The organism is Providencia sp. PROV182, assembly GCF_028480325.1.
In the GTDB taxonomy this organism is placed as follows: Bacteria; Pseudomonadota; Gammaproteobacteria; order Enterobacterales; family Enterobacteriaceae; genus Providencia; species Providencia hangzhouensis.
Genome location: NZ_JAMPOL010000010.1, coordinates 115,344 through 277,110, shown reverse-complemented (window position 1 = coordinate 277,110; position 161,767 = coordinate 115,344). Strand labels below are relative to the sequence as shown.

The following is a 161,767-nucleotide window of genomic DNA, read 5'->3' as shown; positions in this document are numbered from 1 at the left end:
ATTAACGACTGAGTGTTTACTTAGGTGGTTGTTAAATTGAATTATTTGCTTGAGATGGTGGGTCGTGCAGGATTCGAACCTGCGACCAATTGATTAAAAGTCAACTGCTCTACCGACTGAGCTAACGACCCATCTTGGAAGATCTGATTTTTTACTGCTTAGATGGTGGGTCGTGCAGGATTCGAACCTGCGACCAATTGATTAAAAGTCAACTGCTCTACCGACTGAGCTAACGACCCATCTAAATTGTGTTTCAATGCAAGTAACTGATGAAGTGGTGGGCGATAGCGGGCTCGAACCACTGACCCCCTCCTTGTAAGGGAGGTGCTCTACCAACTGAGCTAATCGCCCACTTCATGACTTATACTACATTATAATAAATAATTGGTGGGCGATAGCGGGCTCGAACCACTGACCCCCTCCTTGTAAGGGAGGTGCTCTACCAACTGAGCTAATCGCCCAATTATTTATTTTTCATCGTCAACGGTGGTGGGCGATAGCGGGCTCGAACCACTGACCCCCTCCTTGTAAGGGAGGTGCTCTACCAACTGAGCTAATCGCCCCGTCGTCGATGGAGGTGCATTATAGGGATACTGAGTTCTGAGTCAACGCTTTTTCAATAGATTTTTTTCGTTCGTTGCAAAAATAATCAAGATGTTTCAATATTCACCAGAAAAGCTGCCTTTTTAATCAATTACCTATCATTTTCTCTTTATTCTTTTAAGAAAAAAACAGAAACTATTTTTAAAGCGCATTTATTTATGTCAAATTTGGCGAAACAAACTAATTTCTTGTCTTCTATCCTGATAACTTGATTGAGGAATCATTGTAGGATGATAGAATAGATATACATTTTAGCAATGCTTAGACATTTCACTGCTTAGAACATCAAACTCGCCATCAAGTTAATTGTGCCTGTTTTTAGTCTTCTAAACAGTAAACAGATAAGCGCTTCAAAAACATGTTTTGCAATTAAGGCAATCTCGATGAGTAAAATCAAAACCCGTTTTGCACCAAGCCCAACTGGCTATTTACACGTTGGTGGTGCACGTACCGCTCTGTATTCCTGGTTATTTAGTCGCCACAATCAGGGCGAATTTGTCCTGCGTATTGAAGATACTGACTTAGAACGCTCAACTCAGGAAGCTATCGACGCCATTATGGACGGTATGAACTGGTTGAATTTAAATTGGGATGAAGGTCCTTACTATCAAACTAAACGCTTTGACCGTTATAATGATGTCATTGACCAAATGTTAGATGCGGGTACCGCTTATCGTTGTTATTGTTCGAAAGAGCGCTTAGAAGCGTTACGTGAAGAGCAAATGGCAAATAATGAAAAGCCTCGTTATGATGGCTGCTGCCGTGACCATGCACACAACCATACACCTGATGAGCCGCACGTTGTTCGTTTCCGTAACCCACAAGAAGGTTCCGTTATTTTTGACGACAAAATTCGTGGGCCAATTGAATTTAGTAACCAAGAGCTGGACGATTTAATTATTCGTCGTACTGATGGTTCACCAACTTACAACTTCTGTGTGGTTATTGATGACTGGGATATGGAAATTACCCACGTTATCCGTGGTGAAGACCATATCAACAACACGCCTCGCCAAATCAACATTCTAAAAGCATTAGGGGCACCAGTACCTGTGTATGCTCACGTTTCGATGATCCTAGGTGATGACGGTAAAAAACTATCAAAACGTCATGGTGCGGTTAGTGTTATGCAATATCGTGATGACGGTTATTTGCCGCAAGCACTTCTTAACTACCTTGTGCGTTTAGGTTGGTCTCATGGCGACCAAGAGATTTTCACTGTTGAAGAAATGAAAGAGTATTTCAGCCTTGACGCTATCAGCAAGTCAGCAAGCGCGTTTAATACTGAAAAACTGCAATGGTTAAACCACCACTATATTAATTCATTACCAGCAGAAGAAGTTGCAACCTATCTTGCATGGCATATTGAACAACAGAATATTGATACCAGCACAGGACCTCAATTAGTTGATCTAATCAAATTACTTGGTGAACGTTGTAAAACATTAAAAGAAATGGCGGAATCTTGCCACTATTTCTACCAAGATTTCGAAGAATTTGACGCTGATGCGGCGAAAAAACACTTGCGACCTGTTGCTCGTCAGCCTTTAGAAGTCGTAAAAGATAAATTAGCTGCGATAACTGATTGGACGGCTGAAAATGTTCACCAAGCCATCGAAGCAACTGCCGCTGAATTAGAAGTGGGTATGGGTAAAGTGGGTATGCCTTTACGTGTTGCTGTGACAGGTGCTGTCCAGTCTCCAGGCCTTGATGTGACCGTTCACGCTATCGGTCAAGCTCGCTCTATCACTCGTATTGAGAAAGCCTTAGCGTTTATCGCTGAACGTGAAGCTTCTGCTCAATAATTTAATATTATTGGCCCTCAATTTATTGGGGGCCAATTCTCTGATTCATCCTCCCTTCTCCACTCAACTGATTGCAAAATGTTCTATATTTCAGCAATTAAACCTAAAACCCTATTATTTTATTGACACTCTAACTTAGCTTGAATATGATGCATCCCGTCCAAAAGATTTTGTTTGGGGCTATAGCTCAGCTGGGAGAGCGCTTGCATGGCATGCAAGAGGTCAGCGGTTCGATCCCGCTTAGCTCCACCATCTAATTCCCTGTTAGGTGGCACAATACAAAACATTTCGATTGGGGCTATAGCTCAGCTGGGAGAGCGCTTGCATGGCATGCAAGAGGTCAGCGGTTCGATCCCGCTTAGCTCCACCAATCATTTAAATACTAAAAGTCACTATTCACCTCTTCCATTTTAAATCAATAATATCTTTTAGATTATGAATTACTGCGCGGTATAACCACCATCAATAGGAATAAATGCACCGGTTATAAAGCTACTTTCTTCTGATAACAAAAAGGCCACCACATTAGCAATTTCTAGCCGAGTAGCCATTCTGCCCATTGGGTGAGTAGAAGCCATCCATTGCTGCGTTTCCTGTGGTAATGCAGTAATATTCGGTGTTTCTATATAGCCAGGGCCAACAGCATTGATACGGATACCTTTTTGAGCGTTCTCTAAGGCAGCGGAACGTGTTAATCCCAGTACCGCATGCTTTGCTGCAGTGTAAGGTGCTATACCCGCTATTCCTGTTACCCCATTGCAAGCTGATAAATTTACGATAGCTCCCCCACCACTACGCAAAATCGCAGGAATACTATACTTCATACCGTGAAATGTCCCTGTTATATCGGTTTCAATCACCTCATGCCAAGCCTCTAAAGGATAATCCTCAATATTGACGCCATGAGGTCCAGTGATCCCCGCATTATTCACCAAATAGTGCAAAACACCGTATTGTTGCTCAATTTTTTCGACTGTTGTTTTAAAGTCTTGTGCATTTGCGACATTCATTTTTATGGCATAGACACGTTGTCCTGTTGGATCTATCTCTCTAGCGGCTTGTTGTAAAGCGACCTCATTGCGCCCCGTAATTACCGTTATCGCGCCAAGTGAATACAGCTTTTGTGCGATAGTAAAACCGACACCTGTCGATGCCCCTGTAACCAATGCCACTCGCTGATTAAACGTCCCCATAGCTCACCTCAATTATGATTAACTTTAGTTAACTATAATTAATTAACTAAAGTTAATCAACTGGTCGTCTTATTATTAAAATCAATATATACTCAATAGATTGAATGTTACGGAGTTTTCATGATGCCAAATTCTCTTGAAGATGCGCTTTCCCTGCTGCAATGTACGCTAGTTGCGCGCAGAGTTAGCTTTACCCCAGAGCAAATAACTTGGGGTCAATATGATGTGCTAGAGATATTGAGATTAAAAGGGGATTTAACACCAAGCCAGTTAAGCCAATCACTTGGCCTCTCTCGCCAAAATTTATCGAAATTTCTTCGAGTTCTGAAATCTTATGAATTTGTCGAGCAATATCAATCTGAAGAAGATAGACGGGAACTGATCACCCGTTTAACCGACAAAGGGCATCATTTTTTGCAGCGTGCAGCCACAGGACGTGCTGAAAATGCAGCTAAGGTCAAAGCAGCATTAACGCCCCAAGAACAAAAACTATTTATTACTTTAAGTCAGAAAATTACTCACGCACTAGGCCACGATTAACCCCGTTTTAAAGGCTTTACCAGCCCTTCTAAGCCTTCTATTTTTATTCCTAGGGTCATCTCCATTAACTGCCCTAAACGTCCAGCAGGGAACTCTCCTTTCTTATAGAACCATAATAAATATTCTTCAGGTAAATCAATTAATATACAGCCTTTATATTTACCAAATGGCATATACGTATTGGCCATATCAATGAGATCTTGTTTTTCCATTGTTATTTCTCTTTCGTATCAAAGCATAAAAAAACGGCGCTCATTTGAACGCCGTTTCTTAATCTAACATGTTTTAGTGGATTACAAAACTAACCCAACAACCGCTGCGGATAAGAAGCTAACTAAGGTTGAACCATACAGTAATTTTAAACCGAAACGAGCCACGGTATTACCTTGTTTCTCATCTAAGCCTTTAATCGCACCTGCAATAATACCGATGGATGAGAAGTTAGCGAAAGAAACTAAGAATACGGATAAGATACCAACAGAACGCTCAGATAACCCACCAGCAATCGCTTGTAAGCCATCCATCGCAACGAATTCATTCGTTACCATTTTCACTGCCATAATTCCGCCAACCTGTAAGGCTTCATCGGCAGGAATGCCGAGCATCCATGCAAATGGATAGAATACGTAACCTAACATGGTTTGGAAGTCGATACCGAATACAGCTGAGAAAATACCGTTAATCATCGCAATGAGGGCAATAAAACCAATCAACATCGCTGAAACGATAATCGCTACTTTAAACCCTGCAAGAATATATTCACCTAACATTTCAAAGAAGCTTTGCCCTTCGTGCAGGTTGCTCATTTGAATATCTTCTTCACCTTCAGGTGGATACGGGTTAATCAGTGATAGTACGACGAAAGTACCAAACATATTTAGAACCAATGCAGCGACCACAAAACGCGGCTCTAACATGGTCATGTATGCCCCAACGATAGACATAGATACCGTTGACATGGCAGTTGCCGCCATGGTGTACATTCTGCGGTCTGACATCCGGTTCAATTGGTCTTTATACGCAATAAAGTTTTCTGACTGACCCAGTAACAATGAACTGACTGCGTTAAAAGACTCTAACTTACCCATACCATTCACTTTCGATAACACGGTACCGATGATACGGATCACGATAGGGAGAATTTTGACGTGCTGTAAGATCCCGATCAACGCAGAAATAAAGATGATTGGGCATAACACTTGCAAGAAGAAGAACGCTAAGTTCCCTTCAATCATGCCACCAAAAATAAATTTAGTCCCTTCTGCTGCATAGCCTAGCAAGTGAGTAAATACCCCTGCCACACCAAGAACAAAAGATTCGCCAATATTCGATTTTAAGAACAAATAAGCTAATGCAATTTGAATAACCAGTAGTTGAACAACATAGCGAGGACGGATCCCTCTACGGTTACTACTGGCTAAAATGGCAAGAGCGGCAATTACTACTAAAGATAAAACGAAATGCAGGATCGAGGTCATATGCGACTCCAACAAATTTAAGAATCAGTCTATGTGCATATTCTATGTAATAGACAACATTTAAATGAGACGGAGGTCACATTAATATGAAAGCTTACTAGGTGTATTTTGCAAAAAGAAGAAGGGGATCACGTTTCAACTATAACAATTCCTAGCATTCGCTTTTTTTGCACAGAAATTTTACTGAGAATTTAAGTTAAGACTTACAACAACCTGCGTATAAAATTGTTGCCTACAGAGATCGTAGGCAACTAAGTCAAATTGAATATAGTTCACTATTAAATATTCAGCAAACGAACCAATTCATTTTCATCAATAACGCGTATGCCAAGTTCATTTGCTTTGGCTAATTTAGAACCAGCGGCCTCACCTGCAATGACCAAATCTGTTTTCTTCGAGACGCTTCCTGAGACTTTTGCACCTAAAGCCACTAACTTGTCTTTGGCTTCATCACGCGTCAATACGCTCATTGACCCTGTTAGCACCACTGTTTTACCTGCAAATGGGCTCTCGATTTCTGCACTATTAACGACTTTTACTTCAGGCCAATGAATATTTGCCTTCGTCAGTAAATCTTCAATCACCGCTTGGTTATGAGGTTCACGGAAAAAATTGACCACATGTTTCGCAACTACATGACCAATATCTTGAACGGTTTTTAGTGACTCTTCATCCGCCGCCATCACAGCCTCAAGTGTGGTGTAATGCGCTGCTAAGTTTGCCGCCGTTGCTTCGCCAACCTCACGAATTCCAAGGGCATAAATAAAGCGAGCCAATGTTGTTTGCTTAGACTTATTGAGTGCATCAACCAGATTCTGTGCCGACTTCGGCCCCATTCTATCGAGGCCAGTTAAAATACCTGCACTTAATTGGTACAAATCCGCTGGGGTTTTGACATACTCTTTTTCAACTAACTGGTCGATAATTTTATCGCCCATGCCATCCACATCCATTGCTCGGCGTGAGACAAAATGCTTCAGTGCTTCTTTGCGTTGTGCCCCACAAATAAGCCCACCTGTACAGCGTGCCACCGCTTCACCTTCAACTCGTTCGATATCAGAACCACATACAGGGCAATGGGTCGGGAAGACAATTTCACGGCTATCTGTTGGTCGCTTGTCAACCACAACACTGACGATTTGTGGAATAACATCCCCTGCTCGACGAATAATGACCGTATCACCGATATGCACGCCAAGGCGTTCAATTTCATCTGCATTGTGTAACGTCGCATTGCTGACCACCACACCTGCGACTTGCACAGGTTCTAAACGCGCCACAGGCGTAATAGCACCTGTACGCCCAACTTGAAATTCAACATCTTTTAATAATGTGACTTGTTCTTGAGCTGGGAATTTAAACGCTGTCGCCCAGCGAGGTGCCCGAGAAACAAAACCTAACTCTTCTTGAATAGCAATTGAGTTAACTTTAATGACTACCCCATCGATATCAAAGCCAAGGTCAGGTCGAACTTGCTCAATTTCATGGTAAAAATCTAATACGGCCTGATGACCAACACGTAATTGAACATAATCACTAACCGGTAAACCCCATGCTTTAAATTGCATCAAACGGTCATAATGAGTGTCCGGTAACGAGCCACCTTCCACAAGCCCAACACCATAACAATAAAAAGTGAGTGGCCTTTTGGCGGTAATACGTGGGTCTAATTGACGTAACGAACCCGCAGCCGCATTACGCGGGTTTGCAAAGACTTTGCCATCCGTTTTACGTGCCTGCTCATTGAGTGCTTCAAAACCTTTTTGGGGCATGAAGACTTCGCCACGGATCTCAACGCGATCAGGAATATTGCTTCCCCTTAAACGCAATGGGATAGCGCGGATGGTTCGTACATTCGCGGTAATATTCTCACCTACGGTCCCATCACCACGAGTCGCCGCTTGTACTAATTCACCATTTTCATACAACAAACTTACCGCTAACCCATCGAGCTTGAGCTCACAACAGAAAGTCAGTTCTTGATGATTTTTCAAACGATCTCTTACCCGCTTATCAAACGCAAGGTAACTTTCTTCATCAAAAACATTATCTAGGGATAACATAGGTATTTCATGGCGTACGGTATCAAACGCAGCCAATGGTGCGGCACCAACACGTTGAGTCGGTGAATCACTTGTGACAAGTTCAGGATGCTGTGCCTCTATCTCTTTTAGACGTTGCATTAACTTGTCATATTCTACGTCTGGAATTTCGGGGGCATCTAATACATGGTATTGATATTCATGATGACGTAACTGTTTTTTTAATTCGTCTATTTCTTGTTTGGTAGTCATGATTCACTCATACAGATAAAAAACCCCCAATTAATGGGGGTTTTGTTCAACGTTTATTTAACTTAATGTGTTTCTAATTCGAGCATGATACACCTCTATTTTTTGAGGTGTCAGCATTTTGCGTTCGTCATCAAGAACAACCCCTCCCGCATCTGATGCGATACGTTGAGCAGCTTGCAACATCAATTTGAAGTTTTGCCCTGCATCACCGTAAGACGGGACCATCATAAACATGGAAACCCCTGGGGTGGTAAAATCAGCCATTGTCTCTGGGTCGAATGAGCCAGGCTTCACCATGTTGGCTAAGCTAAACAAAACAGGCCCCGTACCAGACGGGTTCACATGGCGATGGAATATTTTCATTTCCCCGAATTGGAAACCGGCTTGTAAAATACTTTGCAGTAATAATTCACCTTGAAGTTCCTGCCCTTGCAAAGCGGCTACGTGAAGTACCAGGACTGTCTCCTTGCTACTTGTTGTAGCAGAATCTTCCTGCGGCTCAGCTTTCTTCTCAATATGCTGCGTCTCTTGTTCATAGGTGCTCGGCTGAGGCTCTTCTCTCAATTTGGTTGAATCAATATGTGGTTCAGCGACAGTTTCAGTGGCTGGCTCAACAATCACTTCCTCACTCATATTAATGGTGAGTTGTTCGGGTACATGAACGGGTTCAGTACGTTGATGCATCGTAGGCTCATTATGAACCGGCGATTTAGCCTCAGGCTCCTTGTTCATAATAATGTCAGGTTCAACCGATGCTTTTGGCTGTATATTAGGCTCAACTGGAGACTCATTTTTTACCGGATATACAGGCTCAGTCGCAGCGGGATGAACAGGCGCCTGCTGAGTCGGTTGATTTTCAGTAAATAATGCAGAATCATCATATTCTGATGAATTCTCCTGCATATCGTTTTTTCTACGTTTTACGGGTCTGTCGCGAAATAACTTTGAGCGCTCTTTACGGCTGGTCCATAAACCATGCAGTAATAAAGCGACAATCGCTATCGCACCTACGACCACTAATATCAGACGCAAATCCTGCATCGCTGCTATCTCTAGTTGATGAATGATAATGCCAACACGGCGGAAACTTCCTTAAGATTATTTCTCAATTGCTCTAAGTGCAACCCCCAGAACGATTTTCTTACAAGAAAGAGAATATTCCGCTTTCATTTGCTGCTTTTTTAAGCGAATAATGGCTAGTCAGCCTAATTTCATATCTATATGATACATGGTCAACCGAAAAGGAGAGAACAAGAAGTATGACCCAATCGACATTTTCGACACAAAAAGACCATTCTGGTTTTTATTATTTTACACAAGGCTGGAGATTAATCACTCGGCCCGGTATTAAACGTTTTGTTATTTTGCCCCTATTAGCCAATATTTTATTCTTAGGCGGCGCATTTTGGTGGTTATATACAAAGCTTGGCGGCTGGATAGCCCAAGTGATGAGTTACGTTCCTGACTGGCTACAATGGCTCGATTATGTTATTTGGCCAATCGCTGTTATCTCTATTTTGCTCGTATTTACCTATTTTTTTAGTACGGTTGCTAATATTATCGCTGCACCTTTTAACGGTTGGTTATCAGAAAAACTCGAAGCCGAGTTAACGGGTAAACCATCACCAGATACCGGTGTTGCTGAGTTATTAAAAGATGTTCCTCGTATGATAAAGCGCGAGTTTGTCCGAATCGGTTACTACTTACCTCGCGCTATTGGGTTATTAATCTTATTTTTCATACCCGGTATTGGCCAAACAGTCGCCCCCGTACTGTGGTTTTTATTTGGTGCTTGGATGATGTCAATCCAATATTGCGATTACCCGTTTGATAACCACCGTGTTGGCTTTAACGAAATGAAGCAGGCGCTTGCCAAAGAGCGGATGAGAAACGTTCAATTTGGTGGCGTCATTAGCTTGTTAATGATGGTGCCTTTTGTCAACTTAGTGATCATGCCTGTTGCAGTTTGTGGTGCAACATTGATGTGGGTTGACAGGTATCGTGAGCGTTACGCACGCTACTAATCTATTAAATCATTGCGCAGGTTTATCGCCTGCGCTCTTTTATTTACTTATTATTGTTACACTATAATTATTCCTTAGAACTATTAGATCTAAAATAACATTTCGTTATAAGCTTATACTCAAATCATATTTGCATTAATTTGTTCTTAACGTATGTTGAATCCATCTCATTATTTTTAATTAATACCGATTACATTACTGGCTAACCGATTTTTAAGGATATCCCATGAGCAAAATTTATGATGATAACTCGTTGACCATTGGCCACACCCCTCTTGTTCGCCTAAAACATTTTGGTAATGGCAATATTTTAGCAAAAGTGGAATCTCGCAACCCAAGCTTCAGTGTTAAGTGCCGTATTGGTGCTAACATGATTTGGGATGCAGAGAAAAAAGGTATCCTAAACAAAGACAAAGAATTAGTTGAACCAACTAGTGGAAATACGGGTATCGCTTTAGCCTATGTCGCTGCGGCGAGAGGTTATAAATTGACGTTAACCATGCCTGAAACCATGAGTATTGAGCGCCGTAAACTACTCAAAGCATTAGGTGCCAACCTCGTTTTAACTGAGGGGGCAAAAGGCATGAAAGGTGCAATAGCTAAAGCTGAAGAAATAGTGAATAGCAACCCTAAAAAATACTTATTACTTCAACAGTTTAATAACCCAGCAAACCCTGAAATCCATGAAAAAACCACTGGGCCTGAAATTTGGGAAGATACTGACGGCAATGTCGATGTTGTAGTCGCAGGTGTTGGTACGGGCGGGACGATTACAGGGATTGCAAAATACCTGAAAAACACCAAAGGCAAAGATGTGACTATCGTGGCTGTTGAACCAGAAACATCCCCTGTTATTACCCAAGCTTTAGCGGGCGAAGAAATTAAACCGGGCCCTCACAAAATACAAGGGATCGGCGCTGGTTTTATTCCGGGTAACTTAGATTTAAAATTACTCGATAAGGTCATTCAAATCAGCGATGACGAAGCCATCAAAACGGCTCGTGAGCTGATGGAAAAAGAAGGTATTCTTGCGGGTATCTCATCAGGCGCTGCTATTGCTGCTGCCACTAAAATTGCCGCAGACCCTGCCTATAAAGGTAAAAATATCGTCGTTATTTTACCTTCTTCAGGTGAGCGTTATTTGTCTACAGCCCTGTTTGCTGACATCTCGGCTGAGTAGCATAACTTCGTTACAATATCGTTAAAAAAGCACCTAAATGGTGCTTTTTTTGTGGCATAGATCAAACTTTAGCACGGATGGAGATGATTTATAATTCGGGGTTTAGTATTAAACATAGTAATTATTTTGCACCTCGAAATTAATCACTTTTTAGCCAACCTCTAGGGCGAGTAAAATAATTTGCCAACGAGAAAAAAGTATCGAGTTCGCAAGAAAAACAGAAAAAGGGTTGATACCGCACAAAATAGGAAACCTTTTTTCAAGTTAATAATCTAACTTATACGCAAACCTAGTCTATTTCATCTACAATTGGCTGGGTAATTAAAAAAACGAAAGTTATTGAGGAAATACTATGTTTCAGCAAGAAGTTACTATTACGGCACCAAATGGTCTACATACTCGTCCTGCAGCTCAATTCGTAAAAGAAGCAAAAGCATTCTCTTCCGACATTTCTTTAATTTCTGGCGGCAAATCCGCTAGCGCAAAAAGTTTGTTTAAATTACAAACCTTAGGCCTAACGCAAGGCACAGTTGTGACAATTTCTGCTGAAGGCGAAGACGAAAAAGAAGCCGTTGAGCATTTAGTTAAACTGATGGGCGAATTAGAATAATTTCGCACGAAAATAGCATTTACTGATTTCATTCAATGTCCCTGAGTGATGTCATTCGGGGACATTTGTATAATCGGCTATATTCATTGTCGTCTCTGCAACATCAGAACTCCCAGCACTAGCAGCAGTAAGGTAATATTATGATTTCAGGAATTTTAGTATCCCCGGGTTTTGCTTTTGGTCAGGCTTTAATCCTCAAAGAAGATCCTATCGTTGTTAGCACAAAAAAAATCGCTGACGATCAGGTTGATAAAGAAATTGCTCGCTTTATTGAGGGTCGTAACAAATCAGCCGAACAACTCAATTTGATTAAAGAGAAAGCCGAAAAAAATCTTGGAGCCGAAAAAGCTGAGATTTTTGAAGGTCATATCATGCTGCTGGAAGATGAAGAGCTGGAACAAGAAATAGTCTCTTTAATCAAAGGCGATAAAAAAACGGCAGATGCCGCTGCGTATTCCGTTATTGAAGATCAAGCTCAAGCGCTTGAATCCCTTGATGATGAATATCTTAAAGAACGTGCCGCTGACGTGCGTGATATTGGCAAACGTCTATTAAAAAACATCTTAAATATTCCTATCGTTGATTTAAGTGCAATCAGCGAAGAAGTTATTTTAGTGGCTGCGGATTTAACCCCTTCAGAAACCGCACAGCTAAATTTAGATAAAGTATTAGGGTTTATTACTGATTTAGGTGGCCGTACATCACATACCTCAATTATGGCGCGTTCTCTTGAGTTACCTGCCATTGTTGGAACTAGTGATGCCACCAGCAAAATTAAAAATGGCGATTTCATTGTATTAGATGGTGTCAACAACACCATCCACTTGAACCCATCTGAAGCCGAAATCGACAAACTGAAAGCTTTCCGTGATGAATATCTACAAGAAAAAGAAGAGCTCGCAAAATTAAAAGATTTGCCTGCCATCACCCTTGATGGTCATCAAGTTGAAGTTTGTGCGAATATCGGTACTGTACGTGATGTCGCTGGTGCAGAGCGCAATGGCGCAGAAGGCGTTGGGCTCTATCGTACTGAGTTTTTATTCATGGATAGAGACTCTCTTCCTACCGAAGAAGAACAGTTTCAAGCTTATAAAGCCGTTGCAGAAGCAATGGGCAGCCAAGCCGTTATTGTCCGTACAATGGATATCGGCGGTGATAAAGACCTGCCATATATGAATTTACCAAAAGAAGAGAACCCATTTCTCGGCTGGCGTGCAATTCGTATTTGTCTTGATCGCAAAGAAATCTTACACTCACAATTAAGAGCTATTTTAAGAGCCTCTAAATTTGGTAAACTGCGTATTATGTTCCCAATGGTTATTTCCGTTGAAGAAGTTCGTGAACTAAAAGCAGAGCTAGAAATGCTTAAAGCTCAGTTACGTGAAGAAGGTAAAGCTTTTGACGAGTCAATTGAAGTCGGTGTGATGGTTGAAACACCAGCCGCAGCTGTTATTGCTCGCCACTTGGCAAAAGAAGTTGATTTCTTTAGTATTGGGACGAACGATCTCACTCAATACACTTTAGCGGTCGACCGTGGTAATGAACTGATTTCTCATCTTTACAACCCGATGTCACCTGCTGTCCTAAACTTAATTAAGCAAGTGATCGATGCATCACACGCTGAAGGTAAATGGACTGGGATGTGTGGGGAGTTAGCTGGAGATGAGCGTGCAACCTTATTGCTACTTGGCATGGGGCTGGATGAATTTAGTATGAGCGCAATTTCAATTCCGCGTATCAAAAAGTTAATTCGCAATGCGAGCTTTACTGATACCCAAGCTTTGGCTGAACAAGCACTTGCTCAACCCACAGCGGATGAATTGATGAAACTTGTAGATACCTTTATCCAAGAAAAAACGTTATGCTAAGAACAGCACATTAGTTCGGTCCCATATAAAACGATTAGGAGAAGGTCCATGGGTCTGTTTGACAAACTGAAATCACTCGTTTCGGAAGACAAAAGTAGCAGTGGCAGTATTGAAATTATCGCACCTTTATCGGGTGAGATTGTCAATATTGAAGATGTTCCAGACGTTGTGTTCGCAGAAAAAATTGTTGGTGATGGTATTGCGATTAAACCCGCAGGTAACAAAATCGTTGCCCCTGTAGACGGTACAATTGGTAAAATATTTGAAACTAACCATGCGTTTTCTATTGAATCAGATGATGGTATAGAACTATTTGTTCACTTCGGTATTGATACCGTTGAACTTAAAGGTGAAGGCTTTAAACGCATCGCTGAAGAAGGCCAAACTGTGAAGAAAGGCGACTTAATCATCGAGTTTGATTTAGCGCTGTTAGAAGAGAAAGCAAAATCTGTTCTAACGCCAGTTGTCATTTCTAATATGGACGAAATCAAAGAACTAAACAAACTGACAGGCTCAGTGACAGTCGGTGAAACTGTCATCATGCGTATTAAGAAATAACTTAACTGCCAATATTTAGTTAAAACCATCAGGCCTTGCCTGATGGTTTTTCATTTGTGGGGATTTTTTATTGAGCACAAACTTGCCATTAAATTATCTCACTCATTAAATACACCTGTTGATAAATAACGGTCTCCTCGGTCACAAATTACTGCCACAATAACCGCTCCTGGGTTAGCTTTCGCCACTTTTAACGCGCCGGCAACCGCCCCACCCGAGCTCACTCCACAAAAGATGCCTTCAACTTTAGCTAAAGCTCTCATAGTCTCTTCAGCTTCTTGCTGGTTTATATCCAGTACGCTATCAACTAATGAGCCATCAAAAATACCGGGTAAGTAACCTGGTGACCAACGCCTAATACCCGGAATTTGGCTTTTTTCCGCAGGTTGTAACCCAACAATATGGACATCATCTGACTGGGATTTTAAATAGCGACTTACCCCGGTAATGGTCCCCGTGGTTCCCATACTCGATACAAAATGGGTAATGCGACCATTAGTTTGCTGCCATATTTCAGGGCCTGTTGTTTTAAAATGAGCTAATGGGTTATCAGGGTTGTTAAATTGGTCTAAAACTTTCCCCTCACCTCTTTGTTCCATTTCCTTAGCCAAATCGCGGGCACCTTCCATACCAACAGCCGTACTCACTAAAATGAGTTCTGCACCATAGGCTTGCATTGAAGCTTGCCGCTCTTTGCTCATGTTATCTGGCATGAGTAATTTCAGTTTGTAGCCTTTTACTGCGGCTATCATCGCGAGCGCGATACCTGTATTTCCACTAGTTGCTTCAATTAGCGTATCACCAGGCTTAATTTCACCCCGTAATTGCGCTTCATTAATCATTGAAAATGCTGCGCGATCTTTCACTGAACCTGCGGGGTTATTACCTTCAAGCTTCACCCAAATTTCAGCTTCAATCCCTTGTGTTAAACGCTGAAGCTTTACTAATGGGGTATTACCGATAAATTGTTCCAGAGCCGACACTTTACCATCCTTATAATTTTTATATATAAATAAGAAATAATAGAGATAAGATATTACCCCAATATTGATATGTGAAAATTGAAATCTCTTCACATTAATATTAGAAAAATAGATTATCTTAATTACTATTTCTGATATAGCTAATTGATATATTATATTACAATAAGTTTATAGAATTACCAGTTATATTTCATATAAAAATATGATAAATAAATCTTTTATATCAATCGGTTATGGTGGATTTAATCATAAGGGGAAATAGACTAAATATTTTTAATATAAAGTCTAATCATCGGTCATATACCTAGAAAGTAATAGAAAAGATAACACCAATAATATATTTATTAGTGTTATAAGTTATTGAGTTTTATATTCATGCACTTTCAGCAAGTTGTGGGAAAATTAACGCCTGATCTCCTTGATAGATCTTTGCCTGCTGGCTACCTAAAAAGTAACGTTCACCTCGCGTTGGTATCGTTTTTTCGGACTGCCAAATCACTGACAAAGGCTCTTTCCCCCAACCTAATGGTTGAACGGTTAATTGCCAAAAATGCCCTCTTGGCCCCGATTCTGTAATTCTAACAGGTAAACGGTGCTGTTCATCCACTTCAGCTTGTAATGAGATATCCCAAGGACGTAAAAATACGTCGACTTCACCTTGTTGAACACTGGTATGGTTAAGGGGGAATTCATAGCCATCTATATTTAATGTTGAACCTTTGATGTGGGCAGAAATTTGGTTCACTTCCCCCATAAATTCAAGCACAAAACGGGTTTCTGGTCGCTGCCAAATATCGCTCGGTGTGCCAACTTGCTCAATATGACCTTGGCTCATCACCACCACTCGGTCTGCAACTTCCATGGCTTCTTCTTGGTCATGAGTCACAAAAACACTGGTAAATTTTAATTCATCATGTAATTGACGTAACCAACGGCGTAATTCAATACGCACTTGTGCGTCAAGCGCACCAAAAGGTTCATCTAATAATAAAATTTGTGGATCAACGGCTAAAGCTCTTGCCAGTGCCACACGCTGTTTTTGCCCCCCTGAAAGTTGCGCGGGGTAACGTGAAGCCAGATGGGCGAGTTGAACCATTTCCAGCAATTTTGTTACTTTATCTTTAATAGACTGAGCTGATGGGCGCTGCTTTCTGGGTAAAACCGTTAAACCAAATGCCACATTATCAAACACTGTCATGTGGCGAAATAGTGCATAGTGTTGAAATACAAAGCCAACATGCCTATCTTTCGCATGGATTTTACTAACATCGTGACCATGAAAGCGCAATAACCCCTGACTTTGTTGCTCAAGCCCAGCAATAATCCGCAATAAGGTTGTTTTTCCTGAACCGGAAGGCCCTAATAAGGCAACCATTTCACCCGATGCAATATCCAGTGAAATATCGCTGAGTACTTGGGTTTTACCAAATAACTTACCGATTTTTTCAATTTCAATACTCATGATTAATGGACTCCTGATTCAGATTGCTGGCGACTTAAATGCCACTGCAATGCACTTTTAAGTATTAAGGTGATAATTGCCAGCAGTGCTAAGATCCCTGCGGCCGTAAACGCCCCTACTGTATTATAATCCTGATGTAATAGTTCAACTTGCAATGGCAAGGTGTATGTTTCACCACGAATAGCTCCTGAAACCACCGAAACCGCACCAAATTCACCGATTGCACGGGCGTTAGTTAAAACCACGCCATACAATAATGCCCAGCGGATATTGGGCAATGTCACACGCCAAAACATCTTCCATCCTGACGCTCCCAGTAACACCGCGGCTTCATCTTCTTGGCTACCTTGGCTTAACATCAAGGGCACTAACTCACGTACGACAAATGGACACGTTACAAAAATGGTCACTAACGCCATACCTGGCCATGAAAACATTAGCTGGATATCAAAACCTTCAAGCCACCCACCAAACCAGCTGTTCGAGCCATAAAAAAGTAAGTACAGCAAACCCGCAACAACAGGTGAAACCGCAAACGGGATATCTACCAAGGTGAGTAATAATTGGCGACCAGGAAATTGAAATCGTGTCACTAACCACGCCATCATGGTGCCAAAAACTAAATTTACAGGAACGGTAATTAAAGCAATTAATACTGTTAAACCAATAGCGTGTAGCATATCTGGGTCTGCCAAATTCAGTAAAACGGCATCTAACCCTTTTTGAAATGCAGTAATAAATATCCAAACAATTGGAATCACTAATAGTAAAAACGAAAACAATAAACCTATCGCAATTAGTAGCCATTTCCCCCAGTTAATTTGGGTACGGCTAGTAGAGTGAATTGGTGTAATTTGCGCCATTACTTGCCCCCCAACCGTTTACCAAAGCGGCTTTGTACTAAATTAACACTAAATAGAAGTAACAATGAAACCGCTAAAATAACTGAAGCCACAGCACTGGCTGCCGGGTAATCAAATTGCTGTAGCTGACTAAAAATCATTAATGAGACAACTTCGGTTTGCCACGCAATATTACCCGCAATAAATATAATGGCACCAAACTCGCCTAAACTCCGTGTAAAGGACAAAACCGTTCCGGCTAATAAGGCCGGTGAAAGCTCTGGCAGTATCACTCGACGAAAGGTTTGCCAACGACTCGCACCTAGGGTTTGAGCAGCTTCTTCGTATTCAGGGCCTAGCTCTTCCAACACAGGTTGAACCGTACGCACAACAAACGGAATACTGGTAAAAGCCATCGCAACCGCAATTCCCAGCCAAGTATTGACGACTTTAATATCAAACTGGTGCAGATATTGCCCATACCAGCCCGAGGTTGCAAACAGGGTTGCCAATGTCAGCCCCGCTACCGCAGTAGGTAATGCAAAGGGTAAATCTACTAAACCATCTAAAAACAAACGCCCAGGAAAGCGATAACGCGTTAAAATCCACGCTAATAACATGCCAAACACCGCATTAAACAAACTTGCGACTAATGCAGACAGTAACGTCACTTTGTACGCGGCAACCACTTGCGGGTAACTAATGACAGCCCAATATTGCTGCCATGTCATTTCCGATAATTGGATCACCAAAGCGCTCATGGGTAATAGCAAAATCAAGCAGGTATAAAAAAGGCTGCTACCTAGCGTTAGCCCAAAGCCTGGCAAAAAACGCTTTCCTGAACGATTCATTAACGGCGCCCTTCAGCCATTAATTGGTCAAATTCCCCACCGGTGGCAAAATGAATGTCCATTACTTTTGGCCAGCTCTCAAATTGTGATTCAACTGTAAACAACTGAGTTTCTGGGAATTTATCCTTATTCGCACTCATCACCGCTTTGTCATTCACTCGGTAATTGTACTGAGTGATGATTTCTTGGGCCTGTGGGCTATAGAGATAATTTAAGTAAGCTTTAGCGACATCTTCAGTACCATTTTTTTGTACATTTTTATCGACCCAAGCGACGGGAAACTCCGCTAAGATATCCACCGGCGGTACAATAACTTCGTAGTCTGATTCACCATACTGAGAGCGAATATTATTCACTTCTGATTCAAAACTAATAAGGACGTCACCGAGCCCCCGTTCAATAAATGACGTCGTCGCGCCACGCCCACCGGTATCAAATACTTCTACATTTTTCAGAAACTGTTTCATTTGCTCACGGGTTTTTGCTTTATCATCTTTATTTTCTTGATTAAAAGCGCCCCATGCCGCAAGGTAGGTATAACGGCCATTTCCTGAAGTTTTTGGGTTCGGGAAGATTAATTTAACATCTTCACGGACTAAATCATCCCACGTTTTAATCCCTTTAGGGTTTCCTTTACGAACTAAAAACGCCATTGTTGAATAATAAGGCGAGCTATTATTTGGTAAGCGAGCTTGCCAGTCTGCAGGGATCAAATTCCCTTTGTCATGCAAAATTTGCACGTCCGTGACTTGGTTATAGGTCACCACATCCGCTTTCAGCCCTTGTAAAATAGCCAGAGCTTGCTTTGATGAGCCGGCGTGTGATTGTTTAATCGTGAGTTTGTCGTCAGGGTGGGCTTCATTCCATTGTTTTTCAAATGAAGGGTTCAACGCCACAAATAATTCACGGGCAATATCATAAGAGCTATTAAGCAGTTCAGCTGCAACTAATGGTGAGCTTCCGAGTAATGATACCGTTGCCAAACTCGCTAGTGCTGTTTTTTTCAAAAATGATTTTTTCATTCCACACCTATTCGTAACTAAACCCAAATGGCTGACATTGGAACCACTGTATATGTTTTGGTTATAACTGTGTAGCTATCAATCAACTTTTTATATATCAAATTAGAATAACAAAGAAATGAACGTCATAAGCAGGAAAATTAACTGATTTTTTAATTAGTTAGTGATATGAATGCGTTTCATTTTTAAGTTTAGCGAAGCAAAGACACCTTAAACATTTTCCCCCTCTCTCTTTTTTATACACATAACACACACTTTAAATATTGTAAGCGCTCTTCAGAGTGTGTATTATGTGTATATCAGTTAACGAAATGGAGGGATCGTGCAAAGTTCGGAACTGATAAACATACTGCAAAAAAACGGTTGGAAACTTGAAAGAATAAGAGGAAGTCACCATCAGTTTTCCCACCCACATTTTTCAATTGTAATTACTGTTCCGCATCCACAAAAAGATTTAAAGATAGGCACACTAAATCACATTTTGAAGGCTGCGAAACTAAAACATTAAATAAGAAAAGCGTTCACGCATGAGCGCTATCTTTAATGGAGATAACCTAATGCTTTATACCGCCTTTATTGAAATTGATAATGATGGCAGCGCAAGTGGCTGGTTTCCTGATATTGAAGGATGTACATTCGCGGGCAGCAATATAGAAGAGGCTTACGCAGAAGCAAAATCAGCAATTGATGCTCATTTTGAATTATTGAGTGAAAAAGGCTTTGAGATCCCATTATCGAAATCTCAGCAAACGCTATTGAACCCAATACAACCTGAATATGCGCATGGGATATGGTTATTTGTGGATGTCGATATGGATAAATACGATGGCCGTACTGAGCGTATTAATATCACCTTGCCGCATCGTTTATTACATCGTATTGATGCTTTAGTGAAGGTTAATCCTGAATATGGTAGCCGTAGTGGTTTTATTGCTGTTGCAGCTCGTAAAGAATTAAAAAAAACCGATTAATACATTGAAAATAATAGATTACATAAATAATTATCAATCGCCGCATCCTTGCGGCAACTTATTGATCAAAGAGACGTCAATGTCTCAATCGACGGAGCATAGTAATAACTCCCCGAAACGGCTTTCGTCATACGCAGCAAATCATCGTATTTGCCATCTTTTTCACCAAACATGCTGAGTAACTGCTGTTCAATATTGTGTAACCTTGCACAATAAGCGATAAAGAATAAGCCATGTTTGCCGCTTGCTGTACCATATGGCAAGCTGTGACGCATGACTGAAAGCTCTTCACCCTCTTCTTCTATCACCACGCGTGAGACATGAGAGGTGACATTGCGCGCATCTTCATCTAATTCAACGCTATCTTTTTTCGTACGGCCAATCATTTTTTCTTGTTCATGTTCCGAAAAACGATCCCATTTTCGTAAATCGTGTTCATAGCGTTGGACTAAAACATAGCTTCCGCCTTTATCTTCACCGTCTTCGATTAATGTGACCTCTGCAATTTCTTCCCCTTGCGGGTTCTCTGTTCCATCAATAAAACCACTTAAATCTCTGTCATCTACCCAACGAAATCCATGAATTTCTTCAACCACAGAGATAGATTTACCAAATGCTTTTAAAGCAGCTTGTGCTAAAGAAAAATTAATATCGTGGCGCAGTGATTGAATATGAATAAACATATCCCGTTGAGTGGCGGGAGCAAGCCCTTTACCCAGAGTGCGAAATGGTTTCAATTCAGGAGCAGTATTTGCCTTACCGAGCTGTTTCCAGATATCAGAGCCAAACGCGATAACTGCACCAAGGCGATCATCTGGGTATTGCGCTTGTAATTTGGTTAAAGCCTCGACAAAGCTTTTACATCCAGACTTAACTTCATCCAGAGTTCCCTCTTGCACTTGCGCTTCAATAAAAATACCAAAACGGCTATGTTCTTTCAAAATACCACTTTGAGAATGAGACATACGGTAAACCTCGTAAAATGAATATGTTATATAACCTATTTTTTATATAAGCGATTTTAATATCTTATCTTATCGCTATGATGTTCACCTTGTTTTAACGCAAGGGAATATAGGTTTCCGGTCTATTATAAGAAAGAAAATTTAAGAAAGGGTAAATTTCTTTGAAAACAAGGAAAAAGAAACACTAATGGAAAGATATCGCCAGTATAGATAGCCCTGACGATATTATTAACGAAATGAGATTATTTATGCCAAATAATTTGCGAGATTTTCCATGTTTTCAGGTCATCATCTGAAGGCATTAAATCTTCTGGCCCTTGCCACTTACCTGTAAAACGGTAAACCACTTTACTTGATTGCGGTGAATTACATTCAATGGTTGGAACGTCATTGACTCGCTCGCCTAGACCGCAAATACCGAATGCTTTTTGATAAATTTCACTAAATTCAGTACCCACTGTCGGCCCCCATTCAGTTGCAATATCGGGGTCACTCACTATAATTCGTGATACATAGCCGTGCTCTGGGCCAACTATTTCTAATTTTACTTCATTATCATCCATTCCTTGGAAAATTGTGACCACATCCCCATTTTCCATTTGCATACCACTGCGTAATGTATAGCGGTCATCAAGTTGTTTCTTAATGATATCCGCTTGCATTGGTGTAAAACTAGTCACTTGACCAAGTCCTGAGCTAGAAACCACCAGTGGGCCGCTAAACCAAGTCGATGGCGAAAAGAATTTCACACCCGCACACCCTGATAACAGAACTGTTCCACAGAGTAGAGAAGCCTTCAACAACGGCGATAATCCATTATTTCTATTCAACTTTGCATGTTGGGACATATCATCCTCTTTTATGAGTCGCATAATGCATATTGTGACAATCTATTTATCAAAACATTCCCATGAATAGTTAAATAAATAGTCAATTAACTTAAAAATCCGTTTCGTGCGTTAATTTTTTCGAATAAATTAAACGTTCAGGTTGTTCTTCTTCATACAACATTTTTTCAAACATACAGATAGCAGCATCAGATTCTTCACTCACTAACAGCTCGATTCTTCCGCAGCCTCTGGCGATCAGCTTTTTTTCTAGTCTACTCACTAATGCATTCGCAATACCACGGCCACGGTATTCAGGGTGAACGGCAAGGTAAACAGCAGTACCACGAATGCCATCATATCCCCCCATAATAGTGCCAACGACTTCCCCGGCAACTTCAGCCACTAGAAATAAGTCTGCTCCACACTGTAATTTGCGTTCAATATCGAGTTCAGGATCCCCTGAAAATTCATTAAGAGAACAACGCTCCCATAATGTCAGGACGTCTTCATAATCACTTTGTCGAAAGACTCGTATTTCCATCTCATTTGCCTGCTTAAACTAATCTTTCTGCCATTATCTCTGCTTTTGCCACACAATCAATATTCAATATGCCTTTCTTCGAGCAAAAGGGTATACTTTAACCATTATTTTTTACCTATGGTTCTATTATAAAACAATGAATTACCCAGATATTGAACGTGTAAAAACCTATTTGCAAAGCTTGCAAGAGGCTATTTGTCAAAAAATCACTGAGCTAGATGGTAAGGAAACTTTTCTAGAACAAACATGGGAACGCTCTGAAGGTGGTGGGGGTCGTAGCCGAGTATTAACCAAAGGGGCATTATTTGAACAAGCTGGGGTTAATTTCTCTCATATTAAAGGAGAAAAATTACCTGCATCTGCTTCAGCCCATCGCCCTGAACTTGCTGGTCGTAGCTATCAAGCAATGGGCGTCTCTCTCGTCATTCACCCTCTAAATCCTTACATTCCGACAACCCATGCTAATGTCCGTTTCTTTATTGCTGAAAAAGAAGGTTGCGAGCCTGTTTGGTGGTTTGGTGGCGGTTTTGATTTAACCCCTTTTTATGGCTTTCATGAGGATGTCATCCACTGGCACACTGTTGCTCGTGATTTATGCCGCCCTTATGGTACTGATGTTTATCCTAAATATAAAAATTGGTGTGATGAATACTTTTTCCTGAAGCATAGAAATGAACCTCGTGGTGTGGGTGGGCTATTTTATGATGACCTTAACCAAGGGGGTTTTGAATCCTGTTTTAACTTCACTCAAGCTGTTGGTAATGGCTTTTTAGATGCCTATGTGCCGATTGTTGAAAAACGCAAAGATCATTCATGGGGTGAACGAGAGCGTCAATTCCAATTATATCGTCGTGGTCGTTATGTCGAATTCAATTTGGTATGGGACAGAGGTACATTATTTGGCTTACAAAGTGGAGGCCGAACAGAATCAATTTTAATGTCAATGCCACCACTTGTCCGCTGGGAATACGACTATCATCCTGAACCTAATAGCCAAGAAGCTGCTCTCTATACTGAATTTTTAATCCTAAATAAAGAGTGGGTTTCGCCATAATTAATAACATTAGTTTATAAATTAAGGTAGAAAGATAACCGTTCTACCTTTCTAATATAAAATAACAGAAATTGATTTTAAAGCTTATATATCAACTAGTTACAAAATTATCACAACAGATTATGATTCCATTTCACCCAACTGAATGGAGTTATAATATGAATCAAATTTTAGGCCGTTCTTTACTCTCACCTTGCTTATTAGCCAATTTAGTGACTAAAGCAGGTCATACTGACTTAAAATCAACGCTCACTCATATCAATGATATTATGAGCCGAACCTATTCACATGAAGATGCATTATTTCATCGCAATAATCTTTCATCTTGCCCTATAGATACGACAGGAAAGCGCTATAACCGTTTTATTCGTGATGCTCAGCGCCCTATTCCACATAAACATCACTGGCATTCTGACCTGCCAATTTGTGAACGTTCAGGGCTTTCTCCAGATAGTCATATGCCACATGATGACTATGCGGTAATTATGTGCGAAGAAGACACTCAAGCACCATCAAAACCCGCTGGGCAAGTATTTAATTCAATTGGTGTTATTCGTACCTTTTTCAAGGAAAAATTAAATATTGACCAAATTTTTGGCTGTTCTGCTGATATTAATGCGGTTATTCATTATGGAACAAACTACGCTAACGCATTTTGGAATTCTCAAGCTATTTTCTTTGGTGACGGGGATGGAATCGTTTTTGGCCCATTCTATAACGACATTGATATAATTGCTCACGAACTTGCTCATGGTTTTATTAGTTCAAAAGCTAATTTTAGATATTCTTTCCAGTCTGGTGCTCTTAATGAGTCTGTCGCAGATGTACTTGGGATTATGGTCAAGCAATATTTAAATAATGAAACAGCCAATACCTCTAATTGGCTACTTGGGGAAAATTTATTTATTGACCAAATAAATGCACCTGCCCTACGTTCGATGATAAATCCAGGCGACGCTTATTATCTTTCTGATGAGGTCAGAGATCCACAAGTTGGCCATATGTCTCAATATCAAGATTTACCTATTTTTGTTGATAATGGCGGCGTACATATTAATTCAGGCATTCCAAATAGAGCCTTTTACTTATTAGCTAAGAGCCTTGGTGGCTATACGTGGGATATCGCCGGTAAAATTTGGCTGGAAGCAGTGTCTGACAATAGAGTGACAAAAAAAGCGACATTTATCGAATTTGCTGATGCCACGATCCGTGCAGCTAAGAAACTGTTTGATGATAATATTGCGCAAAAAACACAACAGAGTTGGTTAGATGTTGGGCTGATAGTAAACCTGTAAAAAAATATATTGCTAGATAGCATTAAACCATTTGAAATTAATTTTTCTGTAAAATACAAAGGCCGATACTAAAGAGCATTAATCAACTCTTTTATTCAGCCTTATTCATTAAACCTGCACGTTAACGTTTTTTCTTTTTTCTACCTGGTTGTGTAAACTTTTTACGTGTGGGGTTTTCTGTTTTTACTTTGGGTTTACTTGGCGATGCTTGCTTTGTATTACCTTTATTAGCAGAAACTGATTTCTGTGTCTTTTTCGGTTTAATATCTGACTCAGATTTTTCCATCATATCAAATAATTCAATTAATTCATCATCTGTTAAGTCTCGCCACTCCCCGACAGGAATACCCGTCAACCTAACATTCATGATGCGAACGCGTTCAAGTTTAGTGACTTCAAAACCAAAGTGTTCACACATGCGACGAATTTGACGGTTTAACCCTTGCACAAGAGTAATTCTAAAAACAAATGGAGCTTCTTTCTTAACCTTACATTTTTTAGTCATTGTGCCAAGAATCGGTACTCCAGCACCCATTCCACGGATAAATTCATCTGTAACGGGTTTATTGACAGTAACTAAGTATTCCTTTTCATGGGAATTTCCTGCCCGTAAAATTTTATTCACCAAATCCCCATGGTTTGTGAGGAAAATCAACCCTTGAGAGTCTTTATCTAAACGGCCAATTGGGAAAATTCGGGTACTGTGATTAACATAATCAACAATATTATCTTTTTCACCACTCTCTGTCGTACTGACAATACCGACTGGCTTATTCAGAGCGATTAACACTAAATCTTCTTCATTACGCGGCTCAATTAATTGCCCATTAACTTTTACCACGTCACCAGAAAAAACTTGGTCGCCTATTCCTGCACGCTTACCATTAATAAATACATTACCTTGCTCAATATAACGGTCAGCTTCACGTCTTGAGCAAATACCACTTTCACTAATATATTTGTTTAAACGTGTAGAAGAACGAGTGTCCATAATTTCCCTCAATCTTTAATTCTTCCCCCTGTCCGTCATGATATATTTTGATAACGTAAGGGCGATATTTATTCTTAAAGTATCAATCTAAATAATATTAAAAAGCCGTAACATAATGGTTTTGTTACGGCTTTATGCATTTATACAGTCAACTAAACCTACATTAGTGCCTTATTAACTAACGTTTTTTCAAATGCTGCATTAAACGCTTACGCTTACGTAACTGAGTTGGCGTTAGCTTATTTTTCTTATCTGCATATGGGTTTTCACCCTCTTTAAACAGAATTCGAATTGGCGTTCCCATCACTTGTAATGAACGACGGAAGTAATTCATCAAATAACGTTTGTAGCTGTCTGGTAAATCAGAGACTTGGTTACCATGGATCACAACAATCGGTGGGTTATGCCCCCCAGCATGGGCATATTTCATTTTAACACGGCGACCACGAATAAGCGGCGGTTGGTGCTCATCTTCTGCCATCTTCATGATGCGCGTTAATAATGCCGTTCCCACTCGACGAGTTGCAGATTCATAAGCTTCTTGCACTGATTCAAATAGGTTACCCACGCCACTGCCATGCAATGCAGAAATAAAGTGAATTCGTGCGAAATCAACAAAACCAAGACGCAGTTCAAGCATATCCTTCACGTGCTCGCGGTCCTCGGGCTTCATACCATCCCATTTATTAACCGCAATAACTAATGAACGACCTGCATTGAGGATAAAACCAAGTAAAGATAAATCTTGGTCTGAGATACCTTCACGTGCGTCGATAACTAATAATACGACGTTCGCATCTTCAATCGCTTGTAATGTTTTAATTACAGAGAATTTTTCGACTGTTTCAGTAACTTTGCCGCGTTTACGCACACCAGCCGTGTCAATTAGAATATATTCACGCTCATCGCGTTCCATTGGAATATAAATGCTGTCACGGGTTGTGCCTGGCATATCAAACACAACAACCCTTTCTTCACCCAATATACGGTTGGTTAATGTCGATTTACCGACATTCGGACGACCAACGATGGCTAATTTAATCGGTAATGTTGTTGGATCGAAGTCATCTTCTTCGTCTTCATCAAGCTCACCTTGAGCTTCTAACTCTGCCCAATATGCCGCATTTTCTTCTTCTTCGGTCAGCTCGACTTCTTCTTCATCTTCAGCAACAAAAGGTTTTAACGATTGTTCTATTAACTGAGTGACACCGCGGCCATGTGATGCAGCGATAGGATGAATTTCCCCTAAACCAAGAGAGTAAAAATCCCCGATTGCTGTTGTGACATCAATACCATCTGTTTTGTTTGCCACTAAATAAGTTTTTTTCTTGCGGCTACGAAGATGTTTGGCAATGCCTTCATCCGCAGGCATTAGCCCTGCTCTTGCATCGACCATAAACAGAACAATATCTGCCTCTTCAATTGCTTGCAAGGACTGTGCGGCCATGTGCGTTTCTACGCCTTCCTCAGTCCCATCGATACCACCCGTGTCGATAATAATGAATTCGTGACCTTCAACTTCTGCACGACCATATTTGCGATCACGAGTCAGACCGGGAAAGTCCGCTACTAATGCGTCACGGGTACGGGTTAAACGGTTAAATAACGTGGATTTTCCTACGTTTGGACGCCCTACCAGCGCTACGACGGGTATCATTCTTAGATGCCTCACAACTTTTATTAACTAAAGGAATTCTGAGGCTTTAACTCAGAAAACAAAAAACGAAACGGCTCCTGTGTTCAGGAACCGTTGATTTTATCGATAAATTGGCGGTTTGTCAGAAAATTAACGTGTTAACAGGTAAACTGTTCCGTTTTTTGTCTGAACCATTAGTTTATCACTTGCAACCACTGGGCGACTGTGAATACCAGAGCTGTTTAATTTGTTTTGTGCAACAAACCCACCCGTACTCATGTCTAACCAATGCAGATAACCTTCTTTGTCACCGACAACAAGATAGCCATTATACATTTCTGGTGCAGATAACCCGCGGTTTAGTAAGTCTTCCTGTGTCCACAGCGTCACACCATCGCTTTTACGAACAGACAATACGCGGTCACTTTGGTCAACGAGGTACAGGTTTTCACCTGACATTACCATATCATTGATTGAGCCCAGTTCACGTTTCCATAGGATTTGACCTGAACGCATATCCAGTGCTGCCAATGTGCCATTATAAGCAATCGCATACACTTTGCCGTCATCAATAATTGGTGTCATATCGACATCATTTAAGCGGCCGATTTCTGTCGAACTGGTCACTTGCGAAATGCGTTGCTGCCAAATTAATTGGCCTTGAGACAATAGCACTGCACTGACACGACCGTTATCCCCACCCACAATCGCAGCACCAAAGGCAACTGCTGGAGCAGATTCACCACGTAATGACAACGATGGGGTATCCATGTTAACAGTCCACTTGATTTCCCCGCTATTGACGTCTAAAGCTTGCAGTTGACCATTACTGGTATGAATAACAACAAGGTCATTACTCACTACAGGTTTAGAAAGGGCTTCACCTGCAACTTCGACATCCCAAGCGACTTGACCATCTTCTTTGTTAAGAGCGATAACTGTTCCACGCTCAGTACCCACAAAGATTTTGTCGCCATCAACAGTTAAACCACCGGATAATAATGCAGATAAATTAGCAGAAAGAAAACCCGTTCGTTTAGATAAATCTACCGACCATAGTTCTTTACCACTGTCGAGTTCAAAGGCTTTAACTAAACCTTTTCGGTCTGCTGCATAAACGGCTGAGCCATCCCAAACCGGTGATAATTCAGAATAAAATTGTTCAACACCATTTCCAACAGATTTATCCCAAACAATTGATGGGGTGAATTGATTTTCAACCTGTGGAAGTGGCGCCATAATAATAGAATCAGTTTCGCTGGAACAACCGGCAAGTAAAGCTGAAGCGACTAGGCCAACTAAAAGTGTTTTGCGCAACTGCATGTTTGTCGTTTCCTTTCTTCTTATGAATTAGATACGTTGTTCAACTTCAGAGTCAAAATACCTCTAATAGATTGAGAGCCTTCACTTTCTAACCCCTGAGTGTAAGCGGCTTTTGCGCCTGCTTTATCACCCTTGTGGAGTAAGGCATCGCCACGGACATCCTGTGCCGTTGCTTGCCATGACTTACTTTTAATATTTGCCACTGACGCTATCGCGCCATCAGCATTACCTTGAGCCAATTGTACTCGTGCTAAACGCAAGTTAATTAAATCTTGCATATCCACAGTTTTTGCTTTGGCTAATGCATTGGTCAATGCAGTTTGTGCGTTAGCTAAATCACCTTTATCCACTGCAATTTGCGCAAGCTCTAAACCCATCATCGCACTGTATACGTCGTCAGTTTCAGCCGCGAATTTTTGCGCCGCAGCAATAGCCTGATCTGAACCCGAACGTAATTGGGCGTTTACTGTTTCAAATTTTTGTGCACTTTCTTGCAGTACATTGGTTTTATGGGACTGCCAGTAGTTCCAACCAAATACACCACCAACGCCAATGACGAGACCAATAACTAATGCCACGCCATTATTCGCAAAAAAGCGTTTAATCGCATCGACTTGATCATTTTCGTTTGTATAGACTTCCACTTGTCTCTCCTTAACCTAATAATTCGGCGATGCGTGACGCCATAAGTTGCTGCGAAATAGTTTCTTGTACGCCAGTACGTAAGTCTTTCACTGTGACTTGGTTATTTTTAATTTCATCTTCCCCCAAGATCAGTGCAATTTTAGCGCCTTGTTTGTCCGCTCTTGCTAACTGTTTCTTGAAGTTACCACCACCGTGGTTAGTCATTAACCGTAGTGTTGGTAGTGCATCACGGACTTTTTCAGCCACTAATATCGCTGCTTGTTGGCTATTTTCGCCAAAGGAAGCGAGATAAACGTCAGCGACTGAAGCATCCGCTGTAAATTCAGGATTCACTTCTTGGACTAATAACACCATGCGTTCCATACCCATGGCAAAACCAACCGCAGGTGTTGCGCGACCGCCTAATTGTTCAACTAGGCCATCATAACGACCACCCGCACAAACTGTGCCTTGTGAACCCAGCGCCGTGGTTACCCACTCAAAAACAGTACGGTTATAGTAGTCAAGACCACGAACTAAACGTTGATTTACGCGGTATTGAACCCCAGCAGCTTCTAACAACTTGCATAAGCCATCAAAGTGCTCACGTGATTCGACATCAAGGTAATCAAACAGTTCAGGTGCATCATTCAATAAAGCCTGAATTTCTTGATTTTTTGAGTCCAAAACACGTAAAGGATTTGTGTACATCCGGCGTTTGCAGTCTTCATCCAGCTTATCTTTATGCTGTTCTAAGAAAGCAACTAAAGCCTCACGGTAATTAGCACGCGCTTCTAATGAACCAATCGAGTTCAGCTCTAATGTTACATGCTCACTAATTCCTAACGCTTTCCACCAGCGCGCTGTCATTAAAATAACTTCAGCATCGATATCAGGGCCTGCAAGACCAAAAACTTCAGCCCCTAACTGGTGAAATTGACGATAACGACCTTTTTGTGGGCGCTCATAACGGAACATTGGGCCTAAATACCACAAACGCTGTTCCTGATTGTACAGCAAACCATGCTCAATACCTGCACGCACACAACCTGCGGTATTTTCAGGGCGTAATGTCAGACTTTCATCGTTACGGTCATTGAAAGTGTACATTTCTTTTTCAACGACATCCGTCACTTCACCTATCGCTCTGCGAAATAGCGGGGTCTGCTCTACAATCGGGGTACGAATTTCACTAAAACCATAACCCTGTAAAATATTTTTTAATGTTGCCTCGATTTTCTGCCATACACGCGTGTCAGCTGGCAAGTAATCATTCATGCCGCGAATGGCTTGGATATTTTTTCCCACTTTATTTCTCTATTTTCAGAATTACATTAGTTTGATTATAAGAGCGAAATATCATCTGGTTCAATCAACAAACACCAATTACTGATACTAATCGGGATTTATCTGTTAATTTGTACGGTGAGCGACCGATTTTAGAAAAAAATGCGGATAATTGATATAGCGTTTGTTCTAAATACGCCAAACGACTCTATGAGTCGCTTGGCATTAGAATACACAAAATTAATCTTTTAAGTTGACTTCAATCCGCTTGCTTTCATCCATCATCGCTGCTTTTGCTCGAATTTTAGCCTCTAATTGGTCGATGATGTTGTCATTATCAAAGCGCTCTTTTTGACGTTTACCGTCTTCATAGAAACCACTCTTGGTTTTTGCGCCTGCAACACCTAGCGTAGAAACTTCCGCTTCACCGGGGCCATTGACCACACAACCAATAATCGACACATCCATTGGCGTAATGATATCTTCTAAGCGCTGTTCTAACTCATTCACCGTGCCTATCACATCAAATTCTTGCCGTGAGCAGGTTGGACAAGCAATAAAATTAATGCCACGCGAACGAATACGCAGTGATTTTAAAATATCAAAACCGACTTTAACTTCTTCAACAGGGTCTGCAGCCAAAGAAATACGCAGAGTATCACCGATACCTTCAGACAGTAACATTCCTAAGCCAATTGCCGATTTTACGGAGCCTGCACGTGCGCCACCCGCCTCTGTAATACCTAAATGCAGAGGTTGATCAATTTTATTTGCTAATAAACGGTAAGAGCCGACAGCTAAAAATACATCAGAAGCTTTTACACTGACTTTGAATTGGTCGAAATTCAGCCTATCTAAGATGTCCACATGGCGCATTGCCGACTCAACTAAGGCTTCAGGTGTTGGTTCTCCGTACTTCTCTTGAATGTCTTTTTCAAGGGAACCGCCATTGACCCCAATACGAATAGGAATATTGTAATGGCGTGCGCAATCAACAACTTGGCGAATTCTTTCTTCACTACCAATATTACCTGGGTTAATACGCAAGCAATCAACACCGTACTCTGCGACTTTTAATGCAATACGATAGTCAAAATGGATATCAGCCACCAGTGGAACGCTAACTTGCTGTTTAATCAATTTAAATGCTTCAGCAGCATCCATGGTAGGAACAGAAACACGCACGATATCAACACCCACGCGCTCAAGGGATTTTATTTGGCGAACTGTGGCTTCGACATCAGTTGTACGGGTATTGGTCATTGACTGGACAGCGATAGGAGCACCATCGCCTACGGGTACGCTACCTACATTAATACGGGTGGATTTACGTCTTTTTATCGGTGATTCATTATGCATTTTGGTTTAATTCTCCGAACGTCCATGTGCTCTTTGTTACCGTGGTACTTTTTGTGCCTATAGTACTCTTTGTTACCGTGGTATAGTTTTAACGATTATTTTTATACGCTCAACTATACACAAGAAAGCAAACCATAGCCTATCAAAAAAGATGTTTTCGGATATAGTTTGCTTCTTTTTGCCTATTTGTTTTTAGGCTTCAGGTAACTTCAATTTTGCTGGACGTTTCGCTTTAATAAAACGGCTTAAATCAACAGCGTTACCTTGGAACTGTACCGTCACATTCGCCGGCGCACCAATGTTCAGACGATAAGGTTGCGGACCATCAAGTTCCAGCTTATCCCCATTATTTTTGGTACCACTGAATAAAATTTTATTATTCGCATCACGAATTTCTAACCAACACTGCCCAGTAAAATTCAAGACCAGAGCTTGGCTACTCACTGCAACAGGTTCAGTCGTTTCTGTATTTTGTGTTCTGTCTAATGCAACTGAAGATTGTGGTGCATTCGGTAATGGAATTGTTCTAACTGGCTCTGTAACAGAGTCAGCCGTTAATACGGGCTCTTGGCCTTGTAATTCAAGTGTATTTTCCTGTGTAACAGGCGCTGTATCCGTTGAGACTATCTCTGTTGAAGCCGGCAATTCAACGGGGGTTGTGCTGTTATCTTGCTGAGACAAAATCAAATCATTTTGATTTGCCATTGAAACTAATTCATCTTTTTGTGCGTTATGATCTTGCCACCACCATACACCAACCATTGCAATGAGGACGATCACAATCAACCAAGTCAGTTTCATTAACCAACCTTCGCGCTTTTTACGCTTTTTCCCTAAAGAATAGCTTTGCATAGGAGAAACTTTGGCTAATGTGACGGGCTCTTCCGTTTTCATATACGTTTTTAATTCGCTTTCTGGTATACCTACCATGCGTGCATAAAGGCGAATATAACCACGTAAAAACGTCGGTTCTACACCAGCGGGAGCAATATCTTGTTCTATCTCTTTTACCGTACTGATTTTAAGGCATAATCGCTCTGCAACAACATCTTGGGTTAGCCCCATGCGCTCACGTGCTTGCGTCAATAATTGTCCTACTGTCGTCGTAGTCTGTTCGGTATTATTTTCGATAGTCATTTGCTGGCAACACTATTTCCAAGTTAAAAATATATAAAGCAAGCATTGAGCAGCTTTACTCGTCAATAATTTATCATCATGTTGAAACAACAATTAAATTTTTCTTATTGCTTCTACTATTGTAGGTGAACAAAGGCGTTTTGCCTAACTCTAAAACGCCCTAAACCATAACTTAATTCACTGATTCAAACATATTTATAAATCAGACTGTTTTTACCTTGATAGGTTCCCCTGCTAAGCGTTTTTTCAACGTTCGTTTTGTTCTGTCGATCACATCGCCAGCAAGTTGCCCACAAGCTGCATCTATATCATCACCGCGTGTTTTGCGTACTATCGTAGTAAAACCATATCCCATCAATACTTTACAAAAGCGGTCAATACGACTATTCGAACTTCTACCGTATGGCGCTCCAGGGAACGGGTTCCATGGAATTAAGTTGATTTTGCTCGGTGTATTTTTTAAACATTCCGCTAATTGATGAGCTTGTTCAACACTATCGTTCACGTGATCTAACATCACATACTCAACGGTTACTCGTCCTGCATTGGCATTCGATTTCGTTAAATAACGATTCACACTGTTGAGAAAGGTTTCAATATTGTATTTTTTATTAATTGGAACGATATCATCGCGGATATCATCTGTTGGCGCATGCAATGAAATCGCTAACGCGACATCAATCATATCCCCTAATTTGTCCAGTGCAGGTACAACACCGGAAGTGGAAATCGTGACACGGCGCTTAGATAAACCAAAACCGAAGTCATCTAACATAATTTCCATCGCAGGGACGACATTATTCAAATTCAGTAATGGTTCACCCATTCCCATCATTACAACGTTGGTAATTGGACGGCGTCCACTGGATTTCAGTGAACCAATAATTTTTGCAGCTCGCCAAACCTGACCAATGATTTCCGAAACACGTAAGTTACGGTTGAAGCCTTGTTGCGCCGTGGAACAGAATTTACACTCCAGCGCACAACCAACCTGTGAAGAGACACACAATGTTGCACGATCTGCTTCTGGGATATATACAGTTTCAACCAGTTGGTCACCCACTTTGATAGCCCACTTAATGGTACCATCTGATGAGCGCTGTTCGTCAGCGACTTCCGGTGCACGGATTTCCGCGACTTCTTTTAGTTTTGCTCTAAGAACTTTATTAATATCGGTCATTTGGTCAAAATCATCATAGCAATAATGATAGATCCATTTCATGACCTGATCCGCGCGGAACGGTTTTTCACCCATTTGGGCAAAGAACTCACGCATTTGCTTGCGGTTTAAATCAAGTAAATTGGTTTTTTGATTCGTTTTTTCTGGCGTGACAGAAATAGCAGAAGAAGTTGCACATTGTGCATCTGTCGTCATATCAGACATGGTGTATTGCCTCGTTGTTACACTTTCGGCAGTGCTAGTAATGAGTATAGCACGACGTAATTTTTGCAGTCTTAAAAATATAATCGCCCCGCTAATCATAGCAGGGCGTCGCATTGTACAAACTTTATAACAATAATGCTAATGCATTAGTTAAAGAAGTCTTAGCGTGGGCAGATTTCATCAGCAGTGAAGAAATACGCGATTTCACGAGCAGCAGATTCTTCAGAGTCTGAACCGTGAGTTGCGTTTTCAGTGAAGCTGTCTGCGTAGTCTGCACGTAAAGTACCTGCTAACGCGTTATCTGGGTTAGTTGCGCCCATCAGGTCACGATGACGTTGGATTGCATTTTCACCTTCTAACACTTGCAGCATGATAGGGCCTGAAGTCATGAATTCAACCAGACCTTCAAAGAAAGGACGGCCTTTGTGTTCAGCGTAGAAGCCTTCAGCTTGCTCACGAGTTAAATGCATCATTTTAGCAGCGATGATTGTGAAACCCGCGCTTTCAAAACGGTTGTAAATTGCACCAATAACGTTTTTCTTCACAGCGTTTGGTTTAATAATAGAAAATGTACGTTGAACAGTCATAAATAACCTCTTAGCGATTCATTAGGCCTTTATTCTTTATTCTTCCCTGTAACTTAGGATGCAAGAACTTAAAATAGGCATGTTGTAGTTTTTTATATTATTTCTAATTCTATTGTTAGGCTTTTAAACTTCAAAAGCAACCATGTCTAGGAAAAAGAAAAATAAGGCGATGATTATAGGGGCTCTGATTACAATTTCCTACAGTCACAACAACATTTTGTTAAACTTTTTATAGCAAAAAACACTATTTTTTCGGGTAAGTCACGTTTTTCATCTATTACTTCACTCTAAAACTCATTGCCGTCACTTGGCCGCTTAAATCCAATACTGAAATTTGGTAGTTTCCACTTTTATCGAGTGTCAGCAAAATAGAACCATTTTGCTCTGTTGTGTTCACCTGTTCTCCATTTAAGAACCACCATTTCTGCCCCTGCCCACCCTGTGTGACTAAACGCAAATCTAAACTGGTTTTTCCTGGCAAGCGCTGTAATACTTCACCATCACGTATACCGGAAATCAATAATGGCGGCGTTTCTAACTTCAATGGAGGGCAAGCTAAATCTGCTTTAGGTAATCGATTTTCCCGTTTTTCACTACTCGGTAACCATGACTCCACCGTGATCGGCCATAAATGTACCTCTTTTTCCTGTGCATTCGGGCAATCTGCCGCCACTTGTAGCCCTTTGTTATTTACCCAGATTTTTTGTCTTAACCCTAAGAGTGACTCTTGGTCTCGTGCCATTAAAGTGGGTGGGATCGTATTATCCAAGATCCAACTTAGGCGCCTTTGGCGGCAATTATTATCATCTTTCAGTAATGCCGTTCCTCCCGGCCAGCAAATCACTGCTTGGCTAACACTGGCAGGCTTCACATCTTTCGGTAACGGTTCATGAGATAGGTAAATTTTGCTCAGTAACATTCCATTGATTTGATTCATAATCGGGATAGCAGTGGCAAAGCCTAGCTGCCCTGCAACAGGCGTTGCATCCGGTCGTCCGACCCAAACACCGATGGTATAACGCGGATTAACACCAATCGCCCACGCATCTCGATAACCATAACTGGTTCCCGTTTTCCATGCTAAATTAAGTTGCCCTGATAAATTAGCCTCAGGAACAGGGCGTGCTTCCCCGCCCATAATACGGCGCACTATCCACGCGGCTCCCGGTGACATCAGCGCTCTATCGCGAATTTCATCGGTTGGTTTAAAACGTAGCGGCGACACATAACCTTTTCTCGCAAATGCGCTGTAAGCGGAAACCAAATCTTCCATCCGTGTGGCTGTGCCGCCTAAAATCAGCGACAAGTTTGGTTCACTCCCTAACGGAAAGCGCAGCTCAGTCCCAACATTACGCAGTTGAGCCGTAAATCGTTTACTGCCATACACATCTAATAACTGAACCACGGGTAAATTTAATGAACGAACGAGTGCATCACTAACACTCACTGGCCCATTAAAACCACTGTCAAAGTTCCCCGGACGGTAATCATTAAAGCGCCTCGGTACATCTTGTAATAACGACTCCGCATGGATGAGCCCATCATCCATCGCTAATGCATATAAAAAAGGTTTTAACGTTGAGCCTGGAGAGCGCCAAGCGCTAATCATGTCCACATGACCAAAACGGCTATCATCTTGGAAATCAATTGAGCCAATATAAGCTTTTACTGCCATATCCGTATGATCAACCACCAAAATCCCCAGTGAAGTTTGTTTTGGTAGTTGGTTTTTCCAATTCATTGCCATGTCTTCCAGTTGCCTTTGCAAACTGGCGTCGATAGTGGTTTCAATGATGGGGTTTTGCGTATTTTTAGTCACACGCCTTGCAAGCAAAGGAGCAGAATGCGGATTCTTCCGCGGTGCTAGCCAAATTTGTTCTTGTTTAATATCGGCAACTTTTTCAGGGCTCCAAACTTGGTATTCCTCTAACCTGTCTAACACCTTATCACGAGCGGCTTGTGCCCTTTGTGGATAACGGTCTGGCCTTAAACGGCTAGGAGCTTGAGGTAGAACAGCAAAGAGAGCCGCTTCACTCGCCGTCAATTTTACGGGTGACTTATTCAAATATACCCAGCTAGCGGCTCCAATACCTTCAATGGTTCCACCATACGGAGCACGGTTTAAATACATTTCTAAAATTTCATCTTTTGAGTAGTGATACTCAAGCTGAGCCGTACGCCAAAGCTGTTTCAGCTTACCGCCCAATGTTCTTTCATGGGAATCAATTAACCGTGCAACTTGCATCGAAATGGTACTACCGCCCGACACAATACGCCCTGAACTCACAAACTGCCCCGCGGCCCTAACTAGCGAAAACGGGTTTACCCCCGGATGGCGATAAAAATGGCGGTCTTCATACGTTAATAACGCTTCAATAAAATCAGGAGAAACCTCATCGAGTGTAACCGGAAAGCGCCAAATACCTTCTTTGTCTGCAAAGCGCCACAATGGTGTGCCATCCGCAGCAACCACAGTTCGAGCCATTTCAATTTGCTTAATCGGCAACGGCCATATTTTATCAGCCGCTAGAAAAGCCAGTGGCAAAATAATGACCAACAGAACCAGTGCAATGCCTGTGCGGCGTAACCATTTTTTCATTGATGGGAGTACCGAAAATAAATTAAAAGAGCCCTTATACTTTATATATCAATATATAAGGGCTCAGTTTAGCGGTGATTAACGAACGATTTCTAATTGGCCATCAGAATAACCCGTCGCGCGCCAATCAGGGACATACATTGATTCAACTTGTGGTACTGGAATGCTATATACACCCGGTGTCACTGCACGTGCTAAGTAGACTAATGTCGTTGGGCGATACTGCTGAACTTCAACGGCAGCCACAAAACGGTCATCACGGTATTCCATATGGCGAATTTGTGATTGCTGCATATCATCAATCAGTTCTTGCAGGTTCGGCGCAGACTCACTCAAATTAGCGCTACTGTTCGCTAAATTTTGGTTTTCCAGTTCTAAGCCCGCTGGTAGTAAGTCAACCACTAGCGCATCTGGTACGCTTTGGGATGCTTGAACTTCCAATTTAACCACCACCATTTCACCGCTTCTTAGCCTATCTAACGAAATGCGGTTACCTTTCATATCATAGTAACTACGAGTGATACCCAGCACATTCGAACTTGGCTTCGGCGAATGTTGTGGATAACCCATCACGTTTAGGCGTGTGTATAGCGTATTGGTTCCCGTGTTTTCGATGCTATAACCTGTTTCTAATTGTGCTTTACTCAAGAACTCACTCACGGGTTTATCTGAAACCATCGGAGGTTCTTGGCCATTAATCGTTGCTTTCCATGGAGCTTCACTTTCATTTAAGTAGAAACGGCCCGCTAAGTACAACGCATTGCTCTCTTGTGTCGAGAAATAACGTTGAGAAGTCAAGTTATTAGACAAAGTTTGTAGTTTTTGGTCACGGGATTTTGGCATTAAATTATATTCATTTAATAGCGCAACAATCATCGCGTCATCACGGATCACCGAACCGTAATCCCCTACATAGCTGTAGCGGTTACGTTGTTTTTTCAGTCCGTCAATCACCGCGCTCTCACCACGTGATTTATCCCCCATCAAGTTCAATGCAACACCAAGCTGAACGAGCGGTAAACCACTAGCGGCATGATCTCTTTGGTTATAAAGCTGACGTAATGCACCTAGAGGTGCTTTTTGCTGTGACGCCAACACTAAGCCAGCGTAGGCTTGAGTTGCGAAACGCGCACCTGCCTGATTTTCCGTATAAGGATAATTGATTTGGTTGCCATCTTGTAAATAGCTCAATAAGCGCGTGTTTGCGTTACTGATAGCGTCTTGCGGAACCGTAAACCCACGCTGATTCGCTTTATTCAAGAAATCCGCCGCATATGCGGTTAACCAATACTCTTCGCGACCGTTTCTATCCCATAACGAAAAACCGCCATCATTACGTTGCATACTTAACAAATGCGGAATACCAATTTCAATCGCTTTATGGCGATCTGCATCTGTTTGCGTTTTAATTCCTATCTTATTTAGCTCAGCTTGAGTTGAGAATAATGATGGATATAACCCACTGATAGTTTGCTCTAAACAGCCATATGGGTAAGCAAATAGCTCTCTAATATAACGAGAAATATCTAGCGGAGGACGGCTAGTTAATAACACTTGCCCTTCTAGAGTATCGGGCTGTAACCCGGCAATTTGGTTAGTCGGTAACGCCCATGAGGTGCCTGGCTCAATAGCAGTTGCAAAAGAAACAGTTTCTGCTGGTTGTGCCGGACGAACCCCGACTTTCCAACTATTACTGTAATCTTTGTTGGCTTCGCCTTGAATTTTCACACCATTAATGGTCATTGACACTTCGCCTTCACCGAAGCCGTAGTCTGCTCTGACAGGTAGATTAATCGTGGTACGTTTGCCTTTTGGTAACTCCAACTCACGGCTGCTGACACCATCAAGTTTCACCATTCCTGATGCCTTGAAATTGACGGTCACATTTTGTGTATTATCCGTCATATTGGTCAAATCAAGCGCAAAGTAAGACTTATCACCACCAGCCATAAAACGTGGCATCGACATTTGTGTCACTAATGGTGCCGCCACAATCACTTTGCTATCCGCATGGCCGAACTCTTTTTCATTCCATGCTTGGGCCATCACACGTAATTCCCCGTTAAAATCAGGGATAGCGAGGCTAATTTCACCCTCGCCGTCTTTATTTAATGTGACAGGTTTGGCTTGCTCCGCAATAATTTGCACTTCAGTGAGTGGCTTCATACCACCACGCTCTAATGCAGCATCCTCGCTGTCACCACCAAAGCGCAAGTTAGCAACCTTACCTTGTCCTTCAATTAAATGACCATAAACGTCATATTGGTCAACGCTATAACGCTTACGGCCAAAAAAGGCATCATACGGGTCTGGGGTTTTGAAATCTGTGATATTCAATACGCCAGTGTCAACCGCAGATAACAACACATTCACTTTTTCAGGTAACGGTTTGCCATCTTGTGCTGTCGCTTTAATTTTTACCGTTAAGTCTTGGTTTGGACGCATTTTATCTGGCGCGGAGAGTGCTAAAGCAATCTTACGGTTTTCATCTGCGATTGGTAAATGCAACACACCCACCGCACGTTTTACCGTTGCTTCTTTAGAATCGTCTCCTGGGCGCACCACAACTGCTGAGACGTACAAGTCATGACGAGCCCACTCTTTATTGACTGGGACTTCAACGTCTAAGCCTTTTTCTGGCACATCAATTTCTTCCCACCACAATGGACCGTTGCTCGATTCGAGCAATATATACCCTTTACCGGCTTTAGGAGATTCAATGCGAACTTTAGCTTTTTCACCCGGTAAGTACGCAGGCTTATTCAGGCTGAGTTTCACTTGGTCAGGACGAACTGAGCCACTTCCCCCTGTGTTATCTTGCCATGAATACCCTGCCCAAAACTGGACGCTCGACACTAGCTGATTTTCTGGGTTAACAACTTCTAGGCGGAATGCCCCCCAATCCACAGGGAAAGACACTTTCGCCGTTCCGTCTTTGGCAATAGCAATATTTTCATTCGCCATAACGAGGTCTTTTTGGTCATAATTTGAAGACCAACCACCACTTTCAGACCAACTCCAGTAATAATCACGACGCTCATACACTAAACGCACGGTTAAGTTTTCTGCTGCCAGTTTATTACCTGCGGCATCAGCCATGACTAATTCAAATTCTGCGAGTGAATTTTCATCCACATTGTGACGTTTTACATAACGGTCAGTGCGGTAATCATAAATTTCTTTTTTCGCAAATAATGGGCGAATACCGACCAGTTTTTCCGCAGGCCAAATGGCTTGCTCGGCACGGCGCGTCACAGGACGTCCGCCAGCCTCAAGCAAACTTGCCTGTAACACAGCCGAAATAGGTGAACGTGTTGAACTCCAATTGCTATTTGGAATTGAAATCACGGTTTCACCGTTGCTGTCCAGCGTCAAGTCAAACTCGTCCAACTTACGTGGTAAACCTTCTTCATTGACAGCACCAAATTCAAAACCAGGTAATTTTGCGACCGCTTCCCGAGCTGCTTTTAAGACAATTTGCCCTTGTAGCTGGTTATCAGCCGCTGGCGCACCGTATAAATAACGACCTTGAATATCAAAATCGACAGATTGACTTGTTAAACGAGGAACATCACTGCCCTCAATTTCCAGTGCCATACGTTCTGGCATGAAATCTTCAACATTAAATTTGTAATAACGCAGTGGTGAACCATCACCTAAATCAAAGCGAAGCGACCAACCGCCTGTTTCTGCATTTTTAGGAATTTCAAATTGATATTGATACAAGCCATTTTGGTTTTCTTCTGGTTGCCAAACAAAACTGCGAACCACTTGCCCATCAGTTTTTAATACATCAACTTTAACTGGCTGAGTTTTGACTGGGTTACCATCGCCATCACGCAATAGGCCGTTTACCAGCAATAATTCACCTGGGCGATATAAATCTCGAGGACCGAAGGTGAAAAATTGTTTTGCGTAGCCTTCTGGCCCTGAAATATCGAATTCAGATAAATCAAGTGCTGGCTGAGTGAGGTCAATCATACTGGTTTGCCCTTCATGGGTTGCCAGCAATAATTTTCCACCCGCTAATTTATCTAGCTGAGCATGACCATCGCCATCTGTCGTACCTTTTGTTACTAACTGGCCTTTTTCATCCAAAATACGCAGCTCAACGCCTTTAATTGCAGAGCCTTTCGCTAAGGATTGAGTGAAAACATCGACACGGTCTTGGTAACTGTGTAGTGATACACCAATATCACTCAATGTGAAGACAGTTGCAGGGAATTGATAACTATAGCTGCCTGCTTTTTGCATGATGGCCAAATACACGCCATCTTGCTGTAACTCTTTGACATCTTTCAACGGCAGTAAAATGGTTTGGCGGGTATTTTTATCTGGATTTAAGTCAAAGCGGCCGGTATAAGCCAACTCCACTTTGTCAAGAAACTCTTCGGAATACCAATACTCATAATTACTACGATACTGCCACTGTGCTAAAAATTGTGGTAATTGCTTTTCATCCACACGGAAGAAATTGACGTCGACCTTATCAACGTTCAAGGCAATCACAGGTAAGCCTTGAGCAACCTTGCTAGGCAATAAAGAGCCTTTACTTGCAAAACCAACGGTTGGGATGATTTGTGCAGTGGTCAATTTTTTCTCAAAATTTTCGGTCGTCGTACGCTCATTAACCGCTTTAATACCCGGGTTAATGGTTAAGTTTAACTCTTTAGATGGCGGAAGATGGCGAAAACGGAGTTCCATTTGGTTATCAGACAGTTCCCAAGCGCCATCTAACTTACCCGCTTTAACATCAATGAGGTTAATGTACTGGCCAAAGTCTTGGTTTGCTTGTAGTGGAACCGAGAATGTCACCACCATGGCACTCGCACCATCAAGCTGTAATTCAGATGCATCCAAAATAGTTAAATCTTTCCCTGCGTATTTTTTTATCATTTCTTCAGTGGAAAGTTTCGGTGCTGCTTTTTTCTGCTCTGCAACTGGCGCTGTTTTGGTTTGATTTTCTGGCGCTGTGGTTGAAACATTTGGCTCATTTTTGGTTGTTTCATCTGTATTATCACAACCAGCCAATGCCACTACCGATGCCAACGCAAGTGCTAAATAACGCTTTTTGGTTTTGAGACCCGCCAATGAAGCCCAACTTGATTGTTGTTTCATTACCGCCCGCCCTTTAATTAGTTAAAATTGATTCTGTTTTTTAAGGTTTTAACAGGAGATTAAAACCCTCTACATACTTAGAAATGTTTAAAAACACACACAGATAAATACTGCTGATATTATTTCAATTATCGAAACAATTTAACAGAATGTGATTAGAACACCTATCAGACAAAACGGAAAAAATGATGGGAGAGAAAAACAGAGAAATGAAATAATATTTTTTAAATAGTAAGCAGAATATATATTTAATAAATGAGCAATATGCATTTTATGAGTGAGAAAAAATATTTCCCTCACTCTATACATGGAATTATTAGGTGTTTTTTACTGGGATTGTGTCCCGCAAGAAGCTACCAAGACGACGCTGGTAAAAAGGCTGAACGTGTTGAGTAATAAAATGGCTAACACCTTGTTCATTTTCATTCACCACACAAAAATCAATAGACTCGTCATCAGCTAAAAACTCACAAGCAAGCGTCCCAGCCCCATGGATAATTGAATCAATATTTTCTGCTCCTGTGGTAAACTCCAACGCTATCATTAAGATAGGCGCTTCTTTAGCAGAATCGCTCTCTGTTGCGGAGACCATGAAACCGCGTCTGACCACTTTGTGTTGTTTAAAAAATTCAGTAAGCGCGTCAACAATGGCTTGTGGCTGATCTTCTAACACACTTAATTTAAGTGATGAGCCTTTCGGCACTGTTAATTCAGTAAATTGGATCTCAGTTTCTTGGTTGGAACTGTTATTATTCGATTGCTGCGACATTGCCAATCCCCTGCTATTAAAAATAATCGCTTATTATACTCGCAAATACGTCAAGGTAAAAAAATAGGCACGAAAAGTCACCTTCCCGTGCCTGTTATCAATCAAACATTCGCTACTTTGATTTACTGATTAATAAGTTAGCTAATGTTCTTACACCTGTACCCGTTGCGCCTTCTGCCCATAAGCTAACTGCAGATTTACGGTAAGTCGCTGAGCAGTCAATATGCACCCAATTTTGACGATAATTTTCGACAAAATGCGATAAAAATGCCGCAGCGGTGCTTGCGCCTGCTGTGTGCGATGGTGCCGCAATATTGTTCAAATCCGCAAAACTAGACGGTAATTGCTGGCGATGGAACTCTGCCAGTGGTAAACGCCAGAACAGTTCAAACTCAGCGTCTGAAGCGTTCATTAAATCAGCAACTAACTTGTCATCGAAACTCAATACAGAATGGTAGTCATTACCCACGGCAGTTTTCGCTGCGCCCGTCAAGGTTGCTGCATCAATAATTAACGTTGGTTTTTCTTTGCTCGCATCAATCAGGCCATCGGCTAGGACTAAACGACCCTCAGCATCTGTATTCATTATTTCAACGGATTTACCATTGCGGTAACGAATAATATCACCCAATTTGAATGCATTGCCGCTAACCATATTGTCAGCAATGCACAGGAACATTTTCACACGTTTTTGTAAGCCACGTGAAATCGCCAATGCCAATGAACCTGCCAATGTTGCTGCACCGCCCATATCGGCTTTCATTGAATTCATTGAGGATGATGGTTTGATGCTATAGCCGCCTGAATCGAAAGTAATTCCTTTACCCACTAACGCAGCAAATACAGGGGCATTTGGGTTGGCTCCTGGGTTGTAATCCAACGCCAAAAATACAGGTGGACGACTTGAACCACGACCAACCGTATGAATACCGGTATAACCTTGTTCTAATAAATCATCACCTTTAATAATACGGTAGCTAATGTCTTGTGCGCCGACAGTGCAGAGTAAATCGATGGCGCGTTGTGCGAGTTGTTCTGGGCCTAACTCTTCTGCCGGTGCGTTAATCACATCACGTACCCAATCAATGGTACGAATACGGTTTTCTAACTCTTTACGATCCGCTTCTGGCAACACTGGCCATTCAATCGTTCTAGCCCCTTTTGGCGCACGAAAACCTTGCCAAAATGCCCAGCTTTTTTCTAAATCCCAGCCTTCGCCAGCCAAAGCTACATTGCGGATCCCTTGGCCATCTAATTTACGGCCAGCGCTTTGTACTGCACATAATTTACCTGCATGTTTCAGGTGGATTGTCATCCCTTTATCGCTAGAGCTTAACAATGCGCCTTCGCCCCAACAAGGTGCAGCAGGCTCACAAGAAATCATTACTGGCATAATTTGTTTTGTCATCGTTTTTCTCACTTTGTCTATTTTTGCAGACAGTAAAAGCCCATTTATTCTGTCGGCAGATGGCATTACCTTAACTGATAAATACCAATAGGGATATCATTATAGTGCTGATATAAAATAAAAAACCGAGCACTATTTCTGGCAGTCACTCGGTTTTTAGGGGAAAACCCTACTTATTCGAATTCATCCAGCCAAACTAACAAAATCGCTTCTAGGATTTTCTCGTTCGATTTTTGCGGATCATCATCAAATTCTTCTAAATCGCAAATCCACTGGTGCATATCGGTAAAGCGCACCGTTTTTGGATCAACATCTGGAAATGCGTCATACAGTGCTTCACCGATTTCACGGCTATTTGACCATTTTAAACTCATCATTTTCTCTCATTATATGAACAACTATTTTTCGAATTATAGCCCTTTGAATCATACCAACGGATCTTTTTCAGTTATTCTTCATTATACTGTTTGTGAGAGGTAAATCGATAAGTGTTTCCAAACAAGCTAGTGTAATACCTTGCTCTTTTAATGCTGTAAACAAGCCGCTTGATGAAACATAAGGGAAACCCAACTTTTCTTTGATCTTTTGAATTCGTCTATTTTCACTGGCTTCTGAACAACCTTGAATATAACTGATTTCTTTTACCTTACAGTGCGAAAGCAGTAGGCGTATGGTTATCATCTCTTTTCGTGTAAAACGAATATGGCCAAAACGCATATATTTTTGAGGATTTAATAGTTCCGGTGCAACATTCTTTGTTTGCCCTAATAATTGTGCCTTTATAGGAATATTCGCTCTCATCGGTAAAGTAACGTCAGGATTTTTTTTCCAAAGCTGGTGGGCATACTCAGAAATCATGGGGCGATGCTTATAAATAGATAACATTTCAGATAATGTGAGCTGCTTATTTGAATTTACAGTAGTAATTTCAAATGTACTCCCATATCTATTACAAAAATCAACTTTAAATTTACTTTTTTTCGATTTAGCTAGAATCTTCATGAAAACTTCTGGGTAATTATTCCAATATTGGATGCTCGATTTTAATCTTTCTTCCACCAAAAGATCCAACCCACTGTTTAGACTTATTAATTGCCATTCATAATTATTAGATGCTATATGCATTGTTTTATTTTTTAAATCAACACAGAAATAGGTAACATCAACATCATGCCAATCAAAAATATTTATAAATTCATTTTTAAAATTACTACATACATCTTCAAAAACTTGGCTTTCAGCATTCATATCAATTCCTTAATAAAGTTTAACTTCCCGTTTTTGTCTCTATTTCAAAATCTTTAGATGGTTTTTTATAAATTAAAAATCGAAGTGCACCACACAATGTTAGAAATAAGCCCACATAGGCTATATTAATATTAGCAAGATAAGTTGTAATCAAAGGTGAGACACCACCAAAAAGCATTGCTGTAAAGTTAAAACCTAACGCAAGTGTAACAACCTTTCCTTTTGCCGCTTTAAACAACATAAAGGGGGTCGTTGCTAGAATCATTGCTGCATATATATTGATAATTAATTGAGAAATAATAGTTAATATTATAGATTGACTGCTAATTAATAAAAATATAGGAATTGATAAAAACACCATTCCTATCACACCGAGGTTATATACCTTTTCCAAAATATTATATTTGTCGGTAAGCCAGCCACAAATTAACATAAAAGATAGAAGTAAAATTGACAATAACAGTGCCCATACAGTCCTATCTTCTATCATTTGCATTTTTTCAAGAAACATAGCTGTTGAAACATGCTGCACAAAGAAGAGCACATTTCCAGGTATGGTTAATAAAAAAACAAAAAACATATCCATATAACTAATAGGTACTGATTTTATTTTTTCACTTGAATTATTAGGCAATTTCATTCTAAACCAAAAGCTAATAGCAATATTAAGCACTCCTAAAAACAGGGGAACTCGCCATCCAATACTTTGCATCATCTCTGGTTCTAAAAAAAATTCCAAAGCAAATACAACTGTAAGTGAAATAATAATACCGAATGCTGTACTGCCATTGATTATGGCTGATAACCTTGAGTTTTCATTATTCTTAGAGTTATTAAAAAGGTAAGTAATTAATGATGGATATTCTCCTGCAAAACTAAATGATAGTGCCATTTGCAAAATTAAAATGGCAATAGGAGTGTAATTCCCTAATAAATTAATAGGTAATAATGCCATGCATAGTGTAGCTGTCCCTGTTATAAAACTTGTTAAAACCAATGCGGACTTTTTACCAACACTGTCGGCATACCTCCCTATAATATAAGCGCCAACAGGCCGAATAATAAAACGCAAAGCAAATATACCCCATACCATCTCTGTCGCTTGGTTATAGCCTAGCCGCTCTAATTCTGCGCTGAGATAACTCGATATTGCCGCAAAAACAGCAATATCATAATATTCAAGTGTATTACCAGCCACTGCGCCAAATCGATATTTCCATTTCATGATAAAATTCCTTTTTATCTCCAACTTTATTTAATTAGCATTTATATAAACATTGAATCATTGTATTTTAATCCAAAGGTAACTACTCAATATCGATATTATCTATAACATAAAAAACAAAGCGCACAAAGTGATAATTTAATTACTAACTTTAAATCAGCAAATAAATAAAACAAAAAAATTTCATAATATATAAATAATTAATTTATTAAAATTAAATAAAATATTAAGAATTGCATTTCACTTTCAAAAAAACAAAAGAAAATAACAAGGAAAATATTAAAATACAAAAAATCACTCTTATTACATATATGAATAAATATTAAGGACGATTTACTGTTATTTTTTAAATAATTCACATTGTAGCTAGACGGCAAATGAGAGTATTTTGGAAAGCATACAAAAGTATGTGACTAGGGTTAGCGAAAGAAGCTAACAACGCTACAGTGTGAAGCATGACATGTATTTTGATTTTTTAAATAATTCACGTTGTAGCTAGGCGGCAATTGAGCTAATCCCTAGGAGCATACATAAGTATGTGACTAGGGTTAGCGAAAGAAGCCAACAACGCTACAGCGTGAAGTATGACAAAAATCAGTGTTCGCGGGCGTGATTGATAGTATAACGTGGTATCTCCACCACTAAATCCTCATCCGCCACCAATGCCTGGCAACTTAAACGACTTTCTGGTTCTAACCCCCATGCTTTGTCTAACATGTCATCTTCGAGTTCACTACTTTCTTCTAGTGAGTCAAAACCTTCGCGAACGATGCAATGGCAGGTTGTACAAGCACAGGATTTTTCACAGGCGTGCTCAAGCTCAATACCGCTGCGTAATGCAACATTTAAAATAGACTCGCCTTCTTGTGCTTCAACGACAGCACCGTCTGGGCATAAATCACTATGAGGTAAAAAAACTATTTTAGGCATAATTATATCTCATCCACAGAATGGCCTGACAACGCTTGGCGAATGGACGTATCCATACGACGCGCTGCAAACTCCTGCGATTGCTTATCCAGTTGTTTAATGGCATTTTCAATTACGATTGGGTCTGTACCCTCAACCGCTTTAATTAACTCATTGACCGCATTATCAATTTCTGACTCTTCTTTTGGCGTCAGTAAATTGCCATCTTGGGCTAATGCGTTCGTTAAACTTTCAAGCACTCTTGCAGCTTCAACTTTTTGCTCCGCTAAGCGGCGCGCATTTAAGTCATCTTGCGCGTTAGTCATTGAATCTTTAATCATGTTTGAAATTTCGTTATCCGTTAACCCATACGATGGCTTAACTTGAATCGAGGCTTCTACACCAGTGGATTTTTCCATAGCACTGACACTCAACAGCCCATCGGCATCGACTTGAAAAGTCACACGAATATGAGCTCCACCGGCTGCCATTGCTGGAATATCACGTAAGGTAAAGCGCGCTAACGAGCGGCAATCTGCCACCATTTCACGCTCACCTTGCACCACATGCACACTCATTGCCGTTTGGCCGTCTTTAAATGTGGTAAACTCTTGAGCTCGAGCAACTGGAATCGTCGTATTGCGCGGGATCACTTTTTCAACCAATCCCCCCATGGTCTCTAGACCAAGGGATAACGGGATCACGTCCAATAACAACATTTCGCTGTCGGGCTTGTTCCCTACTAAGATATCGGCTTGAATTGCGGCACCAATTGCCACCACTTTATCTGGGTCGATGGATGTCAGAGGTGATTTACCAAAAAACTCCCCAACTTTTTGACGTACTAATGGTACGCGAGTCGAACCACCAACCATAACAACGTTCAGCACCTCTGATGCTTCAACACCTGCATCTTTCAATGCACGACGACAAGCCATCAGTGTACGTTTCACGTAATTTTCAATTAACGTTTCAAACTGCTCACGACGAATTTCCCCTTGCCAATTGGCAAGCTGAATAGCCACTGCATCTGCGTCACTGAGCGCGACTTTCGTTTCTGTCGCCATATTTAATAGTTGACGATTTAAATGATGATCACCTTGTAATGAAACGCCTGCTTGCTCAGCAATCCACTGTGCCAGTACTTGGTCGAAATCATCGCCCCCAAGTGCGGTATCGCCGCCCGTTGCCAACACCTCGAATACACCGCGGCTTAAACGCAAAATAGAAACATCAAAAGTACCACCACCAAGGTCATAAACAGCAATCACGCCTTCTTGCCCAGAGTCCAACCCGTAAGCAATCGCAGCGGCAGTCGGTTCATTCAGTAAACGTAATACATGTAAGCCTGCAAGGCGCGCCGCATCTTTTGTACCTTGGCGTTGTGCATCATCAAAATAAGCCGGTACCGTAATCACTACGCCATCCATTTCGCCACCTAAGGTTTCTTCCGCACGTTTTGCTAATGTTCTTAGAATGTCAGAAGACACTTGGATTGGGTCGACTTGGCCAGCCGCAGTTTGAATAAATGGCAAACCATTTTCACTGGCACTTAGTTGATAAGGTAAGTCAGGGTAGCGTTTTTGAATATCGGCCAATGAACGCCCCATCATGCGTTTCACTGAAATAATGGTATTGACTGGGTCTTGCTCGGCAAGTTGCTTAGCATCCCATCCCACTAGTTTGCTTTCAGGCTGATAATTAACAATCGATGGTAATAAAAAACGCCCTTGATTGTCAGGCAAAGCCGCAGCTTCACCACTGCGCACTGTCGCAATCAAAGAGTGGGTGGTACCTAAATCAATGCCAGCAGCCAATTTGCGTTGATGCGGAGCTGCTGTCATACCGGGTTCGCTGATTTGTAGTAACGCCATAATCGTTTTCTCTTAAAATTCATCTAGTAACCGTTCTTCGAGTTGCTCAGCTTGCTGCTGAAGCTTATCGAGAAAACGTAGTTTACGTACGGTATCAGCGGCTTTTTCCCACTGCATGGCATCTAACTCTGTCACCATCAGTGCGCTTCGTGCTTGCTGCATTTGTTTGACGTTTTGCATAAATTTAGCTAATAAATCAAGTGCATCATCACTGTTTTCAATATTGTCTAACTCTTCACGTAGCTCAAGCTGCTCCATTAAAAATGCCGTATCATGCATGGTATGTTGTTCGTTATTAATATCAAAACCATGTAATGAAAGCATATATTCCGCGCGTTTTAGCGGGTGACGAAGGGCTTGATAGGCAGCATTAATGGTTGCTGCTTTTTGCAGTGCTTGCATTTTTTCCTGTTCAGAACAGGTTGCAAACCGGTCAGGATGGTATTGACGCTGTAAGTCTTGAAAACGTAACGTCAGTTGTTCGCTATCGATGGCATAAGTTGGGGTCAACCCAAAAAGAGTAAAGTAATCCATAAGTGCTCAGTTTCTCGAACCGGTTACCAATGCCACTAACAAATTAATATTAGTGAGATTGGCCGAAAATTAGGCTTAATTGAACGCATTATACGTGAAAACTTTCACCGCATCCGCATTCACTATTGACGTTAGGGTTATTAAATTTAAACCCTTCGTTTAAGCCTTCTTTAACGAAATCCAGCTCAGTACCATCAAGATAAACAATGCTCTTGCCATCGACGATGACCTTCACGCCTTTATCTTCAAAAACCGTGTCTTCTTCATTAATTATATCAGCGAATTCAAGAACATAAGCCATCCCTGAACAACCTGAAGTTCTTACACCTAAACGCAAGCCCTCGCCTTTTCCACGATTTTGCAGAAAGGATTGAATACGCTGCGCAGCACTTTCTGTAAGAGAAATAGACATTGCAAACCTCACTTTAGAAACAAACAAGGCAGATGCTACTCATTAGTCGCATCCGCCTTCAAATTATTTTATACCCACCCTATTTCTAAGCTAAGAAACTCAGCGATGTTTAGCCTAGAAGGCATGAGTATTGTTCCAGTTATAGGACGATAACTTGTTGTTATTTATTAATATGGCTTGCCCTATAGACTGATTAAAAACTTATTTGCTTTGGCGTTTGCTTTTGTAATCAGCAATAGCAGCTTTGATTGCGTCTTCCGCTAGAATTGAACAGTGAATTTTCACTGGTGGTAATTCTAACTCTTCTGCAATGGCTGTATTTTTGATTGACTCTGCTTCGTCCAAACTTTTGCCTTTCATCCACTCAGTCACGAGTGAACTTGAAGCAATTGCTGAACCGCAACCATAAGTTTTAAAACGTGCATCTTCAATAATGCCGTCATCATTTACTTTAATCTGTAATTTCATGACGTCACCACAGGCAGGTGCGCCTACCATACCGCTACCGACGCTTGGGTCGCTGTTGTCAAACGAACCAACGTTGCGTGGGTTTTCATAATGATCGATAACTTTTTCACTGTAAGCCATTTTTAAACTCCTGAAACCGTCTGATTAATGGTGAGACCATTCGATGCTGTTAAGATCTACGCCGTCTTTAAACATTTCCCATAAAGGAGACAGCTCGCGTAAGTGGCCAATTGCGCCATGAATCATTTTGATTGCATAGTCAATTTCTTCTTCTGTCGTGAAACGACCTAAAGAGAAACGGATTGAGCTATGTGCCAGCTCATCATTCATCCCTAAAGCGCGCAGTACATAAGAAGGTTCTAGGCTTGCAGAAGTACATGCAGAACCTGAAGATACAGCCAAATCTTTTAATGACATCATCAGTGATTCACCTTCAACATAGTTGAAGCTGACGTTCAGAATGTGCGGCGCACCGTGTTCTAAATCACCATTGAGGTAAACTTCTTCGATATCTTTAATACCGTTCCACAAACGTAACCGTAAACCGCGTAAGCGCTCAGATTCCGCAGCCATTTCTTCTTTGGCAATACGGTAAGCTTCGCCCATACCAACGATTTGGTGTACAGGTAATGTCCCAGAACGCATACCGCGCTCATGGCCACCACCGTGCTGCTGCGCTTCAAGGCGAACACGAGGTTTACGGCGGACATACAGTGCACCAATGCCCATTGGGCCATAGAGTTTGTGCGCAGAGAACGACATTAAATCAACTTTTAACGCATTCAGGTCGATGGGCAATTTGCCCACGCTTTGAGTTGCATCGACGTGGAAAATAATCCCTTTGCTACGGCATAATTCACCAATAGCTTCGATATCCTGCACTACACCAATTTCATTATTAACATGCATAATAGAAATTAAAATAGTGTCTTCACGGATAGCGTCTTGTAGGTCTTGCATAGCAATTAAACCGTTGCTTTGCGGTGACAGGTAAGTCACTTCAAAACCTTCACGCTCTAATTGGCGGCAGGTATCTAAAACGGCTTTGTGTTCCGTTTTACAGGTAATAATGTGGTTGCCTTTCTTTTTATAGAAATTAGCAGCGCCTTTAATCGCTAAGTTATCAGACTCAGTTGCGCCTGAAGTAAACACGATTTCACGCGGGTCAGCGCCCACTAATTCGGCGATTTGATTGCGAGCAATATCTACCGCTTCTTCCGCTTGCCAGCCGAAACGATGAGAACGGGACGCTGGGTTACCAAAGTTCCCATCCATTGTTAAACATTGCATCATTTTTTCAGCCACACGCGGGTCAACCGGTGTTGTTGCTGAATAATCAAGATAAATTGGTAATTTCATTGCTCACTTACTCCAAAGGACAAGGTAACTTGCCTTTAATTTTTAAAGATACAAATAGCGGAAATTAGCTCTTCGTCTAACAACTCACCAAGATGTACCGACTGCAATTTTTTTAATATTTTTAAGCACGTACATTGATAATCGATTCAGGTGTAATCCCATTTGGCATGGTTTTACGCTGTTCGTTATCTTGTCTATCAGCAACAACCATGACTTCTTGGTTTTTAACCAGCTCATCAAGGCTAATGCTGCTAAGGAAACTTGTAATTCTATCGCTTAAATCGCGCCATAGTGCGTGAGTTAAGCAGCGATCGCCATTTTGGCAACCTTCTTTATTACCCTGGCAACGGGTGGCGTCAACAGATTCATCTACCGCAGCGATTACTTCAGCAACAAAGATTTGGTCTGCGTCTCTACCAAGCAAATAACCGCCGCCTGGACCGCGCACACTCGAAACCAACTCGTTTTTGCGTAAACGAGAGAAAAGTTGCTCAAGATAAGAGAGGGAAATTCCCTGACGTTCAGAAATGTCAGCTAAAGGCACTGGACCTGACTGAGAGTGTAATGCGACATCTAACATCGCAGTTACTGCGTAACGCCCTTTGGAAGTGAGTCTCATAACATATTACTCCGTGGTAAATTATGGTCAGATTGTGACATTCCTGAGTAATTTAGTCAACTATTTACCTGACTAATTTACTCAAGTATTATTCACCTGATTTTACCACGGATTTCGCCTCACTTTTTCGCCCATTTTTCCATTGACGTTAAAATACCCCGCAGGATATGTAACTCTTGGGTTTCGATATGCGCTCGAGTGAATAAACGGCGTAATTTATTCATAATTAAGCCAGGGTGGGCTTTACGTATAAAACCGGATTCATTCAATACGCTTTCAAGATGGACATAAAACCGCTCAACATCTTCTGACGGCGGGTATTCTACCTCATCATCTGCGGAAATTACCGTATTTTTTTCATTCATTGAAAGATACGCCATACGTATCTCATAACTCACCAACTGAACCGCCATCGCTAAATTCAAAGAACCGTATTCAGGATTCGTTGGGATATATAAATGATACTGACATTTTTGTAATTCTTCGTTGGTCAATCCTACTCGCTCACGACCAAAAACAATCGCAACTGGCGATTCTTTGGATTGCTCAACAGATTTAACGCCACATTCACGTGGCTCAACCATCGGCCAAGATAAAGTACGAGAACGCGCACTAGTGCCGATCACTAGTTTACAGCCTTCTAAAGCTTCATCGAGAGTTTTAACGATTGTCGCATTACCAATAACATCACTTGCTCCTGCAGAAAGCGCAATAGAGTGTGAGTCTGGTTCAACAAGAGGGTTAACAAGATAGAGATTAGAAAGCCCCATGGTTTTCATTGCGCGGGCCGTTGAGCCCATATTACCAGTGTGTGAGGTCTCAACAAGAACAATACGGATATTATCTAACATGGTTTATACGTTTCATAAAAAAATTATCGCAATAGCTTAACACAAAATTGCTTATTGTGACGAACATCTATATACTTCGGCACTCAAGTTTTTCGTTCTTTAACATTCCAGTGGAAAAAGCCCATGCATCCGATGCTTAACATCGCCATACGTGCAGCACGTAAGGCCGGTAATCACATAGCTAAAAACTATGAAATGCCTAGCAATATTAAAGTCACTCAGAAAGGCACTAACGATTTCGTTACTAACGTTGACCAAGAATCTGAGCAACTGATAATTGAAATCATCCGCAAGTCATATCCAGACCACACTATTATCACTGAAGAAAGCGGTGAATTAATTGGTAAAGATGATGATATTCAATGGGTAATCGATCCACTGGATGGCACCACCAACTTCACAAAACGCCTCCCTCATTTTTCTGTTTCTATCGCTGTACGCGTTAAAGGCCGTACAGAAGTTGCTGTTGTCTACGACCCAATGCGTAATGAATTATTTAGCGCAGTACGTGGACAAGGCGCTCAACTTAACGGTTATCGTATTCGCATTGATGAAAAGCGTGACCTTGATGGCGCTATCGTTGCGACAGGTTTCCCTTTCAAACAAAAACAGCACGCTGCGGTATATATGAATATCATGACCGCAATGTTCGACAAATGCGCTGATTTCCGTCGTACGGGTTCTGCGGCGTTAGACCTGTGTTATGTTGCTTCTGGTCGTGTTGATGCATTCTTTGAAATCGGCTTAAAACCATGGGATTTCTTAGGCGGCGAGCTAATCATGCGTGAAGCTGGCGGTATCATGACTGACTTTATTGGCGGCCATAATTATATCGCATCTGGTAACTTAGTCGCTGGTAGCCCACGTGTTGTTAGAGACATACTGTCCGTCATGAAAGATGAATTATCGGAAGCATTAAAACGCTAATTCATTCAGACTAGAAATAAATTAGCGCCAAACAAAAACCCACTCTTATTGTGGGTTTTTATTGTTACTTAAAAATAAATTGTTGTTTAAAACAAAATAACACCTTTAATTAATTCACGATTATTAATGACATCACTTTCATAAACATCACCAATGGTATCAAAGTCAAATTGGTGTGTTAGCATCATCCCACTAGATAACTTACCTTCAGCCATTAATCTTGCAACTTTATTGAAGTCTTCAGGCGTTGCATTACGACTCCCCATCATTGTTGTCTCTTTTTTATGGAAATCGGGGTCTGGAAACGATAAATTACCTTTAAATAGGCCAACAAATACAATTAAACCACCATGACGAATTAAATTCACCGCGGTGTTCATTGCGTGTTGATTCCCCGTAGCATCAATGACTTTCTCAGCAAGCATGCCTGAAAAATGGCCTTCAATGCTTGATAAGTAATTTTCAGCCGCTGGGTCACACGTTTTTAAGCCTAAGACCTTTTCAACATGTTGGCGACGTGCCTCACTGGTATCAGCCACTAATACGTTAGCACCATCCGCTTTGGCAATTGCAGCAACGCCAAGCCCTATCGGTCCAGCCCCTACGACTAAAACAGTATCTTGCGCTTTAACTTGCGCACGCCTGACGGCATGAGCACTGATTGAAAATGGTTCGATCAAGGCGCCATCAATATCTGTGACAGTGTCTTCAATCGCTAATACATTTTTCTCTGGAACATTTAAATATTCACAAAAACCCCCGTCTTCGTGAACGCCAATAACTGATATTTTTTCGCAACAATTTGTTTTTCCTTCCTTGCATGCACCACATTCGTAACATGCGACATAAGGCATCACCGCAACACGTTGCCCGACTTTCCACTGCGTGATATCTGATGCAACCTCACAAATAGTTCCAGAAATTTCATGTCCTAATACTCGTGGATATTGAAAAAATGGCTGGTTTCCTCCCCATGCATGAATATCAGTTCCACATATACCAACCGCATGAATTTTTATTTTTACGTGCCCAGTTTGAACTGTAGGTTCAACAACTTGTTGATAGACTAATTGTTTAGGTTCTTGGCAAATCAATTGTTTCATATTTCCCTCCATCAATTTATCTGTCTTTTTTAATTTAAAAAACATAGACTAGATAATTAACAACCGAATTTTGTGATTAAATGTTTTTAAATCGGTTTTAAATCGGTCTTTAAAGAATAAAAATCAGATTCAAGGAGTATTTAAATGGTGAGGAGTAAAAATATACGCTATGGGTCAATTAATGAATTCTTAGATGCCATACATAAAAATTTATTAACATCCCCCTTCCCCTCACAATCTTCTTTAGCAGAGATGTTTAATATCAGTCGAACCACCGTGAGACATACCCTCGAATATTTATTAGAAAAGAAAATCATTGAAAAACAAGGGAATGAATATCATGTCATTCGCTATCCCAATAAAACTGATTTCTTTCCTGTTGAATCAAGTCTCCCTGATCAACAAATCGTCTTATTCGAAAAAGCGTTTTATCAAATGATTAAACGCAAAGAATTGATGCCCGGAGATACTTTTACTGAATTACAATTAGCAAAAAAAAGTCATGTAAGTTCTAGTGTTGTTCGGGAGTTCTTAGTGGAGTTTTCCCGTTATGGGTTAATTAAAAACACCCACCGAGGAAATTGGCATATGATGAAGTTTTCACGTGAATACGCAGAAAAACTTTTTGAGTTTAGGGAGTTACTAGAAACCAATGCATTGACTCATTTTTTAAATTTACCACCAGATGACCATCGTTGGATTTTAGCGAAAGAGCTATTACTCAAGCATAGAACACTGCGTGAAACCGTTACTATCAATTACCGCGACTTTTCTCAACTAGATTATGAACTACATAGCCTTATTCTATCGGGTGCCAACAACCCATTTTTTAATCAATCTCTTGAAATCATCACTGTGATATTTCATTTTCAATATCAATGGGATGAATCAGATTTAAAAGAAAGAAATGTACTGGCAATTGAAGAACACATGACCATTTTAAGTGCATTAATTAGCCGTAATGATATTGTCGCGATGAATGAACTTAGACATCATTTAGATACCGCTAAACGAACTATGATCAACTCCATACAGCAAACTTATGAATAAATAACATTAGGTTACAAGGCCAATGGATGGCCAATGACGAATTATTTCTTTGGGTCGATAATGGTACACATCAAACAAAACCTGAATTTTTCAGTAAAAAAAACAGCTTAATTATAGAATTATTATTATCAAAAATTATAGAAAATAAAATTATCACTATATTTCAATTAATTAAAAGACATATTTATTGAACAGATTTAATCTATCAATAATTCATCTGTTTTTAACTGATAAAAAACACATTAAAAACATCAAAAAGCCATTCATTCCACAAAATTGATGCAATTAATAGTCCATAGAAAAAAATACTTCTAGTCTGAATCAACACCAGATGATTAATACACATAATAACTAGAGGAATGGTCATGGATTACTTAAATAGACAGTCAATGGCTAATAAGCAATACCCAGAGAGAATTTTGCAATTCGGAGAAGGTAATTTTTTACGTGCTTTTATCGACTGGATGGTTGACCAACTGAATGAAAAGACAGATTTCAATAGTGGCATTACGCTTGTCAGGCCAATTGACTCATCTCATCCCTCAATTAATCAACAAAATGGACTTTATACTGCCATCACCAGGGGAATTAATGAACAAAAACAAAGCGTTTCTAATATAAGGATTATTAATTCGGTTAACCGTGAAATACTTATCTATTCTGAATATGATAAATTTTTAAAGTGTGCAGAAAATCCCGAATTACAATGGATCTTCTCTAATACTACGGAAGCAGGGATCGTATATAAGCACGACGTACGCTTAGAAGATACACCAGCAAGTAGTTTCCCTGCAAAGCTTACTCAATTTTTATTTCACCGCTTTCAACATTTTAATGGCGATAGTAGCAAAGGGTTGTTCATCATCCCCTGTGAGCTAATTGACTATAATGGCGATAAATTACAAGAGTTTGTAAATCAACATGCACAAGACTGGCAACTCCCCGCAGATTTTATCGCTTGGCTAAATAGCAGTAATACGTTTTGTTCTACGTTAGTCGATAGAATTGTTACTGGCTACCCGAAAAATGAAATTGAAAAACTGGAAAAAGAATTAGGCTATAAAGACGATTTTCTCGTCACTGCTGAATATTTCTATTTATTTGTTATTCAAGGGCCAAAAATACTAGAGCAGAAGCTAAAGTTAAATGAATTGCCATTAAATATCAAAGTAGTAGATGACATAAAACCCTACAAAGAACGTAAAGTTGCAATCTTAAATGGTGCACACACTGCGATGGTTCCCGTTGCTTATTTAGCAGGGGTTCGAACTGTTCGTGATGTCACTACCAACCCAATCTTTTTATCTTTCATCAAAGATTTAATTGATAATGAGGTTATTCCTGTTTTATCTCAAAGCCCTTCGGAGCTCATGGCTTTTGCCTCCGCAGTAATTGACCGTTTTAATAACCCATATATAGAGCATGAGTTACTTTCAATTTCTCTAAACTCGCTAACTAAATTTAAAACTCGTTTATTACCTCAATTAATCTCTTATGTTAAGCAATACAATAAAATTCCTTATTGCATTTCATTTTCACTTGCTGCGCTTATTGTTTTCTATCGAGGAAAACAGGGTGAACAACTCATTCCTTTAAATGATGATGATTATTTACTTGAACGCTTTAAAGCTTGGAATGAGCTCTATGACTCAAATGTAAAACAACTGACTGAAAATGTGCTAGCAATGTCTGATTTATGGGGATTAAACCTCAACGAAATACCACAATTACAGGATGATGTGAGCCAAAAAATCACAGATATTCTGAATTGTGGCACAGAAGCAATGCTACGCAAAAAATACATTGGTTAGAAAAAGAAACTAAATACTTAAAACAATAAATCCCCTACAGGAGATACCTTTATGAAACTGAGCACATTAAACGGAAAGACATTTCTTAGCTTAACACTCAGCACAATGCTATTAATGGGCAGCATGACAGGTGCCGCATTCGCCGATGCTAAATATAAGCTAAAAGTCGCTTATGAAAATAACCCCGGAGAGCCTTTTGACTTAGCTATCCACGAATGGGCAAAGAAATTCAATGAAAAAACTAATGGTGAAGGTGAGTTAATTCCTTACCCAAGCTCACAATTAGGTTCTAAAAAAGATGTCATCGAACAAATGAAGTTAGGTAGTCCATTAATTACCTTAGCAGATGGTGCCTTCTTTTCTGATTATGTACCTGATTACGGTATTATGTTTGGGCCGTACTTAGGGCTATCTTATAAAGATATTTTTAAATTAAATGCCTCACCTTGGTATGGTTCCTTAGAACAACAGTTAGATAAAAAAGGCCTTCATGTGGTTTCTAAAGATTGGCTATATGGTTCACGTCATATCTTAGCCAATAAAATGATCCAAACCCCAGATGACCTAAAAGGTTTAAAAATTCGCGTCCCCAACAATAAAATTCAAATTAAAGGTTTAGAGGCAATGGGAGCCACACCAACACCATTACCTTTAGCTGAAGTTTATACTGCACTTAATCTCAAAATTATTGATGGTGCAGAAAACCCAATTCCAGTGCTATATGGGCAAAAACACCATGAAGCAGCCAAATTCTTAATTCTAACGGGCCATGTAGAAAACGTAACCAACTTAGTCATGGGCAGCAAAACCTACGCTAAATTACCTGAAAATATTCAGCAGGCTTTAGTTGAATCAGGAAATGAAGCTGGGCAATTTTTAACAGATTTAGTCTTACAACAAGAAAAAGAGATTATTGAAAAAATGAAAAGTGAAGGTGTTACTGTTGTTGAAGTAGACAGAGCGCTCTTCAAAGAAAAATCTAAGCCTTTCTATAATGAATTCCCTGAATGGTCTGCGAATTTATATCAACAAACTCAAGATATTATTAATAATTAACCCTATTACTTGGCGGTTAACACCGCCAATATTTTTACAATACAAATGGTTGACTATTATTCTCGCAAGGATCTTTTATGTTTAAATTTCTGGGGAAATTAAGTGATATAGTGGCTTCGCTTGCCGTTGCCGCTATCGTCATTATTACCATTCTTGCTGTATTCATGCGTTGGCTTCTTAATGACCCTTTAATGTGGAGTGAGGAAGTTTTAATTATTTGCTACATATGGTTGGTTATGATTGGAGCAGCATCCGCTGCGGGTAAAAGAATGCACGTCAGTATTGATGCTATTACCTCTTTATTTCCTGAAAAAGTACAATTAGCTATCGCGGTCATTACGCATATTATGGCCATTATTGCTTTATCAATTTTTGGGTATCTTGGATATGAACTCTCGATTATCGCAGAAGATAAAATAACACCAATTATTGGTGTTTCTTATTACTATATCGACCTTTCTGTTCCCATTGGCGCATCCATCATGGTGTTATTTTCTATCCAACATTTACTGGAAGACATGAGTAAATTAATAAAAGGAGATAAACCATGTCAGTAATTATCGCCTGTATTGTATTAATATTCTGCTTTTTAATTAATGTTCCCATTTTTTTAAGTGTGCTAATTGCATTACTCACTTATTTCTTTTCTGCTGGTGATATATCTCCTCTTATTGCAGTTCAGCGCATTATTGGTGCAGGAGAAAATGTCACGTTACTTGCTATTCCTTTTTTCATTCTGTTAGGTAACCTTTTGAATTACACGGGTATCACTAGCCGAATGTTAAAATTTACTGGCACACTGTCTGGGCACTACCCAGGGGGACTTGCCCAATCTAACGTATTATTAAGTACAATGATGGGCGGGCTCTCTGCATCTAACCTTGCTGACTGTGCCATGTTATCTAAAATGTTAGTACCCGAAATGACCAAATTAGGTTATGGGAAAAGCTTCTCTGCCGCTGTCACTGCTGCAGGATCATTAATAACACCTATAATTCCACCAGGTATTGCATTAATCATCTATGGATTTGTTGCCGATGTCTCTATTGGTAAGATGTTTATGGCTGCAATCATTCCTGGTTTAATGTGCTGCGTTGCTTTAATGGTTACAATTTATCTTATTGCCAAAAAACGTGGATACAAACCTGCTAGAGACAAAGCGCCTACATTTGCTGAAGTTTACCAAACAGGTAAAGGAGCAATGTCAGCTTTCCTCTTAGTCCTCGTTATTATTGGCGGAATTCGCTTTGGTATTTTTACACCGACAGAAGCTGGTGCTATTGCTGTACTTTACGTTATTGTAATTGGTACCTTCTTTTATCGTGAAATGAAGTTAAAAGACATTGCGGCCTCATTTTTAGAAACAGCTCGTTCAACAGCAAGCATAATGCTCATTATTATGACTTGTTCTGCGTTAGCATGGGTATTGACGAACGAGCAAGTGGCACAAGATGTTGCCAAAATGATGACAAGTTTCTCTGATAATCCATATGTCTTCTTAATGATTGTCAATGCGGTGCTTTTAATTCTAGGTATGTTTATTGAAGGTAATGCAGCAATTATTGTCCTTGTTCCATTATTAATGCCTACAGTAAAACTTTTAGGAATTGACCCTATCCATTTTGGCATTGTCATGATCCTTAATTTAGCTATCGGATGTTTAACACCCCCTATGGGAACGGTAATGTTTGTTGCCACATCGATTACTGGTGTACGTATTTCAGACTTTATTCGTGAGGTCATGCCACTGTTCTTTGCATTAATTATCGTATTACTCTTAGTCACTTTTATGCCTGTATTTACGACTTTCCTACCAAGCTTATAAGATAAGATTATATCTCAATGGCAAGTCATTAACTATGACTTGCCATTTTATTATCAATTAATTTTTTATAAATTAAATTTTATTTAATTTCACAAATTAATATTACTCTTGTTTATTGTTAAGTTAATTGATCTTTATCCTTGTCACAATAACATGCACAACAAGAAATACTCAAAAAGATAAACTACTGATCATCAAAAAAATTACACTTATTACGAGTCACACTGACATAATTAGAAAAACAATATCATATTAAATTCATACATATAAAAAAGACATTAATCTCATTAAATATTTTTTTAATTTTTAATTTGAAAAAAATATACTTTATATCTAGCATAAAATAACACAGCTAATTTACATTCAGCTGTTAATCAAAGTTATATCACTTTATTTTACTTTGACCTTATGGGGTTAATTATGTCTAGATATATACTACCTCTGTCTTTACTTTCGTTATCTGTTATATCAGGTTCAGCACTTGCAATAACTAACAGTGCTGGAGGAATTATTTCAATTTCTGGAGCAATAAGCGATACAACTTGTACTATTAATGGCGGAAATAGTGCCGATATGACTGTTGTTCTTGACCCAATAACCGTAACAGATGCAGGGACCACTGCCGCGACGGTTATTTCTAAAAATCAAAAACAATTTTCTTTAACTTTCTCTGATTGCGCACCTGCGAGCACTCCTGTAAGTAATCTGAAATTACACTTTTATTCATCAAGTAATATTTCCCCTTCCGGTTTGTATTTAGTGAATACTTCCGTCAATGAAAATGATGCTTCCGTTGCTAAAAATGTTGGATTTAGTTTATCTAAAACCAGCACTCCAACAACCGCAATTCCACTCAATGTGGCCTTTGATACTAACCTTACAGGGGCTGACACTGGTGGCGCGACAGGAGCTACACTCAATTTAATAGCCAGTTATTATAAAACTAATGCAACTGCTGCCAAAGTCGGTCTTTTGCAATCAAATGTAATATATACAGTTTCCTATTTATAATTATGACTTAGCCAGGCTTTTATTAGCCTGGCTTTAAATGGATACTATTATGAAAACTCTAGTTTTATTACTCACTATTTTATTTTCGAGCTCAACATTTTCTAATGTTATTATTACAGGCACTCGAATTATATATCCTGCTGACGCTGATAGTATTACTGTACAATTAACCAATAATAGCAAAACATCGTCTCTTGTTCAGTCATGGATTGATAACGGTGATGAAAATTCCACACCTGAGAATTCTGAAGCGCCTTTTTATTTGTCCCCTCCTATTGTTAAAATTGAAGGTTTACAAGGTCAGCAATTAAAAATAAAAAAAATACCCGGAAAACTTTCTGACAATGTTGAAAGTGTATTTTTCTTAAATGTTTTAGATATTCCTAAAACGCCAGAATCTGCTAAAGGCAAAAATGCAATTCAGCTAGCCACACGCTCACGAATTAAAATTTTTTATCGTCCTATTGGTCTAACCGAATCCTCCGATGAAGTCATTAATCATGCGAGCTACCAGATTAAAAATAATAACATATTAGTTAAAAATAACTCGCAATACCATTTAACTATTGCAGCTATCACACCATCGGACGATAAAAATAATTCATTAATTGATTCTGCGATGATTGCCCCTATGTCTGAAAAAGAATTACCTATTAAAGGAACAATGAAAAGCCACGATCTTATTTTAATGTATGTGGATGACTATGGTGTTTTCAAATCTAAAAACATTAAACTTTAATAGAAGAAATCATCGTGAAAAAAGAAAACTATCTCTACCTCCTAATCTTAATAGGACTACAAAGTTATCAAAAGAACTCAATAGCGGACGAGTTTGAGACTTCCCTATTGGTAGGCAAATCTGCACAAGGAGATATTTCACGATTCTATACCGACAGTAAAATTCCATCAGGTAAACAATTAGCCGACCTTTATGTAAATAATAATTGGAAAGGCCAATTTGAAATTGATATCAATAATGATGGTAAACTGATTAGCCTTGCTGCTGATGATGTGCAGAAATTAAACCTGAATTTATCTTCTGAGGTGATTGAACAAACCAAACAACAGTCATTTATTCCTATTGATGATTTAGTGGCCAATATAAAATATAAATTCAATATCAACGACCTACGACTCAATATTACCGTCCCTCAAATCGCTCTGAAACAACTCGAAGCTAACTATGTTGACCCCAGTCTCTGGAATTATGGCGAACCTGCAATTATTTTTTCTTATAATACAAATTATTATAGTTACAAAGAGAAAAAAAACTCTAAAACTAGCAGTGACAATTTTTTTGCTACCTTAAATTCAGGCGTTAATTTAGGCGCTTGGCAATTTAGAGATGAATCCAGCTATCGACATAGCTCTCATAGTAGCCAAAAATGGAAAAACAATACCCGTTATGTTTATCGTCCTCTAAGTACAATCAAATCCGGGTTGAAATTAGGTGATTTTTATACACCCGCAGCCCTATTTAATAGTATTCGAGTTCGAGGGATTGCATTGGCAACAGAAGCTAGTATGTTGCCAAATTCAAGTCAAAATTTTGTACCTATTATACGCGGTGTCGCTCAAACAAATGCCTTAGTCAGCGTGTACCAAAATAATAATCTGGTTTATCAAGAAAGCGTTCCCCCTGGTGAGTTTGCATTTAATGACCTGCAGCCTAGTGCTGGTGGAGGTGACTTATTCGTCGTTGTCCAAGAAGCTGATGGAAGGCAAGAAACCTTTACTGTGCCCTATTCTGCTGTACCTGACATGCTCAAACAGGGCGTTTATAATTACAGCCTTATTGCTGGGCAAACTAAAATCGACAATACCCATTATCAACCCAAATTTACTCAAGGTGAGTTTCACTATGGATTAAATAATTTAGTGACACTTTATGCAGGAATGCTATTTAGCGAAAAATACTATTCTGGCGTTATAGGGAGTGGTTGGAATTTTAGTTTTGGGGCCATTTCAGCTGACATTACGCAAGCAAATACTAAATTGGATTCAGGAAATCACAGTGGGCAAAGCTACCGCCTGACTTATAACAAATATATTAATGCAACATCGACCAATTTAACCTTGGCGTCATATCGTTATTCCACTAGTGGTTACTATAGCTTTATTGATGCCATTTATTCCCAAGATAATTATCGCGCTTGGAAAGCTTATCAAGACCAGTTATCAGAAAAACTCGGCAATAATATTCCACCTGAGCTTTCACTCACTAATTATGACGCTTTACGTGGTTCACGTGCTAAAAATACATTTACGTTGAATTTAAACCAACAATTAGCTGATGGTTATGGTTCGGTATTCATATCGGGTACACACCGTGATTATTGGAATGCAAACGGTAATAGCCGTGAATATCAAGCCGGTTACGCAAACAATTATAACGATATTTCCTATAGTGTGTCTGTTTCACGTGTTCGCAATTACGACAGCGAAGAAGAAACTCGTATTTATGCCAACTTTAGTGTTCCTTTTTCTTTATTTGAAAAACGCGCCAATATTAGTATGGGAAGCTATTTCACCGACTCTCGTTATCAACAAACTACGCTGAGTGTCAGTGGTATTGCAGGTAAAAATGACCAAGTCAATTATACGCTAACTGCAACGAACCAAAGCGGTGGTAATAACTTAGTTGGTGGGAACGTCAGCTATCAGCTTCCCTCTAGCACGCTTTCAGGATCTTACACAGAGGCCAATAATTACCGCCAAACGGGTTTAGGCGCCAAAGGAACTCTGGTTGCTATTCCTGGACATATTGTTTTTTCAGGGGAAACAGGACAGACCTACACCATCATTGATGCTCCAATGGCCAGTGACATGATGGTCAATGCCGATAAAACCACCTTAACTAATCAACAAGGTGTTGTTTTAGTCGCTAACTCCACACCCTATAGAACCAATACCTATACCTTGACAGATACAGAGAAAACCGCAGGCGCTGAGGTGCTCGGTAATATGGCAAATGTAAGTCCATATCAAGGGGCGGTAAATTACATCAAACTCGAGACCGATACTCGACAAACTTATATCATCCGTGGCGCTCTTGCTAATGGCGATAGCTTACCTTTTGGAACAGAAATCACAGATGCTAAACAACAGAGTATTGGTTATGTCGGCCAATCTGGCGTGATGTATATCAAAAGTGAGCAATTACCGATGGCATTACACATAAAGCTTAAAGGGAAACAGACATGTGTTATTGAGCCGCTACTCAACACGATGGATAAGAACAAAAACCTCTGTCGATAAAGGAAAATATGATGAAAAAATCACTTTAGCACTGATGTTTTCCAGTATATTGGCTTACAGCCAGTTTTCCTCAGCACATTGTAGACAAACTTCTACCGTGACGGCTCCCGCTCTTGCTTTTGATTTATCGACAGAGCTCACCAGTACATCGACTCAAGTTAGTAAAAATAGTAGAACCATCTACCCTGGGACTTTTACCTGTACTGCAAGAGGTATACTTTTTCCTAACTCTATTGGTATCGCATCTCCTTTCCAAGGCAGAACCGCCACTATTGGTTTTAATGGTGGAAAGCAGTTTGTCTCAATTACAGTCACTGCATTAGAAAAAGATAGGGTTATCGGCCTTACGGAAGGTGTACATCAAGGTAGTGAACTCGATACAAATTTTACCGTTCAATTTAATTTGCTTGCGACTAAACCCGGAACCAACTATGTCGAAGTATCAGGAAGCACCGCCACAGTTACCCCTATCGTACTCGCCTCTGATGCTTCCAGCTTGGGAATTTTACAGTGGCTATTAGATATTGTATCTAAATTAGTCACTTTTCTGTTAACGCTGCAATGGCCAACCAGTGCTGATGATATCTACTTACAACCAATTACCTTAACTTATAATCCAATCCTCACTACCTGTAATTTTGTTAACCAAGGTTTAGTCGTTTCGCTACCCCCAGTAAGCATCAATGCAGTGAAAACTGCAACCAGAGCGGGCTATACGCCATTCACACTTAATTTTACTTGCCAAGACTTTTTAGCAGGCGGTAATGCTTCTCGTGATGTATCTATTTTTTTATCCAGTAGCAATTTGCTCTCAAATGATAAAGCAACATTGAATAATTCCATTAGCCAAGGCGCTAAAGGCGTTGGCTTCCGATTAGTTAGCGCAAGTAATCTCAATACACCGTTAGTGCTTTCAGATAGCGTGGCAGCTAAAAATGGAGCGACAAATATTTTTACTGTCCTCAAGGGAAATCCAATCTCTCCTTCTTTTTCAGTAAATTTAGGAGCTTATTACCATGCATACAACCCAAATAGTGTCACTCAAGGGCAAGTCTCAAGTACTGCAACAGTTGTGATGTCATATAATTAACAAGGAAAATACCATGGTGGGATTCATTAAAATTACAGGGTTCGCTACATTACTATTTTTTAGCTTCCAGACAAGTGCAAGTCTTGTTTTGCAAGGAACACGAATTATTTTTCCTAGTGATAAAAAATCCGTCGGAATTCAACTTACTAATTACAGTGAACAAGCCACATTAACTCAAAGCTGGGTGGATGAAGGTAATTCGGACTCGACACCAGAAACGACGAACGCACCATTTATTGTAACGCCCCCCGTCACTAAAATCGCAGCAAATGACGGAGTTCAATTACAAATACGTTTTATTGGTGACAAACTCCCTACGAATAAAGAGTCTGTATTTTATTTAAATGTATTAGACATTGCGCCAAAGCCAAAACAAATAAATAGTGCCAATATGCTACAGTTTGCCATTCAAACACGAATTAAAGTTTTTTATCGCCCTACAAACCTCACAGAAAAGCCAAACAATGTCATCAAAAACATCCAATTTCATTTAGCTAAAGACGGTATTGTCGTCAATAACCCCACCCCTTATTTTTTAAATATTGCCAATATCTATCTGGCTAATAATAAAAGTCGTTCTATTGCAAAAAGCTCGATGGTAGAGCCATTTTCATCACAAACTTACTTTTCAACCGCTGATATTAATCACGGAGAAAATATAACAATGATTTACATTGACGATACTGGAAAACAAATTCAATACCAAACCAAGCTATAAAATAGGCTTAACCGCTTCTATAACTTGGCAGGTGAATATTAAGATTGAGCCACCACTTTAGGGCGGATAAACACGGCAGGTACAGCGAGAAGAGCCATTAAGTAAAACACCACCCCATGATGAGCAGGCACTCGCTCATAAATGTATCCGACAATAATAGTCAGTACGGCTAACCCGCCGCCAGTTGCGAGTGCGGAGTAAACACCTTGTAATGGGATAATTTCATTTTCTTTTCTTGCACTAATAAAGCGCATTGCGGCTAGGTGGCAAATTGTAAAAGTACCACTGTGAAGAATTTGTACCACGATTAATACCGGTAATGCAGTAAACGCTCCCATCAAGCCCCAACGAATAATTCCACAGAAGGCAGATAACAACAGTAAATTTCGAGCGCTCCAACGCCTAAATAAACGGTGGCTTAACATAAATACAATGACTTCAGCAACCACACCGAGCGACCATAAATTACCGATAACTAAATCTGAATAGCCGGCTTCTTTCCAAAATAGGGAAGCAAAACCATAATAAGCCGCATGAGCCCCTTGCAGTAACGTAACACAGATAAGAAACCTAACGACGTTTTTATCCGCAATCAATTGTTTAAACGTAACCTTATTACCACCATCCGCTTTCGCTGCCCCCATTGGCATAATTGCTGGTTTCAGCATTGCGCCTAGTAATAATGCTAAACAGCTTACTATCAAGGCCACCATGATGGCTTTATTTCCCCAAACACCGGCTAAATACCCCATCAGTGAGGAACCTATAATAAAAGCTATCGAACCCCAAACGCGAATTTTGCCGTAGTCAAAGGTAAATTGTTTTTGCCATGTCCCCGCCAGTGAGTCACCCAGTGGAACCATTGGTGCAAAAAATAAGTTAAACCCAATCATTACAAACAACAGCCATGCCCAGTGAGAACCCAGAGCAAAACCGACAGAAAAAATAAGTGAAAGCCCTGCGAGTAAGCGTAGAGCAGTAATAAGTTTCGAGGGCTCTTTAACTAAAGGAGTAATAAACATCGCACCAAGGAAACGGGCTGCTAGCCCGACCCCTAACAAAACACCAATCATTTCTGCATCAATTCCCTCACCTTGTAACCAAACTGACCAAAATGGCAAGAAAATACTGTAGGCAAAAAAGTAGGTAAAATAATCAATAGCTAGCCAACGCGTTGATGGAATGACCATCACTCCTCCGTTTTTTCAATGCAAAAAACCCGCTCATACATACATGTAGAAGCGGGTTTCAGTAATTAATAATACGTTATGTTATGCGTAAACTGGGTATTTTTTGCAAATTGCTAATACTTTTTGCTTCACGCTCTCAATGGTCGCTTCGTCATTGAGGTTGTCTAGAATATCACACATCCAGCCAGCTAGCTCACCCGCTTCTGCTTCTTTGAAGCCACGACGCGTAATCGCAGGAGAACCAATACGTACACCAGACGTTACAAATGGGCTCTTAGGGTCGTTCGGTACACTGTTTTTGTTAACAGTGATATTCGCACGGCCAAGTGCAGCATCTGCATCTTTACCTGTGATGTCTTTATCAACCAAATCAACTAAGAATAAGTGGTTTTCAGTTCCGCCAGATACCACTTTGTAGCCACGTTTTTGGAAAACATCGACCATTGCCTTCGCATTCTTAGCAACTTGCTGTTGATAAACTTTGAATTCAGGTTCCATCGCTTCTTTCAGAGCAACCGCTTTACCTGCAATAACATGCATTAAAGGGCCACCTTGAGATCCAGGGAATACCGCTGAGTTGATTTTTTTGTACAACTCTTCGTCACCACCTTTAGCTAAAATTAACCCACCACGTGGACCCGCTAAAGTTTTATGCGTTGTTGTTGTCACAACGTGTGCATGAGGAACTGGGTTTGGATAAACACCCGCAGCAATCAAACCTGCAACGTGAGCCATATCAACAAACAGGTAAGCGCCGATACCATCTGCGATTTCACGCATTTTTGCCCAATCAACGACACCTGAGTACGCAGAGAAACCACCGATAATCATTTTTGGTTTGTGTTTTTCCGCTTGCGCTTTGATATCGTCGTAGTCAATTTTACCGCTTTCATCAATACCGTAAGGCACGATGTTGTACAGTTTACCTGAGAAGTTAACTGGTGAACCGTGAGTTAAGTGACCACCATGTGCTAGGTTCATTCCCAGAACGGTATCACCAGGCTGTAATAACGCCATGTAAACTGCAGCGTTAGCTTGTGAACCTGAGTGCGGCTGCACATTCGCATAGTCAGCACCAAATAGTTCTTTCGCACGGTCAATCGCTAATTGCTCTACCACGTCAACATACTCACAACCGCCATAGTAGCGTTTGCCTGGGTAGCCTTCTGCATATTTATTGGTTAGCTGAGAACCTTGAGCCTGCATGACTCGTGGACTGGTATAGTTTTCAGAAGCAATTAATTCAATGTGTTCTTCTTGACGTTGTACTTCTTGCTCCATTGCTTCCCATAATTTCGGATCGTAGTCAGCAATATTCATTTCACGCTTTAACATTCGCTTCTCCTGCCTCAGCAATTCAATAGGTTGAAAATCGATTCATCGCAATGACACACAGTGTAAACTCTTTTTCTCTCTTGAGATAGCCCTAAAGAAAAAATATACGCAAACGATTGCATTAATTTTTTTCACTTCATTTGCTTCTGAAGGCTTCATTATAAAATAGCTCAAATTTTAATTTTTAACGGACAAACATCCAGATTTGCTATTCCCTTCTCATTATGTGCCTAAATCCACCCTATTTTTCCGATTTGAGTCTTTACATAAACACGTAAATATTATAAGTTGTATTTAAAATACATCTTTATAATCACCTTCATCGTTCGCAAAAAAATAGGGGTTAGCTGAGATGAAATAAATTTATCTAACTAATCTACAAAGGAATATTTTTAGATCGCAAAAATTTGCCTTTTGCCATAACTATAATGAGAACATGAAAATAATTCAGGAGCACCTGTATGCTAGATAGCCAAACCATTGCCATTGTTAAATCAACCATTCCTGCCATTGCTGAAACAGGGCCAAAACTGACCGCGCATTTTTATGATCGGATGTTTAAACAGCATCCTGAATTAAAAGATATTTTCAACATGACTCACCAAGTGAATGGGGACCAACGAGAAGCCCTTTTCAACGCTATCTGCGCATATGCTGTGCATATTGAAACTCCTGAGGCTCTTATTTCAGCTGTCGAAAAAATCGCCCAAAAACATGTAAGCTTAAATATTAAACCTGAGCACTATCCAATCGTCGGGGAAAACTTACTCGCGGCTATTGATGAACTCCTCAACCCAGGCCAAGAGGTTCTTGATGCATGGGGAAGAGCTTACGGTGTTTTAGCCGATATTTTTATTGGTAGAGAAGCTGCAATTTACCAAGAAAATGCGGATAAAAATGGGGGTTGGGAAGGCTTACGTGAGTTTAAATTAGCGCAAAAACAACCACAAAGTGATGTGATTACAAGTTTTGAATTTGTTCCTGTCGATGGGCAACCTGTCGCTGATTACCGCCCAGGCCAATATATCACTATTTATGTCAACAACCAGGGATTTGAAAACCAAGAAATCCGCCAATACTCTCTGACCACTGCACCTAATGGCCGTAGCTACCGTATTGCGGTAAAACGTGAAGAACAAGGCTCCGTTTCTAATTTCTTACATCAACAATTAAATGAAGGTGATAGTGTACTGCTCGCACCTCCATGTGGTGATTTCTTTATTGATGTTGATGGTCAGACACCTGTTACCTTGATCTCTGCTGGCGTTGGTTTAACTCCAATGCTGAGCATGTTAAATCATCTAACAGAACAAGGTCACAACGCACAAGTTAATTGGTTCCATGCCGCTGAAAATGGTGCCGTTCATGCCTTTAGGCACGAAATTCAACAACTATTAGCAAAACAGCAAACCAGCCAATCCGCGATTTGGTTTAATCAACCAAGAGAGGAAGATCGTCTCGGGTTTGATTACCAATATGAAGGTTTAATGAATTTAGAATTGGTACGTGAATGGATTGAGCAACCGAATATGCAATTCTATTTCTGTGGCCCTATTGGGTTTATGCAGCACGTAGGTAAGCAGCTAATTGCAATGGGTGTCGATACCAGTGCTATTCACTATGAATGTTTTGGACCACACAAGGTATTACCCCTCAATTAATTCACAAAAAATGCTCTTCTGTTTAGAAGAGCATTCTATGAAACATATTAACTGAAGAAAATGGGTTAACTAGTTAAATATTCGTAGTTTTCTAATTTAGCGGTAACGGGCTCGCATAATAAATACACAATTCTAATCCCATTCCTGTGTATTTTCCGTTACCGCATTTTCATACAAACTTAATTTATTAAATTGCTTCTTCGTCTTGCTCACCGGTTCGAATACGGATCACTCGAGCGACATCATAAACAAAGATCTTTCCATCACCAATTTTGCCAGTTTGTGCAGTTTGCATAATGGTTTCGACGCAGTTTTCAACGATGTCATCAGGTACTACAATTTCAATTTTTACCTTAGGTAAAAAATCAACCATATACTCTGCGCCACGGTAAAGTTCAGTATGCCCTTTTTGACGTCCAAAACCTTTCACTTCAGTCACTGTCATTCCAGTAATACCCACTTCTGCCAGCGCTTCACGAACATCATCAAGTTTGAATGGCTTTATAATTGCATCAATTTTTTTCATAAATAATTCCTGTTATGACCAGTTTTTACGGCCAAAACCTGAGGTGATCGGATAACGACGGTCTTTGCCAAAATTGCGCATCGTAATACGTGGCCCAACAGGCGCCTGACGACGTTTATATTCATTAATATCAACAAGGCGCACAACTTTGCGCACCACGTCTTTATCAAAACCAAGTTTGATTAGGTCATTAACTGACAAGTCTTTTTCCACATAGCCTTCTAATAATGCATCTAACACATCATAAGGTGGCAAACTGTCTTGATCTAATTGCCCTGGCGCAAGTTCTGCTGATGGCGGCCTATCAATCACGCGTTGTGGGATTGCTGGAGAGATAGTATTACGGTATTTAGCCAACTCAAAGACAAGGGTTTTAGGCACATCTTTTAACACGTCAAAACCACCCGCCATATCACCATACAATGTCGAGTAGCCAACCGCTGACTCACTTTTATTACTGGTAGTCAAAACTAAGCGACGACGTTTATTCGACATCGCCATTAAAATAACGGCTCGGCAACGCGCTTGTAAGTTTTCCTCAGTTGTATCAACCGCGGTTCCTTCAAACATAGGCGTTAACTGTGCCATAAAAGCATCAAACATCGGTTCGATAGATACGATATCGAATTCAACACCAAGCAAATCAGCTTGTTCTTTAGCGTCGTGGATACTCATCTCAGATGTATAGCGGAATGGCATCATGACCGCTTGCACGTGCTCTTTCCCTATTGCATCAACGGCAATAGCCACTGTTAACCCTGAATCAATCCCGCCTGATAGCCCTAAAATAGCCCCATTAAAACCATTTTTATTGATGTAGTCGCGAGTAGACATGACTAAAGCTTGGTATACCTGCGCCACAGGGTCATTCTCAATAAATACGCTACCTTCGCTCACCAATGCAAGTTCATCAAATTGCACTGTGATAACCTGCTCTTTAAATTCTTCCAATTTAAAGGTTTGCTTGCCTTTGTTTGCAATGATTTTTGAGCCACCATCAAACACCAATTCGTCTTGCCCGCCAACTTGATTGAGATACACAATTGGCATATGAGTGCGTTTACAATGATCGACTAATAAATCAGTTCGAATATGTTCTTTATTAATATCATAAGGAGATGCATTGATTGTCAGTAATATTTCAGCGCCAGCCCCTTTTACTGCATCAACCGGTTCGTCATACCAAATATCTTCGCAAATCAATAAGCCGAGCTGGTAACCTTTAAATTCAACAACACAGGTTTTTTCATCTGCGGTGAAATAACGAGGCTCATCAAACACGCCGTAATTTGGTAATTCTTGTTTAAAATAACGTGCATGCAATTTGCCTTGATAGAAAAAAGACAATGCATTATAGATATCATCCCCTTCATACCATGGATGACCAACAATAATTGCCGTTTCTTGGCTGGCTTTTTGCAAACGGTCGAGTTGTACTAAACAGCGGTCCTCAAAATCAGCTCGGAAAATTAAATCCTCTGGTGGGTACCCTGTCAAAGACAGCTCTGAAAACATGACAATATCTGTGTTTGGTGCTTGTTCACTCACAACTTGCAACATGCGATCGCAGTTGCCTTCGATGTCACCGACTAACCAATTAAGTTGTGCTAGTGAAATATTAAGCTTACGGCTCATAAGGTGTTTTTTCTCCCGGAGCGTGAATATGAATTGCCTTATTCCACATAATGTAATCGATAACAACTATGTGGTAAATAATTCTTATTTATTCTTTAAAATCATTGGCTTCTAAATCGTGTCGACCAAGTAATTTGTAAAATTCTGTGCGGTTTCGCCCTGCCATTCGGGCAGCTTGGGTGACATTCCCTTTTGTCATTTGTAATAACTTACGTAAATAATTCAATTCAAATTGATTACGAGCTTCAACAAATGTCGGCAAGGCCGTATTTTCACCTTGAAGCGCTTGGCTAACGAGTGCTTCGCTGATAACAGGAGACGTTGTTAATGCAACGCATTGTTCAATAACATTAACTAATTGACGAACATTGCCCGGCCAACTCGCTGTTATTAAGCACTTCATGGCGTCACTGGAAAAACTACGCACGAAAGGTTTATGCCGTGATGCAGATTCACGCAATAGATGATTTGCTAATAATGGAATATCTTCAGAACGTTCATTTAACGCAGGAATACGCAGATTAACCACATTTAAGCGATAATAGAGGTCCTCACGAAACTCATTTTTTTCCATCGCTTTAGGCAAATTCCGGTGAGTTGCGGAGAGAATTCGCACGTCAATATCTAAATCGCGGTTACTACCTAAAGGGCGAACTTTGCGTTCTTGCAATACTCGCAATAATTTAACCTGCAATGGCATTGGCATATCGCCAATCTCATCTAAAAATAACGTACCACCGCTGGCTGCAAAGAATAACCCTTCGCGGTTACTTACTGCGCCGGTAAAAGCCCCTTTAGCATGACCAAATAATTCAGACTCTAATAATTGTTCAGGTAATGCACCGCAGTTAATGGCAATAAACGGCTTACGTGCCCTAGGGCTAGCTTTATGAATAGCCTGAGCTAAAACTTCTTTACCTGTACCACTTTGCCCATTAATTAGCACGCTAACATCAGATTGTGCCACCATATGCGCTTGTTCTAATAGCCGAATCATTAAGGGGCTACGCGTGACTATACCAGCGCTCCACTCCTCATCGCTAATCGGTGTCGAAGAGAGCGCGAGAGCTTCATCGATTGCTTTATATAATGCGTCTTTATCTACTGGCTTAGTTAAAAAACTAAATACGCCTCGTTGTGTTGCCGCGACGGCATCAGGGATAGAACCATGAGCAGTGAGTATGATAACTGGCATGTTTGGATGGGCTTTTTGTATCTCATCGAAAAGCGCCATACCATCCATTTCATCCATGCGTAAATCGCTGATCACTAAATCTAATTTTTCTTTTTGTAAGATTTTTAGTGCTTCAGGGCCGCTTTCTGCTGTAGTGACTTTAAAACCTTCACTACTCAAGCGCATGCCTAACAGTTTAAGAAGGCTCGGGTCATCGTCAACTAGCAATAAATTTGCTGACTTACGATTCGTCATTTTTGTTCATTCTCCGATGAATTTTGCTCTACTGGAGAAGATGCGCTGCTATCAGGCTTTGGCTCTTCTGAGGAAATAGGCTTATCTCCTTCAACCCCATTCTCTACATCTTTTTCGGTTTCGTTGGTGCTTTTCTTACGAGAAGAAAGCTGGCGTTCAATATCCGTTAAATTTTCAAGCTTACGGGAGGTCGTATTCAGTTCAAAAGCCAATTTAGCATTATCTTCCTTTAGACGGTCGAGTTTTGTATCCATTTCTTGCTGTAGACGTTTATAACGAACCCCTGCATCTGACAGATTGATAATTTGTACTTGTTGCTCACGCCATAATTGTAATAATGGACGTACCCCTGTGGGAAAATTCAAACTGTACGTATTTATGCTATCAAGCATTTTACGGCGCTCTGCAATAGACGGGTCAGCAGAATTCAACAAAATATTTTGTTGAAATGCACTCGACCAATTTGTTACGTCTATTTTACCTGCATCTTCACGTGCTTGACTGGTTTCCGTGCGATCTGCGCAGTCCATCATTCGTAACCAAAATAATGCATTTTCCCGTGCAGTTGGCTGGTCATTGTTCCAAATAGATTCACATGATGTATAACGGTAGTCTGTGACTTTAACTTCAGGCACAACAACTTGCGCCAGAGTTTCGAGTGGTGACTGACCATTTTTTACTACACATCCACTTAAAATTAGGGAAAATAAAACCGCCCCAAAATTGAGCCCTGTACGTCTCATCACATAAGGTACTCTTTGGTTATATTTACTTAACGATGCGTTACGGTAAAGTACCGCCCAAACACCTGTAGACCGATTTACCATTATTCATTCTCTGCGGTTAGAGGCAGTTCAATTCTAAAACAGACATCTGCTGATTTGTTGGGAACGAGAGAAAGTTCTCCCCCCATTTGTTTAATACAATCTTGCGCAATACTCAGCCCTAGCCCACTTCCTTTGACAGCACCTTTTCTTTGTAGTGAACCTTGATAGAACGGCTCAAAAATCATACTTTGCTCAGACTCAGGAATTGGCGTCCCCGTATTCGCAACTTCAATCAGAAGCTTATTACCTGTTTGGCGACTAGAGATCCAAATATTACCTGATTCGCCACCATAGTGCACCGCATTGGAGTAGATATTATCAATAACTCGTCCTAAAAGTGAGGGTTCGGCTAAACAGCTGTCCACTTTTAAACGCACTTCTGTTTTAATATTTTTAGCCCGTGCCGGTAAATTATGTGCTTTAACAATATCTTCAATGAGTTTTTGTAAATCAACAATTTGTGCTTCTGGCGGGTCATCGACAAGCTTACGATTATAATCAAGTAATTGCTCAATAAGTTGCTGAAGATGCTTACTGCTGTGATCAAGAATTTCTACAACTTCTTTTTGAGACACCGTTAATGGCCCTGCCACCTCATCAGCGAGTAATTCTGTTCCTTCACGCATGCTTGCAAGAGGTGTTTTTAATTCATGTGAAATATGGCGTAGAAACTCGTGGCGCTGTGATTCAAGCCATGCGAGTCGTTCACTTAGCCAAATAATCCGCTGTGCGATTGTCCGTAGCTCCCTAGGGCCTTTAAAGCGTTCAATATTATTCGCAATTGTACGCCCAGTACCGAGACGGTTAATCATTCGTTCGATAGCTTTAACTGGGCCAATAATCATCCGAGTAAATAATGCCACTAGCAATGCGCTTAATAAGAATAAAATTAAGCTTTGCCAACCAAATAATTGGCCTTTATTCGCAATCGCTTTTTGCAGCTGTTCCCCACGGCTAAAAATCACATCACGAGTTTCTTGCACTAATGAGGCATTTTCGGCAGAAAATTGTTCTAAAGCCCGTGTGATTTTTTCTGTCGGTTCATTGTTTTCACACACAACCGTTTTAAGTACATCCAAAGTCTTAGTCAATGCAGAAGTGTCTGACGAGGTAGGTAAGATCGTTCGCTGACGTTCAAACATTTGCTGGTAGTCTGCAAACTGTTTCTGATATTGAGTATGCAATGTAGCATCTTGCAAAACACAATATTGACGATAGCTCCGTTCCATTTCTAAGGCGAGGCTACTCATCACTTCACTACGCCGTGCGTCAAGTAACGTGGTTTTATTGATATTGGCAGCTTGGTTACTCAGTTGCTCTAGGCTTTGATATGCCTGATAGGCTAATACTAATAAAGGAAGTAATACAAGCCAGAATGCCATCACAACTAGTTGACGCAAGGAGCGAGGGAAAAAACGCCATTTACTCAATACATTCATCTCATACCCATTAAACGTATTGCAATGGTAGCAGAACTCCCTGTAATGCGAAAAGCACAATCCAAATTCTGTGTCCCATAGCGTTAAAATCAGACTAAGTGTAACAATCAAAAAGCAATGAACGTGCCAAGTTAATTGGTAAAAAATGATAATTTTCAGATAGGTATGTTCAACGCTCCGGATGTTCCTTTTTCGCATAAACGAAAGCATAAAAGAATCGATAGGTCTTACTAAATGAATTCTTTCGTCTTTTCTTTAGTTTTTTCTTTAAAAATAAAACACTAAGCTATGCCCTAAATAATTCGGATTGCAGCTAGGCGCCAAGTGAAGATATCTCTAGGAGCATACAAAAGTATGTGACTAGAGTGGCTGAACGCAGGTAACAACGCTGCGGTTCGAAGTATGACGGGCATAGGGCGGCAAGAGAAGATATCTCTATGAAACATACAAAAGTATGTGACTAGAGTAGCTGAACGCAGGTAACAACGCTGCGGTTCGAAGTATGACGGGCATAGGGCGGCAAGAGAAGATATCTCTATGAAACATACAAAAGTGTGTGATTCGGGTAGCTGAGCGCAGGTAACAACGCTGCGGTTCGAAGTATGACGGGCATAAAACAGGAAGGCGGGATGAAGTATTGACCTTCACCCCGCCAGCGATAACAACTTCTATAATGCTTTTTATATGATTATGTCTTTACATTAAAGATAATCATATAGGTGGTGCCTCACTCCACGTGTCGCCCTGTGTTTGATAAGGCCCGAAGGCGAATATCTATGCTGTTGGACGGTAGGCACCTTACTTTGGCGTCATTCTTGGTTTATGTGGTATGTACCCAACTAATTTTGGACCTACATAAGAAGTTGAATGAGCAACTGAATATTATTATGCACAAGCCGTGCCAACTTTTCAAGAAATTTTATATCTACATGATTAAAAACAAAATTTATTTTTAATCCCACTTTAGCTACTTTTTAATACACCGTACCCGCTTACTGTTTTTTCTTAAGTGTCGCTAATTTATGACACCCGATTAGCTCATTTTCAAATACCTTAAATATCAATAAGATAAATGTCGCCTTTTGGAGACACGGCTATAGTGTGTTTGTCTCTTATTTAAGACACTGTCGTTTAATCACACATTAAATATACACTTAATATAAATTAAATTAGAATAATTAATGATTTACCGTAAGGCACTAATTAAGATAGAGAGCAAGACAACAATATATAATTGATATATTTGACTTTGGTTAAATCCATCTATAATAAAAACAGCAGAGATACTTTACCAATCATTATATTTTATTGTTACTTTCTCGTTTAAGGTGTATTTATGAATAAAATGCCCTCATTACCTATGCAGGATCTTCAACCAGCTTTACATATTTTAGAGCAATCTATTGGCTATTTATACCAAGCTGCACTACGTGCCGCGGTGAAACTGCGTATTGCAGAAGCATTACAATCAGGTTCCAAAACAGCTGAAGAACTCGCCAAAGAAACGGGAGCAAATCCCCGAGAACTCACTCGATTATTACGATTATTAGCCACTAAAGATATTTTTAAGCTAACCCCTGATAACAAATTTGACCTCACACCCGCCGCACAATATTTATCTGAAAAGAATACGTTTTCATTACGGCAAGCGGTATTGATGTTTACTGACCCTTCGTTCTGGTTACCCGCAGGCGAGTTACACCGCAGCGCGTTTGAACCCCATTTGTTTAACAGCATGTTTGGAATGAGTTTTTATGAATATTGGGATGAACGAATTACTGATAGTGATAATTTCCACGAAGGCATTTCGTCTGTAAGTAAATTAGAAAATGCATTTGTCGTAGAAAGTTATAGTTTCCCAGATAACGCTCTCGTTGCAGACATTGGCGGCGGCTGTGGTGGGTTACTTTTAGAGGTTATGAAAGCAAATTTAACATTAAAAGGCATATTATTTGATAAAGCCCAAGTATTAGAAAAACATATTTTTAATCAACTAGATGACCCCACACGTTGGAGCATCCAAGCTGGCTCATTTCTTGAAGTCTGCCCTGAAGCTGATATTTATTTACTCAAGTATATTACTCATAATTGGTCAGATACTGTTGCAATAAAGATACTTAAAACAATTAGAAAGTCGATGAGTCCTAACTCTAAGTTACTAATCATTGAAAATATTGTTACCAACGACAATCACCCCCACTTCAGTAAAAATATGGATTTAGTACAGATGGTTTTATTTGATGAAGGCCATGAACGCACAGAAACTGAGTTCAATTCACTGCTAAATCAAGCAAACTTACAATTAAAACAAATTATTTCAACACAATGTCATATTTCCATTATTGAAGCATACCCCATTTAACGTCCGCTATCCTGCTTTATACAATCAAAGCACTAAAGCAGGATAATGAAAGAAAATACCTGATGAATATCAGAATTTTAAATTATGTTAGTAGCTTATCCCTGTTCGTCTTGCTATAAGATTTGCCAATACCCTACTCATCAAATTGATAAAAATATGATAAAAATCGCGTTAGTTGATGACCATATCGTTGTGCGTTCTGGCTTCGCACAGCTATTAACACTTGAACCTGATATTTCGGTTGTCGGGCAATATGCTAATGCTCAAGAAGCTTGGCCTAATTTGCTTAATTTAGATATTGATGTTGCCATCATGGATATTTCGATGCCAGATGAGAACGGCCTGCAACTTTTATCACGGTTGCGCCAAAAAAAGCCGGATTTTCGCACCATTATCTTGAGTATTTATGATACCCCCGCTTTTGTGCAAAGTGCTTTAGATGCTGGAGCCAGTGCGTATTTAACTAAACGCTGTGGCCCTGAAGAATTAGTGCAAGCGGTTCGCTCAGTGCACCAAGGAGGCTGCTACCTATGCGCCGATGCCATGAGAGCGTTACGCCACTCACCCCAACCGCAGCAAAGTCTACAAGAACTCACGCCTCGGGAACGGGAAGTGTTTGATTTATTAGTTGCTGGCTTGAGTGTAAAAGTGATCGCAGAGCAACTTGAATTAAGCCATAAAACTGTGCATGTGCATCGTGCAAATATATTAGGCAAATTACAATGCGAAAATACCATCGACCTTGTTCATTACGCGTTAGAGCATAACCTAATATCAAGGTAATTTCGGCATGAATAAAAGCTTACGTTTAACACTGCAGTCCATCTTTCTATTTTTTACCTATTCTCTGTTATGGATTGGGTTGTGGATCATCGGCTTTTATTTAAGTCAAAACAGTTTTCAAGCAACTTTATTTCTTCCGCAAGGCTTGCGCCTAGCATTGATGATTATCCTGTGGCGACGTTACTGGCCAACACTACTACTCAGCGAAGGGATATTAAATTTTTGGTTATCATCAGAGCAACTGCTCTTCCAACCTGTTTTACTGTTATCTCCATTATTGAGTCTCGGTGTTGCCTTCGTCATTCAAAACATTTGGTGGCGCTATACGTTATATTGGCAACGATTACTATTATTACTCGCAGGTGTCGCCGCAAATAGTGTATTACACGCTTTATTATTCAGTGGGTTATCATCTTATTCCATTAGCCAATTATTCCTAACAACATTCACCGGAGGAATACTACTCTCTCCTTTTGTTTACCTTATTTATGAATATCTCCACGAGCAGCACTACCAAATGCTCCTTGATTATGGAACGCCAGATAAACAATTACGAACCTCTTTAATAGTTTGGTGTTTTCTATTCTGTGTCGTTGGGTTGAGTGCCCAAGTCTTTTTTGCCCCCGAAATTGAGCGGTTAATTGTCCTACTCGTCTTTATTCCTAATGTTTTTATGGCTTATCGCTATGGTTGGCAGGGCGGCGTACTTTCTGCATTATTAGGCAGTTTAATTATTACTTTTGCACGGCAATTTCACGGTGCCTTTGTTGATTTAGAAGAGCTAGAAATGTTTCTCAGTTCCCAAGCCTTAATTGGCATTGGGCTTGGGATAGCAATTAGCCGACAAAAACAACTGGCGAGTAACCTACAGCGCTATCGACAACGCTTAGAGCAAGAGCTAAAAGCGCGACGCGACTTAATGTTACAACTCGTTCATACCGAGGAAGATATCAAAAAAGCGATTGCTCGCGAGTTGCATGATGAAATTGGGCAAAATATTACTGCCATCCAAATTCAGTCAATGCTAGTGAAAAAAACAGCGTCTGACGACATCAGCCACCAAGCAGCAAGTCAAATAAATGAACTAGCTCAGCAAATTCACCAATCTACGCGGCAATTATTGCGCCAATTGCGCCCTCCCGTATTGGATGAAATGTCCCTTGAAAATGCACTTAAGCACTTAATTACTGAATTTTCTTTTCCACAGAATAATATTCAATGTCACTTTCACTATGGCTTACAAGAAACGCCGATCAATGAAACGGTTTTATTTACACTTTATCGCCTCGTCCAAGAATTACTTAACAATATCAGTAAACATGCAAAAGCCACACAAATTCACATATCTCTTCAGCAAATAGGTGACTCGATCCAGCTAGTTGTTGATGATAATGGTGTTGGTATTCCATTTAGCAAACGCACGAGTGGCTTTGGTTTACGCGGTATTGAGGAGCGAGTTCGAGCCTTAGGTGGTGACTGGACATTGACCACACAAAACGGAACACAAATAAGTGTTAACTTGCCCACATTTTGAGATAAAACATCGCAAAACTAGGAATAATTCCTAGTCCCCTAATACCTTCTCTCATCCTTTTTGTTAAAAACTTGATTACATTTTGCCTAACAAGAGAAACCGCCCTATGACAGGTAAAGACACCTTGAGTCTGGATAACACGTATCGTTTTTGGCGTCGCCGCTTAATGCTATCAATGATTATTGGTTATGCCACTTTTTACCTTACGCGAAAGAGTTTTAACTTCGTGATGCCTGTCATGCAAAACGAGCTGTTTCTCGATAAAAGCGATATTGGCTGGATAGCGACTGCATTTTATTTAACCTACGGTATTTCTAAGTTTTTATCGGGAATTTTCCACGATATCACCGGATACCGTTGGTTTATGGGTGTCGGCTTAGTGATGACAGGGCTACTAAATATTATTTTTGCCTATTGCTTATCGTTTCCGGCGTTATTAATCGTATGGACACTAAATGGCTTTTTTCAAGGCTGGGGCTGGCCACCTTGCGCACGCATTCTAACGCACTGGTATTCGCGCAATGAGCGTGGGTTTTGGTGGGGGCTGTGGAATATTTCCATCAACCTAGGGGGAATGTTACTGCCTCTGCTAACGGCATTATTGGCAACCCAGTACAGCTGGCAAATGGCATTAATTGTCCCTGGCGTTATTGGAGTCATCATTGGGTTATGGCTGTGCCGCCAATTACGTGGCACACCACAAGAAGAACAGCTTCCAAGCGTGGGGCAATGGCGACAAGATGTGTTGGAGCTACGCCAAGAGCGTTTGTCCCCTCCCATGCCAATGTTAACGATTTTAAAAGATGCCATTATTTTTAACCGTATGATTTGGTTACTGGGTTTCTCCTATATTTTGGTTTATCTCATTCGCATGGCGATAAACGATTGGGGGAATTTATGGTTAACAGAGAAACATGGCACTAATTTACTCAGTGCAAATGCAACATTATCGTTATTTGAATTGGGGGGATTATTAGGTGCTCTCTGCTCTGGCTGGGGCTCTGATATCCTATTTCGCGGCCAACGAGCGCCAATGATCCTACTGTTTTCTTTGGGGCTTTGTGTCTCAGTTAGCGCCTTATGGTTAACGCCAATTCATCACTACGCTTTATTGGCTGTATGTTTCTTTGCTATCGGATTTTTTGTGTTTGGACCACAAATGTTAATCGGCTTAGCTGCAACAGAATATTGTCATAAAAAAGCAGCTGGGGCGGTAACGGGCTATCTTGGATTGTACGCCTATTTAGGGGCGGCAATTGCGGGATGGCCACTCTCTCAAGTCATTGCACATTATGGTTGGTCAGGAATGTTTTCTTTACTGACCAGTGCCGCGGCTTTGATGGGATTACTGCTAATGCCTCTATTGATTGCCAATGTCAGCAAGCGAGAGCATTTAGCAGGCACTGTTTCACCCTCTGATAATAAAACCTGAATAAAGGACTGAAAATGAAACTGAAAACTCTCTCTACGCTTATCGCTGTTGGTTTATCACTAGCGGCTATTTCTACCACTGCAAATGCTGCGGGCCGTTTGGTTGTTTACTGTAGCGCCACTAACGCCATGTGCGAAACTGAAACGCAAGCTTTTGCAAAGAAATACGATGTCAAAACCACCTTTGTACGTAACGGTTCTGGCAGTACTTTAGCCAAAATTGAGGCCGAAAAACGTAACCCACAAGCTGACGTGTGGTATGGCGGTACATTAGACCCTCATTCACAAGCAGGAGAAATGGATTTACTTGAGCCATACAAGTCGCCAAATCTGTCTGAAATTATGCCGCAGTTCCAAGACCCAGCAAAACGTAAAGGTAACTATTCTTCCGCAGTTTACATCGGTATTTTAGGCTTCGGTGTCAATAAAGACCGCTTAAAAGAAAAAGGTTTGCCGATCCCAACTTGCTGGAAAGATTTAACAAAACCTGAGTATAAAGGCGAAATTCAAATCGCAGACCCACAAAGTTCAGGGACAGCTTATACTGCATTAGCCACTTTCGACCAATTATGGGGAAATGAGCAAGCCTTTGATTATCTAAAAAAATTAAATGCTAACATATCACAATATACCAAGTCAGGTATTGCTCCAGCACGTAATGCGGCTCGTGGTGAGTCGGCAATTGGTATTGGCTTCTTGCATGATTATTCATTAGAAGTGGAAAACGGTGCGCCGTTAGAACTCATCGCTCCTTGTGAAGGAACAGGCTATGAAATCGGCGGGATCAGTATCCTGAAAAACGCACGTAATATGGACAACGCCAAATTATTCGTTGATTTCGTCTTATCGAAAGAAGCTCAAGAGCTGAGCTGGAAAGAAGGGAAATCTTACCAAATCTTAACCAACACAACGGCAGAGTCCTCGCCTATTTCATTAAAACTCAATGAATTGAACCTAATTAATTACGATATGGATAAATACGGTGATGCTGACGTCCGTAAAAACCTTATCAATAAATGGGTTACTGAAGTCAAAATGAGCAAATAGCATTAAGTGCGGCGTTAACTCGCCGCACTGAGCACTTACTTAACTAGAATAAAAAATTAATTTAATTAAGCTTCAAATTATGAGTGTTGTCACTAGGCGGCAAGTGACGTTATCCCTAGGAGCATACATAAGTATGTGACTAGGGTAACGGAGTGAAGCCAATACCGTGACAGCGCAAAATATGACGAGCTTAGGGGGAACTATGTCTCAAACCCTAACCTTATCGACCCCAACCAAAAAGGATAGCATATTCTTTTGGTTGCTGATTGCATGGCTAGGTTTCGCGTTACTACCTTCTTGGAGCCTAGACTATGGCGTACTTGATTCAACACAAGACGAGATCATAGCGGCTTACGGTTGGAGTAGCCTAAACATTAGTTGGCTTTGGTATTTATTACCTTCTATTTTATTTATTCGCCCGTTAACACCAGCGGATCGTTATCATAAAACACGGCATTACGTCGATATTGGCGTGGCTGTTATCACCGCCGTCGTGGTGATCTTAACCTCCTACTTTGAAGGGAAAGGGTTAGGTTACTCAGCTATTGTGCTATTTATCGCCTTGGGAATGGTGATGACATTGGCGTTAACCCGCCTTGAGTGGCTCGGTGGAGACCAGTTTGTTATTGGCTCACTGATCACCGTTGTTGCTTTAATAACCCTGTTTATTGTGTTCCCAAGTGTCGCTATTTTTATCCCGATGTTTACTGATGGAAACGGAGACTTTGCGCCATTCGCCTTTGTGGCAATTTTGACACAATCGCATATTGTCCAAGTTATTATTAACTCTGTATTTTTATCGTTAGCAGTAGGGGCTGGCTGTACTTTCTTTGGTTTAATTTTAGCCATTTATACGACGCGTATTGCTAAACGCTCCGCCATCATTGGCCGTGTTTTTTCTATTTTGCCTATCGTCACTCCCCCATTTGTCGTCGGTCTAGGGGTCACATTGATGATGGGGCGTTCGGGGTATATTACCGAATTCCTTGCTACCTATATGGGCCTTGAAAATACCAACTGGCTATATGGCTTTACGGGAATTTGGTTAGCGCAAGTGCTAGCATTCACCCCGATGTCATTCATGATTTTAGATGGTGCGATTAAAACCATTCACCCATCTTTAGAAGAAGCGTCTTATACATTGCGTGCCAACCGTTACCAAACTTTCTTTAATGTATTTATGCCATTACTGAAACCTGCTTTGGCAAACGCATTTTTAATCGTCATAGTGCAATCATTGGCTGACTTTAGTAACCCATTAGTTTTAGGTGGTAACTTCGACGTACTCGCGACGCAAATTTACTTCTATATCACTGGGTCGCAGTTAGATTATCAAGCCGCCAGTACCTTGGGTGCGTCACTACTAGTGTTCTCACTTTTAGTCTTCTGCGTTCAGTATATGTGGATAGGCAAACGCTCCTATGTCACTGTGTCCGGGAAATCTTACCGTGGTGATGTTCAGCCGTTACCAACATCGTTAATTGCCACTGTAACAGCCTTCTTAGCTATTTGGGTTGCATTTAACATATTGTTATACGGTAGCATTTTCTACGGTAGCTTTACCGTGAACTGGGGTGTTGATTACACCTTAACCTTAGATAATTTTATTAAATTATTTGGTCAGGGTATGAGTGATGGTGCATGGCCGTCACTGTTAGATACGCTTCTGTATGCAGGTATTGCGGCACCTATTACCGCGATCCTTGGTTTACTAATTGCCTATATCGTAGTTCGCCAAGACTTCCGTGGTAAAAAGACCATCGAATTCACGACGATGTTGTGTTTTGCTGTTCCAGGTACCGTGGCAGGTGTGTCATACATTTTAGCCTTTAACGATTCACCGTTTTATTTAACGGGAACGGCTGCCATCGTAATTATTTCAATGACCATGCGTAACGTCCCTGTGGGTATCCGTGCTGGTATTGCAGGTTTAGGGCAAATTGATAAATCATTGGATGAAGCGTCACTCAGCTTACGAGCGGGTTCAATGCGTACCATCTTCTTTATCCTGTTACCCTTGTTGCGCCCAGCCATTTTATCGGCGCTGATTTATAGCTTTGTCCGTGCGATCACCACTGTCAGTGCGATTGTATTCTTGGTTACTCCAGATACTCGCGTCGCAACGGCTTATATTTTGAACCGTGTTGAAGACGGTGAATATGGCGTTGCCATTGCCTATGGCTCAATCCTGATTGTCGTAATGTTGGCAATTATTTTCTTATTTGACTATTTGATTGGCGAAGCCCGTGTTTCACGTTCCAAAGCCAAAAATGCACAGTAATCATGGAGTAACTGACATGACACAACATCATTTTGTTGAACTAAAAAATGTGACTAAACGCTTTGGCAACAATACCGTCATCGATGATTTAAGTCTTTCAATCCCTCAAGGTAGCATGGTGACCCTACTCGGCCCATCAGGCTGCGGTAAAACCACCGTATTGCGTTTAGTGGCTGGCTTAGAAAAACCGACTGAAGGCCGTATGTTTATTGACGGTGAAGATGTGACAGACCGTTCCATTCAACAACGCGATATCTGTATGGTTTTCCAATCTTATGCCCTGTTCCCGCATATGTCCTTGGGGGACAACGTGGGTTATGGCTTAAAAATGTTAGGATTACCCAAAGCCGAAATAAAAAAACGAGTTGACGAGGCATTAGAATTAGTTGATTTAGCTGGTTTTGCTGACCGCTTTGTCGACCAAATTTCTGGGGGACAACAGCAACGAGTTGCCTTAGCTCGTGCATTGATCCTTAAGCCAAAGGTCCTATTATTCGATGAGCCATTAAGTAACTTGGATGCGAATTTACGTCGTAGCATGCGTGAAAAAATCCGTGAGTTACAGCAGCAGTTTAATATCACCTCTTTGTATGTTACCCATGACCAAAGCGAGGCCTTTGCGGTTTCGGATATGGTGTTGGTCATGAATAAAGGGAAAATCATGCAACTCGGCTCACCGCAAGAGCTCTACCGCCAGCCAGCGTCAAAATTTATGGCCAGCTTTATGGGGGATGCCAATATTTTCCCTGCGACACTCAGTGCGGATTCCGTGGATATTTTCAATTATCGCTTACCACGCCCAGAACAGTTTGTTACTGATAAAACCGCGGTAACTGTGGGGGTTCGTCCCGAAGCTATCACGCTGAGTTTACAAGGTGAAGACAGCCAACGCTGTACAGTGACTCATGTTGCTTATATGGGGCCTCAATATGAAGTCACTGTTGATTGGCATGGTCAATCAATGTTGCTGCAAATTAATGCCACTCAATTACAACCCTCTGTCGGGGAAAACCTGTATTTGCAGATCCACCCATACGGCATGTTTATTCTTGAGTAATATCTCACTCTTTGAATAATACAAAATGTCATTAGGTAACAAGGGAAACTTAGCATTGTGAATAGCACATTCTCCCTTCACCCATAAGGGCGGAGGGGGAATGTGCCCCATAAGAAAATAATCACTAAAAGCATATTATCGGTGACTTCAATATCAATTTTTATTTTTTTCTGAAAGTACAATTAACATACTTAACAAAATAAATAACATACCGATTATCATCGAAATTGTCATTGTCTCATCTAAAAGATAGGATGAAATCATCACACTAATGATTGGTGAAATAAGAATTGAGTATGATGAAAGCTTTGCGCCACCATACCCTATCATATAATACCAAAGAACATAAACAATCACGCCATTAGCTATCCCCATATAGATAATTGGTATATATACACTCATAAAAAATTCAGAATGTATATTACTCAATATGTTTAAATCAACATTTAAAAATGGAATTAATAAAATAAGAAAAATAAATGATACTATATTTTGATAAAATACTTTTGAAGTTAGGTTTATTTTCATGGTAATTTTTTCAGATAAAATAGTTCCTAGCGCCCACATAAATGCACTTAATAAAATTATCATTTCACCAATACTTATACCAACTGGTGATATAAAGATAAAAATACCACTAATGCATAACAAAGATACAAATACTGACCGAGTTTCAATATGTTTATTTATTACACCCAATACAACTGTTGCCATTACTGGCATTGTATAAACAAGTACAGATGCCTTTACCGCTTCTGTATACTTTAACGCCAAACTATTTAATATAGGAACTAAAAAAATATTTAAAAAACCAAGTGGGATACTGTTTACAAACTCTCGAAAATTAAACCGACACCGACTAAAAAAGAAAAAAACAAAGCACAAAAAATAACTGAAATAATTAGGGAGTAGATTCTAAAAGCCCAAACACCTACTTGGTCAATCGCTAGTTTTGATATAGGAAATGCACTCCCCCATATGAATGATATTAAAATAGCACAAAGAAGTACTTTAATTTGCTTCATTATACCTCACAACTAATGCCATTCTTTTACTTGTTCTATTAGATGTCACTGTGGAAACGAAATGTGGGATTTTTCTTTTTTTTGTATCAAAAATTAAAATATTTAAATATGACGGGATAAAAGTATCTAAAATTGTCTTTTTATCCTTATCTAAAATCATCGTTAATCCTCCATAATTTGCTTCCCATTCCTTTGTTAGGTTAATTACAATACCTATCCCATCATCGGAGTCGCAATGTGTAGTTAGAAAATCATCTTTATCAAACTTGCTTAAGTACATGTTTGATATAATATTTACCTTACTTCCTGTTAGGTTTTCTAAAAATTTTTTAAATTTAACATCATTAACAACTGAAATTAAATCAGCAGAAATTATTTTTATTGAATCAGATAAGTTATCTACATTGATAGCACTAACATTAGAAAATATTAAATTAAGACAGTCAACGTCAGTAGATTAATAAAAAATAATGCCACATAGATAATAAATATATTGGCAATACATATTATTTGAATATATATATTTTTTAAATAAAATAAAAAAACAGCGTCTAAGTTTCCTTAAACGCTGCTTTTAATAGCAGGATTAATTATAAAAACGCTTTATATGGCAATTCAGGTTCATTTTTGAAAATATCACTAAAGCCGCGGAAATGTTGATAATGCATGCGGTTTTTATCTGTTGGATAAGTATATTTCCCACCCACTTGCCAGAAGAACGGGGCAAATTTATATTGCAAACGCTCTTTTTTCATATTCCACAAGACTTCAATTTCCCGCGGATCATTTTGGAAGTTAGCCCAAATATCATGGTGGAATGGAATAACCCGCTCGCAATCTAATGACTCTGCCGCACGTAAAATATCGGATGACGTCATTTTATCGGTCACACCACGTGGGTTCTCTCCATAGGAAAGCAATGCCACATCAATCTGATAACGGTTACCGTGAGCCGCATAATAGTTTGAATAATGTGAATCGCCTGAATGATAAATAGAGCCACCTGTTGTTTCAATCAGGTAATTCACTGCACGTGAATCCATACCATCTAAAATTTGCTTATCATAAGAAGAAACACCCTGTGGCAATGTCACTAGTGCCGTGCGGTCAAATGAGTCTAACACACGGATTTTCATATCCCCCACTTCCAGTACATCACCGACTTTGGCAACAACGCAACGTTCGGTTGGTACTCCCCATTTTATCCATAAATCCACACAAGCTTGAGGGCCAATAAATTTAACGTGGTCACCACAGTTTTGCATTACCGCAGCAGCGACATTGACATCGATATGGTCAGCATGGTCATGAGAAGCTAAAATCGCATCAACTTCTTTAATCGCAAACGGATCTAAAGGGAAAATTGCAGTACGTAAGTTGGGTTGTAGCGCTTCAACACCGCCCATACGCATCATTTGGTGTTGCTTATTCATGAGTGGATTTTTTTGCGTTTTTTTCCCTGTTCCACACCAAAAATCGATACAAACATTGGTATTTCCCTCACTCTTTAACCAAATACCTGTGCACCCCAGCCACCACATTGAAAAGGTATTGGGTTCAACAACCGTTTTTTCAATTTCTTCATTTAGCCACGTTCCCCACTCAGGAAACGTACTTAAAATCCAAGATTCACGTGTGATTTCATTTACTTTGCTCATAGTAACAATACCTTTTCTAGAATTTTAGATGTAGGGAGCCTGATGCCTTAATCGAGAAATTAAGGCATGGCAGCTGAATTTGTCTATATTAAAAAATCAGGTATTCGACGGAATTAAACCAGTATCACTCGCGTGCCCTGTTCGGCAATCGCTTTGATAACCTCAGCATTGGCATTTCTTCCAGTGATAAGAACATCTATCTTATTAGCTGGGCAAAATAACATTCCCGTTCGATGACCCACTTTGGAACTGTCTACAACAACGACTAATTTATCAATTTGGTCAAGCATTTGCTGCTCTGCTACCGCAGTTAACATATCCGCTTTATATAAGCCAGCTTCCGTTAATCCTTTACCTGAAGTAAACATCCAGTTACCGGCATAGCCCATTAACGTGTTCAAAGCAGGATTCAAAAAAATGTTTTGTGCTTTGTTATACTGCCCACCGATTAAAATGACGTCATCATGGTCTTGGTCAATCAAATAACTCGCTAATGGAAAATAATTCGTCACAATTTGCACGTTTTTACCGCACAACTGCTGCCCTAACATAAACGCGGTTGAACCACAGTTAATTACAGCACTTTCTCCCGGAAGACAAAGTTCTGCCGCTTTAATTGCGATTTCAGACTTTTCTTCATAGTGCTCAGTACTATTGATGTTTAACGGTGTCCACTTACGCTTTTTATTTTCAATACGTTCTGCGCCATTACGGACTTTTCGCAATTTACCTTGCCCATCTAACTTTGAAATATCACGACGAGCAGTTGCAGGAGACACACTAAATTGTTCGGTTATATGAGAAACATTGATCACTCGATGCGTTTCCAATAACGACAATATTTCATTGTGTCTTTGCACTTCATTCATAATCATCGCCTTATTAGTTAATAATCACGACCATGATGACATATGACTCAAAATGATTACTAGTGATTAGTTTTGATTCTATTTATCTCATCTAATATTGTCAACCTTTGCTTATGCAAAAAAACAATATTTGATTCAAGTAAAAATATCACATTGATATATATGAATATTTTAAATTTTACGTGATCAAGTCGCCATTTATTTATTTTTTTACTGGTAAAAAAACAGACAAATGCAAACAATCATAAAAGAGCAATTCGTGATTACATATGATCACATTTGATTTTTGCGGGATTGTTTAACCCCTTTAAATGATTATATCGCAATAACACCAGATACGATCAATATGAATCATCTCTGACCCAGATAAATTACAAATACAATTTGATTAGAGGTAAAAATATGGATTTTTTATACGACGCTTTCTATATTTTTTACAGCCAAGTAATGACAAAAGCGCCTCTATTATTAGGCTTAGTCACATTTATTGGTTATTGGCTATTAAAGCGCGATGGCACGACAATCCTCAAAGGGACAATCAAAACGATTGTTGGTTTTATGCTAGTTGGCGTTGGAGCCAGTACTTTAGTTTCCAGTTTTAAACCCGTAATAGAAAAAATGTCTGAATACCATGGACTTACGGGCTCAGTTATTGACCCATATACGTCAATGATGGCGACAATGGAAGCCATGGGTGATAACTATTCTTGGGTGGGCTATACCGTTTTATTAGCTCTCGCAATTAATATTGTTTTAGTCCTTTTTCGCCGCGTCACGGGTATTCGTACCATTATGTTGACAGGGCATATTATGTTTCAACAAGCAGGCCTAATCGCTGTTTTCTATTTTGTGCTTGGCTCAAGCATGTGGGAAACCATTTTGTATTCTGCGGTATTAATGGCGCTGTATTGGGGAATTTCTTCCAATATTATGTTTAAGCCAACGCAAGAAGTTACTGGCGGTGCCGGTTTTTCTATCGGCCACCAGCAGCAGTTTGCCTCATGGATAGCAACCAAAGTTTCCCCGAAATTGGGGGATAGAAAAGACAGTGTTGATAATTTAAAACTGCCCAAATGGCTGCATATCTTCCATGACAGTATTTCCGCTACTGCCATTGTGATGACCTTATTCTTTGGTGTGATCTTAATTTCCTTTGGTATACCTAATCTGCAAACCATGGCAGGGACCACCCACTGGACCATTTATATTATTGAAACAGGTTTAAAGTTTGCCGTTGCTATCCAAATCATTGTAACGGGTGTGCGAATGTTTGTTGCCGAGCTTTCTGAGGCCTTTAAAGGAATCTCCGAACGTGTCATTCCCAACGCTGTGCTCGCTATCGATTGTGCAGCAATCTACGCTTTCTCACCTAATGCGATGGTATTTGGCTTTATGTGGGGGGCAATTGGGCAATTTGTTGCCGTTCTGGGTATGTTGGCATTTAACTCGCCAATTATGATTATTCCTGGTTTTATCCCAATGTTTTTCTCTAACGCCACTATTGGTATCTTTGCAAACCATTTTGGCGGCTGGAAAGCGGTTATGAAAGTCTGTTTTGTCATGGGCGTTATCGAGATATTAGGTTCCGCTTGGGCCATTGATCTTATCAATCGACAAGGTACTGAATTTAGCGGTTGGATGGGAATGGCCGACTGGGCATTAGCTTTCCCTGTCATTATGCAAGGTTTGTCTTTCTCTAAAATGTTCTTCTTTGTGGTTGTCGCCCTCTCCTTTGTCTATATGTACTTTGCCGCAAAAAAATTACGCGCTGAAGAAGACGCACAAAGTCCAACCGAAGCTGAAAGTGAGGTCAATGAGAAAGCTGAAGCAGCCCCACTTGAAAATAGCGGCGCTAAACCTGTACGTATCTTAGCAGTTTGCGGTAATGGACAAGGCTCGTCAATGATGATGAAAATGAAAATTGGCCAGTATCTTGAGAAAAAAGGGATCCCACACATCATGGACTCCTGCGCCGTATCTGACTATAAATCAAAATTAACAGCCACTGATATTATCGTTTCCTCTAAGCATTTAAGCTCAGAAATGGACCCCGGTGATGGGAAATTTGTGCTTGGCGTACAAAATATGCTCAACCCTAACTCATTCGGTGATGAACTACTCGATATCATACATACTAATTTTATTGGAAATAAATAGCCTAAGTCATAGGAATAGATATCGCTCATAACGGTATCTACTCCCTTAACGTTGAAAAATAGGAAGGCAATGATGGGATTTAAACAATCACTAATCGACAATAATTCGATACAGCTAAAAGCATCCGCTGATAACTGGCGTGATGCTATTAAGATAGGTACAGACCTGCTCATCGCTTCGGGGGCGATAAAACCCAGTTATCATGAGGCAATCATCAGCAGCGTCGAAAAACTTGGGCCTTATATTTGTATCGCGCCTAATTTGGCCCTTCCCCATGCAAGACCTGAAGATGGTGTACTAAAAACAGCCTTTGCTTTAGTCACTCTAGACAAACCCATTATTTTTGATGGCGAGGATGAACCCGTTGATGTGCTGATCACCTTAGCGGGTAGCTCATCAGATGAACATATGGAAGGCTTGATGGAAGTGACTCGCGTTCTCGATGATGAAAACAGTGAAACCGGTGTCGATCTTGATAAATTACGTCGCTGCCGCACCATTGATGATGTTTATCAGGTTATTGACCAAGCATTATGCTAATTTAATGATAATAAAAAAGAATCATTAATTAGCAATAGAGGTAATCAACTATGTATAACGTATTAGCGCTTGATTTAGATGGCACAGTTTTAACTCAAGAACACACTATCCACCCAGCCGTCAAACAAGCCATTCACAAAGCAGCAAAACAATGCCATGTCATGATAGTCACGGGTCGCCATCATACCGCAGCTCGCCCCTATTATGATGAGCTTGGTTTAACCACGCCAATTATTTGTTGCAATGGTACTTATATTTATGATTACCAAAATGAAAAAGTTCTCACACACAATGCTCTCACCAAAGAGAACGCGCTCACTTTTATTGAACTGGCGCAACAGGACAAACTGAAAATGGTGATGTATATCACCGATGCCATGGTGTATTCAAAAATCGATCCCATCGATTACATGAGCGCGATGGAGCAATGGGCTAACGACCCAACCATGGCCCATCCGCCAAAAATTTATCGCATTGATTCATTTGAAGAACAAGTCCAGCACGCTGACTATATTTGGAAATTTGTCGTCGAAGGTGAACCGGCTACGTTAGAGCGCTTCTTAAACTCACCTTGGATAAAACAAACTTTTAATGCAGAAAAATCATGGTCAAACCGTTTCGATTTTGCTGCTAAAGGCAATAACAAAGGAACGCGTTTAGCTGAGTATCTTCATTCTCTGGGTTATGACTCGAAGCAAGTTATTGCTGTTGGTGATAATCACAACGATATCTCCATGATTAAGCTAGCAGGCTTAGGAGTTGCAATGAAAAATGCTGATGACACCGTGAAGTCCCATGCGGATTTCGTTTGTGCTACCGATAACAATGGTGACGGCCTTGCGCGTCTCATACATGAAAATATTTTAGGACAATCACAATGACAAAGCCTTTGATCCAAATAGCTCTAGACCAAACCAACTTACCGGCTGCACTCGAAGTGGCTGAAAATGTACACACTTTCGTTGATATTATTGAAGTGGGCACAATCTTAGCTTTTGCAGAAGGCATGAATGCGGTCGCGACTTTACGTCAAAAATATCCCAACCACATTCTAGTTTGCGATATGAAAACCACGGATGGTGGAGCCATTTTATCGAAAATGGCATTTGAAGCGGGAGCAGATTGGATCACAGTATCAGCGGCGGCACATATTGCCACTATAGCTGCCTGTAAAAAAGTTGCCGATGAGTTTAATCGTGAAATCCAAATTGAAATCTATGGTAATTGGACTTTTGACGATGCTAAAAATTGGGTTGAACTTGGCATTTCGCAAGCTATTTACCATCGTTCCCGTGATGCAGAACTCGCTGGTATTGGCTGGACCAATGAAGATATCGAAAAAATGCGCAAACTGTCTGATTTAGGACTAGAACTCTCAATTACAGGCGGGATAATTCCAGAAGACCTGCATTTATTTAATGGTATCAATGCAAAAGCCTTTATTGCTGGCCGTGCGTTAGTGGGTGAAAAAGGCCAAAAAACGGCGGAAGCACTAAGGGAACAAATTGACCGTTTTTGGAAATAGTAATTAGGAATAATTCTGACTCAAAAACCGACCTTTCCGTTTAAAACTCACTCGATTAAAATTCAGGCCAGCAAAATAGCTGGCCTTTTCAACAATCTATCAAACTTGTGATTTATTAACCTAATTGCTTACGTGCGTTACGGAAAATGCGCATCCACGGGCTATCTTCTCCCCAATTTTCAGGGTGCCATGAATTGCTCACAGTGCGGAAAACACGCTCAGGGTGCGGCATCATGATCGTTGCTCGGCCATCTTTCGAGGTCACCGACGTAATACCATTAACTGACCCATTCGGGTTAGCTGGATATTGCTCGGTTACCTGACCGTAGTTATTCACGAAGCGCATTGCCACCAGCCCATTATCTTCTAATTGCTGTAAATGTGCGGCTGCACGGGTTTCCACTTGCCCTTCCCCATGAGAAACCGCTATCGGCATACGAGAACCTGTCATATCTTGCAGTAACAGTGATGGGCTTTTTGCTATTTCAACTAAGCTAAAGCGTGCTTCAAAACGTTCAGAACGGTTACGTACAAAACGAGGCCAGAATTCAGCACCTGGGATAAGCGTATGTAAGTTCGACATCATCTGGCAACCATTACATACCCCCAGAGATAAAGTATCAGCACGGTTAAAGAATGTCTCAAATTCATCACGGACTTTATTGTTGAATAAAATGGATTTTGCCCAACCTTCACCCGCACCTAATACGTCACCATAAGAGAAACCGCCACAAGCCACTAATGCTTGGAATTGTTCCAAAGACAAGTTACCTGCGAGTAAATCACTCATATGCACATCAATTGCATCGAAACCAGCACGGTCAAAGGCTGCCGCCATTTCCACATGTGAGTTCACACCTTGTTCACGTAAAACAGCTACTTTAGGACGTACACCTGACAAAATAAATGGCGCAGCAATGTCTTCTTCAATGTCATAAGTCAATTTCACATTCAAACCTGGGTCTTGATTATCCTGTTTCATTGTATGTTCTTCGTCGGCACACACTTCGTTATCGCGCAAGCGCTGCATTTGCCAAGTCGTTTCAGCCCACCATTGGCGCAATAAACTGCGAGATTCGCGGTAAACAACCGTATCTCGGCTATTGATGATCACGGCATCATCTTGTATTGCAGAACCTAAATAATGAACACAGCCTGCAAGCCCTGCTTGTGCAAAACATTCTGCCACATACTCTCTATCGGCTTCATTAATTTGAATGACAGCGCCTAACTCTTCGTTGAATAATGCTGCGAGCGTGTCTTCATCAAAAGAGCTAATATCAACATTAATACCGCAATGACCTGCAAAAGCCATTTCCACTAAAGTGACGAATAAGCCGCCATCTGAGCGGTCATGATAGGCTAATAATTTTTGCTCGGATAATAACTTCTGAATGGTATTAAAGAAGCCAAGCAATACTTCAGGGCTACGTACATCAGGGGCTTTATTGCCTAACTGACGATATACCTGTGCGAGTGCAGAACCGCCCAGCGCGTTATGGCCTTGCCCGAGGTCAATTAATAACAAGGCATTATCATGACCTGTTTTTAACTCAGGTGTCACTGTTAAGCGGACATCTTCAACACGGCCAAATGCACTAATCACCAAGGAAAGTGGCGACGTCATTTCACGTTCTTCACCATCCTGCTGCCAACGGGTTTTCATTGACATGGAATCTTTACCAACAGGGATGGTTAAGCCTAGCGCAGGACAAAGCTCTTCCCCTACCGCTTTAACCGCTTCATATAAACCTGCGTCTTCCCCCGGATGCCCTGCCGCTGCCATCCAGTTTGCAGACAATTTAACGCGTTTTAAATCTTGCACATATGAACATGCAATATTGGTTAATGCTTCACCCACGGCCATGCGTGCTGATGCAGCGAAATCCACCAATGCTACTGGCGTTCTTTCACCAATAGACATGGATTCCCCATAGTAGCTATCTAAACTTGCAGCCGTTACTGCACAGTCAGCGACAGGAATTTGCCATGGGCCAACCATCTGATCACGAGCAACCATGCCTGTAACGGTTCGGTCGCCAATGGTAATTAAGAATGTTTTTTCAGCTACGGCTGGTAAATGCAGGACACGTTTCACCGCTTCATTTAAATTAATCGCTGTTCTGTCTAATGAATCCGGTTCCGCCTTTAATGTTTTTACATCACGCAACATTTTTGGCGTTTTGCCTAATAAAACATCCAGTGGCATATCAATCGGTTGGTTAGCAAAATGTTCATCATTTAATGTCAAATGACGTTCTTCAGTGGCTTCCCCAATCACTGCAAACGGCGCACGTTCACGCTCACAAATTGCGGTGAACACAGGAAGCTGCTCTGGTGAAACGGCCATTACATAACGTTCTTGAGATTCGTTACACCAGACCTCCAATGGGCTCATTCCTGGCTCATCATTGAGAATCTTACGTAACTCAAAACGCCCACCACGGCCTCCATCACTGACCAATTCTGGCATTGCGTTCGACAAACCGCCTGCGCCTACGTCATGGATAAATAAAATTGGGTTATCATCACCAAGTTGCCAGCAGCTATCGATGACTTCTTGGCAACGGCGTTCCATCTCTGCGTTATCGCGCTGTACCGAAGCAAAATCCAGGTCTGCATCTGATTGGCCCGATGCCATTGATGATGCAGCTCCACCACCTAACCCGATATTCATTGAAGGACCACCGAGCACAATGAGTTTTGCACCGACCGTAATTTCGCCTTTCTGTACGTGGTCTGCACGGATATTTCCTATGCCCCCCGCTAACATAATCGGCTTATGATAACCACGTAACTCTTCTCCATTGTGGCTATTGACCTTTTCTTCATAAGTACGGAAATAACCTAATAACGCAGGGCGACCAAATTCATTATTAAATGCCGCACCGCCTAATGGCCCTTCCATCATAATATCCAAAGCGGTCACAATGCGCTCTGGTTTACCGAAATCTTCTTCCCAAGGCTGTTCAAAACCAGGAATACGTAGGTTAGAAACCGAAAAACCGACTAAACCTGCTTTTGGCTTCGCGCCGCGACCTGTTGCGCCTTCATCACGAATTTCACCACCAGAGCCTGTTGCTGCGCCTGGCCAAGGCGAAATCGCTGTTGGGTGGTTATGGGTTTCTACCTTCATTAAAATATGAGCATCTTCTTGGTGATAGCGGTAAGTGCGCCCTTCAGGCTCAGGGAAGAAACGACCAACAGGCGAACCTTCCATCACGGCTGCGTTATCTTTATATGCCGATAAAACGTGGTCAGGTGTTTTTTCAAACGTATTTTTAATCATTTTAAACAGAGATTTAGGCTGTTCTTCGCCATCAATCACCCAATCTGCATTAAAGATTTTGTGGCGACAGTGTTCTGAGTTTGCTTGAGCAAACATGTAGAGCTCAACATCCGTTGGATTACGTTTTAACCCGACAAAGGCCTCTAACAGGTAATCAATTTCGTCATCAGCTAATGCCAGTCCCATTTCCCTGTTTGCTGTTTCCAATGCAATACGACCACCCGCAATCACATCAATAGATTTCATTGGTGCTGGCTGGTGCTGCACAAATAATGCGCTCGCTTGTTCAAAAGAAGAGAAAATGCTTTCCATCATGCGATCGTGCAAAATAGCGATCACTTCATGCCACTGCTCTTGGGTCAGTGCATCACCTTGGACATAATAAGCAACTCCGCGTTCAATACGCTTGACTTGATTAAGACCACAGTTGTGTGCAATATCTGTTGCTTTTGAAGACCATGGAGAAATAGTTCCCGGACGAGGAGTCACTAAAATAAGCTTACCGAATGGGTCGTGCTCTGCCAGAGAAGGGCCGTACTTTAACAAACTGCTCAGTTTGCCTTGCTCACTATCACTCAACGGCGCCGAAACTTCAGCAAAGTGCATATACTCAGCATAGATATCCGTGACAGGAAGCTGTTTTTCTACAAACAGTGCCAAAAGGCGGGTAATACGAAATGCTGATAGAGCAGGTGAACCACGCAAAATTTCCATCGTCTTAATTTCTCTCTTTTAAACGCCAGCCCTGAACATGAAAGCAGGGAAACCGGAACACATTATAGAGCAATGTTCATCAATACGAAACCGTTTGCGTGATTAAAAATAAAGCGATTAGTTAAATATTATTCTGTGCTAAATACGATAATATAGGTTGCACCCTTCCTAAATGTTGAGCAAAATAGCCGACTACTGGAATTATAACCATTACTTAGCCATACTCTTTTATGGACATACAGCACCAGTCAATGCACGAGAAACTATTATTTGAATAACTTAAAAGTTAACTATTTAATTGTCGTGGTCATCGCGCTACTGGCTACTATGGTCATCGGTTTTAACGTCCGTTGGCCCAATACACAAAATTCACAAATTAATAAAATTATTTCTCAAGGTGAATTACGTATTAGTGCCGTTAGCTCGCCACTTATCTATATTGATGAGCAAAAACAGCTGCGTGGGTTTGACTACGAGCTGGCTCAAGGCTTTGCCTCATACCTAGGAGTTAAACTCAAGATAACCATCCGCCCAACATTCGAGCAAATATTCGATGACCTTGAAAATGGTGATGCAGATATCGCGGTAGCGGGCCTGCTGTATAACAAAGACCGTTTAGCCAAAACGAAAACCGGTCCAAGCTATCTTAATGTGACTCAACAACTTGTATATCGCAAAGGAACAAACCGTCCCAAAAATTTCAATGAAATTAATGGCAAATTATTAGTTACCGCTGGCACAGCTCATGCAAGTACACTTAAAGAATTGTCCAAAGAATACCCAGACCTAAAGTGGGAAGAAACTTCAAAATACAATACCAGTCAAATCCTTGAAATGGTTGCTGATGGCGAGGTTGACTACACGTTAGAAGACTCTATTGCGGTTGCACTACAGCAACGTATTCACCCCCAAATTGCCGTAGCTTTTGATTTATTGGATGAACATGCTATCACTTGGTATATGCGTCGTAGCAAAGAAAACAGTTTAGACGCTGCGTTACTTGACTTCTTCAATCTCAGTCATGAAACCGAATTACTCGCACGCCTTAATGAAAAATATTTTAGCCATGTAGAATCCTTCGATTATTTCGACACAATGGCATTTATAAAGGCAATTGATAATAAACTTCCCGAGTATCAACCGCTGTTTGAAAAATATGCTCAGGTGATTGACTGGAAATTATTAGCAGCTATCGCATGGCAAGAGTCCCATTGGGACCCTTTAGCGACTTCGCCTACAGGTGTACGTGGGCTAATGATGTTAACCAAGCCAACGGCAACAACAATGGGTATTGCTGACAGGTTAGATCCGGAAGAAAGTATTAAGGGTGGTGCCGCTTATCTTGCTTATATTATGGAACGTTTACCTGAAACCATCGAAGAAGATGACCGCATCTGGTTCGCCCTTTCTGCCTATAATATGGGATATGGGCATATGCAGGATGTACGTAAATTAACTGAAATGTTAGGCGGAGACCCTAACCGGTGGTTAGATGTGAAAGCTCGCTTACCTTTATTGACACAGAAAAAATATTACTCACAGCTCACTTATGGCTATGCACGTGGCCACGAAGCTTATCGTTACGTTGAGAATATTCGTCGTTATCATCAAAGTTTAGTTGGTTACTTACAAAGCCAAGAAAGAAAACAGCATGCACTTGATATTGCACAAAAATCACTTATTTATTTAATTTCACCAGAAAACCTGACAGCAGCTGAGTCTCAAACGATTCAAAATCAGTCCCCTATTCCTGAAAAAGTGAGTACTACGCATTTAGGGAAAATGAGTTCTGCAACGCAACCACCTAAAACACTTGAAGAAAAAAGACTACCATTAGGAAAGTATTTGCTTTCACTACATCCATCGCAAAATACCGATGAAACCGATGATAAAACGCCCATCACACCACTAAAAGCACCTGAGAAGCCGTTATAAATCATGCTGAAATAAAATGGGAGCGCTAAAATTTACCATATTAGCGCTTTTGTTCTTTTTTTTGGGCTCTACGCAGCTTAAAAAAAGCACTCAGCATTGAAGAACATTGCTGTTCTAGAACACCACCAGTAACATCCACATAATGATTTAACCCTGCTTGCCCCATGATATCTAGGTAAGAACCACAAGCTCCAGTTTTAAAGTCCTTAGCACCATAAACTACACGGCTAATACGGCTGTGGATCATTGCACCTGCACACATAATACAAGGCTCTAACGTGACATATAAGGTGGTATCTAATAACCGATAATTTGATAGCTCTTGCCCTGCTTGTTGCAAAGCCATAATCTCAGCATGTGCTGTCGGATTGTGGTCAATAATAGAACGATTCCACCCCGAGGCAATCAAATGGTTATCTTTCACTAAGACGGCACCGACAGGAATTTCGCCAAGATCTTGTGCTTTTAGCGCAAGTTCAATGGCTTGTTGCATCCAATACTCATCAATTTCTATTTGTGTCACTCTTACCTCTAACCAATGCGTTTACACGTAATTATCCTTAAATGTTAGAATGACCGCAATTAAAATGCTTTTGCCTTTATAATAACAACCTAATTTTAATTGCTAAAAATCGCTAATTTAGCTGCAAAACCCATAAAGAAAGCGCCTACCGTACAATTTCCAAGTTTTGCAAGGAGCTGCTTTTCACGTAAAAAACGAGCTATCAAGTAACCACTAAAAATCAATAAGCTTAAGTATAAAAAACTGACTAATTCTAAGATCGTCGCGAGTACAAGATAAGGCACCCATGCATGAGAGTAATTAAAATCAACAAATTGTATAAAGAAAGAAATATAAAATAGAATTGCTTTCGGGTTTGTTAAGCTCAGCACTAAGGCTCGAGTAAAATGGTTTTCTGTTTTAGTTTTAATTGAAATAGTGTCAGTGCCGTCTTGATTCGACTTCTTATGCATAAATGTGCTATATAAAATCTTACAACCTAAATATAGTAAATAAGCAGCCCCTAAATAGCGCACTATCATAAATAATGTTGGAGAAGCTTTGATTACCGAAGCTACACCAATGAATGACAGGAAAATTAATATCCCATCCCCAGTAAATACCCCTAGAGCAGCCCGATAACCAAACCGAGCCCCACTCGAAGTGCTTGTTTTTAATACATATAATGAATTAGGCCCTGGCACGATAATGATTAAAACAAGCCCAGCTAGGTAAGTCCAAAAGTTAAGAACACCAAGATTTTCGAACATATTTTCAACCCTTTATCTTTTTTATTATTTTTATCACAACTTTCAATCTTTGTGAATATTTATTCTATTTATTAGATATATGAAATGAACTAATAATAAAGATTATTTTAAATCTAACTTATTTATTTATGATAACTAGGCAATCAAATTATTATTCATTATTAATAGTAAAAGGAATAAATATATGGCTATCATTAGAAGATTGGTACAAGACGGTTCATTTGAAGAGTTTTATCCAACAACAATGACATTCAATGCCGCAAAACGTAATTATTTTTTAGGCCACTCAAAAGATAAAACTTACGTTGTCTATGCTATGGCTGATAATGGTAAAATTGAACCAAATGCTCCTGCGCAAAAAGGCAAATTAAGATCCTACCTTGGTAATATTCAAGCATTTTATGATACAGTAGATAATAAACAATACTTATATGGATATAATTTAAGCGAGAAAATCGTCGAATTATATGAAATTGACGATAAAGCTGGCATAAAACTACTCTATGTTGATGAATTTACTGTTGGAAGTACAATTCAATCGGCAACTCTATTTATCGCCAATGGCCTTATCCATATATTCAGTCAAGCTGAAAAAGATAAAAGCTGGAAAACTCATAGCTATAGCATCATATAATACCTTCCTTATATTACGTATATTTTATGACACCTTAAATTAGTCACAAGGGGTATTAATTTGCCCCTTATTTAAATAATCAACTTTAAAATCATATTTTAATAAAGAAAGAAAAGCGGTATAAGATCATCAACATTAAAACTTCACCACACTATTAACATTAGGTCTATTTAAATAAATAATCTTATCTTTCACCCTAGTTTCGATTATTTAGCATAGGTATATTTACATTCTTATCTTAATTCACTTTATTATTACATTCTAGTTTACTGATTATTTAAAAATAGAAAATAACGATCCAGATGTGAATACAATAACAGAAAAGGATACCAATATTCTGGTATAGCAAAAAATTGAACGCTAAAAATACAAATTTATCATTTAAATGATGTAAAACATCTACACTATGATTTGTTGTTACTTTTTTCAGGCTTTGCAGGTAAAATACATGGCATAAAAATATAAGAACCAAACGAAAGTAACGAATAGGTGCAAGGTATAAGTTACTAGTTTTTAACTTAATACAATGTAAATCACTGATATGTCTTTATTAATTACAAAACGCTGTATCAATTGCGATATGTGTGAACCCGAATGCCCAAATGATGCAATATTTATGGGTGACGAAATTTACGAAATTGACTCAACACTATGTACTGAATGTGTAGGCCATTACGACAAACCTACTTGCCAGTCCGTTTGCCCAATTACTAATACAATCATCACAGATCCTCAACATATCGAAACTGAAGAACAGCTTTGGGATAAGTTTGTTGCAATTCATCACGCCGATAAAATTTAGGTTTAACTTCACTTATATCCAATTATTTACCTAGTTATCCTTAAATGCTGCCAGTGATTTTTACTGGCAGCTCGGTATTACATTGATTCAAGAAATACTTTCTATGATAACTGTAGCAGATGCATAGTGACGTTCATCGGTAATAGAAACATGGTAATGCGTAACTTTTAACCGATTCGCCAGCTCCAATGCATCCCCAGTTAAACTTAATAATGGTTTTCCCAATTTATCATTGGTTACTTCAAATTGGTTAAAGGCTAAACCATTACGGATCCCTGTTCCTAATGCTTTTGCTGCGGCTTCTTTGACAGCAAACCGCTTTGCTAAAAAACGAGCTGGCTTTGATTGCTGTTGATATTGGGCTAATTCATTCTCAGTTAGAATTCTTTTCGCCAGACTATCACCGGTTCGTTCAAGCACCGACTCAATTCGAGCAATCTCAACAATATCCGTTCCTAATCCAACAATGGCCATTATTTACGTGCTTCTAATAAGATTTTTTTCATGTCAGTAACCGCTTGAGCTAACCCACTAAACAAAGCACGGCCAATAATTGCATGGCCAATATTAAGCTCATAAATTTCAGGTAACTGTGCAATACGTTGAACGTTATGGTATGTCAAACCATGACCCGCATTAACTTTAATACCTTTACTCGCCGCATATACGGCACCATCACGAATACGGCGAAATTCTAACTCTTGCTCTTGTTCTGATTTAGCATCAGCATAAGCCCCTGTGTGAATTTCAATAAATGGTGCACCACACTCTTGTGCTGCATCAATTTGCTGATGATCCGCATCAATAAATAATGAAACGAGAATGCCCGCGTCAGTCAGACGTTTTACAGCATCAGCCACTTTCTGTTTTTGGCCCGCAACATCTAAACCACCTTCAGTGGTTACCTCTTCACGCTTTTCTGGCACTAAACAGCAAAAAGTAGGTTTGATGCGGCACGCAATTTCAACCATTTCATCAGTTACCGCCATTTCAAGATTCATACGTGTTTGAATAGTTTCATTCAACAGAGTGATATCTCTATCTGTAATATGGCGTCGATCTTCGCGTAAATGCACTGTAATGCCATCAGCGCCTGCTTGCTCCGCAACAAATGCAGCTTGTACAGGGTCTGGATATTGAGTTCCTCTTGCATTTCTAACCGTTGCAATATGGTCGATATTTACGCCTAACAAAAGCTCTGCCATTTTTTATTCCCCATTAATAAACACTAACAAACTCATCTACCTACTATCCTACTGTAATTTTCTCCTTTGAGGGAATAAATCTCTCACCATTCGAAGCAAATTCCAATCTGTATATCCTGTTTCAGTATTTGTATTTTATTTTTGCGAAGCGCTTCGTAAGATTTTGTACCAGTGAAATAAATGTATTGTCTGAAAGAGCCAGTTCCGCTAAAAAGACACATGAGAAAAGGATATATTGTAGTAATCGAGGTGTAACAAACTAGATAAAAAATAAAATGAAAAACAATTTTAGCTCTGTTTGTTATGTGTAACTGGCGAGTAAGTAAACTGTCGAAATAATTCTCTGCTTTTTAAAGGTTTACCGCCTAAATATGGTTTTAAAGCAAGTCGGGTAAAACGTTTTGCTGCTTTGAGCGTATCTGCGTCAGGAAATTCTCGACTCGCCAATGCCTTAAGTTGTTTACCCGTAAAACTAAGCTGGTCAACAACCAAGCTACCAATAAACCCTTTTTCTTCTCTATACCGGTAAGTCATTGTGTCAGAAACGGGCTCTCCGCTGCCAGCACAATGTAAAAAATCAACACCATAACCAAGGTAAGAAAGCAGAGCCAATTCAAACCGACGCAATGCAAATTCGGGAGTGTGCTCACTTGCGGCAAGGATCTGTAAGCATGAGAGGTAATCAAAAAATAGTGAGGAATATGGTGTACCAAATTCTAATACACGTGCGGTTAATTCATTAAGGTATAAACCACTATATAGAACGGTTCCCGTTAAAGGGAGAGCCAAAGACACAGGGTCGACATTAATTAAGGTTTTGATTTCACCTTTGCCTCCCCAACGGATTAACAAAGGTGTGAAGGGCTGTAAACAGCCCCTTAATGGTGAACGATTACGGCGAGCGCCTTTTGCAAGTAAACGTATTTTTCCTTCGCCTTCAGTAAAAAAATCGAGCAATAAACTCGTTTCACTGTAAGGCCTTGAATGGAGTACAAACGCACGCTGCCAACCACTCACTTTGCCACCTACTATTTTAGGTCGTCAACATAACCCAGGCTACGTAATGCTCTTTCGTCATCAGCCCAGCCAGATTTAACCTTAACCCAAAGCTCAAGGTGTACCTTGTTATCAAACATTCTTTCCATATCGATACGCGCTTCGGTACCAATGGTTTTCAGTTTGCTCCCTTTGTTACCAATAACCATTTTCTTTTGGCCTTCACGCTCAACAAGAATTAAGCCATTGATATGGTAAATACCCGCTTCTGTTACCTTAAATTGTTCAATTTCGACGGTTACCGAATATGGCAGTTCATCACCCAAGAAACGCATGAGCTTTTCACGGATAATCTCAGATGCCATAAAACGCTGAGAACGGTCAGTAATATAGTCTTCAGGAAAATGATGAATAGCTTCAGGTATATGTTGTTTAACAATTTTAGCAATTGTATCCACACCAGTACCTTTTTCTGCACTGATAGGAACAACATCTAAAAAATTCATTTTCTGACTGATCATACTGATATGTGGCAACAGTATCGTTTTATCAGTCACATTATCAATTTTGTTAATTGCCAATATAACAGGGCAACGCAAGCTAGATAACTTAGTCAGTACCATTTCATCATCAGCGGTCCAATTAGTTCCTTCAACAACAAAAATAACTAATTCAACATCACCAATTGAACTGGATGCAGCGCGATTCATTAAACGGTTAATTGCACGTTTTTCTTCAATATGAAGTCCTGGGGTATCAACATAAATAATTTGGTAATTATCTTCTGTGTGGATCCCCATAATACGATGGCGAGTCGTCTGTGGCTTTCTCGAAGTAATCGAAACTTTTTGCCCCAGTAATTGATTCAATAATGTCGATTTACCGACATTTGGCCGTCCAACTATGGCAACAAAACCACAGTGGGATTGTAATTCACTCATTCAAGCTCCAAAATTTTCAATGCTTGCTCTGCTGCTGCTTGCTCCGCTTTACGACGGCTTGAGCCAACGCCATTAATCGGTTGGTCAATACCACTGACTTGGCAGTGGATCGTAAATTCTTGATCGTGAGCTTCACCTTTAACCTGAACAACCAAATAATTAGGTAGTGGTAAATGGCGTCCTTGCAAATATTCTTGTAACCTTGTTTTCGGGTCTTTTTGCTTATCACCCGGACTGATCTCAACCAGTCTACTTTGATACCAATCTAAAATAATTCTTTCGATCGTTTGGATATCACTATCTAAAAAAATACCACCGATCAGTGCTTCAACAGTATCAGCAAGGATAGATTCGCGACGAAAACCACCACTTTTTAATTCCCCCGGTCCTAAACGTAAACATTCACCGAGTTCAAATTCGCGTGCGATTTCTGCTAATGTATTTCCGCGTACAAGCGTTGCTCGCATACGACTCATATCCCCCTCGTCTACCTTTGGAAAACGGTGGTATAAGTCATTTGCAATCACAAAACTCAAAATCGAGTCACCTAAAAATTCTAGGCGTTCATTATGTTTGCTGCTTGCACTTCTATGTGTCAATGCTTGGATTAATAACTCGTTCTGTTTGAATTGATAACCAAGCTTACGTTGTAATCTTTCTATTAAAGAGGGGTTCATGTGCGCCCAACCATTTTTATTTGATAAAAAAGCACACGCAACAGACCTGTAAAATGCACCATTTTACAAAACTGTTGCGTTTGCACTGACTCCGAATCCTCTCGCATTTTTTGCAGCTCAGTGAAACTAATTATAAAAGTCCATTAGTTACAATAAGTTAAAATGGGAGAGTTAATAATTGGGGAGCCAATAATATTAATTAATCTATATTGTACACTGGGTAAAACAATAATGCTTCGGATAATACGGGTTTTCAAACGAAAACCCGTATTTGTAACATTTAGTTAGACCCACTAACCAAATTATAGTGGACCAATTCGACTAAAGCGAATACCTGTCGGCCATTCATTTTCTTGCTTATCAAGACTTAACCAAATAAATACCGCGCGACCAACTAAATTCTCTTCCGGCACAAAGCCCCACATACGGCTGTCAGAGCTATTATCCCTGTTGTCACCCATCATAAAGTAGTGCTTTTCAGGAACAATCCATTCATTCTTCGGCATACCTGGTTGCAAATATTTTGCTTCCGTAATTGCTTGACGAATAATCAAAATTTGATGCTCAACCGTATCCAATTTTTCACTACGTTCGTATTGACGCAATGCATTTCTTGGTAGAGGTTGGTCTAATGGAATTTCATAATTGCCCTTTTGGTTATCAACAACAGAACCGATATCAAGGAACATTGTCCATTCACTCGGCGCCAGAGGACCATAAACAATAGGTAAGGTCTCTGTACATTTGTTATCTGCACAATTAGGGTAAATTGTGAGTTCCTTTGCATCTGGGTTATAAATAATTTTATCACCCGGCATTCCAATAACTCGTTTTACAAAATCAACATTAGGATCTTTAGGGTATTTAAAAACTGCGATATCACCACGTTTCGGTTTACCTGTTTCGATTAATGTCGTTTGTGTGATTGGATCTTTCAAACCATAAGCAAATTTCTCAACCAACATAAAATCGCCAACTAACAACGTTGGCATCATTGACCCTGAAGGTATTTGAAATGGCTCATAAATAAATGAACGCACAATCAGTACAATCGCTAACACAGGGAAAATAGACGACCCTGTTTCAAGCCATGATGGACGGCGGACAGCATTTGCCACATCCGCCTCACTCACTGCGCCATTTGTTGCATCCTGTAACTGCTTAAGTTTTGCTTTACGCGCAGGTGCAAATTTAAACTTGTCTAAACACCATATAATCCCAGTGATTAATGTTGCCAGTGTTAGGATCAAGGCAAAGGTGTTAGCCATTGAGACTCCTTGTAAACTTAGTCTTTACCAACATGCAATATAGCAAGGAACGCTTCTTGTGGTAGCTCAACGTTACCAACTTGCTTCATGCGTTTCTTACCATCCTTTTGCTTCTGTAACAGTTTTTTCTTACGGCTAACGTCACCGCCATAACACTTAGCAAGTACGTTTTTACGCAGTTGTTTAACTGTAGAACGAGCAATAATGTGGTTACCGATCGCAGCTTGAATCGCAATATCGAACTGCTGACGCGGGATCAACTCTTTCATTTTTTCAACCAGTTCACGGCCGCGATATTGAGAATTCGCACGGTGAGTGATCAAGGCCAAAGCATCTACACGCTCATTGTTGATAAGAACATCAACACGCACCATGTCTGATGCTTGGAAACGTTTAAATGCATAATCTAAAGATGCATACCCACGAGACGTTGATTTTAAGCGGTCGAAGAAATCCAATACCACTTCTGCCATTGGGATTTCATAAGTCAACGATACTTGATTACCATGATAGACCATATTGGTCTGAACGCCACGTTTCTCAATACAAAGTGTAATAACGTTACCTAAATATTCTTTAGGCATCAGCATATGACACTCTGCGATTGGTTCGCGTAATTCTTCAATATTGTTCAATGCCGGTAGCTTAGATGGGCTATCGACATACACGATATCACCATTGGTCTGCTGCACTTCATACACTACAGTTGGCGCAGTGGTAATCAAATCAAGGTCATATTCACGTTCTAAACGTTCTTGAATGATTTCCATGTGCAGTAAGCCAAGGAAACCACAACGGAAACCGAAACCTAGCGCAGTAGAAGTTTCTGGCTCATAAAATAAAGACGCGTCATTTAGACTTAACTTACCTAGTGCATCACGGAATGATTCATAGTCATCAGAACTGACTGGGAATAAACCAGCGTAAACCTGTGGTTTAACCTTTTTAAAACCAGGTAATGCTTTATCTGCTGGATTACGAGCCCCTGTTAGCGTATCCCCAACTGGGGCACCAGTGATGTCTTTAATTGCACAAACTAACCAGCCCACTTCACCGCAACTCAAAACATCACGGTCGATTTGCTTAGGTGTGAAAATACCGAGGCGATCTGCATTATATACTTGCCCGGTGCTCATCACTTTAATTTTATCGCCTTTTCTCAATGTTCCGTTTTTAATACGGATCAATGAAACAACGCCTAAATAGTTATCAAACCACGAGTCAATAATAAGTGCTTGCAAAGGCGCATCCGCATCCCCAATCGGAGGTGGGATCTCTTTAACAAGGCGTTCAATCACATCTTGAACACCAATACCTGTTTTTGCAGAGCAGCGAACTGCATCATGCGCGTCAAGGCCAACAATATCTTCTATTTCATCAGCAACACGCTCAGGATCTGCAGCGGGTAAATCAATTTTATTTAAAACCGGAACCACTTCTAAATCCATTTCGATAGCGGTATAACAGTTTGCCAAGGTTTGAGCTTCAACGCCTTGCCCTGCATCAACCACCAGCAAAGCACCTTCACAGGCTGCTAATGAACGAGATACTTCATAAGAGAAGTCTACGTGACCCGGGGTGTCAATGAAGTTTAATTGGTAAGTTTCACCATCTGACGCTTTATAATCAAGCGTCACGCTCTGTGCTTTAATAGTGATCCCACGCTCACGCTCTAAGTCCATCGAGTCTAAAACTTGTGCCGCCATTTCGCGGTCGGTTAAGCCACCACAAATTTGAATAATGCGATCTGACAAGGTCGACTTACCATGGTCGATATGAGCAATGATGGAAAAGTTTCTTATATTATTGATTTTCAAGGTAATATCTTCTTTTAAATTGCCTTACAAAATCAGTTTTGTGCAAGTATCGCGACAAAACTAAAATGCTATGATTATCACAAGATTGTTAATTAGCAGCATTTTACATATAAGAACCCGCTAACACAAAGATTCAATGTAAAACAACTGTAAACCTGCATCAGGTTAATAGGTTAGTCGTCATAATTCATCATTAATACAAACCACATCAACCACGCTTATAGCCATAATCAATCTATTGTAATTTCTAACTCAAAACAGACAAAATATGTTAATGACTTTATTAGCCATAATACTATTTGTATGTTAATTAATTCTAATCCACAAAAAAGGGAAACATATGTTCCCCTTTCTATTGATAATATCAAATTAACCTTCTAACTCAACATATTGAAATTTAGCAATTAATTTGTACTGAAAGCTCGCTCGGAGGCAACCCTATCTGTAAAACAACAGGTTGAAAAGCTTCATCATCGCGCAAATTTGACGCTAGCCTACGCGCGACATAAAAACCAATAATACCACCAATTACACCTGAAATCGCTATCCAGAACTGCTCAAAATCAAACGCCTGCGCTAAGCCTGCAAAAATAAACAACCCCAAAATGGGTGTTAAGTAAACTAACAGCGCTGAGCGAATTAAACTCCCCTCAGGGATGCCCACTTCAATTTTCTGCCCTTCAACTAGTGGTTGTTCAATTGCGATTTCTAATTCATGTTCCGTATTTGGCCCAATTTTGCTTAAAGCATAAGAACCACAGGTTTTACGAGCACCGCAACTACCACAGCCGGATGAAGAACCATAGCGCAATAAAGCCCTACCGTTTTGCCAACGGACTACTGTTGCCCACTCTTTTACCATAATTTACTCCCGAAACTGAATACTACCTGCTACCACTTGTGCTGTTGCTAATGGTAATTCACCAATGATAGTGATGACATTTTGCTTTTGCGTCATTGTGTAAATAGTTCGACGCCCATTTTGAAGCGGTTGATCGAGTAACGGGCCTTTAGTCGATTTTGTCACATTTACAGAAAAGGTAAATAAACCATCACTAAACATTGCGGTTTCTACCACGTCATCTTCAGCTAATTTTCGCGAAGAACGGGATATTTCTTCAAAACCAGGTGGTAACATGCCAACTTGCCACTTAAAGGAAGGATTTCCATTTTTAGGGGAAATCAATAATGGCGGCATATTCACTTTACTTAACGCAAGTAATGAATCCTTAACTGTTTGGCTATCTAGCACCGTCGAGATCACACGAAATTGTTCTAATGTTTGGCTATTATTATCGAGAAGGTCGATACGTAATGGCAATTTCGTTTCTTCATCGATCAATACTACATAGTTAAACCGAGAATTGTCTTTCGATATTATGCGAATTACTAATGCTGGCCTATCGCCAATGTGGGTCCGCCCTGCATCAATAAAATTATAATAAGGTTTAATCTGTTGATAATTGGCAAAAACTACTGATGGTAAATTATCAACTATATATTTACCATTTAAGCTGAATGCATCAAAACCAGGTTCAAAGTAACTGATGCTATTGCCTTTTTGAACAATTTCACGACGCGATGAATCCATTTGGATCATTTGTGAAACAGGTTCACCATTAATGATGGCATGGCGGTAACGTACAGGTGTTATTGATTGCGGACTGAATGTCATATAAGACATTTCGTAAGAGAGGTTCTGGGCAGCATTTCCCATTTCTTTAAAAAGAACATCGGCATCTAGTTCAGATGCCGAAGCTTGATTAGAAATAATCAGGCTGCCCGTCAGGCAGATGACGGATAACCATTTGTTCATTATTGCAATTTAACTCCTGCTGAAGACGCAGGTTTTACAGACTCTTGATATTGCTGGTTAAGCATCGAGCGTCTTTCAATTTCATACTGTTGCAGCATCGCATTAATACGTTGATTTTGTTGCTCAACTTGTTGAATTTGCTGCTCATTACCAAATAATTGGTTATCTGAGATATTTAAGCTAACTGGCGCCCCGCTACCAACAGGAATAGTATTAAACATTGGCTCATCAACCGGTGAGTCAACGGCATTACTTTGGTTGTATTGTTGAACCCCAACAATAACCGCCAAAGACACACAAGCTGCAACACCAATTTGAGTCAGCTGGCTCGCCCAAGGACGAATTTTACCCCAGAATGGGAAAGCCCCCCAAGTCGCAGGCTCTGGCTGCGATTCGACAACTACCTGAGGATTAATACGCACAGCTTCATTCTCTAATGCTGCCGCAACTTTACTTGCAATATCGAAGTGCATGACTTCATTAGTATCGTTACGCAGAGTATCACGAATAAGATGATAGCTCTCCCAACGTTGTTTTAACGTTGAATCACGTGAAATAGCGTTGACCAGTTCTAAGTCTAGTACTTCGCCATCCATCATTGCGGAAAGTTTCTCTCTTTGCATGCCCAATTACCTTCAGTTAATTGCATCACAATTATATTTAATTGACTGATTTAACAGACTAATACTGTTGAATCAGAGGCTGAACTTTATTATCAATCGCTTCCCTTGCCCTAAAAATACGAGAACGTACGGTGCCAACAGGGCAATCCATTATTTCTGCGATTTCTTCATAGCTCAAACCATCTAACTCGCGGAGAGTAATTGCCATTCTAAGATCTTCTGGCAGCGATTCGATGGTCCGGAAAACAACTTTCTTTAATTCATCAGACAACATTAAGTTCTCTGGGTTCGAAATTTCTTTTAAGGCACCAGCGGTTTCAAAGTTTTCTGCATCACTCGCTTCCAAGTCCGACGCAGGTGGGCGTCTATCTTGGGCAACTAAATAATTTTTAGCTGTATTTACCGCAATCCGATAAAGCCAAGTATAAAATGCGCTGTCACCACGAAACGAACCAATGGCGCGATAAGCTTTTATAAATGACTCCTGCGCAACGTCAGGCACATCTGCTTGCGGTACATAGCGGGATACTAAGCTTGCGACTTTATGCTGATATTTTATCACCAATAAGTTGAAAGCTTGTTGATCGCCTTTTTGTACCTTTTCAACCAAAATCTGGTCGGTCAGTTGCTCGCTCATTCCAGGAAGTATCTCCCGAATTCAGGCCGATAATATGTTAACTTGATCATGTTCTCCCTTCCTAAAGCAAGCACTACTTTGAGTAGTAGAACTCGTTGAAGTTCAATTTAATCTAAAAAAATAGTCAAAAATTTACAAAACCGATAAAAAAATTACTGAGACGATCTTAAAGATCCTTATTAAAACAACTGCCTATAATATTCTTTCAGGCCTATAAGACAGCATACAGATTTTAGGCGCGAATGCGATAGCTATCACACTAAAAGCATTTGAATACGTAAATAGCGCTAGGTCAATATACTGTGCCTTAACAACCATCCACTAATAGCAATAGGACACTCGATAGGCTAACATAAAAAACTCAATACATACTATTATATACATGCAAACACTTATGAACGAATCCACACAGCATTACACTGATATTTTAATCATTGGGAGTGGTGTCGCAGGACTTTCAGCTGCCTTACGGCTCGCCCCTTTTCATCAAGTGACCATTCTCAGTAAAAGCAGCCTCAGCGAAGGGGCATCATATTATGCACAAGGTGGTATTGCCGCCGTTTTTGATGACACTGACAGCATCGAATCCCATGTAGAAGATACGCTAATTGCTGGTGCAGGTATCTGCCAGAAAGAAGCTGTTGAGTTTATTGCCTCCAATGCGAAACATTGCGTGCAATGGCTTATCGACCAAGGTGTTTTATTCGATACTGAAATTACCGAAAGCGGTGAAACACAGTATCATTTAACCCGTGAAGGTGGCCATAGTCATCGGCGGATCCTCCATCATGCTGATGCCACAGGAAAAGAAGTTGAAACCACGTTAGTTGACCTCGCTTTTGCCCACCCAAGCATTCATATTAAAGAACGCTATAATGCCGTCGACCTTATCCTTTCTAATGAGGCTGAATCGCCACGAATTTTAGGCGCTTACGTATGGAACCGCCAAAAAGAGCAAGTTGAAACCATTCGAGCGAAAACGATTGTTCTAGCAACGGGCGGCGCGGCTAAAGTTTATCAATATACCACGAATCCAGATATTTCTTCTGGTGATGGTATCGCAATGGCGTGGCGGGCTGGCTGCCGTGTTGCTAACCTTGAATTTAATCAATTCCACCCAACGTGTTTATTTCACCCACAAGCACGCAATTTCTTATTAACTGAAGCATTACGTGGTGAGGGGGCTTACCTCAAGCGTCCTGATGGTAGCCGATTTATGCCAGATCACGACGATCGCGGTGAACTTGCTCCTCGCGATGTTGTTGCACGAGCTATTGACCATGAAATGAAACGCCTTGGTGCTGATTGCATGTATTTGGACATTAGCCATAAGCCTAGCGATTTCGTTAAAAACCATTTCCCGACTATTTATGCGAAATTGATGACTTTAGGGTTAGACCTCACTCAAGAGCCCATCCCTATCGTCCCAGCGGCCCATTACACATGCGGTGGTGTAATTGTCGATGAAACGGGTATGACTGATATCACGAATCTCTATGCAATTGGCGAAGTGAGCTACACTGGCTTACATGGTGCAAACCGTATGGCATCCAATTCTCTATTAGAATGCTTGGTATATGGTTGGGCGGCGGCAGAAAATATTAATAAAACGATTAAACAGATCGACGAAATTCCCTATTTATCTGAATGGGATGAAAGCCGAGTGCATAACTCAGATGAACAGGTTGTTATTCAACATAACTGGCATGAATTACGCTTATTTATGTGGGATTACATGGGAATTGTGAGAACCACAAAACGGCTTGAGCGCGCACTGCGTCGCATCCATCTATTGCAGCAAGAAATTCACGACTACTATGCAAATTTCCGCATTTCAAATAACTTACTTGAATTACGTAACCTAGTTCAAGTCGCTGAATTAATGGTTCGTTGTGCATTAGAACGCAAAGAAAGCCGTGGATTACATTACACCTTGGATTACCCAGAACCACTTCCTAATTCAGGCCCCACTATTTTAAAACCTGAATAACGTGAGCTAAGGCTGGCCTTTGAGCCAGCTTTAATATTTCACATAAAATGGCTGAATTAGTTTACAAAATTCATCGGTATACTCACCCTTTTCATCTTTGAGTGCCAGCGATGTCACTTGTGTTTGTATCTCTTGCAGTTGAATGCCCAATAGCATGCGATGGTAGACCGTTGTAGGTTTATCACTAACATTGACGCGAAAAGCGGTAAACCAACCTGAATTCTCAGCCATCTTCTGTATTTTTTCACCAACTTCATAGGGCAACACTAAACAAAATAGTCCATGAGATGTAAGACAGGATTTTGCACTTTCGAGTAATACATCATGAGTTAATGTCGCGGTATATCTCGCTTGGTCTCGTTTTTCATCCCGACACGCAACCGCAGGTTCAAAGTAAGGTGGGTTACTAACAATCAAATCATATTGAACCGATGACAACTGGCTGTAACTCACAATGTCTTGATTGATGACATGTAAACGATCCGCCCATGGGGATTCAATAAAATTTTCTTGTGCTTGTACTGCCGCGTCACTATCTAACTCGACGGCATCAACACATAACATTGCATTTCTTTGTGCTAGCATCAATGCTATTAGCCCACTACCGCTACCAATATCCAATACAGACTGAACACCGTCTACAGGAGCCCAAGCCCCCAATAGCACACCATCCGTCCCCACTTTCATCGCACATCGGTCATGAGCCACAAAAAACTGTTTAAACGTAAAACCGCCTTTACGGTAATTCTTTTTTTGCTTACACATGCAAACACTCTAATTGGCTAATACTTGTTCGAACATTCTCATACTAAGCAAATAAAAGTCATAATTTAACCTATTTGCTACAATATAATTCTCATAATATGAGAATTATATTTGAGACGAAAAAAATTTACTGATAAGTTCGAAAAAAAGGAGATGCCATGAACAGTATAAATAGAACCTTAGACATCTTGTCTTACATCACAACTTGCGCATCTCCAGTGACGCCACAGTCTATCTCATCAGCGTTAGAGATCCCATTATCAACCGTCTATCGTTTACTAACAATTCTCATAGATTGGGAATTTGTATCTCACGCAAAACAATATGGAACATACTGTGTTGGCTCGCAGAGTATCAAAAATCAAGAAAAATACTATCACCACAGTTTATTGATGAGCGCGTCTAAACAAGAACTGCAAACTTTAGCGAAAAAAACCCAAGAAACCGTGGCGATTATCACCTCAAATTTACGAGAGACCATTTGTGTCGACATGATTGAGAGTGAACAAGCGCTGCGCTGCTCTTTTATTATTGGCCGGGGCAATACTTTAGTTAAAGGAGCAAGTGCGAAAACATTGTTAGCTTTTCGTCATGAACTCTATCAAAACCAAGTACTTGAAGCTCATACAAAGCAGTTAACCACTGAACAACAAAAAATAAAGCTACAACAAGATTTACAACAGATACGCAAACAAGGTTACGGCATGTCTGTGAGTGAAATCGATGAAGGCGTACTGGGTGTTTCTGCACCGATTTTCAAAGGTAATGATGTGTTAGCTGTCGTTTCAGTTATGGCACCTGAATTTCGCTCTACACATCGCGTGGATGAATTTATCACGCACACCTGCCAAACAGCGCATAACATCACTAAATTAATTAACTTGGAGTAACTATGACACAACCTTTCCAATGGCAAGGGCGCACAGATGGTGAAACACAAGAACATTTGCGCATCCACCAAGTCATTAATAAACACACACCTGCCAAGTTTGCATTAATTGGTTTTGCTTCTGATGAGGGCGTTCGACGCAATAAAGGCCGCCAAGGTGCAAAAGCAGGCCCTGATGCAATTCGTCATCAACTGGCAGGTTTGCCTATTCATCAACCAATTGCAATCAAAGATGTCGGTACAATTCGCTGTGATGATGGCAATTTAGAAGCAGCACAACGCCGTTTATCCGACCAACTTATCGCTCTCCTCGCTGATAACCAAAAACCGATTGTCCTTGGCGGCGGTCATGAAGTTGCATTTGCGAGCTTCCAGGGCCTGTTTGACTACGTTGAACAACATCAAGCGGGTAAAACGATTGGTATTATTAACTTTGATGCACATTTTGATTTGCGTGAAGCCCCTGTCGCCACTTCTGGCACTCCATTTTTACAATCAGCCATGTTGTGCCAGCAACACCAACGCTCTTTCAAATATTTATGTTTAGGCATCGCAGATCATGGCAATACAAAAGTATTATTCGATACCGCAGATACGCTAGGTTGCCAATATATCCGCGATAAAGAACTCGCTTATTCCAAGCTACCTCAAGCGATTGAAAAAATTAAAAAATTTATTGACGAAGTAGACTATTTATATGTCACCGTTGATTTAGATGTATTTTCTGCTGCTATTGCGCCGGGCGTTAGTGCACCAGCACCAAAAGGCATTTCTACTGAAATTTTTGATGAATTGTTTGCCATTATCAAGAGCAGCCAAAAAATTGCGGTTTTTGATATCGCAGAATGTAATCCTGAATTTGATATTGACAACCATACCGCCAAACTCGCGGCTTATTTGATATACCAATATTTATTCTAATAAAACAACACAACAACTCGACTGATAAATACACTGTTTCTCACGCTGTTAAGATTATTAATTTTCAAACACCACAATAAAAATAGCTTTGAAGTTGATTATCAAACTAGCCGTAACACAATAACTTAATGGTTTTTAACTATTGAATTTCGCGTTACAGCTAGGCGGCAAGTGACGTTATCCCTAGGAGCTACAAAAGTATGTGACTAGGGTAACGGAGCGCGGCCAACAACGCTGTAGCGTGAAAGACAACAGTTAAAAAGGGAAAAATATGATTCTACACCTCGACACACTCTCCACCCTCTTCCTAACGGTGATCTGCTTACTCATGGGGATCCACTTAAAGAAACGTATCGAATGGCTACAGCGCTTTTGTATCCCTTCTCCCGTCATTGGCGGCTTTCTGGTTAGTTTGATTATTTGGGGGCTCAAATCATTTAATCTGGCCGAAATCAATTTTGATACCAGTTTACAAACCTTCTTAATGGTCGCTTTCTTTACCACTATTGGTATTGACGGCAGCTTCCGTATTTTAAAAAGTGGTGGTCGGTTACTCTTTATCTACCTGTTTATCTGCTGGTTTGTGGTTATTTTCCAAGACACCTTTGGTGCAGGCCTTGCTCATTTACTCGGTGTTGATCCCGTTATTGGTATCATGGCTGGTGGCGTTTCTCTTACTGGGGGACATGGTGGTGCAGCAGCCTTTGGTGGCATGGCTGAGGGCCTTGGCGTGCAATCCGCAACGGTTGCCGCAATTGCCGCAGCAACATTCGGCCTAATTACAGGAAGTTTACTTGGTGGTCCGATTGCAACGTTCTTAATTAAGAAATTTAACGTGCAGATTAAAGCTGATGAAAATGTTGAGCGAGTTCAAGTTCCTGAAACCATTGCTGGAAAAATTGAATCCATCGATGCTCACGCCTTTTTAAAAATGCTAGCACTTGTTCTTGGAATTATGGTTATTGGTCAATTCGCTTCAGCGCAATTTACCAAAGCAACCGGGTTTTCTTTGCCGAGCTATGTTGGAGCAATGATCATTGCGATTGTTATTCGCAATATTAATGACCAAGTAGAATTATTCCGTATTAACCAAAAGTCGGTTGACCTTATCTCTGAAGTTTCGCTTGGCCTATTTTTGACTATGGCGATGATGTCATTGAAAATATGGGAGCTAAAAGCTGTTGCTTTGCCATTATTCACCATTCTATTGGCGCAAGTGATTATTTTAATTCTATTAGTTGTCTTTGTCATTTTCCGCTTATTAGGCAAAAACTACGATGCCGCAGTAATGTGTGCAGGCCTAATGGGGCACGGCTTAGGTGCGACGCCAAATGCAATGGCGAATATGTCCTCTGTTTGTGAACGTTACAAACAAGTGTCAATGAAAGCTTTCATGATTGTGCCACTCAGTGGTGCCGTGCTCATTGACTTAGTTGGTATTCCTTATCATACATGGTTAATTAATATACTTAGCTAAGTTAGATAAGCATGAAGGAGGAAAAGCTCTTTCCTCCTTCAATTATTTATCTTCTCTATATTTCACTCACATACATTGATATATCGCTCCCTGTCCACAGTGAAAACAGATACACTTGAGCAAAGCTGATTTTTTCAGGTGAACAATTTTGCTAACCTGTTTATAATCAGCGCCCCAAATAGAGGTATATCATGACTGCATCCACTTTTACTGAACTTGAACTTGATGAAAGCCTAATTGATGCGCTTTCAGATAAAGGCTATCAACGTCCAACCGCGATTCAAGCGGCAGCTATTCCTGCTGCAATGGATGGCCGCGATGTATTAGGTTCAGCTCCGACAGGTACAGGTAAAACCGCCGCGTTCTTACTACCTGCGATCCAACATTTACTTGATTTCCCTAGAAAGAAATCAGGGCCGCCTCGCGTTCTAGTTGTCACGCCAACTCGTGAATTAGCCATGCAGGTTGCTGACCAAGCAAAAGAATTATGTGCCCATAATCACCTCGATATTGCAACAATCACGGGTGGTGTTGCTTATATGAATCACGCTGAAGTTTTCAGTGAAAATCAAGACATTGTCGTCGCAACAACAGGCCGTCTACTCCAATATATTAAAGAAGAAAACTTTGACTGCCGTGCAGTTGAGATTTTGATCCTCGACGAAGCTGACCGCATGCTCGACATGGGTTTTGCCAATGACATAGAAACAATTGCAGGCGAAACGCGCTGGCGCAAGCAGACCATGCTGTTTTCTGCAACTCTTGAAGGCGAAGCTATTCGTGACTTTGCTGAGCGCTTATTAGAAGATCCAATTGAAATTGACGCCGACCCTTCACGCCGTGAACGTAAAAAAATTCAGCAATTTCATTACCGTGCTGACACTCTAGAGCATAAAACGGCATTACTGTGCCATTTGTTAAAACAAGATGAAGTCACCAAAGCTATCGTCTTTGTGCGTAAGCGTGAGCGTTTGCGCGAATTAGTCCAATGGTTACGTGAAGCGGGTATCGAACCTTGTTATCTTGAAGGTGAAATGCCGCAGGCTAAGCGTAATGAAGCGGTACGTCGCCTAGTTGATGGCCAAGTTAAAGTACTCGTTGCAACAGATGTTGCTTCCCGTGGCTTAGATATCGAAAACGTTAGCCATGTTTTTAACTTTGACTTACCTAGAACTGCAGATGTGTATTTGCACCGTATTGGCCGTACCGGCCGAGCTGGACGTAAAGGAACCGCAATTTCCTTAGTCGAAGCGCATGACTTCCCATTATTGGGTAAAATTACTCGTTATATTGAAGAACCTATCAAAATTCGTGTGGTTGATTCTTTACGTCCAACAACTAAAGCCCCTTCAGAAGCGATGCTAAATAAGCCAAAACCGTCGAAGAAAGTGCTTGCTAAGCGTAAAGAAAAGAAAAAAGAAGAACAAGCTAAGAAAAAAGAAAAAGTACGCCATCGCGATAAGAAAAATATTGGTAAACGTCGTACTCCTGCTAGCCCTTCTATACCAACAGCTAGCGATAAAAGCTAGTCACTAAAAACGGGTTTAGGCCCGTTTTTTATTTAGCCCATCATTTGAAAAACTTTATCTCGCATTTGTTTGCCTTCATGAGTTAGCAAATCATACTTAATAATATGGCTACCAAGTATATCCTTACAATCTAAGCCTTTATTATTTTTAATTCGCCAATCGGCTCCATTTTCCAATAGTAATGTAGCAACATCAAGTGCATGGCTATTTAACGCATCATGTAAAGGTGTGTTCCCCAAACTATCCTTAATATTCACTGTTAATCCATTTTTTAATAAAAGTTGCGATTGTATAAGACGGCCATTTTGCGCAGCTAAATGCAAAATACTTTTTTGGCCTCTGGATTGAAACATTTTAATTGTTTGACCATATTGAGATTCCATTAGGGCTGCCATAAATTGCCCATTAACTGTTCTGACTGATTGCTGTGCCAATAAACTAATGTCACAAGGTTTGTGGTCTAATGATAAAAGTGCTGAAAACTCCGTTATATTTCCTTTTTTGATAGCACTTTCACAACATTCCTGCCAACTCATTTCCTGTTTTTCTTCTTTAGTTGGAAATATTTCTAGTGGTATTTCTTGTACCTTATTATATTCACCTGTGATTGCATTCCAATTATTCCATGGCTTATGTTTGCACATAACCCTAATAATTTTAAGCATTGAATGAGCAATAAAACTTCTTGTTAATAAACGGGTGGGTAACCAATTTTTCCAAGAGCTATGTTCGCTATAAGCCATTTTAATACAATTTCCCAACGCAGAAGGGATCGGTAAAGAGTTTTGTAATCCATCGAGCCAATCATATTGCACCGTGTAATAACGTATCAACCCTTCTTGTGCCATTTTTTCAGCAACGTGATAATCAATCCCAATATTATTAATAGTATTTTTTGCCAGCCCTGCAGGACTGAATGCGATACAGGGTGATTGACTCGCTAACGCCGCTATTGATGCCAATCCTCCACCTAATGAGTGCCCTGTACAAATTGTGTTTCCATTAACTGCATTGAATAAAACATTCATCAAACCAACAGCTTGAAAATATTGAGACTCATAAAAACCAAGGCCTTGACGAATATTACTGTAAAAATCGATAATATCGTTAGTACCAGCAAAACAAAGAATATATAAATCATTAAATCGACAGATATTAGCTTGAAAACCTGTTTGCTCGTCGTTTAATAGTTCCGCATTAATTCCGAGATCAAAAATCTCTTTATTACTTAATCTTTCAACACCCTGAATATTCCGCCAATTTTTATGATAAGCACCTTGCGCTAATAGAGCCAAAATATAGTCATTTTGTTGTGCATGACCTCCTAAGAAGTCTTCTCTTAATATCTCTTTAGGCCATAAATCTGTTATACAAGGTTTAATTTCTTGATGTTGGTGCTGCAAATAAATATTTAAGTTTTCTCTAACAAAAATATATTCATCTTTTTTTGATAATGTTTGTAGTGTTGGTAGTGACATGAATTCTCCCTAACAAGTGTATTTGTTGGAAGAATATTGAAATACAAATAACCAAGGTGGGAAATAATCAACTTTATTAGGAACAAATAAAAAGCCATTGGTAACAATGGCTTTAGAATTTATTATGCATTACTAGATGTAATTACATTTAATATTTATTACAAGCTTTCAGTGAAAGTACGAGTAATAACATCACGTTGTTGTTCAGGCGTTAATGAATTAAAACGCACTGCATAACCAGAAACACGGATTGTTAATTGTGGATATTTTTCTGGGTTTTTAACTGCATCTTCTAATGTTTCACGACTTAATACGTTAACATTTAAGTGCTGACCACCTTCAACACGTACAGTTGGTTTCATTTCTAAAGGAACTTCACGATACTCAAAAGCACCTAATTCGTCTTTAGCAACGATTTGCCCTTCGTTATAATCGGCTTTCGCACAAACACAACGAGCTTCATTTTTTTCGTCATCCAGTAACCAAAACGAATTCATCAATGCTGCATTATCAGTTTTAGTAATTTGAATACCTGTAATCATGTCGACCTCCACGTTCGAGCTAGATTGCATTCGATTTGCTTAATAAATCGAAGCTACATTAACCATCAATCTTATGAAAACTTGTAATTGGATATTTGGTCTAACCAATGTATATAGGTATTTTATACCAGCTAGATCCCCTATTTTCTTTGATATTTATCAATTATTCCGCTTAGTAACTAATTCAACCAACCCAACATTATGATTTAAATCAAAATTCATAATTCACTTTTTTAACTATTTTTATATATTTTCAATTTTTTTTAAAGATTAATACTCAATATCAGGGCTTTATCTCTCCCTCATGAACCAGTAAGCTTATAGCTATCAACTGGTTCATATAATTGTTCCTTCTTAAATTCATTGTTATGGAATATTTCATGTCAAACTCCATTACGTGGCACGATGTTATTGGCCCTGAAAAATCAAAACCTTACTTCAAAGAAACGTTGGCTTATGTAGCAGAACAACGCAAAAATGGTAAAATTATCTATCCTGCTCAAGACGACGTTTTTAATGCATTTAGGTATACCGAGCTTTCTGATATTAAAGTTGTTATCCTTGGGCAAGACCCTTACCATGGGCCAGGGCAAGCTCACGGCCTCTCTTTTTCCGTACTCCCAGGAATTAAGCCACCACCATCATTAGTCAATATGTATAAAGAGCTAGAAAAAGATATTAGTGACTTTCAAAGGCCTAATCATGGGTACTTGCTCAGTTGGGCTCAACAAGGTGTTTTACTCCTTAACACCGTCCTCACCGTCGAGCAAGGCAATGCCCATTCCCATGCACATTTAGGTTGGGAAACATTTACAGATAAAGTTATTGAAGCAATTAATGAAAATACCGAGGGCGTGATCTTTTTACTCTGGGGCTCTCATGCCCAGAAAAAAGGTAAAATTATTGATACTAAACGCCATCATGTTCTGAAAGCCCCACATCCCTCCCCACTTTCTGCTCATCGCGGGTTTTTAGGTTGTGGGCATTTTTCACAAACAAATGAAATTTTAGCTCAGCAAGGCAAAAAACCTATAGATTGGACACCTGTAATTAGCGAATAATTTCAAATTGCGGACAATAAAAAATGGGATACTCACGTATCCCATTTCATCGATTATTTAGACACAATAACCATTGCAGGTCTGAGTAAACGGTTATTTAACGTGTACCCTTTTTGCATCACATCAATCACATGATTAGCTTGGTGATCAGGTGACTCAATCATCGTCATCGCTTGGTGAACTTCAGGGTTGAATGGCACATTCACTTCACTGACAGGCTCAATACCGAACTTAGCCACTGCATCTAAAAAGGTTTTTAACGTTAAATTTAAACCTTCTAACATCGCTTTAGACTCTTCACTTTCGTGATCAGCAGCTTCTATTGCACGTTCCAAGTTATCAATCACTGGCAATAATTCATTTGAGAATTTTTCCAGTGCAAATTTATGTGCCTTTTCGATATCTTGCTCAGTCCTACGACGAATATTTTCAATTTCGGCGTGTGCACGTAACATCGCTTCACGTTCAGTTTTTTGTGAAGCTTCTAACTGTTGCTCAAGCTCAGCAATACGCGCGGCTAACGCTTGTTCGTCTGCTTGTAACTCATCAGCTTGTTGAACGCTGGCTTCTTGCTCAGCTTGAACTTTTTGTGATTCATTTTGTTCAAAAGCTTGCTCATCATGCATGTTTTGGTCTTTACTACTCATGAATATCTCCGCGTATTTAGCATTAATCCCATATATGAGAGTATTATGGGGATCTAATACAGGGATTCAAGGGAAGTCATACAATCAGAGGCCAAAAAAGTATGCGAAAGGACAATAATACAGCACTACCACATTTTAAAACGATAGGCATTGTCGGGCACCCTAGGCATCCTGAAGCATTGGCAACTCATGAATTAATATACCATTGGTTAATTTCAAAAAATTATCATGCCATTATCGATAAACAAGTTGCTAAAGATTTAAAATTAGCTAATGCCAACACGGGTACATTAACTGAAATAGGCCAACAGGCTGATTTAGTTGTCGTCGTTGGCGGGGATGGCAATATGCTTGGCGCTGCTCGTATTTTATCCCGGTATAATAATAAAGTGATCGGTGTAAATCGTGGTAATCTCGGTTTTCTTACTGATTTAGACCCTGATAATGCATTGCAACAACTTTCAAGTGTTCTTGAAGGAAAATACCGCGAAGAAAGACGTTTTTTACTAGAAGCACAAGTCATTAAAGCTAACCAAAAAGCACGTAAAAGCACCGCAATTAATGAGATTGTTCTGCACCCAGGCAAAGTTGCGCATATGATCGAATTCGAGGTTTACATTGATGAAAAATTTGCCTTTTCTCAACGTTCTGATGGTTTGATTATCGCCACACCAACAGGTTCTACAGCTTATTCTCTTTCCGCAGGTGGCCCTATTTTAACCCCAAACTTGGATGCTATTGTATTAGTTCCAATGTTTCCACATACCTTATCCTCCAGACCACTGGTGATTAGCAGCGACAGCAGTATTCGGTTGAAGTTTTTACGAACAAATATTGATTATGAAGTCAGCTGTGACAGCCAAATTATGCTCCCTATTCAGGATGGAGAGGAAGTTATTGTTAAACGTAGTAATAAAAATCTTAATTTAGTTCATCCACAAGATTACAATTATTTCAATACGTTAAGCTCAAAATTAGGCTGGGCTAAAAAAACTTTTTAATTTTTTCACTCTGCCTCTTTACTGTATAAAAAAACAGTCATACACTGTATTAAAACACAGGTGTGTATTTTTACAGGAGAGCGCAGATGCTTACCCAACTAACAATCAATAATTTTGCAATCGTACGTGAATTAGAAATTGATTTCCGTAATGGTATGACAGCCATAACCGGTGAAACAGGTGCGGGTAAGTCCATTGCTATTGATGCTCTTGGCCTATGTTTAGGTAATCGGGGGGAGGCCAATATGGTACGCCCTGGTGCACTGCGTGCTGATCTTTGTGCCCGTTTTTCCTTAGTTGATGCTGAGATGGCTGCTAATTGGCTTATTGAGCACCAACTTGATAACCAAAATGAGTGCTTATTACGTCGGACTATCTCTCCTGACGGCCGTTCCCGAGGTTTTATTAACGGCGTTTCTGTACCTTTATCACAACTTAGAGAACTCGGTACATTACTGATCCAAATTCATGGCCAGCACGCGCACCAACTCTTGCTAGATAACACTCATCAAAAGTCCCTGCTTGATGCCTATTCAAACCAGCAAGAACTACTTGCTCAAATGAAAAAAGCATGGAAAACATGGCACGACTCCTGCCAACAATTAGCCGTATTTCAAAAAGAAATGCAAGAGCGTGAATCTCGACAACAGTTGCTGGAATATCATCTAAAAGAACTGAACGAATTCCTTCCTGTTCAAGGAGAATTTGAAGAGATAGACCAAGAATATAAACAACTCGCTAATCATGGGCAATTTTTATCTATTGGTCAAACAACTACGCACATACTATCTGAAAATGATGATACGAACGTCATTAGTTTATTAAATATGGCAAAAAATGAATTGACTGATCTCGTTGCTCTCAATCCGAAATTTTCAGAACTTCTCGATATGCTTGAAGAAGCATCAATACAAGTCAGTGAAGTCAGTGATGAAATAAAACATTATTGCGATCAATACGAACTTGATCCCAACCGTTTATTTGAACTTGAGCAACGTATCTCTAAACAAATTAGCTTAGCTCGAAAACATCATGTTAGCCCCGAGGCACTACCTGAACTATTTCAACAGTTATTGACTGAGCAAGAACAAATTGCTAATCAAAACGAAGATTGTGAAACTTTAAACGAGCAAGTTGCTATCGATCATCAAAAAGCATTAGCTTGTGCAGAGCGTTTACACCATGTGCGACTGCATTATGCCCAAGAGTTAAGCACACTAATTACCAACAGTATGCATCAACTTTCAATGCCTCATGGTCTGTTTACTATTGATGTGAAATTTATACCAGAACAATTGCAGGCTGATGGTGCATGTAAGATAGAATTCAATGTTACAACGAACCCAGGTCAGCCACATCAGGCGCTCGCTAAAGTTGCTTCAGGTGGTGAACTATCGCGTATCGCACTAGCTATTCAAGTTATTACCGCTAAGAAAATGGATACTCCAGCGTTAATTTTTGATGAGGTCGATGTGGGTATTAGCGGACCAACAGCCGCTATTGTTGGTAAGTTATTACGTGAGTTAGGTGAATCAACTCAAGTCATGTGTGTAACGCATTTACCTCAAGTTGCAGGTTGTGGACATCATCATTTTTATGTAAGCAAAGAAACTAATGGCGTTGAAACTGAAACTCATATGCAGCTATTAGATAAAAAATCTAGATTACAAGAGCTTGCGCGCCTTTTGGCAGGTTCAGAAGTCACCAAAAATACACTAGCCAACGCAAAAGAGTTACTTGCAGCATAATTTTTGACAACTTTTTTACGCTCATGTGGTCTTAGAGTCGATAAGGAAGGTTTTAAATTGTATCAATGTCGATTATCATTGATGTTCTGACTCCAAAAGGAATGAGATATCCATGCGTTATAAATTGTTAACTGCTGCCGCACTATCACTCGCATTAATGTCTACGGGCTGTTCAATGATGGAACGTCTTGTCTATCACCCGGACATTAACCAAGGTAATTACCTCACAGCGAAAGATGTTGCTAAGATCCAAAAAGGAATGACACAGCAACAGGTCGCTTATACTTTGGGCACGCCAATGTTATCTGACCCGTTTGGTACTCAGACTTGGTATTATGTTTTCCGCCAAGAACTAGGGCATGACCCAGTTCAGCAAGAAACTTTGACTCTGATTTTTGATCGCAATGGTATTCTTACTGACATCAAAAACGAGAAAAATCTTGCCGCGCAGGAATCAATGGAAGCTGCTGAAACAAAAGCATCAGAAACTAAAACAGCTGACTAACCACAAACACTAAGAACCACCTAGTGTGATAGTAACAACCTGTTTTATGAAGGACTTATTCAGGCGGGTTGTTATTATGAGTATCTTTATTAAAAATTTATTTAGACTCAACTTGTATAAATAAATTTAAAGACAAAAACCGAGCTTTGCTCGGTTCGCTACGTATAATCGGTTTACTTATTTTTAACTTCTTTAGACTTTTCCGCTCGTTTGCGACGTAATTCTTTTGGGTCTGCAATCAAAGGTCGATAAATCTCAACACGATCCCCATCTTGCACTAAATCTGTCAATTTAGCAGGGCGACTATAAATACCAATCTTATTTTTTTTAAGATCAATATCATCTCTAAGAGCTAAAATACCAGAAGCTAGTATTGCTTCTTCTATTGTCGCCCCCTCTTTCACTTTTACTGATAGCAAAAATTGCTTTTCAGGAAGCGCATATGTCACTTCAATATTCAGCTCAGACACTGTATACATCCTTTGCTCTTAAAGTGAAGGCTTGAACCATATTATTAGCTAATTCCTTAAAAATTTTGCCAAATGCAAGTTCTATCAATTTATTTGTAAATTCAAAATCAAGGTGAAACTCGATTTTACAAGCATCAGGGCTTAAAGGAATAAATTTCCAACCACCAGCTAATTTACTAAATGGCCCTTCCACAAGTTGCATATGAATGCACTTGTTATCCTCTAGCACATTTTTTGTGACAAAAGTTTTGCTAATGCCTGCTTTTGACACTTCAACAGAAGCGGTCATTTCTTCAGAACTATGACTAATAATTCGGCTACCTACACACCCCGGCAAAAAGCTCGGATATGAAATAACGTCATTAACGAGTTTATACATTTGTTCTGCGCTAAAAGGGACCAACGCAGAGCGACTAATCTGTGGCATATCAATTCCTATCCCCAAAAACTGAGCGTATAATACCATCTTTGATTGGTTAAACAAAAAACAAAACCCACATAGGGCAAGATTTGCACAATCAAAAAAATATCAGCTTAGAAAGATTTCTTTCAACTCAGCTTACAGTATAATGATTGCACTATGACAAAGAAAAAACCATATAAACCCGGTTCAGCAACAATTGCTATGAACAAGCGTGCTCGCCACGAATATTCTATCGAAGAGGAGTTCGAGGCGGGTCTATCCCTGCAAGGTTGGGAAGTCAAATCACTCCGTGCAGGCAAAGCCAACATTGGAGATAGCTACGTTCTTTTAAGGGACGGCGAAGCTTATTTATTCGGTGCAAACTTCACACCGCTGACTGTTGCATCATCGCACGTTGTGTGCGACCCAACTCGTAGCCGAAAATTACTTTTAAATCAACGTGAATTAGATACACTCTACGGTAAAGTTAACCGCGAAGGTTATACCGTTATTGCACTTTCTCTCTACTGGAAAAATGCATGGTGTAAAGTTAAAATCGGCGTTGCCAGAGGTAAAAAATCTCACGATAAGCGTTCTGATATTAAAGAACGTGAATGGCAACTCGATAAAGCACGTATAATGAAACATTCTAATCGCTAACCTCTAGCTTTATAGAGTATTTTTCTGTTATACTGCGCTCAACAACTTGGGGCTGATTCTGGATTCGACGGGATTTGCGAAACCCAAGGTGCATGCCGAGGGGCGGTTGGCCTCGTAAAAAGCCGCAAAAAAATAGTCGCAAACGACGAAAACTACGCTTTAGCAGCTTAATAACCTGCTTAGAGCCCTCTCTCCCTAGCCTCCGCTCTTAGGACGGGGATCAAGAGAGGTCAAACCCAAAAGAGATCGCGTGGATGCCTTGCCTGGGGTTGAAGCGTTAAACTTAATCAGGATAGTTTGTTGGTGGCGTGTCTGTCCGCAGCTGGCAAATGAATTCAAAGACTAGACTAAGCATGTAGTACCGAGGATGTAGAAATTTCGGACGCGGGTTCAACTCCCGCCAGCTCCACCAAATTATCTTCTAAGGACGTCCAAAGAAGACTAAAAAGCCCGCTAACTCAATGAGTTGCGGGCTTTTTTATGTCCTGCGCAGTCTGATGTCACCTAATTAAATCCAATCATCTTAGGCACCTTGATAGGCACCTCGTTAACCTTTATAGTTTTTGAGGTGCCTAAAAACAATGGAACATCAAAAATGGCAAGACAAACCAAACCCTTATCAGCAAAAGAGATCGATGCAGCAAAGCCAAAACAGAGTGATTATGTCCTCTATGATGGCGATGGATTAGAACTATTGGTTAAATCCAATGGCAGCAAGCTGTGGTCATTTCGCTACATTCGCCCTCTCACTAAAAAACGAGCTAAAAAGAGCCTTGGGTCTTACCCTGCCGTCAGTCTTGCTGATGCACGTAGTTACCGCCTTGAAGCAAGAACACTACTCGCTAAGCAGATAGACCCACAAGATCACCATAAAGAGCAAGTCCGTAACAGCTTAGAAGCTAAGGCAAATACCTTTCAACTAGTTGCTGAACGTTGGTGGGAAGTGAAGAAGTCCACCGTAACCGAAGATTATGGTAATGATATCTGGCGTTCACTTGAAAGAGATGTCTTCCCCGCTATTGGTGATATTAGTGTTACCGATATCAAAGCCCATATATTGGTTCAAGCAATACAACCGGTTCAAGCACGAGGTGCATTAGAAACCGTCCGCCGCCTTTGTCAGCGCATTAACGAAGTGATGATCTATGCTCAAAATACTGGCTTAATTGATGCCGTTCCAAGTATCAACATTGGCAAAGCTTTTGAAAAACCCAAGAAAAAGAATATGCCAAGTATTCCTCCTGATCAGCTACCAAAGCTCATGCAGACAATGCGTACAGCTAGTATTAGCCTATCTACTCGATGTCTGTTCATGTGGCAGCTACTCACTATCTCGCGCCCTGCTGAAGCCGCTGAAGCCCGTTGGGATGAAATCAACTTTGATACCAAGGAATGGAAGATACCTGCTGCTAGAATGAAGATGAACCGTGAACATACCGTTCCGTTATCTGAAGCTGCTTTAGCTATTCTAGAGCTAATGAAACCTCTCAGTGGTAATCGTGAGTTTATCTTTCCTAGCCGTATCAAGCCTACCCAACCGATGAACAGCCAAACCGTCAACGCTGCGTTAAAACGCGCTGGATTCGGTGGTGTATTGGTTTCTCATGGCCTACGCTCAATTGCTAGTACCGCACTCAATGAGCAAGGCTTCCCACCCGATGTTATCGAAGCCGCCCTCGCCCACGTTGATAAAAATGAAGTTAGACGCGCTTATAACCGCAGTGATTACTTAGAGCAAAGGCGACCTATGATGCAATGGTGGGCTGATTTTATTGAGGAGGCTGACAGGGGAAGTATTATTGAAGGCGGGATAAGAGGGATATCGCTAGTTGGGTAATTTGTGTGTGCCAGCTAAATTTAGTTGGCACTATAACAGTACGGAGCGATACTCATATCTAGTTGAATTCACAGCTAGAAGTAGATATTAGTTACATCACAACCAATCACACCTACCAGTGCGATCGACAATAGCTATTTTACTCCATCCTTGCTTCTTCAACGCGTCAACTTCCTTTTGGTTTATTTCTCCACTCTTATTTTCGATATAACTCCTTTTCATTGCCAAGCAAAGGAGATGTGAAGGCCGTGTCATAGCAACGTAATGAAGCTTTAATCGCTTTATATCAGAATCAGAAATTTTATTTCTGGGTTTACATTTTATCCATGGAAAAATCATTTTTAAATGATGCGATTTATTGAATGTATCTAATACCAAAGTTGCGGTATGCGTTTCGCCTTTTACAGAATGAATTGAACCTAACTTAATATTCACTTTCCGTCCGTCATTTTCTACAGTATATATATTGTTCCTAGTGCCAATATGGTTTGAAGAAAAATCTTCAGATAGTTGATAACCTAGAAAAGGGTGGTCGCTCTGCGGAGCTACCCCAGATATAGAAGTCACGACATCAATTACAATATCCTTCCATGTGGTACTCCAATCAGCCTCCGAAGGGAAATTTCGGCCAACAGCGAAATAGCTCATAAGGTTGAGGTATTTATCATAATTCGCACGGTCATCCTTTAGCAACTCCAAAATGAATCGATGATTTCTTTGTCTTGGTTTTGGATCGAATAGGGTTGATACCTCTTTAGCAAAGTTAATTATCCCCATAGAAATACGTTCAACTGTAGTGAATGATTCACCTCCAGTTCCATCTGTAGCTAACCTCTCTCCCAACCTATGGCCAGCGTTGACATATTGCAAAAAATTTTTAGGCTTTGGGTCTTTACTCGCGATATCTGGATCATATTTAATGCAGTAATGAGATAAATTGTGGGGTTTGTTTTTTTCAGACCCATCTTTATCTCGGTGTACAGCTCCAACAGCGGTAAAGGTTAATCGATCCAACAATTCTTGTTCTTCATCAAATACTGAAAGCAGGTAAAGCCCATAGGCTTTTAAAACAGCCCCAGTACTATTTTCGTCAATTAGAAATATAGCGTGTGCTACATCTTTTGATGAACCGACCTTTGGCCCTTGGCCGGTCAAACTCATTTTGCCTACCGATAAAGGAGAAGCTAAATTTGCTATTGATTGATCAAAGCGATGGCTATTTGGGAGGTCATACTTAACTTCATTTGATGGAAATTTATCAGTTTTTGCACTGTTAACCTCACCAGCATGATCGAATATTTCTTGATCACTATCCCCGAATCGTACACGGCAAACCGCGCCATCACCTTCTATAAATGCTCTGTGAAGAATGGATGATTGAGCCTCACTGTTATCTTGAACTTCATCAAGGAATACAAGGGGGAAGCGGCCTCGGATATGTTGTTTCATGGAAGGTGAATAATCCATAAGATCATTTGCCCACATAAACATTTCATCATGTGTATGAATACCGAATTTTCGGATAGATTCTCGACAAGAGTCTGACATGTCCTTATATGATTTCGTATCTACACCCAGTACACCTTTTCCCCAACGCACTTGACCAATAGAAAATTGACTGTTAGTAGCCGTTATCACATCTTTAGGTACAAGAACTTTTTCAGCGTTTTCCCTAGTCCAAGGTTTTAATTTATTCCAACGCCAACTATATGCAAACTCTGAATCAATAACTTTTATGGGAAATCCTTTTGATCTCAACCAAGGGAGAGCCATAAATTCATTAACAAACCCATGTATAGTTCCAATGTAATGTGGATATGACAAAAGCGCCCGGCCGACTTCCGTTCCTCCTAGGCGCTTTTCAATTTCTTCTTTAGCCACATTCGTATGCGATAGAATACACATACCTTGACGTCGATAAGGCCAGTTACGTGCAAGTATCGCCAGCTTTGCAACAAGTAAAGTTGTTTTTCCACTACCGGGGCAAGCCGATACATCCAATGTTTCGCTAAGGGATTTAAGTATTCGCTCTCTTGCACCGCCATCTTTTTCTGGTGAAAAGGCATCATCGGGTAAGCCTAATACTTTCACCACCCAAGTAATATCATCATCCGTAATCTTTGGTAGTTCAACTTTCATGAATCTCACCCCCTGAAGCAATATGAAGATTCGATGTAACATAGTCTATTGCATCAACAACATAGCTCGGAAGCTTAGTCCTTAAATCATATGTTTTTTCACGAGTTATCTTGTCCAAGATAATTCCACAAAAATACTGTGCCGCGATGGACTTTGAAGCTTTAGAGCCTGTGACATACATTGCATAGACTTTACTAGCTAAAACTTCATTCATGTCCCAACTCTTCTCTACAGCAAGTTGCTCTGCGTCTTCCTTTAAGGCTGCGTATTTGGTTTGAGCCTTCTCAAATTTTTCCTTATCAGTAATTTCAGAGTAATTCCCCCCCTCATCCCATATCGCTAGTTGAGCTGCAATGTAGACCTCTTCAGCCAAAGCGTTATTGTTTGAAAATGCTAAGTCATATTCTAGTGTCCACTCATCTGCTACAAAGGACTTAACATTCTGCCCATGGGCCTTGCATTTAATCTTTTCCTTATGTTCATTTAATCCCGTTAATTCAAAATCCCTCTTAGCGCGCCACTTTCTCTCTTCTCCACTCCCTAATGTTGGCCAATCACTATCGTCTTTGATGATCTTAATAATATAGGGACCACAGTTTGGCATAACGTCCAAGTCGGTGACACAAGCAACAGGCGTAGGTTGTATTCCATCTTGATCAGGATTTTTTCTCATAAATATTTTAGCGTATCGCCGCAGTCCAACGCCTCCGACATTGATTATAGAAACTCCATGTTCCGTAAAATCTTTCCCAATGCACTTGGCCAATGTAGGCATCAAAATGTTTTCCGCATCGCCCTCTACAATTATGACACCACGGGCGAAAAATAGATTTGCTTTAGTTACATCTAGAAAACGTGAAAGGAATTTATAATCACTTGAATCAAGCTCAGTTTCACCGTCAGCGGTAGAAAAAGCCTTGCCAGCTCGAATAATAACTAAATTATTAAGATCAACCTCTGATGCTAGATTGGGGCTATGGGTAGTGATTATTATTTGTGGTTTGTTTTCTTTATCTTCTTTTGAATTAACTATTTTCTGAAGATACTGAATTAACCTAAGTTGACGCTGTGCATGTACATGAGCCTCTGGCTCCTCTATTAACAGTAATGGAAAATTATCTTGATTATCGGCTAAAAGTATTAATTCGCATGCAATGAAGAGGATGTTATTTGACCCTAGCCCCATTCTCCCAAGTGTATTATCCACATTTAGAGTTAGCTTTTCTAATAGTTGCCTAAGCCTCTGAGAATCAGAGCCATTCTGACTAACTGATATCGAACTTTTTATTGAGTCGCCATGAAGTTGCAGTTCGTCTAAATGACTATTAACTTTGGATTTCCCATTCTCAATATGCGGGTGATGTTCAATCAGCTTATTGAATAAGTCACCCAGTCCTAGTAACCCCAGCTTTTTAATGTCATCGTAACTAAATGAAGATAGGTCAGTACTTGCCGCATCAAACAACAGGCCTACTTCTGCTCCATCGAGCGAATTTAACACCATCGAAAGCCTAGAGTTACGACCAGAGGAAAGCTCTCGTTCAGCATCACGAAGAGGCCTTAGATATGTAGCTGCAAGTAATAAACGGCAGTTGTTATCCAGATTTGGACCTTCACCATTTTTACCCGAGCGAAAGTCTGTGGAGATATATGGCCTACCAGCCCTAATTCCCATGCGCTTTGCAGTGAGCGTAAGGTGTAGGATAGGTTCATCTCCCTGATTAACTCCATAGGTTAAATATTCTGCGAATCCTGATTTATCGCCGGAGGTTAATTTTTTAAATGTGCCTGATATTTTAATTTCACTTGATTCAGAACTACCTTCACTTGACTTGTGAAAGTCATCATCGCTAAATCGAAGCCATTCTTGATCAGTTGTTCCGAGAAGGAATCTCAGTGCATCAATTACTGTTGTCTTGCCAGAATCATTTTCACCGACAAGCGCTGTTAACCCTTCGCGAAATTTAACTGTAATGCCGTCAGGGCCAAATGATCTAAAATTGGTAATGGTTAACTCAGCTAAATACACGATTATTGTCCTTCGTTGTTAATTACTAGGGGTTCGCTTTGGGTCGACTGCTGATTTTTTCTCAGGCTATCAAACAATTTAAAATTATATCCTTTTTGCTCTATATTGACCGTCAGTTTTTAATATGTACTACGCTGCTCGAATATAAGCTAATACAATTGCAGTTAATCACTTACCCAATTCTTGACTACGGCTCTTACTTAGCCTTACCTCATGCCAACATTTATCCACCTGATTAATTGAGTAATATATTTACCTCAAGCAGGGCCAGTTATACCCTGTGAATTAAGTAATTGAATTGAGCAATGAACCGTATATGAAATGTCTTAAGCAACTTTCTATATCCTGTTTATTCAAATCGCTGTTCACGTCCTTCAGCATCCTTACGTTCACGGACTCTTTCATTCTCTATCCAGCGAATCAGTTTTTCATTCACCGACTTTGTAGCTATAGAAATGTCGGTACGCTCATGGGTAATTAGCTGGCTAATTGCATCTGCTCTAGATTGCATTATATTTGCCAGACTACCAGACCAACTAGATGGAGCTGTACGCGCTGCAAAAGCTTCTAAAACAACTTTTGGTTCAGGTGCTAGTTCTAATAATTTGATTGCCACCTCAGACAAGATCGTTGCTGATGTAATCTCATCTTTTACCCAAAGGTATATGCCTGTCGCTACAGCCGCAAATATGCTGCTATCATTTTTGGTACGGCACCACTCAAGCAGTAAATTCATATCTATTTTTTCAAGAGCAGAACCATTCCTATCATCACTACGGATAAAATATAATCGTGACTGTTTTTGCCTATCGGCCCCTTCAAAAACACGACAAAGAAATTCGTCTGGCATCAATGACGCAGTCTTTCCAATAACATTTGCAAATGAGTAAATACAACCGTAGCTATTGTCAATTACCTCAAAAATAGTATTTAACCACTCTAGTTTTTCCGATTCGTTACCATCAAAACGTAAAGCAGCATTAATCACACGCTCCATGTTATAATCGCTCATACCGCCAGAGTCATTATCATTCCTCTTAAGTCGCGATATTCCAGCTTTCAGACCAAGTAATCTAAATTCAGCACCAAGAGTATCGATTGCTTCATCTTCGTCATGTAACCTCATGCTAAGGCCATCTAAAACTATATCATCACCATTTGGTTTACTTAAAAGCCTTGAAGTAAGGTCAAGAATGCACTCTTTTGGTAAATCTCCATATTCTTTCCTCCACAAAATCGGACCATACATGATTGGCCTAATATCTGGATCATCCAAAATTGTCATACAGCGATTCAGATCATTAACTGTAAATTCTCGTTGTGGATGTAGAGCAACTAAAACGTTTCTAAGTTCATTATGTTTTGCGCACTGTTCAAGAAATTCCTGCGCTAGCTCTCTATTTACAGAATCAACTTCGTCAATAAATCCCTTAAAAACTGAGAAATCTTTATTAATTTCGGGATGTTTCTTCAACTCATCAACAAGATTCTGCCAATAGATTTTCTGATCATATGTTCCTTTAGCTAATCCTTTACCAAAAGCTATTCGATATGGCATCCAATCAGCAGAAAATAAATTAGAGCCTAATTCACCAAGCGTATAACTTGAGCAAGCGAACTCTTGGCCTAATAATTGTGCTTTATCAGCAAGGCGTTTTTCTGATTTACTATATTTTTCAGTTGTATCTAGTCTAAAATCATCGTCCAGCGCCCAATAATCCCCACTGCTACTGAATACATACGCCATTATTATTGAAATTAATTCATTTGGTTTTAACTCTTTTTCTAAAGCGGCCAGATTATCTGGTAATGATTCAACTTCTTGATTATTTTGATGTTCAGTATAATCAAAATAGATCACTGAACGAATGGCTATCCAACCTTCTCCCCAAGGAGAGTCATTATGCAATTTACGAGCTACATCGATAAGTATTTCTCTCATCGGTTCTTGAAACCACATTCCTCTAAACTGATTCGCCAGAATTTTTCGAGCACAGTTTTTCAACTCAAGGTCACTTGAAATCCCTAATTGCAATGCAAAATTAATAAAAATATGACGCCACTCAACCAGTTCATCGTAGTTAGGTTCGAATCCAAAATCTCTAGGCTTAGCACCAAATTCATACAACCCAATACCTGACCATAAACCACTATCAAGAGCAGTTAAAAGCATTTTAAGCCCTAAAGATCTACGAGCAATAATATCTGAAATAAGGCATTCATTCATAATCTCAATACGCTGCTCTATAGAAGCATGGGTGCCTGATAAATATGGCTGATAAAATTTTGTCAGCTTTTGTCTAGCGGTATCGTTTTTACTACTTTCTTCTTCATAATCCGCAATTAGAATTAATAGCTTAGCACATCGCTCAAAGTTACTAGCTTCGTAAGCTAATGCTTGCAGAATTTTAATTATAGAAGCTAAACGTAAAACATCGGGAGCAGATTGAAACAGTTCGATTATGGTGGTTCTATTGGAAGTAGTGAGCATTACTTCTTTGAACTGGGAGCTTAAAAGTTCGACTTCTATTCGATCAAGCAATGCAGTAGGTGCCACTGGAGCGATATATTCCAACATCCTTATTTGTGAATCATCTAGCTCTAGAATTTTCCCTAACAGTCCTTCAGGTTGTAACCAACTTTCAACAATCTCGATGGCGACAGGATGGTCATGTAACAACCCTAACCGATGAGCAAATGACATTAATAAACGTTGATTGTTCGATGCTTCAAAGGTTGCCCTAAGCTGTTCGGTGGGGATACTATCAAGTGCTGACGATGCTAATCTGTTCGCAATAGCATGAGGTAAAATAGCTCGCCAATGAGCTCTTTTTTGTACAATATGCCTATCTATTAATTTTTTGACTGTGCGAAATAATTGGTTTTTAGGATACCCAGAAAGAGAGCTCAATACTTCTAATTCACTTTCCCCTACATCGGGATCAGAAATCGAAAATGAATATACTAAAGATAATATTTCCGCTTGCTCCTTTAAATCATCATTCTGGTGATTACGTTGATCGAATAAACGGTTAAACAATTGAGCGTCGGATAGTTGAGCCAAACTTTCACCCTCTTCCACCCTCTCAGCTATTGCCAAAGAGACTCTTGCATTACCATCTGCGAACTTTGCTACCCTACGAGCATTATTCTCGCCTATATTAGGAAAACGACGACGCAGTAATTTTTCAGCGACTTCCGGTCCAACTGTCTCTATGTGAATTACCTCTGTGGTCTGTGGTTTATCATCCCTAATATCGTACTCAATAGTAATGAGTTTTACATTGTCACATGCAGTAGAAACCCTTTTAGCCAAATCTGCATGGAGGTCTGACGGACAATTATCAAGGATCATAATTGAATGTCGGTTTTCAGAAATAAGCCTCTCCAACATGACTGTAGCCGACGGCTCTGGTTTAGCACCAGTATCAACATAAACAGCAATTGTTCTATCAAGAGCATCTGTTCCAACTGTATCTACAGTTTCATCAAAAAGCGCCTGTACGATACGCGTTTTCCCTACCCCAGATAACCCAGTAATACGAATTGCTTTATTAGTTGTTCGTACAAGGTCTCTCATCGGTCCGATTGCATCTTCAATACTAAGATTCTGACCTTTTCCTGATGGCAATGAGATCTTCACACCTTGTGCGAAAATTATCGTATCTACCGCTCCTTGCGGTGGGTTGCTCCATGCCCCATACGGCTGCCAGCCAGAGTATCCTCGACCCAACTTCCTTTTCACCCATAACATCACTGACGGATGTTGGCGCACCCACTGAGTTAATTTAGAACGGTCAAAGAAGCATAAATGCAAATTACTGCCATTAGGATCTCTGCTCGCTGCATCCTGCATGGCTTCAATACGGTCTTTTAACATTGGAGGAGAGCAATCATCAGCTAAGCTGACAATAATGTAACTTCCCCCTTGTGCGGCTAATAAAGAAATCGTTGATGATAATTCACCATCAATAACCATTTCTTTTGTAATAGCAGTCTTCGGCATTGAATGTTTTTTTGATTGAAGGATTGTATTCGGTCTTTCAATAAATCCTGTAGTTAATTGCTCTACAGGAACATTAACATGAACATCAATACCATCATCTGGAGCATTGATTGATCCAGACCAATTTACCCTAGCAGGGCTATGACCATGTGCTGCTACTTCTGCCTCTGAAAGACGAGCGATTAGTTCTTCTAACTGAATATCAGATAGCCCAAGTAATTCATCTTTTTCAATATCAAAAATTGCCATGGCTTAGACTTTTTAACGAAAATATTGGCACTTAAATTGCCGGAAGTGAAACTATTATATCGAGTTGAGCTAATAGTGCATGTATAAGGTATAGAATGAGTAGAACAATCACAGTAAAGACTAATAAATTTATGATCAGCCTAACTGTCGTAACACTATTGGTTCAGAAAAACCAGAAATAAACCAATAGCATATCAACATAACTATCAAAACTGATTTATTTAATCATACTCACTTAGATCTTTTCTTGGCATTTTTCTTTTTATACTTTCTGGTTATAGCTACTTCCTCCATGGCAGCTCTGACATCATCGTAATCTCTAGACCAATTGACAATTTTGTTAGTTAAATCATCATATTTGATCTCTATTTGTGGATATTTATTTTTTACTAATTCAATATACCCCCATAAATCTTCTGTAATTATTTTTGCTGCAACAGTTTTGTTTTTCCATTTTAAAGACTTAGGGTTCGATTCAAGCAACAACTCACATGCTTTTTGTCTTATTTTAGCGTAGCCATCACTCCTAGTTCGGATTCCCTTTTTAGCCGCCTCAGATCGTTGTCTATTCAATCGATTTAAATCTTCACTAAAATAACTATAAACGCCTAATCCAAAGCTCTCGCTTAGCACCTCTAGACTTTGCATTAAACACTCAACAACGACAACTTTATGCTGGAATGGGGTATTTCTTTCATAAAAATTCATCGCTAATTGAAAGTTAACACTTGACCAAAATACACTGTTTAAAAGATAAACATTAACGCCTTTATCTTTATCATTAAATTTAAGATGCAGACTCCTAACTCGTCTGCGATAACTACCTACTGGGTCTTTATTATTTGATATTTTGGCATATAACTCCGCTGCATACTTTTTAACTTCATCATCTTCCCCATTCAACATACCTAAAACTTTTAACGTTGAATCAGCCCGTAAACCCCTCCACCCTCTTTTTTTTATTTCATCATGAAATTGTGCTTGTTTACTTTCAGTAGCCTTACAAACGACACGCATTAAATCAATTAAATCATCCACTTAAAACACCCTCAATATTATTTTTGCTTCCACCATATTTTTCATCCCTAAGCCGCAATAAAATAGCTATTACAAACTTAAACATAACTTAATAAGTAGAGGAAATCACACTATGAATCAATCCAATATCATGATTCTTCGACTACCCACTGTAATCGAACGCATTGGTATCGGTCGTTCCACCATCTATGACTGGATCAACCCAACATCACCAAGGTATGACCCAACGTTTCCTAAACAAAAAAAATTAGGGAAGCAATCTGTTGGTTGGATCGAATCCGAAATCAACGATTGGTTACTTCAACGAGAGTCAACCTAGCTAGTCATTATTTTATCATTAACGATACTAATGTTTTATTGAGAATGTTTATTATTGTGAAGAAGTTAAAGAAGTAAAACCAAAACAGGCCTAAATTATCGAATATTAACTATTCAATAACGTTAAAAATTATTTATACAAAACTTAAGAGAGGATAATTATCATGTCTCAACGGATAACTATTACTGTAAAAAATGAAAACAGTTTAAAACAGATAGATGAGTACTGCTGTAAGCATAAAACTTCACGTTCATCTTTAATAACCAGTATATTAAAGAGTGCTTGCCCATTACTTTCAGAGATAAACCAATACACTCAATTAACTAACGAGCTTGAAAGTAAATTATTTTCCCCTGATAAATCTTCAATGAATTATCAAGGGAAAGCATCTACATTTTCTTTAGCTGAACATCTTTTAGATATATGGCAAACGCACATAATAGAAAAAGGTGTCATTATTGATCAACATGCTTATCCTCATGCATTTAAAAGTCCTAAAGTTGGTCTCAAAGAAAAAATAAGCATTCAAGAAGAACTAGAGCACTATATTAGCGAACCCAATATTAAGAAAGCCATCTTTATTTATACTGATAGGCATGTTCACTATAAGCTACATAAAGCAGGTGGATTATCAAATACAATTTTAATTAAAAATACTGAGTATAAAAATTACGTTTTTGACTTTAATGGGATCATTAACATACCGATGAATGATATTGTTTTTTTTGGCATTGAAGAAGCGATAAAGAAAAGTAAGGTACAGTTAAAACATACCTATGAGGCTTTTATACCGATTTATCACACAAACCATCAGTGCATTCTAATTGGGGTTATTGATAGGAACAATGCCAACAAAAGAATAGACAAAAGCTCAAACACCATAATCATAAACCCATTATAACAGGTCATTAATGCGTTTTTTGATACCTAAGGGAATAAAATGAGCCAATATGCATACATCCGAGTAAGACATGATGACAGTGATGCCTTAGCAAATCTTGAGCAATACACACAGGAAATTGTCACGTTTTGCCCTGATGTTAAGGATAATATCATCATTGAACGTCAACCATTGCTTGATGTGAAACTTCCTCCACCACAACTTATGGAGCATATTGACCATATTTTAACACCAGAAGACACTTTAATAACAAGGAGTCTCTATGATATAGGAAATAATACTCAGCAGGCTGCACAGATTTTATCTCGATGCCACGAACTTGGTATGGCTGTTATCATCCTTAATCAGTCTATCACGAATATATTTGAACAGAAGTTTTTCTTGCTAGACGTGCTGAATCTATTAAATGATTTAGAAGAAAGCTATGAAGCACTAAAACTAAGCAGGCGACATTACATTTCGTTATCCCAAAATAAGTCATTAGGTCGACCAGCAGGAAGTAAGTATAAGGATTATATTTACGAGCTAAGGTGCAAGGGATATAAACAACGCGAGATAGCAAATAAACTTAACATTAGTCTTTCAACTATAAAGCGCCACTGGAATAAAGATATTTTCGAATAGGACTAACTCCAGAGTCATTAATTAATAGAAAATGCAGTTACAGTGCGACTCTAAATATAGTTTTCGTGTTGGATAGGTATTATATATACCATCTATCATAGCTAGCAAACAATAAAGACTATAGGGGAAACTTATTATATAAAAACACCAAGGAGATGACATCCGATTTAATAAAAACTATTTTAAATCTTATTAACCAAATCATGAAAAAGGGATAACACAGATCCTTTGCTTTATCCCTATATTACTTTAATCATATTAAAGGGTAAGTTAATATTGCCCTAGGAAATACTCATGTCTAAAAATGAATATAATGAATTTTATCTAGAATGCATTTCTGATACATTGAACTATGCTTTAAAGGAATACCCTCGTATCACGGTAATACGAGTTGACCTTCACTTTCCGCCTATTATCGATAATGGAGATATGCCGACATGTTTCCCTTATTTAGAAGGAAGTCCTATATCCCGATTTACTGATTCCTTAAAGGCTAAACTTAAGCACGATCAACACCGTAAAAAGCTTCAAGGTAAACGTACTTTTGAAAACAACATGCGTTATATGTGGGTAAAAGAAATTGCAACCGCGACACTCCCTCACTACCATGTATTTTTAGTCTTCAATAAAGACGCATACTACCATTTAGGGGACTACAATTTGTTCGAGCCTAGTTTACGGACCATGATCACCACAGCTTGGTACAATGCATTACAGCTCGAATTTGATCCTTCTTTTGATACAGGCACATTAGTACACTACCCGGAAAACTGCCGATATTGCTTAAATAAACTTTCAGCATCATTTTCTGAGGATTACCAATTAGTCATGAAACGTTTAAGTTATTTAGCAAAAGAATACTCCAAGCAGTACAGCCCTGTGCGTCGTAGTTTAGGGCGTAGCCAGTATTGATATTTGTGGTGGCCTTAAGGCCACCTATACAATAATCGATATTAGTAGCTACTCATACGGTGGAGCTAATACCTCACGATTACCATGGTGGTCTTGTTCACTAACTATGCCTTGTAATTCTAGCTGCTCTACAATCATTGCGGCTCTATTGTAACCGATTCGGAACTGCCGCTGGATCCCTGAAATAGAAACGCGCTGTTTTTCTACAACATACTCAGTTGCTTGGTCAAATAATGGGTCAAGTTCTTCCTCTACCACATCTCCATTCTGGGCATCCCCATAAAAATTAAGATAACTCGCGCTTCCCCATCGTTTACAATAATCGACTGTATCCCTGATATCTGAATCACTCACATAAGTACCTTGGATCCTAGTCGGTTCAGATAAACTCGGTGATGCGAATAGCATATCACCCAAACCAAATAGTGATTCGGCACCATACTGATCAAGGATTAAATTAGAATCAGCCCTAGACGACACAGAAAGAGCAATACGCGTAGGAATATTGGTTCGAAGCTGTGAACCGATACTGGTGGATAAAGGGCTGCGAGTCGTTAGAATTAGATGAATACCAACCGCGTGACCTTGCTGGCTCAATAGAACTAACATTTCCCCTATTTGTTTATACTCGCCAATAAGTTGAACGTAATCATCAACACAAACAACAATTTCAGGCTCACTGTCTAAATAAGGATGATCGCTATAATTTTCATTAGGGCGCCAGAAAGGATCAGGTATAGGCCTACCTAACTCTTTCGCACTTGATATTACCTTATTGTATCCACTCAAATTACGTTGATTTAATGCTCCAAATAATTTTTGTCTACGCTTTAACTCATTAACCAAAAACGTTAATGCCTTTATTGATTCAACGAAATCAGAAGCGGAAGGAAATAATAAGTGGGGTATATCGTTGTATAAACTGAGTTCAAGCTGGCTTGTGTCAAACATCACAAAGCGAACTTTATCCGGTGAGTTTCTGTATAAAATGCTCATTACCAGAGAATGCATTAACATTGACTTGCCTGAGCGGGTCACGCCAGCAATAAGTAAATGTGGCATTTGAGCTAGATCCCAACCAACTGGCTCCCCTATAATATCTTCTCCTAACATGACGGAAAGGGAAGATAATCTATTGTTTCCGCTCCATAAATTAAAGCAGTCAACAAAAGGTACTACTCGACGATATGTGTTAGTGACTCGCAATCCGATATAAGGCGTACCTGCAATAAAATCAATAATTTTTATATCAACGGCGCTCAGGGAACGACACAATTCTGGCACTACCGCTGTCACTTGAGAGGCTTTTATCCCTCTGCCCAGTTCGATTTTAAAGAGTGCAAATGTTGCGCCTTCGTCATAACCGACAACCTCACCTCTTATTTGGTATTGCAGAAAGCAAGATTCAATAGCACAGGCCATAGCTTCTAGCTCTTGAGGTGACCAACAAAGCTCAGAGGTATGAATAAACGGTTGTGCCATAAAGTCCTCCCATCAAGGCGTGTTAGTTCAGTAAATTAGGGTCACCAACTATATTTCAACTATTACCCACCACACCAATTGATACTTCTTAAAATTATCAGCTTGCTTTCATATACTTAATCATTTGCCACTGGAAGGAAACTGTTTTGATGTCATAAATCATATCCGCCATTTATTGAGCGAAACCATCGAACTCTTCCGCCATTGAGCACATCTTTCTCTTTGCATTGGTTAGTGTTGGTTATTTTTACGCTAACTGCTGATAATATATACAAAATAGGTTTGGATAAGATTATCGCATAAAATCAGGTTGGTTTGGGCGACAAGAGTTAAAATTATATCAAACTATATCGCCCAATTCTTATTGCTTAGAGTTAGGAGGAGAAAACTGATAATCAGCAACGTATGCACCAATAGGCCCTGTTTTTGCTGTAACCCATACGGTTCCTGTATTTGTCTGAGTTTTCGATTTTGGATTGCTGATACACAGTAATTTCCACCGCTCTGTATAAGTTTCTTTTATCCATATGCCGTGGTCACATCGACTAAATCGGCTAGTGGTAGGTCCCGGTGATGTGATTTCATACTCTGTTTGATAGCGAATGGTTTTGTTTGTTAGTAAATACGTCAGCACATCAAACACAGGAACGATTAACATAAAACCAGCGAACCCAGACCATAGAAAATTTTTAAATGCGCTTTTTAACGGACAACGTAAAATGCTCCAAGTTCCACCAATTACACTTACAATAGCAGCAAACGCAATAGAAATAGTCCATTGAGGAAACCATTCAAACATAACTGTTCTATGGCCTAATATTATTGACCAATACATGAACGCTATCCAAATGACAACAAGAACAACGCCCCAGTAAACAGAAATTATTTTGCTCTTGTTGCCCCGACTGTATGATTTGAATTGGTATTCCATGTAAACCTTGCATCGCTAAAAAATGCGCCTTCATCGAAGCACTGATTCATTATGTATTTAAATCAAACTAATTATATCTATCACGATACTGCTGCTGAGTAGACTCAATATATAAAAAAATATTTAATTTCAATTTGTTAAATCACACACTGCTTATATATCTCAAAATTTTTTATAATTCGTTGGTAAACAACACGCTCTTTTTCTCCAAAGTATGCAGGGTGGCAAGACTTGATAAAATATATTCCTTCCGACCAAAACAGTTCGTCACTAATTTTCTCCATCGAGCAAAAAATGTGATTTTTAACCACACTAAATGTCCCACCACATATAACAATATTGGGTTTCAGTAACTCTATTTGTTGTTTAATTTCAGTTTTATGACTCTTAACAAACTCACTAAGCTTTTTATCAGATGTTCTATTTTTCCCTGACGACTTCATAATGTTAATGTATGCTATTTTTTCAAACGCCAACCTTTCAAGTCTTTTCTTTCTTGCATTTTCATAGGTTATGTTTTCACCATAATTTAATATGCCTTGTGACCACAAACCAACACGACGAAGAACTGAAGAACGCCCATGGGACCATTTCGACTTTTTATTATCCAACGAGTTTAAGATCCTTTCTCTGATATCGATGTTTTCTTTTGTTCCATTTGTTTCTTTCAGTAAAAAAAGAAGTCTCAGCGATGATGAAAAGTAGCTCGGTGTTAGTGGCCCATCAAGATTAAAATTACCCCCGAAATTATTTTTCCATTCAGTCAAAAATAAATCATGGCTCTTCAAATTAAATCTCTCCTGATTAGGACTGCGTATAAATTCAATGAAGTTTTAACAGTGAAATTATCACACAAATAGTTAAGATGAGATACCTCACATTTAAACAGGTTATTTCAAATAATCTCAGATATATATTATCTCCTTGAATAACTATCATTCTCTTTTATTTCAAGGAGTAATATGCCTCAGCACTCTCACTTCAAACCGCTCCTATTAGCACTACCTTATTCATTCCAAACCTCTTTTTTCACCCAACTCAACCACCTAATCAACTACTCTCCAACTATCGGCCTGATGGGTAAAACAGGTGCTGGAAAATCCAGTCTCATCAACGCCCTATTCCAATCCTCACTATCGCCTGTAAGTGATGTCTCCGGCTGCACACGCCAAGCGCAACGCTTCAGTATGAAGGTGAACAACCATACACTCACATTTATTGATTTACCCGGCGTAGGGGAAAGCCTTGAGAGAGATAGAGAATACCACCAGCTCTACCGTAACTTATTGCCAGAACTGGATTTAATTATCTGGGTACTCAAAGCCGATGATAGGGCATGGTCTTCTGATGAACAGTGTTATCGCTTTCTCACTGAGCAATACGGTTATCAACCTGAACATTTTCTATTCGTGCTAAACCAAGCCGACAAGATAGAGCCCTGCCGTCAATGGGATGAACACAACCACCAGCCATCTCCTGAACAAGCGGTTAACTTGGAATTAAAGCAACAAGCCGTGATAACAGCATTTAAGCCACATCACCCTGTGATGACGGTTTCTGCGGTCGAAAACTATCAACTCACTGAATTAGCAGAGCAATTAATACAGGCGTTACCAGCGAAAGCCAGTAGCGGTGTGGCTAGGCAACTGAATAACACTTATCGGACACAATCCGTAGAAACTTCGGCACGTAACGATTTTGGGCAATGTATCAGTGATATTGTGGATACCTTAATCGATATCATTCCCTTGCCACCACTGATAAAATATACGATCAACACTGTTAAAAATAGCATCGTCTCCGCCGCTAAGTCCCTGTGGAGTTTTTTCTTTTAACTTCTTAAATTAACACAATATTGATGACATCAAGCGCCAGTCCTTAACGGGATTGGCGCTTTTTTATTTCTTTTTATTGGAGTATCAACTGATGAACCATTCAACTGAATCTACTATCACAATGGAATTAGTCCCTGATGAACAACGCCTTGATTTTTGGTTCAACCATTTTGGTGCAGTGAAAGGCTGGGCCACCTTTGAAGTGGTGATCTTTACCACGATGGGCCAATTCTGCGATGAGTATCATGGCGGTTACTGGGAGTACGGCTCGCTTAATAATGGCGGTGCCTTTATCTACCCCGATATCAACGCAGACACCTTAACCCTATTCAACATGCACAACGGCAATGAAGCCACCGTGAGCCAAGAGGCGGCAGGCATTGCGGTGTGTCTGATCCTGTACAGCATCTGGTCATTCCAAACCAAAAGTGAATTGATGTGCGACCGCTTTTATCAGCTGCGTGAATATGCCCTACAACATCCCGAATCTGCTGCCATTTTCCACTTAATTGATTAATCAGGAGTCTATCATGAGTTTATTAGCTTCACGTTTTGGCTCTGCTAACAGTATTCGTCGTGACCGTCCACTCACCATAGAAGAGTTATTTCGTACTGTACCGAGCGTTTTCTCAGAAGAAAAACACGATTCACGTAGTGAGCGTTATACTTACATTCCAACCATTACCTTGTTAGATAGCCTGCAAAAAGAAGGCTTCTATCCGTTCTTTGCCTGCCAAACTCGGGTGCGTGATATCAGCCGTCGAGGGCACACCAAGCATATGTTGAGGTTGCGTCGTCATGACCAAATCACGGGCGTACAAGTCCCTGAAATTATTTTGCTCAATAGCCATGATGGCTCAAGCAGCTATCAGATGTTGCCGGGGCTCTTTAGAGCCGTATGCTCCAACGGTTTGGTGTGCGGTGACGTATTAGGGGAAGTGCGTGTCCCCCATAAAGGGGATGTGGTGGGGAAAGTGATTGAAGGAGCCTATGAGGTACTCGATACGTTTGAGCAGGTCGCTGAAAAACGCGAAAGTATGCAGTCGTTATTGTTACCTCCACCCGCCCAGCACGCCTTTGCTGAAGCAGCTTTGGCCTACCGCTTTGGTGATGAATTTCAGCCCGTCACGCGAGAGCAAATTCTACAGCCTCGACGTTTTGAAGATAAGAAAGAAGACCTTTGGACGGTGTACCAACGTTTACAAGAAAATCTGATTAAAGGGGGATTATCAGGCAAAACTGCAAAAGGTAAACGTGCTCGCACTCGCTCGGTGAATGGGATTGATGGCGATATCAAACTCAATAAAGCCCTGTGGGTGATGGCGGATACCTTATTTAACCAACTCGCCCCTTGCCAGCCCAACTAATTTTCCCGCCCTGACAGGTTGTGTCGTTACACCTCACTTTCCTATCGTTTAAATAAACAGCATGACGTTATTTATCAATGAATTACTTATAGTCATTTTTCACTAAAAAGCCCAATGAGAATTTTTCCCAACAGACATAACCTGTCAATCCCCTAAGTTAAACTCCCTTATCCCTATCATTTCTAACTGTCTGTTATTGAGAGCAATACGTTATGTTTCAGACCAACCGAAAATATGACCGCATGGCTGTGCGACTCTCTGCGCTGATTGCCCGCTTAATGGCAGGAGAAAGCCTTGTGCTCTCGCATTTAGTCCAAGAGTTCAATGTTTCTGAACGCACGTTACAACGGGATTTACGTGAACGCTTGGCTTATCTGGGGGTAGAAGGTCGGCAAGGTTGCTATCGCTTGCCCATCAATACACTAAAAGCTTATCGAGACAAAGATGTTCTTACCTTTGTGAAACAGATTGGGATGACTCGGTTGTTTCCGGGGCTAGATAGCCGCTTACTCGGGTTACTGTTAACCCAGCAGCCCCATGCGCCTTGTTTGATTTGGCATCATGCCCATAAGATTTCGGCTTTGCATGCCGACCATTTCTATCAATTGGTGTATGCCATTACCAGTAAGCAATCTATTAGCTTACTTACGCCTGAACGTCGTTTTAATCCACTACAACCGTATCAACTGATTTACCGTGAAGGTCAGTGGTATTTACTGGCTGAATATCACCAGCAAGTGCATGTTTTGCTGTTAGAGGATATCCAGCAAGTTCAACCGCTCAATACCCCTTTCACACCGAAAAATGAAGTGATGCAGCTGCCACAACAAAACAGCTTTATCGCAGCCTTACCGCATTTCCGATTGATATCACAAGTACTTACCTCTCTTCCATCACACAAAGAAAGGAGCCGACCATGACGTTATTAACCCCACTAGCATCGCATCCAACCCATTGCCCTCATTGTTCTTCTGAGCAAGACATTATTGCATGGGGCTCGGGCTGGATGTGCCGCGACTGTGGTCACGAGTGGGTCATGCCTATTCATAATCACCCTCATACCGTGAATTCATTATCACATAAGGAAGTTTAAAAATATGAACACCGTTCCACACTTACAACTGGGTTTAGAACGCATTGCTATCGTTATCAGTATTTTGTTATGCCTTTGGATCACTGGCGTATTGTTAACACATTTCCAGCTTATCGCCCTCATCATGAACCCGTATGGGATCACATTGATGTACTTCGTTTTATATCTCTTGGCTTTGGTTACCCCACAACTCTTGGCGCAACTAGGCTTATGGGTTTTGAGTGCCTTTAAGGGGATTGATTATAAAATCCATTTCAACCCCAAATTAATTGCCATTATCTCTACCAGCATTATCGGATTAGCCCTCTCTAGCCTACTGATTATCATGTCATCCAGTTGGCTATACGGTTTTACTGAAAATATCGCCACCACGATATTGCTGGTTGATTTGCTTATCGCCAGTGGTATTACCTTTTATCTTCATCGACGAATTCGTCACTGGCTTTCAGTGCGGCTAAATCGTCAACCATCACATTAACCATGATCAGCAATTTTGTTGTGAATGTCTTATTCACCAGATAACCACCGAATACGCCATATCAGGGAAAACCAAGCACCCATTAGACGGTGTTCATCAAGCGTCAATCTGACGTTTCTATTTATGTTGATAGGAATTTATAATGAAAAGATATGCAGTTGTAACTGTATTGGCCTCACTGTGGTTGATGACATCCCCCGCCTCTGCCACCAGCCAGCCCCCTAAAAATACCATTTGGGAATATAAAGGTGATGGCGGTAAAACCTTATGGCAAGTGTGTGGAAGCCAGAATAGTACTTGTAGGATTGTGGGCTCAACCAAGCATTATGTTGCTGTACTGAATCATAAATCTGCGTCAGGTTGCGCATTTGGTGATTTTTATATCGTGGCAAGAACTGACGGAAACTGGCAACAACGCGATACAGGGACTTGTAGCCCTAATGCCTACGTCCAAAAAGGAACCATTAATAATGGTCAGTACTCTTCGGTCGATATTGGTGTTGGCGGGACGATTGTGGCCCGTTACCCCATTGGGTATTGGAGTATGCAAAAAGAGTTCTCAGGCAAGAACCGACCGCGCTGGAAAGAAAAAGACCGTACTAAAGGCGGATTGCAAACCAACCAACAATAAAAAACATTCTCGCTACCGTTACTTGTGGTAGCGAGGACGATACAAGATAACAAAAGGAAATATAATGAATAAGATAAAAAGTGTATTTGCGATAGGATTATTGGCATTCAGTGCATTTAGCTTGGCTGAAGAACAACAGCGTTATGCAAGCATCACACATACTAGCTCAAATTTTATTAACCAAGGTTACTGTGGTTATTCATTTACTCTCGATAATGGCGGTAACCATATGGTTCTAGACCATGCGGAGTTTGGTGCGCTTGAGATAACCTTGAGAATGAGAGATAGGCAAGGAAAAGTATTAGGGGATACGGTACTGGAAGTGGAACCTTTTGGCGATTCTAGCGCCACTCGTGCCACCTTTGCTGGATTAGAAATACCTTGTGAGGATGTCGCTGAGTTTGAGATGGTTAAAGCAGTGGAAGATCAAAATGGTCGTAAGGTTGAATTGCCGCTATCGATCTTTGAGGCTAGTAACCCAGAGTTAGCTAAGATGTCGGTCGCCGGAAAAAAGTAGTATTCCTATCGTAATATATCTAAATAAAATCAATATTCTAAAATAGATACTACTGTTCAACTTTGCAGTAGTATCTTTCGATAAAATCTAGTTTATTAGTCGATTTGGCTTATTTACCTAACAAATCACCAGCTTGAATTCAACAGCCTTCAAAATTTTCAATGTATTATGTAGAATTAATTTAAATGTTTTAAATAGAGAATTGTAATGAAAAACAAAATTTTAATAGTCACGAGCAGTTATGATCGTACATGTGATTATATAATTAATCGTTATAGAAATATAAATTTTTTCCGTTTAAATACAGATTACTTTTCAACTTACAAAGTTAGTTATGATTTATCTGGGTTTAAAATTACAAATAGTCTAGGTGAAGAAATCAGCACTACTAGCTGTAAATCAATTTATTATAGAAAACCAGCATCAGAAAATCTTACTGGCATCATTGATTCTAAATATCATACATTTAGTCTCAAAGAAAGTCATTCACTTATTGATGGTATAGTTGAAAGCTTTTCAGGTCCTTGCCTATCAAAACCATCTATTATGCGCAGAGCTGATAATAAAATATTACAAATAAAAATTGCTCAGCAAGTAGGCTTCTTGATTCCAAAATTAACTATTACCAATAACAAATCAGAGATTAATAAACTAGAAAAAAATAACACCATTGTTAAACCAATATCTATTGGCTCTATTTTAAACAACAATGAAAAAGAATATGTACAGACTAATAAATACAATCCAAACATCAATGATGATGGGTTAAAGTATTCTCCCGCATATTTCCAAGAATATATAAAAAAAGATTATGAAGTTAGAGCCACATTTATTTCAAAACAGGATTTCACGGTAAAAATAATTTCTAAAAACCAAGTTGACTGGCGTAAAATAAATAATGAATTAAAATATGAATTAATCAATATCCCAAAGGATATCTACAAAAAATGCTTGGATTTCATGTCTCAAAACAGCATTGATTTTGGCTGTTTTGACTTCATCGTTAGTGATGGTGACTGGTACTTTCTTGAAATGAATGCAAATGGACAATGGGCATGGTTAGAATTTGAAATTGGTTGTGATATATCTAAAGCTATAGTGGAGTATTTAAATCATGATTAGCACTATTACTTTTGTTCTAAAACTATTAAATACCTTACCAATATTCCATATATCAAATGATGATAATTTTGGAACTTATAATAACTTTAGTACCGCTAGACTATCTTTATTTTCAATACCTCTAGGGACAAATATAATTTATGTAATTTCACTGAATAGAGTTAATAATAAATTTAATTTTTTTAAGTGTATTTCTTTTGATGAATTACAAAGCCGAGTTGAACCAAGTGAGGTTGAGGAAAAAGTAAAAAGCTATGAATTATACTTGAGAACATCTACTAACCTACAACAAATTCAACAAGAAGAATTTCTAAAAATCAGGATAGCAGAAAGCATTGGCTCTCTTTACTCCTTACATAATAAAGTTTCATTTTATTCTACCATCGGATTAGCTTTATTCGGTTTCCTAGGTTTTTTACTTACAGAAATCGTGAACTTTAAAACCTTTTTTTATATAAAATTATCGCCCTATTTTTTATGGGGTTTATCTCTAGTTTATGCAACAAATTTGACATTATTCATTAAAAAAGCAATTGCTGTTAGCTCCTTCTATAAATCGAGTTTTGGTGATTTGAAAAAAAACTCAAAAGAAACAGCTTTATCTACAGCTTTTTATAGAGATTGGTATGATATAAAAGATGCCGTTCGATATTACGCTAGTTTAGTGAAAAATATAGAAAAATACCTGTACCGTCTTATAGGCGCATGTATTCTAACTTGGCTAAGTATTTTTATATTAAGCAACTTTTTTTCTTACACATATGATTATTATATAGTGTATTTACAGACTCATTTTTCCACTTTTATATCATAATGAACGGAGCTGCACCAAATGAAACCATATATCATGAATTACAGTGAAACACTGACCATAAAGCAATCAAATATCATGCATCAAATTGATTCTACTAGAAAAACATTTACTATTGAGCCAGATGACCATGATGAAATCCTAGGATTGTCGACAACACTTACAGAAACTATTGAAAATAGCGATCGTGACGAAATTGGCACATATTCAACGTTACATACTAATATTGTAGAAAACTCAGACCATGATGAAATTTACTATATGAGTACAATTGAAACAGCTGTAATAGAAAACTCCGATAACGATGAACTCAATTTATTTACTACTGTTGAAACTCGTGAATTAGAAACATCTGATACCGACCATATATCTTATTTCTTATCCGATACAACAATCATTACCAAAGTGCTTGAGCAATCAGATAACGATGAATAATTGTTAAAATGAGCCTTAGATGCTGCGCCCTTCCCTAGTTATTCGGTCGGGCAATCATTTATTTTAGATACTTAATTTTACCTCTTTCTACTCTTACTAATACTGTTCGCCTTATCTTTAGCATTGACATAAGTACGATTGTGCTAACATTAAGTACTGGAGTTCAATAGCTTTAATCTATAAGTAAAATCCAAACTGTTTTTATAAAGTATAAAAAATGCGTAATATTTTATACACATTACATAGCAAAGTAGCAATTTTTTCACTAAATGATAAAATACCAAACTACGATGAATAAATATCTCATTAACTTCGATGCATAAAAAACAATCAAAATTTTTTTAGGCACCTTATTAGGCACTTTTGAAAAGTTGAATTGAACATTAGCACTATAAAATCATTTAGTTAAGCGACGAATTCAGACTCCGCCAGCCTAATTAATTGATTTATAACGAATTTCAAACCATTTCATGTTGAAATTGTGCTGTAGGATGTACTGCATGACGACATTAAAGCTCTCCCACTACCTCTACTATCGAACCAATACATGATAGTTTCGTAAAACCATCCCGACCATTAGCCTTAATCTTCAATAGCCAATATAATCACTGGGGCAAGCCCTATATTCAGGAACCACGGAAACGGTCAAGGAATACATTGTCTTTTTCCAGCAGCAACTTAGGTTATTAGTCAACGCATGGCGGCAGCGTGAAATAGATGATTTTCATCTGAATATTGATAAGAGAATTGATGAACTCAGACGGGGGCTTACAAACTATTTCACCTCAATCATTAATGGAATTACCAATAGCTTGCAACTACTCAATAAATATCAATTCAGCTCCCTCACAGGGAGTTGAATTCAAAGTAAACATCAATAACTATTTATTATTCAATTTTCTTAAAAGAATTAGGCTTTTTTTACCATCACACTAAATTAATTATCCTTTGCTGAAATATATAATAGTTTTCATGTTAAGCCTTGCAAACATAAAAACATGATTCATTAGGTAGAAGTCTTATACCATGCATTATTTACCTGTTCGGCAATAATATTTATCGTTTTTACCTGATAGGGAGCACAACTAACTACATCGACCGAATCTAAATCAAATATTGCGATGTTATAGCCCTCATCTCCGAAGTGGCTTTTATATGCAATTGCATCATACCCAGCACTGCGAAAAAGCTCAGCCAGTATTTGAGTCGGTGCGTAATCAGCCTTATCATCCGACCGCGTAACTGGCGTTGAAAATGCGTTATCAATATCAGTCCAAACAGCTTTCTCTTTCTGTTGTGCTGTAAGCTCTTTTACACCGAGTATATAACTAAAAATAGGCCCAGAAAGTGAGGACTTACCATGACCAAGCGAAAGATCGAGTACCCTCAATGGAGATAAAAGTTTGCATGTTGCTAAAGAAACATTAGCACCGACCCAAGGCCGCACTTCAGAAATCGCAGTCTTTACTGTTGTACCTACATATAGCACTGGAATGCCTTAGGGATTTGCACGCCCTTCTTTGGCTCTATCAACCAAAGGCTTCATACGAGAAGCTCTAAAACCTAACATATCCTCTTCGATCCAGTTGCCATCATTATCGGTCCTATCACAAATATCTATACCAAGCTGAGCCCTATAAAAAATGCTCCCCTCTTTCAACTCACGATCTCGTCCCTTGATTGTAGCTAGAACAGTATCAAAGAATACATTCTGCTCTTTACTTAAGATGTAACGGCTAGTCTTGCGAACATAGTCTGCGAATTGTGAATAACTGTCCTAACAAGCAAACTCAGACTGATGAATTAAATTCTTCTTACTAACAGCCATATACGAACCCGCTAAACAAAATTTCTGTTTGTAAATTTCTCAGTCTAATGCATATTATTGATTCTGTTAAATCCCCTATCTATTCAATTGATGTGAAACACAAATAACCGACTCATTTAACATTAATAGCTTCAGTAACCAACACTGTAAAGCTAATCACAAGGAATAAATACTATTGGAATATCAATATTCTTTGCCTATCAAAACCATGGTTACTTGCAAAACTAAGGTATTCATTTAATAACTCTGGTGGCATAGTTGGAGTACGTGATAGCACCCATAGATAATCTTTATTAGGTCCAACAACTAATGAATATTGATAGTTATCATCTAGCTTAATAATATTATAGCCGTCGTAAAAGGGCCCAAAGAATGAAACCTTTAAAGCCCCAGTATCCGAGGATTCAACAAAGTAAGCTTTCCCTATACTCTCTTTCCATTTTTTACTTTCAGAATTCCATCCTCTATTCACTACTTTTACACCTCCGTCATTACGAAGAGAATAGTTAGCAGAGACTTTACTTAATCCTTTTTCAAATCGATTATCTATTCTCGCTACTTCATGCCATTCGCCAAGGTAACGTGATAAATCAAACTTCTCAACAGGTGATATATCTTTTGGCACTTTAACGCTACATCCGTTAAGTAGAAGCATACTTAAAAACATAAAAATTGACTTCACTCGCATGGTAACTCCGTTGAATATTTCTCGATGAGATACTATCCTACAAAAAATTTGTGGCGTTACCTAACCAATTAGGTAAGGCTATTGATGATAATAACAAAAGAAAACCAAATAATAAGTATTGAAAAATATAAAGCATACGGATAAATAGCTCTTTTAATATCATAGAGTATACCCTTTATTGCTAATGTAGATTGATCGCCCAAAATAAGTACTAACACTTAAAATATAGCAGCTCATTTTCATTTGTCAGGTATCACTAACTACGGCAATTCCACATAAAAATGAGGGTTTAACCCCAATCTTACTGCTGTATACAGCTAGAAATAGTCATCGAATTGTTCTGCTATAATTAAAAATGATCTTTTGAAACTTATAACTTCAAACTTTAAAGGAAGACAATATGTTAAAAAAAATCAGTTTCCTCATCTGCTCATTAGTTGTTGCTTTCACATTAACTGCCTGTAATACCACTAAAGGTGTTGGTGAAGATATAGAAGCAGGAGGAGAAGCAATACAAAGAGCAGCCCAGTAAACATTAATGCTCTTATTTCAAATGCTAGAGGGTATATTTATTTTGAATCCTCTAGTATTTCCTTATTCATTTAACGAGACTCCAATTTGTATTTTCTTTTCCGTATTTGCTTACACTTTATTCATGTAAAACATTTATAAATATGTCTATGCTGATAGTGTGTTCTAAACTATTGTATCAGTTTATTTTGCCTCGATATTTGGGGCTTTTCTTTGCTTTTCAATTTTTTTATAAATAAAGGCCATCAGCTATTAACTGAAGGCCTAAGAAACTACAAAAAATCAGATTTTAATAATGCCACTTTCAAAATATAACTATATTAATTTTAAAATACACTTTCTAACATAATGGTTTTTCCAAAAAATCATTATCATCAAGTATCCATAATGGCTCCATATTACTATCTTTTTTGATAACTAATGATGGGTCTGAACGTAAACATGCTCCACCATAGTGACCTCCGACAGTAAATGTGCAGACTTGAATAAAACGCCCTGCAACGTTTGGCAAGCACCATAATTGTTGGTAAATATTTTCCTGTTTATCGAATTGGCCAGAAGTCTCATCTAAAATCGTGTCGCACTCACCTATCAAACCGATATTGTCACCACAGCGGCCTGCTATTGGCTTTATTGCATAACCACTCGAGCGTAACTCGTCACTGATATCAAAACTTGTATTCAAAAGATAGGGATGATAGGGAAATAACGACCAAAGAATAGGTAATATCGCTTTATTACTTGGAATGACTGCCCATAAAGGCTCAAAGACACGAATCTCAGGCTTTAATAATACATCAACTAGTCTGACGTCATTATATTCTGAGTGTCCGGTACGAATTTGTAGCGCTGAATGCTCATAGTCTTTCTCACATTCCTGCCGAATTTGCTCAAGAGCAGTTTCCCACGCCCATGTTTTCCAAACACACTCTAATATACGGCCATCACTATCAACGACTTGACCTGTTTCATTCCAAAATAATTCGTCTAAACCATGAATAATTTTATAATCGAATCCCGATTCAGTAATTGCATGCGCCATGTATTGCGAATGATAATCTTCTTCACTATCTACATCCTGCATAATATGAATAAACGGTTTAGCTGAAGAATGTTCCCATGTACTAGAAAGTAATTCAGTTAAGTAACCACTTGGGTTTTTGCCATCTTTCAGCTGCCCTACTTTTGCCCACTTATCAATAATTACCCCTGCCTCTGTATGACAAGAAGCTGAATCCGCATTATATTCATAGACTTTTAACCCTCGCTCATCCAAACAAAAGTCTAATCTTCCTGTGATCATATCATGACGTCGATTCTTCCAGGATAAACGTATGCGAGGCCAAAGTATTTCTGGAATATTAAAAAGTTTCAATAACTTATCACTCTTTAATACTTTTTCTGTCGCATGCAGATACATAAGATGAACTTCATTGGTTGCTTGTATCAGTTTATTTTCAGCGGTACTAGATATTGTAAAATATTCATGAAGAGCGCTATTTAGCGCGCGACCTTGTCTAGCTTGAATATATTTATTTTCTATGGGATTTGAGCTATTCAACCATTCGTTATTATAGTCAATCTTATTATCTATTTTAGCAGCATGAATCTTTAGCAACTCAGGATTAGTATACGGGCCTGAATAAGCATGCTCATCACTATCTGTTTGTATCATCCATCCCAAAATTTTAGTGTTTGGGAAAGTATCTGATAGTGTATATCTTCCTTTATCTCTTTTCAGAGACAATTCTCTTGTCCACTGCTGGCCTATGGGCAATTTATGGTGAATGACATTTTGCTCAGCGATACGTACTTTATCATCATAAACCTTGGTGATAATTGCTATATGGCCTGTTTTATTAAACTCACCCCCCTCATCCCAAATTAACAATGACCCCGCGGCAGGCTTAACAGGACTCCCATTAACAAAAGCTTTTAACGGTAAAATGTCATCATCAACTACGTGTCGTAGAAAGCGCAGAGAAAATACTTCATAGGCCATACCAACATCACTAAAAACAGTACCGTAATTGAGGTATAAAAAACGACGAGCAAACTCAACGCATTGCCATTTATAGCCCATATATTCATTGCCAATATAACTTCGAAAAGAAATATCTTTTTTATTTTCCACATTAGGCAATGAATCATAATCTGATGAGTATATTGCTACGCCTCCTGGAGCATATCCGAGTAAAGTTCCAAAAGGTTCGTATTCACTACTTAATAACCCCATGTTATAGCTCCATCTTAATAATAAATACATGCTAGCCATAACTATCAGTGTACGCCTATAAAATATGAAAAATCCATTTTTTTGATATAAGAAACTTATCAATACTTAGTTAAATAAAAGCAACCTGTTAGCACAAAAAAGCTCCCAAGAGAGATCGCCATTTATA

The 161,767-nt window shown here is 39.8% G+C and carries 143 protein-coding genes, 7 tRNA genes and 1 other RNA gene; 67 read left to right on the top strand and 84 right to left on the bottom strand.

Going from position 1 to position 161,767, the window contains the following annotated elements; all coding sequences use genetic code 11:
• Positions 1 to 55: 55 nt before the first annotated feature.
• From PR834_RS09300 to PR834_RS09280, 5 genes are all read right to left on the bottom strand, one after another.
• Positions 56 to 131 (bottom strand) — tRNA-Lys (locus PR834_RS09300).
• A 32-nt stretch (positions 132 to 163) separates the two neighbouring features.
• Positions 164 to 239, bottom strand: a tRNA-Lys gene (locus PR834_RS09295).
• Between the two features lie 36 nt (positions 240 to 275).
• Positions 276 to 351, bottom strand: a tRNA-Val gene (locus PR834_RS09290).
• A 34-nt stretch (positions 352 to 385) separates the two neighbouring features.
• A tRNA-Val gene (locus PR834_RS09285) sits at positions 386 to 461 on the bottom strand.
• Between the two features lie 26 nt (positions 462 to 487).
• Positions 488 to 563, bottom strand: a tRNA-Val gene (locus tag PR834_RS09280).
• 423 nt (positions 564 to 986) lie between these two features.
• Between PR834_RS09280 and gltX the strand changes: the two genes are divergently transcribed.
• The 3 genes from gltX to PR834_RS09265 all read left to right on the top strand — a co-directional run bounded on the left by gltX (position 987) and on the right by PR834_RS09265 (position 2,778).
• Positions 987 to 2,408: a glutamate--tRNA ligase gene (gene gltX, locus PR834_RS09275; RefSeq protein ID WP_272536606.1), complete on the top strand. Its 1,422-nt coding sequence runs from the start codon at positions 987 to 989 to the stop codon at positions 2,406 to 2,408.
• A gap of 176 nt (positions 2,409 to 2,584) precedes the next feature.
• Positions 2,585 to 2,660, top strand: a tRNA-Ala gene (locus tag PR834_RS09270).
• 42 nt (positions 2,661 to 2,702) lie between these two features.
• Positions 2,703 to 2,778 (top strand) — tRNA-Ala (locus PR834_RS09265).
• Positions 2,779 to 2,848: 70 nt separating this feature from the next.
• Here PR834_RS09265 and PR834_RS09260 read toward each other — a convergent pair.
• Positions 2,849 to 3,601 (bottom strand): SDR family NAD(P)-dependent oxidoreductase, encoded by a 753-nt coding sequence (locus PR834_RS09260; RefSeq protein WP_262961156.1) that lies wholly within the window; start codon positions 3,599 to 3,601, stop codon positions 2,849 to 2,851.
• Positions 3,602 to 3,721: 120 nt separating this feature from the next.
• On the opposite strand from PR834_RS09260, the gene PR834_RS09255 reads away from it, so the two are divergent.
• Positions 3,722 to 4,141: a MarR family winged helix-turn-helix transcriptional regulator gene (locus PR834_RS09255; RefSeq protein ID WP_004264867.1), complete on the top strand. Its 420-nt coding sequence runs from the start codon at positions 3,722 to 3,724 to the stop codon at positions 4,139 to 4,141.
• Here the strand turns inward: PR834_RS09255 and PR834_RS09250 are convergent.
• From PR834_RS09250 to zipA, 4 genes are all read right to left on the bottom strand, one after another.
• Complete coding sequence (locus PR834_RS09250; protein ID WP_094961728.1) at positions 4,138 to 4,353, bottom strand: DUF3820 family protein; 216 nt, start codon at positions 4,351 to 4,353, stop codon at positions 4,138 to 4,140. The genes PR834_RS09255 and PR834_RS09250 overlap by 4 nt on opposite strands.
• A gap of 81 nt (positions 4,354 to 4,434) precedes the next feature.
• Positions 4,435 to 5,619, bottom strand: coding sequence for a NupC/NupG family nucleoside CNT transporter (locus PR834_RS09245; protein WP_004264869.1), 1,185 nt, complete (start codon positions 5,617 to 5,619; stop codon positions 4,435 to 4,437).
• 278 nt (positions 5,620 to 5,897) lie between these two features.
• Positions 5,898 to 7,913: an NAD-dependent DNA ligase LigA gene (ligA, locus tag PR834_RS09240; RefSeq protein ID WP_144141668.1), complete on the bottom strand. Its 2,016-nt coding sequence runs from the start codon at positions 7,911 to 7,913 to the stop codon at positions 5,898 to 5,900.
• A 57-nt stretch (positions 7,914 to 7,970) separates the two neighbouring features.
• Complete coding sequence (gene zipA / locus PR834_RS09235; protein ID WP_110591949.1) at positions 7,971 to 8,954, bottom strand: cell division protein ZipA; 984 nt, start codon at positions 8,952 to 8,954, stop codon at positions 7,971 to 7,973.
• A 218-nt stretch (positions 8,955 to 9,172) separates the two neighbouring features.
• On the opposite strand from zipA, the gene cysZ reads away from it, so the two are divergent.
• From cysZ to crr, 5 genes are all read left to right on the top strand, one after another.
• Entirely contained in the window at positions 9,173 to 9,937 is a 765-nt protein-coding gene (cysZ, locus tag PR834_RS09230; RefSeq protein ID WP_004264874.1) for a sulfate transporter CysZ, read from the top strand.
• Between the two features lie 226 nt (positions 9,938 to 10,163).
• Positions 10,164 to 11,117, top strand: a complete 954-nt coding sequence (gene cysK / locus PR834_RS09225) for a cysteine synthase A (RefSeq protein WP_004264875.1) — start codon at positions 10,164 to 10,166, stop codon at positions 11,115 to 11,117.
• A gap of 352 nt (positions 11,118 to 11,469) precedes the next feature.
• Positions 11,470 to 11,727 carry a phosphocarrier protein Hpr gene (gene ptsH / locus PR834_RS09220; RefSeq protein ID WP_004264876.1) on the top strand — a complete coding sequence of 86 codons (258 nt, stop codon included), beginning with the start codon at positions 11,470 to 11,472 and terminating at the stop codon, positions 11,725 to 11,727.
• A gap of 140 nt (positions 11,728 to 11,867) precedes the next feature.
• A complete protein-coding gene (gene ptsI, locus PR834_RS09215; protein ID WP_004264877.1) occupies positions 11,868 to 13,595 on the top strand; it encodes a phosphoenolpyruvate-protein phosphotransferase PtsI in 1,728 nt (575 codons plus the stop codon).
• Between the two features lie 48 nt (positions 13,596 to 13,643).
• Positions 13,644 to 14,153 carry a PTS glucose transporter subunit IIA gene (gene crr / locus PR834_RS09210; RefSeq protein ID WP_004264878.1) on the top strand — a complete coding sequence of 170 codons (510 nt, stop codon included), beginning with the start codon at positions 13,644 to 13,646 and terminating at the stop codon, positions 14,151 to 14,153.
• A 98-nt stretch (positions 14,154 to 14,251) separates the two neighbouring features.
• On the opposite strand, the gene cysM is transcribed toward crr, so the two are convergent.
• From cysM to PR834_RS09185, 5 genes are all read right to left on the bottom strand, one after another.
• Positions 14,252 to 15,136: a cysteine synthase CysM gene (gene cysM / locus PR834_RS09205; protein ID WP_036958988.1), complete on the bottom strand. Its 885-nt coding sequence runs from the start codon at positions 15,134 to 15,136 to the stop codon at positions 14,252 to 14,254.
• A gap of 373 nt (positions 15,137 to 15,509) precedes the next feature.
• Entirely contained in the window at positions 15,510 to 16,598 is a 1,089-nt protein-coding gene (gene cysA, locus PR834_RS09200; protein WP_004264880.1) for a sulfate/thiosulfate ABC transporter ATP-binding protein CysA, read from the bottom strand.
• A gap of 2 nt (positions 16,599 to 16,600) precedes the next feature.
• Entirely contained in the window at positions 16,601 to 17,461 is an 861-nt protein-coding gene (gene cysW / locus PR834_RS09195; RefSeq protein WP_272536605.1) for a sulfate/thiosulfate ABC transporter permease CysW, read from the bottom strand.
• A complete protein-coding gene (gene cysT, locus PR834_RS09190) occupies positions 17,461 to 18,291 on the bottom strand; it encodes a sulfate/thiosulfate ABC transporter permease CysT (protein ID WP_004264883.1) in 831 nt (276 codons plus the stop codon). Before cysT ends, cysW begins: the two co-directional genes overlap by 1 nt.
• On the bottom strand, positions 18,291 to 19,313 hold the full coding sequence (locus PR834_RS09185) for a sulfate ABC transporter substrate-binding protein (RefSeq protein WP_196732342.1): 1,023 nt from the start codon (positions 19,311 to 19,313) through the stop codon (positions 18,291 to 18,293). Before PR834_RS09185 ends, cysT begins: the two co-directional genes overlap by 1 nt.
• Positions 19,314 to 19,635: 322 nt before the next feature.
• Here PR834_RS09185 and PR834_RS09180 point away from each other — a divergent pair, with 322 nt between their 5' ends.
• Both PR834_RS09180 and PR834_RS09175 read left to right on the top strand, forming a co-directional pair.
• Positions 19,636 to 19,821 carry a type II toxin-antitoxin system HicA family toxin gene (locus PR834_RS09180; protein WP_262961155.1) on the top strand — a complete coding sequence of 62 codons (186 nt, stop codon included), beginning with the start codon at positions 19,636 to 19,638 and terminating at the stop codon, positions 19,819 to 19,821.
• 49 nt (positions 19,822 to 19,870) lie between these two features.
• A complete protein-coding gene (locus tag PR834_RS09175) occupies positions 19,871 to 20,284 on the top strand; it encodes a type II toxin-antitoxin system HicB family antitoxin (RefSeq protein WP_112308281.1) in 414 nt (137 codons plus the stop codon).
• Positions 20,285 to 20,349: 65 nt separating this feature from the next.
• On the opposite strand, the gene PR834_RS09170 is transcribed toward PR834_RS09175, so the two are convergent.
• The 3 genes from PR834_RS09170 to PR834_RS09160 all read right to left on the bottom strand — a co-directional run bounded on the left by PR834_RS09170 (position 20,350) and on the right by PR834_RS09160 (position 22,620).
• A complete protein-coding gene (locus PR834_RS09170) occupies positions 20,350 to 21,249 on the bottom strand; it encodes a Dyp-type peroxidase (protein WP_112308280.1) in 900 nt (299 codons plus the stop codon).
• Positions 21,250 to 21,491: 242 nt separating this feature from the next.
• Positions 21,492 to 22,097: an RpoE-regulated lipoprotein gene (locus tag PR834_RS09165; protein WP_050763802.1), complete on the bottom strand. Its 606-nt coding sequence runs from the start codon at positions 22,095 to 22,097 to the stop codon at positions 21,492 to 21,494.
• Positions 22,098 to 22,188: 91 nt separating this feature from the next.
• Positions 22,189 to 22,620: a GNAT family acetyltransferase gene (locus tag PR834_RS09160; RefSeq protein ID WP_004264887.1), complete on the bottom strand. Its 432-nt coding sequence runs from the start codon at positions 22,618 to 22,620 to the stop codon at positions 22,189 to 22,191.
• Positions 22,621 to 22,756: 136 nt separating this feature from the next.
• Between PR834_RS09160 and hemF the strand changes: the two genes are divergently transcribed.
• Positions 22,757 to 23,674: an oxygen-dependent coproporphyrinogen oxidase gene (gene hemF, locus PR834_RS09155; protein ID WP_004264888.1), complete on the top strand. Its 918-nt coding sequence runs from the start codon at positions 22,757 to 22,759 to the stop codon at positions 23,672 to 23,674.
• A 158-nt stretch (positions 23,675 to 23,832) separates the two neighbouring features.
• A complete protein-coding gene (locus PR834_RS09150) occupies positions 23,833 to 24,969 on the top strand; it encodes a M4 family metallopeptidase (protein ID WP_164455470.1) in 1,137 nt (378 codons plus the stop codon).
• 121 nt (positions 24,970 to 25,090) lie between these two features.
• Here the strand turns inward: PR834_RS09150 and rluF are convergent, their stop codons facing one another.
• The 24 genes from rluF to trmJ form a co-directional block, all read right to left on the bottom strand.
• On the bottom strand, positions 25,091 to 25,960 hold the full coding sequence (gene rluF, locus PR834_RS09145; protein ID WP_094961720.1) for a 23S rRNA pseudouridine(2604) synthase RluF: 870 nt from the start codon (positions 25,958 to 25,960) through the stop codon (positions 25,091 to 25,093).
• 178 nt (positions 25,961 to 26,138) lie between these two features.
• Complete coding sequence (der, locus tag PR834_RS09140) at positions 26,139 to 27,617, bottom strand: ribosome biogenesis GTPase Der (protein WP_094961719.1); 1,479 nt, start codon at positions 27,615 to 27,617, stop codon at positions 26,139 to 26,141.
• Between the two features lie 129 nt (positions 27,618 to 27,746).
• Entirely contained in the window at positions 27,747 to 28,919 is a 1,173-nt protein-coding gene (gene bamB, locus PR834_RS09135; RefSeq protein ID WP_094961718.1) for an outer membrane protein assembly factor BamB, read from the bottom strand.
• A gap of 20 nt (positions 28,920 to 28,939) precedes the next feature.
• Entirely contained in the window at positions 28,940 to 29,563 is a 624-nt protein-coding gene (locus tag PR834_RS09130; RefSeq protein ID WP_004264893.1) for a YfgM family protein, read from the bottom strand.
• 10 nt (positions 29,564 to 29,573) lie between these two features.
• A complete protein-coding gene (hisS, locus tag PR834_RS09125; RefSeq protein WP_004264894.1) occupies positions 29,574 to 30,851 on the bottom strand; it encodes a histidine--tRNA ligase in 1,278 nt (425 codons plus the stop codon).
• A 219-nt stretch (positions 30,852 to 31,070) separates the two neighbouring features.
• Entirely contained in the window at positions 31,071 to 32,189 is a 1,119-nt protein-coding gene (gene ispG, locus PR834_RS09120; protein WP_004264895.1) for a flavodoxin-dependent (E)-4-hydroxy-3-methylbut-2-enyl-diphosphate synthase, read from the bottom strand.
• A 192-nt stretch (positions 32,190 to 32,381) separates the two neighbouring features.
• A complete protein-coding gene (gene rodZ, locus PR834_RS09115) occupies positions 32,382 to 33,326 on the bottom strand; it encodes a cytoskeleton protein RodZ (protein WP_110591955.1) in 945 nt (314 codons plus the stop codon).
• A 202-nt stretch (positions 33,327 to 33,528) separates the two neighbouring features.
• Positions 33,529 to 34,710, bottom strand: a complete 1,182-nt coding sequence (locus PR834_RS09110; RefSeq protein WP_004912645.1) for a bifunctional tRNA (adenosine(37)-C2)-methyltransferase TrmG/ribosomal RNA large subunit methyltransferase RlmN — start codon at positions 34,708 to 34,710, stop codon at positions 33,529 to 33,531.
• 161 nt (positions 34,711 to 34,871) lie between these two features.
• Complete coding sequence (ndk, locus tag PR834_RS09105; protein WP_004264899.1) at positions 34,872 to 35,297, bottom strand: nucleoside-diphosphate kinase; 426 nt, start codon at positions 35,295 to 35,297, stop codon at positions 34,872 to 34,874.
• 277 nt (positions 35,298 to 35,574) lie between these two features.
• Positions 35,575 to 37,896 carry a peptidoglycan glycosyltransferase PbpC gene (gene pbpC, locus PR834_RS09100; RefSeq protein ID WP_272536604.1) on the bottom strand — a complete coding sequence of 774 codons (2,322 nt, stop codon included), beginning with the start codon at positions 37,894 to 37,896 and terminating at the stop codon, positions 35,575 to 35,577.
• 78 nt (positions 37,897 to 37,974) lie between these two features.
• Complete coding sequence (locus PR834_RS09095) at positions 37,975 to 43,014, bottom strand: alpha-2-macroglobulin family protein (RefSeq protein WP_272536603.1); 5,040 nt, start codon at positions 43,012 to 43,014, stop codon at positions 37,975 to 37,977.
• A gap of 316 nt (positions 43,015 to 43,330) precedes the next feature.
• Complete coding sequence (locus tag PR834_RS09090; RefSeq protein WP_004264902.1) at positions 43,331 to 43,783, bottom strand: enhanced serine sensitivity protein SseB C-terminal domain-containing protein; 453 nt, start codon at positions 43,781 to 43,783, stop codon at positions 43,331 to 43,333.
• A 112-nt stretch (positions 43,784 to 43,895) separates the two neighbouring features.
• Positions 43,896 to 45,191, bottom strand: coding sequence for an aminopeptidase PepB (gene pepB, locus PR834_RS09085; RefSeq protein WP_112308277.1), 1,296 nt, complete (start codon positions 45,189 to 45,191; stop codon positions 43,896 to 43,898).
• Between the two features lie 173 nt (positions 45,192 to 45,364).
• Positions 45,365 to 45,565: a Fe-S cluster assembly protein IscX gene (gene iscX / locus PR834_RS09080; protein ID WP_004912658.1), complete on the bottom strand. Its 201-nt coding sequence runs from the start codon at positions 45,563 to 45,565 to the stop codon at positions 45,365 to 45,367.
• 70 nt (positions 45,566 to 45,635) lie between these two features.
• A complete protein-coding gene (locus tag PR834_RS09075) occupies positions 45,636 to 46,439 on the bottom strand; it encodes a hypothetical protein (RefSeq protein ID WP_136134217.1) in 804 nt (267 codons plus the stop codon).
• Positions 46,440 to 46,458: 19 nt separating this feature from the next.
• Complete coding sequence (locus PR834_RS09070) at positions 46,459 to 47,664, bottom strand: MFS transporter (protein ID WP_004264908.1); 1,206 nt, start codon at positions 47,662 to 47,664, stop codon at positions 46,459 to 46,461.
• Between the two features lie 594 nt (positions 47,665 to 48,258).
• Positions 48,259 to 48,594, bottom strand: coding sequence for an ISC system 2Fe-2S type ferredoxin (gene fdx, locus PR834_RS09065; RefSeq protein WP_004264910.1), 336 nt, complete (start codon positions 48,592 to 48,594; stop codon positions 48,259 to 48,261).
• 2 nt (positions 48,595 to 48,596) lie between these two features.
• Positions 48,597 to 50,447, bottom strand: coding sequence for a Fe-S protein assembly chaperone HscA (gene hscA / locus PR834_RS09060; protein ID WP_272536602.1), 1,851 nt, complete (start codon positions 50,445 to 50,447; stop codon positions 48,597 to 48,599).
• A gap of 12 nt (positions 50,448 to 50,459) precedes the next feature.
• Positions 50,460 to 50,981, bottom strand: coding sequence for a co-chaperone HscB (gene hscB, locus PR834_RS09055; RefSeq protein WP_094961711.1), 522 nt, complete (start codon positions 50,979 to 50,981; stop codon positions 50,460 to 50,462).
• An 88-nt stretch (positions 50,982 to 51,069) separates the two neighbouring features.
• Positions 51,070 to 51,393, bottom strand: coding sequence for an iron-sulfur cluster assembly protein IscA (iscA, locus tag PR834_RS09050; RefSeq protein WP_004264913.1), 324 nt, complete (start codon positions 51,391 to 51,393; stop codon positions 51,070 to 51,072).
• A 201-nt stretch (positions 51,394 to 51,594) separates the two neighbouring features.
• Positions 51,595 to 51,981 carry a Fe-S cluster assembly scaffold IscU gene (gene iscU, locus PR834_RS09045; RefSeq protein WP_004264914.1) on the bottom strand — a complete coding sequence of 129 codons (387 nt, stop codon included), beginning with the start codon at positions 51,979 to 51,981 and terminating at the stop codon, positions 51,595 to 51,597.
• Between the two features lie 24 nt (positions 51,982 to 52,005).
• Complete coding sequence (locus PR834_RS09040; protein ID WP_004264915.1) at positions 52,006 to 53,220, bottom strand: IscS subfamily cysteine desulfurase; 1,215 nt, start codon at positions 53,218 to 53,220, stop codon at positions 52,006 to 52,008.
• 121 nt (positions 53,221 to 53,341) lie between these two features.
• Positions 53,342 to 53,839, bottom strand: a complete 498-nt coding sequence (iscR, locus tag PR834_RS09035) for a Fe-S cluster assembly transcriptional regulator IscR (protein ID WP_004264917.1) — start codon at positions 53,837 to 53,839, stop codon at positions 53,342 to 53,344.
• A 119-nt stretch (positions 53,840 to 53,958) separates the two neighbouring features.
• The gene (gene trmJ, locus PR834_RS09030; RefSeq protein ID WP_004264918.1) at positions 53,959 to 54,690 is read right to left on the bottom strand and encodes a tRNA (cytosine(32)/uridine(32)-2'-O)-methyltransferase TrmJ; all 732 of its coding nucleotides are present in this window, start codon (positions 54,688 to 54,690) and stop codon (positions 53,959 to 53,961) included.
• A 123-nt stretch (positions 54,691 to 54,813) separates the two neighbouring features.
• Between trmJ and suhB the strand changes: the two genes are divergently transcribed.
• Positions 54,814 to 55,617 (top strand): inositol-1-monophosphatase, encoded by an 804-nt coding sequence (gene suhB / locus PR834_RS09025; RefSeq protein ID WP_004264919.1) that lies wholly within the window; start codon positions 54,814 to 54,816, stop codon positions 55,615 to 55,617.
• 86 nt (positions 55,618 to 55,703) lie between these two features.
• Here suhB and PR834_RS09020 read toward each other — a convergent pair whose 3' ends face one another.
• Positions 55,704 to 56,732, bottom strand: coding sequence for a zinc-binding alcohol dehydrogenase family protein (locus PR834_RS09020; RefSeq protein WP_004264920.1), 1,029 nt, complete (start codon positions 56,730 to 56,732; stop codon positions 55,704 to 55,706).
• A gap of 132 nt (positions 56,733 to 56,864) precedes the next feature.
• On the opposite strand from PR834_RS09020, the gene PR834_RS09015 reads away from it, so the two are divergent.
• The 10 genes from PR834_RS09015 (at position 56,865) to PR834_RS08970 (ending at position 68,539) form a co-directional block, all read left to right on the top strand.
• The gene (locus tag PR834_RS09015) at positions 56,865 to 57,770 is read left to right on the top strand and encodes a GntR family transcriptional regulator (RefSeq protein WP_004264921.1); all 906 of its coding nucleotides are present in this window, start codon (positions 56,865 to 56,867) and stop codon (positions 57,768 to 57,770) included.
• Between the two features lie 365 nt (positions 57,771 to 58,135).
• Positions 58,136 to 59,581 (top strand): tagaturonate reductase, encoded by a 1,446-nt coding sequence (locus PR834_RS09010; protein ID WP_167732477.1) that lies wholly within the window; start codon positions 58,136 to 58,138, stop codon positions 59,579 to 59,581.
• A 51-nt stretch (positions 59,582 to 59,632) separates the two neighbouring features.
• Positions 59,633 to 60,637: a C4-dicarboxylate TRAP transporter substrate-binding protein gene (locus PR834_RS09005; protein ID WP_004264923.1), complete on the top strand. Its 1,005-nt coding sequence runs from the start codon at positions 59,633 to 59,635 to the stop codon at positions 60,635 to 60,637.
• A gap of 77 nt (positions 60,638 to 60,714) precedes the next feature.
• Positions 60,715 to 61,194: a TRAP transporter small permease gene (locus PR834_RS09000; protein ID WP_004264924.1), complete on the top strand. Its 480-nt coding sequence runs from the start codon at positions 60,715 to 60,717 to the stop codon at positions 61,192 to 61,194.
• Positions 61,185 to 62,462, top strand: a complete 1,278-nt coding sequence (locus PR834_RS08995) for a TRAP transporter large permease (RefSeq protein ID WP_004264925.1) — start codon at positions 61,185 to 61,187, stop codon at positions 62,460 to 62,462. The genes PR834_RS09000 and PR834_RS08995 overlap by 10 nt, the downstream gene beginning before the upstream one ends.
• 420 nt (positions 62,463 to 62,882) lie before the next feature.
• On the top strand, positions 62,883 to 63,473 hold the full coding sequence (locus tag PR834_RS08990) for a fimbrial protein (RefSeq protein WP_036958998.1): 591 nt from the start codon (positions 62,883 to 62,885) through the stop codon (positions 63,471 to 63,473).
• 49 nt (positions 63,474 to 63,522) lie between these two features.
• The gene (locus PR834_RS08985) at positions 63,523 to 64,212 is read left to right on the top strand and encodes a fimbrial biogenesis chaperone (protein ID WP_168697636.1); all 690 of its coding nucleotides are present in this window, start codon (positions 63,523 to 63,525) and stop codon (positions 64,210 to 64,212) included.
• 14 nt (positions 64,213 to 64,226) lie between these two features.
• Complete coding sequence (locus PR834_RS08980) at positions 64,227 to 66,731, top strand: fimbria/pilus outer membrane usher protein (RefSeq protein ID WP_272536601.1); 2,505 nt, start codon at positions 64,227 to 64,229, stop codon at positions 66,729 to 66,731.
• A complete protein-coding gene (locus PR834_RS08975) occupies positions 66,676 to 67,821 on the top strand; it encodes a fimbrial protein (protein ID WP_336298232.1) in 1,146 nt (381 codons plus the stop codon). Before PR834_RS08980 ends, PR834_RS08975 begins: the two co-directional genes overlap by 56 nt.
• A 13-nt stretch (positions 67,822 to 67,834) precedes the next feature.
• Positions 67,835 to 68,539, top strand: coding sequence for a fimbrial biogenesis chaperone (locus PR834_RS08970; protein ID WP_272536600.1), 705 nt, complete (start codon positions 67,835 to 67,837; stop codon positions 68,537 to 68,539).
• A 38-nt stretch (positions 68,540 to 68,577) separates the two neighbouring features.
• Here PR834_RS08970 and PR834_RS08965 read toward each other — a convergent pair whose 3' ends face one another.
• Both PR834_RS08965 and glyA read right to left on the bottom strand, forming a co-directional pair.
• Positions 68,578 to 69,729 (bottom strand): 3-phenylpropionate MFS transporter, encoded by a 1,152-nt coding sequence (locus PR834_RS08965; RefSeq protein ID WP_094961706.1) that lies wholly within the window; start codon positions 69,727 to 69,729, stop codon positions 68,578 to 68,580.
• Between the two features lie 81 nt (positions 69,730 to 69,810).
• Positions 69,811 to 71,064, bottom strand: a complete 1,254-nt coding sequence (gene glyA, locus PR834_RS08960) for a serine hydroxymethyltransferase (RefSeq protein ID WP_004264933.1) — start codon at positions 71,062 to 71,064, stop codon at positions 69,811 to 69,813.
• Between the two features lie 461 nt (positions 71,065 to 71,525).
• Between glyA and hmpA the strand changes: the two genes are divergently transcribed.
• Positions 71,526 to 72,725 (top strand): NO-inducible flavohemoprotein, encoded by a 1,200-nt coding sequence (gene hmpA / locus PR834_RS08955; RefSeq protein ID WP_272536599.1) that lies wholly within the window; start codon positions 71,526 to 71,528, stop codon positions 72,723 to 72,725.
• A 187-nt stretch (positions 72,726 to 72,912) separates the two neighbouring features.
• Here hmpA and glnB read toward each other — a convergent pair whose 3' ends face one another.
• The 5 genes from glnB to PR834_RS08930 form a co-directional block, all read right to left on the bottom strand.
• Positions 72,913 to 73,251 (bottom strand): nitrogen regulatory protein P-II, encoded by a 339-nt coding sequence (gene glnB / locus PR834_RS08950; RefSeq protein ID WP_004912721.1) that lies wholly within the window; start codon positions 73,249 to 73,251, stop codon positions 72,913 to 72,915.
• 12 nt (positions 73,252 to 73,263) lie between these two features.
• Positions 73,264 to 74,886 carry an NAD+ synthase gene (locus tag PR834_RS08945; protein WP_004264936.1) on the bottom strand — a complete coding sequence of 541 codons (1,623 nt, stop codon included), beginning with the start codon at positions 74,884 to 74,886 and terminating at the stop codon, positions 73,264 to 73,266.
• 88 nt (positions 74,887 to 74,974) lie between these two features.
• The gene (glrR, locus tag PR834_RS08940; protein WP_004264938.1) at positions 74,975 to 76,315 is read right to left on the bottom strand and encodes a two-component system response regulator GlrR; all 1,341 of its coding nucleotides are present in this window, start codon (positions 76,313 to 76,315) and stop codon (positions 74,975 to 74,977) included.
• On the bottom strand, positions 76,312 to 77,142 hold the full coding sequence (qseG, locus tag PR834_RS08935) for a two-component system QseEF-associated lipoprotein QseG (RefSeq protein ID WP_004264939.1): 831 nt from the start codon (positions 77,140 to 77,142) through the stop codon (positions 76,312 to 76,314). Before qseG ends, glrR begins: the two co-directional genes overlap by 4 nt.
• The gene (locus tag PR834_RS08930) at positions 77,142 to 78,581 is read right to left on the bottom strand and encodes a sensor histidine kinase (RefSeq protein ID WP_153673946.1); all 1,440 of its coding nucleotides are present in this window, start codon (positions 78,579 to 78,581) and stop codon (positions 77,142 to 77,144) included. Before PR834_RS08930 ends, qseG begins: the two co-directional genes overlap by 1 nt.
• Positions 78,582 to 79,917: 1,336 nt before the next feature.
• On the opposite strand from PR834_RS08930, the gene PR834_RS08925 reads away from it, so the two are divergent.
• The 7 genes from PR834_RS08925 to fbpC all read left to right on the top strand — a co-directional run bounded on the left by PR834_RS08925 (position 79,918) and on the right by fbpC (position 89,076).
• Positions 79,918 to 80,943, top strand: a complete 1,026-nt coding sequence (locus tag PR834_RS08925; RefSeq protein WP_272525237.1) for a methyltransferase — start codon at positions 79,918 to 79,920, stop codon at positions 80,941 to 80,943.
• A gap of 156 nt (positions 80,944 to 81,099) precedes the next feature.
• Positions 81,100 to 81,726 carry a response regulator transcription factor gene (locus PR834_RS08920; RefSeq protein WP_094961704.1) on the top strand — a complete coding sequence of 209 codons (627 nt, stop codon included), beginning with the start codon at positions 81,100 to 81,102 and terminating at the stop codon, positions 81,724 to 81,726.
• Positions 81,727 to 81,733: 7 nt separating this feature from the next.
• Positions 81,734 to 83,260, top strand: a complete 1,527-nt coding sequence (locus PR834_RS08915; protein WP_196724331.1) for an MASE1 domain-containing sensor histidine kinase — start codon at positions 81,734 to 81,736, stop codon at positions 83,258 to 83,260.
• A 106-nt stretch (positions 83,261 to 83,366) separates the two neighbouring features.
• Positions 83,367 to 84,692: an MFS transporter family glucose-6-phosphate receptor UhpC gene (uhpC, locus tag PR834_RS08910; protein WP_196724333.1), complete on the top strand. Its 1,326-nt coding sequence runs from the start codon at positions 83,367 to 83,369 to the stop codon at positions 84,690 to 84,692.
• A 14-nt stretch (positions 84,693 to 84,706) separates the two neighbouring features.
• Positions 84,707 to 85,738, top strand: coding sequence for an ABC transporter substrate-binding protein (locus PR834_RS08905; protein ID WP_272536598.1), 1,032 nt, complete (start codon positions 84,707 to 84,709; stop codon positions 85,736 to 85,738).
• 202 nt (positions 85,739 to 85,940) lie between these two features.
• Positions 85,941 to 88,019, top strand: a complete 2,079-nt coding sequence (locus tag PR834_RS08900) for an ABC transporter permease (protein WP_164565092.1) — start codon at positions 85,941 to 85,943, stop codon at positions 88,017 to 88,019.
• 16 nt (positions 88,020 to 88,035) lie between these two features.
• Positions 88,036 to 89,076, top strand: coding sequence for a ferric ABC transporter ATP-binding protein (gene fbpC, locus PR834_RS08895; RefSeq protein WP_036959014.1), 1,041 nt, complete (start codon positions 88,036 to 88,038; stop codon positions 89,074 to 89,076).
• Positions 89,077 to 89,229: 153 nt separating this feature from the next.
• Here fbpC and PR834_RS08890 read toward each other — a convergent pair whose 3' ends face one another.
• From PR834_RS08890 to ulaR, 4 genes are all read right to left on the bottom strand, one after another.
• A complete protein-coding gene (locus PR834_RS08890; RefSeq protein WP_272536597.1) occupies positions 89,230 to 89,961 on the bottom strand; it encodes a DMT family transporter in 732 nt (243 codons plus the stop codon).
• Between the two features lie 126 nt (positions 89,962 to 90,087).
• Positions 90,088 to 90,381, bottom strand: coding sequence for a 2OG-Fe(II) oxygenase family protein (locus PR834_RS08885; RefSeq protein WP_094961698.1), 294 nt, complete (start codon positions 90,379 to 90,381; stop codon positions 90,088 to 90,090).
• Positions 90,382 to 90,691: 310 nt separating this feature from the next.
• Positions 90,692 to 91,759, bottom strand: a complete 1,068-nt coding sequence (ulaG, locus tag PR834_RS08880; protein WP_094961696.1) for an L-ascorbate 6-phosphate lactonase — start codon at positions 91,757 to 91,759, stop codon at positions 90,692 to 90,694.
• A gap of 113 nt (positions 91,760 to 91,872) precedes the next feature.
• The gene (gene ulaR, locus PR834_RS08875; RefSeq protein ID WP_036959016.1) at positions 91,873 to 92,628 is read right to left on the bottom strand and encodes an HTH-type transcriptional regulator UlaR; all 756 of its coding nucleotides are present in this window, start codon (positions 92,626 to 92,628) and stop codon (positions 91,873 to 91,875) included.
• A gap of 402 nt (positions 92,629 to 93,030) precedes the next feature.
• On the opposite strand from ulaR, the gene PR834_RS08870 reads away from it, so the two are divergent.
• From PR834_RS08870 to PR834_RS08855, 4 genes are all read left to right on the top strand, one after another.
• Positions 93,031 to 94,785, top strand: a complete 1,755-nt coding sequence (locus tag PR834_RS08870) for a PTS ascorbate-specific subunit IIBC (protein ID WP_112308263.1) — start codon at positions 93,031 to 93,033, stop codon at positions 94,783 to 94,785.
• Between the two features lie 72 nt (positions 94,786 to 94,857).
• Entirely contained in the window at positions 94,858 to 95,325 is a 468-nt protein-coding gene (locus PR834_RS08865; RefSeq protein ID WP_036959017.1) for a PTS sugar transporter subunit IIA, read from the top strand.
• A 50-nt stretch (positions 95,326 to 95,375) separates the two neighbouring features.
• Positions 95,376 to 96,206 carry a Cof-type HAD-IIB family hydrolase gene (locus PR834_RS08860; protein WP_004264964.1) on the top strand — a complete coding sequence of 277 codons (831 nt, stop codon included), beginning with the start codon at positions 95,376 to 95,378 and terminating at the stop codon, positions 96,204 to 96,206.
• Entirely contained in the window at positions 96,203 to 96,850 is a 648-nt protein-coding gene (locus PR834_RS08855; RefSeq protein WP_110591972.1) for a 3-keto-L-gulonate-6-phosphate decarboxylase UlaD, read from the top strand. The genes PR834_RS08860 and PR834_RS08855 overlap by 4 nt, the downstream gene beginning before the upstream one ends.
• Positions 96,851 to 96,965: 115 nt before the next feature.
• Here the strand turns inward: PR834_RS08855 and purL are convergent, their stop codons facing one another.
• Positions 96,966 to 100,853: a phosphoribosylformylglycinamidine synthase gene (gene purL, locus PR834_RS08850; RefSeq protein WP_112308262.1), complete on the bottom strand. Its 3,888-nt coding sequence runs from the start codon at positions 100,851 to 100,853 to the stop codon at positions 96,966 to 96,968.
• A 270-nt stretch (positions 100,854 to 101,123) separates the two neighbouring features.
• Here purL and mltF point away from each other — a divergent pair, with 270 nt between their 5' ends.
• Positions 101,124 to 102,788 carry a membrane-bound lytic murein transglycosylase MltF gene (mltF, locus tag PR834_RS08845; protein ID WP_050763803.1) on the top strand — a complete coding sequence of 555 codons (1,665 nt, stop codon included), beginning with the start codon at positions 101,124 to 101,126 and terminating at the stop codon, positions 102,786 to 102,788.
• 40 nt (positions 102,789 to 102,828) lie between these two features.
• On the opposite strand, the gene tadA is transcribed toward mltF, so the two are convergent.
• Both tadA and leuE read right to left on the bottom strand, forming a co-directional pair.
• Entirely contained in the window at positions 102,829 to 103,311 is a 483-nt protein-coding gene (gene tadA / locus PR834_RS08840; RefSeq protein ID WP_196724341.1) for a tRNA adenosine(34) deaminase TadA, read from the bottom strand.
• Between the two features lie 95 nt (positions 103,312 to 103,406).
• A complete protein-coding gene (gene leuE / locus PR834_RS08835; protein ID WP_140172294.1) occupies positions 103,407 to 104,060 on the bottom strand; it encodes a leucine efflux protein LeuE in 654 nt (217 codons plus the stop codon).
• 184 nt (positions 104,061 to 104,244) lie between these two features.
• Here leuE and PR834_RS08830 point away from each other — a divergent pair, with 184 nt between their 5' ends.
• Together PR834_RS08830 and PR834_RS08825 are read left to right on the top strand one after the other, a co-directional pair.
• Positions 104,245 to 104,694, top strand: a complete 450-nt coding sequence (locus PR834_RS08830; RefSeq protein WP_004264971.1) for a hypothetical protein — start codon at positions 104,245 to 104,247, stop codon at positions 104,692 to 104,694.
• 541 nt (positions 104,695 to 105,235) lie between these two features.
• On the top strand, positions 105,236 to 105,496 hold the full coding sequence (locus tag PR834_RS08825; RefSeq protein ID WP_036959019.1) for a YfhL family 4Fe-4S dicluster ferredoxin: 261 nt from the start codon (positions 105,236 to 105,238) through the stop codon (positions 105,494 to 105,496).
• Positions 105,497 to 105,583: 87 nt separating this feature from the next.
• Here PR834_RS08825 and acpS read toward each other — a convergent pair whose 3' ends face one another.
• The 11 genes from acpS to rpoE all read right to left on the bottom strand — a co-directional run bounded on the left by acpS (position 105,584) and on the right by rpoE (position 115,476).
• The gene (acpS, locus tag PR834_RS08820; RefSeq protein WP_196724342.1) at positions 105,584 to 105,970 is read right to left on the bottom strand and encodes a holo-ACP synthase; all 387 of its coding nucleotides are present in this window, start codon (positions 105,968 to 105,970) and stop codon (positions 105,584 to 105,586) included.
• Positions 105,970 to 106,701, bottom strand: a complete 732-nt coding sequence (pdxJ, locus tag PR834_RS08815; protein WP_094961689.1) for a pyridoxine 5'-phosphate synthase — start codon at positions 106,699 to 106,701, stop codon at positions 105,970 to 105,972. Before pdxJ ends, acpS begins: the two co-directional genes overlap by 1 nt.
• 288 nt (positions 106,702 to 106,989) lie before the next feature.
• Complete coding sequence (gene recO, locus PR834_RS08810; RefSeq protein WP_272536596.1) at positions 106,990 to 107,718, bottom strand: DNA repair protein RecO; 729 nt, start codon at positions 107,716 to 107,718, stop codon at positions 106,990 to 106,992.
• Between the two features lie 11 nt (positions 107,719 to 107,729).
• Positions 107,730 to 108,638 (bottom strand): GTPase Era, encoded by a 909-nt coding sequence (gene era / locus PR834_RS08805; protein ID WP_004264976.1) that lies wholly within the window; start codon positions 108,636 to 108,638, stop codon positions 107,730 to 107,732.
• Positions 108,635 to 109,315 carry a ribonuclease III gene (gene rnc / locus PR834_RS08800; protein WP_004264978.1) on the bottom strand — a complete coding sequence of 227 codons (681 nt, stop codon included), beginning with the start codon at positions 109,313 to 109,315 and terminating at the stop codon, positions 108,635 to 108,637. Before rnc ends, era begins: the two co-directional genes overlap by 4 nt.
• Positions 109,316 to 109,617: 302 nt before the next feature.
• Positions 109,618 to 110,583 carry a signal peptidase I gene (gene lepB, locus PR834_RS08795; RefSeq protein ID WP_004264979.1) on the bottom strand — a complete coding sequence of 322 codons (966 nt, stop codon included), beginning with the start codon at positions 110,581 to 110,583 and terminating at the stop codon, positions 109,618 to 109,620.
• Between the two features lie 17 nt (positions 110,584 to 110,600).
• Positions 110,601 to 112,394, bottom strand: coding sequence for a translation elongation factor 4 (gene lepA, locus PR834_RS08790; RefSeq protein WP_036959062.1), 1,794 nt, complete (start codon positions 112,392 to 112,394; stop codon positions 110,601 to 110,603).
• 403 nt (positions 112,395 to 112,797) lie between these two features.
• Positions 112,798 to 113,262, bottom strand: a complete 465-nt coding sequence (rseC, locus tag PR834_RS08785; protein ID WP_004264981.1) for a SoxR-reducing system protein RseC — start codon at positions 113,260 to 113,262, stop codon at positions 112,798 to 112,800.
• 3 nt (positions 113,263 to 113,265) lie between these two features.
• Positions 113,266 to 114,216, bottom strand: coding sequence for a sigma-E factor regulatory protein RseB (gene rseB, locus PR834_RS08780; protein WP_004264982.1), 951 nt, complete (start codon positions 114,214 to 114,216; stop codon positions 113,266 to 113,268).
• Positions 114,216 to 114,839, bottom strand: coding sequence for an anti-sigma-E factor RseA (rseA, locus tag PR834_RS08775; protein WP_110591977.1), 624 nt, complete (start codon positions 114,837 to 114,839; stop codon positions 114,216 to 114,218). The genes rseB and rseA overlap by 1 nt, the downstream gene beginning before the upstream one ends.
• Before the next feature lie 58 nt (positions 114,840 to 114,897).
• Positions 114,898 to 115,476 carry an RNA polymerase sigma factor RpoE gene (gene rpoE / locus PR834_RS08770; RefSeq protein WP_004264984.1) on the bottom strand — a complete coding sequence of 193 codons (579 nt, stop codon included), beginning with the start codon at positions 115,474 to 115,476 and terminating at the stop codon, positions 114,898 to 114,900.
• Between the two features lie 394 nt (positions 115,477 to 115,870).
• Between rpoE and nadB the strand changes: the two genes are divergently transcribed.
• Positions 115,871 to 117,466, top strand: a complete 1,596-nt coding sequence (nadB, locus tag PR834_RS08765; RefSeq protein WP_164455436.1) for an L-aspartate oxidase — start codon at positions 115,871 to 115,873, stop codon at positions 117,464 to 117,466.
• 30 nt (positions 117,467 to 117,496) lie between these two features.
• Here nadB and trmN read toward each other — a convergent pair whose 3' ends face one another.
• Positions 117,497 to 118,231, bottom strand: coding sequence for a tRNA(1)(Val) (adenine(37)-N(6))-methyltransferase TrmN (trmN, locus tag PR834_RS08760; RefSeq protein ID WP_112308259.1), 735 nt, complete (start codon positions 118,229 to 118,231; stop codon positions 117,497 to 117,499).
• Positions 118,232 to 118,389: 158 nt separating this feature from the next.
• On the opposite strand from trmN, the gene PR834_RS08755 reads away from it, so the two are divergent.
• From PR834_RS08755 to srmB, 4 genes are all read left to right on the top strand, one after another.
• Positions 118,390 to 119,121: an IclR family transcriptional regulator gene (locus PR834_RS08755; RefSeq protein ID WP_004912819.1), complete on the top strand. Its 732-nt coding sequence runs from the start codon at positions 118,390 to 118,392 to the stop codon at positions 119,119 to 119,121.
• 2 nt (positions 119,122 to 119,123) lie between these two features.
• The gene (gene hutG, locus PR834_RS08750) at positions 119,124 to 120,041 is read left to right on the top strand and encodes a formimidoylglutamase (RefSeq protein ID WP_094961685.1); all 918 of its coding nucleotides are present in this window, start codon (positions 119,124 to 119,126) and stop codon (positions 120,039 to 120,041) included.
• Between the two features lie 271 nt (positions 120,042 to 120,312).
• Positions 120,313 to 121,518 carry a sodium/glutamate symporter gene (gene gltS, locus PR834_RS08745; RefSeq protein ID WP_036959023.1) on the top strand — a complete coding sequence of 402 codons (1,206 nt, stop codon included), beginning with the start codon at positions 120,313 to 120,315 and terminating at the stop codon, positions 121,516 to 121,518.
• A gap of 191 nt (positions 121,519 to 121,709) precedes the next feature.
• On the top strand, positions 121,710 to 123,047 hold the full coding sequence (srmB, locus tag PR834_RS08740) for an ATP-dependent RNA helicase SrmB (protein ID WP_004264992.1): 1,338 nt from the start codon (positions 121,710 to 121,712) through the stop codon (positions 123,045 to 123,047).
• Between the two features lie 32 nt (positions 123,048 to 123,079).
• Here the strand turns inward: srmB and PR834_RS08735 are convergent, their stop codons facing one another.
• Both PR834_RS08735 and grcA read right to left on the bottom strand, forming a co-directional pair.
• On the bottom strand, positions 123,080 to 124,525 hold the full coding sequence (locus PR834_RS08735) for an ankyrin repeat domain-containing protein (RefSeq protein WP_112308257.1): 1,446 nt from the start codon (positions 124,523 to 124,525) through the stop codon (positions 123,080 to 123,082).
• 158 nt (positions 124,526 to 124,683) lie between these two features.
• Complete coding sequence (grcA, locus tag PR834_RS08730; RefSeq protein WP_036959024.1) at positions 124,684 to 125,067, bottom strand: autonomous glycyl radical cofactor GrcA; 384 nt, start codon at positions 125,065 to 125,067, stop codon at positions 124,684 to 124,686.
• Positions 125,068 to 125,447: 380 nt separating this feature from the next.
• Here grcA and ung point away from each other — a divergent pair, with 380 nt between their 5' ends.
• Positions 125,448 to 126,128: a uracil-DNA glycosylase gene (gene ung / locus PR834_RS08725; RefSeq protein ID WP_110591984.1), complete on the top strand. Its 681-nt coding sequence runs from the start codon at positions 125,448 to 125,450 to the stop codon at positions 126,126 to 126,128.
• A gap of 53 nt (positions 126,129 to 126,181) precedes the next feature.
• Here ung and grpE read toward each other — a convergent pair whose 3' ends face one another.
• A complete protein-coding gene (gene grpE, locus PR834_RS08720; protein ID WP_004264998.1) occupies positions 126,182 to 126,775 on the bottom strand; it encodes a nucleotide exchange factor GrpE in 594 nt (197 codons plus the stop codon).
• A gap of 101 nt (positions 126,776 to 126,876) precedes the next feature.
• On the opposite strand from grpE, the gene nadK reads away from it, so the two are divergent.
• The 3 genes from nadK (at position 126,877) to bamE (ending at position 130,029) form a co-directional block, all read left to right on the top strand.
• Positions 126,877 to 127,776 (top strand): NAD(+) kinase, encoded by a 900-nt coding sequence (nadK, locus tag PR834_RS08715; protein WP_110591985.1) that lies wholly within the window; start codon positions 126,877 to 126,879, stop codon positions 127,774 to 127,776.
• A gap of 86 nt (positions 127,777 to 127,862) precedes the next feature.
• Positions 127,863 to 129,524, top strand: coding sequence for a DNA repair protein RecN (gene recN / locus PR834_RS08710; RefSeq protein ID WP_272536595.1), 1,662 nt, complete (start codon positions 127,863 to 127,865; stop codon positions 129,522 to 129,524).
• Between the two features lie 112 nt (positions 129,525 to 129,636).
• Positions 129,637 to 130,029: an outer membrane protein assembly factor BamE gene (bamE, locus tag PR834_RS08705; RefSeq protein WP_004265001.1), complete on the top strand. Its 393-nt coding sequence runs from the start codon at positions 129,637 to 129,639 to the stop codon at positions 130,027 to 130,029.
• 173 nt (positions 130,030 to 130,202) lie between these two features.
• Here bamE and PR834_RS08700 read toward each other — a convergent pair whose 3' ends face one another.
• Together PR834_RS08700 and PR834_RS08695 are read right to left on the bottom strand one after the other, a co-directional pair.
• Complete coding sequence (locus tag PR834_RS08700; protein ID WP_004265002.1) at positions 130,203 to 130,508, bottom strand: RnfH family protein; 306 nt, start codon at positions 130,506 to 130,508, stop codon at positions 130,203 to 130,205.
• Positions 130,492 to 130,926 (bottom strand): type II toxin-antitoxin system RatA family toxin, encoded by a 435-nt coding sequence (locus PR834_RS08695; protein WP_036959027.1) that lies wholly within the window; start codon positions 130,924 to 130,926, stop codon positions 130,492 to 130,494. The genes PR834_RS08700 and PR834_RS08695 overlap by 17 nt, the downstream gene beginning before the upstream one ends.
• Before the next feature lie 153 nt (positions 130,927 to 131,079).
• Between PR834_RS08695 and smpB the strand changes: the two genes are divergently transcribed.
• The 3 genes from smpB (at position 131,080) to PR834_RS08680 (ending at position 133,399) form a co-directional block, all read left to right on the top strand.
• Complete coding sequence (gene smpB, locus PR834_RS08690; RefSeq protein WP_004265004.1) at positions 131,080 to 131,562, top strand: SsrA-binding protein SmpB; 483 nt, start codon at positions 131,080 to 131,082, stop codon at positions 131,560 to 131,562.
• A gap of 48 nt (positions 131,563 to 131,610) precedes the next feature.
• Positions 131,611 to 131,974: a transfer-messenger RNA gene (ssrA, locus tag PR834_RS08685) on the top strand.
• 183 nt (positions 131,975 to 132,157) lie between these two features.
• Complete coding sequence (locus PR834_RS08680; protein WP_197268987.1) at positions 132,158 to 133,399, top strand: integrase; 1,242 nt, start codon at positions 132,158 to 132,160, stop codon at positions 133,397 to 133,399.
• Between the two features lie 96 nt (positions 133,400 to 133,495).
• Here PR834_RS08680 and PR834_RS08675 read toward each other — a convergent pair whose 3' ends face one another.
• The 4 genes from PR834_RS08675 to PR834_RS08660 form a co-directional block, all read right to left on the bottom strand.
• Positions 133,496 to 135,538 carry a UvrD-helicase domain-containing protein gene (locus tag PR834_RS08675; RefSeq protein ID WP_048608906.1) on the bottom strand — a complete coding sequence of 681 codons (2,043 nt, stop codon included), beginning with the start codon at positions 135,536 to 135,538 and terminating at the stop codon, positions 133,496 to 133,498.
• Entirely contained in the window at positions 135,528 to 137,567 is a 2,040-nt protein-coding gene (locus PR834_RS08670; RefSeq protein ID WP_048608908.1) for an ATP-dependent nuclease, read from the bottom strand. Before PR834_RS08670 ends, PR834_RS08675 begins: the two co-directional genes overlap by 11 nt.
• A 349-nt stretch (positions 137,568 to 137,916) precedes the next feature.
• Entirely contained in the window at positions 137,917 to 141,822 is a 3,906-nt protein-coding gene (locus PR834_RS08665; RefSeq protein ID WP_048608909.1) for a hypothetical protein, read from the bottom strand.
• Positions 141,823 to 142,053: 231 nt separating this feature from the next.
• Positions 142,054 to 142,860, bottom strand: a complete 807-nt coding sequence (locus PR834_RS08660) for a hypothetical protein (RefSeq protein WP_048608911.1) — start codon at positions 142,858 to 142,860, stop codon at positions 142,054 to 142,056.
• Between the two features lie 112 nt (positions 142,861 to 142,972).
• Between PR834_RS08660 and PR834_RS08655 the strand changes: the two genes are divergently transcribed.
• The 4 genes from PR834_RS08655 to PR834_RS08640 all read left to right on the top strand — a co-directional run bounded on the left by PR834_RS08655 (position 142,973) and on the right by PR834_RS08640 (position 145,616).
• The gene (locus PR834_RS08655; protein ID WP_048608913.1) at positions 142,973 to 143,179 is read left to right on the top strand and encodes a helix-turn-helix transcriptional regulator; all 207 of its coding nucleotides are present in this window, start codon (positions 142,973 to 142,975) and stop codon (positions 143,177 to 143,179) included.
• A gap of 163 nt (positions 143,180 to 143,342) precedes the next feature.
• Complete coding sequence (locus PR834_RS08650) at positions 143,343 to 144,080, top strand: hypothetical protein (RefSeq protein ID WP_048608915.1); 738 nt, start codon at positions 143,343 to 143,345, stop codon at positions 144,078 to 144,080.
• Positions 144,081 to 144,119: 39 nt separating this feature from the next.
• A complete protein-coding gene (locus PR834_RS08645; protein ID WP_072065774.1) occupies positions 144,120 to 144,704 on the top strand; it encodes a recombinase family protein in 585 nt (194 codons plus the stop codon).
• 294 nt (positions 144,705 to 144,998) lie between these two features.
• Positions 144,999 to 145,616, top strand: coding sequence for an inovirus Gp2 family protein (locus PR834_RS08640; RefSeq protein ID WP_048608917.1), 618 nt, complete (start codon positions 144,999 to 145,001; stop codon positions 145,614 to 145,616).
• Between the two features lie 48 nt (positions 145,617 to 145,664).
• Here PR834_RS08640 and PR834_RS08635 read toward each other — a convergent pair whose 3' ends face one another.
• From PR834_RS08635 to PR834_RS08625, 3 genes are all read right to left on the bottom strand, one after another.
• The gene (locus PR834_RS08635) at positions 145,665 to 147,098 is read right to left on the bottom strand and encodes a DNA translocase FtsK (RefSeq protein WP_048608919.1); all 1,434 of its coding nucleotides are present in this window, start codon (positions 147,096 to 147,098) and stop codon (positions 145,665 to 145,667) included.
• 361 nt (positions 147,099 to 147,459) lie between these two features.
• A complete protein-coding gene (locus PR834_RS08630; RefSeq protein WP_230683900.1) occupies positions 147,460 to 147,897 on the bottom strand; it encodes a hypothetical protein in 438 nt (145 codons plus the stop codon).
• Between the two features lie 269 nt (positions 147,898 to 148,166).
• The gene (locus PR834_RS08625) at positions 148,167 to 148,817 is read right to left on the bottom strand and encodes a hypothetical protein (protein WP_048608924.1); all 651 of its coding nucleotides are present in this window, start codon (positions 148,815 to 148,817) and stop codon (positions 148,167 to 148,169) included.
• A gap of 174 nt (positions 148,818 to 148,991) precedes the next feature.
• Here PR834_RS08625 and PR834_RS08620 point away from each other — a divergent pair, with 174 nt between their 5' ends.
• The 11 genes from PR834_RS08620 (at position 148,992) to PR834_RS08570 (ending at position 156,318) form a co-directional block, all read left to right on the top strand.
• Positions 148,992 to 149,864 carry a GTPase family protein gene (locus PR834_RS08620; protein ID WP_048608926.1) on the top strand — a complete coding sequence of 291 codons (873 nt, stop codon included), beginning with the start codon at positions 148,992 to 148,994 and terminating at the stop codon, positions 149,862 to 149,864.
• Between the two features lie 91 nt (positions 149,865 to 149,955).
• Positions 149,956 to 150,381, top strand: coding sequence for an antirestriction protein (locus PR834_RS08615; RefSeq protein ID WP_048608928.1), 426 nt, complete (start codon positions 149,956 to 149,958; stop codon positions 150,379 to 150,381).
• Positions 150,382 to 150,394: 13 nt separating this feature from the next.
• On the top strand, positions 150,395 to 151,231 hold the full coding sequence (locus PR834_RS08610; RefSeq protein ID WP_048608930.1) for a DUF932 domain-containing protein: 837 nt from the start codon (positions 150,395 to 150,397) through the stop codon (positions 151,229 to 151,231).
• 212 nt (positions 151,232 to 151,443) lie between these two features.
• The gene (locus tag PR834_RS08605) at positions 151,444 to 152,151 is read left to right on the top strand and encodes a helix-turn-helix transcriptional regulator (protein WP_048608931.1); all 708 of its coding nucleotides are present in this window, start codon (positions 151,444 to 151,446) and stop codon (positions 152,149 to 152,151) included.
• Positions 152,148 to 152,324 carry a hypothetical protein gene (locus PR834_RS08600; RefSeq protein ID WP_196299286.1) on the top strand — a complete coding sequence of 59 codons (177 nt, stop codon included), beginning with the start codon at positions 152,148 to 152,150 and terminating at the stop codon, positions 152,322 to 152,324. Before PR834_RS08605 ends, PR834_RS08600 begins: the two co-directional genes overlap by 4 nt.
• 4 nt (positions 152,325 to 152,328) lie before the next feature.
• Positions 152,329 to 152,802, top strand: coding sequence for a hypothetical protein (locus tag PR834_RS08595; RefSeq protein ID WP_048608933.1), 474 nt, complete (start codon positions 152,329 to 152,331; stop codon positions 152,800 to 152,802).
• Positions 152,803 to 152,944: 142 nt separating this feature from the next.
• Entirely contained in the window at positions 152,945 to 153,433 is a 489-nt protein-coding gene (locus PR834_RS08590; RefSeq protein ID WP_048608934.1) for a hypothetical protein, read from the top strand.
• Between the two features lie 64 nt (positions 153,434 to 153,497).
• A complete protein-coding gene (locus PR834_RS08585; protein WP_272536594.1) occupies positions 153,498 to 153,950 on the top strand; it encodes an IrmA family protein in 453 nt (150 codons plus the stop codon).
• 207 nt (positions 153,951 to 154,157) lie between these two features.
• Positions 154,158 to 155,072, top strand: a complete 915-nt coding sequence (locus tag PR834_RS08580) for an MvdC/MvdD family ATP grasp protein (RefSeq protein ID WP_048608936.1) — start codon at positions 154,158 to 154,160, stop codon at positions 155,070 to 155,072.
• Complete coding sequence (locus PR834_RS08575; protein ID WP_197268985.1) at positions 155,065 to 155,886, top strand: hypothetical protein; 822 nt, start codon at positions 155,065 to 155,067, stop codon at positions 155,884 to 155,886. The genes PR834_RS08580 and PR834_RS08575 overlap by 8 nt, the downstream gene beginning before the upstream one ends.
• A gap of 18 nt (positions 155,887 to 155,904) precedes the next feature.
• Positions 155,905 to 156,318: a hypothetical protein gene (locus PR834_RS08570; RefSeq protein ID WP_048608939.1), complete on the top strand. Its 414-nt coding sequence runs from the start codon at positions 155,905 to 155,907 to the stop codon at positions 156,316 to 156,318.
• Positions 156,319 to 157,324: 1,006 nt separating this feature from the next.
• Here the strand turns inward: PR834_RS08570 and PR834_RS08565 are convergent.
• Both PR834_RS08565 and PR834_RS08560 read right to left on the bottom strand, forming a co-directional pair.
• Positions 157,325 to 157,807, bottom strand: a complete 483-nt coding sequence (locus PR834_RS08565; RefSeq protein ID WP_217007769.1) for an RES family NAD+ phosphorylase — start codon at positions 157,805 to 157,807, stop codon at positions 157,325 to 157,327.
• A 511-nt stretch (positions 157,808 to 158,318) separates the two neighbouring features.
• Entirely contained in the window at positions 158,319 to 158,834 is a 516-nt protein-coding gene (locus PR834_RS08560) for a lipocalin family protein (protein WP_272536593.1), read from the bottom strand.
• 400 nt (positions 158,835 to 159,234) lie between these two features.
• On the opposite strand from PR834_RS08560, the gene PR834_RS08555 reads away from it, so the two are divergent.
• Positions 159,235 to 159,366, top strand: coding sequence for an entericidin A/B family lipoprotein (locus tag PR834_RS08555; protein WP_004261473.1), 132 nt, complete (start codon positions 159,235 to 159,237; stop codon positions 159,364 to 159,366).
• A 339-nt stretch (positions 159,367 to 159,705) separates the two neighbouring features.
• Here PR834_RS08555 and gss read toward each other — a convergent pair whose 3' ends face one another.
• Complete coding sequence (gene gss / locus PR834_RS08550) at positions 159,706 to 161,601, bottom strand: bifunctional glutathionylspermidine amidase/synthase (protein WP_272536592.1); 1,896 nt, start codon at positions 161,599 to 161,601, stop codon at positions 159,706 to 159,708.
• Positions 161,602 to 161,767 lie beyond the last annotated feature (166 nt).

Excerpts from the sequence above, each read along its gene's own strand:
- ligA (WP_144141668.1), bottom strand. The coding sequence starts at position 7,913 with ATGACTACCAAACAAGAAATAGACGAATTAAAAAAACAGTTACGTCAT.
- gltX (WP_272536606.1), top strand. The coding sequence starts at position 987 with ATGAGTAAAATCAAAACCCGTTTTGCACCAAGCCCAACTGGCTATTTA.
- rodZ (WP_110591955.1), bottom strand. The coding sequence starts at position 33,326 with ATGACTATCGAAAATAATACCGAACAGACTACGACGACAGTAGGACAA.
- era (WP_004264976.1), bottom strand. The coding sequence starts at position 108,638 with ATGAGTGAATTACAATCCCACTGTGGTTTTGTTGCCATAGTTGGACGG.
- PR834_RS08885 (WP_094961698.1), bottom strand. The coding sequence starts at position 90,381 with ATGTACTTAAGCAAGTTTGATAAAGATGATTTTCTAACTACACATTGC.
- PR834_RS08945 (WP_004264936.1), bottom strand. The coding sequence starts at position 74,886 with ATGAGCCGTAAGCTTAATATTTCACTAGCACAACTTAATTGGTTAGTC.
- glyA (WP_004264933.1), bottom strand. The coding sequence starts at position 71,064 with ATGTTAAAGCGTGAAATGAATATTGCTGACTACGATCCGAAATTATGG.
- PR834_RS08560 (WP_272536593.1), bottom strand. The coding sequence starts at position 158,834 with ATGCGAGTGAAGTCAATTTTTATGTTTTTAAGTATGCTTCTACTTAAC.
- rseB (WP_004264982.1), bottom strand. The coding sequence starts at position 114,216 with ATGAACAAATGGTTATCCGTCATCTGCCTGACGGGCAGCCTGATTATT.
- PR834_RS08860 (WP_004264964.1), top strand. The coding sequence starts at position 95,376 with ATGTATAACGTATTAGCGCTTGATTTAGATGGCACAGTTTTAACTCAA.
- qseG (WP_004264939.1), bottom strand. The coding sequence starts at position 77,142 with ATGGTAAATCGGTCTACAGGTGTTTGGGCGGTACTTTACCGTAACGCA.
- PR834_RS08700 (WP_004265002.1), bottom strand. The coding sequence starts at position 130,508 with ATGTATACAGTGTCTGAGCTGAATATTGAAGTGACATATGCGCTTCCT.
- PR834_RS08590 (WP_048608934.1), top strand. The coding sequence starts at position 152,945 with ATGAAAAGATATGCAGTTGTAACTGTATTGGCCTCACTGTGGTTGATG.
- iscA (WP_004264913.1), bottom strand. The coding sequence starts at position 51,393 with ATGTCTATTTCTCTTACAGAAAGTGCTGCGCAGCGTATTCAATCCTTT.
- PR834_RS08680 (WP_197268987.1), top strand. The coding sequence starts at position 132,158 with ATGGCAAGACAAACCAAACCCTTATCAGCAAAAGAGATCGATGCAGCA.
- rpoE (WP_004264984.1), bottom strand. The coding sequence starts at position 115,476 with ATGAGCGAGCAACTGACCGACCAGATTTTGGTTGAAAAGGTACAAAAA.
- PR834_RS08585 (WP_272536594.1), top strand. The coding sequence starts at position 153,498 with ATGAATAAGATAAAAAGTGTATTTGCGATAGGATTATTGGCATTCAGT.
- PR834_RS08920 (WP_094961704.1), top strand. The coding sequence starts at position 81,100 with ATGATAAAAATCGCGTTAGTTGATGACCATATCGTTGTGCGTTCTGGC.
- rseC (WP_004264981.1), bottom strand. The coding sequence starts at position 113,262 with ATGGTAAAAGAGTGGGCAACAGTAGTCCGTTGGCAAAACGGTAGGGCT.
- der (WP_094961719.1), bottom strand. The coding sequence starts at position 27,617 with ATGATACCCGTCGTAGCGCTGGTAGGGCGTCCAAACGTAGGAAAATCC.
- PR834_RS09185 (WP_196732342.1), bottom strand. The coding sequence starts at position 19,313 with ATGAAAAAATCATTTTTGAAAAAAACAGCACTAGCGAGTTTGGCAACG.
- PR834_RS09260 (WP_262961156.1), bottom strand. The coding sequence starts at position 3,601 with ATGGGGACGTTTAATCAGCGAGTGGCATTGGTTACAGGGGCATCGACA.
- PR834_RS08580 (WP_048608936.1), top strand. The coding sequence starts at position 154,158 with ATGAAAAACAAAATTTTAATAGTCACGAGCAGTTATGATCGTACATGT.
- PR834_RS09000 (WP_004264924.1), top strand. The coding sequence starts at position 60,715 with ATGTTTAAATTTCTGGGGAAATTAAGTGATATAGTGGCTTCGCTTGCC.
- leuE (WP_140172294.1), bottom strand. The coding sequence starts at position 104,060 with ATGTTCGAAAATCTTGGTGTTCTTAACTTTTGGACTTACCTAGCTGGG.
- PR834_RS08570 (WP_048608939.1), top strand. The coding sequence starts at position 155,905 with ATGAAACCATATATCATGAATTACAGTGAAACACTGACCATAAAGCAA.
- uhpC (WP_196724333.1), top strand. The coding sequence starts at position 83,367 with ATGACAGGTAAAGACACCTTGAGTCTGGATAACACGTATCGTTTTTGG.
- lepB (WP_004264979.1), bottom strand. The coding sequence starts at position 110,583 with ATGGCTAACACCTTTGCCTTGATCCTAACACTGGCAACATTAATCACT.
- PR834_RS08870 (WP_112308263.1), top strand. The coding sequence starts at position 93,031 with ATGGATTTTTTATACGACGCTTTCTATATTTTTTACAGCCAAGTAATG.
- nadB (WP_164455436.1), top strand. The coding sequence starts at position 115,871 with ATGAACGAATCCACACAGCATTACACTGATATTTTAATCATTGGGAGT.
- hutG (WP_094961685.1), top strand. The coding sequence starts at position 119,124 with ATGACACAACCTTTCCAATGGCAAGGGCGCACAGATGGTGAAACACAA.
- PR834_RS08605 (WP_048608931.1), top strand. The coding sequence starts at position 151,444 with ATGTTTCAGACCAACCGAAAATATGACCGCATGGCTGTGCGACTCTCT.
- PR834_RS09005 (WP_004264923.1), top strand. The coding sequence starts at position 59,633 with ATGAAACTGAGCACATTAAACGGAAAGACATTTCTTAGCTTAACACTC.
- recN (WP_272536595.1), top strand. The coding sequence starts at position 127,863 with ATGCTTACCCAACTAACAATCAATAATTTTGCAATCGTACGTGAATTA.
- hmpA (WP_272536599.1), top strand. The coding sequence starts at position 71,526 with ATGCTAGATAGCCAAACCATTGCCATTGTTAAATCAACCATTCCTGCC.
- hscA (WP_272536602.1), bottom strand. The coding sequence starts at position 50,447 with ATGGCGTTACTACAAATCAGCGAACCCGGTATGACAGCAGCTCCGCAT.
- PR834_RS09095 (WP_272536603.1), bottom strand. The coding sequence starts at position 43,014 with ATGAAACAACAATCAAGTTGGGCTTCATTGGCGGGTCTCAAAACCAAA.
- PR834_RS09165 (WP_050763802.1), bottom strand. The coding sequence starts at position 22,097 with ATGTCCCAACATGCAAAGTTGAATAGAAATAATGGATTATCGCCGTTG.
- iscR (WP_004264917.1), bottom strand. The coding sequence starts at position 53,839 with ATGAGACTCACTTCCAAAGGGCGTTACGCAGTAACTGCGATGTTAGAT.
- PR834_RS09070 (WP_004264908.1), bottom strand. The coding sequence starts at position 47,664 with ATGAAATGGAAATATCGATTTGGCGCAGTGGCTGGTAATACACTTGAA.
- bamB (WP_094961718.1), bottom strand. The coding sequence starts at position 28,919 with ATGCAGTTGCGCAAAACACTTTTAGTTGGCCTAGTCGCTTCAGCTTTA.
- PR834_RS08985 (WP_168697636.1), top strand. The coding sequence starts at position 63,523 with ATGAAAACTCTAGTTTTATTACTCACTATTTTATTTTCGAGCTCAACA.
- PR834_RS08925 (WP_272525237.1), top strand. The coding sequence starts at position 79,918 with ATGAATAAAATGCCCTCATTACCTATGCAGGATCTTCAACCAGCTTTA.
- purL (WP_112308262.1), bottom strand. The coding sequence starts at position 100,853 with ATGGAAATTTTGCGTGGTTCACCTGCTCTATCAGCATTTCGTATTACC.
- ung (WP_110591984.1), top strand. The coding sequence starts at position 125,448 with ATGTCAAACTCCATTACGTGGCACGATGTTATTGGCCCTGAAAAATCA.
- cysZ (WP_004264874.1), top strand. The coding sequence starts at position 9,173 with ATGACCCAATCGACATTTTCGACACAAAAAGACCATTCTGGTTTTTAT.
- gss (WP_272536592.1), bottom strand. The coding sequence starts at position 161,601 with ATGGGGTTATTAAGTAGTGAATACGAACCTTTTGGAACTTTACTCGGA.
- PR834_RS08900 (WP_164565092.1), top strand. The coding sequence starts at position 85,941 with ATGTCTCAAACCCTAACCTTATCGACCCCAACCAAAAAGGATAGCATA.
- PR834_RS09245 (WP_004264869.1), bottom strand. The coding sequence starts at position 5,619 with ATGACCTCGATCCTGCATTTCGTTTTATCTTTAGTAGTAATTGCCGCT.
- PR834_RS08630 (WP_230683900.1), bottom strand. The coding sequence starts at position 147,897 with ATGTTTGAATGGTTTCCTCAATGGACTATTTCTATTGCGTTTGCTGCT.
- PR834_RS09040 (WP_004264915.1), bottom strand. The coding sequence starts at position 53,220 with ATGAAATTACCAATTTATCTTGATTATTCAGCAACAACACCGGTTGAC.
- PR834_RS08620 (WP_048608926.1), top strand. The coding sequence starts at position 148,992 with ATGCCTCAGCACTCTCACTTCAAACCGCTCCTATTAGCACTACCTTAT.
- PR834_RS08995 (WP_004264925.1), top strand. The coding sequence starts at position 61,185 with ATGTCAGTAATTATCGCCTGTATTGTATTAATATTCTGCTTTTTAATT.
- trmJ (WP_004264918.1), bottom strand. The coding sequence starts at position 54,690 with ATGTTAGATAATATCCGTATTGTTCTTGTTGAGACCTCACACACTGGT.
- grpE (WP_004264998.1), bottom strand. The coding sequence starts at position 126,775 with ATGAGTAGTAAAGACCAAAACATGCATGATGAGCAAGCTTTTGAACAA.
- PR834_RS08595 (WP_048608933.1), top strand. The coding sequence starts at position 152,329 with ATGAACACCGTTCCACACTTACAACTGGGTTTAGAACGCATTGCTATC.
- PR834_RS08930 (WP_153673946.1), bottom strand. The coding sequence starts at position 78,581 with ATGAATGTATTGAGTAAATGGCGTTTTTTCCCTCGCTCCTTGCGTCAA.
- iscX (WP_004912658.1), bottom strand. The coding sequence starts at position 45,565 with ATGAGTTTAAAATGGTCAAATAGCCGTGAAATCGGTGAAGCACTGTAT.
- PR834_RS08640 (WP_048608917.1), top strand. The coding sequence starts at position 144,999 with ATGTCTAAAAATGAATATAATGAATTTTATCTAGAATGCATTTCTGAT.
- PR834_RS08755 (WP_004912819.1), top strand. The coding sequence starts at position 118,390 with ATGAACAGTATAAATAGAACCTTAGACATCTTGTCTTACATCACAACT.
- rnc (WP_004264978.1), bottom strand. The coding sequence starts at position 109,315 with ATGAACCCCTCTTTAATAGAAAGATTACAACGTAAGCTTGGTTATCAA.
- ispG (WP_004264895.1), bottom strand. The coding sequence starts at position 32,189 with ATGCATAATGAATCACCGATAAAAAGACGTAAATCCACCCGTATTAAT.
- rseA (WP_110591977.1), bottom strand. The coding sequence starts at position 114,839 with ATGCAAAGAGAGAAACTTTCCGCAATGATGGATGGCGAAGTACTAGAC.
- PR834_RS09160 (WP_004264887.1), bottom strand. The coding sequence starts at position 22,620 with ATGGAAATACGAGTCTTTCGACAAAGTGATTATGAAGACGTCCTGACA.
- glrR (WP_004264938.1), bottom strand. The coding sequence starts at position 76,315 with ATGACGAATCGTAAGTCAGCAAATTTATTGCTAGTTGACGATGACCCG.
- hemF (WP_004264888.1), top strand. The coding sequence starts at position 22,757 with ATGAATTACCCAGATATTGAACGTGTAAAAACCTATTTGCAAAGCTTG.
- cysA (WP_004264880.1), bottom strand. The coding sequence starts at position 16,598 with ATGAGTATTGAAATTGAAAAAATCGGTAAGTTATTTGGTAAAACCCAA.
- PR834_RS08695 (WP_036959027.1), bottom strand. The coding sequence starts at position 130,926 with ATGCCACAGATTAGTCGCTCTGCGTTGGTCCCTTTTAGCGCAGAACAA.
- ulaR (WP_036959016.1), bottom strand. The coding sequence starts at position 92,628 with ATGAATGAAGTGCAAAGACACAATGAAATATTGTCGTTATTGGAAACG.
- rluF (WP_094961720.1), bottom strand. The coding sequence starts at position 25,960 with ATGGACACTCGTTCTTCTACACGTTTAAACAAATATATTAGTGAAAGT.
- PR834_RS09020 (WP_004264920.1), bottom strand. The coding sequence starts at position 56,732 with ATGGAGGGAAATATGAAACAATTGATTTGCCAAGAACCTAAACAATTA.
- bamE (WP_004265001.1), top strand. The coding sequence starts at position 129,637 with ATGCGTTATAAATTGTTAACTGCTGCCGCACTATCACTCGCATTAATG.
- grcA (WP_036959024.1), bottom strand. The coding sequence starts at position 125,067 with ATGATTACAGGTATTCAAATTACTAAAACTGATAATGCAGCATTGATG.
- PR834_RS08915 (WP_196724331.1), top strand. The coding sequence starts at position 81,734 with ATGAATAAAAGCTTACGTTTAACACTGCAGTCCATCTTTCTATTTTTT.
- PR834_RS08615 (WP_048608928.1), top strand. The coding sequence starts at position 149,956 with ATGAACCATTCAACTGAATCTACTATCACAATGGAATTAGTCCCTGAT.
- pdxJ (WP_094961689.1), bottom strand. The coding sequence starts at position 106,701 with ATGGCAGAGCTTTTGTTAGGCGTAAATATCGACCATATTGCAACGGTT.
- PR834_RS09010 (WP_167732477.1), top strand. The coding sequence starts at position 58,136 with ATGGATTACTTAAATAGACAGTCAATGGCTAATAAGCAATACCCAGAG.
- PR834_RS08855 (WP_110591972.1), top strand. The coding sequence starts at position 96,203 with ATGACAAAGCCTTTGATCCAAATAGCTCTAGACCAAACCAACTTACCG.
- PR834_RS09250 (WP_094961728.1), bottom strand. The coding sequence starts at position 4,353 with ATGGAAAAACAAGATCTCATTGATATGGCCAATACGTATATGCCATTT.
- cysK (WP_004264875.1), top strand. The coding sequence starts at position 10,164 with ATGAGCAAAATTTATGATGATAACTCGTTGACCATTGGCCACACCCCT.
- PR834_RS08600 (WP_196299286.1), top strand. The coding sequence starts at position 152,148 with ATGACGTTATTAACCCCACTAGCATCGCATCCAACCCATTGCCCTCAT.
- ulaG (WP_094961696.1), bottom strand. The coding sequence starts at position 91,759 with ATGAGCAAAGTAAATGAAATCACACGTGAATCTTGGATTTTAAGTACG.
- cysW (WP_272536605.1), bottom strand. The coding sequence starts at position 17,461 with ATGGCGCAAATTACACCAATTCACTCTACTAGCCGTACCCAAATTAAC.
- zipA (WP_110591949.1), bottom strand. The coding sequence starts at position 8,954 with ATGCAGGATTTGCGTCTGATATTAGTGGTCGTAGGTGCGATAGCGATT.
- smpB (WP_004265004.1), top strand. The coding sequence starts at position 131,080 with ATGACAAAGAAAAAACCATATAAACCCGGTTCAGCAACAATTGCTATG.
- trmN (WP_112308259.1), bottom strand. The coding sequence starts at position 118,231 with ATGTGTAAGCAAAAAAAGAATTACCGTAAAGGCGGTTTTACGTTTAAA.
- gltS (WP_036959023.1), top strand. The coding sequence starts at position 120,313 with ATGATTCTACACCTCGACACACTCTCCACCCTCTTCCTAACGGTGATC.
- srmB (WP_004264992.1), top strand. The coding sequence starts at position 121,710 with ATGACTGCATCCACTTTTACTGAACTTGAACTTGATGAAAGCCTAATT.
- PR834_RS09015 (WP_004264921.1), top strand. The coding sequence starts at position 56,865 with ATGGTGAGGAGTAAAAATATACGCTATGGGTCAATTAATGAATTCTTA.
- PR834_RS08830 (WP_004264971.1), top strand. The coding sequence starts at position 104,245 with ATGGCTATCATTAGAAGATTGGTACAAGACGGTTCATTTGAAGAGTTT.
- PR834_RS08825 (WP_036959019.1), top strand. The coding sequence starts at position 105,236 with ATGTCTTTATTAATTACAAAACGCTGTATCAATTGCGATATGTGTGAA.
- nadK (WP_110591985.1), top strand. The coding sequence starts at position 126,877 with ATGCGAAAGGACAATAATACAGCACTACCACATTTTAAAACGATAGGC.
- pepB (WP_112308277.1), bottom strand. The coding sequence starts at position 45,191 with ATGACAAAACAAATTATGCCAGTAATGATTTCTTGTGAGCCTGCTGCA.
- PR834_RS08610 (WP_048608930.1), top strand. The coding sequence starts at position 150,395 with ATGAGTTTATTAGCTTCACGTTTTGGCTCTGCTAACAGTATTCGTCGT.
- PR834_RS09110 (WP_004912645.1), bottom strand. The coding sequence starts at position 34,710 with ATGTCTGATATGACGACAGATGCACAATGTGCAACTTCTTCTGCTATT.
- pbpC (WP_272536604.1), bottom strand. The coding sequence starts at position 37,896 with ATGAAAAAATGGTTACGCCGCACAGGCATTGCACTGGTTCTGTTGGTC.
- ndk (WP_004264899.1), bottom strand. The coding sequence starts at position 35,297 with ATGACTGTTCAACGTACATTTTCTATTATTAAACCAAACGCTGTGAAG.
- PR834_RS08635 (WP_048608919.1), bottom strand. The coding sequence starts at position 147,098 with ATGGCACAACCGTTTATTCATACCTCTGAGCTTTGTTGGTCACCTCAA.
- PR834_RS08645 (WP_072065774.1), top strand. The coding sequence starts at position 144,120 with ATGAGCCAATATGCATACATCCGAGTAAGACATGATGACAGTGATGCC.
- PR834_RS08970 (WP_272536600.1), top strand. The coding sequence starts at position 67,835 with ATGGTGGGATTCATTAAAATTACAGGGTTCGCTACATTACTATTTTTT.
- PR834_RS08665 (WP_048608909.1), bottom strand. The coding sequence starts at position 141,822 with ATGGCAATTTTTGATATTGAAAAAGATGAATTACTTGGGCTATCTGAT.
- PR834_RS08990 (WP_036958998.1), top strand. The coding sequence starts at position 62,883 with ATGTCTAGATATATACTACCTCTGTCTTTACTTTCGTTATCTGTTATA.
- PR834_RS08650 (WP_048608915.1), top strand. The coding sequence starts at position 143,343 with ATGTCTCAACGGATAACTATTACTGTAAAAAATGAAAACAGTTTAAAA.
- PR834_RS08905 (WP_272536598.1), top strand. The coding sequence starts at position 84,707 with ATGAAACTGAAAACTCTCTCTACGCTTATCGCTGTTGGTTTATCACTA.
- PR834_RS08735 (WP_112308257.1), bottom strand. The coding sequence starts at position 124,525 with ATGTCACTACCAACACTACAAACATTATCAAAAAAAGATGAATATATT.
- PR834_RS09090 (WP_004264902.1), bottom strand. The coding sequence starts at position 43,783 with ATGTCGCAGCAATCGAATAATAACAGTTCCAACCAAGAAACTGAGATC.
- PR834_RS08555 (WP_004261473.1), top strand. The coding sequence starts at position 159,235 with ATGTTAAAAAAAATCAGTTTCCTCATCTGCTCATTAGTTGTTGCTTTC.
- glnB (WP_004912721.1), bottom strand. The coding sequence starts at position 73,251 with ATGAAAAAAATTGATGCAATTATAAAGCCATTCAAACTTGATGATGTT.
- PR834_RS08965 (WP_094961706.1), bottom strand. The coding sequence starts at position 69,729 with ATGGTCATTCCATCAACGCGTTGGCTAGCTATTGATTATTTTACCTAC.
- hscB (WP_094961711.1), bottom strand. The coding sequence starts at position 50,981 with ATGGATTACTTTACTCTTTTTGGGTTGACCCCAACTTATGCCATCGAT.
- ptsI (WP_004264877.1), top strand. The coding sequence starts at position 11,868 with ATGATTTCAGGAATTTTAGTATCCCCGGGTTTTGCTTTTGGTCAGGCT.
- suhB (WP_004264919.1), top strand. The coding sequence starts at position 54,814 with ATGCATCCGATGCTTAACATCGCCATACGTGCAGCACGTAAGGCCGGT.
- crr (WP_004264878.1), top strand. The coding sequence starts at position 13,644 with ATGGGTCTGTTTGACAAACTGAAATCACTCGTTTCGGAAGACAAAAGT.
- cysT (WP_004264883.1), bottom strand. The coding sequence starts at position 18,291 with ATGAATCGTTCAGGAAAGCGTTTTTTGCCAGGCTTTGGGCTAACGCTA.
- acpS (WP_196724342.1), bottom strand. The coding sequence starts at position 105,970 with ATGGCCATTGTTGGATTAGGAACGGATATTGTTGAGATTGCTCGAATT.
- PR834_RS08655 (WP_048608913.1), top strand. The coding sequence starts at position 142,973 with ATGAATCAATCCAATATCATGATTCTTCGACTACCCACTGTAATCGAA.
- fdx (WP_004264910.1), bottom strand. The coding sequence starts at position 48,594 with ATGCCTAAAATAGTTTTTTTACCTCATAGTGATTTATGCCCAGACGGT.
- ptsH (WP_004264876.1), top strand. The coding sequence starts at position 11,470 with ATGTTTCAGCAAGAAGTTACTATTACGGCACCAAATGGTCTACATACT.
- iscU (WP_004264914.1), bottom strand. The coding sequence starts at position 51,981 with ATGGCTTACAGTGAAAAAGTTATCGATCATTATGAAAACCCACGCAAC.
- PR834_RS09075 (WP_136134217.1), bottom strand. The coding sequence starts at position 46,439 with ATGAATGCTGAAAGCCAAGTTTTTGAAGATGTATGTAGTAATTTTAAA.
- fbpC (WP_036959014.1), top strand. The coding sequence starts at position 88,036 with ATGACACAACATCATTTTGTTGAACTAAAAAATGTGACTAAACGCTTT.
- PR834_RS08675 (WP_048608906.1), bottom strand. The coding sequence starts at position 135,538 with ATGAAAGTTGAACTACCAAAGATTACGGATGATGATATTACTTGGGTG.
- PR834_RS08865 (WP_036959017.1), top strand. The coding sequence starts at position 94,858 with ATGGGATTTAAACAATCACTAATCGACAATAATTCGATACAGCTAAAA.
- PR834_RS08575 (WP_197268985.1), top strand. The coding sequence starts at position 155,065 with ATGATTAGCACTATTACTTTTGTTCTAAAACTATTAAATACCTTACCA.
- PR834_RS09150 (WP_164455470.1), top strand. The coding sequence starts at position 23,833 with ATGAATCAAATTTTAGGCCGTTCTTTACTCTCACCTTGCTTATTAGCC.
- PR834_RS09175 (WP_112308281.1), top strand. The coding sequence starts at position 19,871 with ATGCTTTATACCGCCTTTATTGAAATTGATAATGATGGCAGCGCAAGT.
- PR834_RS09255 (WP_004264867.1), top strand. The coding sequence starts at position 3,722 with ATGATGCCAAATTCTCTTGAAGATGCGCTTTCCCTGCTGCAATGTACG.
- PR834_RS09170 (WP_112308280.1), bottom strand. The coding sequence starts at position 21,249 with ATGTCTCATTCTCAAAGTGGTATTTTGAAAGAACATAGCCGTTTTGGT.